We start from the raw sequence: 225168 nt of genomic DNA, 5'->3' as shown, positions 1-225168 counted from the left end.
TCAGCGCACCACCGGTAAATGAGTCGTTCCCGTCACCGCCGGTAATATCTATTTTCTCGATATTCTTCAAAAACACCTCGGCATGGATCACTCTCGCTGAGGAAGAAAGTACAAATTTCAGATCCGGGTCGGGCTCTCCCGAAGCGGATACGTATCCGCCCAGATCGATTACCGCGCGATCGGTGCCGCTGCCGCCATCGAGAACAAGCGAATCCCCGAACTTGAGCGTGCCTTCGAAAACATCTCTGCCCGATCCGAGATCAATCGTGTTTTTGAGAGCTATGGGCGACACAACCCGTGGCCCACTCCCATGCTGATCCGCCAGATATGTGAAACGGCTCGATCTGACAACGTCGTTGCCGGCACCAGCGAAAATAGTGTTGGTGCCGGCGAAGTCTTCGATGAAGTCGTTACCGTTACCTGCATCTATGGTGTCGTCGTCGCGGAACTGCGACCAGTCTTCTTCTGAATACCGCCACCAATCCTTCGAGTGTGAAGGATCGGATATGATTACGTCGCTGCCCGAGCCTGCGGAAATCGTGTCGTTTCCCAAGCCCCCACCGAGGAAGTCGGCGCCTTTGCCGCCTTCTAGAATGTCATCGCCGTCCTCGCCGGAGAGGATATCGTCGGCCTTTCCTCCGACAAGCCTGTCATTGCCTCCGCCGCCCTGGAAGTCGTTGACATTGTCTCCGCCGGTAAAGGTATCATCGCCGGAACCGCTAATTATCGCAATCTGTTCGATATTCTTCATTGTGATGTCGGCGTTGCCGAATTTTGCCGAGGCTGACAGCGTGAGCGTGAGATTGGCTGTAAAATTGGAAAGGTTAAAGTAGGCGAAATCAGTGCCATCCCCGCCGTCGAGGGCGAGCGCATCGCCAGGCCTCATCCAGGCGTCAATACTGTCGTTCCCCGAACCAAGGTCCACAGTGTTGGAAACCGGTAGGGGTGAGGACTCGATGAATCTTGTCCCGACGAAGTCGTCGCCAGCGCCAGCGCGGATGATGTTTGTGCCCAAATAGTCATAGATGCGGTCGTTGCCGCTGTCGCCGTCTATGACATCGTCGTCCCGAAGGCGCGACCAGTCCTTGGCCGAATATTTCTCCCAGTCGCGATAATACACGTCCGAAGGGTAGCCATGGATCACGTCGTCGCCTGTGCCGCCATCGAGGGTATCGTTCCCAAATCCACCAAAGATACTGTCGTCTCCGCCCAGGCCTTTGATGTCATCCCCTTCAGAGCTGCCTCTCAGGGTGTTGCGGTACAAGTTTCCAACAATGATGGCCATATCCGTATTTTCCCTGCCCATGATGCTCTGCAGATGGTGTATTTGAAAAAAAACTAACTTCAAGCTGTAAGATTTTTGCGTGCCCTTATCGAGCCAAGCGGATATTCGCTCGTGGACCTAACTATAGGGACAACTATGTGCCCGAAATCTAAAATATACGGGCGGGTTCCACCGCGCCTGTTCGCATGAGTTTGCCCTGACAAGGAAATATCGCGTCTTTCTGCCTTCGATGGAATTCGCGGAATTCAAGGCTTGCGGAAAGACCGCTCTCCCTTTCTCACGTACATACCCCCACCCTTGACACGCCCCGCATTCTCGCCGATGACTTCCCCCGGCCATTCGCGGGTATGATGTAATGGTAGCCTGTCAGCTTCCCAAGCTGAACGCGCGGGTTCGATTCCCGCTACCCGCTCCAGCCTCCTTTGCAGCCTGTAGAACGTCGTGGAATGGCAAAAGCAGATAGGTGTTTCCTGCATCCGGTTCGCTCGCTACATTCCTCTGCGGTCAACCGCGAACGTTAGACACCAGCCCTACGGGGCGGGAACAGAGGTCCCGGGAGCCGCCTGTGGACCAGACGTGCTGGGCCGGTGTGCGGTCTTGTTCCAGAAGAAGGGATCGCGGCGCAGTTCGGCCACGGCGCGCCAGGCGGCAACGGACATCAGCATCCAGTAGCCGGGGACGAGAACCCAGCGCCAGCCGATCGCCCGGCGCTCCCGCGCGCGCATCGGCGCCCATCCCAGCGCGATGAAGATCGCATAGCTGCCGAAGATGTTCGCAACGTCGACGGCAAAGAGCGACAGGGCCAGCGGGCCGGCGACGAAGGGGCCGTCGGACGCCATCCTGACGATGACATGGACGACATAGGCGAGAAGGAGCGGATGGGCGAGCGCGGAGAGCAGGAGCCCGCCGATCAGGACCTGGAAGGCGGCGAACGGCAGCAGGCCCATTTCGCCCAGGAGCAGGCCGGGCCTGCGCATCAGCACAAGCCAGGTCTGCAGCCAGCCCTTGAACCAGCGGGTCCGCTGGCCGAGCCAGGCACGGACGTCTTCCGGCGCGTCCTCCAGCGTCGGCCGTCGCAACGTGGCGCACCGGTAGCCCATCCGGTGCAGCCGCATGCCGAGGTCGGCATCCTCGGTGACATTATAGGGATCCCAGCCGCCGCAGGTCCTGAGAACGTCGGTGCGGAAATGGTTCGACGTGCCGCCGAGCGGCATCGGCAGCCGCCGGGCGGCGAGAAGCGGCAGCAGGCGACGGAACAGGCCGGCATATTCCAGCGAGAACAGCGCGCTGATCCAGGATGCCCGCCCGTTGGAGATGAGAAGCGGCGCCTGCAGGCAGGCGAGGTCCGGCGGTGCCGCACGGAAGCTGGCCCAGGCTTCGGCAAGCTGTCCGGGATGCGGCCGGTCTTCGGCGTCGTAGACCGCGAGATAGGACCCGCGTGCCGCCGGCAGGGCATAGGCGAGCGCCCGCGGCTTCGTCCGGGGACGGCCGGGCGGCACTTCGACGATTTCATACTGGGCCCCGAGGTCCAGCTGTCGCAGCGCCGCGAGCGTCCCGGCGTCGTCGCACTCGCAGATCAGCTTGATGTCGAGGCGCGAGCGGGGCCAGTCGAGCCGGTCGAGATGGCTGACGAGTTGCGGGACGACCTCCGCCTCGCGGTAGAGCGCGACGAACACCGAATAGACCGGCCTGGGCCCTGCGGGCAAAGGGGCAGGGGGCGCCGTACCCTTGGCCTCCACACCGAAGAGAGCGGTGAGCCGGATGACGAGCGCTGCGACGAAGAGCATGCTGAGGACGAGGTGCAGGGCCAGGACGGCGACTTCCGGCGCCAGCATGGCGGTAAAGAGCGCAGTACAGATGGCAGCCCCGGTGTAGAACCCCTGCCGCCCCCAGAACGTCACGCGGGCGCTGAATTCCGGTGCGGTCTCGAACAGGCTTCCCGTCGTCTCGCGCACCCGTCGCACCGCGCCCGCCCGCCACACGGCCTCCCGCAGGGCCCGCGGCGTGGTCACGGCCAGCATCGCGCGCAGCGCCGGTTGCCGCGAAAGGGTTGCCTGCAATAGCTCCATCCGCCCGGCCGTCGGTACGATCGCCGTGACCGGCGGCCGGCTGCCGGAGGAAAGCCGTACCATCTGCGGCTGCAGCAGCTGGCTATCCAGCCCCGCCATGTCGACGACGCGGCCGGCGTCGATGCCGGGCAGGAACGGCAGGCCGAGCATCTCCGCAAGTGCCTCGTAGTAGATGTCGCTGCGGACCGGGCCGGAGGCAATCAGTTCGGCCTCCAGGCTCGTGCCGTTCACCATCGCCTTGAGCAGGAGCTCCGAAATCAGTGGTTTGCCGAAGCCGAGCCGGCGCAGGAGCCTCGCCTCGTCGAGAAGCTCGGGACGGAGCGTCGGCCTCTCGGAACACGTCGCGCCGGCGTCCACGGCAACAGGGATTGCGGTGGAAATGGTTCTTTGATCGGGATAATCTGCCAGTCGCATGCGGCCAGCGCCGCAACGTCATGTAGCGGCGTCCCCTCTAAACCCCAAGTTGATATTTATGCGGCAACCTAGAAAATCTGCAAGCGAAATTTTCGTTGCACTCGCGTTATGCGTGTCGATGGGGTGTGCGGCCGCCACCGCCGCCGAACCGGACGCGCGTGGCGGCCTGCCGACGAGCTTCGACAGCCGGGAGCGGATTGCCAGGCCGGACCTGTCCGGCGTGCCGCGGCTGCGGTTCCTGACGGCGGTCGATTTCCCGCCGTTCAACTTCATCGACCAGACGGGAAAGCTGGCCGGCTTCAACGTCGATCTCGTCCGTGAAATCTGCCACGAGCTGGAACTGGCGGCGAAGTGCCAGATACAGGCGCTGCCCTTCGCCGAATTGCGCGAAAACCTCGAAAAGGACGCCGGCGAGGCGGTGGTGGCGGGGGTTGCGGTCACGGCCGGCCTGCGCCGCGAGTTCGTTTTCTCCCGCCCCTACCTGCGCCTGCCCGCGCGTTTCATGACCCGCTCCGACGGTCAGGTGGGGACCGTTGCGGCGCTCGACGGCCGGGCCGTCGGCGTCGTACGCGGCAGCGTGCACGAGGCCATGCGCGCGGCCTATTTTCCCGCGCAGCGCCCGGTGCCGTTCGAGACCCAGGCCGCAGCGATGCTCGCCCTGAAGGAGGGCAAGGTCGAGGCTGTGTTCGGCGACGGGCTGCAGTCCGCCTTCTGGACGATCGGCCCGCAGGCGGCAAGCTGCTGCAGGCTGCTGCCGGGCGCCTATGTCTCGGAAGCCTTCCTCGGGGAGGGGCTGACGATCATGACCCGCAAGGACGAACCCGCGATCGGCGGGGCGATCGACCATGCCCTGCTGTCGCTCGCCCGAAGCGGGCGGCTGGGGGAAATCTACCTGCGCTACTTCCCGGTCGACATCTACTGAACGGGGCGGTCAGAGCCGGCGGAACCGTGCGATGGCTGCGCGTTCGATCGCAGCGCAGGTCAGCTTGTCCAGTCCCAACCGATCGCGCAGCAGTTGCAACAGGCGGATCTCCTCGTTGCGGATCCGGTGATCGGCGGCGGCGATCTCGACGGCCAGCGCATAGGCCGTATCGGCAAACTGCGCCGGGAGGCGGTCGCGGATGACCTCGAGCGCGACGTCGAGCCCTTCGGGCGCCGAAAGCATCGCCGCGCATTCCTGAGCGAGCAGGATGATGAGCGAATCGTCGAAGCCGTCGAACACCGGCAGCGACCGCGCCAGCCGGCCGATGCGCGCCAGTTCCGCATCCGTCATCGCATTGTCGACGGCCGACATCATCACCATCACGTGGACAAGGGCTTCCTGCGGCTCGTGGGGACCGGTCATGGCGCTCTTTCTTCAGGGTTGTTGGAGGGCGGGCTGGTCGGCCGGGGCGGGCGCCGGCCTGGCGCGCGGTCGTGTCGCGTTTCCGCGCGGGTTCGGGCTGTTGAGGCCGAGCCCGGCCTGCCTTGCGGCCTTTGCCGCCTCTTCGAACGGAGATCCGGGCGCGGTCTCCGCCCAGCCGTTCTCGGCCAGCCATTGCGAAAGGTCCTTGCCCGCCACCGTGCAGCGGGCCGTCACCGTGCCGCTCCATTGCTTGGCGGGCACGGCGCAGTCGATCGTCCGTCCGCGCACGAGATTGGCGAAGGCGGTGCGCGCCATCCGTCCGCACGGCCAGCCTTCGCCGACGCTGTCCTGGCACTGGCGGTTGACCGGGACGGGAACGATGCCCTCGAGCTCCAGCACCTTTCCGGCGATGCTGAAGCGCCCGGCGGCGAGCACGATCGGGCGGGCGAAGGAAACCGGCGGCTCGGCCACGGTCACGGTTTCGGCGTTGAACCGCGGCGTCGGCTGTGCGGGCTGTGTCTCGGGCGCCGGCGCCGGCCCGGCTTCGCCTCCCGCACCGGTTCCGGTCGCGCCGCCGCCCTGTTCGGGGGGCGCTGCCTGCGCGATGGCCGCATCGCCCGTAGGTGCCTCGTCGCCGGAGGAGGCCGGCATGGGAATATCGTCCTGACTTCCTTCCGCCGGAAACAGGCTGGCGTCGGGAACCTCGAGGGTGAAGTCCTGCCCGCCTGCGGCCTCGCGGCCGCGAATCTGGCCCGCGCCGATCGCAACGAGGAGCGCCGTCAGCGCGACACAGCCGATGCCGCCGAAGAGGGCGCGGTTCGCAGACGCTGTCGCAAAGGTGTTCACGAGGAAATCTCCCGCTTCACTGGCTCGCCCAGATGATCCGGGCGATCCAGTCGATCTCTTGGATGTCGAAGGTGCGGTTGGGATGTTCTGGATTGAGCGACAGGAGCTCGATCGAGCGCGGCGTCAGCCGGTGCAGCACCTTTGCCATCACCTCGCCCCCGTTCGTTCTGACGACGACGCGGTCGCCGCGGCGCACCTGGGCGCCCGGCTCGACGATGAGCATGTCGCCGTCGCGATAGAGCGGCATCATGCTGTCGCCCTGGACCTCGAGCGCGTAGACGCCCTGCTTTCGATCGGGCGAAGTCGGAAATTCGACGACGTCCCAGCCCTGGCCGGCCGGGAAGCCGCCGTCGTCGAAGAAGCCGCCGGCGCCGGCCTGGGCGAAGCCCAGCAGCGGGATCGACCCCGGCTGCGGCGGAAAGGCGCCGTGCGGCAGCCCGCCGGCGTGGCCGTTGGTCTGCAGGCCGATGAACTCGTCGATCGTCGTTCCCGTTGCGTCCAGCACCTTGGCGATCGATTCCGTCGAGGGCCAGCGCAGGCGCCCGTCGGTGCCCAGCCGCTTGGACTTGTTGAACGAGGTCGGATCGAGCCCGGCCCGGCGGGCGAGCCCCGAAGGGGAAAGCCGGTGGCGTTCCGCCAAGGCGTCGATCGCCGCCCAGATCCTGTCGTGGGAAAACATCTCTTTAGTTCCTGGTCCGCGGTCCGGCTGTGTTTGCCCGGATGCCGAGAGCATAGCGAAACGGCCGGCGTCCGTAAAGAAAAAAGGAATATAATCCTTTCTACGATGATGCGTCCGTCGTCCCCGCCTTGCGTCGTGCGACGACGCTTTCGCGCCAGATCGTGAAAATGCCGGCGCCGACGACGATCAGGGAGCCGACCAGCATGTTCAGCGTCAGTTGCTCGTCGAAGAGGGTGGTGCCGATCAGGGCTGCAAGCACGAGCTGGAGGTAGGTCAGGGGCTGGACGGCGGCCGCGTCGAGCAGGTCGTAGGCGCGGATGAGGAAATAGTGGCTGGAGATGCCGGTCGCGCACAGGAGCGCCATCCATATCCAGTCGACGGGTTCGAGCGATGTCCAGTAGAAGGGCGCGGTGAAGGACAGCACCGCCGCACCGGCCACGCCGGTGTAGAAGAAGCTCGTCGATGCGGAATCGTCGTGGCTGACAAGGCGGGTGGCGATCACGTAGAAGGCAAAGAGTACCGAACCTGCGAGCGGCACGATCAATATGGGGTCGATGCCGTCCGCGCCGGGGTCGAGAATGATGATCACGCCGCAAAGCCCGAACAGGATCGCGCTCCACCGGCGCCAGCCCACCTTTTCGCCGAGAAGCGGAACGGACAGAAGCGCCACCAGCAGTGGTGTCGAGGCGAAGATGGCCTGGCTGTGGGCGAGCCCCACCATCGTGAAGGAATTGATGACGACGATGATCTGCACGGCGAGTAGCGCGCCGCGCCCGATCTGCAGGATCGGTCGCTTCGTCGCTGCGGCTGCGCGCAGGCCGCCCCTGGATCGCGACGCCGCCATCAGGACGGCGAAGGCACCGAATGCCCAGAAGCGGACCATCGTGATGAAGGCGGGCGGGTAGAGCCCGCCGAGATGCTTCGATATTCCGTCCTGGACCGCGAAGATGACGATGGCCAGGAGCGTGAAGATGTATCCGGTGCGTTTGGAGTCCATGTCTGCCAATACCAGCCTTGCGCTGATATCGACCGATGGCATGGGATCGTCTGCGGTCATCCGGCGAGGCGCCGCCTGTTCTTATACCGCGGCGGTTCGATATGCATGCACAATTGTGCATTGCAGCCTTGCGACCGGGCGGGGTGAGCGCCTGGGCCCGCTCAGCCGCGACGGTATTCCAGCACGTCGATGCGCATGTTGATGGCGTCGATCACCTGCCGGTGGAGGTGCTTCCGGTTGACGCTCATCTTGCCCATGCGCAGCTCGCCCGTCGACGCCTCCGGCAGGAATTCGCAACGCGCGATATTGGCGCCGTCCCGGCCGAAGCGGATGATGCGCGTGTTCGCATCCGGGCTCTCGGCAAACCTCATGTTCACAGCGCCCGGCGCCAGCCGCTTGACGGCATCGGCGCAATAGGCCTCGCGGCGGATTTCCGTCAGGCTCACCTTGCCGTCGGCGACGCGGTCGCCGAACGCGCCCGGATGGGCCGAAAGTATGGTGAAGCCGCCGCTGACCGTGACGATCGCGGCAAGCAGGAGCCCGCTGACAAGCGCTGCCCTTGCGTCCTTTCTGGTTTCGTACGTCATGTCCGTTCTCCTGCCGCCATTTACGTGCGTGTCGCGCAGGAGCACGGCACTGGCGGACTATCCTTGTTCTTCGATCATGAATTCCCGCATTCGCGTGACGTCCCCTCGGGGAGGTGCGCGTTTCATTCGTCTCGCATCTGGCGCGAAGATCTGCGGCTGCCAGGCAGCGCGCATGTGCCTTCAACGTCGCTGCCCCGATATTTATTCGCGTTTTCTAATTTTAATGAAGAAATATTTTCAGATTCCGTCGACCGCCGCTGTATCCTGCGTAACAACCTCTTCAGGGCGTCGCTCGGGGGGAGCGGCCGCATCCGTGGAGATCATCGCTCGGCCCCCCCTTTCGCGACGACACGGCTGGCGCTATCAGTGGTGCGGGTGCAACTCCTGCGCCCGGAGTCCCCGGCCGTGCAAACCCGTACCCTCATCGGCATTCTGCTGACGACGTTCTCGTTCTTCCTGTTCTCGCTCCAGGATGCCTCCGTCAAATGGCTGGTCGCGGCCCTGCCGGTGTGCCAGGTGCTGTTCATCCGCAGCCTGACCATCGTTGCGATCTGTGTCGCGATCGGCCGCGGGCCCGCCCTGCGCCGGGCCTCAGGCTCGCCCGTTCTCAGGCCGATGCTGCTGCGAACGCTGCTTCTGCTTGCAGCCTGGCTCTCCTACTACACGGCGGCGCGCGATCTCGGCCTGGCGCAGCTCACGACCCTCTATTATGCGGCGCCGATCGTCGTCACGGTGCTGGCCATGCCGGTTCTCGGAGAGGTGGTGACACCAGGCCGGTGGATCGCGGTGCTGACGGGCTTCGTCGGCGTGCTGATCGCCTGCGATGTCTTCGGCCAGGGGCTCAACATCTCGCTGCCGGTCTATCTCGCTTTGCAGGCGGCCTTCTTCTGGGGGATCGCCACCATCCTGCTGCGCAAGACGGCGCTGGAGGAAAGCACGCTGGTGCAGATGCTGATCTCCAGCGCCTTCCTGATGCTCTTCACCGGCATCACCTTGCCTTTCCTCTGGACGCCGCTGGGCCTTGCCGAGCTTGGGCTGATCGTCGGCACGGGCGTGCTTGCGGGCGTCGGGCAGTTTGCGCTGTTCGAGGGCATGCGACGGGCAGAAGTGTCGCTGCTGGCGCCCTTCGAATATTCCTCACTGATCTGGGGATTTCTGCTCGGCTTCCTGATCTGGCACGAGGTGCCGTCGGCCAACGTCTTCGTCGGCGCCGCCCTGATCATCGGCGCAGGCGTCGTGGTCATCGGCGCGGAGCGTTTCGGCCGCCGCGCCGTTCAATCCTGATCGTCGAAGGCCGGGTCGGGGTCAGGAATCCGTTCGCCGGAACGGAACGGTTCCGCCGGTGCGGAGCCGTGTATTCCCGACCTGCTATTGCAGGGCTCCGTCGCCGCTGCGGTCGGCCGCCGCGAAGTCGGCCATCACCCGGTTCATGAACTCGGCCTGGCTGATGCTGCCGTTATTGTCGCCGTCGGTCGCCGAAAACTGGTCCGCGGTCAGGACCGTTCCGACCTCCGACTTGCTCAGGCTGCCGTTCTTGTTCTTGTCGAGGTTCGTAAAGGCCGTCGCCATGAACGCCTGGTATTCACTGCGCTGGACGGTTCCGTCCTTGTTGGTGTCAAGCTGGTCCTTGTGACCCTGATGGATCGCAGCCGTCTGCGCCTGGGCAAACGACAGAGTGCACTGGCAAGCCACGAGAGCCGCCACCAGAAAAGCCTTTTTCATCAACCTGTCCCTTTCCGCCTACCTGCATGCCAGGCGATTGCCGAGGAGGCCGCCGACGCCGATACCACCGCCGATCGCGGCGATCTGGCCGGTTCCGGCACCGATCGTGCTGCCGACCAGGCCGCCGACAATCGCCCCGCCGACCGTTCCCGCCACGCAGCCGAATTCGGCATTGCGGTCGACGACGCTCTGGGAAACCGGTTGCGACTGGCAGGCTGACAAGGCGAGCGCGGCACAAATTACGACAGTTACGGTACGCTTCTTCATTTTAACCTCCAAGTGTACTTCTACGCTTCTCACGTGGAGCCATGGCGGTGCCGCACACGAAAAAGAATGAGATTGTGTCGACCTCGTATTCCCCTTCAGCAACGGCTGGATTTGATCGTATGCTGGCCGCGAGAGCTGGCCGTGAGACCACTGAAATACATAGAGCGAACGCGGTGAGCGCCGCTTCCCAGTCTGGATCCACACCGGAACGGGTGTGGAAGCGGCATCCTACAGTCGGCCACTGACGATGGCAACTCCCACAGGAGGCTGAGCCGGTTACCCCCTATGCGCTGCGATGGGCGACCTCCTCCGGCCATCCGGGAGAGGTCGCCCCTGTCAGAAGATCGTCGCGACCGGCAGTCCCAGTGCCATCGCGCCCGCATACTGCGCCTGCGGCCCGGGCTGCAGCGGGTGGAATCGGGCGCCCTGTATGTCGCGGAAGCGCCGCTCCAGGCCGGCCGCGCGGTAGAAGCCGCTGCCGCCGGAGAGCTCCATCGCCAGCTCGACGGTCTCGATCGCATGCCGCGCAACGAGCGAGCGTCCGATCATCACCTCGTCGACCGTCTCCTCCGACGGGGCGTTGCGCTCGACGGTCTCGATCATCCACCGGTGCGCAAGTTGGGCCGCTCGCAGCGACGTCTCCATCCGCCCGGCGATGTCGAGCAGCCCCGGTCCCGCATGCTTGCGGCGGGCAAGGTCGAGCGCGATGTCGCGGGCGCTTTCGGCAACGCCGAGATAGACCGCATAGATCAGCGGCATGGCCGTGGTGGCGATGACCAGGAACACCGGGTGCCATTCCCCGGCGCGGCGGCTGAAGGAGACGCCGGCGTCGGGTATGAAGAGGTCGTCGATGACAACGTCGTTGGATCCGGTGCCGCGCATGCCGAGCGCGCGCCAGGTCTCGACGATGCTGACTTCCGGCGCCTTCATCGGCACGGCGAAATGGATGACCGCATCCGGACCCTCGCCGGTTGCGAGAACCGCCCCGGTCATCAGCAGGTCGCCGGCCCCGGCCCCGGAGGTGAAGCTCTTGCGCGCGTTGATCCGGTAGCCTCCCTCCACTTTCGAAGCCTTGCCGGAGCCGCCGATCCAGTCCGAGCCGCCGCTGGAGAGCAGGATCAGCCGCTCGGCCGCCACGCGCTTCAGCAGCGGCTCCACGGCGGTCACCTGCTGGTGGCGCCAGCGCCAGGCCGGGATTGCCACCTGGTGGGTGTGCATCGAAAAGGCGAGTGCGGTCGACGAGCAGGCATGCGCCATGACCCGCAGCATCTCGGCCAGCGTGCGCACGTCCGCGTCCCCGCCGCCGAGCGGTCCCGGAACGCCCGCCTCCACCAGGCCCGATTGCTTCAGGAGCTCGTAGTTCTCCGCGACAAAACTGTCCTCCTCGTCGAAGCGTGCGGCGCGCTCGGCCAGGATTGGTGAAATCGACCGGGCGATTTCCACCGGATCGACCGGCGTGGCGGGTCGATCCTTGCCCTCGTTCGACGATGCGTTCAATGCAGTACTCATGAGGCCCTCCTCGAAAGAATGGAGACAGGGTCCTACCAAAGCGCAATTCCGTCCAGTTCAGGATCTGTACTACCACGACCCCGTGGTCGCTCTCCCGCGTTTGCACTATGATGCGGCCTGAACGCCGCTGCCGGATGACGATCATGAATGAGCATGGAAGTTACGGCCAGTTCTGTCCCGTATCGATGGCCGCCGAAATCCTCTGCACCCGCTGGACGGTGCTGGTCCTGCGCGAGCTGCTCTGCGGGACGACCCGCTTCAACGACCTGCGCCGGGGCGTGCCGCGCATGTCGCCGGCGCTTCTGTCCAAGCGGCTGAAGGAACTGGAGCGCGCCGGCGTCGTCCTCGCCGGGCCGGGCGAGCGGGGCGTGATCGAGTATCGCCTCTCGCCGGCCGGCAGGGACCTTGAGCCGATCGTCATGGGGCTCGGCCTATGGGGGCAACGCTGGGTGGAATCGCAGCTCTCGCTGAAGAAGCTCGATCCCATGCTGCTCATGTGGGACATGCGGCGCAATCTGAACCCGCAGCCGCTGCCGAGGCGCCGCTGCACCATCCAGTTCCTCTACCCGGAGCTGCCGGAAAGCCGGCAGAACTGGTGGCTGGTTGTCGACGGCGGGGCGGTCGACCTGTGCGGCTTCGATCCCGGCTTCGAGATCGACCTTCTGGTGACGAGCTCGCTGCGCAGCATGACGGCAATCTGGATGGGTCTGTCGATGATCGGCCGGGAGGTCGATGCCGGCAATCTCGAACTCGACGGCGATCCGGAGATTGCCAACGCCATGCAGCAATGGCTGGGGCTCAGCAAGTTTGCCGGAGCGTCGCGCAACGTGGCCTGAAGCCGGCGGTGCAAGGCCGTGCTGCCGCAAGGGAGCCAAGGCACATTTGCGGCCACAAAAATGTGACCGCACCTTAAACTCGGTTTCCTGTAACGCTATATGCAACGCCATGTGCGCCTTTCTGGCGCGGGAAGAGATGACGGGAAGAGTTGAAATGCAGCGTTTTGGACGAATTTTCGCGATGATGGGCGTCGCCCTGATGGTCATGGTTACCGCGGTCGATGTCGCTGAGGCCCGCCGGGCCGGTGGCGGATTCGGCAGCCGCGGCACCCGCACGTTCGCGCCGCCGCCGGTGACGCGCACGGCGCCCACGCAGTCGGCGCCGATCGACCGGTCCATGACGCAGCGCCCGGCCGGCCAGCAGACGACGCAGCCGCAGGCGGGCCAGCAGGCCAACCGGCCGTTCGGTCAGCGCCCCGGCGGATTGTTCGGCGGCTTCGGCGGCGCGCTTCTCGGCGGCCTGGCTCTGGGCGGCCTGGTCGGCATGCTGATGGGCAACGGCATCGGCGGAGCAATGGGCTTCCTCGGCCTGCTCTTCCAGGCGGCCCTGATCTTCGGTGCGATCACGCTTGCCATGCGCTTCTTCCGCCGCTCCCCCCAGCCCGCCTATGGCGGCGGTGCCGGCAACATGGCCAATCGCCAGTCCGAGACCGGCGCGCCGTCCTTCAAGATCCCCAGCATCGGCGGCGGTGCGCGAGGCGGCCTCGGTGGCCTTGCCGGCGGCCTCGGTGGCGGTCTTGCGGGCGGCCTGGGGCGTGGCCCCGGCGCGGGTGGTTCCGCCGCCCAGTCGGCCGACGAGATCGGTGTCGGGCCGCAGGATCTCGACCAGTTCGAGACGATGCTGAAGGACGTCCAGGCTGCCTATGGCGCGGAAGACTATGCCACCCTTCGCAGCCTCACCACGCCCGAAGCGATGTCCTGGCTTGCCGAGGAACTGAGCGAGAACGCCACGAGCGGCGTCAGGAACGAGGTTCGCGACGTCCATCTGGTTCAGGGCGACGTGGCCGAAGCCTGGCGCGAGGACGACGGTACCGAATACGCGACCGTCGCGATGCGCTACGAGAGCATCGACGTCATGCGCGACCGCGCCACCGGTCAGGTCGTCAGCGGCGATCCGGACCAGGTGAGCGAGGCCGTCGAGGTCTGGACCTTCCAGCGCAAGCCCCGTGGCCCCTGGCAGGTCTCGGCCATCCAGGGCGTCGAGGCGGCCTGACCGCCGATTGCGCGGCCGGCCACGGATCGTGGCCGGTAATCCGGACAAGGAACTCCGGACAAGGAGACTTCGCACGCACCCGGCCCTTGCCTTATACGGCGAACTGGCCTCTTCTGCGTGCCGGCGGGGTTGTCGCCGGTGGCGCGTCTCAAGAGAGGCGCGCTTCCTGATTGTTGATCTTCATTCGGAGAAATTGATGCCGTTCAAATCCATCTTCGCCGCTGCGATCGTGTGCATGACGCTGGCGGGCTGCACGACGAGTGCCGCCAACAACACCACCTACGCTCTTCCCGCCGATACCGGCGGCGGCGTTCGCATCCCGATCAACTGATCCTTTTTTCCGAATGGCTGCCGGGCGTCACGCACGGCGGCCGCCTCTCGACGGAGCAGCCCTTCGCGCCTCCCTTCGTCACCTGACCGCCAGCGCCTCCCGCCTTTCCTCCCGCCGATCCCGCCCGAATGCAGCTTCGCCCGAAAGCGGAGGGATGAACTTTGCCGGCCGTGCCGGCTTGGCAAGCGGCGCGCTCTCTGTCACCTTTCCGGGAATCTCCCGTCGAAACATCCACAGGTGGTGGCATGGCAGATGCAATACGGCTGATCCTGACCAACATGCCGACGATCCTGTTCGTGGCGGCGCTCGCGATTGCCACGCTCCGGCGTGACGGACCGCCTGCCCGGCGCTATCTGTCCTGGCTCCTGTTGCTCTCGGTCGGCGCGGAAATGATCTGGGGCGGCTTCTTCCACGTCTTCCTGCCGCAGGTGGCCGCAGCCCAGATCGGCTGGCAGGTGAGCCCGTTCCAGTTCGAGATCGGTGTCGCCGATCTCTCTATCGGCGTTGTCGCCGTCCTGTCGTTCTGGCGAAACCTTTCGTTCAAGGCCGCAGTCGTCCTCTATCTCGTGCTGTTCAATATCGGCGTGGCCATCGGCCACATTCGCGAGGCCGTCGTCAACGCGAACTTCTCGCCGGACAATTTCGGCCTGCTGCTGCTGTTGACGATCGTCAAGGTTCCGCTGCTCGCCTGGCTGCTCTGGAAGGCTTACCGGGAAGAGACGGAACTGAAGGTGCGCTGAGAGATATGCGTGGAGACGGCTTACGCCGCCTCCCTCTTCGCATACGGGTCGAAGCGGCCGTAGAAGGTCTCGCCCTTCGCCGCCATGTCGAGCAGGAGCGGCGTCGGCTTGAAGTGGTCGCCGTATTTCGAGGCGAGCTTCTCGCAGAGCGCCACGAAGGTCGAAACCCCCATGCCGTCGATGTAGGACAGCGTGCCGCCGGTATAGGGGGCGAAGCCGAAGCCGAGGATCGAGCCGACATCGGCCTCGCGCGGATCGGTGACGATGCCTTCCTCGACCGTGCGCGCGGCCTCCAGCGCGATCGTCACCAGAAGACGCTCCTTCAGCACCTTCACGTCGACATCATCGGGCTTCTGCTGCGGATAGAGATCCCTCAGGCCGGGCCACAGCCGCTTCTTCTGCGGCTTCGGCGGATAGTCGTAGAAGCCCTTGCCCGCCTTCCGGCCGAGGCGGCCGGCTTCGACAAGCTGGGTGACCAGTTCCATGTGGCGCGGGTCGACGGCCTGCGGGCCGATATCCGCGATCGCCGCCTTGAAGATCTTGTAGGAGAGATCGACAGCGACCTCGTCGTTGAGCGACAGCGGCCCTACGGGCATGCCGGCCATTTTCGCTGCATTCTCGATCATCGCCGCCGGCACGCCCTCGATCAGCATGTCGTAGGCCTCGCCGATATAGCGGAAGACGCAGCGGTTGACGTAGAAGCCGCGGGTGTCGTTGACGACGATCGGCGTCTTCCTGATCGCGGCGACGTAGTCCAATGCCACGGCCAGCGCCTTGTCGCCCGTCTCCTTGCCGAGGATCACTTCCGTCAGCATCATCTTCTCGACCGGCGAGAAGAAGTGGATGCCGATGAACTGGTCCGGGCGCGTCGTGTTCTTCGCAAGCCCGGTGATCGGCAGGGTGGAGGTGTTGGAGGCGAAGATTGCCCCTTCCGGCAGCACCGCCTCGATCTTTTCGGCGACGGCCTTCTTCACGTCGCGGTCCTCGAACACGGCCTCGATGACGAGGTCGGCGTCGGAGAGCGCTGCGTAGTCCGCAGTCGGCGTGATCAGCGACAGCAGCTTCTCGCCTTCCTCCTTGCTCATCCGGCCCTTGGCGACGCTGCCGGACGTCAGGCCCTCGCAGACGGACTTGCCTTTGTCGGCCGCCTCCTGGTCGCGGTCGATCAGCACCACCGGGATGCCGGCGGCTGCGGTGACGTAGCCGATCGAGGCGCCCATGAAACCGGCGCCGACGATGCCGACCTTCCTGAACTCGGTCTTCACTACGCCCGCCGGGCGGCGTGCGCCCTTGCCCAGCTCCTGCATGGAGATGAACAGCGAGCGGATCATCGAGAAGGCCTCGGTGGTCTGCAGGATATGGGTGAAGTAGCGCTGCTCGATCTTCAGCGCCGTATCGAACGGCACCTGCAGCCCCTCGTAGACGCATTTGAGGATCGCGAGCGCGCCGGGATAGTTGCCGGCGGTCTCGCGCCGCAGGATCGCAGGCGCTGCCGGCCAGAGTTGGGCGGAGGCCGGCGTCCAGATGCCGCCGCCCGGCACCTTGAAGCCCTTCTCGTCCCAGGGGGCGATCGGCTTCAGCCCGTCCTTGATCATCTGCTTTGCGGCCGGGATCAGGTCCTCGGGGGCGACTACCTGGTGCACGAGGTTCATCGCCTTGGCGCGTGCGCCGGTCAGGGACGAGCCGAGTGTCATCATCTGCAAGGCGTCCTGCGCGTTTGCGAGCCGTGGCACGCGCTGGGTGCCGCCGGCGCCGGGGAAGATGCCGACCTTGACCTCGGGCAGCGCGATCTTCAGCGATTTCGCATTCGAGGCGACACGGCCGTGGCAGGCGAGCGACAGCTCGAAGGCACCGCCCATGCAGGTGCCGTTGATCGCAGACACCCAGGGCTTGCCGCAGGTCTCGAGCTTGCGGTAGAGGCCGCTCATCCGCCCGGTCAGGGCAAACAGCTTCTCGACCGCCTGCGCCGGGTCCTTCGCCTTTTCCTCGGCCTGGAGGGCAAACATCGACTTGATCATCGAAAGGTCTGCACCGCCGGAGAAGGACGACTTGCCGGACGTGAAGACCACGCCCTTGACGGCGGCATCCGCGACGGTTGCGTCGATGATGGCGTCAAGCTCGTCCATCACCTCGGCGGTGATGACGTTCATCGACTTGCCCGGCATGTCCCAGGTGGCGAGCGCAATGCCGTCCGCGTCGGTGTCGATGGTGAAGTTCTTGTAGGTCATTGCGGGATTCCTCTTCCCTTGAATTCGTCCAGTTGGCCTCGCAGCCCCTCACCCCGCCTCCGCTTCGCTCGGCGACCCTCTCCCCGTAAACGGGGCGAGGGGACCGGAGACTTTCGCGGCATGTCCCTTCTCCCCGCTTGCGGGGAGAAGGTGGCGGCAGCCGGATGAGGGGCGATCCGCCTCAAACCCGCTCGATCACCGTCGCCGTGCCCATGCCGGCGCCGATGCAGAGCGTCACCAGCGCGGTGTTGAGGTCGCGGCGCTCCAGTTCGTCCAGCACGGTTCCGAGGATCATGGCGCCGGTGGCGCCGAGCGGATGGCCCATGGCGATGGCGCCGCCGTTGACGTTGATCCTGTCGTGGCCGATCTCGAAAGCTTGGCAGTAGCGCAGGACGACGGCGGCGAAGGCCTCGTTCAATTCGAACAGGTCGATATCGGCAAGCGTCATGCCGGTGCGCTTCAGGAGCTTCTCGGTCACGTCGACCGGTCCCGTCAGCATCAGCGCCGGATCGGAGCCGATATTGGCGAAGGCCCTGATGCGGGCGCGCGGCTTCCGGCCGAGGATCGCGCCGCCTTCCTTCGAACCGAGCAGGACGGCACCGGAGCCGTCGACGATGCCGGAGGAATTGCCGGCATGGTGGACGTAGTTGATCGCCTCGATCTCGGGGTGGGCCTGGATCGCGACCGCCTCGAAGCCGCCCATCTCGCCGGGCATCTGGAAGGAAGGGTTGAGCTGCGCCAGCGCCTGCATGTCGGTTCCGGGGCGCATGTGCTCGTCGCGGTCGAGGATGGTCAGCCCGTTGATGTCCTTCACCGGGATCACGGCGTTCTTGAAATAGCCCTTCTCCCAGGCATGGGCCGCCCGCTTCTGGCTTTCCACCGCATAGGCGTCGACGTCGTCGCGCGTGAAGCCGTATTTGGTGGCGATCAGGTCGGCCGAGACCCCCTGCGGCATGAAATAGGCCGGGAAGTTGACCGAGGGATCCATGAACCAGGCACCACCGGACATGCCGAGGCCGACCCGCGACATGCTCTCCACACCGCCGGCGATCACGATGTCGTCGGCCCCTTGCGCGATCTTGCCGGCGCCGAAGTTCACCGCATCGAGACCGGAGGCGCAGAAGCGCGAGATCTGCATGCCCGGCGCCTTCGTCGAATAACCGGCCTCGAAGGCGGCCGCCTTGGGGATCACGGCGCCAGCGTCCATCACCGGGTCGACGCAGCCCATGATGATGTCGTCGACCTTCTCCGTGTCCAGCCCGTTGCGGTCGCGGATCGCTTCCAGCACCTTTGCGGCGAGGCGGACGGAGGGCACCTCGTGCAGCGCCCCGTCCTTCTTGCCGCGTCCGCGCGGGGTGCGCACGTGATCGTAGATGAAGACGTCGGTCATGCTTTTCTCTCCCTGGGCGACGCAGAAGCGTCGTCAATCATCTGTCTGCCAATCTCTTGGCGCGTCGGCCTGCCCCTCATCCGCCTGCCGGCACCTTCTCCCCGCTTGCGGGGCGAAGGGGCGATGCCGCGGCGACTGTACTCCCTCTGCCCGTTTGCGGGGAGAGGGTAGGGGTGAGGGGGCGTGTGTGCGACGTGCAAGGCGCGGACGGCTCTCAGAACGCATCCGCCGCCATCGCCATCATCGTCTCGGCGCCGCTCTCGATCCGTGCCTTGCGCAGCGCCGTCTCCGGCATGATCCGCTCCATGAAGAAGCGGCCGGTGATCAGCTTGTTGCGCAGGAATTCCTCGCGCTCGCCGGCTCCTGCCGCAAGCCCGGCCTGGGCCGTCTTGGCCATACGCGCCCACATGTAGCCGACCACGACAAGGCCGAACAGGTGCATGTAGTCGGTCGAGCCGGCGCCGGCATTGTCGGGCTTGGCCATCGCATGCTGCATGAACCACATGGTCGATGCCTGCAGGTCGCCCAGCCCCTTCTTGAGGTGCTTGGTGAAGAAGGACAGGCTCTCGTCGCCGCGGTTTTCCTCGCAGAAATCGCCGATCTCCTTGAACAGCGCCATCACCGCGCGACCGCCGTTCATGCCGAGCTTGCGGCCGACGAGGTCGAGCGCCTGGATACCGTTCGCGCCTTCGTAGATCATGGCGATGCGGGCGTCGCGCACGAACTGGCTCATGCCGTGCTCTTCGATATAGCCGTGCCCGCCATAGACCTGCTGCGCCATCACCGCATGGTCGAAGCCCTTGTCGGTGAGCACGCCCTTCAGGATAGGCGTTGCCAGTCCGAGCAGGTCGTCCGCCGCCTGGCGCTCTTTCTCGTCGCTTGCACGGTGGGCGATGTCGGATTGCAGCGCCGTCCACAGCAGGAAGGCGCGCCCGCCCTCGTTCCAGGCCCTGATGGTCAGGAGCGCCCGGCGGATGTCGGGATGGACGATGATCGGGTCGGCACGCTGCTCGGGCGCCTTCGGCCCGGAAAGCGACCGTCCCTGGATGCGCTCGCGCGCATAGTTGGCGGCGTTCTGGTAGGCGGCTTCGGCAACGGCGAGCCCCTGCAGGCCGACGCCGAGGCGCGCCTCGTTCATCATCACGAACATGGCGGCGAGACCCTTGTTCTCCGCACCGATGAGAAAGCCGGTCGCCTCGTCGTAGTTCATCACGCAGGTGGCGTTGCCGTGGATGCCCATCTTGTGCTCGATCGCGCCGCAGGAAACGCCGTTTCGCGCGCCCGCCTCGCCGTCCGCATCCGGCAGGAACTTCGGCACGATGAAGAGCGAGATGCCCTTGGTGCCTTCCGGCGCGCCCTCGATCCGGGCAAGCACCAGGTGGACGATGTTCTCTGCCATGTCGTGTTCGCCGGCGGAGATGAAGATCTTCTGGCCGGAAATCCTGTAGCTGCCGTCCGCCTGCGGCACCGCCTTGGTGCGCAGCAGGCCGAGGTCGGTGCCGCAATGCGGTTCGGTCAGGTTCATCGTGCCGGTCCAGGTGCCGGCCACCATTTTCGGCAGATAGGCCCGCTTCTGCGCGTCCGAGCCGTGCACCAGGATCGCCGCGATCGCGCCCTGGGTGAGCCCCGGATACATCATCAGCGACATGTTGGCCGACGACATGTATTCGCCGACAGCGGTGTGCAGCACGTAGGGAAGCCCCTGGCCGCCGAATTCCTCCGGTACGGCGAGCCCCAGCCAGCCGCCCGCGCGATAGAGGTCGAAGGCCTGCTTGAAGCCCTTCGGCACGCTGACCGAGCCGTCCTCGCCGCGCCTGCAGCCTTCCTGGTCTCCGGAAAGATTGACAGGAAAGAGCGCCTCCTCCGACAGTTTCGCCGCCTCGCCGGCGATTGCCTCGACCATGTCCTGCGTCGCATCGGCAAAGCCCGGCAGGTTGTTGTAGCGCTCCAGTCCGAGCACGTCGTTCAGCACGAACAGGGTTTCGTTCACGGGGGCCTTGTAGATGGGCATAGTCTCGAGTTCCTCGCCTTCTCGATGGACGACCGTCCAAGTCATTGGCATGGATACTATGAAGTTTTGACGTTTGCGTAAACGTCAAAAGTGTCGCGTGCGTTATTTTCACAAGCGCGCCGGCCAGTCTTGCACGGATGGGTGACAGCGGAGCCTTGAGACTCCCCCGCGGGACGGCGAACGCCAGTCTCGCACCCGCTTCGCCGCTATATGAGCAATTCGTTAAAAAATTTCCGGTCGGTTAACGGCTTGTTTACCATGTTCCATGAATTGTGGCGCCTGAGGGCAGTTCACGAAATAGTCTCATCTTTCCACTTTTCGCCTGCCATTCGTTTCGTCAGGGCCGGAGGAGATGCGCCGCGTCGGCGCGCCCCCGGTCTGCACGTGGATATCGAACATGCCGGCGTGCGTCTTGCCGGTTCAAAGCAGTAACAGGGCGTCGCGCCGCATGAACGGCAGGCGTGGTGCGGGTTCTCCCGGCGAGCCGACGGGCTCCCAAGCGAGGCGAAGAACATGAGCGGATCGCGAGCAAATCCTCCCCGTTTTGGCGACAGGTCGTCGTTCGATGCACTCAACCGCACGATCGAGGGTCTCGAGGCCCGGATCGAAGGCCTGATGGGCAGCCGTGAACGCGGCCGCGACGGCGCGCACGGGCGAGCGGAGGCGCCGCACCCCGATATCACCCGCACCGGTGCCCTGCGCGACGATCCTGTCGGCGAGATCATGCAGCGCCAGCGCGCGATCGAGACGGTGCGCGAGCGCTCCGCAGCTCGCAGCGAGCGCCGCCCCCACGCCTTCGACACTGCTGCCCCCGCGCATCCGTCCGCCCCGCGCGGCGCGCCGGAGCATGCCGCGCCGGAATTCGCCGCCCGGGAGATCGCCCAGGCGCTTGTCGGCCTGCGGCAGGATCTCAAGCGCGACATCGCCGAAGGTCTCGGCCGCGAGATGGACGTGCTGCGCGACGAGATGCGGGCCATCCGCCAGGCCGCCGAGGTTCGCGGCCACGACGACGACATCCGCGGCGACCTGCAGCGGCTGGCGCAAGGCATCAGCCAGCTCGGCCACCAGTCGGACCGCTCGGACACCGACGGTCTTCGCGTCGAGTTCGACGAATTGCGCTCGGTCCTCGACGGCCTTGCCCGCGAGGATTCCGTGCGCCGCATGGAAACCCGCTGGAACGGCGTGGAGCAGAAGCTCGCCGCCGCCGACCAGAGCCGCGACGACGAACTGCTGGCCCTTGCCTATCGGCTCGACGAACTGAAGACGCAGATCCAGTCCGTCAGCCCCACGCCTGCGCTGCGCGACCTGGAAGACAAGCTGCACGCGATGGGCCAGGCCGTGGAAGCCCTCGGTCGCAGCGTCATGCCGGACGATCGCCGCTACGCCAGCCAGTTCGAGGGCCTCGACCTGCGCCTGGACGAGATCAGCCGCGCGATTGCGGCAGGCGCACGCGCCCCGGGATCCGTCGCCGACACCGCCATGCTCCAGCGCCTGGAAGGCCGGATCGCCGACCTTGCCGGCCAGCTCGACACGATCTCGCACCGCCCTTCGCCCGAACAGGGGCTCGGCCAGCGGCTGGAAGCACTGGCCTACCGCATCGAGGAGATGGCCAACGAGAAGGCCGCCATCCGCCTGGAAGAGCGCCTCGACCAACTGTCCTTCATGATCGAGCAGAGCCAGCGCGCTCCGGCGGCGGGTGCCGATCTTGCCGGCTATCTCACCGACATTTCCCGCAAGATCGACGCGCTCGACCAGGGGGCGGTCAACGACGTTCTGGCCGAACGCCTCGATCTGCTCGCCCGCCGCATCGAGGATCTCGACGTTCCCTCCGCCGCGCCGCTGTCTGGCGAGCGCTTCTCCTCGATCGAGGGCCGGCTGCAGGCGATCGCCGACCGGCTGGACCGCACCAGTGCCGCACCGGTGGGCGACAGTGCCGCCCTGCAGAGCCTCGAGGCGCAGATCGCGCATCTGTCGACCCTGATCAGCGCGCCGCAGGCGACGTCGGCCGCAGCCCTTCCCGCCGACTTCGACAACCGCATGGCGACGATCGAAGACTACATGGCGACAAACGACGAATACATCATCGAGGCGGCCCGCCAGGCGGCCGAGGCGGTGATGCAGGCCTACCAGCACGCCGAGACGGGCGGTGCGTCCTCCTCCGACATGGCCGCGATCTCGGCACTGGCCGAAGACCTCCGCACGCTGGAAGACATGATGCGCTCCAGCGAGGAGCGTACCGCGCGCACCTTCGATGCCCTGCACGACACGCTGGTCCAGATCGCCGGCCGCCTGGAGCAGCTCGATGCGCCGCGGCCTGACGACCGAGCCGAGGAGCGACAGCCGTCGCCCGCGACGCCTCGTGTGGCTGCGATGGCCTTCCACGACGACGAATATCCCTTCGTCGACGACGGCTTTGACGCCGGGCCAGAGGGCCATGAACAGCGCACGATCACGGCCGACGCCGGGACTTCGGATTTTGCCGACGAGGCTCCGGTCGAAGGCGAGGAGGGCTCCCGGCCTGTCGTGGCGGAAGCCGCGGCGGCCGCGACCACCGGGAAGAAGGCAAGGGGCGGACTGATCTCGGGTCTCGCGCGCCGCTTCGCGCCGGCCCGGAAGGAGGCGCCTGCCGTTCCCGCCGTGCGCCAGCACATCGATCCGGCGCCGTCGCTCGATCCGGGCGACGAGATTGCGCCTGAGGTGGCCAACCAGTTGCTCGAACCGGGCTCGGGCGCGCCGGACGTGCGCAAGATCCTGGAGCGCGTACGGGCAAGCCAGGCCGCGGAAGGCCGCGGCAAGCCGAGCGATGCCGGCAAGGCCGACTTCATCGCCGCCGCCCGCCGAGCGGCGCGCATGGCGGCGGAAGAATCCGATACGATCTCCCGTCTCGCACCGGAAAAGAAGGCGACCGGTTCGGGCGCCGCCGCTTCGGCTTTCAGCCGCCATCGCCGGCCGATCCTGATGGCCGTCGGCGCGATCCTGCTCGCGATCATGTCCTATCCGCTCGTCAACACGCTCGTGCGTGGAGATGAGGTGCCTGCGACCGCGCCCGTCGAGCAGGCCAGCATGGCGCCTCCTGCCGGCGGCAACGAGGCCGTTGCCCCTGCGCCCGTCGAAAGCGCCCCGGCTGCGGCTCCGATCGAAAGCGCCCAGGTGGAGGTGATCGAGGGCGACGAGCCCTTGCCCGACGGCGTCACCGCGCCCGCCGACGATATCCCCACACCGACCGTCGAGGACACCGGCATGGACACGGGCGATCCCGTGCTGGCGATCACCGGTGCGCAGCAGTTGACGCGTCCGGCCGATGCCGCAGCCGAGACTGGTGGCTTCGAGCCGATCGTGACCAACGTGCCCACGGAAGGCATCAAGGACGTTCCGGTCACCGATGAAGGCACGACGGAATCGGTCATCGGCGCCGGCGATCCCCGCCAGGACGTCACCGAAGCGATTACCGTTCCGACCGCGATCGAGCCGGCGTCGCTGGCGAAGTCCGCCGGCGAGGGCGACAGCCTGGCGCTGTTCGAGCTCGGCGCGCGCTTCACCGAAGGCCGCGGCGTCGCGATCGACATGGCGGAAGCGGCGAACTGGTACCGGCTGTCAGCCAACCGTGGCTTCGCGCCGGCGCAGTACCGTCTCGGCAGCCTCTACGAGAAGGGACAGGGCGTCGAGCGCGATCTCGACAAGGCGCGCGCGCTCTACGAGCAGGCCGCCCGGCAGGGCAACGCCAGCGCCAGCCACAATCTCGCGGTCCTGCTCGCCACCGGCGGCGGCAAGGCGCCGGACTATGCGGCCGCTGCCGAATGGTTCAAGAAGGCAGCCGAGCTCGGCGTCCGCGACAGCCAGTTCAATCTCGCCATTCTCTATGCCCGCGGCAACGGCGTGAAGCAGGACCTCGAGGAGTCCTACAAGTGGTTTGCGATCGCCGCCCGCGACGGCGACAGGGATGCCGCCGAGAAGCGCGATGAGGTCGCCAACGCCATGAAGCCGGAGCAGCTTGCCGACGCCAAGGCCAGGCTCGATCTGTGGAAGCAGCAGCCGCTGGACGACAAGGCGAACTCGACCGACCTGCCGGACGAATGGGTCGGCAAGGGCACGAAGACCGCCTCCGTCGACATGAAGAAGGCGATCCGCAACATCCAGGCGATCCTGAACAACAACGGCTTCAATGCCGGCAGCCCGGACGGCACGATGGGCCCGAAGACGGTGGACGCCATCAAGGCCTTCCAGAAGTCCATCGGACAGTCTGAAACCGGCAAGGTCGACGACAAGCTGATCAACGAGTTGCTGAAGCGCAACAAGCAGCAGGGATGATCCCCGGTGCGCCCCGCCGCACCGCATAAAGCCCAGCGCCGATCCGTTCGTCTGTTGACGGGTGCCATGCATAAGGGCATGACACACCTTGAAAAAACCACAAGCCGCTCAGAATGATACGGGAGCGGCGGGTCGCGGCAATCCGGCTCCGACCGGTTCGTCCGGCCCGATACCGCGGCGCTTCCCGGGGTCGTCCTGCGATGGCCCGGGCGGACGCCGGTGACGTGCTGAGGGACTGTCGAACCGGGCATGCGTTCCGCCTGCCTGGCGCTTACCCGTATGCCGAGCCTGTAACTACCGGATCTGGCGGGCCAGCTCCGGTCGCGAAATTGCTGTAAGGCGGCGACAGGGGTGCCGCGCGTTCCGGGCCTGCGGCCCATCGGGGTAATGCTGTGACGGTCTATCTGCCCATCGCCGAGATTTCGGTGAACATCTTCATCATCCTGGGGATGGGCGCGGCCGTCGGCTTTCTGTCGGGCATGTTCGGCGTCGGCGGTGGCTTCCTGATCACGCCGCTCCTGATCTTCTACAACATTCCCCCGATCGTCGCGGTCGCGACCGGTGCCAACCAGGTCGTCGCCTCGTCGATTTCCGGCGCCATCACTCATTTCCGCCGCGGCTCGCTCGACATCAAGCTGGGCACGGTCCTTCTGGTCGGCGGTCTCCTCGGCGCGACGGCGGGCATATGGCTGTTCGCGTTGCTGCGCCGCGTCGGCCAGCTCGATCTCGTCATCTCGCTGCTCTATGTGGTCCTGCTCGGCGTGGTCGGCGTGCTGATGCTGTTCGAAAGCGTCAAGGCGCTCCGGCGCGCGGCCAACAACCAGCCGGTCAGCCTGCGCAAGCCCGGCCACCACAACTGGGTGCACGGGCTGCCGCTGAAGATGCGGTTCAAGAAGTCCAAGATCTATCTCAGCGTCATCCCGGTCGTCGTGCTCGGCTTCTCCATCGGCGTCCTGACCTCGATCATGGGTGTCGGCGGCGGCTTCATCATGGTGCCGGCGATGATCTACCTGCTGCGCATCCCCACCAACGTCGTCGTCGGAACCTCGCTGTTCCAGATCATCTTCGTCACCGCCTACACCACCGTCATGCAGGCGACGACCAACAATTCCGTCGATATCGTGCTGGCCTTCATCCTCATGGTGGCCGGCGTCATCGGCGCGCAATACGGCGTTCGTGTCGGCCAGCGCCTGCGCGGCGAGCAGTTGCGTGCGCTGCTGGCGCTGCTCGTGCTGGCGGTCGGCATGCGTCTTGCCGTGGACCTGGTGCTGACGCCGGACGAGATCTACTCCATCGTCAGCGAGGGCGTGCGGCGATGAGAACCCTCCTGCAGACGATCCTCATCGCCTTCGTCCTGGCGACCGCAGCACCGGCGCTGGCCCAGGAAGACCGGCGGCCCGAAATCGGCGAGCGACTCGAGATCGGCATGTCCACCGACGAGATCGCCATCGCATCCGATTTCCGCGGCGCCGACCTGACTATCTTCGGCGCCATCGAAGGCTACGATCCGCGCCTGTTGGCCCAGGCCAAGTACGACATCGTCGTGGCGCTGGAAGGGCCGAAGGACAACCAGACTGTCCGGCGCAAGGAGCGCGTGCTCGGCATCTGGGTCAACCGCCGCTCCATGACCTTCGAACTCGCTCCGGAATCCTACTCGCTCTCGAGCACGCGCGACGTCGACGACATCGCGCCGGCGGCGGTTCTCAACAGCATCGGCGTCGGCCTGCAGCACATCCGGCTCGATCCCGTCGGCTTCTTCGGCGACGGCAGCAACGTCTCCGAGTTCCGCGATGCTTTCCGCCGGCTGAAGGAAACCGGCGGCTTTTACCAGCGCGATCCGGGCGGTGTGCAGTTCATCAGCGCCAGCCTGTTCAAGGCGACCGTGCGGTTGCCGGCAAACGTTCCGAACGGCACCCATGTCGTGCGCGCCCAGCTCTTCCGCGAGGGCGTCTTCATCAGCGAGAAGGCGATGCCGCTGCGGGTGGTCAAGACCGGCCTCGAGCAGATGATCTCGAACGCCGCCTTCAACAACCCGGTCTCCTACGGCATCCTGTCCGTCATCCTGGCCGTCCTTACCGGCTGGATCGCGAGCGTGGTTTTCCGGAAGGACTGACGCGGGTCTCGCTGCCCGCCTGTCCCGGCGGCGTCGCCTGCTTGCGCGCGACCACGGCCTCGTAGGCGGCGCGAAGCTCGCCGAAGACGGAGCGGGCCGGCATCGGCGTGCCGAGGTGGATGGCGCGCAGTTCCTCCATGAAGGCGTCCCACAGGGGCGGGCCGCCGTCCTCGAGCAGTTCGGCGCGGATGCTCAGCTCCTCCGTCACCGGCAGGTGGCGCCGTCCCCAGGCGCCCATATGGGCGAACAGCGGCACCAGCCCGATCGCCATCTCCGTCAGGCTGTAGAGCCCTTTCTGCTTGTGGCTCGGATCGTCGCTCCGGGTGATGAGGCCCCGCTCCATCAGCTTCTTCAGCCTGTCGGCCAGGATGTTGGAGGCGATGCCTTCCTCGGACTGGGTCAGCAATTCGCGGAAATGGCGGCGGTTGCCGAACATCATGTCGCGGATGACGATCAGGCTCCAGCGATCGCCGAGGATCTCGAGCGTCAGGTTGATCGGGCAGCCCGAGCGGTGGTCTTCCTTCATTGCGGTCTCCGGAGAATCTGCTTGCACTTTGCCATCGGTATGCGTAGCCTTCAACCAATTTCGATTTGCAACTGGTTTGTCGGCTGCCATGGGATGGAGGATGGAATGAGCAAGGTGATCGTCTGGAATCTGGTCAGCCTCGATGGCTTCTTCGAGGGGGCGGAAAAATGGGACCTCGCGTTTCACGGCGACGCGTGGGGCGAGGACCTGGAGAAGATGAGCGAGGATTTCGGCGATCGTGCCCGGATGCTCGTCTTCGGCCGCGTGACCTACGAGGGCATGAAGTCCTACTGGACCACGGCGCAGGGCGAGACCAAGGTCAAGGGCTTCATGAACGCGCTGCCGAAACTGGTCGCCTCGCGCACGCTCGAAGGCTCGGACTGGAACAACACGACGGTGACCGCCGATATCGCCGGCGACCTGCGTCGGCTCAAGCGGGGACCGGACAAGGACATCTTCGTCTTCGGAAGCGCCGAACTGACCGACGCGCTGCTCGCAGAAAGCCTGGTCGACGAGATGATGCTCGGCCTGGTGCCGACCAGGCTCGGCAAGGGCACGCCGTTCTTCAAGCCCGGCGACGCACCGCAGCGTTTCGACCTGATCGAGGCGCGGCCGCTCTCGAACGGCACGATCATCCTGCGCTACGCCCCCAAGGCGGCCTGAGCGCGGCCTGATCCGCATGCTGCGCTTCAGGCCAGCAGATTGGCGAAGCGCACCGAATAGACGCGGTCGCGGCCGAGCAGGTGCGCCACCAGCGTCTCGCGTTCGAACAGTCCCGCCATCGCGCGGTGGCGCAGGTCGAGCCCGCCCGTGGTGACGCCGAAGGCCGGCATCAGCAGCCGTCTTCCGTCCGTGGCGAAGCAGGGCCGGCGCACCGACTTGTCCCGCCGGCGCACCGTTGCGGAAGGGTGCAGGTGCCCGGCGATTTCGCGGGCGCCCTCCTTGTCCGAGGGCTCGTGGCGGAAGGCGAGACCGGCATAGTGGAGTTCGTCGGCCGACTGGCCCGGCAGGCCGGTAGTGCCGTCCGGGTCGTGGTTGCCGTTGATCCAGATCCAGTCGCGCCCCCGCGCCATCTGCCCGATCCGGGCACGGAAAGTCTCCGGCAGGTGCGCCGAGCCAACGCGGTCGTGGAAGTTGTCGCCGAGGCTGACGACGATGGCCGGATCGTGCCGCGCAATGACGGCTTCGAGGATCTTCAGCGTCGCCAGCGTGTCATAGGGCGGTAGCAGCATGCCGCGGCGCGCGAAGGCCGCGCCCTTTTCAAGATGCAGGTCGGAAACGACGAGGAGCCGCGTCGCCGGCAGGTAGAGCGCGCCGAACGGATCGCACACGGCCTCGACACCGGCGACGACCGTGCGGGCCGACAGCGCGCCGAAATCCTCGATCTCCATCGCGGCAAGCGCGAGCCTGTTCATCGGCACTCCATTGTCATTCCTGTCGGCGGCCGATCTCGTGCCGGCTTGTTTCGGCCTCGCGCATCGCCGCCTCGCCCATGGCCTCGGCGATCAGGTCCTCCGCCGCCTCGGCCAGGACCTGGTCGTGCGCCTCGCCGGTGACCGGCTCCTTGCCGATCTCCAGCATGACCGGGACTGCGAGCGGCGAGATCCGGTCGAGCGCCCGGTGGGTGATGTGCCCCCTGATTCGGCTCAGCATAGCGCCGAGCCGGGCGATGTCCAAAAGCCCTGATGCCGCATCTTGTCGCGTCGCCTGCAGGAGGATGTGGTCCGGCTCGTGGCTGCGCAGCACGTCATAGATCAGGTCGGCCGAGACCGTCACCTGTCGGCCGGTCTTTTCCCGGCCCGGGTGACGCTGGTCGATCAACCCTGCGATCACGGCGCAATTGCGGAAGGTGCGCTTCAGCATCCAGCTTTCGTCGAGCCAGGCCTCCAGGTCGTCGCCAAGCATGTCTTCGTCGAAGAGGTCCGAAAGTGACGGCCGGCCGGCCCTGAACGCCGCCCCCAGGTCGTCCAGCGCCCAGACGGCCAGCGAATAGTCCGTGGCGACGAAACCGAGCGGTTTCAGGCCCGCCCGCTCCAGCCGGCGCGTCAGCAGCATGCCGAGCGTCTGGTGCGCCAGCCGCCCTTCGAAGGCGTAGGCGACCATGTAGTGGCGGCTGCCGCGCGGGAAGGTCTCGATCAGCAGTTCGTCGCGCCGCGGCAGCATCGAGACGTCGTCCTGGATCGCCAGCCAGTCGCGAACCTGCGGCGGCAGCGCCCGCCAGCGCTCCGGATCGGCCAGCATCGCCCGCACCTGCTCGGCCAGATAGGTCGACAGCGGAAACTTGCCGCCGGCATAGACCGGCACCTTCGGATCCATCGAGAACGCCTGGCTGACCAGGCATTCGTTTTCGCGGATCGCCTCGAAGCGCAGCACCTTGCCGGCAAAGAGAAAGGTATCGCCGGGTGTCATCGTCTCCAGGAAGTATTCCTCGACCTTGCCGAGGCTCGCGCCGCCCCGGCCGAGCGAGCCGCGCGCATTGCGCCGCACGAGCCGCAGGTTCAGCATCGGCATCTCCACGATCGTGCCGAGGTTCATCCGGTACTGCTGCGCGACCTGCGGGTTGGAGACGCGCCACAGCCCGTCCTTCGTCCTGCGGATCCGCGCATAGCGCTCGTAGGTGCGCAGCGCATAGCCGCCGGTGGCGACGAAATCGACGACGCGGGCGAACGTCTCGCGCGGCAGTGCCGCATACGGTGCTGCCGAGATAACCTCGGCAAACAGCGCATCCTCGTCGAAGGGGGCCGCGCAGGCCATGCCGAGCACGTGCTGGGCGAGCACGTCGAGCGCGCCCTCGGTCATCGGCGGCGTATCCTGCGCGCCAATATAGTTGGCGTCGAGCGCTGCCTGGCACTCCATCACCTCGAAGCGGTTGGCCGGCACCAGGATCGCCCGGCTCGGCTCGTCCATGCGGTGGTTGGCCCGGCCGATGCGCTGGGCGAGCCGCGAGGCCCCCTTCGGCGCGCCGACATGGATGACAAGGTCGACGTCGCCCCAGTCGATGCCGAGATCGAGCGTCGAGGTGGCGACCACCGCCCGCAACCGGTTCTCGGCCATCGCCGCCTCGACCTTGCGGCGCTGGCCGACGTCGAGCGAGCCATGATGCAGCGCGATCGGCAGCGTCTCCTCGTTGATGTTCCAGAGTTCCTGGAACAGTATCTCCGCCTGGCTGCGGGTGTTGACGAAGAGAAGGGCGGTGCGGTGCTCGCGGATCGCCTGGTAGACTTCCGGCATGGCGTAGCGCGCCGAATGGCCGGACCAGGGGATGCGCTCCACGCTCTTCAGGATGGTGATGATCGGCCGCGCCCCTTCGGGCCCGAGCACCAGGCCGGCATGGTGGCCGGCATCGGGCGCCTGCTCGACCAGCCAGCGGCGCAGGTCCATCGGTTCTGCGACGGTCGCCGAAAGCCCGATGGTGCGCAGGCCGGGCGCGAGCCGGCGCAGCCGCGCCAGCCCCAGCGACAGCAAATGGCCGCGCTTGGAAGTCACGAGCGAGTGCAACTCGTCGAAGACGACGAACTTCAGGTCCTTGAAGAAACGCTCCGCCTCGCCGTTGGCGATCAGCAGTGCCAGTTGTTCCGGCGTGGTCAGCAGAATGTCCGGCGGGTTCAGCCGCTGCCGCTGGCGCTTCGATTGCGGCGTATCGCCCGTCCGCGTCTCGATCGTCACCGGCAGGCCCATCTCTTCCACCGGCGTCGTGAGGTTGCGCTCGATGTCGACGGCCAGCGCCTTGAGGGGCGAGATGTAGAGGGTGTGGATGCCGGTGAAGCCCGATCCCGGCGGGATCCGCCCGCGGGCGAAAAGATCGGTCAGCGACGGCAGGAAGCCGGCCAATGTCTTGCCGGCGCCAGTCGGCGCGATCAGAAGCAGGCTCTCGCCCGACCGCGAGCGCGCAAGCAGCTCCAACTGATGCGCGCGCGGCGCCCATCCCCGCGCCGAAAACCACGCGGCAAAGGGGCGGGGCAGGAGGGCGTCATACTCGGGATCGGTGGAATGGGTCGCGCTCACGGGGCGAAGCTAACGCATATCACGAAGCGACGATATCGAATTTCGGTTTGCAACACCGGTGAATTCAACACGTTACGCCGACGTGAGCCGCAGCGCCGTTGCCTCTTCGCGGAAGCTGCTTGACTCGGCGCATTATCATGGATAAAAAACATCCACGATTTAGGAGGCAATCTTGAAGCTCGGCGACGGCGTTGAACAGGCGATCCACAGTGTTGGGATGCTGGCAGGACTTTCCGGCGACGGCGTGCTGTCGGCGGCGGCGCTTGCGGAGTTCCACGGAGCTTCGACGAGCTACCTGCTGAAGCATCTGCAGGCGCTGTCGGGAGCGGGGATCCTGCAGACCGTTCCCGGACCGCGCGGCGGTTACCGGCTGGCGCGCAGGACCGACGAGATCACGCTTCTCGATATCGTTCTTGCTGTCGAAGGCCCCGCGCCGGCGTTCCGCTGCAAGGAGATCCGCCAGCGCGGCCCGAACCCGCTGCCGCAAACGTCCTTCACGCGCCCGTGCGGGATCAATGCGGTGATGCTGCGGGCCGAGCGGGCCTATCGCGCCGAACTGGCCAAGACCACCATCGCCGACATCCTCGGAGATCTCGCAATGACAGACGAGGACGGCGCCATCGCCGCGCGCGGATGCGCCTTCCTCGAACAGCATGAGCGCCGCTCGCACTGACGCCGCCAACCGAGCCCCAACCCGAAAGGAAGACATGATGCAACCGCGTTTCAATTTCTTCAAAGCCTCCCCCGAATCCTACAAGGCCGTCGTGGCGCTGGAGGAATTCGTGCAGAGTTCCGGCCTCGAGCGTCGCTTCATCCATCTGATCAAGCTGCGCGCCTCGATCATCAATGGCTGTGCCTACTGCGTCGACATGCATGTGAAGGAATCCCGTCATGACGGGCTTTCCGAACAATGGATCAACCTGATGTCGGTCTGGCGGGAATCGCCGGTCTATGACGCCCGCGAACGGGCCCTGCTCGGCTGGGTGGATGCGGTCACCAACATCGCCCAGACCGGCATTCCGGACGCGGCCTACGAGGAGTTGAAGGCGCATTTCTCCGAGGCGGAGATGACGAAGATCACGGTGGCGATCGGCGCCATCAACGTCTGGAACCGGCTCGCCGTCGGCTTCCGCTCCCAGCACCCGCTCGACAAGCCCGCCCAGGCGGCCTGACGCGCCATCTGGCAAGGGAAATAGCCAGCAAGGGGCGGCCGCGTGCCGCCTCTTTCCGTGCGGCGACCTCTCATACGGCGACGTAGCGGTCGGAGCGATGGTTGATCGTCAGAAACAGGTTCAGAACCAGCGCGCCGATCACCGAGCAGAGTACGATGTACGGGGCCGCGACTGCGAAAGCCGCGGCCAGCACCACCGCGTCGAAAGCGAGCTGCACCAGGCCCGCCCGCCAGCCGAACCGGTCCTGCAGGTAGACTGCGAGAATGCCGAGCCCGCCGAGGCTTGCCCGGTGGCGATAGAGCGCCAGCAGCCCGAAGCCGAGCAGGACGCCTGCGAGAAGCGACGTCCAGACGGGATCGAGCGTCTCTATCTTCAGGTAGTGCGGCTGGATTTCCGTGATCAGCGATGTCAGGCCGACGGCGATGAAGGTCTTGATCGTGAAGGCCCTGCCGAGCCGGCTGAGCGACAGCAGGTAGAACGGCAGGTTCAGTGCCGTGTAGTAGAGGCCGAAGCCGTAACCGGTCAGGTATTGCAGGATGAAGGCCACGCCGGCGATACCGCTGGTCACCAGCCCCGCACTGCCGATCAGCGACAGCCCGAGGGCGGCGATCATGCTGCCGGTGAAGATGCCCTGCGCGTCCTCCAGCAGCGAATGGCGCGTAGGCGCAGGATTCCAGAATCCAAATCGACGCTTGTAGCCGCTCATCGACGTCTCCGCTGCAGAAGGTTCTTCGTTCATATATTGCGCTGCAGCAAATGCAAGACGGAGGGAGCAACGTCAGTCGGCGGAAGCGCTCGGCCCCGGTTCGCCGCATCTGGCGAGGTAGAGCCTTCCGGAAACCGGGGTGCCGGCATCCATGCGGATGACGGTTTGCCGGCTCTGGAGCACGGTGAATCCGGCTTTCTCCGCGCAGGTGCGCACATAGCCTTCGCCATGGGCATAGCGCATCGACGGGCGCAGGACATAGGTCTCCTCCGCCCCGGCATCCTCGACCGAGAAGGCAAAGTGGCCGCCGGCCGCGACGAGCTTCTCTGCAATGGCGAAGACCGGTGAAAGATCGCCGAGATAAATCAGGACGTCGGCCGCGCTGGCGAGATCGGCGCGGCGGGCGGGCAGATCGGTATCGAAGACGCCGCTTTCGTCCGGGGGCAGCGAAAGGTCCGCCCGGGCGAGCCGGTCGTAGACCGCTTTCTCCCGGGCCTTGGCCAGCATCCTGGCCGAAAGGTCGAAGCCTTCGAGGAATGTCGCGCGATCGCGGACCCGCTCGCCGAAGAGCCCGGTGCCGCAGCCGAGATCGGTCACATGGGCGAAATGCCGGGTCGCGATGCCCTCGTCGACAAGGGCTGCGAGCTTCTGGGGCACGCTGTAGCCGAGCCTGTCGACCAGCGACTTGTCGAAGCGTTGGGCATAGTCGTCGAACAGTTGTTGGACGTAGTGGCTCGGCGGTGCGGCGGGAACATCGGCGGCGCCGAGAACGGCAAGCCGCAGCGTCGCGCCGAAGGGGTCATTCGGCGCGAGTGCGAGCACCCGGCCAAGGGCCGCCGCAGCCGCCTTCCTGTCCGCAGCCTTCTCCGCATATTCGGCCAGGCGGTACCAGCCGGCCGCCCAATCCGGGGAAATCTCCAGCGCCTGTCCCATGAGTTCGGCAGCGCCCGAAAAATCGCCACCTTCGGCGAGCATGCGGGCATAGTCGGCGCGGCGATGGGCGAGGGCGTCGCCGGAGGCATGCTGCGAGGCGAGAGGCATGGTTGCGTCTTTTTGCGTGAGGTGGCATCGCTATTCGGCAAGCGCGGCCAAAACGCAAGCAGATTCGGCGCCCGCGTTGCGGTTTTTGCCGGCGCGCCTTATGAGAGGGCGCCCATGAGGGGACGAGAAGAAGGAGCAGGCAGCATGTCGGACGGCGTCAACAGGTTCCTCGGCGATACACCGCTTCGGATCGTCGTGAAGCTCCTGATCCTGTCGGTGGCGCTCGGCTTCGTGATGTCGGTGCTGGGCCTCTACCCGGACGATATCCTGCGTGCCGTCCGCGATTTCATCGTCAATCTCTGGGAAACCGGCTTCCAGGCGCTCGGCCGCGTCGGAGACTATCTCGTGCTCGGCGCGGTGATCGTGATCCCGGTCTTCATTCTCATCCGCATCCTGAGCTACAGACGCTGACATGACGACGAAGACGACGAACCCGATCCGCCGCAGGGCTCTTCTGGCGACCGCACTCGGCGCGACTGCGACGGCGATCTCGAGCTGCACCACCACTGGCCTGATCGATACCGCGTCCGATTCCAGCGACCAGACAGACGCCACCCTTGTCATGATCAACAAGCTCAGGGGCGAGCGCGGGCTGGAGCCTCTGTCGCGCCAGCCGGCCACCGCCAATGCGGCACGCGACCAGGCGCGCCGGATGGCGGCTGCGGGCAAGATGCAGCACAACATCGGCATCGGTGCGGATTTCGGCAAGCGGATGAAGGGCATGGACGTGCCCCTTCCGGCGGCCGAGAACATCGCCGTGGGGCAGGACGACGCGGCGCGGGCGTTCCAGGCCTGGGTCGATTCGCCCAAGCACCTCGCCAACATGCTGGGTTCCGGCTATCGCGGCCTCGGCGTCGCCGAAGCCAGGAGCCCGAAATCCGGAAACCGGCCCTACTGGGCCATGGTGCTCTCGAGCTGAGCGGGACCGGCCGGCCCATCGGCCGGATCCGGGTGCCGGACCGTCAGATGCTCCGGTCGGCCCAGTGGTCGGTGCGCGTTCCGCGGATGTCGCGGATCGAGGCGAGCCGTTCGCGGTCGCAGACGTGCGAAAGTCCCCTGACGATCGTGGCCGGAAGGCCCGGCCCCGCATAGATCATGCAGGAATAGAGCTGCACCAGGTCGGCGCCCGCGCGGATCTTTTCCGCTGCCGTCTCCGCCGAGTTGACGCCGCCGACGCCGATGATCGGCAGCGCCGCACCCACCCGCCTGCGCATCTTCGCCAGCACCGTCGTCGACTTGGCAAATAGCGGCTTGCCCGAAAGCCCGCCCGCCTCGTTCGCATGTGTCCGCTCGGTGAGGCCGTCGCGTGACAGCGTCGTGTTGGAGACGATCAGGCCGTCGAGATCATGGGCGAGCGCCACCTCGGCGATGTCGTCCAGCCCTTCCTCGGTGAGGTCGGGGGCGATCTTGAGGAAGACGGGCACGCGCCGGCCGGCACGTATCGCTTGCTCGTCCCGTGCCGCGAGCACGGCAGACAGCAGGGCGGACAGGCTCTCGCGCGCCTGCAGGTCGCGCAGGCCCGGCGTATTGGGGGATGAGATGTTGGCGGTGAAATAGCGCGCCACGTCGTAGAAGGTGCCGATCCCTTCGACATAGTCGGCGATCCGGTCCTCGCTGTCCTTGTTGGCGCCGATGTTGACGCCGATCAGCGACTGGCGCGAGCAGGCCTTGAGACGCCGAAGTGCGGCGGCATGGCCCTCGTTGTTGAAGCCCAGCCGGTTGATGACCGCTTCGTCGGCCGTCAGCCGGAAGATGCGGGGCTTCGGGTTGCCGTCCTGCGGCCGGGGGGTCACCGTGCCGATCTCGGCGAAGCCGAAACCGAGCCGGATCAGCGCCTCGGGCACCTCCGCGTTCTTGTCGTAGCCGGCCGCCATGCCGAGCGGATTTGCGAAGTCGAGGCCGGCGATCGTCTGGCGCAGGCGCGGGTCGGCGCGCAGGCCGCAGGCCGGCACGAGCCCGCTCTTCAGTGCGGCGATCGACAGGCCGTGCGCGGTTTCCGGATCGAACAGGAACAGGCCTTTGCGGGCGAGGTCGGTGAACGCCATCTCAGATCATCTCCGGAAAGAGGTGCGTCCCGTCGGCGCCGAGCGGCAGCGTCTTCTCCCACAGCACGGCATCGAGCGGAAGGGCGCCGTAGAGATGGGGAAAGAGCTGGCCGCCGCGGGACGGCTCGTAGACCAGCGCCTCTCCGAGCGCCGCACCGTCGATCGCGACCAGAAGCAGATCCGTCTGTCCGGCAAAGTGCTTCGCCGCCGTCTCCTTCGCCTGGGCGGCGGTGGAGAAGTGGATGAAGCCGTCGGCAAGGTCCACCGGCGCGCCGTCGAAGCTTCCCTTGCTGCGGGCGGATTGCCACAGACTTGCCGGAACGATCTTGTATATTATCTCGGACATGGTGTGCTTTCCTCTGCGCGGCGGCGGATGCCTCGATCCTAGCGCTTGCCGCATCGCCGCGGGAAAGTCCACGGGCAAAATCGATTGCCATTGCCGTTTCAAGGAGGAAGTCGCATGCGCAAAGTGATCGTCGGCCTGGCCTTCGTGTCGCCGCTGCTGCTGTCCGGGCCGGGCCTTGCCGAAGGCGAGGGACGCTATCAGATGGAGCGTACGGACGAAGGTTTCGTTCGGCTCGATACCGTCACCGGCGAGGTTTCGCTGTGCCGGGAGACCTCCGGCCAGATGGCCTGCCGCATGGCCGCCGACGAGCGGGCCGCCTTCGAAGAGGAGCTCGATTCGCTGACCAGACGTGTGGAAGCATTGGAAAAGGCGGAGAAATCGGCGCTTTCCAGTGATAAACCGCGCCTGCCGACCGATGAGGAGATTGACCGGACCATGGGCATCATGGAAAGAATGATGCAGCGCCTGATGGCTATCGTGAAGAATCTGGAGGGTGAGGAGGAGAAGATCGCCCCCCAGCAGCCGGTGCCGGAAAAGACCTGAGCGCCGATGTGCCCACGTCGAACCGCGTGCCATCATGACCGTGCTCTTGGGAGGGAGCCCGCATGACCACAGGATTGACGATCATCATTGCAGATGACCACCCGCTCTTCCGCGGCGCGCTGAGGCAGGCGCTGCTCGGAAGCGGCGACGAGGCCACGATCGTCGAGGCCGGGGACTTCGACGCCGCCCGCGCCTCGGCCAGCCGGTGTCCCGATGCCGACCTCATGCTTCTCGATCTCTCGATGCCCGGCGCCAGCGGCCTGTCCGGCCTGATCACGTTGCGGGCGGAACATCCGGGCCTGCCGGTGATCGTGGTCTCGGCCCGCGACGATGCCGCCACCATCCGCCGCGCATTGGATCTCGGCGCCTCCGGCTTCATTTCCAAGTCCGCCTCGATCGAGGAGATCCGCGAGGGTATCGCGGCCGTCCTCGACGGCAACATCTATACGCCGAGCGACTATCAGCGCGGCCCCGAACAGGATGCGGAGGTCGGCGACCTGATCAACCGGCTGCGCACGCTGACACCACAGCAGTCGCGCGTGCTGTCGATGCTGGCCGAAGGGCTGCTCAACAAGCAGATCGCCTACGAGCTCGGCGTATCCGAGGCGACGATCAAGGCGCATGTGTCGGCGATCCTGCTGAAGCTGAACGTGGACAGCCGCACCCAGGCCGTCATCCAGCTCGGCAAGATCGGGTCCACCTCCGCGGCCGCCGCCTGAACGCGCCCGGCCGGCGTCATCGACGCTTCACCCGGCATTGGCATGGCGCGCCATATGCGCCCTATTCCGCCGCCGCCTTTTCCAGGTTCACCAGACGCGTCAGCCAGGCCCGCATCGAGGCGGGGCGGACGGGCTTGTTCTGCACGACGATGTCCTTGCCGTCGGCCAGCGCCCTGACCTCGGCGGACCGGTCGGCGGTGACAAGCAGGCCAGGCAGTTCCGCGCCGAGCGCGGCCCGCACCCGGTCGATCGCCTCGATGCCGGTACCGTCGCCAAGATGGTAGTCGGCGATGACCGCGTGGAAGGCGGGCGGTGCGGCTGTCAGGAGCGCGTCCACGGCGGCGATCGAATCCGCCGTGGCGACCTCGCAGCCCCAGCCCGTCAAAAGCAGCCGCATGCCCTCGAGGATCTTCGGCTCGTTGTCGATGCAAAGCACCCTCAGTCCGCGCATCGGCTCGGCGGCCGGGGCGGCAGGCGCCGACGTCGCCCCCTTCCGGCCGGCGGCGGTGGTGTCGATCGGCACCCGGACCTTGAAGCCCGTGCCTCCGCCGGGCGTCGATTGTAGCTCGACAGGGTAGCTGAGCACCTTTGCGATACGGTCGACGATGGAAAGCCCGAGCCCCAGTCCCGGCGCCGTCCGCGCACCCTCGTCGAGCCGGGCGAACTCCTTGAAGACGGTGCGGAACTTCGATGACGGGATGCCGATGCCGGTGTCGAAGACCTGTATCGAGGCGTCGCCTGCCTGCCTGCGCACGCCGACCAGCACCTTGCCGCTGTTGGTGTACTTGATCGCGTTGGAGACGAGGTTCTGCACGAGCCGGCGAAGCAGATTGGGATCGCTGCGCACCGCAATCGATGTCGGCATGACCTTGAGCGTCAGGTTCTTGGCCAGCGCCATCGGCGCGAAATCCGTCTCGATCCGCCGCAGGAGATCATCGAGTTGCACCACCTGCAGCCGGGGCTTCATCGCGCCGGTATCCAGCCGCGATATGTCGAGCACCGCCCCCAGGATGGCCTCGACCGACTCCAGCGAGGAGTCGATATTGTGCACCATCGCGCCGTTGTCGGAGGCGCCCAGCCGCTCGACGAGCGAGGAGGAATAGAGCCGCGCTGCGTTCAGCGGCTGCAGGATGTCGTGACCGACAGCGGCGAAGAAGCGCGTCTTGCCGAGATTGGCCTCTTCCGCAGCCGCCCGCGCCTCGCCCAGTTCCTGGTTGACCCGGGTCAATTCCGCGGTACGTTCCGCCACGCGCATTTCCAGCGTCTCGTTGGCGAGCTTCAGAGCCCGGTCGGCCTCGACCCGCTCGGTGATGTCGGTGAAGGTCGCGACGAAGCCGCGCTCGGGCATGGCGTTGGAATGAACCTCGACGATGCGCCTGCCGCCGGAGAGCACCAGCTGGAACGGCTGGTCGAAGTTCAGGGCGCCGTCGAGGATCGCCTGCTTCTCGCTCGTGGCGATGCGGCCCTCGGCAACGAGGATGTCGATCATGTCCTTCAGCGCGAAACCCACCTGGCCGACCTGCTCGGGCAGGTCCAGCAACTCGCGGAAGCGGCGGTTCCAGACGGTGAGGTTGCCCGAGCTGTCGAAGACGGCGATCCCCTGGTCCATCTGCCCGAGCGCGGTCTGGAGCATGCCCTGATTGTATTGCAGTGCCTCACTCGCCTGGTCGAGCAGCCAGCTCGTATCGGCCGTGGTCTCGTCGATTCGCTGCAGCGTGAGCGACAGGACGAGGCGGGCGGAGGAGGAACCGATGGCGCTGCCGAGAACCTGCTCGGAGAAATGCACGAGCGCGACATCCGCCGGCGCATGGTCCTCCAGCCAGCGGCCGGCCTGTCGCTCGTAGCTGTGGAAGGAGCGCTCGGTCCGCTCCTCGCCGAGATAGGTCGCCACCGTGTTCTTCAGGTCGCGCACGGTCACCTTGGTCCTGCTGCCGCGGAAGGCGCGCTCCAGTTGCGGCCGCGAGCGGATGAAGATGTTGGCCTGCAGGCGCTCGATGTTGGTGGTGCTGCGCGACAGCGAGCCGATGACGAAGGCCGCGACGTTGACCAGCAGCGACAGTACGGATGCGGCGACCAGCGGATCGGCCTGCGGCCCGGAGAGCACGCTGGCGCCCGGCAGCAGGAAGCCGAGGACGGCAGACGCGATCCCGGAATTGTCGCTGACGCCGAGGCTGGGAAGAAACAGCAGATAGGCCCAGACGACGAGACCGGAGACCATGCCGGCGATCGCGCCGCGCGCATTGGCATGGCGCCAGAGGAGGCCGCCGATGAGGGCAGGGGCGACCTGCGCGACGGCCGCGAATGCCAGAAGACCGATCGAGGCGAGCCCGGCGTTCGAGGTCGAGAACCGGTAGTACGCGTATCCCAGAAGCAGCACGAAGAAGATCGCCAGCCGCCGGATGCGCAGCAGCGTCTGCGTCAGGTCCTCCTGCGGCTCGCCGCGTCCGATCAGGTTGCGGCGGAGCACGACGGGGATGACGATGTCGTTGGAGATCATGATCGACAGCGCCACGCATTCGACGATGACCATGGCGGTGGCCGCCGAAAAGCCGCCGATGAAGGAGACGAGCGTCAGCGTCGGCTGGCCCTGTGCCAGCGGCAGCGCCAGCACGTAGAGGTCGGCGTCGCCGAGCCCTTGGAAGACGATGACGCCACCGATCGCGACCGGCAGCACGAAGAGGTTGATGGCGATCAGATAGAGCGGAAACAGCACGCCCGCGGTGCGCAACTCGCCCGCGGTCCGGTTCTCGACCACGGTGACGTGGAACTGCCGTGGAAGGATGACGATGGCAAAGGCCGAAAGCACGATCAGGAGCAGCCATCGGGCGATCGGCGTATCGTGTGCCAGCGCTGCGGTCACGCGCTCGCTCTCGGCGGCGCGCAGCCACAGGTCGCCGAGCCCGTCGAACATGAAGTAGACGACATAGATGCCGACGGTGGCGAAGGCGAAGAGCTTGACCACCGATTCCATCGAGATAGCCAGGATCAGGCCGTCCTGGTGCTCCGTCGCGTCCGTGTGCCGCGTGCCGAAGACGACGGCGAAGCAGGCCAGGAACAGGGACACGATCAGCGGCAGGTCGAGGAAGGTCTGGCTCTCGTCGAAGCCGTAGTCGTAGAAATCGACCACCACCTTCACCGAGCTCGAGACCGCCTTGAGCTGCAGGGCGATGTAGGGGATCGCGCCGATGAGGGCGATCAGCGCCACGATCGCGGCAACCCCCGGGCTCTTGCCGTAGCGGGCACCGACGAAATCGGCGATCGAGGTCAGGCGCTCGGACTTTGCAAGGTCCACGATCCGCCGGATCAGCGGCAGCCCGAGCGTGAACATCAGGATCGGGCCGATATAGATGCCGAGGAATTCCAGGCCCTGCACGCTCGCAAGCCCGACGCCTCCGAAATAGGTCCACGACGTGCAGTAGATGGCGAGGCTCAACGCATAGACGAGCGGCCGGCCGCGATGCGGGGCATCCGGATCGCGCGACTTGCGGTCGCCGTAGGTCGCCACCGCAAACAGCAGCAGGAGATAGGCGAAGGCCGCGGCGAAGATGGTCCAGCCAGGCAGCATGCGTCCTCCGGTCGTCGACGGACCCCTCCCGTCCGCCGAGGGCACCATAGGACATTAAAACGGCAAAGAAAATCGGGGCGGGCCTTGACTTAAGTCCCATAGCGGAAAGGTGGTTGCAGTGTGGTGGAGGAATGCGTCCGGACGGTTCCCTCTGCGGAGAATCTAAATTACGCTGCCACTGTCATGCAGCAAGAGGAGAAGGGAATGCTCAACGAGTTCAAGGAGTTTATCGCCCGCGGCAATGTGATGGACCTCGCCGTCGGCGTGATCATCGGCGCGGCCTTCAGCAAGATTGTCGATTCGGTCGTCAACGACCTCGTGATGCCGATCGTCGGCGCCCTGACGGGTGGCGGCTTTGATTTCTCGAACTACTTCCTGCCGCTTTCCTCAAACGTGACGGCAAGCTCGCTTGCTGCTGCGCGCGAGCAGGGTGCGGTCTTCGCCTATGGCAGCTTCATCACGGTGCTGATCAACTTCCTCATTCTGGCCTGGATCATTTTCCTGATGATCAAGGCGGTCAACCGCGTGCGCGCCAGCGTCGAAAAGAAGAAGGCCGCCGAGGCTGCGCCGCCGCCGGCCGACGTGGCGCTGCTGACGGAAATCCGCGACCTCCTGAAGTCGCGGCCGGCGGTCTGAGCTGCTCCGGGCCCCGGCGATCGCCGTCGGGGCCGCTCTCTTTCCATCACCGAAATCGATCGGACCGTCAGAGAAACTGGCGTGATCGGGCAATCGAATCCCGCTAAGGATTGCCCGCCTGGATGCCGCGCGTTGTGGCATGACCAGGTTCTGATGGAGACACGATGGATATTCTCGGCCAACTGAGCCCGCGCGCGCTGAACGCGCCGGAGAGCGGCATCGTCGAACTGGTCAACTATGCGCGCCACAGGGACGGGCTGATCCCGCTCTGGGTCGGCGAGGGCGATCTGCCGACGCCGCAGTTCATCTCCGATGCGGCCATGGCGGCCCTGAAGGCTGGCGAGACCTTCTACACCTGGCAGCGCGGCATACCGGAACTGCGGCAGGCGCTGGCGCGCTACTACGCCCGCCATTTCGGCCATGCGCTGTCGCCAGAGCATTTCTACGTCGTCGGTTCCGGCATGCAGGCGATCCAGCTCGCGCTGCAGGCGCTGACCGGGCCGGGCGATGACATCGTCTACCTGACGCCGGCCTGGCCGAACCTGGCCGCCGCAGCCGAGATTGCCGGCGTGCGCCCGCTCGCCGTACCGCTGCAGTTTGCCGACGGTCGCTGGCGGCTGGAACTCGATCGCCTCGAAGCCACGATCACGCCGCTGACCCGGGTGCTCTTCGTCAACACGCCGTCCAATCCCACCGGCTGGACGGCGACGCGGGAGGACCTGCAGGCCCTGCTGGAGGTCGCCCGCCGGCGCGGCCTGTGGATCATGGCCGACGAGATCTATGCGCGCTACTTCTATGCCGGCGGCCGGGCACCCTCCTTCCTCGACGTGATGGAGGACGGCGACCGCGTCGTCTTCGTCAATTCCTTCTCGAAGAACTGGTCGATGACGGGCTGGCGCGTCGGCTGGATCGTGGCGCCGCCGCAGATGGGCCAGGTGCTCGAGAACCTGGTGCAGTACTCGACTTCGGGCGTCGCCCAGTTCATGCAGAAGGGCGCGGTTGCCGCCCTCGACGAGGGCGACGCCTTCGTCCAGGCCAATATCGATAAGGCGGCGTGCAACCGCGACCTGCTCTGCGATGCACTGATCGCCACGAATCGGGTGGAGACCCTGAAGCCGGACGGCGCCCTCTACACCTTTCTCAAGATCGACGGCGTCACCGACGCGCGGCAGGCAGCACTCGACATCGTCGACAAGACGGGCGTGGGCCTCGCCCCCGGCACGGCCTTCGGCGAGGGCGGGTCGCTCTTCCTCAGGGCCTGCTTCCTGCGCGATACTGCGCAGGTGGAGGATGCGGCCGGAAGGCTGTCGCGCTACATCGCCGCCCTCTGATCGCCATATTTACATCTTCGTTACGATCGCGCTCTATTCGGCGCGTGAAACAGGATCGGAGAAGACGGGATGGCGGTATTGGTGACGGGCGGAGCGGGCTATATCGGCTCGCACATGGTCTGGGCGCTTCATGATGCCGGGGAGGAGGTCGTCGTCGTCGATCGCCTGTCCACCGGCTTTCGCTGGGCGATTGCGCCGGAGGCCCGCTTCTACGAGGGCGATATTGCCGACCGCGAACTGCTGAGACGGATCTTCGCCGAGAACTCCATCGACGCGATCATCCACTTCGCCGGATCGATCGTCGTGCCGGAATCGGTTTCCGATCCCCTTGGTTACTACGAGAACAACACGGTCAAGTCGCGTGCGCTGATCGCGGCCGCCGTCGAGGCCGGTGTACCGCATTTCGTATTCTCCTCGACCGCCGCCGTCTACGGCACGCCGCAGACGGCCGACCCGGTCGAGGAAACTGCTCCGCTGAGCCCGGAATCGCCCTATGGCTCGTCGAAGCTGATGACGGAGATTATGCTGCGGGACACCGCGCTCGCCCATGACCTTGCCTATACCGCCCTTCGCTACTTCAACGTCGCAGGCGCCGATCCGCGCGGCCGCACAGGCCAGTCGACCAAGGGGGCGACGCACCTGATCAAGGTCGCTTCGGAAGCGGCCCTTGGAAAGCGGCAGGGCATGGACGTCTACGGCACCGACTATGCGACGCCGGACGGCACCTGCGTGCGCGACTATATCCACGTCTCCGACCTCGCCAATGCGCATCTGAAGGCGCTCGAGCGCATGCGCGCCGGCGGCGGTTCGATCGTCGCCAATTGCGGCTACGGCCGGGGCTTCTCCGTGCTGGAGGTGCTGAACCGCGTCAAGGAGGTTTCCGGCGTCGATTTCCCGGTGCGCATCGCCGGGCGCCGGCCGGGCGATGCCGTCTCGATCGTCGCCAACCCGTCGGTGGCGATGAAGGAACTGAACTGGAAGCCGCAACACGACGATCTCGCCTTCATCGTGCGCACAGCGCTCGACTGGGAGAACCACCTCGGTCGCCGCAACCAGATCTGACGGGTAGATGGCGGCGGGCGCGTCCCGCCGCCCGCCTTGCGCCCGCCGGCAGCGCTACCTGCCGAGCGTCTTTTCCTCATGCTCGATCGAGTGGCGGATGAGTTGTGCCCAGAGGCCGTCGTAGAAATCGCCGTCGAGGCCGCGTGCCAGCGCGTTTTCGCGGGCATTGTTGCGAACCTCGTCGACGCGTGCGGGAATGTCTGCCTTCAGGCCAAGTTCGGCCTTGATCTCGGCGGCGCGGCCGATGAAGGTCCAGCGTTCCGCAAAGAGATCCATCAGCGCCCGGTCGATCCGGTCGATGTTGTCGCGAATTTCCGCCATGGTCCGGCAATCGGCTGCTTTTTCGGACATTCCCGTCTCCGCTTCTATGCAAACGTCGGTCCGCCGCCGCGGACATTGCGGTTGGCTGTAACAAAGCAGAGGCGGGGAGGAAAGGCGAAAGCGCGCCGGGCGGCGCTGTGCCACATACGGGCCGCGCGAAATTCAGGGAGGGTGCGGTCCTGTTCCTGTCTTCCGGCGGTCCCGTATGCTGGCAAGGACAGTTCTAGACGATGAAGCTTGAGCGAGACTTAAATTAATATTCTCTAATAGGTTGCGGTCGGTTGAAGAGGCTTACCCAGGGTGAGGCACATGGCGCAGCAACCCGCTCGCCGGCCGCCGCAAGGCCGCGGAGATTCGGAACAGGCCGCCGCCGACGTGCGGCTATTTCTGCGCCTCCGGAAGACGGCATCGCCTGTCGGTTGGCGCAACAGTTCGGCACGCACTCGGCCTGGCTTGCATCCGTGCTGCGGGTTCGAACACACCGGCATCTGGCCATTGGTCGACCCGGACGAAATGGGGCAGGCCGAAACTGGCCGGGAATGCGATCGCCGTCGTGGCCGACACGGCCAGGATGGCAGCGGAAAAGACAAGTGCTCTCATGTCGAGATCCTCGGATCAAAGGAAGTCCCACGCGATCCTCAAGCCCAGCGCCATATATGGGGGCGATCTCTTTATTTTAATAGTTGCTAATATAAAAATACGGCGACCGCCATCTCCTGCCCCGAACGTGTGGCGCAAGACGCACCAAGACGCACTGGGAGCACCGCCGATATCGGTCGCCATCCGCGACCTTGGCGCGCTGTTGCTCCGGATGTGCTTTCGGGAGATAGGACGCTCCCCGCCTGACCGCCCGCCGCATGGGCGGTCAATTGGGGGGATCGATGCTTCGGGCTAGTCCTTGCGGATGCCCTCTTCGGTCGGCCTGGCGGATGGGTCGACGCAACGCCGAACCGTCTTGACGCCGAACTTGCAGACTTGTGGCTCGACGGAACCGGTGACGGTCTGGTCGATCATGCTCTCATTGGACGCAACGATCGGGTCGCCGAACCTTGCGCGATCGAAATTTCCGAGGGCTGCGAATGCACTAGAGGCCGCAAAGGCCATGACAGCGATCGATACAACGAATGTCTTCATCTTGAGGTCCTCTGATTGCGGGTAACATCGGACATCCTCGTGCATGCGAAAATATCATATGGGGCGCGGGGCCTGTGTGTTAAGTGGCCCCTGCCGAAAAAACGTCACATTATGTTAATGGCTCGCTGCTACGGCGCGAACGGTGATTCGCTTCAGGCCGGCTTCAGGTAGCTTTCGGCCACTTCCGTCCAGAAGGCGGCGCCCACCGGCAGCAGATCGTCGTTGAAATTGTAACCCGGATGGTGGAGCGGCGGGTCACTTTCGGAGGTCTTCGCGCCGAGGAAGAAGTAGCTGCCGGGGCGCTCCTTCAGCATATAGGCGAAATCCTCGCTGCCCATGAAGGGGCGGGGGAGGTCCATGACCTTGTCGGCACCCGCAAATCGAATGGCGATGTCCCGCAGAAGGTCAGTCTCACGCTTATGGTTGATGGTGGCGTCGTAGCTGCGCAGGTAATCCACGGTGGCGGTCGTCGCGTAGCTTTCCGCCTGGCGTTCGGCAATCAGGCGTATGCGCCGTTCCAGCTCATCGCGCACGCCGGGATCGAACGAGCGGATGCCGACGACGATCTCGGCGCGCCCCGGAATGATGTTGCTGGCCGTGCCGCCATGGAACGAGCCGACGGTGACGACGGTCGGATCGAGCGGATGGATGTTGCGGGAGACGATCGTCTGCAGGGCCATCACGATCGAGGCGCCGGCGACGATCGGGTCCGCCGTCTCCTGCGGCTCGGCGCCGTGGCCGCCGCGGCCGCTGACCGTGATGGTCGCCTCGTCGACGGCGGCCATGATCGCGCCTTCGCGGAAATAGAACTGGCCGAAGGGCAGCGCCGGCTCGTTGTGGAGCGCGAAGACGGCGTCGCAGGGGAAGCGGTCGAACAGTCCCTCCTCGACCATGATCCGGGCGCCGCCGAAATTCTCCTCGGCCGGCTGGAAGATCAGGTGGACGGTGCCGTCGAAGTTACGCCGCTCGGCGATGGCGCGCGCAGCCCCGAGCAGCATCGTCGTGTGCCCGTCATGGCCGCAGGCGTGCATCAGCCCCGGTGTCCTGCTGGCATAGGGCAGGCCGGTCTCCTCCAGGATCGGCAGGGCGTCGATGTCGGCGCGGATGCCGACGGAACGCCGGCCGGTGCCGTTCGTCAGCGTCGCGACCAGGCCCGTCTTCGCAAGTCCGCGCGTCACCTTGTAGCCGTAGCTCTCGAGATGGCGGGCGATCAGCTCCGACGTGCGCACCTCCTCGAGCCCGAGCTCCGGATGGGCGTGCAGGTCCTGGCGGATCGCGGTCAGTTCCGGCATCGCATTGGTGAGGGCAGCGCGTATGTTCATGTCAGGCACCACGGGTTGGAATCTTGTTTTCGAGCGTGCGGAACGCCACGACGAGGATGGCGGTCAGGCAGAGGTAGATGAGCGCCAGGAACAGCAGCGGTTCGTAGGTGAGGTAGGTCGTCTGCCGGATCTTGGAGATGACGGCGTAGGCGTCGACAACGGTGATCGTCGCCACCAGCGGCGTCGACTTCAACTGCAGCACGGTCTCGCCGTTCAGCGTCGGCAATGCGCGATGGACGGCGCGCGGCAGCCAGATGCGCCGGAACACCTTCCACCGGCTCATGCCGTAGGCCCGGGCGGCCTCGAGCTCGCCGGCCGGAACGCCGGCGAAGGCGCCGCGCATCACCTCGCCTTCGTAGGCGGCAAAGGAGATCGTCAGCGCTGCGACGCCATAGGGCCAGGCCTCGCGCAGATAGGGCCAGAGGAAGGAGTCCCGAATGGCGGGAAACTGCGGAAAGAGCGATCCCAGCCCGTAGTACAGCAGCCACAGCTGCAGGAGCAGCGGCGTGCCGCGGATGATGGTGCAGAAGGTCCTGGCCAGCATCTTCAGCGGCCAGGGGCCGGTGACCTGTACGAGCCCGAGAGGGACGGCGAAGAGGAAGCCGAGAATGCAGGTGCTGAAGAGCATCAGCAGGGTGACGCCGCCCCCCTGGGCAAGCCGTCCGGCATAGTCCGGTATCCAGTCCCAGCGCATGAACCAGGCCATGCAGAAGATCGCGATCACGGCTATGGCGAGCAGGATGATCCGGTGCGGCTTCAGGAAGGCCCTCCCGCCCGGAAGCTCGGTCAGGGCAGTGGCCTCGACTGTGCTTGTCTCGACGGTCATGCCGGGGCCACCATGCCGCGCCGGGCGCGGGTTTCGATGATGCGGATGACGATATTCGAGACGAGCGTCAGCGCCAGGTACAGCGCGCCGGCAGCGCAGAAGAACAGGAGATAGGCCTTGGTGCTGCCCGCCGCCTGCCGCGTCACCAGCGTCAGTTCGCTGAAGCCGACGACGGCCAGAAGGGCCGTGTCCTTCGTGGCGATCAGCCAGAGGTTGGAAAGGCCGGGAATGGCGTGCGGCAGCATGGCGGGAAGCGTGATGCGGCGCATGATCTGGGTCGGCGCCATGCCGTAGGCGCGGGCAGCCTCGATCTGTCCGGCCGGCACGGCCTTGATCGCCCCGCGCAGCACCTCGGTCGAATAGGCGCCCTGCACGACGCCGATGACGAAGATGCCGGCGGCGAGCCCGCTGATGTCGACGGGGCCGTAGCCCATCGCCGCCGTCAGCTGGTTGAGAAGATCCGTTCCCGCATAGTAGAGCAGCAGGATGAGCACGAGCTCGGGAATGGCGCGGACGAGGGTGGTATAGACCTCGAGCAGATCCTTCAGCACGGGTCCGCCATAAAGCTTGCCGAAGGCGCCGCCGGTTCCGAGCAGCAGGCCGAGCGCATAGCCGCCGAGCGCGATCTTGATCGAATTCAGGAGGCCGCCCAGGAGCACGCCGCCCCAGCCCGGCGGTTCGAGCGCCAGAAGGCCCCAGTTGATCAGGGTCGCGGGATCAGCAGCCATGTCACTCTCGTCTTCAAGGGAGCCTGGCCGGCGGCGTCGCCGCCGGCCGCCCGAGCATTACCGGCCGAAGCGGGATCGCTTCGGCGTTGGACAATGCGGTGAGCCGGATTCCTCCGGAGTTACTCCGGACGTCGATCAGCCGCCGTAGATGTCGAAGTCGAAGTATTTCTTGGAGAAGGTGTCATAGGTGCCGTTGGCGCGGATCGCCTTGATCGCGGCGTTGACCTTGTCCTTCAGCTCCGTCTCGCCCTTGCGCAGGCCGACGCCCACGCCGGCCCCGAGGATTTCCGGATCGTCCTTGACGTTGCCCTTGTGCTCGCAGCAGTCCTTGCCCTGGTCGGACTTCAGGAAGGCGTCGAGTGCGATCGCATCCGCCTGCACGGCGTCGATGCGCCCGGCCGCCAGGTCGTTGTTGGCCTCGTCCTGGGTCTGGTATTCCTTGATCGTCGCGCCGGCCCCGCCGAAGTACTTGTCGGCATAGGACTGGTGGATGGTGGCGACCTGGACGCCGATGGTCTTGCCGGCGAGGCTCTCCGGCGTCGCGTCGAAGGCAGCGCCCTTGGGGCCGATGACGCCCGTCGGGGTGTTGTAGTACTTGTCGGAGAAGTCGATCGTCTTGAGGCGCTCCCCGGTGATCGACATGGAGCCGACGATCATGTCGATCTTGTTCGTGGTCAGCGCCGGAATGATGCCGTCCCACGCGACCGGGGTGATGACACAGTCGAGCTTGGCCTCGTCGCAGATCGCCTTCATGAATTCGACTTCCCAGCCTTCCCAGTTGCCCGAGGCGTCGGGGGAGGCGAACGGCGGATAGGGCTCGGCGGCGAAGCCGACCTTGATCTGCTGGGCCATGGCGCCGCTGATGCCGGCAAAGCCGATGACGGCGGCAAGTGCGATCGTCTTCAATGCGGTCTTCATGCTTGTTTTCCCTCTGTTGGTTATTGGTATTCTCAATGGATGGAACTGATGAATTTCTTCAGCCGCTCCGATTTCGGGGCACCGAAGATCTCTTCCGGCGGGCCCTGTTCCTCGATGACGCCATTGGCCAGGAACACGATGTGGTTGGCGACGTTGCGGGCGAACTTCATCTCGTGGGTGACCAGGATCATCGTCCGCTTCTCCTTCGCCAGGTCGCCGATCACGGTGAGGACCTCGCCCACCAGCTCCGGGTCGAGCGCGGACGTCGGTTCGTCGAAGAGCATGACATGCGGCTGGACGGCGAGCGCTCTCGCGATTGCAGCGCGCTGCTGCTGGCCGCCGGACAGGAAGGCGGGATAGGCGTCGCGCTTCTCGAACAGGCCGACGCGCCGGAGGATCGTCTCGGCCCGCTCGATGGCTTCTGCCTTTGCGATCCCGAGCACATGGACAGGCGCTTCGATGACGTTCTGCAGGATCGTCATGTGCTGCCACAGATTGAAGTTCTGGAACACCATTCCGAGACGGGAGCGGATCCGCTGCACCTGCTTGCGATCGGCGGGCACGAGGCCGCCATGGCCATCCTTCTTCATGGCGATCTCTTCGCCATGGATCGTGACCGATCCGGCGCTGGGCAGTTCCAGCATGTTGATGCAGCGAAGGAAGGTGGACTTGCCCGATCCGGAGCCGCCGATGATGGCGATGACATCGCCTTCCCGGGCCGTGAGGGAAACGCCCTTGAGGACCTCGAGCGGTCCGAAGCGCTTGTGCAGGTTTTCGACTGCGATTGCCTCGGCGCGATCCGTCATCGGATGAACTGCTCCGATGCGCGGCACGAATGAGCTTGGCTCATGCCAAATCTTCCCCTGTTCGTCTTTTGCAACCCGCTCTTGCGGCAGGCTGTCCTGTTCGGCGCGGTCATCTTCGTGCCCGTCGCTTCCTTCCATTGACACCATCGTTGCACTTGTGGCGTAGTTGTTCAAGCGTATAATAATCGCGCCGCCGGCTTTTTGTCCGGTCTCGCCAAAACACTGTTTGCAATCAAAGGAGTAGCGGATGCCCGCTTTCGGTTCCCAGGAAATGTCGGCTTCCCTGCTGCGCGTTCTGATGCGTCGTCCCGGCCCCAGCCTCGTCTCGGCCGATCCGGCGAAGTGGCACTACGGACCGACGTTCGACGGGCAAAGGGCGGTGCGTCAGTATGCGGAATTCGCCCGGCTTGTGGAAAAGTCCGGAACCGAGATCATCTGGCTCGAGGACGAGGGCGACGGTCTTGCCGACGCCATGTTCACCCACGATCCCTCGCTGATGTCCGATCACGGCGCGATCCTGCTGCGCATGGGAAAGCCGCTGCGCGTGAACGAGACGGAACTGCACGAGAAGGCCTATGCGGATCGCCAGATTCCGATCCTCGGCCGCATCGAAGCACCCGGCACGGTGGAAGGCGGCGATTGCATCTGGCTCGATGCGAAGACGCTCGTCGTCGGCCGCGGCGTCCGGACCAACCAGGAGGGCATCGACCAGCTTTCGACGATGCTCTCCCCGCACGGCGTCTCCGTGCTCGCCTACGACCTGCCGCTGTGGCAGGGCGAAGAGGCCTGCCTGCATCTGATGAGCGTCATGAGCCCGCTTGCCGGCGACCTCGCGCTCGTCTTCGCGCCGCTCCTGCCGGCTGCCTTCTACCAGTTGCTGAAGGCGCGCGGCATCCGCCTGATCGAGGCGCCGGCGGACGAGTTCCACGCCAGCAACGGCCTGAGCCTGAACGTGCTGCCGGTCCACCCGAACGAGGTGATCATGGTGGCGGGCTTCCCGAAGACCAGGGCAGCGATGGAGGCTGCCGGCTGCGTGGTCGAGACCTTCGAGGCCGACGCGCTCTGCATTGCCTGCGAAGGCGGCCCGACCTGCCTCACCCGGCCCGTCCTGCGGCGGGCGGCATGAGCCGCCGGTCCTTCCATCGCGCCCCGGAAGCGGAGCGCCGCCATGATCTCATCGAGGCGACGCTGGACTGCATCGCCGAGGGCGGGCTGCAGGGCGCGACGGTCCGCCAGATCGCGATCAAGGCGGGCGTGACGGCGGGTCTGATCCGGCACTATTTCGTCTCGAAGGAACAGATTCTCCAGGAGGCCTATCGCGTGGTGATCGCGCGGTTGACGGAAAAGGCCGAACGCGTGGCGGGCACGCCGGACGAGCGCCTGCGCGCGTTCATCGTCATCAACCTGACCGAGCCCGTCGCAAACAGCCGCAGCCTGTCGCTCTGGGCGTCGTTCATCAGCCGCGTTAGCGTCGATCCCGCGCTCGCGGCCATTCATCGCGAGGGCTATCTCGGCTTCCGCAACGCGCTGGAAGGGCTGCTTGCCGAGTTCCTGGCGTCCAGTGGGCTCGACGCCGGTCCCGCGCGCTGCCGGACGCTGGCGATCGCGATCAACGGCCTGCTCGACGGGCTGTGGCTGGAGGGATGCCTTGCAGGCGAGCTCTTCGAGGAACGCGAGCTGGTCTCGACCGCGCTGTCCTCCATCGAGGCCCTGATCGGCCAGCCGATCGCTCCGCCGGCATCAACAGAATAAGATAGGGAGAACGCAATGCGCTACGCATCCATCACCGAGAGGCTGGCGAGCCTGGGTTCCGAGAAATGGGCGGTTCACGTCGAGGCACGCCGGCGCAAGGACCGGGGCGAGCCGATCATCGAGCTCACCATCGGTGAGCCCGACCTGCCGCCGCACCGGAGCCTGCTCGAGGAAGCGACGCGTGCGATGAATGCCGGCCGCTATCGCTATTCGAACGGCCGGGGCGAGCCGCCGGTGGTGGACGCGCTGGTGCGCAAATACGCAAGGCGCCGTCCGGACGTGACGAGTGCCAATGTGCTCTGCTTTCCCGGCACGCAGACGGCCCTCTTCGCCGTCATGCTCGGCCTCGTGGAAAAGGGCGATGCCGTTCTGGTCGGCGACCCGCTCTATGCCACCTACGAAGGCGTGATCCGCGCCACCGGCGCCGAGCAGGTGACGGTTCCGCTCCGCCCGGAGCATGGTTTTCACATGCAGGCGGACGATCTCGAACGCGCGATCACGCCGCAGTGCCGCGTGCTGCTGCTGAATACGCCGCACAATCCCACCGGGGCCGTGCTGACCGCGGAAGAAATCTCAGCGATCGGCGCCGTCTGCCGCAGGCACGACCTGTGGATCGTCTGCGACGAGGTCTATGAGGAACTGGTATTCTCCGGCTCCTTCGCGTCCCCCTTCGACGATCCCGAACTCGCCGAGCGCACGATCGTCTGCTCCTCGATCTCCAAGTCGCATGCCGCCCCGGGCTTCCGCAGCGGCTGGGCGATCGGGCCTGCGGAATTCGCCGGCCGGCTGCTCGCGGTCTCCGAGACGATGCTGTTCGGCGTGCAGCCCTTCATCGCCGACATGACGGCCTATGCCCTGGACAATCCGATCGACACTTCGGCCAGGATGCGCCAGTCCTACAGCCACCGCGCCGCCCGGGTCGTCGCCGGTCTCGCGGACGCCCCCGGCCTGATGCCGGTCGCACCCGAGGCCGGCATGTTCATCGTCGTCGACGTCTCCGCAACCGGCATGGACAGCGAAGCCTTCGCCTGGGCGCTTCTGGACGAGGAGCGGGTCGCCGTCATGCCGGGATCGGCCTTCGGCAGCGGCGGCGACGATTTCATCCGTATCAGCCTGACTGTGCCGGACGACATGATCGACGAAGCCTGCAGACGAATTTCCGCCCTGGCCAAGCGCTCGGGCTTCAGGAAGGAATTGCGAGCATGAGCACGACGAAGACGGTCGGGGAGGCGATGGTCGATCTTCTCGAGGCAAACGGCGTGGAGGTGGTGTTCGGCATTCCGGGCGTCCACACCGTCGAACTCTATCGCGGCCTTGCGGCCTCGAAGATCCGCCACATCACCCCGCGCCACGAACAGGGCGCAGGCTTCATGGCCGACGGCTATGCGCGCGTCACCGGCAAGCCCGGCGTGGCGCTGGTGATCACCGGCCCGGGCCTGACCAACACCATCACGGCGATGGCACAGGCGCGGCAGGATTCCGTGCCGATGCTGGTGATCTCCGGCGTCAATCGCCGCAATTCGCTCGGCCACGGCCGCGGTCTGCTGCATGAATTGCCGGACCAGGCGGCGATGATGAAGAGCTTCGCCCTCTATTCGCACACGCTGGTCGATCCGGCCGACCTGCCCTCGGTGATCGCCCAGGCCTTCTCCGTCATGGGCTCGGCCCGACCGGGCCCGGTGCATATCGAGATCCCGACCGACGTGATGCCGCTGCCGGCAGGCGAGATCGCGCTGAAAGCGACGCGCGCATCGCGCCCGAGCCCGGATCCGGCGACGCTGGCCGAGCTTGCCGAACTCTGCGAGCGCTCCGGCCGCATCGTCTTGATGTGCGGTGGCGGCGCTGCCACCGCCGACAGGTCGGTGACGGCTCTTGCCGAAAGGCTGGACGCGCCGGTGGTCCTGACCACCAATGCCCGCGGCATGCTCGCCGGCCATGCGCTCCGGGTGCCGGCGAGCCCGAGCCTGGACGCGACCCGCGCGCTGATCGCCGATGCGGATCTCGTCATCGGTTTCGGCACCGAGATGGGGCAGACCGACTACGACATGTATGCGACGGGCACGCTTCCCGCGATGCGCAGCTTCGTGCGCGTCGACATCGACGCACAGCAGCTCGCCCGCGAGCCGCGCGCCGATCTTCCCGTGCTCTCGACGGTCGAGGCGGCAGCCGCGTCCCTCCTGCCGCTGGTCAAGGCCAGGAGCGGGGACGGCGCGGAGCGGGCGGGACGGGCGCGGGCTGCCGCCTTCGGCGAGCTGACGCCGAAGATCCGCACCGAGATCGGCGTGATCGGCAGGGTCTACGAGGCGCTGCCGGATGCGATCGTCGTCGGCGATTCCACCCAGGCGGTCTATGCCGGCAACCTCTATCTCGATGTCGCCCGCCCGCAGACCTGGTTCAATGCCGCAACCGGCTTCGGCGCGCTGGGCTACGGCCCGCCGGCGGCCATCGGCGCTGCGATCGGCGCCCCCGATCGCCCGGTCGTCTGCCTGACCGGCGACGGCGGCTTCCAGTTCTCGCTGGCCGAGATCGGCTCGGCGGCCGATGCCGGCGCCCGCGTCGTCTTCCTCGTCTGGAACAACGACGGCTATCAGGAGATCGAGAACTATATGGTCGAGTGCGGGATCGAGCCGGAAGGCGTCAAGCCGTCCGCGCCGGATTTCCTCGACATCGCCAAGGCCTACGGCCTGCCTGCCGTCCGCCTTGCCGATGTCGACGAGCTCGCCGAAGCCCTTCGGGTCGCCGCCAGGCGCAACGGCCCGAGCCTGATCGAGATCCACCAGACCCGCACCCGGGGCGCGACGGCCTGACATCGATCCTCTGCCGGCGGCGGCGGTTGCCGCCCGGTCAGCCCGCGCTGTAATCTGCCGCACGGTTCTGAGCGTGCCGCGGGCTGTGCCCGGCACGGCATTTGATGGAGATCGCCGCCGATGGGACGGAACGGATCGGCTGCACGCACCAGGACGGAAACCTGCGCCGTCTGCGGAAAGCCTTTTCCGGCGGCCCGGCTCTATCACGCCTCCTCCATCCGACCGGGCATTTTAGAACTGATCCGCCGGGACGTGGGCGGCTGGAGCCTGGACAGCCGCATCTGCGGCGCCGACCTCTCACGCTATCGCCGCCGCTACGTGGCGGATCTTCTGGAACAGGAGCGGGGGGAACTCTCCGATCTCGACCGGCAGGTGCTGGAAAGTTTCGAGAGAGGCGTCTCCTCGGTCCATGCCAGTGCCCTCGGCCTGCAGAAGGAACTGGAGGGCGAAACCTTCGGCCAGCGTGCTGCAGACCGCGTGGCAGCCTTCGGCGGCTCCTGGGGGTTCATCATCGCCTTTGTCCTCGTCCTCCTCTGCTGGATGACGATCAACATCATCGGCATCCTCGGCGGTGGCTTCGACCCCTATCCCTTCATCCTGCTCAATCTCGTCCTCTCCTGCATCGCAGCGCTCCAGGCGCCGGTGATCATGATGAGCCAGCGGCGGCAGGAGGAGAAGGACCGGATTCGCGCGGAGAACGACTACATGGTCAACCTGCGTGCCGAGCTCGAGATCCGCCAGTTGCACGATATGATCGAGCACCAGATGGCGCACCAGTGGGAGCGTCTGGCCGAATTGCAGCAGATCCAGATCGAGCTTCTCGAGGGCCGCCAGCCGCCGCCCCAGCCGCCGAAGAACGGCTCGTAGGGCGAAGAGGGGAGGGGGCCGGGCAACGGCGCTACGAAGGGGTCGAGCCTCTCCTGGTGGGCTTGGAACCCCGCCCGGCGATGGGCGTTCTCCACCCCATCCGGCCGCCAATAGCGTCGAACGACCGGGCTTTCGGGCCGTATCCCGGTGTGATTTTCGGGCGCTTGGCATAAAAAAGCCGGCGGGCGGACCCGCCGGAATTGGCTCGGTCTCCAATCCGAGCAGGTGCAGTGACAAGCACCTTTCGATAAGACGTTCAAGAACCGCTTTTTGTTCCGCAGGGGACTGCCGCGAAGGCTCACATGTGCGTGACGGTCCAACTGAGCCGTGTCGCGGGCCGCATTGCCGACGGCCCGCAGCGGGGGACCCGGTCCGGCTTCAGAGAATGAAGTCGGACTTGTTCAGCGTCAGCGACAGGTCCAGCTTGATCGCGAAGTCCGCCTTGGCATCGCCGTTGACGTCGCCATAGATGAACGTGTCACCACCGTCCTTTTCAAAGCGCAGTTCGCCTGCCTTCTTGTGGAATTTCTCCTTGCCGATGAACTTGAACGCCTGGTCCCCGCTGGACTTCGTGTTCGCGTCGATCGCTTTGAGGTCGATCGTGTCGTCCTGCTTGCGGGAGAAGTCGTAGATCGTGTCGCGGCCCGAACCCGAGACGGTGCTGTCCTTGATCGACTTGAAGACAAAGGTGTCGGCGCCCGATCCGCCGTAGAGCTTGTCGGCGCCCTTGCCGCCGATCAGGGTGTCGGCGCCCGACTTGCCCTTGAGCGTGTCGTTTCCGCTGCCGCCGCTCAGGGTGTTCTTGCCGGAATTGCCGGTGATCGCGTTGGCGAGGCCGTTGCCGGTGCCGTTGAGGCTTGCCGATCCGGTCAGGATCAGCTTTTCGACATTGTCAGTCAGTTTGTAGCTGATGGAAGCCTTGACGAAATCGGTGCCCTCGCCGGCCTTCTCGATCACCTTGTCGCCCTTGTTGTCGACGATGTAGGTATCGTTGCCCTTGCCGCCATACATGCGGTCCGCGCCCTTGCCGCCGTCGAGCACATCCGCTCCGCCTTCCCCTTCGAGACGGTCCTTGCCGGCGTCGCCGTAAAGAAAATCGTCGCCGCCGCGGCCGTACAGAAGGTCGGCGCCCTTGTTGCCGAACAGCCAGTCCTGGCCCTTGGTGCCGGTCAGCTTATATCCGCCGTCGTCGGGGTCGGAAAACTGGCGGCTGGCAGCCCCCATGAACTCGCCGAGGCTGTCGACCTTACTCATCGTGACGAGCTTTCCGGTCTTTGGATCGACCGAGTAGAAGGTGTTGTTGGCGAAGCCGTAGAGCGTGGAGCCGCTCTGCTCCAGGCCGTACATCCTGTCGACGGAGATCGAGACCGTGCTCAACGCCTTTCCGGTTTCGGGATCGAGGCTGAGGATCTTCTTGTTCGACGTGGTCAGGTACAACTTGCCGTCATAGAAGGCGAGGTCCCCGGACGATGCCATGCTCGAGGAATAGTTGCCGATCAGCGCCGTGCCGCCGCTCTTGAGGTCCACGCTGTAGAGCCCGCCATCGGTGTTCGAGGCGATGTAGGCTTTGCCGTCCGCACCGATTTCGAAGGCGTTCGCGCTGTAGATGCCGAGGCGGTGAGCTTCGAGCGTCGCGCCAGTCTCGCGGTCAAGGCGATAGAGGGTGTCGAACGAAATTGCGTAGAGTTCTCCGTCCGGTGCGAAAGCCACGTCGGTCATCACGACGCCGGTGTCTCCCACCTCGCGCGCCTTGAGTGTCTGGGTGTTGATTGCGATCAGCTTTCTGGCTGACGTTACGACGTAGACTTCGGCTGCCATGGTCATTCCCTTCTCCTGGCCATCGTCGCAGGCCGAAGCAGGGCCCGCACGGTGCGGGACTGTAGGCACGCAACCGACCATCTGCAACCCTTAAGGGTGCGTGATTGCAGGCCGAAAAGTGAGTGCCCGCGTTGACCGATACGCGCTGGAATTTCGGGCGGATGGTCGATGCAGATGATGGGAGAAAGAGCCTGAAAATGGTGCCCGGAGGCGGATTTGAACCACCGACACGCGGATTTTCAATCCCGTGCCATTTGTGGTTGTTCAATAGCTTCTGACGGAAATTCTGTCAAACCCGCACCAGAAAAACAAATACTTACGCCGGTTTTGTCAAATCGCGATGGACCACCTGAAACGCAAACGACCGCCCCGAGTGGCATCGGGAGCGGTCGCAAAACGGGATACCATTGTGGCGATATCGAGTATCTGAATACCACACATACGTCGCGCCTGGCAAGGATCGGCGGTGCGATATGATGCACGAGCGTCAATGGATCAACTGGCACTCGGTTCCGCAGCTTGGTGCAAAGCCTAGGAAGGTCCCGACCGATGCCCGCACGGGCAATCCGATCGATCATTTAAAGCCAGCGAATTGGCTGACGCATGACGAAGCTGCAGCAACTGGACTGCCTGTCGGCTTCGTGCTGACGGCGGATGACCCTTATTTTGTGATTGACGTTGACGGCGTTCGTGATCCGGTCACGGGGGCGTGGGATCAAAGAGCACTCGAACTGCTCGCGATGTTTCCTGGCGCGTTTGCTGAGGTCAGCGTGAGCGGCAATGGTATCCACATATGGGGCCGCTGCGGTGCCATCGGCCCGCGCAGGAAGAAGTTCGAACTCAACAACGGTCTCAAAATCGAGTTCTACACGAGCGGCAGATTCATTGCGCTTGGTACGTCGAACAACGGCGGCGGCATGGACCTCGATTGGACCGATACCCTAGCGGCAATCGTGCCTGTGGGTGACCCGGCCGAGATTGTGGCTCTCTCCGATACGGTCGATCCGGCTTGGAACGGCCCGACTGATGACGACGAGCTTTTGGCCTTGGCGATGAAGTCCAAGGGCGGCGCTGCCGCGCGTTTCGGTGACGCTGCATCGTTTGCTGATCTATTCACCGCTAATGTGGCCGTTCTCTCGCGCTGCTACCCGTCAGTATCCGGGGGCGACTTCGATCACTCCAGCGCCGACCAGGCGCTAGCGAATGCGCTGGCGTTCTGGACCGGCAAAAACGCAGTACGTATGGCCCGGCTTTTCCGTCGTTCCGGGCTTATGCGCGCGAAGTGGGAACGTGCCGACTATCGAGCATCCACCATATCTAAGGCGGTTAGCTCCACTCGCAACGTCTATAATCGTCCAACGCTCCCTGCCGGTGTGACCGCGCCGCGCGCGCGGGCGTTTGACAACATCATGAACGATGCGCGCAACCTTGCGGCTGACGATGTGACGGCAATCAAGCGGCTATGTAGCGAAGCCGCCACCCTTGGCCCGGTCGAAAAAGCCGCAGTATTGCGCCAGATTCGTATGAATACCGACGTACCAATGGCCGACCTCAAGAAACAGGCTGACGGAAAGGACGGCGAGCCGGATCATCTAGAGCTTGCTCGCAAGGCGGTGGCGTCCATTGGTGCCGAGAACATCATCCATGCCGGACAGTTCACGTGGAAGTTTGACGCCAGGGGCGTGTGGAAGCAATGCGACGACCGGGAGTTGAAGCAGCGCGTGCAGTTGACATTGGCGGCAGAGCACTACGCGGTAACGGCTGCACGAGTTAGCGGCGTTACCGACGTGCTGAAGAACGATATCCATAAGCCAGCCCACGAATTTAACCTGGGAAAGCCGGAAAGCGTCAACTGCTTGAATGGAGAATTGGAACTTATAGACGGGCGGTGGGTGCTTCATCCACATCGACGTGACCAGTATCGCACGACGCAGATTCCGGTTTCTTACGATCCGGATGCGACCGCACCACTATTCGAGAGATTCTTACTCGATATTTTCCGCGATGACCCTGACCGCGACGACAAGATTAGGGTCGTCTTGGAAATGATGGGCTATTCTCTCATGGGCCACGCGAACCGCGAAAAGTTTGTGCTGCTGATCGGCGCGGGCGCTAATGGCAAATCCGTGCTCTTGGCGACGTTGGAGGCCCTGCTAGGCAAACAGAACGTGGCAGGCGTTCAGCCAGCGAGCTTCGACAATAAATTCCAGCGCGGCCATCTGGATCAAAAGCTTGCAAATATTATTACCGAGCTAAAGCAGGGCGAAACGATCGCGGACGCCGAATTGAAGGCGATCACGAGTGGTGAGCCGGCCACCGTGGAACACAAGAACAAAGATCCTTTTGTAATTCGACCGTTCGCGACGTGCTGGTTTGGCACCAATCACATGCCCCACACCCGAGACTATTCGGACGCCTTTTTTCGCCGTGCCCTGGTCATAACGTTCAATCGTGTATTCGAGCCGCACGAGCAGGATTCCGGTCTGAAAGATAAGCTGAAAGCAGAGTTGCCCGGCATATTAAACCATGCACTCAATGCTTATGCGGGCGTCGTCAGCCGTAATGCCTTCACCGTTCCGGCATCGTCTGTCTCCGCGCAAAGGAAATGGCAGGTCGAAGCGGATCAGGTGGCGCAATTCGTGGAAGAGCGGTGCGAGACCCGCACAGGTGGCACGGTGTCGATTAGTTTCTTGTACTCAACCTATCAAGGATGGGCGCAGGCTATGGGTATTCGCAACATGCTCGGCCAGCTTCAGTTCGGCAATCGGTTGGAACAACTAGGCTACAGGCGTACTAGGACGCGCGCAGAGCGCATGTTTACCGGCATCGTCATGCAAGGAATGCCATGACAGAACACCGACGAACGTAGTTACCGGGGATGGCTCGACCACGAGGGCTTTACGCCCTCAAAGCTTCTCGACCAAGTCCTTCCAGACGGGGGAGAGGGAAACCCTCGCATACGCTTCCGGAATCCCGGCAAGAAGCGCTACGTCTTCGACACTTATCTTGCCGGCGTGGTGCGCGGGGATGATCACGTCAAGCGCATCACGTGGGAGTAGAACCATTAGTGCCCTCAGACCACCATTGTGGTCCGAAGCCAAGGACGCCGTCATGCCGGAGGACGGCGGAACAACTATTCCTTCAATGAGATGATCCACCGCAGACATGGACTTTGCTGTCTGCTTCTCGCTGTCGTAAGCGTGAAGGAGCTCTTTGCAGCAGACCAATCGCTTGAGCGCAGCGTGACGCTCCTCGTCAAGTATTGAGTTGTAATAAACCTGAAGGGTGACCTTTGTAACACCACCGACGTTCTTGGAAAACATCCTGTGTATGCCTAGCAGGACACTAGCATCCATCTGAACGGGTATGAAGAGGATTTCTGCAAACTCGCAGTCCTCCTTGACTTGCTCTTTGACCCAATCAATTTTGATCGGCAGAACAGTGTAACCGGCAAATTTTTCGTAGAGATTCATGTCCATTTCCCGGAATTATCCAACCCCGGGAAAAAAGTCTAGATGCAAAAACCGTCATTCACGTCTTACGCGAACATTTCTTTCACGTTAAATGAAGTACGATCAGCATCGCCAAATTCAGTCGAGGTCACAGCGATTCCGCTTTCAAACTGAAAGAAGGCGGAATTGGCTTCCCGGCACAAATCTTCCGTGGAAATCTCGTCTGAAAAGCCACGGAAAAATTTGATGTTGAGATGTGACTGATCAGCTGTTTCAAACAGCGTCTTAAGCAGCCTGTCCTTCTCACTCATCTTGTTTCTCCTGTTTTGGTAAGGCACTATTACCCTACAAATGCAATAAGCCCGCAAGTCCTAGGTCTGGAGACAAGAAACTGCCTCTTTCGACCTTAGTTCCATCAGGCTTAAGTGAAATCATATATAGGACGGAGCGTCTGCACCGCAAGCGCGCCTCTACATATGTTCGCCCCAAATGTCAACGCAGTTTGACACCGAGTTGTTGAGATCACCTTAACAACTTTTGAGTCGTTGTGAAGGCCGTGGATTATTAAATTTTCTTTATCTGTTGCCTCTTGCGTCCAGGCTTTGGCTTTTCAGCCACACCATTGCGTCACCGTCGTTGTCAGTGCGGTTTCTCATAGCGTCACCAACTGGTGACGAGTTGGTGACGAGTTGGTGACGAGTTGAGAAGGTAAGTCGTCACGGCTAATACGCTGTCTTCATTAGATTATTCGTTATGCGTGACGAGAGTGACGACTTTTTCCAACGCTTATGCGATGGGAAAAGCAAATCATATTGGTGGTGGTGAACCGGTATGAAAGTATGTGAGCGGAACGCGTCACTCGCGTCACGTCATTGATTTCAAATGGATTTCTCCGTTGCAACTCGTCACCAACTCGTCACCAAGTCGTCACGCACCACTGTGGGCAATAAGCGACCCGATATTGATCGTGCTGTGTAACCCGCCCTCCGGCTCTCTACAGCGCAATGTGGAAGCGCGTTCGCCTACGGGCTAGCCGTCGCGTCGTGGAGCGCTGTCGGTGCGGTTGGATGACGAGCGACACGCCATGGGCCGAGAACGCGCGTCCTGGGGCAACGTCGTGGCGAGGGGCATCAGACATCGATTGATCATGGATCGGGGTGCTAGGAAATCGCTCAGGGCTGAAACGCTGCGGACCGGCCCCCAAAGCACTTTTCCGCAGATGCATCGTCGGGGCAAATTCACCGGTTGCGAAACGCAATTGGTTTCGAGTCCGTAACAATTATTCTCGATAAAAATGCAATGACCCGCAGTTTTATGCGGCGCTCAGGATTTGTCGCGAAGACGTACGCCGGCACCGGCACCGTTCTGGTCAATGAAGATGACCCCTGCGGTTTCCAGGGCGGTCTTAATGGCCGCGACTGCCTCAACGGAAACCTTTCGCCTTTGCTTCTCAAAATCAACAATCGTTGACAGACCAAATCCGGCCATTTCGGCCAGATGAGGTTGCGTGATTTCGAGTAGTGACCGCGCGGCGCGGCATTGAGCGGGCGATATCGACATTCTATGTTGACGCTTTTGCGCTTGGGGCTTACCAATATTTTCTGTTGATACACGAACCGCGAAAGGACCGCCACCGTGAATGACATGAGTTACGAGCCGCTGACGGCCGACTTTATCGAGTTCATGAGAAATTGCGTCGGCGGAACGCTGCGCATTGACGAGATGCGGATTTGCCGGGACGCGTTCATGGCGGGTGCCGCGTCGGCCTTGGGCCGCGTCCGCCGCGTTCCAAGCTCGGAAGATACCATGCTCAACGAGCTTGAAGACTTCATAGATGAGCGCAAGGCTCAAGGCGGCGCTTGACTGGCGGCTTTTGCCGCCGCGAGGCGCGCTGTGCGATCTTCTCTAAATGCAAGTTCGCCTCCAGGCGTTCGAACCACGGCCACGCATTCGCCGTTAGGGTGCGTCTCGATGATGCCTGCAAGATCAGCCATCGCCTTGCGTATCTGCTGAACCGTGGCTGTCATGGTGTGGCGCTCCGCTCCGTTCTAAACAGCACTTAAATTGCGGTTCTGCCGATTATCCACATGTGCGTTCACAGTGACGCTCATTCCATATTGCAAAACGCGATATGGCGCTGTATATTGCAAAATACAATATGGACGAAGTAGGTGCAAAGATGACCGATCCGATAGAAGTGACCACAGACGTGGCATGCCGCATCGTGGGAATGAACCCCCTCCGACTCAATGAGCACGTAGCGGCAGGGCGGTTTCCGTGCATGCCGGGCACGATCCGGGGACGGTATCGTGTGTTTGGCATAGACGATTTACTCGCACTTTGGCTTTTCCGCACCTTTTTGGAGCGAGGTTTCAAAGTCAAAGACGCCGGTTATTTCGCGTGCGACGTCGCGGGGAAAGCTCGCAGCAATCCCGACGAACCTGCAATTTCGGTTGTTGAGTATGTGAACGGAGCCAAATCCGTGCATGTCGCTGCGTCGGTGCCTGAGTTCTCCGAATGGGACAAAGTGATGTTCTCAGGTTCGTTCATTTTCGGCGTCACGACCTACAATGTGAAATTTCTTCGTGAATTCATTTCCTCTCAGGTCGAAAACGAGGCCGGAAAATGACGACGATTGAAAAAGAACTATCGGAAGCCACCAAGTATGTGACGGGTGGAAACCTTGATAATCTGCCGCTGGACAAGCTTTATTACTTCGCGACTGTCACGCGCGGGATGGCTGAACTTGCGGAAAACGAAATGAAGCGGCGAGGCGCATATCCTCTCCCTACATTTCATCGCGCTACCTGAACAAGCGCTAAGTCATCCGAAACATCCGTGCCGGTCACCTTCCCCACCGGCACGGCGAAGCAAAAAGGAGGTAGATTTATTTAACCCCGGAAGGACCAAACCACATGAAAACCAGTGATCTGATCGAACAGCGGGCGGCAATCGTGACCCGCATGAATGAGGCCCACCAGGCCGACAAGAACGATGACTTCGTGGCGGCAGAAACCGAACTTCGTGCCGTCGATAACAAGTTGGAACGTGCGCGCAAAATCGATGCTGCCGACCGGGCCGAAACAGGCAAGCCGATCAACGGCGATGTGAAGCTGGACACGGAAATCCGTTCCCGTTTCCGCGTCACCCGCGCTATCGCGGCCGCTGCCGGCCTGGGTGTGGATGCCGGCTTTGAACGTGAAGTGCAGGCAGAGCTTTCCAAGCGTGCCGGCCGTTCCGCTGAAGGCATCTACATCCCGACCGAAGTTTTCGAGACGCGTGTTCTCACGACTTCGACGGGTGGAGAACTGGTCCCGACCGACCACCGGCCCGACCAGTACATTTCCGCTCTCACGGCATCTTCCGTCGTTCGCGGCCTTGGTGCTCGTGTGCTCAATGGCCTTACGGGCAATCTCAGCATTCCGCGCGAGACGGATAGCCCCACTGTGGGATGGGTTGCCGAGAATGCGGCGCTGTCGTCTGACGATGCCGACTTCGACGCCGTGACCCTCAGCCCCAAGCATGCCGGCGCGCTTTCGGAGTTTTCCCGCAATATGCTTCTCCAGGCATCGCCCGATGTGGAAATGCTGCTTCGTCAGATGCTGGCGCGCAATCTCGCGCTTGCCATCGACCGTGCGGCCATCCAGGGCGGCGGCAGCAACCAGCCGAAGGGCGTTCTTGCGACCACCGGCATCGCCACGCAGGCGTACACGACCGACCTTTTTACCACGACGGCGGAAATGATCGCCAAGGCAGACATTGCCAACGTCGCCACCGCGCGGCGCAGCTTCCTGACGACCAATCTCATCAAGAAGATTTGCTCGTTGGGCCTCGACGCCAACCGGCTGCCGGTGGGTGTTGCTCCGATCTTCCACCAAGAGCCCGTGACGTTCTCTAACCAGGTGCCGACGACCCTTGGCAGCGGCGACGAGCATGGCCTGATCTATGGCGACTGGTCCGAGATGCTTATCGGCATTTGGTCTGAAATCGACATTCTCGTGAACCCGTTCGAAAGCACGGCCTATTCCAAGGGCAACGTGTCCATTCGTGCCATGGCGACCGTTGATTGCGCAGTGCGCCATCCGCTGGCGTTTGTGTCGGCCACGGGCGTCGAAACGACCAGCGTGGCGATTGCCGCGCCTGTGGAGTAAGCGCGATGAAGGCCGGGGGCGACATCGAACGGCGATCGTTCATTGAAATCCGCAGCACTGGACGGCGTATCGAAGGGTATGCCGCCACCTTCAACAGTGAAGCGTGGACGGGCGGTTTCGTTGAAACGATCGCCCCCGGCGCATTTCGCGAGGCATTGGCGGGGGATATCCTCGCCTTGCTCGATCACGACCTTTCACGCGTGCTTGGCCGCACCAAGAGCGGTACGCTGCGGCTCACGGAAGATGGCCGGGGCTTGGCCTTCTCGCTCGACCTTCCCGACACAAGCGCCGGCCGTGACGTGCTCGCCCTTGCCGAGCGCGGCGACCTGGGCGGAATGTCTTTCGGTTTCACGGTGCCGAAGGGCGGCGAATCTTGGCAGGGCGACCGGCGTACGCTGCGAACTGTGGCCCTCAAAGAAATCTCTGTCGTCTCAGCGTGGCCGGCATATCCCGACACTGAAATTGCGCTTCGGGCGCTGCGCAACGGTTCCAATGCCGAGCGCCGCCGTCGCGCCCTCATTCTTGCGGAGGCCAACAAATGGGCCTGATCGAACGAATTGCCGGCTTGGCCGGCTATGAGAAGCGCGCGGCCGGGGAAACCCTCGCACCGTCATCCTGGTCAGCGCTCGCGCCTGGCATTGGCAATTTTGCCGGTATGTCAGCGCGTGCAGCCGAGAATCTTAGTACGGTTCTCGGCTGCACCAATGCAATCGCCACGGCGCTCGCCTATGTGCCCGTCGTGGTTTACCGCCGCGACAATGACGGCAACCGGATCGAGACAACCACGCATCCGCTCTGCCGGATCGCGCGGGCCGGTGTCAGTCCGCAAATGTCTTGGCCGGATTTCCTTGAGCATATCGTCGCGTCAACGCTTCTAACCGGCAACGGCCTGGCTGTGATCGATCGCAGCGGCAACGGGCAGCTTTCGGGCTTCCGTTACGTTCCGTGGGGCATGGTGACGGTATCCGAACTGTCGAGCGGGCGGCTCGCCTATGACGTCTCGGACGGACGCGGCATTACCCGTCGTTATCTTGAGGGCGAGGTGCTGCACCTGCGTGATAGGACGGATGACGGCAAGATTGGCCGTAGCCGCCTGTCGCGTGCCGCTGATACCGTCAATGGCGTCCAAGCGGCGAACGAACATGCGCGGGCGTTCCTGAACAACGGCGCGTCACCTTCCGGTGTGCTCGAAACGGACAACAAACTATCAAGCGAGGCATTCGACCGTCTTCGAACGTCGTGGAAGACGGACCATTCGGGTGCGGGCAAAGCCGGTTCCACACCTATTCTAGAAGATGGCCTCAAGTGGAAGGCGGCGCAGATCAACCCGGAAGATGCCGAATTGCTGGAAACGCGTAAGTTCGGCGTGATCGAGATATGCCGGCTGTTTCAGGTGCCGCCGCCAATCGTACAATCGTACGAAAACAACACCTTCACAAATGCTGCACAGGCCGGCTTGTGGTTCGCGACGTTCTGCTTGGCACCGTGGGCGCGGAAGATCGAAGCGGAATTTATTCGATCCGTTTTCCCGACGTCCGGTCCCTATGAAATGGAACTTGATCTGTCGGGTTTCCTTCGCGGCGACCCCGAGACGCGCTGGAATGCGCACAAAATCGCAATCGAAACGGGTGTGCTTGATCCTGACGAGGTTCGGCAGGTTGAAGGCTGGAACCCGCGCGCAATTATGAGCGACCAGCTATAGCCGCTCTTTCCCACAACTGTGCATCAAATCCATATTGCAAAACACGATATGGCGCTCTATATTGCAAAACACAATATGTTCGAGATTCGAGGCGTTATAGCGATGGCAAGCGCTACCCTTAATTTGAGATTGGCACCGCGCCGCATGCTGACTTTGCGCGAGGCGGGCGAGTACGTGGGTATCCCCGCTAAGCGCTTCCCCGGTGCCTGCTCCGTTCGACCGGTGGCGATGCCCAACGGCTCCCAATTGTACGACATGCACGATCTGGACGCCTGGCTTGACAGTCTGAAAGCCGGCTCACCTGATAGTGATGATGAAATTCTTGGAAGGCTCGGATGAAAACGGACCGGGAAAAGCGCCAGAATAAGTACAAGGGATGGCAGATTTTCCGAGATAAAAAGCCGCCGTTCGAATGGCGCGCCTATCATCGGAAGAGCCGGGAGAAAATCGACTGCACGAAATTCGAACCGTTCACGCTTGCTTTCGATATGGAAGTGCATCGGATCAACGAACTGCACAAGGTGAAGGAAGCGAAACCCGGCACGCTTGGCATGCTGATCAAGAAATATCGTGCCAGCCCAAAATTCCAGAAGCGTGCGGCGCGCACACAGAGCGATTATCAGAAGGTTTTTGACTGGCTCAAGCCAATCGAGGATACGCCGCTAGAGCGGTTCACGCGAAGCTTTGTTGCCAAGATTCGCGACAAGGCTGAAATGCAACGCGGGTTCCGATTCGCGAACTATGTCCGCTCGGTCATATCGTTGGTTTTCAATTGGGGCCTTGAGTACGATTATACGAAGGGAAATCCGGCTGAAGAGGTCAGCCTAGCGGAACGCCCCAAGGATTTGCCGGACGCGAACCGACCGTGGACAGACGCTGAGCGGGAAACCGTACTCGCTGCATTGCCGGCACACATGGCTTTGCCGATCAGTATTATGATGTTCTATGCGCTCGATCCGCAGGACGCGCTTGCTCTGCCGAAAACGGCGATCTCTGCAGCCGGGATTGACACCCGTCGTCACAAGACGGGTCAGCCCGTTTACCTGCCGCTTTTTGAGCCGGTTGCGAATGCTCTTGCTCAGGCACCGAAGCACGACGCTATCACCCTGTGCGCGAACTCTCGCGGCAAACCGTGGACCTATAACGGCTTCAGCACCAATTGGAACAAGCTGAAGAAAAAGCTCGAAGAAAGCGGCGCGGTGCAGCCTGGTCTAACGCTCAAGGGTCTTCGCCACACTGTGGGAACGATTCTAGCCGAAATGGGCAAGGATCACGGAACTATCGCGCTCGTGCTTGGTCATGCGACCGAGGCGATGGCTAAACACTATTCCAGGCGTGCCGATCGTTCACGTCAAGCAAGTGCCGCCGTGGCCGATTTCGAGGCCGAACTGAACAAACGAAAAACGAAAGTTGTCAAACCCGGCGAATAAATCTGTCAAACTCAGATTCATTAGGATTGATGCGGATATGGAAAAAGGCAAACATAATAGGGACTTAGAATGGTGCCCGGAGGCGGATTTGAACCACCGACACGCGGATTTTCAATCCGCTGCTCTACCAACTGAGCTATCCGGGCATCCGGCTGGGTTTCGTTGCAAAACCCGTGGGGCGTTTGGTTTCGCCCCGGAAGCGAGCGGGGTTATAGCATCTTGCTCGATCGTGTCCAGCCCCCATGGCAGATTTTCGACGTGAAAAAGCGCGAGATCTCAAGTATCGGAAAAGGTTCGGCTTTTCGGATCGTCGCACGTGGCTGCGCAATTGTTGGTGACAGGATGCAGCCTGCTTCCGGCCGCCCGCGCCGGGACCGGGCGCCGCTGGATGGCGGTGGCGGCAGGAGGGAGAGGCCGGCTCGGGGATGTGTGCTGACGGGCCGTCAGCGTCAATCGTTCTCGCCTGCCTTCGCCTCGTCGTCGCTGACGGGGATGGCGTAGGAGCCCGAGAGCCACCGGTTCAGGTCGAGGCTGCGGCAGCGCTCCGAGCAGAACGGGTAGTGGTCGCGCACCGACTGGCGGCCGCATTCGGGGCAGGGGTGCGCCTTGCGCAGGGGTTCGACCTTTGCCGTCGGCTTGTCCGTACCGTTGCTCACAGCCTCAGCCCTCCGACCAGCGGCGGTGGACGTCGTATCCTTCGCCGGAGAGCAGGGAGGTCGTCTCCTGCAGCGGCAGGCCGACCACGTTCGTATAGGAACCCACCAGCTTGACGACGAAGCCGCCGGCGATCCCCTGGATCGCATAGCCGCCGGCCTTGCCGCGCCACTGGCCGGAGGCGAGATAGCTCTCGATGTCGAGGCCGGACAGCCGCTTGAAGCGGACCTTGGTATCGACGATGCGCTGGCGCACCTTCCTGTCCGGGGTGATCAGGCAGATGCCGGTGAAGACGCGGTGGCTGCGGCCGGAAAGCAGATGCAGGGCGCTTGCGGCCTCGTCGACCATGTCGCATTTCGGCACGATGCGTCGCCCGACCGCGACTACGGTGTCGGCGGCGAGGATGTAGCTGCCCGCGGCGGCCGGATCGCCCTTGATCGCGGCAAGGGCGGCCTCCGCCTTGCCGGTGCAAAGCCGTCGTGCCAGCGAACGCGGATGCTCCGATTTCTTCGGCGTCTCGTCGATGTCCATCGGCATCAGCCGGTCGGGCTCGATGCCCACCTGCGCCAGAAGCTCGACGCGGCGCGGCGAGCCGGATGCCAGGATGAGCTTGTGGGCGAATTCCATGGAACCTCGAGGGAGCCGAGCGCGCCCGGTGGAGCGCCGGAAGGACAGGCTTATTTGAAGCGGTAGGTGATGCGACCCTTGGTCAGGTCGTAGGGCGTCATCTCGACGAGCACCTTGTCGCCGGCGAGCACGCGGATGCGGTTCTTGCGCATGCGGCCGGCCGTGTGCGCGATGATCTCGTGCTCGTTCTCGAGCTTGACGCGGAAGGTGGCGTTCGGCAGCAGTTCCGTAACGACACCCGGGAATTCAAGGACTTCTTCTTTTGCCATATTGCGGTGGTGATCCTTCGTTGGCGGGAGGCAGGATGCCGCCGGCCGAAATTTTGCCGGAAACTACACAATAGAGGGTGTTTTGTGAACACCAATGATCCGGCTTTCTTCACATGCCCGTATGAGGGCCCGGGTTTATTCAAGAAGAAACGGATATGCCGGGGCCGAGCCGCCGCTCGATCAGCGTCGCCAGGTGGTTGCGGACCTCGCGATAGGCCGAAAGGATCTGCTCGCGCGTGCCCGCGGCGACAGTCGGATCGGGGGTCGGCCAGTAGACCACCTCGACCGCGCTCGACCGGGTCAGTTCGAGGGCTGCGTGGTGCGCTTCCGGGGCGAGCGTCACGATCAGGTCGAAATAGTCGTCCTCCAGTTCCTCCAGCGACCGCGGCAGATGGCGCTCGATCGACAGCCCCACCTCCTCCAGCACCGCCTGGACGAAGGGATCGCGCTCGCCGGGGCGGATGCCGGCGGAGGCTACGTAGGTGCCGGCCGGCAGCACGCTCCGGGCGATCGCCTCGGCCATGGGCGAGCGCACCGCATTCATCCGGCACATGAATAGCACCGAGCCGGGGCTTCGCGTCGTTGTCTGCCCCATGTCGGTCGCCAGCGCGCTCATGCCGCTCACCCGCGCCAGTAGAGCACGCAGACCAGCGTGAAGAGCCGCCGCGCGGTGTCGAAATCGAGCCTGATCTTGCCGGAGAGCCGGTCCATCAGCGTCTGCGAACCGTCATTGTGGATGCCGCGCCGGCCCATGTCGATCGCCTCGATCTGGCTGGGCGTGGCCGAGCGGATCGCCTGATAGTAGCTTTCGCAGATCAGGAAATAGTCCTTCACGATCCGCCGGAAAGGCGTCAGCGACAGGATGTGGGTGGCGACCGCGCCGCCGTCCTCGGTGCTGATGGCGAAGATCAGCTTCGAATCCATCAGCGACAGGTTGAGCCGGTAGGGGCCGCCGGTGTGGCCGACCGGCTCGAAGGAATTCTCCTCGATCAGGTCGAAGATCGCCACCGCCCGCTCATGCTCGACGTCCGGCGTGGCGCGGCCGATCGTCTCGTCCAGCACCACGTCGCATAGGCGGAAGGCGGGCATCCTCGTCATCCCTCCATCATCCTCCGGCGTTGAGGCGGATGGAAACGGAGCGCGCATGCGCGCCGAGCCCCTCGGCCTCGGCAAGCGTGACCGCCGCAGGACCGAGCTTGCGCAGCTGCTCGAGGCCGAGCCGCAGGATCGAGGTGCGCTTCATGTAGTCGAGCACCGATAGGCCGGAGGAGAAGCGGGCCGAGCGGGCGGTCGGCAGCACGTGGTTGGAACCGCCGACATAGTCGCCGATCACCTCCGGGGTATGGCGGCCGACGAAGATCGCCCCGGCATTGCGGATCTTCGGCAGCAAGGCGTCGGGGTCGGAGGTGGCGATTTCCAGATGCTCGGCGGCAATGCGGTTGGCGAGCGGCACGGAATCTTCGAGGTCCGGCACCAGGATGATCGCGCCGAAGTCGCGCCAGCTGGCCGCCGCCGTCTCCGCGCGTTCCAGCGTCTTCAACTGGCGGGCCACTGCCGCTTCGACGGCATCGGCGAGTTCGGCGCTGTCGGTGACCAGGATCGCCTGCGCGCCGCGGTCGTGCTCGGCCTGGGCCAGAAGATCGGCGGCCAGCCAGTCCGGATCGTTCCCTTCGTCGGCGATCACCAGCACCTCGGAAGGTCCCGCGATCATATCGATGCCCACCGTCCCGAACACCTGGCGCTTGGCGGCCGCGACGAAGGCGTTGCCGGGGCCGGTGATCTTGGCGACGGGCGCGATCGTCCCGGTGCCGTAGGCGAGCGCGGCGACGGCCTGCGCGCCGCCGATGCGGTAGATCTCGTCGACGCCGGCGATCCTGGCCGCCGCCAGCACCGCCGGGTTGATCGCGCCGTCCTTGGCCGGCACCACCATGACGATGCGCGGCACGCCGGCGACCTTGGCCGGAACGGCGTTCATCAGTACCGAGCTCGGATAGCTGGCGGTGCCGCCCGGCACATAGAGCCCGACCGCGTCGATCGCCGTCCAGCGCGATCCGAGCCCCACGCCGATGTCGTCCTCGTAGAGGTCGTCCTTCGGCAACTGGCGGGCGTGGTGCTTCTCGATGCGCCGGGCGGCCAGCTCGAGCGCGGCGACGACCTCCGCCGGCGTATCCCGATAGGCCGCCTCGATCTCGTCCGCGCCGACGCGCATCGGCACGGTGCCGAAATCCAGCCCGTCGAAGCGCAGCGTATAGGCGGCAAGCGCCCGGTCGCCGTGCTCGCGCACGTCGTCGATGATGGCGCGGACCGTGGCGTTCACGTCCTCCGACACCTCGCGCTTGGTGGTGAGGAAGGCGGCGAACCGCGTTTCGAAGTCGCCGTCGCGAAAATCAAGCCTGATCGCCACTGTTCAATCGTCCTGTCGTGCGGCGGGAAGGCTCCGCCCTGCCTGGATGGTGCGGGTGCAGGAAACCCGGCGACCCGTCGATGCGTCCCGTCGCGCGGCATTGCGGGCCGGCGGACGATGCCTCACTGCTCTAGCTTGCCGGATGCTGCGGTTTCAAGCTCGTTTCCCATGCACCGCCGACATCGGCGAGCTGGCTTTCGATGCATTCGACGTCGAGCGCGAACTGGGCGTCGCCCGACATGACCAGCTCCACCGTGCCGTCCGGCCCTTCGCCCGCAGGCGAGAACCGGATCGCCAACAGGGAGAGGACCGCCTCGCGGTCGCTCCGATCGATGCCGATCGCGCGCACTGCGCGCACGCGCTTGAAGGCGATCATGGCGCGCCGGCGCTCGAAGGCCTTGCCGCGCGCGCCTGCCGTCTCCCAGACAAAGCGGTTGACGGCGAGCGAGAACACGCCGTGGCGGGCATCCCAGCTGACGTCGCCGGTCTTGAAGACGGCGTCCTGCAGATGCGCGGAAACGACCGAGAGATCGTCTCCGTCGAGGGCCAGCAGCCTCAGATTGTCCATGATGCTCCTTTTCGGCAGCCTTGCGGCCGCCCCTGATTGCCGACATCGCGCGCCGCGCCGGTTGGCTGGCCGCCCATTTGCGTTCAATTCAGGAAATAGGACGGGAAACGGGCGAGCGCAACTGCGCGCGAGGTGCAGCCGGCAGCGATCCTGCCGGGCCACCGGAGAAGGCGAGGGGTCTGTCGCAGATCTGGGCCCATGCGATGGCGCAATCATCGAATGCCCGGCACATTCATCGCCGGGCATGGTCCAGCCGGTCCGTCAGTCGCTGACGCGTTCCACCGAGGCGCCGCAGCGGTTCAGCTTCTCTTCCAGCCGCTCGAAGCCGCGGTCGAGATGGTAGACGCGCGAGACCATCGTTTCGCCTTCGGCGGCAAGGCCGGCGATGACGAGTGAGACGGAGGCGCGCAGGTCGGTCGCCATGACCGGTGCGCCGCGCAACCGCTCGACGCCCTCGATCTTGGCCGTCTGGCCGGAGAGCGAGATCTTCGCGCCGAGCCGGGCGAGCTCCTGCACGTGCATGAAGCGGTTTTCGAAGATCGTCTCGGTGATGTGGGAGACGCCGGAGGAGCGCGTCATCAGCCCCATGAACTGCGCCTGCAGGTCGGTCGGGAACCCGGGATAGGGATCGGTGACGATATCGACCGGCTTGATGCCGGCGCCGTTGCGGACGACGCGGATCCCGCTATCGGTCGTCGTGATCTCGGCGCCGGCGCGGCGGATGGCTTCCAACGCGGTGTCGAGCAGGTGCGTTTCGGTGCCCTCGAGCACCACGTCGCCGCCGGTCATCGCCACCGCCATGGCATAGGTGCCGGTCTCGATCCGGTCGGGCAGCACGCGGTGGCGCGCGCCGGAAAGCGAGGCGACGCCTTCGATCGTGATCGTACCCGTCCCCGCGCCGGTGATCTTCGCGCCCATGGCGTTCAGGCACTTGGCGAGATCCTGCACTTCCGGCTCGCGTGCCGCATTGCCGATGACGGTCGTGCCGCGGGCGAGCGTCGCGGCCATCATCATGACGTGCGTGGCGCCGACCGAAACCTTGGGGAAGGTGTAGCGGACGCCGATCAGGCCGCCCTCGGGCGCCTTCGCGTCGATGTAGCCGCCGTCGATCTCGATCTGCGCGCCGAGCGCCGTCAGCCCCTCGATGAAGAGGTCGACCGGGCGCGTGCCGATCGCGCAGCCGCCCGGCAGCGACACGCGCGCCTTGCCCTCGCGTGCGAGCAGCGGGCCGATCACCCAGAAGCTCGCCCGCATCTTCGAGACCAGCTCGTAGGGCGCGGTCGTGTCGACGATGTTGCGCGAGGTGAAGTGGATCGTGCGGGAATATCCCTCGCTCTGGCGTTCGCGGCGGCCGTTGACGGAGATGTCGGCGCCATGGTTGCCGAGGATGCGGATGAGCTGCTCGACGTCGGCGAGATGCGGCACGTTTTCCAGCGTCAGCGTATCGTCGGTCAGAAGCGAGGCGATCATCAGCGGCAGCGCCGCGTTCTTGGCGCCGGAGATGGGAATGACGCCCTTGAGCGCGTTGCCGCCTACAATCCTGATACGATCCATGTGTGCCTACGGGCCTGCGCCCGCCTTTCTCAATCTACCGGCTCCCGGAGGAAGGCGCCTCCATAGAGCATCGCGGCATAAAAATGAAGCCTCCCGCAGGAGACCGCCCCGGCGCGAATGCCGGAAACTGTGTATTGACCGTCCGGAAGAGGGGGATAGGTCACCGGGATGCCGGATCCCGTCGTCGCCGACGCTTGGCCGGCGCAGGCCAGCGTGCCGATAGCCGACCGTTTCGGCCGCGCCATCTGGTTGTCCCCTCGCGCCGGAAACGGCGTTCTCGACACTCTATGACTGTGATTCGTCCGAATTTGCGGCAGGCAGCCCCTCGGTCTCGTCGGCTGCGCCCGCACGCCGCGCCCGCGCCTGCTGCTTGCGGCGGGAAAGGTTGTCGCGCAACGTCTTCGCCAGGCGCGCCTTGCGCTCTTCGGCGCGGGCGCGCACCGCGTCGCTCTCCGGCATCTGCGTCTTCGCCGGAGGCCTGCCGCGTCCATCCGCGCCGCCGCCCGTCTTTCCGTCCTTCTCCATACCCCACCGATAGCGCGAAACACGCCTTCGCAAAAGTGCCGCGGGCTTTTGCCGAATTTGTTGTCCCCATGATGCGTTTGCGGCTTGCATAGGGGGTAAGACTATGGCAATAGGCGCCTCGCTCGACGCGAACGCAGGCAATCTGCTTCGCCGGATGCTGCTATAGCTCAGGGGTAGAGCACTCCCTTGGTAAGGGAGAGGCCGAGAGTTCAAATCTCTCTAGCAGCACCATTTTTTTCCCTTGGTATATAAATCCACGCGAACCGGCTTGCGCCGAAGCGTGCGGCTGCAGCCGTCGCGCAATCTCTGCGGACGTTGCCGAGGCGACCCTTGCCGGTCGCCTGGTCCGCGGCTGATCTCGGCCATCCCGCTCGGCGTCGGCTCGCGGGCGACCGTGGCGACGGCCTGCCCGGGCCGGCCTGAGACGCCACGACGACAGCTGAACATTGGCGGTTGTGATAAGGTGGGCCGGGTATCCCGCAGTTCCGGCCCTTTCTGCTGCGGCGCAGCGACGATTGTCCCTTGATATGTTGAGTGATTTGCGTATCACTAAACAGATTGCTCAACATGGCAGAGTGAGGGCCGTGCCGGGCATGTTCATGCAGGGAGTTTTCCGAAGGGTGGCGTGGGGCTTCCTTTCGAATCTGGGAGGATTTCATGAAAACGATGTGCAGACCCCTTCTCGGGGCAACGATGGCGCTTGGCCTTTCGACGGCTTTGCCGACGCTCGCGCAGGCCGACGAACTGACGCTCTGCTGGGCCGCCTGGGACCCGGCCAACGCGCTGGTCGAGCTTTCCAAGGACTTCACCGCGCAGAGCGGCACGCAGATGAAGTTCGAGTTCGTGCCCTGGCCGAATTTCGCCGATCGCATCCTCAATGAGCTGAATTCCGGGGGCAAGCTCTGCGATCTCCTGATCGGCGACAGCCAGTGGATCGGCGGCTCGGCGGAGAACGGCTACTACGTCAAGCTGAACGACTTCTTCGACAAGGAAGGTATCAAGATGAGCGACTTCGCCGAAGCCGCCGTCAATGCCTATTCGACCTGGCCGAAGGGCACGCCGAATTACTGGGCGCTGCCGGCCATGGGCGATGCCAATGCCTGGTTCTACCGCAAGGACTGGTTCAGCAAGCCGGAGATCCAGGCCGAATTCAAGGCCGCCACGGGGCGCGACCTCGCACCGCCGACCACCTGGGACGAACTGCTGGAGACGGCCAAGTTCTTCAACGGCAAGGAGATCGACGGCAAGAAGGTCTATGGCGCGGCGATCTTCACCGAGCGGGCCTCGGAAGGCATCACCATGGGCGCGACGCAGGCGCTCTACCCCTATGGCTTCAAATACGAGAACACCACCGGCAAGTATGACATGGACGGTGCCGTGAACTCCGAGGGCGCCGTCAAGGGACTGGAGGCCTACAAGGAACTCTACAAGTGCTGCACGCCGCCGGGCTATACCGACGCCTACATGGGCGAGACGCTGGACGCGTTCAAATCCGGCCAGGCGGCGATGGCGATGAACTGGTTCGCCTTCTTCCCCGGCCTCGCCAAGGATGAGAACGTCGGCGGCGACCGGATCGGCTTCTTCGTCAACCCGAAGGAGGCGACGGCCGCCTCGACGCTCGGCGGCCAGGGCATCTCGGTCGTGGCGAATACCGACAACATGGACGGCGCGCTCGCCTACATCAAATGGTTCGCCCAGCCCGACGTGCAGAAGAAGTGGTGGCAGCTCGGCGGCTATGCCGTGCACAACGACGTGCTGAACGATCCCTCCTTCAAGGATAGCCAGCCTTTCGCGGCCGACTTCCTCGTGGCCATGAACCAGGTGCAGGACTTCTGGCAGGAGCCGTCCTACGCTATCCTGCTGCAGGCCGCGCAGAAGCGGTTCCACGACTATGTGGTGGCCGACCAGGGCACCGCCAAGGAGGCGCTCGACGGGCTGGTCAAGGACTGGACCGAGATCTTCGAGGACGAAGGGAAACTCTGATTTCCTCCCGGCGGGTCGTCCGGCGCCTGTCCGGGCGGCCCGCCGCAAGCACGTTCCTCCAAGCCTCAAGGTAATGTCCGTGATCAATTCTGATACGACCATACTGGAAAAGGAGCCGGAACGGGCCGCGACCTCGAGGCCTGCTTCGCTCGCCCGGCGCATCGGCGGCCTCTCCGACCGCGCGATCGCCTGGCTCTTCATCACGCCGACGATCGCGCTGCTTCTCGCCATCAACATCTTCCCGCTGATCTGGGCGGTGCGGCTCTCCTTCACCAACTATCGCGCGAACCGGCCGAATGCGGTGGTGGAAAGCGTCGGGTTGCAGAACTACCAGCGCGTGCTGACGGACAGCGACATCTGGATCGCCATGCAGACGACCGCGCATTTCGTCTTCTGGACGATTGTGCTCCAGACGCTGATCGGCTTTTCGCTCGCCTACCTGATCGACCGCAAGTTCCGCGGCCATGCCTTCTGGACGACCGTCATCCTGATTCCGATGATGCTGTCGCCGGCGGTGGTCGGCAATTTCTGGCGGTTCCTCTACCAGCCGCAGATCGGCCTGTTCAATTATATCGTCTCCTACGTCACCGGCGTGCCGCCTTCCTCTTTCGAGATGCTGGGTTCGGTTTCGCTGGCGCCGTGGTCGATCATCATCGTCGATACCTGGATGTGGACGCCCTATGTGATGCTGATCTGCCTCGCTGGCCTTCGCTCCATTCCCGACTACATCTATGAGGCGGCGGAGGTGGATCGTGCCTCGGCCTGGCGACAGTTCTGGTCGATCACCATCCCGATGGCGCTGCCCTTCATCATGCTGGCCGTACTCTTCCGCGGCATCGAGAACTTCAAGATGTTCGACATGGTGATGCTGCTCACCGGCGGCGGACCGGGATCGACCACCGAGGTCGCCTCCATCACGCTCAAGCGTGAGGCGTTCGAAAGCTGGCGGACGGGGCGGGCGTCGGCCTTCGCCATCATCCTCTTCGTCGCCGTCTTCGGGCTCGCCAACATCTACGTCAAGGCCTTGAACAGGGTGAAGCAGAGATGAGCAACGCCACCTCCGCCCATTCCGTCGTCGAGCCGAGTGCCACGACAAAGCGCATCGCCGGCATCATCGTCGTGCTCTATGCGATCGTCACCATGGTGCCGCTCGCCTGGATCTTCATGACCAGCTTCAAGTCGCCGCCGGATTCGATCAGCTATCCGCCGAAGCTCGTCTTTACGCCGACGCTGGAAGGCTATTGCAACCTCTTCACCACCCGCACCCGGCAGACGCCGGAATATATCCAGTCGCTCGGGCCGCCGCAGTCGACCTGCGACGAGATCACTCGCAGCCGCAACATGGTGATCGCCGGCCCCTCCAACTACTGGCCGCGCTTCACCAATTCCATGGTGATCGCCTTCGGCTCGACCTTCCTGGCCGTCTTCCTCGGCACGCTCGCGGCCTACGGCTTCTCCCGCTTCCGGGTGCCGCTCGCCGACGATCTCCTGTTCTTCATCCTGTCGACGCGGATGATGCCGCCGATCGCGGTCGCGATCCCGATCTATCTGATGTACCGCGAGCTCGGCCTGTCGGACACCGCGCTCGGCATGATCCTGCTCTATACGGCGGTCAACGTCTCGCTCGCCGTCTGGCTCTTGAAGGGCTTCATCGACGAGATCCCGCGCGAATACGAGGAAGCCGCGATGATCGACGGCTACACCCGCCTGCAGGCCTTCCGCAAGGTCGTTCTGCCGCAGGCGACGACGGGGATCGCGGCGACCGCCATCTTCTGCCTGATCTTCGCCTGGAACGAGTATGCCTTCGCGGTGCTCTTGACCTCGGGCTCGGCCCAGACCGCGCCGCCCTTCATCCCGACGATCATCGGCGAGGGCGGCATGGACTGGCCGGCGGTTGCGGCGGGAACGACGATTTTCCTCGTGCCGATCCTCGTCTTCACCATCCTGCTTCGCAAACAGCTGCTGCGCGGCATCACCTTCGGAGCGGTGCGCAAATGATCGGGCCTGTTTCTCCTTGCGGCGTCCCCCTCACCCGGCCTCCGCTGCGCTCGGCCACCCTCTCCCCGTGGGGGAGAGGACAACCATACGCGCCGCGTTACCCTGGAAAGACGAGCAGGAACGAAAGCGTCCATGCTCTATCGAGACCGGATCGCCGGCACCAATGGACCTCCTCTCCCCAGCGGGGAGAGGGTGGCCGAGCGCAGCGGAGGCCGGGTGAGGGGGCGGCACCCCGAAACATCGAGGAAGGCAACAAGCGATGACCGTCCAGTCCGAACCCATCAAGCGCAAGCGCCGTCCCTTCTTCCTCCGTCGCGGCCCGATGGAAAACATCGCCACCGCCTTGATCGCACTCGGCTTCCTCATGCTGTTCCAGCCGTTTGCGCTGGTCTTCTACACCTGGTCGCTGGTGACGCTGCTCGCCGGCACCGTCATGTTCATCGTCGTCTCGAAGTTTCCGGAGTAGCCATGGCGGAGATCAGGGTTGAAAACCTGCGCAAGCAGTTCGGCGATTTCGCCGCGGTCGAAGACTCCACCTTCACCGTGAACGACGGCGAGTTCCTGGCGCTGCTCGGGCCGTCCGGTTGCGGCAAGACGACGACGCTCAGGATGATCGCAGGACTCGAGCTGCCGACCAGCGGCCGGATCCTGCTCGGTGGCGAGGACGTCACCTTCAACCGGGCGAGCGCCCGCGACATCGCCTTCGTCTTCCAGCTCTTTGCGCTCTATCCGCACATGAACGTCCGCAGGAACATCGGCTTTCCGCTCCTGTCGCAGGGCGTGCCGAAGGCGGAGATCAAGACGCGCGTGGAGGAAACGGCGCGGCTCCTGCAGATCGGCCATATCCTCGACCGCTCCGTCTCGGGCCTTGCCGGCGGCGACCGCCAGCGCGTGGCGCTCGGCCGCGCCATCGTGCGCCGGCCGAAATGCTTCCTGATGGACGAGCCGCTCGGCACGCTGGATGCGGAATTCCGCGAGGTGATGGTCCACGAACTGCGCGAACTGCACAACCGCATCCACGCCACCACCGTCTACGTCACCCATGACCAGCACGAGGCGATGGCGATGGCCGACAAAATCGCCGTGATGAACCACGGCGTGATCGAGCAGTACGGCACGCCGCAGGAGATCTATGCCCGCCCGGCCTCGATGTATGTCGCCGATTTCATCGGTTCGCCGCCGATGAATTTCCTGCGCTTCCACTCGGGCCTCGAAACCGGCGCGACCAGCGTCACCGTCGGCGAGGTCGCAGTCCGCGTGCCGCAGGTGCACGCGGTGCGCGAGCCCGGCGAACTGGCGCTCGGCGTCCGCCCCGAGCATGTCCGCTTCAGCGACGCCGCGCCCTTGCGCGGTTCCGTCTATGGCAGCGAATATCTCGGCACCAACCAGATTGTCTCGGTCGAGACGGCCCAGGGCCTGGTCAAGGCGCGCGTGCCGGCGGAACAGAGCTTTGCGATCGGCGAGAATGTCGGGCTCGAACTCGACCATGACCGGCTGTCGCTGTTCGATTGCGCATCCGGCAAGGCCGTTCCCTCGTCTCTCACTGCGGAGGCCCGTCATGGCTGAAGTCACGCTTGCCGGCATCAGCAAGGCTTTCGGCGAAACGCAGGCCGTCAGCAATGTCAGCCTGACCGTCCGCGACGGGGACTTCGTCGTCCTGCTCGGCCCCACAGGCTCCGGCAAGACCACGACGCTGCGGCTGATTGCGGGCCTGGAGAAACCCGATTCCGGCCGCGTGGCCATCGCCGGCCGTGATGTCGCCGGCGAGGCGCCGGCCAGTCGCGACGTCGCTTTCGTCTTCCAGCAGTATTCGCTCTATCCGCACCTGACCGTCTACGAGAACCTCGCCTTTCCGCTGCGCTCGCCGGCGCGTCGCCTGCCGGCGGGCGAGATCGACGCCCGCGTGCGCGAGGTGGCGAAGATGGTGCGTATCGACCACAAGCTGGAAAACCGGTCTACCCGCCTTTCCGGGGGCGAGATGCAGCGCGTGGCGATCGGCCGGGCGCTGGTGCGCAAGCCCGCGATCTACCTGATGGACGAGCCGCTCTCCTCCCTCGATGCCAAGCTGCGCGCTGAGTTGCGGCTGGAGCTGAAACGCATCCAGAACGAGATCGGCTCGACGCTGCTCTACGTCACCCACGACCAGGTCGAGGCAATGACGATGGCCGACCGGATCGGCATCCTGGCGGAGGGAAGGCTGGCGCAGATCGGCACGCCCCGCGAGATCTACAGCAATCCCGCCAATCTCCACGTCGCCGCCCGGCTCGGCCAGCCGCACATCAACCTGATCCCGGAAGGGCTGCTTCCCGGCGGCAGCGCGCCTAGGGGCACGAAGACGATCGGCGCCCGCACCGAGCATCTGGAGATCGTCCGCTCCGGCCAGGGCAATGCCGAGATCGACTGGATCGAACACCTGGGCGACCAGAACCACCTGCACATCAAGGTCGGCCAGCACAAGCTGGTGACGCTTGCCGATCCCTACCTCGCCGTCGGCCGGGGCGACCGGATCGACTTGAAGCTGCGCAACCCGCTCTATTTCGATGCCGGAGGGCAGAGGTTGACGTGACGGCGTGGGCACGGCGCGGCCCGCGAATGAATTTGAACTTTCGCCGCGCCTCGTTCGGGCTGGGCAGGAAACGACAGGACGGGATGGTCAGGATGAAGCATTTCTTCAACCGCAGGGAAGACATCGTCACCGAGGCGCTCGACGGCCTGCTTCTCTCGACCCCGCAGGGTCAACTGGCGCGGCTCGATACCTATCCGGCGATCAAGGTGATCGTGCGCGCCGACTGGGACAAGTTGAAGGTCGCCGTCATTTCCGGCGGCGGTGCCGGCCACGAACCCTCGCACGCCGGCTTCGTCGGCAAGGGCATGCTGACGGCAGCCGTCTCCGGCGAGATCTTCGCCTCGCCAAGCGTCGACGCGGTGCTGACCGCGATCCGCGCGGTGACGGGCGCGCCGGGCTGCCTGCTGGTGGTGAAGAACTATACCGGCGACCGGCTGAATTTCGGCCTGGCGGCCGAGAAGGCCCGCGCCGAGGGCTACAAGGTGGAGATGGCGATCGTCGCCGACGACATCGCCCTTCCCGACCTTCCCCAGCCGCGCGGCGTCGCCGGCACCCTCTTTGTCCACAAGATCGCCGGCCATCTCGCCGAAGCCGGGCAAGGCCTCGAAGCGGTCGCGGCGGCTGCGCGCGCGGCGGCGGCCGACATCGTCTCGCTCGGCATGTCGCTGTCGACCTGCTCCATTCCCGGTCAGGCGCACGAGGACCGGCTGGGCCCCGGCGAGGGCGAACTCGGCCTCGGCATCCATGGCGAGCCTGGTGCGGAGCGCATTGCTCTGCAGGAGGCGGCCGCGATCGTGGCGACCATGGCCGAGCGGCTTTCGGCGACGCTGAAACCCGGCGGCGACCATGCGCTCCTGATCAACAATCTCGGCTCCGTGCCGCCGCTGGAGATGGGGCTGATCGCCCGGGCCGTCCTGACGTCGCCGCTCGCCGAACGGATCAGGCTCGTCATCGGCCCGGCGCCCTTGATGACGGCGCTGAACATGAACGGCTTCTCGCTGTCGCTGTTGCGGCTTGACGCGGAGAGGGCCGCAGCCCTGGCTTCCGGCGTCGCCCCGCGCGCCTGGATCGCTCCCGTCGAACGTCATCCGCTCTCCGTCGTCCCCGCACCGCAGGCCGCCACAGCTCCGGGCGCCGGATCGGCCGGCGCGGGACGGCCGGCCGATCCGGCCGCGGCCGGCGCCCTGCTCGACGCCATCTGCAATCGTCTCGTGGCGATGGAGGACGAGTTGAACCGGCTCGACGCGCGCACCGGCGACGGCGACACCGGCTCGACGGTCGCCACCGGAGCCAGAAGCGTGCTGGCGCTGAAGCCGAAGCTCCCGCTGGCAGACGCCGCAGCGACGATGGCGGCGATCGGCGAGGCGCTGGGGACCAGCATGGGCGGCTCCAGCGGCGTTCTGTTGTCGATCTTCTTCACCGCCGCGGCACAGAACCACGGCGCCGGCGGCGATCTTCCCGCAGCGCTCGCAGCCGGCCTCGAGCGGATGACCTTCTATGGAGGCGCGGCCCCCGGCGACCGGACCATGGTCGACGCGCTCGCACCGGCACTTTCGGCGCTGGAGAAGGAGGGGATCGCCGCCGCTGCGAAGGCGGCGCGCGCCGGCGCTGTCGCGACCGGCGCCATGACGCGGGCCAAGGCCGGCCGTTCGTCCTATCTCGGCGCGCGCGATCTCGAAGGCGTTCCCGATCCAGGCGCCGAAGCCGTTGCGGCAGTCTTCGAGACCGCTGCCGCGGCGATGGGTTGAACGGGAGAACGGGGAGCGGGAACGTGGAAGCCGGCCAATCCTTCCTTCCGGGCCTGATCGAGGCGTGTAGCGCGGCCATTGCGCACAATGCCGATCATCTCTGCCTGTTGGACCAGGAGATCGGCGACGGCGACCACGGCACCAACATGCGGCGGGGCTGCGAGGCGGTGTTCGAGGAGCGGCACATGCTGGCGGGCCTGCCGCTGCCGCAGGCGCTGGAACGGATCGGCATGACGCTTGTGATGTCGGTCGGCGGCGCATCCGGCCCGCTCTACGGAACCCTGCTGGTGGAACTCGGAAGGGGGCTGGCGGGTGAGGAGCCCGGCGTACAGAAGGGCTTTTCGTCCGCTCTGTCGCGGGCCGTCGACGCCGTCGCCCGGCGCGGCCGGTCGGGCGCAGGCGAAAAAACCTTGCTGGACGTGCTTTACCCGGTGCAGTCGGAAGTGCGAATGCAGTCCACGCTCGACAACATCGCAATCGAGGCGCAGGCCGCGGCCGAACGCACCGTTGCGATGAAGGCCGAGCGCGGGCGGGCGTCCTTTCTCGGCGACCGTTCGATCGGACATATGGATCCGGGCGCCTGCAGTTGCGCCCTGCTGACGGGCGCGATCTGTCGCTATCTTGGGGAGACGGAAGGAGCATGAAGGCCAATGGCGCAAATGTCGGGATCGTCATCGTGTCGCATTCGCCCCTGATCGCCCGCGGCACCGCCGACATGGTCCGCCAGATGGTCGGCGACAGCGTGCCGCTCTCCTGGTGCGGCGGCAACGCCGAGGGCGGCCTCGGCACCAGCGCCAGCGACATCCTGGCCGCGATCGCCGCCGCCTGGTCGGAGGCGGGCGTGGCGGTCTTCGTGGACCTCGGCGGGGCGGAGACCAACAGCGAGATGGCGATCGAAATGCTCGAACCTGCGCGCGCGCGCCGCGTCGCCATCTGCAATGCCCCGGTCGTCGAAGGCGCCGTGATCGCGGCCGCCGAGGCATCCGGTGGCGCGACCCTGTCGAAGGTGGTGGCAACGGCGGAGGAGCTTTCCCCGTGAACGATCAGCGTCCCATGGCCGACCGGCCGCACGATGCGGCCTCAGCCATCGCCTTCGCGACGGTCGAGGTCACGCACGACATCGGGCTGCATGCCCGGCCGTCGGTGGTCTTCACCCGGCTCGCCAAGTCCTTCCCCTGCGCGATCGGCGTGGAGGTGAATGGCGACGGCGTCTGGCTGAACGGCAAGAGCATCGTCAAGATCATGGGCGCACGCATCAGAAAGGGCTTCGTTCTCTCGATCCGCGCCGAAGGTGCGGCGGCGCCGGAGGCCGTCGCCGCGCTTCGCACCCTGGTCGAGCGGAACTTCGACGAAGAGAAGAGCCATGCCCGAAGCGCTTAGGCTGAAAGGGCAGGGGGCTTCTCCGGGAATGGCCCGCGGACCGGCCTATGTGATGGCGCCGGAGGATGGCCGCGCCCGGGGTGTCCGCGCAAACGGCAGCGATGCCGCCCGGCTCGCCGAAGCGGTCGACCGCGCGGTCGAGGCTCTGCGGGAGCTTGCCGGGCGCTCGGATCTGGAAAGCGCTGCGATCCTGGAATTCCAGATCGAGATGCTGCGCGATCCGGCCCTGCTCGAGCCGAGCCTGGAGCGGATACAGCGCGGAGCCGAGGCGGGCGCCGCCTGGGCGGCCACCATGGACGCCTATGTCGCCTCCTTCGAGGACGCCGAAGACGAGCATATCCGCGCCCGCGGCGCAGACATGCGCGATATCCGCCAACAGGTGCTCCGGGCGTTGCATGGCGAGCGTCCGCCGGATTTCCCGCAAGGCTCGATCCTCGTCGGCCGCGACATCGCCCCCAGCCTGTTTCTGTCGCACGACTGGTCGCGGGGCGGCGGCATTGCGCTTTTCGGGGGCAGCGTCGCGAGCCATGTGGCCACACTCGCTCGCAGCCGCGGCGTACCGATGGTGGTGGCCATGTCCGGCGCCGAAATCGAAACGGGGATGGAACTTGTTGTCGATGGCGACGACGGCGTGGTCGCGGGCGGTCGCGCGGCTTGTGCGTCGGAGCTCGTCGACGACCGGGCTTCAAGCCTGCCGGTGCCCGACGGCCGGCAGGCCGACGAAATCCCCCTGCACACAGCCGACGGCATCAGGCTGACCCTGCAGGCCAACATCGATCATCCTTCGGAACTCCGCCATCTTTCGCCTTCCGGTATCGACGGAATCGGGCTGTTCAGGACCGAATATCTGATGGGCGCGCCGGCCGATCTGGCCGACGAAGAGCGGCAGGTCGAAATCTATGCCGAAACGCTCGCCTGGGCCGGCGACCGGCCGGTGACGATCCGCCTTCTCGACTTCGGCGCCGACAAGCCGCCGCCCGGCGAGGCGACCGATCCCTCCTCCTTCCTCGGCTTGCGCGGCATCCGGTTGCTGCTGGCACGCCCCGGCATGCTGCGCACCCAGGTGCGCGCCCTCCTGCGTGCGGCCCCCGTCGGGAGGCTGCGGGTGCTGCTGCCGATGGTGACGGCGCCGTCGGAAGTCGAGCAGACGCGTGCCGTCTTTGCCGAGGAGGCGGCGCGGCTTTCCGCCCGTGGCGTAACGCACGCCATGCCGCCGCTCGGCCTCATGGTCGAGGTGCCGGCCGCAGCCCTGATGCCGGAGACCTTTAAGGCCGAGTTCTTCTCCTTCGGCACCAACGATCTCGCCCAGTATCTGTCCGCCAGCGCCCGCGATAACGCGGCCGTGTCGCCGCTCTACCCGGCCGCGCGCGCTGCCGTCCTGCGGTTTCTGGAGATGACGATGCCGCTGGTCGCGGCAACCGGCAGGCCCGTCGGCATCTGCGGCGACCTCGCAGGCGATCCCGCGGCCCTTCCCGCACTGCTGTCCTGCGGTTTTCGAGACTTTTCCATGGCGCCGAGGCGAATGACGCTTGCGCGCGCGGCCCTTTCGCGCTTGAACGCCGACGGCAGCGAGGCAAGAGGCTGAAATGGCACGCGAGGCAGGCGAAGAGGCGACGGTCGCCTACAAGACGATCCTTGCGGATATCATCGACAACCGGCCGTCGGGGACGCGACAGCGCCTCGCCACGGCACTCGGCAAGCACCGCAGCTTCGTCACCCAGATCACCAGCCCCACCTATGCGACCCCGCTGCCGTCGCGCCACCTCGCGACGATCTTCCGCGTGTGCCACATGAGCGCGATGGAGCAGGAGCGCTTCCTGAGCGCCTACGAGAAGGCCCATCCCGGCAAGCTGCCGGACCTGGCCCCGACCGACGGCCAGCGGGCGCTGACCTTGAACGTTCCCGATTTCGGCGACGAGCTGAAGAACCGCCAGTTCGACGAGGCCGTCTCGGAGTTCGTGGCAAAGCTGTCGGCGCTGCTCTGACACTCCGCACCGGCAAGCCGGGCAAGACGAACGAAGTGGAACGGACTTGAGGGATGTTCCCGGCATGAACTAGGATCGTGCCGGGCGGAGGAGGAGCATGAAGAAATTCATGAACAGGGCGGATCGGATCGTCGCCGAAAGCCTCGAAGGCTTCGTTCGGGCGCACGAGGGATCCGTCGTGTTCGGAACCGGTGGCCGCAATATCCGCCGCCGGGAGTTGCGACCGGGAAAGGTGGCGATCATTTCCGGCGGCGGCGCCGGGCACGAGCCGATGCATATCGGCTTCGTCGGTCCCGGCATGCTCGACGCCGCCTGCGTCGGCCACATCTTCACCTCGGCCACGCCCGACCAGATTCATGCCGCGATCGTCGAATGCGACACCGGCGCCGGCGTTCTGCTGGTCGTCAAGAACTATGACGGCGACGTCATGAACTTCGAGATGGCCGCGGAGATGGCGGTCGCGTCGGGCCACAGGGTCGAGACGGTGATCGTCAACGACGATATCGCCACCCATGCGGCTCCGCGCAGTTCCGGCCGGCGCGGCGTCGCCGGCACGCTGGTGGTGGAGAAGATCGTCGGTGCCGCGGCCGAGGCCGGCATGGTGCTCGCCGGGCTCAAGGCCCTGGGCGAGCGGACGGTCGCGGCCACCCGCAGCATGGGCGTCGCCGTCCACGGCGCCACCGTGCCTGCCTCCGGCCGCGCCGCCTTCACGCTGTCGCCGGAGGAAATGGAGGTCGGCGTCGGCATTCACGGCGAACCCGGGCGCACGCGCGCGGCCTTCGAGCCGGCCGACAGGATCGCGGACCTGCTGTGCACGGAGATCCTCGCCGATCTGGCAGCGCCCGCCGACGCGCCGGTGCTGCTCTTCGTCAACGGCTTCGGCGGTACGCCGGCCTCAGAACTCTATCTGATGTACGGCCTTGCGCGGGCGCGGATGGAACAGGGCGGGCTCCGTGTAGCCCGCTCGCTCGTCGGCACCTATGTGACCTCGCTCGACATGGCCGGGCTCTCGATCACCGTCTCGCTGCTCGACGAGCAGCGCCTGCTCCTCTGGGATGCCCAGGTCGCCACGGTGGCGCTGCGCTGGGGCGCCTGAGCGCAGGGCATTTCCCGATCGTGCAAGGACGGCGGTCGATTTCGGCCGCCGTCCGCTGGAATCTGCAAGGCGGCGCTGCCGCGTTTCAGGCCCGTTTGATCACCTTGATCAGCAATAGCAGGATGATCGCCCCGATCGTGGCGTGGATGATCGCCCAGAGGATGCCACCGCCGACGCCTATCCCGAGCCGGGGCAGAAGGAAGCCGGCGATGAAGGCGCCGACGATGCCGATGACGATGTTGCCGAGCAGGCCGAATCCGTAACCGGATACGATCAGGCCCGCGAGCCATCCTGCAATTGCGCCGACGATAAGAAAGATAATGATGCTCTCAATACCCATGTGCACGCCTCCCGAGCGCGGGTTGGAAACACCTGCGAGCATCGATTGAAGGCGAAGAGATTACAAGACCTTATCTTCGCCCCTGCGCGGATTGCGCGCACTGTTCCCCAGCCGGCGTGTCTTGCGGCCGGGCGGGGGGCGTGCGATGAGTGCGACGGACCCGGGAGCGCAACCGCCGGCACCATCCCGATCCTCGAATTTTCGGCCGGCGGGCAGAGCAGTGCAGCGAGGTGGGAGAGATGACCAAGACGGATATTGCCCGTCGCGTATACGACAATGCCTGGAAGCTCGACCCGATCGTGCGCAGCCTGCTGGATACGGACTTCTACAAGCTCCTGATGCTGCAGATGATCTGGAAGCTCTATCCGGACGTCGATGCCACCTTCTCGCTGATCAACCGCACGAAGACCGTGCGCCTCGCCGACGAGATCGACGAGCAGGAACTGCGCGACCAGCTGGATTTCGCTCGCACGCTGCGCTTCACCAAGAAGGAGATGATCTGGCTGGCCGGCAACAGTTTCTACGGCCGCAAGCAGATCTTCTCGCCCGAGTTCCTCGCCTGGCTGGCCGAGTTCCAGCTGCCGGAATATCATCTGGCGCGCAAGGAAGGTCAGTACGAGCTGACCTTCGAGGGGCGCTGGTCGCAAACCACGATGTGGGAAATTCCGGCACTTGCCATCGTCAACGAACTGCGCTCGCGCACCGCGATGAAGGACATGGGGCCGTTTGCGCTCGATGTGCTCTATGCCCGCGCCAAGGCGAAGATGTGGTCGAAGGTGGAGCAGTTGCGCCAGCACCCGGAACTGCGCATCTCCGATTTCGGCACCCGCCGCAGGCATTCCTTCCTGTGGCAGCGCTGGTGCGTGGAGGCGCTGAAGGAGGGGATCGGCCATTCGTTTTCAGGCACCAGCAACGTGCTGCTCGCCATGGACACGGATCTCGAGGCGCTCGGCACCAATGCCCATGAACTGCCGATGGTGGCGGCGGCGCTGGCGCGAAATGACGCCGAACTGGCCGACGCGCCCTACAAGGTGCTGCAGGACTGGAACCAGCTCTATGGTGGCAACCTGCTGATCGTGCTTCCCGATGCCTTCGGCACCGCGGCGTTCCTGAAAAACGCGCCGGACTGGGTGGCCGACTGGACCGGCTTCCGCCCCGACAGCGCGCCGCCGATCGAGGGCGGCGAGAAGATCCTCGCCTGGTGGAAGAAGATGGGGCGCGATCCGCGCGAGAAGCTCCTGATCTTCTCCGACGGTCTCGACGTCGACACCATCATCAGGACCTACGAGCATTTCAAGGGCCGGGTGCGCATGAGCTTCGGCTGGGGTACCAACCTCACCAACGACTTCGTCGGCTGCGCACCGCAGCCTTTCCGCGGGCTGGACCCGATCTCGGTGGTCTGCAAGGTCACTGACGCCGGCGGCCGCCCGGCCGTGAAACTCTCCGACAACCCCCGCAAGGCGACCGGCGATCCGGCGGAGGTCGAACGCTACCTGAAGTTCTTCGGAACGGAGGATTTCGTCGAACAGGCGGTGAAGGTGTAGGATTTTGGTGATGGAGGGCGGGAGATGCCCCTCATCCGCCTGCCGGCACCTTCTCCCCGCAAGCGGGGAGAAGGACGAGTGCCGCGAAGTTTCCGGTCCCCTCTCCCCGCTTGCGGGGAGAGGGTAGGGTGAGGGGCAATATTCAGTTCTGTAACTTTGTCAGGGCCGCTGACGTCAGCCTCGGGCGTGCTGTCGCCTCGCGTTGTTTCACACGATCCCGCCGCCACCTCCGGCTACCGCCGGCCGCTCGGCCGCGACTTTCGCCCGGTACCCCGCGGCACGATAGCAGCTGACCGGGTCGATCGCGCCGCCGCTCTCGGTGCGCGCCATCGCCAGGATCGGCTCGACGTCGGTGCGGAACGCGGCCTTCAGCGTCTCGGATGCCATCAGCGCGTCGTTCTCCTCCTGGTAGCCCGACAGCGCCGCCCGGTCGACGAGCAGCCCCTGCGCATAGGCGCGGCAGACTTCCGTTGCGCTGCGCATCAGGCTCTCGATCGGATCGGTGACGTTGTGGCTCTGGTCGAGCATGTGCGCCGGCGCGAAGCCTTCCGCCTTGCGCTCCTCGGCATTCACCAGTTCATTGAAGACGAGGAACAGCCGGTAGGGGTCGATCGAGCCGGTATCGAGGTCGTCGTCGCCATATTTGGAATCGTTGAAGTGGAAACCGCCGAGCTTGCCGAACTGGATCAACCGGGCGACGATCATCTCGATGTTGACGTTCGGTGCATGATGGCCGAGGTCGACGAGGCAAAAGGCCTTGTCGCCCAGTTCCTTGGCGATCAGGTAGTTGGTGCCCCAGTCCTGCACGACGGTGGAGTAGAAGGCCGGCTCGTACATCTTGTGCTCGGAGAAGATGCGCCAGTCGTCGGGCAGATGCTTGTAGATCGCCTTCATCGCCTCGAGATAGCGCTCGAAGCTCCGCGTGAAATCGGCCTGGCCGGGGAAGTTCGTGCCGTCGCCGATCCACACCGTCAGCGCTTTTGAGCCGAGCTTGCGGCCGATCTCGATGCACTCGATGTTATGCTCGATAGACTGCCGGCGCGTCGCCGCGTCCGCGTGCGAGAGCGAGCCGTACTTGTAGGAATGCTCCTGCTGCGGCGCGTCGGAGAAGGTGTTGGAGTTCATCGCATCGAAGCCGAGGCCCAGTGCGGCGCCCTTTTCCTTCAGCGCCGAAAGATCGGAGACCTTGTCCCAGGGGATGTGCAGCGAAACGGTCGGGGTGGCGCGCGTCAGTTCGTGGATGACGGCGCAGTCCTCGAGCTTGTCGAAGATGTTACGCGGCTCGCCCCGGCCTGGAAAGCGGGCAAAGCGCGTGCCGCCGGTGCCCACGCCCCAGGAGGGAACGGCGACGGCGTAGTCCGCGACCTTGCGCTTGACGGTGTCGATGTCGACGCCGCGCCGCGCCAGCTGCTCGCCGAGATGGGCGTAGTCGCTTGCAAGTGCTGACGCCTGTTTCGCGTTCTCGGCCGCGATCAGGTCCTTTGAAATGATGCTCATGCTTCGTCCTCCCAGACCGGGCCGTTTGCTTATCGCGTGAACGACTGGGCGTTGCCGGCGTCGACGTTGATGATGTTGCCGGTCGACTTGGCCGACATGTCGGAGGCGAGGAAGTAGATCGCCTCGGCGATGTCCTCCGGAAAGACGCTGCGCTTCAGCATGGAGCGCTCGCGGTAGTGTGCCTCCAGGTCGTCGGTCTTGTAGGTCGCCGCCCGCTGTTCCTTCCATTCGCCGGTCCAGATCTTCGAGCCGCGCAGCACCGCATCCGGATTGACGACGTTGACGCGGATCTGCTCGGAAGCGCCCTCAAGCGCCAGGCAGCGGGCGAGATGGATCTCTGCCGCCTTCGCGGTGCAGTAGGCGGCAGCACCCGGAGACGCGGCCAGGCCGTTCTTGGAGGCGACGAAGACGACATTGCCGCCGGCCTTCTGCCGGCGGAAGATCCGGAACGCCTCGCGCGAGACGAGGAAATAGCCAGTGGCGAGAATGTCGATGTTCTTGTTCCAGAGCGAAAGCGTGGTCTCCTCGATCGGCGCGGAGGAGGCGAGCCCGGCATTGGAAACGAGAATGTCGAGGCCGCCGAAATCGACGAGCGTGTCGGCGAAGCTCTTTTCCACGAGCGCCTCGTCGGTGACGTTCATGGCGACCGAGCGGACGAAGTCTTTGCCGTAGCGGGCGGCGAGCTCCGACTGGGCGATGGCCAGCGCCTCCGCATCGATGTCGGCGAGCACGACGCAGGCGCCCTCGGCCATCAGCCGGTTGGCGGTTGCCTTGCCGATCCCGCCGGCGCCGCCGGTGACGAGCGCGATGCGTCCGGCGAGGCTCTTGGGCTTCGGCATGCGCTGCAGCTTCGCCTCCTCCAGAAGCCAGTATTCGATGTCGAAGGCCTCCTGCTCCGGCAGGCCGACATAGGTGGAAACGCCTGCGGCGCCGCGCATGACGTTGATGGCGTTGACGTAGAACTCGGCCGAGATGCGCGCGGTTGCCTTGTCCTTGGCAAAGGTGATCATGCCGACACCGGGAACGAGGTAGACGACGGCGTTCGGATCGCGCATCGCCGGGCTGTTGTCGTGCTTGCAGCGCTCGTAGTAGGCGGCATAGTCCGCCCGGTAGGCTGCGACGGCATCGGCAAGGCCCGCAAGCGTGGCGTCCACGTCGGGATTTGCCGGATCGAAATCGACCACCAGCGGGCGGATCTTGGTGCGCAGGAAATGGTCCGGGCAACTGGTGCCGAGCGCTGCGAGCGGCGCCAGGTTCTTCGAGGTCACGAAGTCGAGAACGGCCTCGCTGTCGTCGAAATGGCCGACCTTGCTCTCGTCCGCACCGATCAGGCCGCGGATGACTGGCATCAGCGTCTGCGCGACCGCCCGGCGCTCATCGGCGGCCAGCACAGGCTTGACCGCGCCGCCGAAGGCGGGGGCCGTATTGTTCGCCTCGAACCAGGCGATCGCCTTGTTGATGATCTCGATCGTCGTCTCGTAGCATTCCTTCGCCGTGTCCGCCCAGGTGAACAGGCCGTGGCTCTCCAGAACAACGCCGCGCGCGTCAGGGTTTTCCTTGCAGAACTTTTCCAGCCACAGGCCGAGTTCGTAGCCGGGACGCTTCCACGGCAGCCAGCCGATGTCGTCGCCGAAGATTTGCTGCGTCAGCTCGCGGCTGTTCTCGGAAGCGGCGATGGCAATGATCGCGTCGGGATGCATGTGGTCGACATGGATGCGCGGCACGTAGGCATGCAGTGGCGTGTCGATGGAGGCGGCGCGCGGATTGAGGTTGAAGGTGCAGTGGGGGAGGTAGCCCACCATCTCGTCCTCATGCTCGAGCCCCCGGTAGAGGCCCTTCAGCGCCTGCAGCTTCTCCATATAGAGGGTGGCGAAGCCGTCCATCCTGATCGTGCCGACGTCGCCGCCCGATCCCTTCACCCAGAGCACCTCGACCGTGCCGCCGCCGAGCGGATCGTTCTCCTTCACCTTGGCAGAGGTGTTGCCGCCGCCGTAATTGGTGATGCGCTTGTCCGAGCCGAGAAGGTTCGAGCGATAGAGCAGGCGTTCCGGCTCGCTCATCGCGGCCGCCTTCGCCTCGTCCCAGAGATTGGCAAGGCGTGCGCCTTGCTGCCCATTCACCTGTTTGTCCAGCATCGGCATTTCCTCCCGGTCTTCCATGTCGCGACCCTCGGACGATATCGGGGCCGCACCTCCAGTTCGGGGATTCAAATCTCACGGATGCGGCAAGCGTGTCAATCACAAACGATCAAAATCAGTCATACTGCGCTGCACAATGAAAAAACATGACCGATCATGATTGACATTGCGCGATCGTGATGGAAGCATGCAAACCATTGGGAGGAGCCATGCACGAGAAGGAAAGACATCGGATCATTCTGTCGGCCGTCCAGGAAAAGCCCGTCGCCACGGTGCAGGAACTGGTGGATCTGACCGACAGTTCCGAAGCGACGATCCGTCGGGATATCGCCGCCCTGCACGTGCAGAAGCGCCTGCGCCGCGTGCGCGGCGGCGCCGAGGCGATCAATCCGCCACAGTTCGTCGGCCTTGCCGGCCGTCCCTTCAGCGTCAACGAGGCGCTCAATGCCAGGCAAAAGCAGGCGATCGCGAAGGAAGCGGTGGCGCTCTGTCAGGATGGCGAGCCGATCATCATCAACGGCGGCACGACGACCTTCCAGATGGTGCACTTCCTGGCGAACCGTCGCATGCAGGTCTTCACCAATTCCTTTCCGATCGCCGAGCACCTGCTGAAGCATTCGAAGAACACGGTGATGCTCTCCGGCGGCACGATCTACCGCGAGCAGAACATCATCCTCAGCCCGTTCGAGAACGACGTCACGCGCAACTTCTATGCGCGGCGCATGTTCATGGGCGCCCAGGGGCTCGGGCCGCTCGGCCTGATGGAGGCCGATCCGCTTCTGATCCAGGCCGAGCAGAAGCTGATCGACCAGGCCGACGATCTGGTCGTGCTGGTCGACTCCTCGAAATTCAGGAAGCGCTCCAGCCTCATCCTGTGCGGGTTGAAGCGCATCGCAACGGTCATCACCGATACGGGCATCGAGGACAGGGAAGCCTCGATGCTGGAGAATGCCGGCGTCAGCCTGATCGTCGCGGACGTTCGGGCGGCGGCTCCGGTGGAGAATGCTCCCTCGCAGGCATAGGGCCGGTCGGGGAGGGGAACGTACCAGTCAGGGAGGACTAGGACATGAAGATCTGGAAGGCATTGCTCGTCGCAGCCGCTGTCTCGACGGCGCTCGTCGGAAACGTCGCCAATGCGGCGGACAAGAAGATCGCGCTGGTGGTGAAGGCGCTCGGCATCGGCTTCTTCGAGGCCGCCAACAAGGGCGCGCAGGAGGCGGCGAAGGAACTCGGCAACGTCGAGGTGATCTATACCGGCCCGACGACGACCACCGCCGAAGGGCAGATCGAGGTGATCAACTCGCTGATCGCCCAGAAGGTCGATGCGATCGCCGTCTCGGCCAACGACACCGATGCGCTGGTGCCGGCCCTGAAGAAGGCGATGGACCGCGGCATCAAGGTGATCTCCTGGGATTCCGGCGTGGCGCCGGAAGGCCGCTCGATGCACCTGAACCCGTCGTCCAGCGCGCTGATCGGCAATATGTGCGTGAAGATGGCTGCCGACAACCTGCCGGACGGCAAGGGCGACGTGGCGATCCTGTCGGCAACGGCAACCTCGACCAACCAGAACGTCTGGATCGAGGAGATGAAGAAGGTGTTGCCGAACTATCCGGGCGTCAACATCGTCACCACCGTCTATGGCGACGACCTGGCCGACAAGTCCTACCGCGAGACGCAGGGGCTCATCCAGTCCTATCCGGACCTGAAGGCGATCATCGCGCCGACCTCCGTCGGCATCGTCGCCGCCGCCCAGGCCGTCTCGGATGCTGGCAAGGCCGGCCAGATCAACGTCACCGGCCTCGGCCTTCCCTCCGAAATGGCGGGCCACGTGAAGTCCGGTGCGTCCAAGTCGTTCGCGATCTGGAACCCGATCGACCTCGGCTATTCCGCCACCATGATCGCCAATGACCTGATCGAGGGTGCGGAAGCCAAGCCCGGCGCGGAGCTCAACATGGGCCGTATGGGCAAGGTCAAGCTGGACGACAAGAACGAAGGCGCCATGGCCGACCCGTTCGTCTACGACGCCTCGAATGTCGAGGAATTCGCCAAGATCTTCTGATCCTTGGTGGGCGGCGCGGCGGTAGTATGGCCGGGCCGCAGTGAAGCAAGTGCATTGCCCCTCATCCGGCCTGCCGGCCACCTTCTCCCCGTGAACGGGGAGAAGGAAATGCCTGGCAACGTCTCGCCTGCCATCGAAGCGGCGAAACGGCATCGTCCCCTCTCCCCGCTTGCGGGGAGAGGGCTAGGGTGAGGGGCAATTTTCAAGCATGGCCAGGCTGAACACGGCCTGACGACACCGTACCCGAACTGACGGACGAACCCTTGTTGCAGGACACGACCACATCGCGGATGAAGCCGGCGATCGCGCTTCAGGGGATCTCCAAGTCCTTCCCGGGCGTCCACGCGCTTTCCGACGTCTCGCTGTCGCTCTATCCGGGCTCCGTGACCGCTCTGGTCGGCGAGAACGGCGCCGGCAAGTCGACGCTGGTGAAGATCCTCACCGGCATCTACCAGCCCGATGGCGGCACGATCCGCGTCGACGGCGAGGAGATGCACTTTCCTTCCGCAAGCGCTGCCGCGAGGGCCGGCGTCACCGCCATCCACCAGGAGACGGTGCTCTTCGACGAGCTTTCCGTCGCCGAGAACATCTTCCTCGGCCATGCCCCGCGCACCCCCTTCGGCCTGATCGACTGGCAGAGGATGAACACCGATGCGCGCATGCTGCTGGAGCGGGTCGGCGCGAGCCTCGATCCCTCGATCCGCCTGCGCGACCTCGGCATCGCCAGCAAGCATCTGGTAGCGATCGCGCGCGCGCTGTCGATCGACGCCCGCGTCGTCATCATGGACGAGCCGACCGCTGCCCTCTCCTATAAGGAGATCCACGAACTCTATGAACTGATCGACCGGCTCAAGGCAGACGGCAAGGCGATCCTCTTCATCAGCCACAAGTTCGACGAGATCTTCCGCATCGCCGACCGCTATACCGTTTTCCGCGACGGCCGCATGGTCGGCGAGGGGCTGATCGCGGGGACGACGCAGGATGATCTCGTGCGCATGATGGTTGGCCGCGACGTCGGCCAGGTCTTCCCCAAGCAGGAGGTGGCGATCGGCGAACCGGTGCTGACCGTTTCCGGCTACCGCCACCCGACCGAATTCGAGGACATCAATTTCGAGCTGCGCCGCGGCGAGATCCTGGGCTTCTATGGCCTTGTCGGGGCAGGCCGCTCCGAGTTCATGCAGTCGCTGATCGGCATCACCAGACCGTCGGCCGGCGCCGTCCGGCTGGACGACAGGGTTCTCGTCATCCGTTCGCCGGCCGAGGCGATCGAGGCCGGCATCGTCTATGTGCCGGAAGAGCGCGGCCGGCAGGGCGCGATCATCGGCATGCCGATCTTCCAGAACGTCACGCTGCCCTCGCTGACCCGCACCTCGCGTTCCGGCTTCCTGCGCATGGCCGAGGAATTCCGGCTGGCGCGCGAATACACCTCAAGGCTCGACCTGCGCGCTGCCTCCCTCGACCAGGACGTCGGCACGCTGTCGGGCGGCAACCAGCAGAAGGTCGTCATCGCCAAGTGGCTGGCGACGAAGCCGAAGGTGATCATCCTGGACGAGCCGACCAAGGGCATCGACATCGGCTCCAAGGCCGCCGTCCACGCCTTCATGAGCGAACTGGCTGCGCAGGGTCTCAGCGTCATTATGGTCTCCTCGGAAATCCCCGAGATCATGGGCATGTCGGACCGCGTCATCGTCATGCGCGAGGGCAGGATGGTCGGCCGGTTCGAGCGCGCCGAACTCTCGGCGGAGAAACTGGTTCGCGCCGCCGCAGGCATTTCGGAGACCGCGCCATGAACATGCTTCTGAAGAACCGCGAGGCGCTGCTGGTCGTGGCGATCCTGGCGCTGGTGGCGCTGGTCACGCTGCGCTTCCCCGGCTTCGTCCAGCCGGCCAATCTCGGTCGGGTCTACAACGACACCTCGATCCTGATCATCCTGGCGCTCGGGCAGATGGCGGTGATCCTCACCCGCTGCATCGATCTCTCGATGGCGGCGAACCTTGCGCTTTGCGGCATGGTCGCCGGCCTCATCAACGTCGCCTGGCCCGGCCTGCCGATCCCGCTGGTGATCGCAGCCGTCGTGGCGCTGGGTGCGGCCCTCGGCTCGATCAACGGCCTGCTCGTCTGGAAGCTGAACATCCCGCCGATCGTGGTGACGCTCGGGACGTTGACGATCTTCCGCGGCACGATCTTCCTGCTCACCGGCGGCCAGTGGATCAATGCCCACCAGATGAGCGAGGCCTTCAAGGGACTGCCGCGGGCCGATCTCTTCGGCATCCCCGCGCTCTCCTGGTTCTCCGTCCTCATCGTCGCGCTCATGTTCGTCGTGATGACCCGCACGGCGACGGGCCGGGCCTTCTTCGCCGTCGGCGGCAACCCGCACGCGGCGGTCTATACCGGCATCGACGTCGGCCGTACCCGATTCCTGGCCTATTGCCTTTCCGGCGCGCTTGCCGGCTTTGCCGGCTATCTCTGGGTGTCCCGCTACGCCGTCGCCTATGTCGACATCGCGCTCGGCTTCGAACTCGACATCATCGCCGCCTGCGTGATCGGTGGCATCTCGATCGCCGGCGGCATCGGCTCGGTGCCGGGGGCGGTCCTCGGCGCGCTGTTCCTCGGCATCATCAAGAACGCGCTGCCGGTCATCAACATTTCTCCCTTCGCCCAGATGGCCATCTCCGGCATGGTCATCATCATCGCCGTCGCCGTCAATGCGCGCGCCGAGCGGCGCAAGGGCAGGGTCATTCTCAAGAAGGCGGAGGCACACTGATGGCCGAGGCACAGGTCCAGACCCGTCATATTCCCGACCGCCTGCAGAGCCGGGGATCCCGCCTGCTGAAGAGCTGGGAGAGCCTGCTGGTGGTGGTGGCGATCCTGATCTTCGTCGCCAATTCGCTGGCCTCCCCCTACTTCCTCGACCCGTGGAACCTGTCCGACGCGACCTTCAACTTCACCGAGAAGGCGATGATCGCCTTCGCTATGGCGCTCGTGGTTATCTCGGGCGAGATCGACCTGTCGGTCGCCTCTATCGTGGCGCTGACGTCGACGGCCATGGGCTATGCCGCGACGCAGGGTTTCGACACGCCGGCGCTGGTGGTTGTCGGCCTGGCGGTGGGCCTTGCCTGCGGCGCCGTCAACGGTCTGCTCGTGACCCGGCTGGGGCTGCCCTCGATCGTGGTCACGATCGGCACCATGAGCCTGTTCCGCGGCATCGCCTTCATCATTCTCGGCGACCAGGCCTTCACCGAATATCCGGCAGGCTTCTCCTGGTTCGGGCAGGGCTATGTCTGGTGGGTGTTCTCGTTCGAGTTCTGCTTGTTTCTGGGCTTTGCGCTTCTCTATGCGGTGATCCTGCACATGACGAACTTCGGCCGCGCGGTCTATGCGATCGGCAACAACCAGACGGCCGCCCTCTTCTCCGGCGTGCGGGTGGCGCGCGTGAAGTTCACCCTGTTCCTGCTCACCGGCCTGATGTCGGCGATCGCCTCGATCTGCCTGACCTCGCGCCTCGGCTCGACCCGGCCCTCGATCGCGCTCGGCTGGGAGCTGGAAGTGGTGACGATGGTGGTGCTCGGCGGCGTCAGCATCCTCGGCGGCTCCGGCACGATCGGCGGCGTGGTGCTGGCGGCCTTCATCATGGGCATGGTCACCTTCGGCTTCGGCCTGCTCAACGTGCCCGGCATCGTCATGTCGATCTTCATCGGCCTGCTGCTGATTTCGGTGATCGCGCTGCCGATCCTCTACACGCGGCTCAGGCGCCGCATGGGACACTGAGGGGAACGATGGAGAAATTTGCCTTCCGCATGCGCCTCAACCCCGGCATGGCCGAGGAATACAAGGCACGGCACGACGCGATCTGGCCGGAACTTGCGGCACTGCTGAAGGCGGCCGGCGTCTCCGACTATTCCATCCATCTGGACGAGGAGACCGGTCTTCTCTTCGGCGTCCTCTGGCGGCGCGACGACCACACGATGGACAGTCTTCCGGACCACCCGGTGATGAAGCGCTGGTGGGCGCATATGGCCGACATCATGGAGACGAAGCCCGACAACGAGCCGGTCGCCGTTCCGCTCCGCACCGTCTTTCACATGGAATGAGCAGCAGCCCATGGCCCGCACGATCGCCGTCATCGATATCGGCAAGACGAATGCCAAGGTGGCACTCGTCGATGGCGAGAGCTTCGGCGAGATCGCCGTGCGCACCACCCCCAACGGCGTGGTGGACGCGCCGCCCTATCCGCATTTCGACACCGAACGTTTGTGGGCCTTCATTCTCGACAGTCTCAAGGTGCTGAACGTCGAGCGCCGGATCGATCGCATCTCGGTGACGACGCACGGCGCCACGGCCGCACTCGTCGACGGCGACGGCGTTCTGGTCCTGCCGGTGCTGGACTATGAGCATGCGGGTCCGCAGGAGCTGCTCGCGGAGTACGAGGCCGTTCGACCGTCCTTTTCCGAGACGGGTACGCCGAAGCTGCCCGTCGGCCTGAACGCGGGCATGCAGCTCTACTGGCAGTCGCGCCGCTTCCCCGAGGCGTTCGGGCGGGTGTCAGCTATCCTGATGTACGCGCAGTACTGGTCGTACCGGCTGACCGGGGTGCTGGCCGGCGAGGTCACCTCGCTCGGTTGCCACGCCGACCTGTGGGAGCCGGTGAACCGCCGATATTCGACGCTGGTGACCGGGCAGGGCTGGAGCCGGCTGATGCCGCCCCTGCGCAAGGCTTCCGACGTGCTCGGGCCGATCCTGCCGGAGCTTGCCGCTGCCACCGGGCTGGATGCGCAGACGCCCGTCCACTGCGGCATCCACGATTCCAACGCCTCGCTCCTGCCCCATGTGCTGACGACGCCTTCGCCCTACGCGGTCGTCTCGACCGGCACCTGGGTCGTCTGCATGGCGATGGGCGCCCGGCACTGCGAACTGGACGAGCGGCGCGATACGCTGGTCAACGTCAATGCGCTGGGTGACCCGGTCCCCTCCGCCCGCTTCATGGGCGGCCGCGCCTTCTCGCTCCTCGGCGGCAGGAACGCGCCCGTCGGCGATGATGCCGTCGCCTCCGTTCTGGCCCGGCAGGCGATGATCCTGCCGTCCATCCCCGACGATTCCGGGCCCTTTCCGGGCCGCCAGGCCCGCTGGACGATCGATCGCGGGCAACTGACGGAAGAGGAGGCCCAGGTCGCGGTCGCGTTCTATCTCGCCCTCATGAGTGCGACCTGCCTGTCGCTGATCGGCGCGGACGGGCCTGTCATCGTCGAGGGGCCGTTCTCGGGCAACGGTCGATATCTGGCGATGCTGGCGGCGGCAACCGGCAGGCGCGTGCTCGTGGGCGAAAGTGCCACGGGCACCAGTGTCGGTGCGGCCTGCCTGGCTGTGAAAGGGGTACCGAGGCCGCGCCTGCGGCCGGTGGAGCCGTCGCTGCCCGGGGCTGCGACGGCCTATGTCGAAAGATGGCGCAGCCTCGCTTCCGGTTGAGGCGCCGAGGGCACCCCGATCCGTGGCCGGCCGGAAGTTTCGGATCAGAAAATCGCCGGCGCCCGGACGGGCTGGCGGCCATCGATACCGATCAGCGTTGCGACCGCTGCAAGCGTTGCGGCAGTCAAGATCAATGCACTCAACCAAAGAACAATCATTGCTCATTCCCAAGGACATCATCGTCTGGAAAGCACTACTAGCATCCGAAACTTGCTTTTGCCTTGCCAAATATTGGCCAAGACGCCATCCGGCCTAGCGAATTCTAGGGATATGGCGATCGCCAAGCAGCCGAAAGGCACGCAAACGCGCGGGCGGCCGGGCCCCCGGTGCCGTGAAAGTACAGCCATGCCGCAGCGCATTAACCTTCAGGCAAGGAATTAACCATAAACATGGTCTCACGCGTCGGAATGGGGAATTTCACCATTTCCCACTCAGGCATGATGCCGTACCGCCCGTACCGGTTTCGACCCGGTATCAAGCTTTCACCGAAATTGACCATGGACAGGCGAACGGCGAAACCGGCCCGACGCGCTCGACGCCGTGCGGATCGTTGAGACCGCAGGACGTTGCCTCCCCCATGGACGAATTCACCGGCTTGGCCAGCGATGGCCGGGAAACTGCATTGTGCATGGGGTTGAGAAGTGCAGGAGACGCCAGCAGAACAGACTCAGACGGGGCAGGCGGCAAGCCTTCGCGACCGGCTGAGATTTGCTGGCCTGGAGCCTGCCCACGGCGACATCCTCCGCGACCATCGCCAGACCCTCGAGCGCCATGTCGAAGGCGCCCTTCGCGATCTCTTCCAGCGCTTCCAGACCTTTCCCGACGCCGCCCGGCAGTTCCAGAGCGAACGCGCCATCGATCGCCTGCATGATCTCCACGCCTCCCACTGGAGCGTCCTGACCGATGCGCGCTTCGACAGTCTCTATGCGGAGCGGGTGAAGGTTCTGGCCGACGCCGAAAGCCAGATGGGCCTCGATCCCCGCTGGCGCCTGTCCGGCCACACCATCGTCCTCGAACACGTCGTCGACGGACTGCTGGAGGAATACTGGCCGAAATCCATCCTGCCGGGTTCGAGGAACGCCCGCCGCAAGGAACTGTCCGAACTTCTCACCGCCTTCGTCCGCGTCGCCATGGTCGATGCGGAGATCGGCGTCTCGCTGCGGTTCAACGAGCTTCGCCACAGCCATCACCGGGCGTTGGGAGAACAGCGCAAGGCCGATCACGACGCGTTCGAGATCGCCTTCGGCGAGGTGATCGGAAGCCTTGCCAATCTCGACTTCACCCACAGGACCGGGGCGCAGATGCCGGAGGGCTGGCGAGCGCTGGCCGGCACGCTCGATACCGCGCTGGAAGAGGTCGAGCGCCATCTCGGCTCCGCCCTCGAGCGCGGCGAGGCTTCGGGCGCGATGGTGCAAACCCTGTCCGCCCAGGCCGGCCGTCTTGCCGAGCGCTCGAAGGCGCAGTCCTGCGAACTCGCGGACACGGCCGCGACCCTGGCCGGGATCGCCGACAGCCTGAAGCTGAACCTTGCCGAGACGCGCAAGGCCGAGGCGGCCGCGCAGTCGACCCGCCAGTCGGCCGAAAACAGCGGCCGGATCGTCGGCGAGGCAAAGTCGGCGATGGCCGACATCGAGGCATCCGCCGAAAAGATCGGCCAGATCATCGGCGTCATCGACGAGATCGCGTTCCAGACCAACCTGCTGGCGCTGAACGCCGGCATCGAGGCCGCCCGCGCCGGCGACAGCGGCCGCGGCTTTGCGGTGGTCGCGCAGGAAGTGCGCGCGCTGGCGCAGCGTTCGGCCGATGCGGCGCGCGAGATCAAGCAACTCGTCAGCGGCACCAAGGCGCAGGTCGAGGCCGGCGTCGATCACGTCAACCGCACCCAGGATGCGATCGGCAGCATCGTCCTGCAGGTCACCGGCATCAACGATTCGATCGCCGGCATCGCGCGCGCCAGCGACGAAGGCGTCGGTAGGCTCGACGCCTTGGGCGGCGATCTCGGCCGCATCGGCGCCCAGGCCCGCGCCGATGTCGATCTGGCCGAAGGCGTCGATCGCGCAGGCGGTGACCTCCACGCCGTCATCCTCGAGCTCGGACAGACGATCCGCCAGTTTCACGTCCGCCAGCCGCAGCCTTCGGCCGCGCGCCAGGCCGACGTGGCCCGGCAGGTCTCCCATGCGCCCATGCCGGCCCCGTCGCCGGTTCGCGCGGTCGGACACGGGGGCTGACGGTGCGACAGGAGCGGCCCTGCCACGAATTCTCATCGCGACGCAGCCGGCGCGAAGGCGCCGGCTGGTTTGCGCCCGAACCGACCTTTCGGACAATCAACGCTGACACAAGCAGACAAGGAACGCAGTGATGGCGAGCAAGAAGGCCGCTCAGAAAAGCCTGAGCCTGGCACCCGTGCTGGATCTCAACGAGGCGACAGCGCTTCGCGACAAGCTGCTGGCGCTCAAGGGCAGCGACCTGGCGATCGACGCGTCTGCCGTCGAGCGCGTCGGCGCCCTGTGCGCGCAGGTCCTCATGGCGGCCGCCAAGACCTGGGAAGCCGACAAGCGCAGCTACACGTTCGCCAAGGCATCGGAGCCGTTCCTCAAGACGATGCAACTCATCGGCGTCAACATTGAACACCTGCTGGCCAAGGAGATTCAGCGATGAAAAAGAAGGTGCTTACCGTGGATGATTCACGGACGATCCGGAACATGCTTCTGGTGACACTGAACAATGCCGGGTTCGAGACGATCCAGGCGGAGGACGGGGTCGAGGGGCTGGAAGTTCTGGAAGAAGCCAATCCCGACGTCATCGTCACCGACATCAACATGCCCCGCCTCGACGGCTTCGGCTTCATCGAGGGCGTGCGCCGCAACGAGAAGTACCGCGCGATCCCCATCCTCGTCCTGACGACGGAGAGCGATGCCGAGAAAAAGAACCGGGCCCGTCAGGCCGGCGCGACCGGCTGGATCGTCAAGCCGTTCGACCCCACCAAACTCATCGATGCAATCGAGCGCGTGACCGCCTAAATCGAGGTTCCTCCCGATGGATATGAACGAAATCAAGGAGATCTTCTTCCAGGAATGCGAGGAGCAGCTCGCCGAACTGGAATCCGGTCTCTTGAAGCTGAACGATGGCGATCGCGATCCGGAAACCGTCAACGCGGTCTTCCGTGCGGTGCACTCGATCAAGGGCGGGGCCGGCGCCTTCGGCCTCGACGATCTGGTGTCCTTCGCCCACGTCTTCGAGACCACGCTTGATTGCGTTCGATCCAACAAGCTCGAGCCGAACCAGGACGTCCTGAAGGTGATGCTCAAGTCGGCCGACGTCCTGGCCGACCTGACGAATGCCGCCCGCGATGGCGGCAGCGTCGACGAGGCGCGCAGCAAGCAGCTGATCCGCGAACTCGAGGCGCTCGCCAACGGCGAGGTGCCGGCGGCGAGCGAAGCGCCTGCGTCAAAGCCGGCTCTGGCGTCACAGGCGGCGGCACCCGCACCCGCTGCCGCGCCGGCTGTCAACGACGAAGGCTTCCAGCCGATCCCGTTCTCCTTCGACGATTTCGGCGACGAGGAGAAGCCGGTCGCGCCCTTTGCGCCTACCTGCGAGATCCTGTTCCATCCCAAGCGCGAGCTCTATTCCAAGGGCAACGAGGCCGCGCTGTTGCTGCGCGATCTCTCCCGCATCGGCGAGATGAGCATCCGTTGCGATATGGACAGCCTGCCGCTGCTTGAGGACATGAACCCCGAGGAAGCCTATTTCTCGTGGAAGATCTCCCTCGTCACGGAGAAGGGCGAGGATGCCGTCCGCTCCGTCTTCGAGTTCGCCGAATGGGATTGCGACCTCGAGGTCCGCACCGTCGAGGAAGACGTGGAAGCGGATGCGGGCGACGACGAACTGCCGATGCAGCCGGTCCCGTTCGACCTCTCGATCCTTGACGACGGCGACGCCGGCGCAACCGCCGAGGCCGACGAGCCCGCAGAAAAGGAGCCGGTTGCCGCCACTGAAAACAACGTCGTGCCGATGGCCGCAGCCGCCCGCGCTGAAGCGCCCAAGACTGAGACCCGGTCCGCCCCGGCCGCACAGCAGGCCGCCGCCGCACCTGCCGCAGCCGCGGCCTCGGCAGCACAGGCCGCTGCCGCCGCACCGACCATCCGTGTCGATCTCGATCGCGTCGACCGCCTGATCAACCTCGTGGGCGAGCTTGTCATCAACCAGGCGATGCTCTCCCAGAGCGTCATCGAGAACGACAACAACGGCGTCTCCTCGATCAACATGGGCCTCGAGGAGCTGCAGCAGCTGACCCGCGAGATCCAGGACTCGGTCATGGCGATCCGCGCGCAGCCGGTGAAGCCCGTGTTCCAGCGCATGTCGCGCATCGTCCGCGAAATCGCCGACGTCACCGGCAAGTCGGTCCGCCTCGTCACCGAGGGCGAGAACACCGAAGTCGACAAGACGGTCATCGACAAGCTGGCCGAGCCGCTCACCCACATGATCCGCAACGCCGTCGACCACGGCCTGGAATCGCCTGAGAAGCGCGAGGCCGCCGGCAAGAATCCGGAAGGCACGGTCCGGCTGACGGCGAAGCATCGCTCCGGCCGCATCGTCATCGAGCTTGCCGACGACGGCGGCGGCATCAATCGCGAGAAGGTCCGCCAGAAGGCGATCGACAACGACCTGATCGCCGCCGATGCCAACCTGTCGGACGAGGAAATCGACAACCTGATCTTCCACGCCGGCTTCTCCACCGCCGACAAGATCTCCGACATTTCCGGCCGCGGCGTCGGCATGGACGTGGTCAAGCGCTCGATCCAGGCGCTCGGCGGCCGCATCACCATCTCGTCGAAGCCCGGCCAGGGCTCGGTCTTCACCATGAGCCTGCCGCTGACGCTCGCTGTCCTCGACGGCATGGTGGTCACGGTCGCCGGCCAGACGCTCGTCGTGCCGCTCACCGCCATCGTCGAGACGTTGCAGCCGGAAGCATCCGCGATCCATTCCTTCGGCGCCAGCCAGCGGCTGATCTCGATCCGCAACTCCTTCTGCCCCCTCGTGGATGTGGGCCGGATCCTGAATTTCCGCTCCACCCAGGCCAACCCGGTCGACGGCGTCGCCCTCCTGGTCGAATCCGAAGGTGGCGGGCAGCGCGCCCTGATGGTCGATGCGATCCAGGGCCAGCGCCAGGTCGTCATCAAGAGCCTCGAGGCCAACTACACCCACGTGCCGGGCATCGCCGCGGCGACGATCCTCGGTGACGGGCGCGTGGCGCTCATCCTCGACGTCGACGCCGTCGTCGCCGCCTCGCGCGGCCAGTCCCTGAAGCAAGAAATCTCGCTCGCAGCAACCGGTTGATAAAATGACGTACGCAGCCAAATCACTGACGCAGGGCCGGGAGCTCATCGCCTTCCGGATCGGGGATCAGGAATTCTGTGTGAACATCATGTCGGTGCGGGAAATCCGTGGATGGACCCCCGCAACGCCGATGCCGCATGCGCCGCACTACGTGCTCGGCGTCATCAACCTGCGCGGCGCGGTCCTGCCGATCATCGACATGTCCCTGCGCCTCGGCATGAAGCCGGCGGAGCCGACGGTCAGGCACGTCATCATCGTGGCGCAGGTCGGCCAGAAGGCTGTCGGCCTCCTCGTCGATGCGGTCTCCGACATCCTGACCGTGACCGACGACAACGTGCAGCCGACGCCTGACATCGCCAACGAGATGACGAAGAACTACGCCCGCGGCATACTGGCCATCGAGGGCCGGATGATCTGCATGATCGAGCTCGAGGCGCTGTTCCCCCATATCGAAAGCGAAGCCGCATGATGTCGACCGCCTTCGAGCCCAGACTGTCACCGGACGAATGCCTGGCAACGGGAGAATATCCGCTGACCCGCCGCGACCTCTCCGAGATCGCAGCGATGATCTATGCCGATGCCGGCATTCATCTGAACGAGTCCAAGGCCTCGCTGGTCTATTCGCGGCTGTCCAAGCACATCCGCAATCTCGGCCTGAAGGGATTTCGCGAATATTGCGCCCTCGTCTCCTCGCCCGAAGGCGCGCCGGCCCGCCGGGAGATGCTGTCGCATCTGACGACGAACTTCACGCGCTTCTTCCGCGAGAACCATCACTTCGAGCACATGAAGCACGAGGTCCTGCCGGAGCTGATCGCCCGCGCCAAGGCAGGCGGCCGCGTCCGCATCTGGTCCGCCGCCTCCTCCGATGGCCAGGAGCCCTACTCGATCGCGCTCACGCTCCTGTCGATGCTGCCGAATGCGTCGGATTACGATATCCGCATTCTGGCCACCGACATCGATCCGAAGATCCTGGCGCTCGCCCGCGCGGGCGCCTATGACGCGACCGCCCTGGAAACGGTCAGCCCGGCGATGCGCAAGCAGTATTTCCGCGAGGTGGACATCGACGGCCGCCGCAAGTGGCAGATCGACGACCGCGTCAAGAAGCTGATCACCTACAACGAGCTGAACCTGATGGCCCAGTGGCCGTTCAAGGGCCCCTTCGACGTCATCTTCTGCCGCAACGTCGTCATCTATTTCGACGAGCCGACGCAGATGAAGATCTGGACGCGCTTCACCGGCATGCTGGCCGAAGGCGGCCACCTCTATATCGGCCACTCCGAGCGGGTGTCGGGCGAATCCAAGGCGCTGTTCGACAATATCGGCATCACCACCTATCGCTACACCGGGAGGGGAAGACGCGCATGACAGCACCAGCTCGCGTTCTCGTTGTCGACGATTCGCCGACCATGCGCGGCCTGATCACGGCCGTGCTCCGCGCCGATCCCGATGTCGACGTCATCGGCCAGGCCAGCGATGCGATGGAGGCCCGCAACGCCATCAAGCAGCTCAATCCGGACGTCGTCACGCTCGACATCGAGATGCCGAACATGAACGGGCTGGAGTTTCTCGACAAGATCATGCGGCTTCGCCCGATGCCGGTGATCATGGTGTCCACGCTGACCCATCGCGGTGCCGAGGCGACGCTCGCGGCACTCGAGATCGGCGCCTTCGATTGCGTCGGCAAGCCCCAGCCGGGCGACGCCCGTCCCTTTGGCGACCTGGCCGAGAAGGTCAAGGCGGCCGCCCGTTCGCAGCGCCGAGACATCCGCTCCGAGCCGGTCGTGCCGGTGCAGCCTCCGGCCAATGCCAACGCTGCCGAGACCTACCGCAACGGCCGCAAGATCGTCGCGATCGGTGCCTCGACCGGCGGCGTCGAGGCGCTGATCACCGTCCTCCAGAAGTTTCCGGTCAATTGTCCGCCGACCGTGATCACCCAGCACATGCCGTCGAGCTTCACCAAGAGCTTCGCCGAACGCCTCAACCGCATCTGCGCGCCGCGCGTGGAGGAGGCGACGGACGGGGCGAGGCTTGAGATCGGCAAGATCTACCTGGCCCCGGGAGGCGACCGCCACCTGCAGGTCACCAGCACGTCGGCGCCGAGTTGCCGCCTGCTGGACCGTGACCCGGTCAACGGTCATCGGCCCTCGGTCGACGTACTGTTCGATTCGGTGGCCGAGCTTGCCGGCCGCAATGCCGTCGGCGTCATCCTCACCGGGATGGGGCGGGACGGAGCGGCCGGATTACTGAAAATGCGCCACGCCGGTGCCCGCACGATCGGCCAGAACGAAAAGACTTGCATCGTATATGGGATGCCGCGTGTGGCCTACGAACTTGGGGCGGTGGAACATCAGCTTCCGCTCGCATCCATCGGGGAGGAAATCCTGAAGCTTACTGCGGCCCGCAAAGAAGGGAGCGACTAATGTCTATCGCTGAAAAAATCAAAGTACTCATCGTCGACGATCAGGTGACCAGCCGATTGCTGTTGGGAGACGCGCTGCAACAGCTCGGCTTCAAGCAGATCACTGCGGCCGGCGATGGGGAGCAGGGTCTGAAGATCATGACCCAGCAGCCCCATCACCTCGTGATTTCCGACTTCAACATGCCCAAGATGGATGGGCTGGTCTTCCTTCAGCACGTTCGCGCCAATCCGGCGACGAAGAAGGCGGCCTTCATCATCCTGACGGCCCAGGGCGACCGCGCGCTGGTGCAGAAGGCGGCGGCCCTCGGGGCCAACAACGTGCTCGCCAAGCCCTTCACCATCGACAAGATGAAAGCGGCGATCGAGGCCGTATTCGGGGCCTTGAAATGATCACGGAGGCAGGGACGCGCCGCGTCCACCTGATACAGGGCGAGTACAAGGTGATGAGCGATCCGGACGTCGTGCTGACGACGATTCTCGGATCCTGCGTCGCCGCGTGCTTGCGCGATCCGGTCGTGGGCGTCGGTGGAATGAACCACTTCCTGCTGCCCGGCTCGATGGAGGCCATGTCGGCAGGTGGCGACGCCACGCGCTATGGCGTGCATCTGATGGAGCTTCTGATCAACGGTCTGCTGAAGCAGGGCGCACGCCGGGACCGGCTCGAGGCCAAGATCTTCGGCGGGGCGAAGACGATTGCGACCTTCTCCAATGTCGGCGAGCAGAATGCACGCTTCGCCCGGCAGTTCCTGACCGACGAAGGCATCAGGATCGTCGGCGAGAGCACCGGCGGCGAGCACGGGCGCAAGCTCGAATACTGGCCGACATCCGGGCGCGCCCGGCAGCATGCCCTGACCGGCGTGGAGGCGCAGCGCACCGTGGCACTGGAGCAGCGGCCGATACTGCCGCCGAAGCCTGCGGAAAGCTCGATCGAATTCTTCTGAGCCGGATGCGGCCTCGGGGCATGAGGGATATGGCCGCATGCGCAGGTCTGTGGACGGGCGGCGCGACGGTGGAAACGGAGATACCATGAAAGCCGACTACATGAACGACGTGACCGACATGGAGGAATCCGTACCCGCCGTCCTGATGCGTGTCGTCTCGGAACTGCACGACGTCGCCTATCTGATCGAACGCATCGAACCGCAACTCGCCGAGCTTCACCCGGAGGCGGGCGAGAACACAGCGCAGCGCATGATGGTCCTGCAGGGCATCGATCTCGCCGTGCAGAAGGCCCGCGGCCTTGCGGATTTTCTCGGCCAGGTCACCGCCGACATGCCGGAGGCCTGGGCCGTGGACGTGACGACGGCGCTGAACCTCGTGAAGCTGAGCGACATGAAGACGGCGCTCGGCAACGGTACCGTGCGGACCTTCGGCGCCCAGCCGCTGTCCAAGGCGTCCGGCGATTTCGAGGCCTTCTGATTCGCGAAGTCGCCGCGGAGCCTTGCGCCGACGCAAGGCGTCCATGAACGCGGACAATCGGTCCAATCTTGGAATCGACGGCCGCTATCGTATTGAATTTAAATTCTAATTTTTAGATGCAATGCCCGTGGAACCTCTCCTCGTGGCGCCGTGCTGCACCGCATTCCAGCGAAACGCTCGCGCAAGTTTCACCGTCTAGTTTTGCCTCCGGGTCGATTAGGCCTGCGTAGTCCTGGGCATGGGGGCACCGTTGGCAGCGGCGCCTTTCCGGGGGTGGGCAATTTAAACTGAGCGGATCTGCCATTCTTTGGCCTGAGGCGGATCCGGCAAAGTTGGTGCGGGAACAGAATGAATCTGTTGGAACAGCTTAAGAGTATGGGCAAGAACTTGGCGTCGCTCGGGCAACCGAAGCTGGCGCTGCTGGCCGGGGCCGGGGTCGTGACGCTCGGCCTGGTGCTTGCCGCCGCCCTCTTTGTCAACAAGCCCTCTTACGAGACGCTCTATGTCGGTCTGGAAAGCACCGACATGAACCAGATCAGCGTCGCGCTGGCCGAGGCGAACATCGACTTCCAGACGGGAAGCGATGGCGCCAGCCTGCAGGTTCCCGTCGGCCAGACCGGCAAGGCACGCCTCTATCTCGCCGAGCGCGGCCTGCCGAGCAGTTCCAATTCGGGCTACGAACTCTTCGACAATGTCGGTTCCCTCGGCCTGACCTCCTTCATGCAGGAAGTCACCCGCGTTCGCGCCCTGGAAGGCGAGATCGCCCGGACCATCCAGCAGATCAACGGCATCGCCGCCGCACGCGTCCACATCGTCATGCCGGACCGCGGGAACTTCCGCCGGGCGGAGCAGCCGCCGACGGCGTCGGTGATGATCCGCGCCGGCAGCGCCGCAGGCCGCAAGGCCGCCGCCTCCATCCGCCAGCTTGTCGCTGCCTCCGTTCCGGGGCTGGAAGCCGAGCACGTGACGATCCTCGACTCCGCCGGCCAGTTGCTGGCCTCCGGCGACGATTCGGACGGCAACACGCTGAGCCGTTCGCTCAACATCGTCCAGTCGGTCCAGGAAGACGTGGAGCGCAACATCGAGAAGGCGCTGGCGCCGTTCCTCGGCATGGACAACTTCCGCGCCAGCGTCATGGCGGCGCTGAACACCGATTCCCAGCAGACGCAGGAAACCGTCTTCGACCCGGAATCCCGCGTCGAGCGGTCGGTCCGCGTCACCAAGGAAAGCCAGCAGTCCAGCCAGAGCGAACTGCAGCGCCCGGCAACAGTCGAGCAGAACATCCCGCAGGGCGGACCCGAGGCCGGCACCGGCCCGCAGTCGAGCGACCAGGCCGACAAGAAGGAAGAGCAGACCAACTACGAGATCAACAGCAAGACGATCGCGACGGTTCGCAACAGCTACCAGATCGAGCGCCTGTCGGTCGCCGTGGTCGTCAACCAGGGCAGGCTCGCTTCGCTGGTCGGCGAACCCGCCGATCAGGCGAAGATCGATGCCTTCCTCGCCGAGATGCAGAAGATCGTGTCGTCCGCTGCGGGCCTGAACAGCGAACGCGGCGACGTCGTCACCCTGACCGCCATGAACTTCCTCGACAACGTCCTGCTGGACGAGGGCGTACCCGGCCCCGGCGTGATGGAGACGCTGACGCGCAACCTCTCCACCATCATCAACGCACTCGCCTTCGTCGCGGTCGCCTTCCTGGTGGTCTGGTTCGGCTTCCGCCCGGTCGTCCGCTCCGTCTCCGGTGGCGCCGGTGCGACCGCCCTGGAAAGCGAAGCGGCCGGCCTCGAGTTGCCCGACTTCTCTCCGGGCGTGGGTGTCGGCGCAGGTCCCGGCGCGCTGATGGACGGTTTCGGCTCCGACTTCGGCTTCGACAGCACCGACGACCTCCTCAGCGCCGGCGACGACGAGGGTGTGTTCAACCGCCGCGTCAAGGAAGGCCCCGAGCGTCGTCTGTCCCGCATGGTGGAGATCAGCGAGGAGCGCGCCGCGAAGATCCTGCGCAAATGGGCCGAAGACCAGGCGGCCTGACCGGACCGGAAGAAGCAACGCGAAATCCCGCCCTCGAGGCGGGATTTCTGCGTCTGTGGTGTCGGCACGCGAACCTCAATGCGCATGCGGAGGCGATCCGGTCCCGCGGTACCGTGGAGAGGGCGCCATGGACAGCGCCGCTGTCAGTGACCTCTTGGGTGCCACCGCATCCTGCAGGCGTCCCGCAGCGCAGGCCGTAGACCCTGGATCGTCGATCCGGCCTGTGGTCGATCTTCCCGCGACGTTCGATGGCATGACCCAGCTTTGTCCCCGGACGGCCCTATCACCTCCTCCGGCCTCGATGGAACGCCAATCTTCGGCAGCGCCGGGCCCCGGGCGGGCGACGTTTCGCGCAGGAGTGTGACTCAAAAGCGACGATATTGGCGGCCTGCGGGGCGCCCTTCCGCTACGTCAGGCAACAAACCTGACTCTGCCGGGGCGATCACGAAAATTTTGTTTGGTGTTGAAAGCCCGTTCGCACCCCTGAATTCAATCCTGCCGACCGTCGTAAATCTGTCATCGTCTCACGGTTGCATTTGGCGCCAGTGAAAAAATGTGATGATTAACAAAAGTTTAATTCTGTCGGCCCAGGGATGGGGTCGGCGGCCGCTGCGCCGGCGCGAATCGATTCATGAAAACTTGCGAATGTAAATCCCCAGTTGGGCCCCGTGGCATTTGATTCGCGTCGTTGTAGACTTTAGTTACTGATTCGTTTGGTGAATCCCGTCCATGCGGCTTGATCGCAAGCGGTGCCGAGTTCCGGCGCTGGTGCGAGGGGGAACGGGATGACCCGGCCGAGTTTGGCAACGGGGGCTATTATGGAAACGATGAGAGCGGATGTATCGCTCCGGGAATCCTATGGATTCTCTGCGGTGGCATGTGAACGAAAGAGCGCACGCGAGCAGCTGGTCCACCAGTTGGGGCGCTGTGCGGACCGCGCCGGACTCACGGCAGGGTTGAAAGCGCTGACCCGGTATGTCAGCGCGTCCCACTATCTCCTTGTCCGCCACGACATGTCCTTCAGCGCCGACATCGGCTTCGTCGTCGCGTCCGACTGGCCGTTCGACATGGTCCGCAGCCTGGCCGCCGTACTCGGCAGCACGAACGGCCGCATGAGCGATCTCGACCGGTCCAGCTGCCTGATGCAGCCGGTGTTCTCGCGGTTCTGCGACGACGTCGCGGCGCCGTCCGGGGTCAGCCGGGAATATTGCACCATCACCTTCAACGTCGGGCGCGTGCGCATGACGCTGATGCTGCTCTTCCCGGAGCACTACATCCTGTCGCAGAGCAACCTGCGGGACGTGGGCCTGCTGACCGGCTATCTTGCAAGCGTCTGCTGCAAGCCGACAGGCCGCCAGGACCGCGAATCCGAATTGACGGATCGCGAGGTCGAGTGCCTCTACTGGATCGCCGAGGGCAAGACCAGCGAGGATATCGCCGTGATCCTCGGCATATCCCGGAACACGATCAACAACTACATCACCAGCGTCATGCGCAAGACGGCGACCAAGACCCGTTCCGAGGCGATCGCCTGGGCTGTGCGAAACAATCTCGTCTGAGGTGAAAGCGATGGAACATCCGTTCTCCCAGCCGAAGGACGAGGGGCCCGAGATCCGGATCTCGAAGCTGTCCCGGCCCAAGCGCACGACGGATGTGGTGGCGACACTCCAGCAGATGCAGAAGATCGCCGGCGCGAAGAACTTTGCCGTGTTCCGCATCCTCGGCCAGGGATTGCCGTCGACGCGCCGTCTCGCCTGCACGCTCAGCAACTGGACGGCAGAGGCGACGGCGCGCGCACTGGTGGAGACTCATGGCGAGGCGCTCATGGCGCATCTGGAAGCCTCGATGCTGCCGGTCGTCTGGGAAGGCGCCGACGCGAACAGCTTCATCGCCGAAGAGCTCGCCTCCTTCGCCCTGCGCTTTCCGGCAAGCCAGCTGCCCTATGCCGGCATCGCCTTTCCCGTCCGGCTGGGATCGAGCGGCAACGGCTTCGTCGTCCTGACCGGCGATTTCCTCAGGATCGACACCGACCTCGTGCTCGACATGCACATGCGCGCCGGCCAGATCATGGTCGACCTGCAGGCGGCGGACGAAAAGCGGATGCAGCCGGCCGAGGCGCTCAACGACCGCGAGATCGCCTGCCTGCAGATGGCGGGCGACGGCTGCATCAGCGAAGCCATCGCCGAGAAGCTCGGGCTTTCGGTGCATACGGTCAATGCCTATCTGGGCACGGCGACGACCAAACTGGACGCGGTCAACCGCGTCCAGGCGATCGCGAAGGCGATACGCCTGGGCTATATCCGCTAAAGGCGCGACGACGGCACGCGATTCCGAAGGATCGCGATGTCCCGTGACGTCGGCTATGGTCGCTTAGTGAGCCTGCAGCTGCAATGAGGCCGAGCGTCTGAACTGCGCATCCCGCAGGCTCGCCGCGAGCAGGTCGGTATTGTCGTCCGGGTCGACCGCGGGATCCTCGAAGGCGACGTGGGTCACCTCGATGCCGGCGCGTTCGTTGCCGAGCTGGAGCCGCGCATAGACGGTGCACCCGCGCGGACGCAGTTCCAGATCGAGCGTCACCTCGGGCTCACCGCCCCAGTCGAGCTTGTAATCACCGCCGGCGCCGAAAACCACGGTGCCGGGGAGGAAATACAGCTCGGCTGCAGATGAAACCAGGTCGGACAGGTTTCCGTAGCACTCGAACCGCAGCAGGGATACCAGGTCGGCCGCGTCAAGCAGCCGCAATTCCGATGCAACCGGGCCGATCGCTTCGGCCACGATCCTCTCGCGCTGGGCAGAATAGGAGCTTTTTCTCATCGGATCTCTTTTACCGTCTCATCTGGGGCGAAGCTGCGTAGACCCGGTGAATCAGTTCCGCCACTGCTTTGTAGAACACCGGTGGAATGACACTATCCACCGAGACTTGCGCAAACATGGAGCGCGCGAGCGGCGGATCCTCGAAGACGGGGATGCCGTTCTCCTCCGCGAGCTCGCGAATCCTGAGCGCGACCAGGTCCTGGCCCTTGGCGACGACGACCGGGGCGTCCTGTTCCTCGCGGACATAGCGCAGCGCCACGGCAAAGTGCGTCGGGTTGGCGATGACGAGCGTGGCGCGGGGAACGGCGGCGATCATCCGCTTGCGGGCGCGGTCGCGCTGGATGGAGCGGAGGCGGCTCTTGACGATCGGGTCGCCCTGCGCCTGCTTGTGTTCCTCCTTGACCTCCTGCTTGGTCATCCGCAGTTCGGAATACCAGTGATGGCGCGTCCAGGCGAAATCGATCGCGGCGATCACGGCGGTTGCGAACAGGATGATCACCATGATCGTGTTCGCTTCCTTCGCGAGGGTCTGGAAGATCACCGCCGGATCGGAGAACATCGCGTCCAGCGTCGCGAAATAGTCGTCCCACAGGACCAGGACGACGACCACGGATACCGCGCCGACCTTGATCAGCGACTTGCCGAATTCCACGAGCCCGGGCTTGCCGAAGATCCGGGTAAATCCCTTGATCGGCGACAGGCGCGACATCTGCGGGCGTACGCGCTCCAAGACCGGGCTCGGCATGTTCTGCAGGATCGATGCGGCCAGCCCGAACAGCATCATCATCAGAAGCGCCGGCATCAGTAGCGCGCCGGCCTCCCAGCCGAGGTGGCGGAAGAGGGCGACGACGTCGCCGCTGTTCTCCAGATCCCAGGCGTCCGGCTGCCCGAACAGGTCGCGCAGCGTCTCGGCGACGCGCAGGAAACCGCCGGGCAAAAAGAACACGAGAAAGAGATAGATCGCCACGGTGGACGCGAAGACCGGAACCTCGCGCGCGAACGGCGTATTGCCCTTCTCCGCAGCGTCGCGGATCTTCTTCTCTGACGGGGCTTCTGTTTTGCTTTCCTTGTCCTCGTCGTCGGCCATGGAAAGGTCCTTCCGGAATGCGCTCTGCGGCAAGGGGGCGGCAGGCCCGTCGACCCGTGGCCCGCTCTACCGACACATAAAAAGGGACCCGAGCCTTTTCAGATTCGGGTCCCCGGAACGGTCGGTCTTTGAAAGGGGCGAGTCAAGCCGGCTCAGGCGGCGGCCGCGGCCTCGTCCTTCTCTTTCAACTGAATCTGTCCGGCGGCCGCCAGCCTGATCGCCTCCTGGGTGATCGAGCGCCTGGCGATCGCCACCTCGCGCGGATTGCCCACGTCGCCAGCTGCGAGATCCGATTCGATCATGCGACGCTGGCGCGCGCCGATCGACGACAGCACGGCCTCGCGCAGGTCCATCGACGTTCCGCGGAGCGCGGCGGTGATGATGTCGCCGGCAACGTCGTTGAACAGCGATACGCGGCTCTTCTGCGGCATGATGAGCAGGTCTTCGAACAGGAAGATCTTCGGCCGGACCTTCCGGACCGAGGCGGTGCTGATCGTCTCCAGCGAGGCCAGCAGCTCGTCGACCTGGTTCTTCTCCATCTCGTTCATCATCTCGGCGACCTTGTTCGAGCCGGGCGAGTTCCGTTCCGCCTCGAAGGCGTCCATCATCTCCCGCACGCGCCCCTCGATGATCGCGGCCGCCTTCGGGCTGACGTCCTTCAGGTTGACGGTACGGTTGATGATGTCGGCGCGGCGCTCTTCCGGCACCTCGAGCAGCACCTTGGCGCCGAAGGCCGAAGGCATCATCGACAGGATGTAGGAGATGGTCTGCGGATGTTCCTTCAGCAGGAACTGGCTGATGAAGATCGCGTCCGCGTCCTGCAGGCGATCCCAGATGGTGGTCTCGTAGGCTTGGAAGGCGGTGCGGCGGCCGAGCAGGCCGTCCACCTCGTCCGGCGTCAGCCCCTCTTCGAGGATCCCTTCCATCATCTTCGCGTTGTCCATCAGGCCCGCGCCCTCGGTGAAGAGGTCCTCGAACTCGTTGACGAGTTCGAGCAGTTCCTGCGGGGGAATGGGGCGAAGGTTCTGCGCCGCGGCGATGATGCCCTGCAGCTCGCCCTGAGTGAAGAACTTCAGGAGCTTGCCGGCCACCGGCTTGCCCATCGCCAGAAGAACGGCGGCTGCCTTGTCGACGGGCTTGAGCGGCGCACCGACTGCAGTGCTGCCGAAATTGTCGAAATCCATCATGGATGCCTCCTGAAACCTTTCACCGGTATCAGCTCATTTCAGTTGTGGGATGTGCTCTTGACCTCGATGAGCTTGACCCCGAAACGGGTGTCGTCGTTCTCGAGCACGGTAATTTCGCCGCGGCCGATCACCCGGCCGTTGACCATCACGTCGACCGGCTCGCCGATGCGCCGGTCGAGCGCGATCGTGGCGCCCTCCGTCAGGCCCATCAGTCCGGAGACCAGCATCTGCGAGGTTCCAAGGACGATCTGCAGGTCGATCGGGATGTCCATGATGAGGCCGAGATTGGCCTCCATGGCGCTTCCCGGACGCGCAGGCATCTCGCCGAGGCCGGTGCCGCCGAAGTCCTCTCCGCCAAGGTCGGCGCTGCCGAACCCGGCATCGCCGAAGGCTGTCGTGTCGGTGCTGCCGAAGTCTCCGCCGAAGCCTGCTGCGGCCGTATCGGAGCCAAAGTCGCCGCCGAATGCCGCAAGGGCGTCGCCGCTGTCGCCGGTGGGGAAGTCCATGCCGAAGTCCGTGGCGGGAGCGCTTGACGCATCCTGCTGCAGGACGCCGCGGAGGTCGTCGATTGCCTGTTCGAGCTCGGCGTCGTTTGCGGTGACGGGCGAGGCGAGATCGTCTGCAAGAGGTGCTTTTTTCGGTGCCATGTGATCACTATTCCATTTGAAACTTGCCCGAGGCGTGCTGCCGGGCCTGATCCTATCCGACGATGTGCTGCAGCAGCTCGTCTTCCGAGCCGTAGGTGTCCTTCACGCGAACCGTGTAGCGCGCGCCCGAACGCCCGAACTCGCAGACGTAGAGCTTGTTTCCGTTTGCGCTGACGTCGACGCGGACGTCGGCGGCATCGTGGAAGGGAATGATGTCGCCCGCCTGCAGGCGGCTGATCGTGTCGAGCGTCTGGCTCTCGAGCTTGATGCGCGCCTGGAGGGTGACCTTCGAGCGGCGGACCTGCTCGCTCAGCTGCTCGCTCCACTCCTTGCGCGTCCTGGCCGAATTCGCCGCCCTCGGCGGGGCGATCGTCGATTTCAGCAGCGCGCTTTGCGGAACGACCACGAAGAAGCTCGACAGCACCGGGCCGATCCCGACGGACATCTTCACCGTGGCGGCAAAGGTCTCTTCCGAGCCGTCGGCCGGCGCCTTCCGGCCTTCCACGTTGTAGGCGGGGCCGATGATCGGCTCGTAGCCGTTATGGTCGCCTATGGCGGTCTTGAGCACGCCGCTGATCCTGTCGAACACCATGGCGGCGATGTCGAGCTCGATCGGCGACAGTGTGCGGGGTTCCGGCTCCTCGATCGAATCGCGGGACGCGCCCAGCATGTTCTCGATCAGGGTGATGATGAAGGGGCTGTCGCAGATAACGGCGTAGTGGTCGCTCCAGTTGCGAAGCGAGCAGTCCGACAGCGCCATCGCCCCGCCGAGCCCCGAGACCAGCTGGCCGAAGCGACCGATCTCGTATCCGGCATAGGTCACGGCCACGTCGAAGCCGAGTTCGCTTTCGAAGACGTCGGGCAGGAACTCCGAGAAGACCTCCCCGAGTGCTGCGCAGCGCCGGGAGATGGTCTCGCGGTCGCCCAGCTGGCCGGTAAGGCGGGCGAGAACGATCGGGTCCTGTTTCGACTTTGCTGAGGCTGTCATCTTGTTCCCGCTCATTTAGGCCGCCCTTGCGTCGTTGCTGCCGCCGGGGTTCATCATTTCCTGCTCGACTGCGTCGATCGAGGGACGCTCGTAGGCGGAGATCGTCTTGCGGCCGTATTCCAGCGCGACCTGCGGCACGGAGCCGTTCATGTAGGCAAGCAGCGTCTGCTTGACGATGACGTAGAGCCGGTTCTGCTTGGTGCGCACCGACTTGATGTTGGCAATGACCGGCGACACGATCGAATAGGAAAGGAACACGCCGAGAAGGGTGCCGACGAGGGCGGCGGCGATCTTGCCGCCGAGGATCTCGGGCGATTCGTTGATTGCGCCCATCGCCTTGATGACGCCGAGCACGGCCGCCACGATGCCGATGGCCGGGAAGGCGTCGCCCATCGTGCTGAGCGCGTGGTAGGGCTTCATCTTGTCGTGGGTGATGGTCTGGATTTCCTCGTCCATCAGCGCCTCGATCTCGTGGGCGCGGGCGTTGCCGATGATGATGAGGCGCACGTAGTCGCAGATGAAGGCGGTGAGCTCCTTGTTCTGCAGCACCGTGGGCGCGGCCTGGAAGATCGAGGAATCGTCCGGATTGTCGATATGGGCTTCGATCTCGTTGCGCGACTTGGTGCGCAGGTCCCGCATCAGGCTGTAGAGCACGCCGAGCGTATCGAGATAGTGCCGCTCCTTGGGAACCTTGTGCTTGAAGGCCTCGCCGAGCGCCTTGCCGGTATCCTTCACGACCTTCATGGTGTTCGCCACGATGAAGCCCCCGATGCCGGCGCCGCCGATGATGACGAGCTCGAACGGCTGGGCGAGGACTTCGAGATGCCCGCCCATGGCCATGTAGCCGCCAAGGACACAACCGAAAGTTACGATCAGACCGATGATGATGTTCATTGCTAGCCCACACGCCTCGACATATTTCTGACGAGACCTGAATAGGCGTCCAGCCTTGTGTGAGGCTGTACCTTCCACTTCGTTAAGATCGGCGGCAGCAAATACTGAGTACAGGTCGCTCTTACAGGTTCGCGCAAGCAAAGTGGCGCAGGTTGTCTCGCGAGAGGGGCACCGTGCCCCGCAACACCGGAAAGCGCGGCCGCATCGTGACCACGACCTATACCAGCTACAAACTGATCACCGCCGATCTGTCGACGTCGCTGGAGCGCGTCGCCGAGCAGCCGGACGTCAAGCGCGAGAGCGCCTACTATCTGGACAGGATCGGCTCCATCAAGACGATCGACGAGTTCTTTGCCGACAGCCGCCTGTACAACTATGCGATGAAGGCGCACGGCCTCGAGGACATGGCCTATGCCAAGGCCTTCATCCGCAAGGTCCTGGCTGAGGGCACCGACGCCGACGACGCCTTCGCCAACAAGCTTTCCGACAGCCGCTACAAGGACCTGGTGGTCTCGCTGAACTTCGCCCGCCATGGCGAGACGGCCACGAGCTTCGACCGCGCCCAGAAGGGCGTCGTGGAGAAGTACAACCGCCAGACCCTGGAGATGAACGCGGGCAGCGAGAATTCCGGCGTGCGGCTCGCCCTCTATTTCGAACGCATGGCGCCTGCGATCACCAGCGGCTATTCGATCATCGCCGATGCGGCGCTCTCCCAGGTCATCCGCACGGTCCTGCAACTGCCCGACGCATTCATGGCGACCGACGTCGACCGCCAGTCCGCCTATTATGAAGACGTCCTCGACCTTGCCGATTTCCAGGATCCGGCGAAGGTCGGCACCCTTCTCGAACGTTTCACCGCCCTGTGGGAGATCGACCATCCTTCCACGCCGGGTGGCCAGCTGTCCGCTTTCCAGACGGGTGGCCTGATCGGGATTTCCACCGATCTCCTCATCTCCATCGCCAATCTCAAACTCGGAGGCCGCTAATGGAAACCGGGCTTTACGTCTCGCTTTCGTCCCAGATCGCACTCGATCGCCGCATGACCACGCTCGCCGACAACGTCGCCAACGCCAATACCGTCGGCTTCCGCGCGACCGAGATCAAGTTCAACGACGTCGTCGCCGACAACGGCAAGGCCAAGGTCGCCTTCGTGGACCAGGGCAACGAATACCTGTCGACACGCCACGGCGGCATGACGGAAACCAACGGGATGCTCGATTTCGCCATCCGCGGCGATGCCTGGTTTGCCGTCGAGACCCCGGCCGGGCAGACACTGACGCGCGACGGTCGCTTCACCCTGACCGAGAACGGCGATCTCGTCACGCTCAACGGCTATCCGGTGCTCGACGCCGGCGGTGCGCCGATCCAGATCGACGGCAATGCCGGTCCGGTGAAGATCAGTGCCGACGGCCAGTTGAACCAGAACGGCGTGCCGATTGCAGCGCTCGGGCTGTTCGAAGCGGATCTCTCCGCCGGCTTCGTGCGCGCCGGCAACAGCGGCGTCATCCCCGCACTCGCGCCCGAGCCGGTCGTCGACCGGATCGATGCCGGTGTGGCGCAAGGATATGTCGAGGAATCCAACGTCAACGCGATCGCCGAGATGACGCAGCTCATCACCGTGACCCGCGCCTTCGAGAGCATCAACGCGCTGCTGCAGCAGAGCGAATCCTCGATCGACAGCGCCATCAAGACCTTCGGCGGCAGCCAGTAACAAAGCATGATGATGACGGATACGACCACGAGCGATCAGCCGGCCAGCGACGGTGCACGCAAGCTCAGTGCGCTGGCTGGACTTGTGAAACGCTACTCCAACCCGGAGTTCTCGGTCGCTCATGGCGGCCACGTGCAGACGATCGCGGCCGGCAACTACACCGTCACCGGCCTGTCGCGTCACGTCAGGCTCGGCGAGTTCGTCGCCCACCGCAGCCCCACCGGCATCCATCTTGGCGAGGTCGTGCGGGTCGAGCCCGACAGCGTCGTCGTGTGCCCGATCGAGCCGGGGGAACCGATCGGCATCCACGACACGGTGATCCGCAAGGGCGCCTTCCGCGTCGCGCCGGCGGCGGCATGGTGCGGCCGCACCATCAATGCGCTCGGCGAACCGATCGACGGACGGGGCGCCCTGCCGCAAGGCGATGTCCGCCGCTCGATCTCCAACACCGCCCCGCCGTCGATGACGCGCAGCCGCGTCGAGAAAGGCTTTGCCACCGGCGTCCGCGCGATCGATATCTTCGCGCCCCTCTGCCTCGGCCAGCGTCTCGGCATCTTCGCCGGCTCCGGCGTTGGCAAGTCGACGCTCCTGTCGATGCTCGCCCGCGCGGACGCATTCGACAAGGTAGTGATCGCGCTGGTGGGCGAACGTGGCCGCGAAGTGCGCGAATTCATTGAGGACACGCTGGGCGACAACCTGTCGAAATCGGTGGCGGTGGTCGCAACCAGCGACGAAAGCCCGATGCTGCGCAAGATGGCGCCGCTGACGGCGGTCACCATCGCCGAGCATTTCCGCGACCAGGGCGACAATGTCCTCCTCATCATCGACAGCGTCACCCGCTTCGCCCATGCGATCCGCGAAGTCGCCACCGCCTCCGGCGAACCGCCGATCGCGCGCGGCTACCCGGCTTCGGTGTTTACGGAACTGCCGCGGCTGCTCGAGCGGGCAGGGCCGGGAGCCGAGGGGACGGGAACGATCACCGCGATCATCTCCATCCTCGTCGACGGCGACAACCATAACGACCCGATCGCCGATTCGACCCGCGGCATTCTCGACGGTCACATCGTGCTGGAGCGCAGCCTTGCCGACGAGGGGCGCTACCCGCCGATCAATCCGCTCTCGTCGATCTCCCGTCTCGCCCGCAAGGCCTGGACGGCCGATCAGGAGAAGCTGGTGGCGCGGCTCAAGTCGCTTGTCCACCGCTACGAGGAGACGCGCGACCTGCGCCTGATCGGCGGCTATCGCGCCGGCAGCGATCCGGACCTCGACATGGCGATCAAGCAGGTTCCCATCATCTACGACGTGTTGCGCCAGACGCCGGGCGAGAAGCCCGCCGCCGATTCCTTCGCGGACCTGGCGATGGCGCTGCGCAATGCGCCGGCCAACCAGGCGAATGCCGGCAATGCGAGGGCAAGGGGATAGACCATGACCGATTTCGACGCCGACAAGGCAGTGCCGCCGCTGCGGCGACCCGACCAGGACGTCACGAGCATCGCCGACCGGCTGCTCATCACCGCCGGCATCAGCCTTGCGGCCATGGCGGCCTTCTTTCCCTGGTACGTGTTCCTCAATCCGCAGGAATTCTCCGTTCCCCCGCTCTGGCAGGGTGACCGGCGCGACCTGCCGGAAACGTCGGCCCGCGAGGTCGTGAGCGTTTCCCCGGCGGCGATGACGGATGACGACGACGCGGTCCCCCCGCGCGAGCTCGATCCGGTCAGGACCGCGACCGTGCCCAATCTCGGCCGCGAGAGCGGGTCCGGCGCGCCGGCAGAATCGCTCGAACAGCCGCTGCCTGCCCCGACCGGCTTTCGCCTGATGCACGTCGCCAACGGTCGCGCGCTGATCGAGGACGCCTCGGGCATGTACATCGTGCGCGTGGGGTCGATCCTGCCCGACAACAGCCGGCTGGCCACGCTCGAGCAGCGCGACGGCGAATGGGTGATCATCACCTCCAACGGCGACGTCTTCAAGCGCAACTGATTCGCCAGGCGCCCGTCCGGGCCTTCGACAAGCCGCCGCTCGCCCGGCGGCTTTTCTGCGTCGAAAGGGCCATTTTCCCTGATGATCCGGCCTGTCGCGCACCGCAGCAAATCCGGCAAGTCCCACGCAAGTTTAGGTCCCTAGGTTCGGGACAACAAAGTGGAGTTCGCCGTGACGCAACCAATCCAATTCTTCGAACTGGCATCCAAGCAGGCAGAGTGGCTCTCCGTGCGCCAGTCTGTGGTTGCCGGCAACATCGCCAACGCCAATACGCCCGGCTACAAGGCCAAGGACGTGACGCCGTTCCAGTCGGTACTGGAGAACACCGGCATCCGTATGGCCGCGACCAGCCCGATGCACTTCACCGAAGGGTCGCTGGCCAGCGAGATCGCCGACGTCGAAGCGACCGACGACGTCGGCATCCAGATTTCCGGCAACTCCGTCGGGCTCGCCGAAGAACTGATGAAGCAGGGCCAGGTCAAGCGCGAGTACGAGCTCAGCGCCGGCCTGGTGAAGGCGTTTCATCGCATGATGCTGATGACTGTCAGGACTTGAAAATGGATCCGCTTATTGCATCGATGAAGGTTGCAGCCTCCGGCCTGGAGGCGCAGTCCACCCGTATCCGCATCGTCTCGGAGAACCTGGCCAACGCCCGTTCGACCGGCGACGTGCCCGGCGCCGATCCCTACCGGCGCAAGACCATCACCTTCGTCGCCGAACTCGACCGCAGCGTCGGCGCCTCGCTGGTGGAAGTCGACCGGCTGGCCGAGGACGAAAGCGAATTCTCCGCCGAGTTCGATCCCGGCAATCCCGCCGCCGACGAGAAGGGCATGGTCAAGATCCCGAACGTCAACATGCTGGTCGAGATGGCCGACATGCGGGAAGCCAACCGGTCCTACGAGGCCAATCTGCAAAGCATCCGCCAGTCGCGCGACCTCATCAGTGCGACGATCGATCTCCTGAGGGCATCGCAATGATTGAATCGCTGACGAGCGTAAAGACGCTCTCCTCTTCCTCGCCCCTCTCCGGCACCCTGACGGAGAACAGCGTCTCCTCCTCCAGCATCATGCAGCCCTCGGCTGCCGTGAACGCTGCCCAGCCCATGAGCTTCTCCCAGGTCCTGGGCGACATGGCGACCGAAACGGTCGGCAGCCTGCGGGCGAGCGAGACGAAGTCCTTCGAGAGCATCCAGGGCAAGGCCAACACCCGCGAAGTGGTTGATGCGGTCATGTCCGCCGAGCAGACGCTCCAGACCGCGATCGCGATCCGCGACAAGGTGGTCACCGCCTATCTCGAAGTCGCCCGGATGCAGATCTGAAGGAACGTGCCATGAAAGCTCTTGCAATCGCCGCCACCGGCATGAACGCGCAGCAGACCAATCTCGAGGTCATCGCGAACAACATCGCCAACATCAACACGACCGGCTACAAGCGCGCCCGCGCCGAGTTCTCGGACCTGCTCTACCAGACCGAACGCGCCCAGGGCGTGCCGAACCGCGGCAACGAGGCGATCGTGCCGGAAGGCGCCATCATCGGCCTCGGCGTGAAGACGGCCGCCGTCAGAAACCTGCACCTGCAGGGCCAGCTCACCCAGACCGGCAACTCTTTCGACCTGGCTCTGGTCGGCCGCGGCTGGTTTCAGATCGAGGCGCCGGACGGCACGGTCCTCTACACCCGCTCCGGCGCGTTCAACACCAATGCCGACGGCCAGCTCGTGACGCTCGACGGCTACGCCGTGACGCCGGGCATCGTGGTGCCGCAGGATGCCACCGAGATCACCGTCAACCGCTCCGGCCAGGTCTTCGCCACCGTGGACGGCGAGCAGCAGGAGCTCGGCCAGCTGACGCTTGCGACCTTCGTCAACGAGGCCGGCCTCGAGCCGCTCGGCGAGAACCTCTTCCGCGAGACGGAAGCCTCCGGCGACGCGACGATCGGCGTCCCGGACGAGGCGGGCGTCGGCTACATCCAGCAGAACTACCTGGAAGCCTCGAACGTCGATCCGGTCAAGGAAATCACCGACCTGATCTCGGCCCAGCGCGCCTATGAAATGAACTCGAAGATCATCCAGGCGGCGGACGAGATGGCCCGGGTCGTCAGCCAGAACCTCCGCTAGCGGCGTGAGATGAAGGGAGACATGATGTTTCGCCCGAGAAAGAACCCTGCACGAAAGCGCGCCACCGGCCGGGCCGGGGCGTTCCTGGCTCTCGCCGCGATCGCCATCGGGGCAACGCTGGCGGTGCCGGCCGTGCCCGCCCTGGCCGATGGACGCTTCGCCGTCATCCCCAAGCGCACCATCTATCCCGGCGAACAGCTCGATGCGACCGTGCTGGAGGAAGTTGCAGTCACCAACCCGAACATCGCTCCCGGCTATGCCGAGCGGATCGAGGCCGTCGACGGCCTGGTGACGCGGCGGACGCTCGTGGCCGGGCGCATCATCCTCGTCTCGTCGCTGCGCGAGCCCTTCGCCGTCTCGCGCGGCAAGGCGGTCCGGCTGGTCTTCCAGAACGGCCCGCTGATGATCACGGCTTCCGGCTCGCCGCTGGACGATGCCGCGGTCGGCGATCTCATCAAGGTCCGCAACCTCGATTCCGGCGTGATCGTGACCGGCACCGTCATGGAGGACCGGACAGTGCACGTGGTGGCAAAATGACAAGAGCGTTCCTCACCCGTATCCTGGGCGCCCTCGTCGGGCTGGCGCTGTCGATCGCGCCGGCGCATTCGGCCGCGCGCATCAAGGACGTGGCGTCGCTGCAGGCGGGCCGCGACAACCAGTTGATCGGCTACGGCCTCGTCGTCGGCCTGCAGGGCACGGGCGACACCCTGCGCTCGTCTCCGTTCACCGAGCAGTCGCTGCAATCGATGCTGCAGAACCTCGGCATCAATACCCAGGGTGAGCGCTCGCGTGCGAGAAACGTGGCGGCCGTGCTGGTCACGGCGACGCTGCCGCCGTTTGCAAGCCCCGGCAGCCGCGTCGACGTGACCATCGGCTCGCTCGGCGACGCCACCTCGCTGCGTGGCGGCTCGCTCGTCATGACATCCCTTACCGGCGCCGACGGCCAGATCTATGCCGTGGCGCAGGGCTCGGTCGTGGTCACCGGCTTCAACGTGCAAGGCGAGGCCGCCACCCTCCAGCAGGGCGTGACCACCGCCGGCCGCGTGCCGAACGGCGCGATCATCGAGCGCGAACTGCCGGCCCGCTTCAAGGACGCCTCCGATCTGGTGCTGCAGCTGCGCAATCCTGATTTTTCTACCGCCGTCGGAATGGCCGATGCGATCAACCGCTATGCCACGACCCGCTACGGCGGCCGTATTGCCGATGCCCGTGATTCGCAGTCCGTCTACGTCCAGAAGCCGAAGCGCGCCGATCTCGCCCGCCTGATGGCGGAAGTCGAGAACCTGGTGATCGAGACGGACGTGCCTGCGCGCGTCGTCATCAACGAGCGCACCGGCACCATCGTGATCGGGCAGGACGTTCGCATCTCGCAGGTTGCGGTGAGCTACGGCACGCTGACGGTACAGGTCACCGAGATGCCGCAGGTCGTCCAGCCGGCACCCTTCTCCGACGGCGTGACCGCGGTGGAACCGAACACCGACATCGTCGCCCAGCAGGACGGCGGTACGGTCGCCATCCTGAACGGCTCGAATCTCCGGACCCTTGTCTCCGGGCTCAACAGCATCGGCGTGAAGCCTGACGGGATCATCTCGATCCTGCAGGGGATCAAGTCGGCCGGTGCGCTCCAGGCAGAATTGGTGCTGCAATGACGAACAGGATCGAACAGTTCCCCATCCTCCGGAACCTGCGCAGCCTGTTGCTGCCGGCAGCCGGCGCGCTCATGCTCGCCATTCCCGGCGCGCTGGCCGAGGAGCGGCCCGTCATCGTCACCAGCGCGGCCACGGCCGACGAGGTCCGCGAGTTCTGCACCAACATCTCCGACAAGGCGCGTGACCAGCGTTACCTGCTGCAGAAGCAGGAACTGGAAAAGCTGCAGCAGGACGTGGACAGCCGCATCGCCACGCTCGAGGAGCGTCGTGCCGAATACGAGGACTGGCTGAAGCGCCGCAACGATTTCCTCCAGGTGGCGGAAGCCGGCCTGATCGAGATCTACAAGAAGATGCCGGCGGATGCCGCCGCCGCCCAGCTCGAAAAGATCAATCCCGAGATCGCCTCGGCGATCGTCATGAAACTCAATCCGCGCATGTCCGGCCTGATCCTGAGTGAGATGACGGCCGACAAGGCCGCGCGGCTCGCCAGCATCATCGCTGCCGCATCCGACCCGAATACCTCCAAGGACCCGTCATGAAGAAGCTAGCCCTCGCCATGATGGCCACCTCGCTCCTGTCCGGCTGCGCCAACCAGGCGCTGAAGGAAATCGGCCAGGCGCCGGCCATGAGCCCGATCGGCAGCGGCCTGCAGTATTCGCAGACGCCGCAGATGGCCATGTACCCGAAGCAGCCGCACGCCCGGATGTCCGGTTTCTCCATCTGGAGCGATTCCCAGTCGAACCTGTTCAAGGATTCGCGCGCCATCAATGTCGGCGACCTCCTGACGGTGACGATTCGCCTGAACGACGAGGCGACCTTCGACAACAAGACCGATCGCAGCCGCACGAACAAGAGCGGGATGAACTTCTCGGTCGCCGGCGACGGCGACAACTTTTCGCTCAGCACCGACGGCGACCTGACCTACGGCTCATCCACCAGCACCAAGGGTGACGGCAAGACCGAGCGGTCCGAAAAGCTGAGCCTGCTCGTCGCAGCCGTCGTCACCAGCGTCCTGGAGAACGGCAACCTGCTGATCAGCGGCTCGCAGGAAGTGCGCGTGAACCACGAACTGCGCATCCTCAACGTCGCCGGCATCGTCCGGCCGCAGGATGTCGATTCGAACAACCGCATCTCCTACGACAAGATCGCCGAGGCCCGCATCTCCTATGGCGGCCGTGGCCGCCTGACCGAGGTACAGCAGCCGCCATGGGGCCAGCAGCTCGTCGACCTGTTCTCGCCGATCTGATCGGCCCCTTCAAAAGATAGAGACGGAATGCTGACATGGCGAACCAGGACCCGGACGACGAAGGCACGAAGAAGTCGCCGCTCGTCATGACCATCGCGATCGTCGCCGGCCTCAGTGTCGTGGCCGGCGGTGGTGGCTGGCTGGTGGGCAACATGCTCGCCCCGCCGCCGGCGGAGCCCACTGCAGCGGCTGCGGCACCCGGCACGCAGGCCGGTTCGTCGGAGGAGGGCGGAATTGCGCGCCTGGCCACCGAAGCCAACGGCATCGTGGCGCTCGAGCCCTTCACCAGCAATCTCGCCTATCCCGCAGACAACCTCGTGCGCATGGAGATTGCGCTCGCCTTCAATGGCCAGCCGGACCTCGTTATCGCCGAAGAGATCCATCAGGACATCATGGCCTATATGCGCACCGTGTCGCTGCAGCAGATCCAGGGGCCGCGCGGGTTTCAATATCTCCGGGACGACTTGAAAGAGCGGGTTGACCTGCGCTCGGAAGGACGCGTAACCAACCTCATGTTCCGGACTTTTGTGATCGAATGATTCGATTTTTCACGACAACCTTCGTTGCCATGATGGCAATGACCAGCGTGGCGCTTGCCCAGCAGACGCCGGCGCAGTTGCTCAACACCCCGATCGACGGATCGGTCGCGTCCTGGATCATCCGCACCTTCGGGCTCCTGACCGTCCTTTCGGTCGCGCCGGGCATTCTGATCATGGTGACGAGCTTCCCGCGCTTCGTGATCGCCTTTGCGATCCTGCGCTCCGGCATGGGGCTCGCGACGACCCCCTCCAACATGATCCTGGTCAGTCTTGCCCTGTTCATGACCTTCTACGTCATGGCGCCGACCTTCGATCGCGCCTGGGAGATGGGCATCCAGCCGCTGCTCGCCAACCAGATCGACGAGGCCGAGGCGGCGCGGCGGGTCGCCGAGCCTTTCCGCGAGTTCATGACCGCGAACACACGCGACGCGGACATGCAACTGTTCATCACGCTTGCCCAGGAGCGCGGCCAGACGGTGCTGGAGGACGGCAAGGTCGATCTGCGCGCCGTGATCCCGGCCTTCATGATCTCGGAAATCCGCCGCGGATTCGAAATCGGCTTCCTCGTCGTGCTGCCCTTCCTCGTCATCGACCTGATCGTCGCAACGATCACCATGGCGATGGGCATGATGATGCTGCCGCCCACCTCGATCTCGCTTCCCTTCAAGATCCTCTTCTTCGTCCTGATCGACGGCTGGAACCTGCTCGTCGGCAGCCTGGTCCGCTCGTTCCAGTAGCATCATCCCGGATTGTTTGGTTAATGCCCGCTTGCAACCTGCAGGCGGGCTTTTGCTGTTCCGCGGAAAAACGCCATGGAATCAATGGCGCCAAGTAGTCTTGGTTAATGCTGTTGGTTTATATTTGTATAATCGTTCCCGTTTGTTAACCACAACTCTGCGGCGTGCTGCCGGTGGGGCTGAAATTAAGAACCTGGCAAGAAACGGCGCCTAATTTTGTCGCCATGCAACAGGTTTGGTTTGGGATTATTTTTAAAGAAACCAAGTGGCATGATGCCGATCTGTAGTAACCGGTAGGAATTTCCGAGCCCGGTATGTCCCCATCAATGTATTTCGTAATAAGGGACAAAATTCATGTCTAGCATCATGACCAACGCTTCCGCGATGTCTGCTCTCCAGACGCTGCGTTCGATCAACAACAACCTGGCCGACACGCAGGACCGCATCTCGACCGGCTACCGCGTCAGCGCCGCCAAGGACAACGCTGCCTACTGGTCGATCGCCACGACCATGCGTTCGGACAACCAGGCCATTTCCGCCGTGCAGGACGCACTCGGCATGGGCGCCGCCAAGGTTGACGTTGCCAGCGCCGGCATCGAAGCCGCGATCGACGTCGTCACCGAAATCAAGGCCAAGTACGTCGCCGCATCCGAACAGGGCGTCGACAAGACCAAGATCCAGGAAGAAATCACCCAGCTGAAGGAACAGCTCGTCTCGATCGCAAAGGGCGCATCGTTCAACGGCGAAAACTGGCTGATGAACGACCTGACCGAAGCCGACAAGACCGTCGTTTCCGGTTTTGTTCGCAACACGGACGGTACCGTTGTCGTGACCACGAACGACATCACGCTCTCTGCCACGAACGTGCTGTTCGAAGGTGAAGGCACCGGCGGTCTCCTCGGCGATCTCTATGCCCTCGCCGATCTGGACGCGACGACCGATGCCGCTGCTCTCACGACGGCGCTCGACACCACCGAACTTGCACTGAAGGGCATGACGGCTGCTGCCGCCCAGTTCGGCTCGATCTCCTCGCGCATCGACATGCAGGAAGACTTCGCTGCCAAGCTGAGCGACGCTCTCGAGCGGGGCGTTGGCCGTCTCGTCGACGCCGACATGAACGAAGAGTCCACCCGCCTTGCCGCTCTGCAGACGCAGCAGCAGCTCGGTATCCAGGCTCTCTCGATCGCCAACTCCAACTCGCAGAGCATCCTGTCGCTCTTCCGCTAAGACAATGGCGGCTCCCGGAAACGGGAGCAGCTTCTTCTACCCCGGCGTGGCGGTGACTTGCCGCCGTGCCGGCCGTGTAAGGAACGATGGATCGATGCCGGGGAGGCTGACCCCCGCCACAGATCGTCTGGAAGCCGCATCCGGAAACGGGTGCGGCTTTATCGTTTTCTTAAGCAAGTTCTGACACGCGCATGCGCGCGCAAAGGTTGCAAAAAATTTATGCAGCCCTCATCTTTCCTGTTGTTCTTAGCCCTTCTTTAACCATCCTGCGATTATCTAGGGCCATCGAAACGACGGGTTAACCCTAAGGATAATAAAGGGTTAACAAGCATGACGTTGACCGTCGTTCGCCGGTAGAACCGGAATGTCCCTTCCTAGTCAGCCATTAAGGGGCAACAATTATGACGAGCATTCTCACCAACGTCGCAGCCATGTCCGCACTCCAGACGCTGCGTTCGATCAATTCCAGCATGGAGGAAACCCAGGGCCGCGTATCGTCCGGCCTGCGCGTCGGCGAAGCTTCCGACAACGCCGCCTACTGGTCGATCGCGACCACCATGCGTTCGGACAACATGGCGATCTCTGCCGTCCAGGACGCCCTCGGCCTCGGCGCCGCCAAGATCGATACCGCTTATTCCGGTATGGAAAGCTCCATCGACGTCGTCAAGGAGATCAAGGCCAAGGTCGTAGCCGCCACCGAACAGGGCGTCGACAAGGCCAAGGTTCAGGAAGAAATCAAGCAGCTGCAGCAGCAGCTGGTCGCGGTCGCTTCCGGCGCATCCTTCAACGGCCAGAACTGGCTGGTCTTCGACAGCACCGATGCCGATGCCGTTGCCGACAAGACCGTCGTTTCCGGCTTTATCCGTAACGCCGACGGTACGGTACTGACCAATTCGACGACCTATACGCTCAATGAACTGGCGGCAAGCGGCGACTTGAACGTCCTGTTCGGATCGATCGACTCGGCCGACTACTCGGCCAGCGCAGGCGGCATCCTCGGTTCGGTCGCAGCTGACCTTGGCGTAACGCCTGCCTCCGCAGACTGGGATGCAGCGACGACAATCGTCAACATGGACATCACCGACTACACTGATGCTGACATGGCTGATGCCCTGTCCCTCGTGGAAGCCGGCATCCAGGCGATGACCAAGGCTGCCTCGCAGCTTGGTTCGATCTCCATGCGCATCGACCTGCAGGAAGACTTCGCCAGCAAGCTGTCCGACGCCATCGACAGCGGCATCGGCCGCCTGGTGGACGCCGACATGAACGAGGAATCGACCCGCCTCAGTGCCCTGCAGACGCAGCAGCAGCTCGGCATCCAGGCGCTCTCGATCGCCAACTCCTCGTCGGAAAACATCCTGTCGCTCTTCCGTTAATCCGAATACGGATCGACCATCGAACATCGGAAGGCCGCGCCTCGAAAGGGGCGCGGCTCTTCGTATTCTCGAGCCGGAAGTTCGCCGGTGCCTCGCCAGGATCGGTAAGGTCTGTTTAACTTTCGTTAACCATGTTCGCATTATCTGGTGCCATCGAAACGATGGGTTAACCAAGACGAAGAAGCGGTTAACGGGCATCAGGCCATTCCGTCGTTCCCGGCAGTCCCGGGATGTCCCTTTTCAAAATCAGCCACTGAAGGGGCAATTTCCAATGACGAGCATTTTGACGAACAACGCCGCCATGGCGGCCCTGCAAACCCTGCGCTCGCTCAACGCGAGCATGGAAGAAACCCAGTCGCGCGTTTCCTCGGGCCTTCGCGTCGCCGAAGCATCCGACAACGCCGCCTACTGGTCGATCGCCACGACGATGCGCTCAGACAATATGGCGATTTCGGCGGTTCAGGATGCGATCGGTCTCGGCGGAGCCAAGGTCGACACGGCCTATGCGGCCATGGACAGCGCTATCGAGGTGGTCAAGGAGATCAAGGCGAAGGTCGTCGCTGCCACGGAACAGGGCGTCGACAGGGCCAAGATCCAGGAAGAAATCAAGCAGTTGCAGGAGCAGCTCGTCTCGATCGCCGAAGCTGCGTCCTTCAGTGGCGAGAACTGGGTTGCCGGCGGCGACGACACTGAAAACACGCCACTCGCATCCATGGTCGTCTCCGGTTTCGTTCGCAGCGCCGGCGGCACCGTTTCCGTGACGACGACAAACTATACGCTCGATGCAACCACAGTCGGATCCATGACGCTCCTTTTCGGCGGTGTCGCGGCTACCGGCGCACTCAGCCTCACCACGGGCATCCTCGGCACGGTAACGGGAGACCTCGATGGCGTGGTCGACTGGGACAATGACGGCACGCTGAGCGAAGCGGCCACCCAGATTGCCGGCAAGTCGGTCGCAACGCTCGATGTCAGCGACGCCGCCTTCACCGACGTCGCTGTCGCCATGCAGGAGGCGTTGGCCCTGGTGGAATACGGCCTCCAGGCCATGACCAGCGCCGCGGCCGCGCTCGGCTCCATCTCGATGCGAATCGATCTGCAGGAAGACTTTGTCTCGAAGCTGTCTGATTCGATCGACAGCGGCATCGGCCGCCTGGTCGATGCCGACATGAACGAGGAATCGACCCGCCTCAGCGCCCTGCAGACGCAGCAGCAACTCGGCATCCAGTCGCTCTCGATCGCCAATTCCAATTCGGAGAACATCCTGTCGCTCTTCCGTCAGTAAGCGGCGCCCCGGCTGGGGGCGGCTTCGTCCCGCGCTGAAGGACAAACCCGCGGTTCCGAAAGGAGCCGCGGGTTTTGCCGTTGCGGCCGGAAGTGTCGCGGGGCTCCCCTCATGCCGGAACCGGGGCGACCCCGGGCATGCCTTGCGCCAGGCTTGCGCGATTGTCGAATGTTTACGCTTTCTCAACGAAGCTTACCCGCGTGCCGATGCTGTTAACCTTTTGTTAACCATTCGGCCGTTAAGCCTTCGTTAAGAATGATGGACTGTCGCCCAGGGCAAACGGTTGGCGACAGCGCGCATGACGCGGATCCACCGTTGCCGGTGCTTCCACTCCGGCCTGCAATCTCTCTCCGAGACAGGGCATAGACGATGGCCAGCATATTGACCAACGCGGCCGCCATGGCGGCGCTGCAAACCCTCCGTTCGATCGACCGCAACATGGAGACCACCCAGGCGCGTGTCTCCTCCGGCCTCCGGGTGGAAACCGCCGCCGACAATGCCGCCTACTGGTCGATCGCGACCACGATGCGCTCCGACAACCGCGCGCTCTCGACCGTCCAGGACGCGCTCGGCCTCGGCGCCGCCAAGGTCGATACCGCCTATGCGGCCATGGACAAGGCCATCGAGGTCGTCCAGGAAATCAAGGCGAAGCTGGTCGCGGCCTATGGCGTCGGCGCCGACCGCTCCAAGATCCAGGAAGAGATCAACCAGCTCCAGGACCAGCTGAAGAGCATCTCCGAATCGGCCTCGTTCTCCGGCGAGAACTGGCTGCAGGAGGACATCAGCGACGGTGCCGTTCCCCCGACGCCGGTGACGGTCACAAAGCAGGTCGTGGCCTCCTTCATCCGCAATGCTTCGGGCACCGTCGGCGTCACCACCGTCGACTATCCCCTCAACGAGGACACCGTGCTGTTCGACACCAGCGGCGGCAACCTCGGCATTCTCGACAAGCTGGCGACGAGCGGCGCGACGTCGCTCGGCTTCTCTGTCGTCACTCTCGACATCACCGACCTCGACACTGTTGCAGCCCAGCTCGACATTGCCGACCCGCCGGGACCGCATGACGATGTCGACGCGCTCGACGCGATGACCCAGTTCGTCGACGGCCAGCTCGAGGCCATGACCAGCGCCGCCTCGAGCCTCGGCTCGATCCAGAGCCGCATCGACATGCAGGAGGATTTCGTAGCAACGCTGATCGACACCATCGATACCGGCGTCGGACGTCTCGTGGACGCGGACATGAACGAGGAATCGACACGACTGCAGGCGCTGCAGACCCAGCAGCAACTCGCCATCCAGTCGCTCTCGATCGCCAACACCAACTCGCAGAACATTCTCCAGCTGTTCCAGCAGTAGGCAGGCAGCTCGCGTGCGGCTCGTGTCTCGGGGCCTCTTCGGTCCCGGCGATCGCACGCATCCAGACCGGGCGCCGAGGTCAACGGCGCTTCGGGATGCTTGGGCCGCGCGACTTGCCCTGGCGCGGCCCAAGACCTTCCGACAGACCCTTCATCCTCGCACAAGTTTGACCGTCTAGCTTCGCAACCTGCAATCAGGAAGATTGTGCGCCGGCAGTCGTATCCGGCCGGCGCGAAGTCCAAGGAGACATGGCGGCTGTGTGGAAGCGTGGGAATGAAACGGGGCAGGGGGCAGGGCCGGGTTGCGAAAAGCGCGCCGCCTCGCCCGTGCTGCTGACGGGCGCGTCGAAGGAAGTGCGATGAGCCTGCAGCTTGCAAGATACCTGAAGGATTTCAGCGAGCCGCGGCGGCCGCAGTCGCCGTTCCTGCATGACGGGGCATTTGCCGGATCCGCAAGTCTCTCCGAGGAGCCCGCGTTCGATTTGTCCGCGCCCGAACCCCGGATCGACGTCGAGGCCGAGCGAGAGCAGGCATTCGCCGCCGGCCGCGCCGAGGCGGAAGCCGAACTCGGCGCCCGCCATCTGGCGGAGGTCGAAGACCTGCGCAAGGCCCATGCGGCGGAAATCGAAGCGCTGCGCGATCACCTCGAGCGGCACGCGGCAGCGATGATCGCCGAGAGGTTCACGACGATGACCGCCTGGCTCGCCGATCGCGTGGCGAGCCAGGCGGCAAACGTCCTGGCGCCGGTGCTGGACGAGGTGCTCGCCCGACAGGCAGTCGAAAACCTGGCGGCGATGATCCGTGCCGGCCTTCCGGAAGGAGACGGCATAGTCGTGACGGTCAAGGGGCCGTCCAATCTGTTTGAACAACTGAAGCTGCAATTCGAGGAAGGCGCCCCGATGGTGCTCAAGCATCTGGAGGCGGACGATCTCGATCTTGCGGCGGAGTTCGGGGACACGGTCCTGGTGACGCGGATGGCGGCCTGGGCTGATACCGTACGCAGGGTGCTGGCATGAGCGAAGGCGAAAATCACCACAACGGCAAGAACGAGATCATCATCGTCAAGCGGCATAGCGATCACGACGAGGGAGCTCACAACTCCGCCTGGAAGATCGCCTATGCGGACTTCATGACCGCAATGATGGCGTTCTTCCTCGTCATGTGGCTGATCAATGCGGCGAACGAGGAGACCAAGGCCTCGGTCGCCTCCTACTTCAATCCGATCAAGCTGACCGACGACAAGCCGGCGGACAAGTCCCTCAAGAAGCCTGGCAAGCAGGCCGAGGGTGAGGACACGCAAGACAAGTCGAACAGCGAGGGCGAGAAGCTGTCGCAGTCCCAGGGCGCCGAACAGGGCAGGCAGCAGAGCACGACCGCCGGCGAGGAAAGCCAGTATTCACAGGCCGATTTCTTCCAGAACCCCTATTCCGTCCTCTCCGAGATCGCCCAGGAAGTCGGGCAGCAGGCCAATGTCAGCGCCAGGGGTGACGGCGGCGCTTCCGATGCCGGACCGGCGACCGGCGCTGCCGGCGGCGAGGCCTATCGCGATCCCTTCGATCCGGACTTCTGGACCCAGCAGGTGGAAATCAGCCAGGCGACCAGCGCCGGCAGCGAAAACGTGTCGAAGCCAGCGCAGGTCGCCGCTGCCGATGCGGCTGAAAACCCCGACGAAGCGGCCGGCACGGACGCTGCCGACGCCGCAAGGGAGGCCGATGCCAAGGAGTTGCAGCAGGAAATCGCGCAGAACATCGGCGCGCTCGGCAAGCTCGCCGAGGGCCTGACGGTGACGCCTTCGGAAGGCGGCCTTCTCGTCAGCCTGATGGACCAGTCGGATTCGGCGATGTTCACAGTTGGATCGGCCCTGCCGAACAGGGACATGGTGATCGCAATGGAGAAGATCGGCAAGATCCTCTCCGAGCGGAAGGGTGCGATCGCGATCCGCGGCCATACCGACGCCCGTCCGTTCCGCGGCAACGGCGACAACTGGCAGCTTTCCTCGGCGCGTGCCCAGAGCGCCTATTACATGCTGATCCGCGGCGGGCTCGACGAGAACCGCGTCAGCCAGGTCAGCGGCTTTGCCGACCGCCGCCCGAAAGTGCCGGAAGATCCGATGGCGGATGCCAACCGCCGCATCGAGATCCTCATCCAGGCAGACGAGGGCTAGCGCGATGAGGCCGCCAAGGGGGCTTGCGACATTCGCTCTGGTGCTGGCTGCGGGCCTCGGGCTCGCAGCATCGGCACATGCCCAGGACATGGAGGATCTCGCGCCCTACAAGATGATCCGCTCGCTGCAATATGTGCAGGACACCGTGGTGATGGGCGATCACTCCGCCATGGAGATGCAGCGCTTCATGCTGTCGACCATCGACGAGCGCCTGCGCACGGCCGATCCCGCGATCTTTGCCGATCCGCGCAACGTCGATGCCGCGCTGGTCTATGCCATGAGCGGCGGCAATCCCCAGACGCTTGAGCTTCTGGCGAAGAACGACGTGTCCGGCCATTTCGACCAGCGCATCACCGAGGCTGTGCGCAACTATGTGAGCGGACGCGGCGCGGCGAGCACGCGGACGGTCGCCGAGATCTTCCCGGAATACAGGAACCTCGAGATCGCGCCCTATCTGGCGCTCGTCTCGGCCAATTCGGTGCTTCGCAAGGACCCCCGGCAGGCCCTGGCCTATTTCGACTGGGCGCGCCTGATCGCTCCCGGCACGATCGTAGAGGAGGCGGCGCTGCGCCGGTCGATCTACGTTGCCGAACAGAACGGTATGGTCGACAAGGGCGTCGCCTATGCCAGCCGCTACGCCCGCAGGTTCCTGCACTCGCCCTATGCGAGCCAGTTCGCTGATCTCTTCGTCAGGCTCGCCGTGGAGAACTTCGAGAAGATCGGCGAGGAGACGATCCAGGAAATCCTGTCCTTCATGGACGCGCCGCGTCAGCGGGAAGTCTATCTGCGGATGGCGCGCCTGTCGGCGATCTCCGGGAAAAGCCGGCTTGCGGTCGTCGCCGCCGAAAGGGCGCAAGCGCTCACCGGCGACGGTGACGAGGGTCCGAGGACGCTGGCCGATCTTTATTCCGGCCTTGCCTCCATCTCGTCCTCCGATGTCACCCAGGCCATCGAGCAACTGTCGGCGATCCCCGACGAGGACCTGTCGGCGAAGGACCGCGCCCTGAAGGAGGCCGCGCGCCGGATCGCCGAGGAAGTCCTGCGTCCGCCGGAGCTCGCCGTCGGTGTGCAGGCCGCGGAACCGGCAGACTTGACGATCGGCCAGGATGCGCAAGCCCCGGCTGAAAATGTAAGCGAAGACGAACGCATGAGCCCGACCGCCGTTGCGGTCGAACCGGCGATGCAGGAGCCGGAACCGGCCACCTCTGCTCCGCAGTCGCCGGAAGAAGCAGCCAATGGGGCGCCGCAGCAGACGGCCGATCCCGCATTCGACGGCTTCGTCGCGACGGGCCGATCGAAACTCGACGAGATCGACAAACTCCTGGAGGGAGAGGGAAGTTGAACAGCATCGACACGAGCACTTTGAGCCAGGTGGAGGCCAGGACGAGCCGTGGCGCGGGCAAGGCGAAGGCGGACGGCGACACCGGTGGGCAGTTTTCCGAAACCTTCGACCGCGTCTCGTCGAGAGGTTCGGGCGCGGCGTCGCAGGGCCGAAAGAGCCTCGCGGATGACGGATTGGAGCGGGACGGGGAGACCTCGCTCTCCCTGAAGGCGCAGGCGGCGATGGGCGACGCAGAACAGGCGCCCGTCTCGCTGCTGCAGCGCATCCCGGCGGAACTTCTGGACAAGACACGCCCGGCGACGGCGATCCCCGGCGAGGAAGTACCGGGCGCTGTTGCCATTCCTGCCGAAGGTGCGGAACTGCCGGCATCACCGGAGACGACCCCCGTGCCGCCCGTCATCGCCGCCGACGAGGCCGGACAGCCGGTTGGCGCCGGCACCGACGAGGGCGACAATGGCGATGCCGGCGAGGATGGCAACGGCGCTGACGCGATGGACAGCCTGCTCTCGATGCTGACGCGGGAACCGGCGAGCCAGCCGGCAGCAGCGACGCCGCCCACGGTGATCGCTGCGGTAGCCGGTCAGGCGCAGGCCATGCAAATTGACAAGACGGGGCAGATGCAGGCCGAGGGCGATACTGCCGAGGCCGTGCTCGGCCTCCCGGCCGCCCGGCCGGGTTCCGCAGTTGCGCTGCCTGCCGGCACACCGCAGGGTGAAGCCGGAGCAGGAACGCAGGCGGCCGGTCCGGACGGCGGCGAGACCGACCAGATCTTCCGGCTGGTGCGCACGGACGGAAAGGCGGCCTCTCTCGATATCGCGATCGGCGGCAAGGGCGAGGTCTCGGCAGCCTCCGAGCAGACGAGGCTGCCGGGCATCGAGTCTGTTGCGGTGCTGGATTCGCGCCGGTATCTGGGCCTGGCCCAGCAGGGCAACATTTCGGCCGTGACCGCCGCCATCGCGCAGGATCCCTCGTGGGCAGCCGCATTGGCCGAGCAACTCGACAGCGCGCCGGACGTGACTGGCAAGGTTGTCAACACGCTCAAGATCCAGCTTCAGCCGATCGACCTCGGTACGGTCACGGCCTCGCTGAGGCTGCAGGGCGACACGCTGGTCGTCGATCTCAAGGTCGAGACGGGCAAGGCCTTCCGCAACCTCAGCGACGACCACGACGCGATCGTCAAGGCGCTGCGCGGCCACGGCTTCAGCATCGACCAGGTCAGCGTCCAGATGGCGCCGTCACCCGATCGCGGCGGCAGCGCCACGGGGCAGGGGGATTCGCAGGCGCAGTTCGCCGGGCAACAGCAGGCGCGCGAAGGCGGCGGACGGCAGCAGGGCGGCGAGCCCCGTCACAATACGGTATTCGATGAAGGACCGGGGCATGAATACGGCCAGGTGGATAGCCTCACTAGCAATGACCAGCGCCGTGGCTCTGGTGGCGGGGTCTTTCTCTGAGGCGAAGGCAGCCGCGGGCAGTTGCGAGCGCGAAATCCTTTCGGCGGCCTCGAAGTACGGTATCCCGGCGGGCATTCTCTATTCGGTCGGCCTCGCCGAGACCGGCCGGAAGGGATCGCTGCAGCCCTATGCACTGAACATCGAGGGCAAAGCCTATTTCGCCAATAGCGAACGTGAGGCGTTGCAGCGGTTCAACGAGGCGCGGGCTGGCGGCGCGAAGCTGATCGACCTCGGCTGCATGCAGATCAACCATCACTTCCACGGCTCCGAATTCTCCTCGCCGGCGGCGATGCTGAACCCGCGCCGCAATGTCGAGTATGCCGCGCGCTTCCTGTCCGAGCTGCATGCCCGGCACGAGACCTGGACCATGGCGGTTGCCCGCTACCATGCCGGTCCGAACAACGATCCGGCACAGAAGCGCTATGTCTGCCGCGTGATCGCGAACCTGGTCGCGACGGGCTATGGCAGCTGGACGCAGAACGCCCGCACCTTCTGCCATTGATTCAATCGTAAATAGAAAAAGGCGCCTCTGCCTAAATGTGGCGGCAATGGGTGCGCTTTATGGCTGGCAAGAATTGAATCCGGCCTTCGTTAACTTTTCCACGGCAAAATAGTCGTAGTTTTCGCATGACCTACTAGATGTAGATCAAATCGCCGCAAGACGGTTAATCAATTATTAAAAAAGTCAGATGATTTTATCTAATTGCGGCAGAATCCGCCGATTCGTACCACTCTCTTAACGAAGCACCACACTGATTCGGAGGCGGACGAATGATCGTAGTGGTTGATGAGCGCGAGCTCGTTAAGGACGGCTATACCTCACTCTTTGGTCGCGAGGGCGTGCCCTCGACAGGCTTTGATCCGAAGGAATTCGGAGAATGGGTCAACTCGGCCGCGGACAGCGACCTGGAGGCCGTCGAGGCGTTCCTGATCGGCCAGGGCCAGCAGACGATGGAGCTGCCGCGGGCGATCCGTGATCGCTCCCAGGCGCCGGTGATCGCCGTCAGCGACACCCCGTCGCTGGAAACGACGCTCGCCTTCTTCGATAGCGGCGTCGACGACGTCGTGCGCAAGCCGGTACATCCGCGCGAGATCCTGGCACGGGCCGCGGCGATCCGCCGGCGGCTGAAGGCGCTGGCCAACTTCACCGACATCGGGCCGATACGGGTCTTCTCCGACGGCCGCGATCCCGAGATCGAGGGATCGGTCTTCCCCCTGCCGCGGCGCGAACGTCGCATCCTCGAATACCTGGTCGCAAACCGCGGCCGTCGCCTGTCGAAGACGCAGATCTTCAACGCGATCTACGGGATCTTCGATGAGGACGTCGAGGAGAACGTGGTCGAAAGCCACATCAGCAAGCTTCGCAAGAAGCTCCGCAAGAAGCTCGGCTTCGATCCGATCGATTCGAAGCGTTTCCTCGGCTACTGCATCGACTGGAGCTGATTGCCGTGCGGGCCGCCTTTGCGGCCTGCGCACAGAGCGCCGCGGTGGCGCAAGGTCACCCGCATACAGCCTCACGCAAGGCACACCTCATACTCTCGTCCCATATTTGAATAGCGAGGAATCAAAGCATGAGCCTCTACGGAACCATGAGAACCGGCGTTTCGGGCATGAATGCCCAGTCAAACCGTCTGAGCGCGGTCGCCGACAACATCGCGAACGCCAACACCACGGGCTACAAGAAGGCCTCGACCCAGTTTTCCTCGCTGATCCTGCCGACGACAGGCGGGGCCTACAATTCCGGCGGCGTCACCACCGACGTCCGCTACTCGATCTCCGCACAGGGCACGTTCACCTACACGACCTCGGCGACGGACCTTGCCATCAACGGCAACGGCTTCTTCATCGTCCAGGGTACCGATGGCGTCGAATACCTGACCCGCGCCGGCGCCTTCACGCCGATGTCCGACGGCTCGCTGCGCAACACCGCCGGCTACAAGCTGATGGGCTACGAGTACTCCTCGACCGCCGACCCGACGATCGTTATCAACGGCTACGACGGTCTCTCCGAGATCAACCTCTCCGACGGGGCGCTCACGGCAACGCCGTCGACGGCAGGCGAACTCGCCGTGAACCTGCCCTCCAACGAGGCGCACCCCTACAGCAAGACGACCTCGCTGGTCGCCTATGACAGCCTGGGCAACACCCGCAAGCTGGACTTCACCTACGAGACGACCGCGACGGCCGGCGAGTGGGCGCTGACGGTGAGCTACACCGATCCCGACACCGGAGCGGTTACGGCACTCGCGAACGAGACCCTGGAATTCGACTCCTCGGGCAATCTGGTCACGCCCGCCGACGGCATGCTCTCCACCACCGACCTGACTTTCGGGGTCGGCCCCGGTGCGCCGATCCTCAATGCGCTCGATATCAATCTGGCCGGAACGACGCAGCTTGCAAAGGAGTTCGGTGCGGACGGCGACGTCAACGGCAGCGGCCCCAGCGAAGTGTCGGGCTACGAGATCAGCGCCGACGGCGTCCTGTCGGTGAAGTACGACAACGGCGACCTGATTCCCAAGTTCCGCATCGCCATGGCCAACGTCCAGAGCCCGGACAAGCTGTCGCCGCTCGCCGGCAACGTCTACTCGCAGAGCACCGACTCCGGCGTCGTCGTCATGGGCTATGCCGGCAACAGCGGCTACGGAACGATCCTCTCGGGCGCGCTGGAAGATTCCAACGTCGATATCGCCGAGGAACTGACCAGCATGATCGAATCCCAGCGCAACTACACGGCCAACTCGAAGGTCTTCCAGACCGGCTCCGAACTGATGGACGTTCTCGTCAACCTCGTACGCTGACGGCAACGGCAACTGCAATAGAACGGTAGGTTGAATACGATGTCGCTTTCAACGGCAATCAAGATTGCACAGTCAAGCTTTTCGAACACGGCGCTGCAGACGGCGGTCGCGTCGAACAACATTGCCAATGCGAGCAACACCGCATACAACCGCCGTTCCGCCGTTCTGGCATCCGCTGCCAGCGGTGCCACCGTCGTCCACACCGCCCGCGCCCAGAACGACGCCTTGCAGAAGCAGAACCTGCTCAGCATCTCCAAGTCCGTTGCGCAGGACACCACCCTTGCCGGCCTGGCGCGGATCAGAAGCACGCTCGGCGGCGACGACTACGAGCTCTCCGTCTCGAACTACCTGGCGACGCTGCGCGACAACCTCCAGACCTTTGCCGACAGGCCGAGCGAGCAGTCGCTTGCCGAGACGGTGGTCGCGAATGCCGTTGACGTGGCAAACGCGCTGAACTCTTCGTCGGCGGACATCCAGCAGTTGCGCGCCGAGGCCGACGCCGACATCGCGCTTGCGGTCGGCGAACTCAACGGGCTGCTCAAGGATTTCAAGACCTATAACGACCAGGTCAAGGCCGGGACGGCGGCCGGCACCGACGTCAACGATGCCCTCGACCAGCGCGACAAGCTGCTGAGCCAGATCTCGGAGATCATCGGCCTCACCACGGTGACGCGTGCGAACAACGACATGGCGCTCTACACGAGCGACGGCACCGTGCTGTTCGAGACCCTGCCGCGCGAGGTCACCTTCGCGCCGACGACGACCTATACTGCAGGCGCCGTCGGAAACGAGATCTACATAGACGGCGTCGCGGTGGAAGCGGGCATCGGTGGAAACACCAGCGCCCAGGGAAGCATCCCCGCACTCCTCCAGCTTCGCGACGACATCGCGCCCACCTACCAGACCCAGCTCGACGAGATGGCGCGCGCCGTCATCACGATGTTCCAGGACGACAACCTGCCCGGGCTCTTCACCTGGATGGACGGTCCGCTCGAATCGAACGTCGTCCCGGCAACGCTGACCGCTGGCCTCGCCGCCAGCATCATCGTCAATCCGGACCTGATCACGGCTGCGGGCGGCAACCCGATGCTGCTTCGCGACGGTGTCAACCTGAACCAGAACACCGACAACAATGCGAGCTACTCGACCCTGCTCGACAGCTATGCCGCAGCGTTCGCCACGGACATGACCTTCGATGTCGGAACCGGCATCGACACCAATACCAGCATCCTCAATTTTTCGACGAATTCCATCGGCTGGGTCGAGCAGTTGCGCAGTGCCGCAGTGACGGCGAGCGACGACAAGGCGGCCCTTCTCTCCCGCACGCAGTCGTCGCTTCAGAACGTCACCGCAGTCAGCCTCGACGAGGAGCTCTCGCTGCTCCTCGATCTCGAGCAGTCCTACAAGGCATCGGCCAAGCTCGTGGCGACCGTCGACGAGATGATGACCGCTCTCCTCCAGGCAGCAGGGTAAGGCAATGAAAACGTCCTTCGTGTCCAACATCACCATGCAGACCACGCTGCTGCGGACGATCTCCGAAGCGCAGTCTGAGCTTATGGACCGGCAGAAGGAGATCGTCACGCTCCGCCACGCCGATCTGGGGGCGGAACTCGGCGCGAAGACGGCACGCACGCTCAACCTGCACCGCGACCTGCAGCGGCTGCAGTCGTTACAGAGCACCAATTCGCTGACGACCCAGCGCCTGGCAGCTTCGCAGGAAGCGCTGGGCCAGGTCTCCGAGGCGGCGAACACCGTCATGGAAACCCTCGTCGCGCTCACCGGCACGGAATCGAAGGACCAGCTCGACCGCACGAAGGAAGGCTTCGGCGCCGCCATCGCGCTCTTCACCAGCGCTTCGAACACCTCCTTCAGCGGCGAGTATCTCTTTGCCGGCATCGACACCGACGTCATGCCGATGAACAGCTACCTCGACCCGGCCTCTCCGGCCAAGGCGACCTTCGACCTGGCGTTCCAGACCTATTTCACCTTCGCCCAGGACGACGCCCAGGTCGCCGACATCACGCCGGCGGAAATGGAAGGCTTCATCCTCGAGCTCGAGACCATGTTCATGGACACGAGCGCCGCGGGCACGTGGGCGACCGACTGGTCGAACGCCTCCGACCAGAACATGACGAGCCGCATCAGCAATTCCGAAGTGGTACAGAGCTCGACCAACGCGAACACCGACGGCATGCGCAAGTTCGCGCTCGGAGCGGTCATCGGTTACGAACTTCTTAATCTCAATATCGGAACGGAAACGCGCAAGCTGGTCAGCGACAAGTCGCTCGAATACATTGGCTCGGCAATCACCGGCGTGGATTCCGAACGCTCGCTGCTCGGTGTTTCCGAGGCGCGCGTCGAGCAGGCGAACATTTCGCTGGGCGCGCAGTCCAGCATCCTGACGACCAGCATCAACGGTCTCGAGATGATCGACGAAAACGAGATCGCGACCCGCATCACCACACTCCAGACGCAGCTCGAACTTGCATACACGTTGACCGCCCAGCTCCAGAACATGAGCCTGGTCAACTATCTCTGATGATCAGAGACGCATGGCAAACATGAAGGGTGTCTAAATGTACCAGTTCTCATATGTCGAGATCATGGAGGATGGCGTCGAGACCGCCAGAAGCCGCGAGCGGCAGGTTCTCGACCGTTCCATCGAGCTTCTGCGCAAGGCGCAGGCGGCCGCCTCCTACGGTAGGGACACCATCGAAGCCGTCTATTTCACGCGGCGCGTCTGGATCCGTTTCGTCGAGGATCTCGGCAGCCCCGAAAACCAGCTCGACAAGGAGCTGCGCGCCAATCTCATTTCAATCGCCCTCTGGATATTGGGGGAAGTCGACCGCATCCGAAAACGCGAATCGACCAATTTCCAGGGCATCATCGACATAACAACCATCATCAGGGATGGAATAAAATGAAAAGCACCTTGCGGATCTCACTGAAATCGGGTGAGCGCATCTTCGTGAACGGCGCGGTACTGCGGGTCGACCGGAAGGTCGCGCTCGAATTCCTGAACGACGTCACGTTCCTGCTCGAGAACCACGTTCTCCAGCCCGAACAGGCGACGACGCCGTTGCGTCAGCTTTACTTCATCGCCCAGATGATCCTGATCAACCCGGATGGCGCCGAGCAGTCGACGGCGATCTTCCGCAAGTCCGTCATCATGCTGCTCTCCTGCTTCCGCAACGAGGAAGTGCTCGCCGAGCTCAAGCGCATCGACGGGCTGGTGACGCAGGGGCGCGCCTTCGAGGCGTTGAAGGCGATCCGCGCGCTCTACCCGATCGAGGACAAGATCCTCAACAGTCACGAGATCACGCCGGCCACGGTCGAACATATCCGCAAGGAGATCGCCATATGGTAACGCCCGTCGCCGCAGCCGGCTACACGCCCAATACGTCCGCGACCCAGTCGTCGAACGATTCCAAGACCGCGACGCTGAACTACGAGAGCTTCCTGAAGCTCTTCGTCGAGCAATTGAAGAACCAGGACCCGACCGAGCCGATGGATGCGTCGGCGCAGATGGCGCAGCTCGCGACCTTCTCGCAGGTCGAGCAGACGATCAAGACCAACACCAATCTGGAAAGCCTGCTGCAGCGCACCTCGCTACAGGAAGCCAATTCCGTGATCGGCCGCACGGTGACGAGCGAAGACGGCAAGATTTCGGGTGTGGTCAAGGAAGTTACCCTGTATACCGACGGCATCGTTGCAACGCTTGATTCGGGCGACAAACTCGTCATCGGACCCGGCGTAAAGGTGAAGCAAACCTCTGATGAATGAGGCAGACGCCCTCGACATTGCCCAGGCCGCCATCTGGACCGTCATCGTTGCGGCCGGTCCGGCGGTCTTGGCGGCGATGATCGTCGGCGTCGTCATCGCCTTCATCCAGGCGCTGACCCAGGTCCAGGAAGTCACCCTGACTTTCGTTCCGAAGATCCTTGCCGTGCTCGTCACGGTCGCGATCTCCGCGCCCTTCATCGGGGCGCAGATTTCCATTTTCAGCGACGTCATCTTCTCCCGGATCGAATCCGGCTTCTAAAGCAGATGGGCCGCGCAAGGTGCGCGGCGGCGGCATGCCCTGTTCAAAGACCTGAAACGCGCCGTGTTTCAGGTCCTGGCCCGCTCATTCGTCTGGACTGCCACCCTCGCGCAAGTTTCGCCCGCTACACGTTCCGGCAGCATTGCGGTCCTCAAAGGGCCGCGCCTCTCATGACGAGACGGGACGAAAATGGCACAGGTACCTTCACTCTCCATCCCCAAGGTTTCTCCGAGCGGCCGGGACATCGCCTTTGCGATGGGCATCGTCGCCATCCTCTCGATCCTGTTCCTGCCCATTCCACCATTCCTGATCGACATGGGACTGGCGTTTTCGATCGCCTTCTCCGTGCTCATCCTGATGGTGTCGCTCTGGATCCAGAAGCCGCTCGATTTCTCGTCCTTCCCGACTATCCTGCTGATCGCCACGATGATCCGCCTGGCGCTGAACATCGCCACGACCCGCGTCATCCTTTCGCACGGCCATCAGGGGCACGATGCGGCCGGCAGCGTGATCGCCGGGTTCTCGAGCCTCGTCATGTCCGGCGACTTCGTCATCGGCCTGATCGTCTTCCTGATCCTGATCACGGTGAACTTCATCGTCATCACCAAGGGTGCGACGCGTATCGCCGAAGTGGGCGCCCGCTTCACCCTCGACGCCATCCCCGGCAAGCAGATGTCGATCGACGCCGACCTCTCCGCCGGCCTGATCGACGAGAAGGAGGCCCAGCGCCGCCGGCGCGAACTGGAGGACGAAAGCTCGTTCTTCGGCTCGATGGACGGTGCCTCGAAATTCGTCCGCGGCGACGCGATCGCCGGTCTCCTCATCACCGCGATCAACATCTTCGGCGGCATCATCATCGGCTACTTCCGCCACGGCATGGAAATCGGCGAGGCGGCCGACGTCTTCGTCAAGCTCTCCGTCGGCGACGGCGTCGTCTCGCAGATCCCCGCTTTGATCGTGTCGCTGGCAGCCGGCCTGCTCGTCTCGCGCGGCAGTTCGCCGGGCTCGACCGACCAGGCCGTCGTCAACCAGCTGAGCGGCTATCCGCGGGCGCTGATGGTCGCATCCGGCCTGATGGTGCTTCTCGCCATCATGCCGGGCCTGCCCTTCCTGCCCTTCATGGTGCTCGGCGGCATCATGGCCTTCGGCGGCTGGGTGATCCCGCGCCAGCAGGAACAGGAGCTGAAGCAGCGCCGCGAACAGGAGGCGAAGAACGCCCAGCAGACGAAGGAAGCCGACAAGGATTCGGTCAAGTCGGCGCTCAAGACCGCCGAGATCGAACTTTTGCTCGGCAAGCAGGTGTCGACCCGCCTTCTCGGCGCCCACCAGGAACTGGCCTTCCGCGTCGGCAAGATGCGCAAGAAATTCGCCACGCAGTACGGCTTCGTGGTGCCGGAGATCAAGGTCTCCGACGACATCTCGATTGCCGACAAGGCCTACCATATCCGCATCCACGGCACGACCGTCGCCTCGAACGTCGTTCGCGTCGGCGAGGTCCTGGTGGTCACCGGCGGCGGCCGCAAGCCGAGCGTGCCGGGCGACGAGATCCGCGAGCCCGCCTTCGGCATGCCGGCCGTTTCGATCCTGGAGACCTTTGCCGAGGACGTCCGCCGCGAGGGCTTCCACCCGATCGACAACGTCTCGGTGGTGCTGACCCATCTCTCCGAAGTCATCCGCAACAACCTGCCGCAGCTTCTCTCCTACAAGGACGTGAAGATCCTGATCGAGCGGCTGGATCCGGAATACCGCAAACTCGCCGACGAGATCTGCTCGTCGCACATGTCCTATTCCGGCCTGCAGGCGGTGCTGAAGCTTTTGCTCGCCGAGCGCGTCTCCATTCGCAATCTGCACCTCATCCTCGAAGCGGTCGCCGAACTCGCACCGCACGTCCGCAAGACCGAGCAGATCGTCGAGCACGTGCGCATCCGCATGGCCCAGCAGATCTGCGGCGACCTAGCCGAAAACGGCGTTCTGCCGGTGCTGCGCCTTGGCAACCGCTGGGACATGGTCTTCCACCAGGCGCTGAAGCGCGACGCCAAGGGCGAGGTCGTGGAATTCGACATCGATCCGCGGCAACTGGAAGAGTTCAGCGAGCAGGCGACCAAAGTTATCCGTGAATTCCTCGACCGCGGGACGCCTTTCGTGCTGGTCACCTCGCCCGAATCCCGTACTTATGTGCGCATGATCATCGAGCGCCTCTTTGCCACCCTGCCGGTCCTGTCGCATGTCGAGCTTGCGAAGGGCATCGAGATCAAGATTCTCGGCTCGATCTCATGATCACCGATCCGCAGGGCATGGTGCTGGCGCTGTTCGCGGCCTTCTGCCGTGTCGGCGGCTGCTTCATGCTCCTGCCGGGCTTCGCCTCGGCGCGGCTTCCCATGCAGATCAGGCTGTTCGTCGCCGTCGCGATCTCGATCGCCGTCCTGCCGATCCTGTGGGATACGATCTATCCGAAGACGCAAGGCACAGCGCTCACCTATATCCAGCTCATCCTGTTCGAGACGCTGACCGGGGCGGTGATCGGGCTGATCACTCGCTACTATGTGCTCGGCCTGCAGTTCGCCGGTACGGCGCTGACGATGATGATCGGCTTCAACGCGCCCCCCTCGCAGGACGTGCTCGAGGACACGGCGGAAAACCAGCTGACGAACCTGATCAGCTTCGCCGGCCTCATGGCACTGTTCATGCTGGATTTCCATCATGTCGTCGTTCGCGCGCTGGTGGATTCGTATACCGCCATTCCCATGGGCGGGTTCAATCCGCAAAGCGCGCTGATCACGCTCACCGACACGCTGGTGCAGACCTTCAGCATCATGTTGCGGCTCGCCAGCCCCTTCATCATCTACGGGCTCCTGTTCAACGTTGCCGTCGGCCTGATCAACAAGCTGGCGCCGCAGATGCCGATCTATTTCATCTCGCTGCCCTTCATCATCACGGGCGGTTTGTTTCTGCTCTACTTCGGGGTCTCGTCCCTGCTGGAGATCTTTGCCAACGGCTTCGTTCCGGTGTTCGAGGGGCGTTGAGGGTTTTCGATGGTCAAGCGTTCCGACAAGCTGAAGCGTCTCGTGGCCGTCCAGCGGCATCTGGAGCAGATGGCCGAAATGGATCTCGCGCTGGCGACGCAGCAACGGCAGGAAGTGGCCGAGACGATGGATGCGGTCGCCGCCGCCATCGTCTCCCTCAACCCGGTCCACCGCGGTTTCTCCGACATCTATGCCGCCCAGATCGGCAAGCTCAGGCAGAAGGACATCATGCTGGCCGGCGTTCAGCAGATGCACGAGATGCGAATCGTGCGCGAACGCACCAAGGCCGATCGGCTGGCCGAGCAGATGCACGACGCACGGGACCTGGAAGACCGCGAGGACGCGGACAACGCGGTCTATGATCTCATCGACCAGCATGTCGCCTATGGAAAGGATCGCGGCGGCTGAAGAGGCGACCGCAATCGGACTGATACTTTATATATTTGATATTGCTTATTTTTATGGATTTCCGCTGTCATCCTTTCCCGGAAGAACAGCGCTTGTCCTGTTTTGGGGATCACGTCCGAGTGATCAGCCTCCCGTAAGGTTGAGCGCCCATAATCCGAACCAAGACGAGGGATGAACCCCTGCCGGAAAGCCGAGCGCCCGATGGAGCAGACCGCTCCGCAGAGCCGGCGGTGCGGGGTCTTCGCGATGAACAGGCTGGCGTTCCGTCATGAGGGCGGCCGCAGCCGCGTGATACCCGAGAGGCAACTGACCGTGGCAATTTCTCCCCCCAGCGATCTCGTGCTCGATGTCGTCCGCGCCGCCGATCCGTCGGCGGTCCACGAGGCGCAGACCAGGCTCAAGTCGCAGCGCGCGAGCTTCGAGGCGACCAGTCTCGCCGATGCCGGAAACGGGTTCGGCGCCGCCGTCGGCATCCTCAACCGCGATTCGGCCCTGACCACCACGGCTTCTGCGGCAGGCGCCGCCGCATCCGACAAGGTTCCCGCCACCTACCGCAAGTTCGAGGCCATGGTGCTGCAGAACTTCGTCAAGTCGATGCTGCCTTCGGACAGCGAGGAAGTCTACGGCAAGGGCACGACCGGCGAGATCTGGCGCGGGATGATGGCCGAGCAGATCGGCGACGTGATCGCCCAGGGCGGCGGTATCGGTATTGCGGCCAGCCTCATGAAGGATCACGAGAAGAAGAACGTGGCCGGCGACATCGCCAGGATCGATCCCAACGACCAGCGCGTGGCGACGGCCATGGTCCAGCAACTCCAGCGCGACACGTTCGGCGAGGTGAGTGGCGCCGGTGACAACGGCAACAAAGACAACGACAACAAGACAGCCTGATCGGAGGAACTATAAATGGACATGACAACGAACGATCTCCGCATCCGTACCGTACTGAACCGGCTTGAAACCATCGTCGACGCCGAGAATGCCGGCATCGGCGCCGATCCGAACTTCGATCTGCAGACGTCGAACGCGCACAAGAGCCGTTGCCTCTACGAGCTTTCCATGCTGTCGCGCGACGTGCCGGCCGAGGAGATGCCGAGAGCCTTCGCCCCGCAGCTGAAGAAGCTGCGCGAGAAGCTGGCCGTCAATGCCCAGCGCATCTCCGCGCACCTCGAAGCCGTTCGCTCGGTGGTGGAGCTCCTGAAGGACGCCATGCGCGAGCAGGAGGCTGACGGCACTTATTCGCAAGAGCAGTTCCGTCTGGGGTACCAGCCGTGATCAAGCTCATCCTGGTCGGTGCCTGGATCTGCGTTCTCACCCTCGGTTCCGTCTACTTCTCTATGCAGATGGCGGCAGCTCCGAGGGTCGACGAGGAGGCGGCCGCGCGTGCGGCCGCCCTCGATCTCGTCAGGGGCAGCCAGGCGACGATCCCGGTGATCTCGGACGGCGCCGTCAAGGGCTACTTCCTCACCCGGCTGTCCTATACGGCCAACAGGGAACTTGCGGCCAGGCAGCCGGTTCCGCTCAGCGAGGTGATCACCGACGAACTCTATACCCTGCTCGTCGGGCAGCGGCTGATCGATGTCGAGAAGCTCGACAGCTTCGACGTCGAGGCCTTCCGGGGCAGGGTCAAGGACGGGCTCAACAAGCGCTTCGGCGAGGCGGTCATCGAAGACATCCTGATCGAGCAGATCGACTACATCGCCAAGCTCGAAGTGGGCAAGGAGCCGCCGCGGCGCGGGACCGCCATCGTTCGCACCCGGGAAACGCCGGATGCGCCCGCGAACCTGACCGCCAACTGAGACAATCGCCCGCACCGGCCTTGCCCCGGCGAACCGGTGGCATCGTCGTCGACGGGCCGACGAAGGGCGCCGCGATTCAGGGCTTCGCGGTGCCCTTTCTCTTGCCGGCCGTCTTCATCCGCGGCGGCCGAAGACGCTTGCCAGCTTGTAGCGCGCGACATGCAGCAGAAACAGCGGGTTGCCGACGATGTAGCGATGCCAGAGCCGCCGCGGCTCGAGGACGAACCGGAACAGCCATTCCAGACGCATGCGGCGCATGCGCGACGGCGCACGCGGAACCCGCCCGGCGACGAAATCGAAGAGCGCGCCGACGCTGATCACGAGCCGCGCATGGCCGGGCGTGACGTGCTGGTCGATCCATTTCTCCTGGATCGGCGTTCCCATGGCGACCAGCAGGATATCGGGCGCCAGGTCGCGGATCTTGTCCATCACTGCCTGGGACTCGCTTTCCTTGAAATAGCCGTCCGCGATGGCATGGAACTCGTGCCAGGGCGCGTGCTCGCGGAATTTCTCGGCCGCGATCAGGAGCACGTCCTTCCGCGCCCCGATCAGGGCCACCCGCTTCGGCTTCTCCATATAGGTCAGCAGGCCCGGGACGAAGTCGGTCCCGTTGAGGTTGGCCGGGAACGGCTGGCCGTGGAAGATCTGCGATGCGATATCCACGCCATGCCCGTCCGGCAGCACGATCTGCCGCTGCAGCGCCTTGCGGTATTCCGCATCGCGCATCATCAGGTTGGCGTTGTTGGCATTGAGAAAGGCGACCGTCGTCGTGCCGATCGGCATGTCGGCGATCCCGGAGACGAAGTCGAACGCCCCGGCCCAGTCGAGGTCGCAGACCGGCAGGCCCAGTATGTCGCGCTGCGACGCCTGGAGCGTCGTTCCCGATTGCACGTTCATCCCCGGCCTCCGCAGCGCGCGTCGCGCCCGGCCGGACGAGGCGACGTCCGGCCCGTGGAAATGAGATGGCTGCATGCGGTGCGAACGGTCATCGCGGCGAAGCTCCTGGATACTCCGCCAGCGTGTATCATTTCGCGCTCAAGCTTAGCTTAAGTTGTCCGCTAAAGTCCGATCCGTCGGCTTGAGGATTTCTTTACCATGCCTGGTTCCGGCACCATTGCCGGGGGTCGTCCTCCTGCTTTTCCGGCCGCGGGCGAGGGAAGGTGGCGTCCCATGCGGAAGCCCTGCGCCACTCCGTCGCCCGACCGGGGGCTTGCAAAGTACGATTTTGGACAGCATAGGGCGCTGGGAGGCCATTGCGGTCCTATGGCCCGCACTAGATTCCGCGTTACGCGCGAGGAGAAGAACGTGACCACCATTATCGACGGGAAGCAGGTTGCCGCCACCGTGATCGAGGCCGTCAAGGCTGCGGCCGGGAAACTGGAGCAGGACGCAGGCGTTAAGACGGGTCTGGCGGTCGTCATCGTCGGCGACGATCCTGCGAGCCACGCCTATGTCTCGTCCAAGAGCCGCATGGCGAAGGAATGCGGCTTCACCTCGATCCAGCATACGCTGCCCGAGGAGACGACGCAGGAAGCACTCGCCGCGCTCGTCCGCAAGCTGAATGCCGACGACACGATCCACGGCATCCTCGTGCAGCTGCCGCTGCCGAAGCACCTGCAGTCCGAGCCGATCATCCAATCGATCCTGCCCGAGAAGGACGTGGACGGCCTGCACGTCGTCAATGCCGGGAAGGTCGCCACCGGCGACCTCGAGGGCGGCCTGATCTCCTGCACGCCCGCCGGCGCCATGGTGCTGGTGCGCGGCATCCGCGGCGACGATCTTTCCGGGTTGAACGCCGTCGTCATCGGACGGTCCAACCTGTTCGGCAAGCCGATGGCCGCACTGCTCCTCAATGCCAACGCCACGGTGACCTCGGCCCACTCCCGCACCAGGGATCTCGCAGCGGTCTGCCGCAACGCCGATATCCTCGTTGCCGCGGTCGGCCGGCCGCAGATGGTCCGGGCGGACTGGGTCAAGCCCGGCGCGACAGTGATCGATGTCGGCATCAACCGCGTGCCCGCCCCGGAGAAGGGGGAGGGCAAGTCGCACCTCGTCGGCGACGTCGCCTTCGACGAATGCGCCGAGGTGGCGGGCGCGATCACGCCGGTTCCCGGCGGCGTCGGGCCAATGACGATTGCCATGCTCATGGCCAACACCGTGATCGCCGCCTATCGCCGCGCCGGTCTCGAGCCGCCACGCTTCTGAAAGACAGATCCGGCCAAAGAGCCGGAGCTGCCTCTGTCTTACCCCGGCGAACGCCTGTTCGCCCGGCCGGCCGGCTGTGGCGCCGGTCCGGTGGAGGCGCGCACGATCAGCTCCGCCGTCCACAGTTCCTGCTCGGGCAGGGTCTCCAGGTTGAGAATGCGGGCGATCAGCCGCTTGGCGATCCGCGAACCGGCACTGCGCAGCGACGAACGCGTCGTCGTCAGCGGCACGCTGAAATTCTCCGGCTTCAGCATCGGCAGCACGTCGTCGTGGGCGATCAGCGACACGTCTGAGCCGAGCTTCAACCCGGCCTGGTTCAGCGCCCGCACGGCCCCGAGCGCCAGCACCGTGCTGGAGCAAAGGATCGCGGTCGGTCGTTCGGGCAGGTCGAGAAACCGCTTCATGCCGGAAAAACCGTGTTCGTCCGTCATCGGCGAGTGCTGCACGCAGGCCTCGTCGAGCCTCAGCCCGCTTTCCGCGAGCGCCGCCTCCAGGCCCTTCTTCCGGCGGATCGCAAAGGCGAAATGGGCCGGCCCGTTCAAAAGCGCGATCCGCCGGTGCCCGAGCTGCACCAGCAGTTTCGTCGCATCGTGGAACGCGGCGGTGTTGTCGATGTCGAGATAGGGATAGTCGGTCGGGATCCCGATCGAGCGTCCGTGCACGATGAAGGGGATCGACAGCGATTTCAGCAGCGCGACGCGAGGATCCTTCTCGCGCATGTAGGCGATGAAGAGCGCGTCGATATTGCCGCTGGCAACCAGCCGCTTGCAGGTCGCCTCCTCGTCGTCGGGATGGCTCGGATTGATGACGAAGTGAAAGTCGTGGCGCACCGCCTCGTCGCCCAGCCCCGCCAGGAACTCGCCGAAATGCACGTCGGAGGGATATCCATGTGCCGTCGGCATCACCAGCCCGATCGAGCCTGCGCGCCCGGTGGCAAGCCTCTGTGCCGCGCGGTTCGGCCGGTAACCCGTCCTGCGCACCGCGTCGAGAACGCGCTCGCGCGTCTCGGCATTGACCTCCGGATACCCGTTGAGGGCTCTGCTAACCGTCGTCTGCGAAAGACCGAGGAGCTGCGACAGCTGTTTGAGGTTCACGTTGCTTGCCTTCGCGATTCGAAGCGCTTTGAAATCCTCCCGCCCAAGCGCCACCCTCATGTAGCATCAGCGATTTCGCCTTTGAAAGCGAAATCGCTTGTTTGCGTTGCAAAACCCTTGCTGCGACGCAGGAAGCGCAGGCCTCGATGCGGGCGCCAGCGGAAGAGGCTTGACGCGGTGGCGACGATAGGGAATTCTTTCGTCCAAAGCGCTTTGAGAGACTTGGGGGAAGTCAGGGCGAATTCTCGGGGCGAATTTGGAGAAGCCGGCGTTCCGATGCGGGCACATCGTGGGAGGAAATCACGTGAAGAAGCGTTTCTTGATGACGGCAGCTTTGGCGTCGCTGCTCGTGGGTGGTGCGGGTGCGGCCGAACTGAAGTTCGCGCCCGGCGAGGACGGCAAGTTCAACTGGGCGAGCTTCGAGGAATTCAGGAACGGCCATGACCTGAAGGGCCAGACGCTGACGATCTTCGGCCCCTGGCGCGGCGAGGACGAGGTGCTGTTCAGAAGCGTCTTCGCCTATTTCGAGGAAGCGACGGGCGTCGAGATCAAGTATTCGTCGTCGGAGAATTACGAACAGCAGATCGTCATCGACACGCAGGCCGGCAGTCCGCCGGATGTCGCGATCCTGCCGCAGCCCGGCCTCATCGCCGACCTCGCCTCCAAGGGCTACCTGACGCCGCTCGGCGACGAGACGAAAGAGTGGCTGCTCGACAACTATGCCGCCGGCCAGTCCTGGGTCGACCTCTCGACCTACAAGGACAAGGACGGCAACGCGCAGCTCTTCGGCTTTCCCTACAAGATCGACGTGAAGTCGCTGGTCTGGTACGTGCCGGAGAACTTCGAGGATGCCGGCTACGAGGTTCCGAAGACCATGGAGGAGCTGAAGGCGCTGACGGAGCAGATCGTCGCCGACGGCGAGACGCCCTGGTGCATCGGGCTCGGCTCGGGCGGCGCCACCGGCTGGCCGGCCACCGACTGGGTCGAGGACCTGATGCTGCGCACCCAGACGCCGGAGACCTATGACAAGTGGGTCACCAACGCGATTGCCTTCGACGATCCTGCCGTCACCGGCGCCATCGACGAGTTCGGCTGGTTCGCCAAGACCGACAAGTTTGCGGCCGGCGGACCCGCGGCGGTGGCCTCGACCGACTTCCGCGACAGCCCGAAGGGCCTCTTCGCCTCGCCGCCGAAGTGCTACCTGCACCATCAGGCGTCCTTCATCCCCTCATTCTTCCCCGAGGGCACGGTCGTGGGCGAGGATGCGGACTTCTTCTACATGCCGCCCTATGCCTCGAAGCCGGAGCTCGGCAATCCCGTTCTCGGCGCCGGCACGCTGGCAATGATCACCAAGGACACCCCGGCGGCGCGTGCCTTCCTGGATTTCCTCAAGACCCCGATCGCCCATGAGCTGTGGATGGCGCAGTCAAGCTTCCTGACGCCCTTCAAGAGCGCCAACCAGGAAGCCTATGCCAACGCGCCGATGAAGAAGCAGGGCGAGATCCTGCTGAATTCCACCACCTTCCGCTTCGACGGCTCCGACCTGATGCCCGGCAAGATCGGTGCCGGCGCCTTCTGGACCGGCATGGTCAACTATGTCGGCGGCAAGTCCTCGGCCGATGTCGCAGCCGGCATCCAGAAGGCCTGGGACGCGATCAAGTAGCGGCCACCCATCGGGCGCCGGGCAAAGGTCCGGCGCCCGATGGGACGGCATCGGCATGGTGCCGGTGTCGCCGCCGGGCCGAAGGATCGGCCGCGACGCGCCCGGTGTCCGGAAGGAGGGGATCATGCAGCAACTCGTGTTTGCCATAGGAACGATGATCGCGGGCGTGCTCGCCTGCGCCTTCTACTTCTTCGCCACCAACTGGCTTCTGGATCGGGTCTTCCCGTCCAAGGGCCTGTCGGGCGCGAAGGCGTCACGGAACCTGAGGACCACCAACGCCATCCGCCCCTGGCTGTTCATGCTGCCGGCGCTTGTGGCGCTTGCGGTCTACCTCGTCTATCCGGTGTTTGAATCCGTCCGGCTGAGCCTGCACGACCGGACGGGGCAGACCTTCGTCGGACCGGGCAATTTCGTCTGGATGCTCGGCGACGGCGAATTCCGCCAGTCGATCTTCAATAATTTCCTCTGGTTGCTGGTCGTCCCGGCGCTCTCGACCTTCTTCGGCCTGGTCATCGCGGCACTCACCGATCGCATCTGGTGGGGCAACATTGCCAAGACGCTGATCTTCATGCCGATGGCGATCTCCTTCGTCGGCGCCGCGGTGATCTGGAAATTCGTCTACGACTATCGCGCCGAGGGCAGCGAGCAGATCGGCATCCTGAACGCGATCGTCACCTGGTTCGGCGGCTCGCCGGAGGCCTGGATCACGCTGCCGTTCTGGAACAACTTCTTCCTGATGGTGATCCTGATCTGGATCCAGACCGGCTTTGCCATGGTGATCCTGTCGGCGGCGCTCAGGGGCATTCCCGAGGAGACGCTGGAGGCGGCCGTCATCGACGGCGCCAACGGGCTGCAGATCTTCTTCAAGATCATGATCCCGCAGATCTGGGGCACGATCGCCGTCGTCTGGACCACGATCACCATCCTCGTCCTCAAGGTCTTCGACATCGTTCTCGCGATGACCAACGGCCAATGGCAGACGCAGGTGCTGGCCAACCTCATGTTCGACTGGATGTTCCGCGGCGGCGGCGATTTCGGCCGGGGCGCGGCGATCGCCGTCGTCATCATGGTCCTCGTCATCCCGATCATGATCTGGAATATCCGCAACGCCACGCGCGAAACCGGAGGTCACTGAGATGCCCGGCGCCACCCGTTCGCCCCTGACCTTCGTCGTCCACCTCTCCGTGCTCCTGCTCGTGGCCCTCTGGACGCTGCCGACGGCGGGCCTTCTGATCTCCTCCCTGCGCGACAAGGACCAGCTTGCCGTCTCCGGCTGGTGGACGGCGCTGTTGACCTCGACGCAGAACGTCGTCTTCCGCGCCCCGTCGCCGGAAACGCAGACCGAGCGGGACGGCAGGTTCGTGCTCTCCGGCAATCTTCTCGAAGGCCAGAAGGGCGAGGTTTCCGCCTTCGGCTTCAATAGCCGCGATCCGGCCGCCTTCCAGCCGGGGCAGACGGCGGAGCTGAACGATGGCGAGAAGCTGACGGTCCAGGCGGATGGCAGCTTCGAGATCGTCTCCGACACCCGCATGGAAGGCTCGCGCGGCCAGCGCATCTTCTTTACCGCCGCCGTGCCGCCCCGCTTCACGCTGGACAACTACCGCGAGGTCCTCAGTGCCGAGGGCATCGGTCAGTCCTTCATCAATTCGCTGACGGTCGCCATTCCCGCCACCATCATCCCGATCCTGGTTGCCGCCTTCTGCGCCTATGCGCTGGCCTGGATGAAATTTCCCGGCCGGGCGATCCTGATCGCCGTCGTCGTCGGCCTGCTCGTCGTGCCGCTGCAGATGTCGCTGATCCCGCTCCTGAAGCTCTACAACGGCGTCGGCGCCTTCTTCGGCGTTCCCGCCAAGACCTATGTCGGCATCTGGCTGGCGCATATGGGCTTCGGCCTGCCGCTGGCGATCTACCTGCTGCGCAACTACATGGCCGGCCTGCCCAAGGAGATCATGGAATCCGCGCGCGTCGACGGCGCCAGCGACTTCGACATCTTCGTCAAGATCATCCTGCCGCTGTCGTTTCCCGCGCTCGCCTCCTTTGCGATCTTCCAGTTCCTCTGGACCTGGAACGACCTCTTGGTCGCGATCGTGTTCCTCGGCACCGGCAACGACGAACTGGTGCTGACCGGACGCCTGGTGAACCTGCTCGGATCGCGCGGCGGCAACTGGGAGATCCTCACGGCTTCGGCCTTCATCACCATCATCGTTCCCCTGATCGTCTTCTTCGCCCTGCAGCGCTATCTCGTACGCGGTCTGTTGGCGGGATCGGTCAAGGGCGGCTGAAGACAGCGCAAAGAGACAGGACCGGAAATGACGACGACGAATGCACCCCTGCCGGCCGTTGACAAGGACTGGTGGCGCGGCGCGGTGATCTACCAGATCTATCCGCGCTCCTACCAGGACACCAACGGCGACGGCATCGGCGACATGAAGGGCATCGCCCAGCGCCTGCCGCATGTCGCCTCACTGGGCGTGGATGCCATCTGGATCTCCCCCTTCTTTACTTCGCCGATGCGCGACTTCGGCTACGACGTCTCCAACTACGAGGATGTCGACCCGATCTTCGGGACGCTGGAGGATTTCGACGCTGTGGTCGCCGAGGCGCATCGGCTCGGCATCCGGGTGATGATCGACCTGGTATTGTCGCACACTTCCGACAGGCATCCCTGGTTCGTCGAGAGCCGTTCCAGCCGCGCGAACCCCAGGGCGGACTGGTATGTCTGGGCCGATTCCAGGCCGGACGGCACCCCGCCCAACAACTGGCTGTCGATCTTCGGCGGCTCGGCCTGGCAGTGGGACCCGACCCGGCTGCAATACTACATGCACAATTTCCTGACCTCGCAGCCGGACCTGAACCTGCACAATCCGGAAGTTCAGGATGCGCTGCTGTCGGTCGCCCGCTTCTGGCTGACCCGCGGCGTCGACGGCTTCCGGCTGGATACGATCAACTTCTACTTCCACGACAAGGAACTGCGCGACAACCCGCCGCTTGCGCCGGAGCGCCGCAACGCGCAGACCGCACCCGCCGTGAACCCCTACAACTACCAGGAACACCTCTACGACAAGAACCGGCCGGAGAACCTGGCGTTCCTCAAGCGTTTCCGCGCGGTGATGGACGAGTTCCCGGCGATCGCCGCCGTCGGCGAGGTGGGCGACAGCCAGCGCGGGCTGGAGATCGCCGGCCAGTACACGTCCGGCGGCGACAAGATGCAGATGTGCTACGCCTTCGAGTTCCTGGCGCCGGACGTCCCGACGCCGGGGTCGGTCGCTGAGGTCCAGCATGCGCTCGACAAGGCGGCCCCGGACGGCTGGGTCTGCTGGGCGTTTTCCAACCACGACGTCATGCGCCATGTCAGCCGCTGGGACGCCGGCGTTGCCGATCACGCTGCCCATGCCAAGTTGCTGGCATCGCTCCTGATGTCGTTGCGCGGCTCCGTCTGCATCTATCAGGGCGAGGAACTGGCGCTCCCCGAGGCCGAGCTCGCCTATGAGGACCTGCAGGACCCCTACGGGATCCAGTTCTGGCCGGACTTCAAGGGGCGCGACGGCTGCCGCACGCCGATGCCATGGGATTCCTCGGCGATCAACGGCGGCTTCAGCCCGGCGCGGCCCTGGCTTCCCGTGCCGGCCATCCATCTCGGTGCCGCCGTCTCGATCCAGGAGGATGACCCGGGGTCGGTCCTTAATCACTATCGCGGTTTCATCGCCTTCCGCCGCCAGCATCCCGCACTGGTGAAGGGCGAGATCGCGTTCGGCCCGGCGAGCGACGGGGTCCTGTCCTTCGTCCGCAGCCACGGCAACGAGCGCATCCTCTGCCTGTTCAACATGGGCGGCGAGGCTTGCGAGGTCGAGCGTCCGGCTGCGGCGATCGAGGCTCTGGCAGGGCACGGATTTGACGGCAGGCTGAACGAAAAGAAGATCGCGCTACCGGCATGGGGCGCATTCTTCGCCCGCTACGCGTGACGAGCAGGAAAAGGGGAGGCAGCATGACGGGCCTGGTATTGAAGGATATTCGCAAGTCCTATGGCGCGGTCGACGTGATCCACGGCATCGATCTCGACATCAAGCAGGGCGAGTTCATCGTCTTCGTCGGACCGTCCGGCTGCGGAAAGTCGACGCTCCTGCGGATGATCGCCGGGCTTGAGGAGATCACCGCCGGTGACATGATGATCGACGGCGAGCGCGTCAACGACGTGCCGCCGTCCAAGCGCGGCATCGCCATGGTCTTCCAGTCCTATGCGCTCTATCCGCACATGACCGTCTACGAGAACATGGCCTTCGGCATGCGCATCGCCAAGGAAGGCAAGGACGAGATCGACCGGCGCGTCCGGTCGGCCGCCGAAATGCTGCAGCTCACCAACTATCTCGATCGCTTGCCGAAGGCGCTTTCCGGCGGCCAGCGCCAGCGCGTGGCGATCGGCCGGGCCATCTGCCGCAATCCCAAGGTCTTCCTCTTCGACGAGCCGCTCTCCAATCTCGACGCCGCCCTGCGCGTCGCCACCCGCATCGAGATCGCCAGGCTCTCCGAGCGCATGGCCGATACGACGATGATCTACGTCACCCACGACCAGGTCGAGGCGATGACGCTCGCCGACCGCATCGTCGTGCTCTCCGCCGGACATATCGAGCAGGTGGGCGCACCGCTGGAACTCTACGAGCGGCCGGCCAACCTGTTCGTCGCCCGCTTCATCGGTTCGCCCGCGATGAACGTCCTGCCGGCGAAGGTGGTCATGGCGGGCCAGACGACGACGGTCGAGCTGAAGAGCGGCACGGCAGCGACCCTCGACATCGCGACGCCGGAGGCTGAGCACGACAAGGATGTGAGCTTCGGCGTCCGGCCGGAGGACCTGCAGGTCACGACCGGCCCGGACTTCCTGTTCGAGGGCACCGTCGCCATCGTCGAGGCGCTTGGCGAGGTCACGCTTCTCTATATCGAAGGGCTCGTCGAGGGCGAGCCGATCATCGCCAAGATCCCCGGCATCCAGGCCGTCCGGCGCGGCGACAAGGTGCGCCTTTCGGCCGACCGCAGCAAGCTGCACCTCTTCGACAAGGACGGCATCAGCTACCGGGCCCTGTAGCGAACCGGAACAGGGTGGTGCCTTTTGATAAGGGCGTTGAACGCCATCTTAAGGTTTTCCGACCTAGCTTTCCTGCCGGAAATTGAGCAGGAATACCGGGATTGGGCATGCAGTTGTCGCAGCGTTCGAACTACCTGAACAAGGAAGAATCCTTCATGTACGATCGGGAAAAGCACTTCCCGATGGAGGACACCTGCAACGAGGCGCGCATCGAGTTCACCGAGACCGGTGGTATCGTCAATCTCGCCTCCCGCCGCTGCCAGATCGTCAAGCTGTCGCGCAGCGGCGCCGTCCTCAGGATGTCGACCAAGTTCAACCTGCCGAACAATTTCTATCTCGACATCGTCAGCGCCCGCATCCCGATGATCGGTTGCCTGGCGCTGCGCGTCTACGCCAACGACCTCGTCGAGGCCCGGTTCCTGCGCCTGCTCGCCGAAACGGACATGAATCGCGTCTTCGTCTATTCGACCCACCCGAACCATCGCAACCGGACGCTCGACATCTACGGTGGCTGAGGCGGCATCGAGGCCGGGCGGAGAGGGCGCTTGCGTCGCAGGCCCCGGCCCGCCCAGTGGCCCTCAAAGCCGATCGCCCCTCATCAGGCTGCCGCCACCTTCTTCCCGCAGGCGGGGAGAAGGACGGGTGCCGCGGCCGTTCTGCTCAAATCACGACGGCATCATCGCCACTTTGAAACTCACCGGTTGCCGGATAGCGAGGCGTCGCCACGCATCTCCTTTGCCCCGCTTGCGGGGAGAAGGTGGCCGGCAGGCCGGATGAGGGGCTGTCTGCGCCAGTCCCCTCCCGCCGCCTACGCGAACAGCACGCTCGCACCGTGATCCGCCGGGCCGGCGATGGCGCGGAAGGGGGCGAAGAGTTCGCGGCCCATGCCGAATTCGTTCTCGGCGAGGTCGGCGGTCGCCGGCGCGCGGGCGGAAAACGTCACCGCATCCTCCAGCACCTCGATCGTGCCGCTGACGGCGTCGAGCCGGATCATGTCGCCCTCCCGGATGCGGGCGATCGGGCCGCCGTCGACGGCTTCCGGCGTGACGTGGATTGCCGCCGGCACCTTGCCGGAGGCGCCGGACATGCGCCCGTCGGTGAGCAGCGCCACCTTCTGGCCGCGGTCCTGCAGGATGCCGAGCACGGTCGTCAGCTTGTGCAGTTCCGGCATGCCGTTGGCCTTCGGGCCCTGGAAGCGGACCACCGCGACGAAATCGCCCTCCAGTTGGCCGGCCTTGAATGCCGCGTTCAACGCCGCCTGGTCGTGGAACACCTTCGCCGGCGCCTCGATCACATGGCGGTCGGGCTTGACGGCGGAGGTCTTGATGACGGCGCTGCCGATATTGCCGGTCAGCATCTTCAGGCCGCCCGTATGCTGGAAGGGATGCTCGACATTGGCGAGGATCTTCGGATCGTGGCTGACGATCGGCGCCGGCTCGCGTCGGACGTTGCCGTCCTCGCCGAGCTTCGGATCGATCGCATAGGCATGCAGCCCCTGTCCGTAGACGGTGCGCACGTCGTCATGCAGGTAGCCGGCCTTGAGCAGTTCCTTGATCAGGAAGCCCATGCCGCCGGCGGCGTGGAAATGGTTCACGTCGGCAAGCCCGTTCGGATAGACGCGGGCCAGCAGCGGCACGATGTCGGAAAGCTCCGAAATATCCTTCCAGGTGAGCACGATGCCGGCTGCGCGCGCGATGGCGACGAGATGCAGGGTGTGGTTGGTCGAGCCGCCGGTGGCGTGCAGGCCGACCACGCCGTTGACGATCGAGCGTTCGTCGATCATCTCGCCGGCGGGCGTGAACTCGTTGCCCTGGGCGGTGATCGCGAGCGCCCGCCGGGTCGCTTCCTTCGTCAGCGCGTCGCGCAGCGGCGTGCCGGGATTGATGAAGGATGCGCCGGGCATGTGCAGGCCCATGATCTCCATCAGCATCTGGTTGGAGTTCGCGGTGCCGTAGAACGTACAGGTGCCCGGGCCGTGATAGGACCTGGATTCGGCGTCGAGCAGTTCGTCGCGCCCGACCTTGCCTTCCGCGAACAGCTGGCGCACCCGGGCCTTCTCGTCGTTCGGCAGGCCGGAGGTCATCGGACCGGCGGGAACGAAGATCGCCGGCAGGTGGCCGAAGGTCAGGGCGGCGATCGCAAGCCCGGGGACGATCTTGTCGCAGACGCCGAGATAGACGACCGTGTCGAACATGTTGTGCGACAGCCCGACGCCGGCGGCCATGGCGATCAGGTCGCGCGAGAACAACGACAGTTCCATGCCGGGCTGTCCCTGGGTGACGCCGTCGCACATGGCGGGCACGCCGCCGGCCACCTGCGCCACGCCGCCGGCCTCGTGGGCGGCCTGCCGGATCAGCGCCGGATAGGTCTCGAACGGCTGGTGGGCGGAAAGCATGTCGTTGTAGGAGGTGATGATGCCGAGATTGGCCACGCGGTCGCCCGCCAGCGCCACTTTCTCGGCGGGGGAACAGACGGCAAAGCCGTGCGCGAGGTTGCCGCAGCCGAGCACGGAGCGGTGTACCCCCTTCGAGACGGCGGACTTCAGGCGATCGAGGTAGCGCTCGCGCAGGGGCTTCGATCGCTCCACGATCCTGGCGGTGATGGCTTCAATTCGGGAATCGGCGGACATGGCTGCTATCCTGATTTCTCTCGATTGCAATGTTCTGCGGCCCCGGCCGAGCACGCGCGGTCGGGTCGTCACGGCAAAGGTCCGGTTTCGCATCGCGGACGGTTCGCCGCCGCTCATTCTCTCGCGGGCGCAGCGGCTCCGGCCGCCGCGCCGGGGGCGCTATGGCGCCCAGTAGATGTCGACCGGCGTTTTCGCCCGGTTCAGCACCGCCCGCACCGGCATCTCGCTCTCCGTGCCGGCGGCCAGCGCCTTGTCCAGCGTATCCTTCTTGGCCTGCCCCTCGATATGCAGCACGAGCAAGCGGGCATCCTGCAGGCTCGAGAAGGTGAGCGTCAGGCGCGGTTCGCCCGCTCCTTCCGCTTCCATCGTGATCACGCCACGCGGGGTCTGGAGCGACAGGGCTTCCGAAAGCCGGTCACCGCCCGGGAAGAAGGAGGCCGTGTGCCCGTCATTGCCCATGCCGAGGATGACCACGTCGAACGGAACCGCAACGGCGGCAATGTCGGTGCTCGCCAGATGTGCGGCCTCTCCGATCGTCGCCGTCTCGCGATAGAGCGGCAGGAAGCGGGCCGTGGCCGCTTCCCCCTGCAACAGGTTCTCGGCCACCAGCAGGTGGTTCGAGCGCGCATTGTCGGCAGGGACGAACCGCTCGTCGACCAGCGTCACCGTCACCTTCGGCCAGTCCAGTTTCCGGGACGACAGCGCCTTGAAGAACTGCTTGGGCGTCGAGCCGCCGGAGACGGCGATCGATGCCGCCCCGCGCTCGGTGATCGCCACCTTCAAAACCGAGGCGACGGCGTCGGCGAGGTTTTCCGCAAGGGCGGCCGTGTCCTTGAATTCATGCAGTTTGTTGGTCATCGCCAGACCCTCAGCTCTCGTGCCAGGTGCGGCCGTCGCGCTCGATCAGCGCGATCGCCTGGCTCGGCCCCCAGGTGCCGGCGGTATAGCCCTGCGGCTGCTGGCCGGTGGCGTCCCAGGCCTTGAGGATCGGATCGACCCAGTGCCAGGCGGCTTCCACCTCGTCGCGACGCATGAACAGCGTCTGGTTCGAGCGCACCACGTCCAGCAGCAGCCGTTCGTAGGCGTCGGCGTTGCGCGTCTCGAACGCCTGCGCGAAGGTCATGTCGAGCGAGACGTTGCGCAGCCGCATGCCGCCGGGGCCGGGATCCTTGATCATCAGCCACTGCTTGACGCCTTCGTCCGGCTGCAGCCGGATGATCAGCTGGTTGGCCTCGATGCGGCCGGCGGCCGGCTCGAAGATCGAGTGCGGGATCGGCTTGAAGGTGATCACGATTTCCGAGACGCGGCTTGCCATGCGCTTGCCGGTGCGGATGTAGAAGGGCACGCCGGCCCAGCGCCAGTTGCCGATCTCGGCCTTGATGGCGACGAAGGTCTCGGTGTTGGAGACACCGCCTTCCAGTTCTTCCAGATAGCCCTTGACCGGCCCGCCCGCAGAGGCGCCGGCCCGGTACTGGCCGCGCACCGTCAGCCGCTCGACATTGTACTCGTCGATCGGCTTCAGCGCGCGCAGCACCTTGAGCTTCTCGTCGCGGACGGCTTCGGCATCCATCGACGAGGGCACTTCCATCGCCACGAGGCAGAGAAGCTGCAGGATGTGGTTCTGCACCATGTCGCGCAGCGCGCCGGCCTTGTCGTAGTAGCCGGCGCGGCTTTCCAGCCCGACCGACTCGGCGACCGTGATCTGCACGTGGTCGATATGGGCGGAGTTCCACAGCGGCTCGTAGAGCGCATTGGCGAAGCGCAGCGCCATCAGGTTCTGCACCGTCTCCTTGCCGAGATAGTGGTCGATCCGGTAGATCTGGTCTTCGCGGAACACCCGGCCGATCGTGTCGTTCAGCTCGGTGGCGGACGCGAGGTCGCGGCCGATCGGCTTCTCGACGACGATGCGGGTCTGCTTGGTGATCAGCTTGTGGTCGCGGATCTTCTCGGCGATCTCGCCGAAGATCGCCGGCGCCACGGCGAGATAGAAGGCGCGGACGCGTTCCTTGCCCTCGTCGAGGATCTTTTTCAGCTCGTCCCAGCCCTGCTCGGACTTGGCGTCGACCGAGACGTAGAACAGCCGGTCGGTGAAGATCTTCACTTCCTTCTCGTCGAACTCACCGGGCTTCAGGAATTCCTTCAGCGCCTTGGTGGCGAATTCGCGATAGGCTTCATGCGTCATGGCCGCGCGCGAGGCGCCGATGATACGCGTCGGGTCGGTGAACTGGCCGGCGATCTGCCGGTGATAGAGCGCCGGCAGGAGCTTGCGTTCGGCGAGGTCACCGGTGCCGCCGAAGACGACGTAGTCGAACGGCTCGACGGGGATGATTTGACTGCTCATTGCAATTCTCGATCTGGTTCGCGTTGTCGGCGTTTATAATCTAATCGATTTAAAATGGCCAGCGTGCGGCGCAACAAAATCGCCCCTACCTGTATCACAACTTGTCGCGGAAGGCGTACCACGTCATCGCCAGGATCAGCAGCGGCGTGCGCAGCGAAAGCCCGCCGGGAAAGGCGTTTATCTTCAGCGACTTCAGCATGTCGAGCTCCGCACTGCCGCCGGCCACCTCCTCGGCGAAGAGCTTGCCGCAGTAGTTGGACAGCATCACGCCGTGGCCGGAATAGCCGCCGATCGAGGTAATTCCCGGCATGACCTCGCGCACATAGGGCTGCCGCGGCATGGTGATGCCGACCGATCCGCCCCAGGCATGGGCGATCTCGATATCGGCAAGTGCTGGATAGATCTCGGCGATCTGGCGGCGGATGTGCTCGGTCATGTCGCGCGGGTTGTCGGCCGTATAGGCCTCGCGGCCGCCGAACAACAGCCGCCCGTCGCGGCTCTTGCGGAAATAGCGCACGACGAAGCGGGAATCGGCGACGGCCTCGCCGCCGGGCAGCACCTTCGGGAAGGCGTCGAGCACCGGCGTCGCGCCGATGAAGGAGCGGATCGGCATCACGTGTGCCGCCGTCTTCGGTTCGAGGTTGCCGATATAGGCGTTGCAGGCGATCAGCGCCCGGTCGGCGGTGATGGTTCCCTTAGGCGTCGTGATCACGGCCTTGCCGCCGCTGCGCTCGATCTTCGTCGCGGCCGTCTTCTCGTGCAGGACGGCGCCGGCCTCGGACGCCGCCCGTGCGACGCCGACGAGCAGCTTCATCGGGTGGATATGGCCGGTGCCGGTGTCGCGCACGCCGAAGAGATAGAAGCGCGAGCCGAGCCGCTCCTGCGTCTCCTCCCGGTCCATGAAGGTCGCATGCGCATAGCCGTAGCGGCTGGCGGCGATCTCCGGATTGGCGCGATAGTCCTTCTCCAGCCCCTTCTTGTGCGAGACGTTCATCTGTCCCGGCACATACTCGATGTCGAGGCCGCGGCTTGCGGCAAAGTCCAGCAGGTAGCGCTTGGCATGTTCGGCAAGGTCGAACAGCCCCTTCGAGCGCTCGTAGCCGACCTCGTCTTCCAGTTCCTCCGGCCAGGCGCGCTGGCCGGTGCCGAGCTGGCCGCCGTTTCGTCCCGAGGCCCCGTCGCCAAAGCGGTTGGCGTCGATCAGCACGACGCGCACGCCCTTCGACGCCAGCTGATAGGCAGCCTGCAGGCCGGTGAAGCCGCCGCCGACGATCGCGACGTCCGTTTCGCCGGAGCCTGCCATCGGCGGGTATTCGGGACGTTCGCCGACGGTCGCTTCGTACCAGGAGATGCCGGGTGAGATGGGGCTTTGCCAGGACATGGGAATGCTTCCGGAATTGAAACGGTGCGCCCGCCCCGACTTGCCGGGAGCAGGCGCGACGGCCACGCGGGCCTGTCAGACGTTGAGCAGCAGGAATTCGCGCTCCCAGGGGCTGATGACCTGCATGAAGGTTTCGAACTCGCCGCGCTTGACGCCGGCATAGAGGCCGATGAAGTCGGGGTTCAGCGCATCGGTCAGCGCCGGATCGGATTCCAGCAGCGAGACGGCTTCAAGCAGGCCGCGCGGCAGGTCGATAGAGCCCTCGTTGGCCGTATCGTCGGTCGGCGAAGTTGGATCGATGGCGTTCATGATGCCGAGCAGGCCGCAGGCGAGCGAGGCTGCGAGCGCGAGATAGGGGTTCGCATCCGAGCCGGGTAGGCGGTTCTCCACCCGTCTTGCGCCGGCGTCGGAGACGGGGATGCGGAAGGCCGTCGTCCGGTTGTCATAGCCCCAGGCGACGTTGACCGGTGCCGACATGTCGGGCGTCAGCCGGCGATAGGAGTTGACGTAGGGCGCCATCATCACCAGCGTCTTCGGCACGTAGCGCTGCATGCCGCCGATGAAATGGAAGAACTCCCTGGACGGCGAGCCGTCCGGGTTGGAAAAGACGTTCTTGCCGGTCTTGATGTCCACCACCGACTGGTGGATGTGCATGGCCGAACCCGGCTGGCCCTGCATCGGCTTGGCCATGAAGGTCGCGTAGATGCCATGCTTCAACGCCGCCTCGCGGATCGTCCGCTTGAACATGAAGACCTGGTCGGCAAGCTCGATCGGATCGCCGTGGCGCAGGTTGATCTCGAGCTGCGCCGGCCCCTCCTCGTGGATGAGGGTGTCGATCTCCAGGCCCTGCTTTTCCGAGAAATGGTAGATGTCGTCGATCAGCTCGTCGAATTCGTTGATGCCGGCGATCGAATAGCCCTGTCCGCCGAGGATCGAGCGGCCGGAGCGGCCCTTCGGCGGATGCAGCGGATAGTCCGGGTCGTCGTTGAGCGCGACCAGGTAGAACTCGATCTCCGGCGCCACGACCGGCCGCCAGCCGCGGTCCTCGTAGAGCCGCAGCACGTTCTTGAGCACGTTGCGTGGCGTGTAGGCGACGTCCTCGCCGTTGGAGCCGACGATGTCGCAGATGACCTGCGCGGTCGGATCGGTCTCCCAGGGCACGATCGACAGCGTCGAAAGGTCCGGCAGGAGCTTCAGGTCGCTGTCGCGCGGCTCGTAACGGAAATTGCCGGTCTCCTCCGGATACTCGCCCGAAATCGTGTGCCGGTAGAGCGCCGAGGGCAGGGCGAGCGAGGTGTTGGAGGTGAATTTCGACGACGGCATCATCTTGCCGCGCGGCACGCCGGCAAGGTCCGGCGTAATGCACTCAATGTCTTCGATGCCCCGGATCTTCAGCCAGTCGCTTGCTTCCTTCCAGTTGCTGACGCCGCGCAGGGCGGAAAGGGCAGGGGGGATCTGCGAGGACTTGCTGGCTTTCTGGATGGTCGAGGCAACGGTCTTTTTTGAGGGCATGACACACCGTGGGTGGTTTCGGTTGCGCCATCATATCCGGAGTTTGGGCATTGGCTAGGGGGCGAAAGGCGGAATGCGGCAAGCTGTCCGGACGGGACGAGGCGGTTGACATTGACGCGAAGGAACGGGAAGGGAAGGCGAAACGGGGACGAAGCGGCGTGGCGGACAGGAAGGACGTGGTCATCATCGGTGCCGGCGCTGCCGGCATGATGTGTGCAATCGAGGCGGGCAGGCGCGGACGGCGCGTGCTGGTGATCGACCATGCGAAGGCGCCCGGCGAGAAGATCCGCATTTCCGGTGGCGGCCGCTGCAACTTCACCAACATCCATGCCGGCCCGAAGAACTTCCTGTCGCAGAACCCCCATTTCTGCAAGTCGGCGCTGGCGCGCTACACGCCCCGCGACTTCCTCGACCTCGTCGAGCGCCATGGCATCGCCTGGCACGAGAAGACGCTCGGCCAGCTCTTCTGCGATCATTCGGCGAAGGACATCATCGCCATGCTCCTGAAGGAGATGCGCGAGGCCGGGGTGGAGCTGCGGCTTTCGACCGAGGTGGCCGCGATCGAGCGCACAGTGGGCGGCTTTCGTGTCGCCACCGGCAATGGCGGCTGCGAGGCGGCCTCGCTCGTGATCGCGACGGGCGGCAAGTCGATCCCGAAGATGGGCGCCACCGGCTTCGCCTATCGCATTGCGGAGCAGTTCGGCCTGCGCCTGGTCGAGACCCGCCCGGCGCTGGTACCGCTGACGCTTGATCCGCAGGCTCTGGGGCTGCATGAGGGCATGCCGGGCGTTTCGGTGGAGGCCGTCGTCGGCCACGGCAAGGCGGAGTTCCGCGAGGCCATGCTCTTCACCCATCGCGGGCTGAGCGGCCCGGCGATCCTGCAGATCTCGTCCTTCTGGCGGGAGGGCGACGACATCACCGTTCACCTGCAGCCCGACCTCGACGTCGTAGCCGTGCTTGCGGCCGCGCGCGCGACCAACGGCCGGCAGGCGGTGCAGACGGTCCTGGCCGAGCACATGCCGCGCAAGCTGGCGCAACTCGTGGTCCGCCAGACCGGCATCGACGGTCCGGTCGCGGCCATTCCGGGCTACAGGTTCGCCGCACTCGCCGACCATATCCGCCGCTGGCGGGTCCGTCCGGCAGGCTCGGAGGGTTACCGGACGGCCGAGGTCACGCTCGGCGGCATCGACACCGACGAGCTCGATTCCCGTGACATGGGGGCGAAATCCGTCCCCGGCCTGCATTTCATTGGCGAGGCTGTCGACGTCACCGGCTGGCTCGGCGGCTACAATTTCCAATGGGCGTGGGCGTCCGGCCATGCGGCCGGCCAGTCGGTCTGACGAGGGCCGCGGAAAGCCCGTATTAGCTATGCGAAAGTAGGGCTCGCGCAACGGCGCGACAGGCTTTACCCTTCATTAAGAGGTACGGGACGATCCTGCCTGCAAGCCGGCATTTTGCCGTCCGCCGAGCCGATGTTCCGGCTTAGGCGGAGCGGTCGAAACAACATGATGTGGGCCGGCTGGCCGGATCAACCGGGATTCCCGTAGCTCGTAACCGGAGTCTTGCCATGCCCGCAGTTCACCGTCGCCCCGCCGCCCGCGCCATCGCCATCGCCGCCGCCGAGGAAGGCCGCCGCCGCGCGGTCGCCATCGCCGCCCATTGCGCCGTCGCCTCCTTGCTCCTGGCGGGGATCGCTGCTTTTCTGGCAAGCCTCTCCTGAAGCATCGCCAACCCCCGTCGCCTGCGAAAAAAAAGGTGATCGAGTATTAGGAATTGGTGAGAAAGTTCGAAGTTTCTTAAAGCTTCCTGTTGAAGATCACGGGATATTGGCCCGGACCGTGTGCACGACAGATCGTGCCGCGGTCATGCAATGACTGCGCCCGGGGCCACACGGCGAAAATCCGTATCAATCCACTACAGTTTCGGCGGACCGGCCCTTGGGAGACTCACGGCAAGTGGGCAGGGAGGCGGTCGCCCGCACGGAGTGCTGCCCCGATGTTAATCGACCGGGTTCTTGCCCGCTTCAAGATCCAGACGAAAGTCGTTCTGTTCATCCTCCCCTTTGTCGTCAGCATCAGCGCCGTCGGCCTGACCGGGCTCTATGCCTCGGGCCTGCTGCAGGGCAGGATGGAGATCTCCAACAGCGTCCTGCAATCGCTGAGCGGCTTCAAGGACGTCTATGCGGGGATGAACGCCTTTCTCCAGAACACCTCGGAGGAAACGCGCGGCGCCGTCGTCGAGAAGATCGCGACACAGCAGGACGTGCTTGCGGATACGCTGTCCCAGGTTACCGACGAGGAGGGGCGCAGCCAGCTCCAGCAGGCCATCGACGGCAGCGCCAGGATCGGCGAGCGGGTCGGCCAGCTCTGGACGCTCTATGAGAACGAAGTCTCGTTGCGCCAGTCGATGCAGAAGGGCCTGCGCAGCCTGTTCGGCGAGCAGATGCGGATCCTCGACGCGACCAGCACCATGGATCTCGCCGTACGCTCCGACGAGGACGCCGCCAAGATGCTGCTGCGCGAGGCCGAGCGTCTGAAGATTGCAAGCGACGAACTGAACGCTTTCGGTTCGGCCTTCTCCAAGGCGCCCACGCCCGAGGCCAAGGTCAAGCTGGCGGCCGACAAGCACGACGATCTGAAGACGCTGAAGAACAGCATCGCCATGAGCCTGCCGGACAACCAGAAGGCCGTCATCGACACCTTCGAGAAGACGATCACGGAGATCGGCACGCTGGCTGCGAATGGGAACGTCAGCGAGGAAAATGCCACAGCGATCGGCCGCCTCATCTCGCGCTTCCGCCAGACGAGCATCCAGCTTCAGGCCGCGGCCAGCGCGAAGATGCGCGATGCGACGATGACCTTCTCCAGGCTTGACGAGGCGCTTCTGAAGTCGACCGCGGTTCTTGCGAGCACGCGCGAACTGGTCAATGCCATCTATTCGATCCGCATCTCCGCCGCCGGCTTCCTGGAAAATTCCAACAAGCAGGGCCAGGCCCAGATCGCCCAGCAGTTCAAGATGCTGCGGCAGCACATCGAGGGCCTGAGCGTCACCGCCGGCGACATGGACTTCTTCGCCAAGCTCAATGCCACGCTCAGGCCGATCATCGACGGGATGGATGCCGACAGCGCAGCACTCGTCGACATCAGCCATCAGCGCGAGTCCGAGTTCACCGCCGCCGCCGCCGAGATCGACAGCATCTGGAACCAGTTGACCGCCTTCGCCGAAAACCAGAAGGCCCATGCTTCCGTCGAGCGCGACCAGGCCAACCAGATATCGGTGCTGACGACGATCGGCGGTATTGTGATCGCGGTTCTTGCCGGCGGTGCTCTGGTCCTGACGCTGAAGGGTCCCATCGGCCAGATCACCGCAGCAATGCGCCGGCTGGCCGATGGTGTGCTCGACACCGCCATCGACGGCGGTGCCCGCCGCGACGAGATCGGCGACATGGCCCGTGCGCTCGGCGTCTTCAAGGAGAACGCTCTGTCGAAGATCCGCATCGAGACGGAGAGCGAGGAGCAGCGCACCGCCGCCGAGACCGAGCGCGCCCGGAACGATGCCGAAAAGCGCGAGCTGGATCGCCAGATCAACTTTGCCGTCGATGCGCTCGCTGCCGGTCTCGGCCGGCTTGCGCAGGGGGACCTGTCGCGACAGATCGAGACGCCCTTCACCGGCCGCCTCGAGCAGTTGCGCCAGGATTTCAACGCCTCTCTCGCCCGCCTTCAGGACACGCTCGGGCAGATCCGCCACAATGCGCTGTCGATCCAGCAGAACGGGGCGGAACTGCGCTCTTCGGCCGACCAGCTCTCCAAGCGCACCGAGGCCCAGGCCGCGTCGCTCGAAGAGACGGCGGCTGCCGTCGACGAGATCACGGTCACGGTCAGGTCTTCCGCCGAGCGGGCGACCGAGGCGAACGCGGTCGTGGTCGACACCAAGCGCAGCGCCGACAGCTCCGCCGCCGTAGTCGGTAGCGCCATCGACGCCATGGGCCGGATCGAGGCCGCCTCGCGCCAGATCGAGCAGATCATCGAGGTGATCGACGACATCGCCTTCCAGACCAACCTGCTGGCGCTCAACGCCGGCATCGAGGCCGCCCGTGCCGGCGAGGCGGGCAAGGGCTTCGCGGTCGTCGCCCAGGAAGTGCGCGAACTGGCCCAGCGCTCCGCCGAAGCCGCCCGCGAGATCAAGGGGCTCATCAACAAGTCGACGCAGGAAGTCAGCGACGGCGCCCGCCTGGTACAGGAGACCGGGGCCGTACTGGCCTCGATCAGCCAGCAGATCGTCACCGTCAGCCACCATGTCGACATGATGGCGACGGCCAGCCGCGACCAGGCGACCGCGCTGAACGAGGTCAACGGCTCCGTCAACCAGATGGACCAGATGACCCAGCAGAACGCCGCGATGGTGGAGACCACGACCGTCGCCTGCCGTCAGCTCGCCAGCGAGGCCGACACGCTGACCATGCTGGTCCAGCAGTTCCGCCTGGAGGCTTCCGCAGCCGACGAAAGCGATCGCTACGAGGCCGCCTGAGCGCAGGCCTCATACTGCGGGCCCGGCAGAACGGGCTCGCAGCCGTCCGAGTGACGGACAAAAATTGCGATTTATCAGACAAATCGCCCAAGTTTCAGATTTTATTATCAAGTCAATTCTAAACTGGCCTCCTGAACTACAGGAGACGCCAATGTTTCGCATGCTCAAGACCTCCATTGCCGCCCAGTATGTGGCGATGACGATCGCACTGATCTTTCTGAGCGGTGCAGTGATCGTCGGCGTGATGGACTACAATCTTCGCCAGTACGTGCTGCAGGAGGCCGGCAACAATGCCCGCGACGCAAGCCGCAGCATGGCGGTGCTCTACGCCGGGGTGATGGACGGTTCCCGGATCGACGTGAAGGACAACCGGCTCGTCTCGGCGACCGCAGAATCCGTCCCCGATTTCACCGATCATGCGCTGGTCGACCGCACCGCCCAGTCGATCGCCGGTGTCGCGACCATCTTCCGCAAGGAGGGGGCGGACTATGTCCGCGTCTCGACGAACGTGAAGAAGGAGGACGGCAGCCGCGCCGTCGGCACCAAGCTCGCCGCCGACCATCCCGCCCAGGCGGTCCTCGCAAGCGGCGAGGCGTTCTACGGTGCTGCGGAGCTCTTTGGCCGCCAGTTCATGACCGGCTATTTCCCGATCAAGTCCGCAACCGGCGCCAATGTCGGCCTGATGTTCATCGGCATCCCGATGGAGGTCTATTACGCGAAGATCCATGAGCTGCAGATCATGGCCGTGATCGCCGGCCTCGTCGCACTCGCAATCTTCGGCACGCTGTCCTATGTCGCCGTCCGCTTCTCGGTCCGCCCGCTGAAGTCGCTGATTGCCGCTGTCCACGACATCGCCAACGGCCGTCTCGAGGCAGAGGTTCCCTGTCGCGACCGCGCCAACGAATTCGGGCAGATCGGCCGCGCGCTCGAGGTGTTCCGCGACAATGCCCTGCGCAAGATCGCCGTCGAGCGCGCGGCGTCCGAACAGCAGCAGGAAGCTGCCCGCGAGCGCGCGCAGTCCGACAGCGAGAAGCAGGAGACGGACCGGCAGATCGCCTTCGCCGTCGATGCGCTCGCCGAAGGCCTCGGGCGCCTGGCGCAGGGAGACCTGTCGCGGCAGATCGATACCCCGTTCGGCGGCAGGCTGGACGACCTTCGCCGCGACTTCAACACCTCGCTCGTGCGCCTGCAGGACACGCTTCTGCAGATCCGCGCCAATGCGCAGTCGATCCAGCGCAGCGGCGGCGAGATGCTGCAATCGGCCGATTCGCTGTCCAGGCGAACCGAAACCCAGGCCTCTTCCCTGGAAGAGACCGCGGCCGCCGTCGAGGAGATCACCGTGACCGTCCGCTCCTCCGCCGAACGGGCGCAGGAAGCCAGCCAGAAGGCCGGCGAGACCCGCAAGAGCGCCGACAACTCCAGCACCGTCGTCACCAACGCCATTTCCGCCATGGGCCGGATCGAGGACGCCTCGCGTCAGATCGAGCAGATCATCGAGGTCATCGACGACATCGCCTTCCAGACCAACCTGCTCGCCCTGAACGCTGGCATCGAGGCGGCGCGCGCCGGCGAGGCGGGCAAGGGCTTCGCGGTCGTGGCGCAGGAGGTTCGCGAACTGGCGCAACGCTCCGCCGATGCCGCCCGCGAGATCAAGTCGCTGATCGAGAAATCGACGCAGGAAGTCGGCGCCGGCTCGCGGCTCGTGCAGGAGACGGGGGCGGTGCTGGCCACGATCAGCTCCCAGGTCGCCGCCATGAGCCAGCACGTGGAATCGATCGCCACGGCGAGCCGCGACCAGTCGGCCGCACTCCAGGAGGTCAATACGTCGGTCAACCAGATGGACCAGACGACCCAGCAGAATGCCGCCATGGTGGAAGAGACGACAGAGGCGAGCCGCCAGCTCGCAACCGAGGCCGACGCCCTAATGGCGCTGGTCGATCGCTTCCGCCTCGGTGCCGAGACCGAACGGTTCCGCCAGGCCGCCTGAAGCATCGGCCGGAACTGCGAGCCATCATGCAATTGAAGAAGCCCGGCCGTCCCGCCGGGCTTTTTTTCACCGCAGCAGGCGCGCCACCAGCGAGGCCTGCGAACTGACCTCCATCTTGCCGTAGATGTTCTTGACGTGCGAGCGGACGGTCTCGTAGCTGACGCCGTCGTTGTCGGCGATTTCCCGCAGCGAAAGGCCGGACGCGATCGCAGCGGCGATCCGCGCCTCCTTCGGCGTCAGCCTGTAATTCGCCTGGAGGCGCTCGCTGCGCGGCTCGTCGACACCCGCTATCGGCTCGATGATGACCGCCACGGTCGGGCCGTTCAGGAATTCGGTCATGGGGTCGGACGTCAGGCGAACCAGCGTCAGCCGGTGGGCGCTGCCGTCGGCGCCCGTCAGGGTCGCAAGATAAGGCTCCACCTGCACGCCCTGCCGCGACAGCAGGAATTGCAGGGTTTCCGCCGCCCGCGGGTCGGTGATCGCAATCCGGCCGCTCATTGCCAGGCGCACGGGTTCGCCGTGCTCGATCATCCGCCGCGCCCGGTCGTTCATCGAGCGGATGCGCCCCGTCTCCGAGACATGGATCAGGCCGGCTCCGATGGCGTCGAACAGCGCCTGTCCGGTCTGCCTTTCGCCCGTCGCGAACTCGCCCCTGCGAATGAAATCGACGGCCCGCCGGAGATGCGGCGAAAGCTGCGTGTAGAGTTCCGCCGCCTCGTGGTTGAGCACAGGGTCTGTCGACGAGGTGCAGGTGGAGAGAATGAAGGTCCGGCTCGAATCCCGCAGGATGGTGACGCCGATGGCCGTCTCGCAGCCTGTCTGCCGCTTCAGCCAGTCGTTATAGAACTCCGTCTTGGCCAGTTCCTCGCGCGGGAAGATGCTTTCCCCGGTCATGCCGCGGCCCACGGGAACGAGCATCGTGCGCGGTATCCAGGGGTTCACGGCGGCGTAGTGATTGTGGAACTGCTCGACTTCATCGCTGCCGAAGCCGGAGACGAGACCGACCTGCGCCAGGGGAGAGGTCAGGTCCTGGTAGTGGAACGACGACTTGCCGTTCGGCATGGTCGTTGCGAGCCGGTCCATGAAGTGCTGCCAGCTGCATTCGCCGAACAGGCTTCCGTAGACGAGGTCCGTCAGTTCCGATCGACCGGCAGTTCCGTCTTGCACCGCGAGCACCCCACTCCATGGCACAACTGCATTTAAGTGCCATCTAACGCATTGCGCAATCGGAAAGTGCAGGATCGGAACGCTTTGTCAATGAACCGCTGATTGCGTGGTCGCCGCGGGGAGAAGGTGCACCCCCTCCCGCATGTCTTGCAGCGCACGCAGGAGAGGCCGGTGTCGCCACCGGCCCCCACCAGCGGCGCCGGGGCGGACACCCGGCGACCGCCCGCGTCGCTCTACGCTCTGCCCTGGGTGACGATGACCGGGATGAGCAGGTCACCCCAGTTCCCATCGCCGCCGTGGTGGCGTGCGGAGCGGACGAGCTCGACCGAGACGCCGGCCTCGACAGCCTTCATGACGGCATGGTTCAGGCGGTGGAGGTCGTTCGCCACCATGCGGATCATGGCCTGCTGTTCGGGTGTCATCGCCGACGACTGTTCTTCTGCTCTTTCCTTGACGCGGGTCTGGACGGTCATGGCATTTCTCCTCTTCACGGGGTTCTTGACGAAAATTCCCTGGCCTGCCCCTCATCCGGCTGCCGCCACCTTCTCCCCGCAGGCGGGGAGAAGGACGATCGCGGCCCGCGCTCGACCGGCATTGCCGGCCGAGCTTCTGACCGGCCGAATTTCGGGGCATGTCCCCTCTCCCCGTTTGCGGGGAGAGGGCTAGGGTGAGGGGCCTCTGCCCGATGTCTCAGGCTACTCCGCCGCCGGGCGGAACTGGTCGTGCTCGGTCGATTCCTTCATCGCCGTCGTGGACGACTGGCCGCCGGTGATCGCCAGCGACACCGCGTCGAAATAGCCGGTGCCGACCTCGCGCTGGTGCTTGGTGGCCGTGTAGCCATTGGCCTCGGCGGCGAATTCGGCCTCCTGCAGCTCCGAATAGGCGGCCATCTGGCGGTCCTTGTAGCCGCGCGCCAGCTCGAACATGCCGAAATTGAGCTGGTGGAAGCCGGCGAGCGTGATGAACTGGAACTTGTAGCCCATCGCCCCGAGTTCCCGCTGGAACTTCGCGATCGTCGCGTCGTCCAGGTTCTTCTTCCAGTTGAAGGACGGCGAGCAGTTATAGGCGAGCAGCTTGCCCGGATGAGCCTTGTGCACGCCCTCGGCGAACCGGCGCGCCTGCTCCAGGTCCGGTTTCGAGGTCTCGCACCAGATCAGGTCGCAATGCGGCGCATAGGCGACGGCGCGGGCGATGCAGGGGTCGATCCCGTTCCGCACCTGGTAGAAGCCCTCGACCGTGCGACCGGCGTCATAGTCGACGAACGGCTGGTCGCGCTCATCGATGTCCGACGTCAGGAGCTTCGCGGCCTCCGCATCGGTGCGGGCGATCACCAGCGTCGGCGTGCCCATGACGTCGGCGGCAAGACGCGCGGCGTTGAGGTTGCGGATATGCGCGGCCGTCGGGATCAGCACCTTGCCGCCGAGGTGGCCGCACTTCTTTTCGGACGCGAGTTGGTCCTCGTAGTGCACGCCGGCGGCACCCGCTTCGATGAACGCCTTCATGATCTCGAAGGCGTTGAGCGGCCCGCCGAAGCCGGCTTCCGCATCGGCGACGATCGGCGCGAACCAGGTGTCGACCGACAGGCCCTTGCCTTCGGAGGTCTCGATCTGGTCGGCGCGCTGCAAAGTGCGGTTGATCCGCTTGGCGAGTTCCGGCGCCGCATTGGCCGGATAGAGCGACTGGTCCGGATACATGGCGGACGCCGTGTTGGCGTCGGCTGCGACCTGCCAGCCGGAGAGGTAGATCGCCTTCAGCCCGGCGCGGACCATCTGCATGGCCTGGTTGCCCGAGAGCGCGCCCAGCGCATTGACGAAATCCTCCTCGTGGATCAGCTGCCACAACCGGTTCGCCCCCATCTCCGCCAGCGAATGCCGGATCTGGACGGAGCCGCGCAGGCGCTTGACGTCCTCTGCCGTATACGGCCGGCTGACACCGTCGAAGCGGCCCTCGGGCGCGCTGGGAACGAGATTGTAAAAATCAGTCATGCTTTCTGTCCTCCATCCGATCTGTCAAAGGCGGTGCCATGTCTGTGACTGAGTGTCCCGCCGCTGTGATGTCTGAATATTTACATTGCAGCGCAGTAAGGAGCGAGGACTTTTGATAACTCAAGTGTCGGAAACGGGTTATGCTGTGAGGTACTTGACAAGTCGGGCCTGTTAATTTGTAAATTGTGTAAATGACCTGTCGACGGCATCACGGTCGAAGCGTGTCAAAGGATTGACAGTTGGCTGAGAACAAGATCTTCGCCGGTCCCAGGGTCCGGCGCATCCGCAACGGTCTCGGCCTGACCCAGACCGCCATGGCTGAGGCGCTGTCGATCTCCCCCTCCTATCTCAACCTGATCGAGCGCAACCAGCGTCCGCTGACGGTGCAGCTCCTGTTGCGGCTCGCCTCCGTCTACAAGGTCGACATGGAGGACCTGCAGGGTGAGGCCGGCGGCAGCGTCGCCCAGCTGAAGGAAGTGTTCGCCGACCCCCTGCTGTCCGGCGAATTGCCCGGCGATCTGGAACTGGTCGAGGTGGCGGATGCCGCCCCCAATGTCGCCGGCGGCATCGTCAAGCTCTACCGCGCCTATCGCGAGCAGGCCTCGCGTCTTTCCGATCTTGCCGAAGTGCTGTCGCGCGAGGGCAGGGCGACGTCGCTGGCCGGTGCGCGCCTGCCGATCGACGAGGTGCGCGAGAAGCTGGAGCAGCGGCCCAACTATTTCGAGGCGATCGACGTTGCGGCCGAAGCCTTTCATGCGGCGCTCGCCCCGGGCGACGACCTTGCGGGTTCCCTGAAGACCTGGTTGAAGAAGGAGCACGGCGTCGTGGTGCGCCTGCTGCCCGTCCACGCCATGCCGACGCTGCGCCGCCGCTTCGACCGCCACTCCATGCGGCTGTTCCTGTCGGAGCGCCTGTCGGCGCACGACCAGTTGCGCGAGATCGCCATGGAGGCGGTGCAGCTGGCTCTGCGCGACGAGATCTGGACCGAGCTCGACCGGCTGGCGCTCTCGGGCAACGAGGCGCGCCGCATCGCCCGCTTCGAACTGGCGCGCTACGCGGCGCATGCGCTGATGATGCCCTATGATGCCTTCCTGGCCGCCGCCCAGCGCGCGCGCTTCGATGTCGATCTCCTGCGCACGCGCTTTGCCGTTTCCTTCGAGCAGGCGGCGATGCGGCTGACCATGCTGCAGCGCCCCGGACAGGCGGCACCGCCCTTCTTCCTGCTGGAGCTCGACGCGGCCGGCCATCGCTTGCGCCGCGCCGGCGCGCAGGGCTTCCCGCAGGCGCGTTTCGGCGGCGGCTGCCCGAAGCTCAACGTGCATGCGGCGTTCGCCCAGCCCGGACAGGTCCTGGCCGAGCGGGTCGAGATGCCGGACGGTGCCGCCTTTCTCACCGTGTCGCGCACGCTGGACGGGCCGCATTCGGCCTTCGGCGAGCGGGTGCGGCGGACGGCGCTGCTTCTCGGCTGCGATGCCGCAGCGGCAGCCGACACCGCCTATGGCGAGGCGGCGCAGGCACAGCCTCCCGTTACCGTCGGCGCCGCCTGTCGGCTGTGCGAGCGGCAGGGCTGTCTCGCCCGCGCCGAGCCGCCGGTGACGCGCCCGCTGGGACTGGACGAGATGGTGGCCGGACTGTCTCTTTTCGACTTCCAGTGATTTTCCGCTTGCTTTGCCGTGCGAAAGCGATTTCAAATATGATAGGAATGGCGGAAATGTGATACCAATAGGCGTTCATCGGGCAAAAGATGCCGCTTGTCGCGCCTTGAAAAAGAACGATAATCACAAATCGACCGCCTCCGGGAACGGCTAAACTTTGAAACTGGGAGCCAATTGATGAAAAGACGCAACCTTGTGGCGACTGTCGCCATCGCTGCCCTCACAGCCTTCGCCGGCGTGCAGGCCATGGCGCAGGAGAAGGTGGTGAATGTCTATAACTGGTCGGACTATATCGACGAGTCCATCCTGGCCGACTTCACCAAGGAAACGGGCATCAAGGTCGTCTACGACGTCTTCGATTCCAACGAGACGCTCGAAACCAAGCTGCTCGCCGGCGGCACCGGCTATGACGTGGTTGTCCCGACCGGCAACTTCCTGCAGCGGCAGATCCAGGCCGGCGTCTTCCAGAAGCTCGACAAGTCGAAGCTGCCGAACCTCTCCAACATGTGGGACGAGGTCACGCAGCGCGTCGCCGCCTACGATCCGGGCAACGAATACGCGGTCGACTACATGTGGGGCACGACGGGCCTCGGCTACAACGTGGCCAAGGCCAAGGAGATCCTCGGTTCCGACGCGGCCCCAGGCTGGGACGCGCTCTTCAATCCGGAGATCGCGAAGAAATTCAGCGATTGCGGCATCTATGTGCTGGATACGGCCGACGAGGTGATCCCCGCGGCGCTGAACTTCCTCGGCCTCGACCCGAATTCAAAGGATTCCGGTGACCTGGAGAAGGCCGGCGAACTGCTGGCCTCGATCCGGCCGTATATCCGCAAGTTCCATTCCTCCGAATACATCAACGCGCTCGCAAACGGCGACATCTGCCTGGCGCTCGGCTGGTCCGGCGACGTGCTGCAGGCGCGCGACCGTGCGGCCGAAGCCGGTGCGGGCGTGGAGGTCAACTATACCATCCCCGCCGGTGGTGCGCTGATGTGGTTCGACATGATGGCCATCCCCTCCGATGCGCCCCATGTCGAGGAGGCGCATGCCTTCATCAACTACATCATGAAGCCCGAGGTGGCCGCCAAGGCGTCGGACTACGTCTTCTACGCCAACGGCAACAAGGCGGCCCAGGAGCTGATCTCCAAGGAGGTCTTCGACGATCCGGCGATCTACCCGCCGGCGGACGCGATGGCCAAGCTCTATACCAAGCTGCCCTACGACCCGAAGACGCAGCGGGTCGTGACCCGCATCTGGACCAAGGTCGTCACCGGCCAGTAAGAAAAGAAATGCAGATTGCCCGGAACCGCTTCCGGGCAATCTGCTGTTGCGGCCAAGAAACCATCGGGGACAGCCAATGAAGTCACTGGGCAATATCCGCCGCTCCTTTGCGCCGTGGGCGGATCCGGACTCCAAGCCTTTCATATCCTTCAAGAACATCACGAAGAAGTTTGGCGACTTCACGGCCGTCGATAACCTGACCCTCGATATCTACCACCGCGAGTTCTTCGCCCTTCTCGGCGCCTCGGGTTGTGGCAAGTCGACCCTGCTTCGCATGCTGGCCGGCTTCGAGCGGCCGACCTCGGGCGAGATCATCCTCGATGGCCAGGACATCGCCGGCATCCCGCCCTACCGGCGGCCGGTCAACATGATGTTCCAGTCCTATGCGCTGTTCCCGCACATGACGGTGGAGAGCAATATCGGCTTCGGCCTCAGGCAGGACGGCATGCCGAAGGCGGAGATCGCCGAGCGCGTCCGGCAGATGCTCAAGCTCGTCAAGCTCGAGCAGTTCGCCAGGCGCAAGCCGCAGCAGCTCTCTGGCGGCCAGCGCCAGCGCGTGGCGCTTGCCCGTTCGCTGGCCAAGCGGCCGAAGGTGCTCCTGCTCGACGAACCGCTCGGCGCGCTGGACAAGAAGCTGCGCGAGGAAACCCAGTTCGAGCTGATGGATCTGCAGCAGGAACTGGGCCTGACCTTCGTCGTCGTCACCCACGACCAGGAAGAGGCCATGACCATGGCCGACCGCATCGCCGTGATGAGCCACGGCAACGTCATCCAGGTGGCGACCCCGGCCGAGATCTACGAGGCGCCGAACTCCCGCTTCGTCGCGGACTTCATCGGCGACGTGAACATCCTGGAAGGCAAGGTGAAGGCTGCCGGAAACGGCCGCATCGAGATCGCCGGCGACGACTTCACCGTGCGCACCGTCGGCGACGCCGCACCGGCCATCGGGACAGGGGCCGCCTTCGCGATCCGGCCGGAAAAACTCAAGGTCAGCCGGGCCGCACCCGCGGATGCCGCGATCAACGCCTCCGAGGGCGAGATATGGGACATCGCCTATCTCGGCGACATGACCGTCTTTCACGTCAGGCTGCCGAGCGGCAAGGTCGTCAAGACATCGATGCTGAACGCGCAGCGCGAGGTGGAGAACCCGATCGGCTACGACGAGAAGGTTTGGGTCTCCTTCGCCGAGACCGCCGGCGTCGTGTTGAAGGATTGAGGCCATGACCAAGCTCGGCTCCCGCATCTTCAGCCGCCTGGTCATCATCGTTCCCTATGCCTGGCTGGTCTTCTTCTTCCTCGTCCCCTTCGTCATCGTCTTCCGCATCTCGCTGTCCACCACCGCGATCGCGCAGCCGCCCTATGAGCCTGTCTTCCGGCTCGCCGACGGCATTTCCGGCATCATCGACAACATCCGCCAGTTGAGCTTCGACAACTTCGTCTGGCTGACCGAGGATGCGCTCTACATCAACGCCTACCTGTCGAGCATCAAGATCGCCGGGATCTCCACGATCCTGACGCTGCTGATCGCCTATCCGATCGCCTACGGCATGGCGCAGGCGCCGCGCACCTGGCGGCCGACGCTGCTGATGCTGGTGATCCTGCCGTTCTGGACGAGCTTCCTGATCCGCGTCTATGCCTGGATCGCGATCCTGAAGCCTGAGGGGCTGCTCAACCAGCTGCTTCTGTCGACGGGCCTCATCAACGAACCGCTGATCATCCTCAACACCAACTGGGCGATCTATATCGGCATCGTCTATTCCTACCTTCCCTTCATGATCCTGCCGATCTACTCGGCGCTGGAGAAGATGGACCATTCGCTGATCGAGGCCGCGCAGGACCTCGGCTGCCCGCCGATCTCGGCCTTCTGGAAGGTCACCTTCCCGCTGTCGCTGGCTGGCGTGGTCGCCGGCTGCATGCTGGTGTTCATCCCGGCCGTCGGCGAGTTCGTCATCCCCGACCTGCTCGGCGGCTCGCAGACCCTGATGATCGGCAAGACGCTGTGGACGGAATTCAACTCCAACCGCGACTGGCCGGTCTCCGCCGCGGTGGCGACGGTGCTGCTCCTCATCCTCGTGGTGCCGATCGTGTTCTTCCAGAACATGCAGGCGAAAGCCGAAGAGCGGGGGAAATAGCATGACGAAATGGTCCCGCTTCAACGTCGCCTCGGTCGCGCTCGGCTTCGCCTTCCTCTATCTGCCGATCGTGCTCCTGGTCGTCTTCTCCTTCAACGAATCCCGCCTCGTCACCGTCTGGGCCGGCTTTTCGACCAAATGGTACGTCTCGCTGTTCAACAACCAGGGCCTGATGGATGCGGCCTGGGTGACGATCCGCGTCGCACTCCTGTCGGCGACGATCGCAACCGTGCTCGGCACCATGGCGGCGCTGTCGCTGGTGCGCTTCACCCGCTTCCGCGGCCGCATGCTGTTTTCCGGCATGGTCTATGCGCCGCTGGTCATGCCCGAGGTCATCACCGGCCTGTCGCTGCTGCTCCTGTTCGTGGCGATCGGCTTCGACCGCGGCTTCTGGACGGTGACGCTCGCCCATATCACGCTGACCATGTGCTTCGTCGCCGTTGTCGTGCAGTCGCGGCTGTTGTCCTTCGACCGCTCGGTCGAGGAGGCGGCCCTCGATCTCGGCGCCACGCCGCTTCGCACCTTCTTCGAGGTGACGCTGCCGATCATCGCGCCCGCCGTGTTCTCCGGCTGGGTCCTCGCCTTCACGCTGTCGCTGGACGACCTCGTCATTGCGAGCTTCACCTCTGGCCCCGGGGCCACGACCCTGCCGATGAAGATCTACAGTCAGGTCCGGCTCGGCGTCACGCCGGAGATCAACGCCGCCTGTACGCTTCTCATCGCGCTGGTGACGGTCGGCGTGGTCATCGCCTCTATCGTGACCAAGCGGCGGGAAGTGCAGCGCCAGCGCGACGAGCACGCCGCCTTCGCGGGCGGATAGGACTGGGCCGCGTCCGCCTCTCAGCCCCGCCTCAGTTGGCGGGGACGTCCATCAGGATCGCCATCGGCGAGATGACCGGGGCAGGCCAGGCGCCGCCGACGAGGAAGTTGATGGCCGGTTCGGTTGCGCCGGTGCCGTCCGGCTTGCGCGCCGCGAGCGACCCCGCCAGCGCGACGTTGCCGTTCCGGAACGGGATCGTGCCGGCGATCGAGAGCGTCTTCTCGGCTCCCTCGAACGTCGCGCGGCTGATCTCGGCAAGACCCCGGTCGAAGCGCCCATCGACCGCCGCGCTCGCAAAGTCGAACGCGCCGTCTGCGGCCTCCGTCATGCTGAACACGCTTTCGCCGCGCGCCTGCCTTTCGAATTCCGGACGGTCGAACGCGGCGAGGCTGCCCTGGTCGAAGCGCAGCCGGAAGGTTCCGACGAGGCCGGTGCTGTCGAGGCGCGCAAGCGGCTGATCGGTGAAGAGGTCGAGGTCGGCCGAGCCGCGGCCGTTCGGCAGCGGTCCCGACAGATCGGCAAGAGCGATCAGCGCGCCGAGGTCGACGTCCCGCAGGGACAGCTGCAGTTCTCCGCCGGGCCGGCGGTTCTGGTCGCTCGCCGTGACCTGTCCGCTCACGCTGCCGCCAAGTACGGTTCCGTCGCCGATATCGAGCGTCGTCTGGCCGTCGGACGTGCGAATGCCCGCGGCGAATTCGGTCAGCACCAGCGGCTCGAAGAACGCCTCGCGGGCGGAGAACCGCAGGTCCAGGTCGAGCCCGTCCATCGTCAGTGCGCGCGCGGGAGGGGGTGTGTCGCCCTCGTTCGGCACGGGCACGTAGGCGCCGATCATGGCGGCGAGGTCGGCCGTGTCGAAGGCCAGCGTTCCCTCGAGTTTCGGCGTACCCTTCGGCGGCAGGCTGATGTCCAGTATGCCGGTCGCCCGCGAATCCTGGATGTCGAGAGCGAGCTTGTCGATCCGCGCGGTATGATCGCTGGTGGTGACGTTGCCCTCCAGCGTCACCGCGCCCAGCCTGCCGGCCGGCGTGAAGCGCGTTCCGGTCCAGTCCAGCAGGTGCGAGAAGGAGGGCACGGTCAACTCGATCCGGCCGGTTGCAAAGGCCTCGCTCGACAGGTTTGCGGTTCCGTCGAAATCGAGCTTCACCGGATCGGACTGCACGGAAAGGCGAATGTCGGCGTCCTGGCCGTTCAGCAGGCGGACGGGCTCGTCGGCCGCGAACCGGACCTCGGCCACCTCGCCGTCGATCACGCCCCTGAGCGAGACGTCGAGGTCCGACGAAGGCTTCGGCCACGCGATCTTCCCGGCCACGTCGGCGATACGATAGTGCTGGCCCCGCCTGCGGTCGTCGACGACGATCGTGCCTTCGCGAACGAGCAGCGTTCCGAACTGCGGCAACGGGGCCGTCGCCGGGTCTTCGGGAGCACTGGAGAACGCCTGTTCGATCCCTTCGCTGCCGCGCCAGTTGAGCCGGCCGCCTTCGTCGCGACGGATGTGGAAGAGCGGCCGGACGAGTTCGACGTCGCCGAGATCCGGCGCGCCCAGGAGCGAGCCGAGCAGGCTGAAGTCGACCGCGATCCGCTCGGCCGTCAGAAGCTCGCCGCCGTCGCCTGCCGTCGCGCCCGGATAGCGCAGCCGCACGTCCTCGAACGCCATGTGCGGCGCGGGCCAGAAGCTGAAGCGCGGCGTACCGCTGAATTCCAGTTCCGCACCGGTCCAGGCCGACAGATTGGCTTCGATTTCGGTGCGGATCCTGTCGGAGGAAACGAGCGTGGGCCCGGCAAGGCGCAGGGCCAATGCCAGAACGACCATTGCCGCCAGCAGCCGCAACAGCAGCTTCGGACGAAGGTATCGAAGAGGACCCATTGCGTTGCCTGCCCATTGCCCGGCGGCTGTGCGTTCCGCCTCCGTCAGGGGATAGGCCGTCGCGCCGAAGAAATCAAATCCGCCACGCGCAAAAATGGCGCATATGACATCCCGGCGCCGGCCGTGCGGCCTTTATACTGCGGCGCACCATGCTATAGAAAAGGCGTTGGAGTGGAGGAAAACATGATCCAGGAAAAGCCGCTTTGGGAACCGTCCCATGAAGTGCTGGCCAGGAGCCCGATGGCGCTCTTCATGAATGCCTGTGGAAAAGAGGCCGGCCGGACGTTCGATGGCTACGATGCGTTCCATGCGTGGTCGGTGGAGGACCGCCCCGCATTCTGGTCGGCCGTCTGGGAGGATTGCCGGGTCATCGGCGATCGGGGCGAGCGCGTGCTTGTCGAGGGCGACAGCATGCTGGATGCCCGTTTCTTTCCGGATGCGGCGCTGAATTTTGCGGAGAACCTGCTGCGCGGGCGCGGGGATGGCGACGCGCTGATCTTCCGCGGCGAGGACAAGGTCTCCTATCGCTGGACCTGGTCGCACCTGCATGCGATGGTCTCGCGCCTGCAGCAGGCTTTTCAGGCGATGGGCATCGGTCAGGGCGACCGGATCGCCGCGATGATGCCGAACTTGCCGGAGACCGTCGCCTGCATGCTGGCCGCAGCCTCGATCGGCGCCATCTGGTCCTCCTGTTCCCCCGATTTCGGCGAGCAGGGCGTTTTCGACCGCTTTGGCCAGATCGAGCCGAAGCTGTTCATTGCCTGCGACGGCTACTGGTATAACGGCAAGCTGCAGGACGTCGGCGCCAAGGTGAAGGCGGTTGCCGACAGGCTCGGCGTGCCCGTGCTCGTCGTCCCCTATGCCGGCGATGCGCCCGCCGTCGCGGCGGCCGTGCGCGACGGCAGGACACTGGCCGACATGATCGCGCCCTATGAGGCGAAGGACGTGACCTTCCTGCGGCTGCCGTTCAGCCACCCCCTCTATATCCTGTTTTCGTCGGGAACGACGGGCGTGCCCAAATGCATCGTCCATTCCGCCGGCGGTACACTTCTGCAGCACCTCAAGGAGCACCGCTATCATTGCGGTCTGACGGAGGGCGAGCGGCTGTTCTATTTCACCACCTGCGGCTGGATGATGTGGAACTGGCTGGCCTCCGGGCTCGCGGTGGGCGCCACGCTCTGCCTCTACGACGGTTCCCCCTTCCATCCCGATGGCAACATCCTGTTCGACTATGCCGCCGAGGAAGGCTTCGCCGTGTTCGGCACGTCGGCGAAATACATCGACGCCGTGCGCAAGGGCGGGCTGACGCCGCGCACCAGCCACGACCTGTCGAAGCTCCGGCTCATGACCTCCACCGGATCGCCGCTGTCGCCGGAAGGCTTCAGCTTCGTCTACGAGGGCATCAAGCCGGACGTGCAACTGGCCTCGATCTCCGGCGGCACCGATATCGTCTCGTGCTTCGTCCTCGGCGTGCCGCTGAAGCCGGTCTGGCGCGGCGAGATCCAGGGCCCGGGTCTCGGCCTTGCGATCGACGTGTGGAACGAGGAGGGGAGGCCGGTACGCGAGGAAAAGGGCGAACTGGTCTGCACGAAGGCCTTTCCGTCGATGCCGGTGATGTTCTGGAACGACCCGGATGGGGCGAAGTACCGGGCCGCCTATTTCGACCGCTTCGACAACGTCTGGTGCCATGGCGACTTCGCCGAGTGGACGCTCCACGGCGGTATCGTCATTCACGGCCGCTCGGACGCCACCCTCAATCCGGGCGGCGTGCGCATCGGTACGGCGGAGATCTACAATCAGGTCGAGCAGATGGAAGAGGTGGCCGAGGCGCTTTGCATCGGGCAGGACTGGGACGACGACGTCCGCGTGGTCCTGTTCGTTCGCCTGGCGCCCGGCCTCGTGCTCGACGAGGCCCTGGAGAAAGCCATCCGCACGCGTATCCGCACCGGCGCCTCTCCGCGCCACGTGCCGGCGAAGATCATAGCCGTCGCCGACATCCCGCGCACCAAGTCCGGCAAGATCGTCGAGCTTGCCGTGCGCGAGGTGGTCCACGGGCGCCCGGTGAAGAACAAGGAGGCGCTCGCCAATCCCGAGGCGCTAGCGCTCTACGCCGATCTGCCGCAACTGAAGGACTGATCAAGCAGGGCCTAAATAAGCCACTGGCTGCGTTAACGAATTTGGGCCGGTCGAATTAACCAAACTCAAGGAGATGTGAACGGTTGCGGCCGTTCGGGCATCGTCGGGTAAGGATTTGTTAAGGTGGAAACGGCCATGGTCGGTTCGACTTGAGCGCGTCCAATGCGAGGACGGTTCGGCGGCCCGGCCGCCTTGATGGCATGACGTCTTACTCTGACGCTTTAGTTGGACAGCATCGAACTTTCTTGAGGGCGGCCGAAAGGTCGCCCCTTTTTTATCGCCCGCCGTTGGTCGCGTTCAGCGAGCGCGACACGAGGAAGACCGGGACGAGCCCTGCCGCCACGATGATGATCGCGGCGACCGAGGCATCCTCCACCTTGGCCCGCGAGGCATCCTCGTAGACGAGCGTCGCCAGCGTGTTGAAGTTGAAGGGCCGCAGCATGATCGTCGCCGAAAGCTCCTTCATCGCCTCGATGAAGACCATCAGCGCCGCCGTCAGCGTGGCCGGTCGCATCATCGGCAGCAGCACGCTGCGCAGCGTCTGCGCGCTCGTCCGCCCGAGGGTGCGGGCGGCCATGTCGAGATGCGGCGAAAGCTTGTGGAAGCCGGCATCGATCGTGCCTTCGGCCATGGTCAGGAAGCGCACGGTGCACGCGTAGACGATCGCAACGCCGCTGCCGGTCAGAAGCAGTCCCGTCGAGAAGCCGAACCACTCGCGCGTGAAGGATGCGACCGTGTTGTCGAGCCGGGCGAGCGGGATCAGCACGCCTATCGCAAGCACGGTGCCGGGCACGCCGTAGCCGAACGAGGCGAGCCGCCCGGCAAGGGCTGCCACCGGCGAGCGGGTCGTGCGCGCCGCATAGGCGAGCAGGAAGGCGAGAAGCACGGCGACGCAGGCGGTGGAGAACGAGATCAGGACGCTGTTCCAGAGCGCCGAGAGAAGACGCAGTGAGGCGAACTGGTCGAGACGGCGCAGCGCATAGGAGCCCAGCACCAGAACGGGTATGGCAAAGCCGAGCGCCGGCGGAAGCAGGCAGGCGGCAACGGCGGCCCAGCGCTTCCAGCCCTTCAGTTGCAGCCGCACCGAATCGGCCACGGCCGCCGTCGTCTTGTTGCTGGTGAAGCGCTGTCGGCGGCGTGCGGCGCGCTCGATCGTCAGCAGCACGGCGACGAAGACGAGCATGACGCAGGCGATCTGTGCCGCACCCGCAAGGCTGCCCCGGTTCAGCCAGGTGTCGAAGATCGAAAAGGTCAGCGTCTGCACGCCGAGATACTCGACCGCACCGATGTCGTTCAGGGTTTCCATGGCCACGAGAGTCAGCCCGACCATGATCGCCGGGCGCGCCATCGGGATCTGCACCCTGGCGAAGACGGTCAGGGGCCCGGCGCCGAGCGTGCGCGCCACGTCGGCCGCCGCCCGTCCCTGCATCAGGAACATCGCCCGTGCCGCCAGGTAGACGTAGGGATAGAGGACGCTGCCCATGACCAGGACGGCGCCTCCGGTGGTGCGCACCTCGGGGAACCAGTAGTCCCGGCGCGTGGCGAAGCCGAAGGCCGCGCGCAGGGTCGTCTGCACCGGGCCGGTATAGTCCAGGAACTGCCCGAAGGCATAGGCGGAGAGATAGGACGGGATCGCCAGCGGCAGCACCAGCAGCACGGTCAGCAGCCGGCGCAACGGAAAGTCGCAGCTTGCCGTCAGCCAGGCGGTGATCACGCCCGTCACCGCGGTCATAGCCGCCACGCCGAAAAGCAGCCCGAAGGTCCGCGCCGTGGCGCGGGGCAGGACGTTGTCGATCAGGTGCGGCCAGTCGCCGGCCGATCCGCTGGCCGCGATGGTGACGATGGCGATCAGCGGCATCAGTACGATCAGCGCGGTGAAGAGGGCGGTGCCGATGAGCGTGCGGTGTCCGTTCACGCTCGGCCCGCGCGCAGCCTTCGTCTGGGCCTGGCTGGAAAGTGCCTGCAATGCCGTCGTCCTCTTGTCCGCCCGGTCCCGCGACGACCCGTCCTCTTAAGATGCTGCAGCGATCTGGCCGGAGGAGGCTGTCACCATGTCCATGCGATGCGATCGGACCGCGCCGTTTTGCACTAGCGCAATCGCCTCACACTGCCAAGACGCGCGGGGAGGGAAAGGTGACTTCCACCAGCGTGCCCTCGTTGGGGCTGGAACTGATGGCGAAGTGCGCCCGGTTGGCATCGACCATCGCCTTGGTCAGCGGCAGCCCGAGCCCGGTGCCGTCGCCGCGCTTGCGCGCGCCCGTCGTAACCTGCCGGAACGGCTTCATCGCCTGCTCCAGTTCGCTGCGCGTCATGCCGACGCCGGTGTCGCGGATGCGCAGCACGACGCTGCCGTTGTTCTCGTAGGAGGTCGACACGACGATCTGGCCGCCGGACGGCGTGAAGCGGATCGCGTTGGCGAGGATGTTGAGCGCGATCTGCTTGACCGAGCGCAGGTCCGCCACCACCGGCGGCACGGAGGTCGACAGCGACGTGCGGATGATGACCCGTTGGCCGTTCGCCTGCGGCTGGACCAGCGACACGGCCTCCGACACGGTCTCGTTCAGCCCGACGGCGGTGAAGTCGAGCTCCATCTCGCCGGCCTCGATCTTGGAAATGTCGAGGAGGTCGTTGACGATATCGAGCACGTGCCGCCCCGAGCGGCCGATGTCGTTGGCATATTCGACATAGCGTGGATGGCCGATCGGTCCGAAGCGTTCGCCGGCCATCATGTCCGAGAAGCCGATGATCGCGTTGAGCGGCGTGCGGATCTCGTGGCTGACGCGGGCGAGGAACTCGCTCTTGTGGGCGTTCGCCGTTTCCGCGGCACGCTTGGCGTTGCGCAACTCTTCCTCCGTGCGCTTCCACTGCGTGATATCGCGGATGACGGCGCAGTAGCCGCTGGAGGACGAAAGGCGCCCCATCGTCATGAACAGCGGAATGAACCCGCCCGAAGCCTCCCGGCCGATCACCTCGCGGCCGTCGTTCAGGACGCTCGCCACCCCGTGGCCCGCAAGGCCGGCGAGATAATCGATGACCGCCTTCTGGCTCTCGTGGGCGAAGAGGACGGCAAAGGGCTTTCCGCGGATCTCGTCCTCGTCATAGTTGAAAAGCGCACTCGCCGAGCGGTTGATCGAGCGGATCTCGCCTTCCTGGTCGACGACCACGACGCCGTCCGTGGCGGTCTCCAGGATCGAGCGCAACTCGTTCGCCTCGTCGCGCAGCGTCTCGAGCGTCTCGTCCTCGTCGTCCTCCGGCGCCGTGTCGCCAGCCCTTGCCTCCGGGCCGGCCTGGATGGCGGCTGCGTCCACCGGCGAAGGGGCGGGCGACGGCACCGGCGGGCCGACCGGCGAAAGCGCCAGCATCAGCGCGGTGCCGCTCTCCCAACGGATCGACTGGAGCCGCGCGTTGACGGCGAGCGGGTTGGTCTTCTCCGCATGCCGCAGCAGCATCGTCCCCTCGGGGGCTTCGTCTTCCGCCGCGGGCCGGTCGAGCAGGACGGCGAGACCGCCGGCACCTTCCAGCGCGTCCAGCGAGGCAAAGCCGGTCAGCTCCAGGAATTCCGGGTTGGCATGGATCAGAATGTCGCCGGCGTGGATCAGGAGCGCGACGGGCAGGGCATCGACGACCGACGCGGTGAGCCCGTAGTCCATGGCCGTCCGCGGCCCGGTGATCGAAGCGCTCTTGGCGGGAACGTCGTCCGCATGTTCGCCGACCTCGAGGCCCGGAATCTCGTCCCGGTCTTCCGGCAGCGCGTCGACCGGTGCCGATGCCGCGGTCTTCCCGTCGTCGACGCCGTTCCGCGCCTCGGGCGAATGCGCGGCGTCGCCAGTATCCCCTTCGGCCGGGGCCGTGGAAATTTCGCCGGATCTGCGCTTGCCGAACGTCTCGCCGAGCTGGCGGGCGATCTCGCGGAAGGCGGCCTGCTCGCCGGTCGTCAGCGCGCCGGTGCGGCCGCGGCGGTTGTCCAGCTGGACGACCTTCTCGGATTGGCGCCGCGCCGGGGTGTCGACCAGGCGCAATGCCGGCCGCTCGCCGCGGAAGTCGTCGTCCGGATGAATGTCGGTTCCGGTTTCGTCGCGCAGGGGATCGTCCCCCGCGGCGCTGTCCGGTGCATCATCCTCCGGAAGATCGTCGGCCTCAGCCTCGTTGGCGATCTCGGCGGCTGCCGTCGCATCGTCGTCGGCCAGCCGTTCTTCCCCGGCTTCCTCCGCCAGGAGTTCATCGAGGACGGAGGGGGCAGGGGTCGAAAGCGGAGCCTCGGCGTCGTCGTGCTCCGCAGCGAGCCCCGCTTCCGCATCCACCGTGCCTGCGATCGCAAGCCCGAGTGCGTTCTCGTCGTCGATAGCGTCGGCGGTCCGGACGATGCCGAAGCCGCGAAAGCCGTCGAATTCGCGGCTCCGCGAATAGGTGGGCAGGGCGGCGAGATCGACCGGCACGCGCAGGCGCGTGCCCTCGACGGGCCAATGAATCGTCTTGCCGGACCAGGTGTCGCGCCGGCGCAGGAGCTCGGCGATCGTGCCGTCCCTGTCGAAATCGAAGCGCTGCGCGACCTCGGCGAACGGCAGGCCGATGACGTCGGCCGCATGCGGTCCGACCACCTCGGAGAATTCGCTGGAAAGCTCGCTGAAATGCCCCTCCGCATCGATCTTCCAGACGAAGCGGACGGGGCGCGACGCCCGCTCGAAGGAAATGGCCGGATCGGCCGCCGCAACAGGCGCCGCCGACTTGGCCGAGGCGTTCGCATCCGCCGGGGCGCTGTCGTCCTCCGCCGGGGCGGCCGCCTCGACCGGCAGGGCGGCGGACAGATCGCCGGCCCCTTCGTCTTCCGGCGCGGCCGAAGCGGTCACGTCGCCGTTCGCTCGTTCCGCTGCGGCATGCTCTTCCGCCTCGTCGTCGGCTGCGTTGCCGGGCTCGTCCGGCTCGTCCTGTTCGCTCGTCGAAACTGTGGCGGCGGCATCGGGGGAGATCGTCTCGCCCGCAAGCGCGGGCGGCTCGATCCCGGCTGCGGCCGGCGCGTCGTGTTCAGGATCCATGTGGCCGAGGATGGTCTCGACGGCAAAGAGCAGGTTGAGGGCGGGATCGGCCGAAATCCGGCCGAGCGCTGCCGGCAGCAGGCCCTTGCCGGTCGGGATCGGGCGCTTCACCAGCCCGTCGCTCTCCCGCCGCGCTGCCGCAACCATCCGCAGCCGCGCGTCATCGCTGATGCCGAGGGCGGCAAAGCCGGGGGATGCTGCAAGAATGCCGCCCTCGCCGTCGAGCACGGCCATGTGCGTGTCGGGATCGTCGAAGCCGGTGAGCAGCGAAGCCGCGCGCAAGGACATCGGCTCGCTTTTGCCGGCAGCCGGCGTGCTGAACAGGACGGCATCCTGCCCCGGCGCCAGCGAGATGCGCTCCACATGAGCGCTCACCGGCAGGCCGCGGTAGCCGGTGCCGATGCGCAGCAGCAGGTTGCGACCAAGTCCGCTCTGCCCGAGCTGCCGCGCCGCGGTCTGGAGCTGGCGGAAAACCACGTCGCCTTCCGGCACCGGCGCATCGAGGAAATCGTAGATCGAGCCGTGGCCGAACAGCCCCGCCCCGCGGCCGTTGCTCCACAGCACCTGCCGCATGTCGATCGAAAACAGCACCACGGCCTCGCCGCGGGCAAACGGCAGGCGCACGCGCTCGTGAACGGCGACATCGATAAAGGGGTACTGATGAGCGGACATCGGCAGCCTGACATGGGTTGACGGCGGCCACCGCCGCACGCTTAACGCTTTATTAATAGCGGCGCACCCGCGCAGGGTCCAGCTTTGCGCCCGGAGCGCTCCCCGTCTTTCCGGCGGCAGGGTTAACATTGTGCGCCGCACAATTATGTTGCAATGCACAATAGGATCGTATATAAGCAGTTCATCAGTATCGAACGGCGCTCACGACGAGGGCCGAACCAAGGACGATCGAAATGGCAACCAAGAAGACTGACGACGTATTTTCCCTTGCCGCATTCGACCCGGCAAAGGTCTCCGAGAGCTTCCGCGACTTCGCCGAAAAGGGCGCAGCCCAGACGAAGGAAGCCTATGCCAAGCTGAAGACCGCCACCGAGGACGCGACCAAGGTGGTCGAGTCCACCTTCGAAAGCGCCCAGGCCGGTACGGTCGAGCTCGGCCTGACGGCGATCGACGCGCTTCGCACCAATGCCGAAAACTCGCTGTCGCACATGGAAGCGCTGCTCGGCGTGAAGTCCGTGTCCGAACTGTTCGAACTGCAGACCGCCTTCCTGCGCAAGCAGGCCGAAGTCGTGGTCGAGCAGGCCAAGACCATGCAGGAAGCCACCCGCAAGGTCGCCGAGAAGGTTGCCGAACCCGGCAAGTCTGCCGCCGAAAAGGCGCTGAAGACCTTCAAGGCCGCCTGATGGCGCGGACCTGACCCGGCCGCGCGCGACGCAGGCACGGCAGGGGAAATACCGGAAAGGGCTGGACGCATCGTCCGGCCCTTTTTAGTATGCAAAGGGTCAACAAGGGGCTTGCAATATCGGCATCGTCCTCGTATGTGAGCCCCAAGCGCGGTCAGCGCTCGTGTGCGGTTGTAGCTCAGTTGGTTAGAGCGCAGGTTTGTGGCACCTGAGGTCGTAGGTTCGATTCCCACCAACCGTACCATTTTCTTCTGAAATCCGTTTCTTCGTCCCGTGCGTGACTCCGCGCGGGGATCGCATGTTCCCGCCCCACTGCTGCGGCGGGCGGACTGCCTTTCCGGTCGGTTTACCATGCCGGTCCACCGGGCGTTAAGGAGCCGGCGGCATATTAGACGGGCTGCATGAGGCAGCGTCAACGACAACAAGGCAATGATATGCTTGATCTCTCCGTGCTGACCCCGCTCGTCATCGTATCCGTCGCAGTCTACCTGTTCTTCCGCTGGGTGGTCTTCGACATGAACGGGCGATCCTGATCCCGGCAGGCCGCTCCCCGCAGGATCGCAAAACGCTTCCCTCGTTACCAGCTAGACGAAGATCGACTGCTCGCTCTCGACAAGTTCCTGCACGAACGCCGTGACGGTGCGCACCCGCGCGAGGTCTCGGGCGCTTTCGTGGAAGGTCGTCCAGTAGGCGCGGCGGATCGTCGTCCCGGGCAGGATCCGGACCAGATCGTCATCCTGCCGGGCGATATAGTTGTGCAGGATGCCGATGCCGGCGCCCGATCGCACGGCCTCCGTCTGGCCGGTCGCGCTCGAGATTTCGAAGGCGGCGTTCCAGTTGCGCATCACTTCGCCGGTAAAGTCCAGCGAGGCGGTGAACAGCAGGTCCTCCACATAGCCGATCCGGCGATGGTCCTTGAGCGCCTCGATATCCTTCGGCGCGCCACGCTCGGTGAGATAGCCGCGGCTCGCATAGAGGCCGAGCGTATAGTCCGTCAGCTTGGAGGAGACGAGGCGGCCCTGCTCCGGCCGCTCCAGTGTGATCGCGATGTCCGCCTCGCGCTGCGACAGCGAGAAGGAGCGAGGCACGGGCACGAGCTGGATCTTCAGTTCGGGATGGCGTGCCGTCAGCCGGCCGAGCCGGGGTGCCAGAAACGAGACGCCGAAGCCGTCCGGGGCGCCGATGCGCACGGTGCCGGCGACGGCGGCATCGATCCGTCCGATCTTCTCCTGCGCCGACAGCATCTCGGTCTCCATGCGCTCGGCCGCATGCAGGAACACCTCTCCTTCCGCCGTCAGGTCGCAGCCGTTCGTTCGCCGGACCAGGAGCCGCGTCTTCATCTCCTTCTCCAGGGCGGTGACGCGGCGGCTGAGGGTGGCATGGTTGACGCCGAGACGACGGGAAGCGGCGAGCAATTGCCCGGTGCGGGCCACCGCCAGGAACATGCGCACGTCGTCCCAGTTCATCGCTTCGCCTTCTCCGGTCCCGCGGGCTATAATTCTTGCACAACGGTTGCTTACAGCAGGCGATTGAATTGAGCAATTTGTAGTGCGATCATCTCTCCATAAACAGTGGAGGATATCCCATGCGCGAGATCGGACATTTCATCGGCGGCAAGCACGTTGCCGGCAGGAGCGGCCGTACGGCCGACGTCTTCAACCCGGCGACCGGAGAGGTCCAGGCCAAGGTCGCGCTTGCGAGCGACGCCGAGCTTGCCGCCGCCGTCGAGGTGGCCAAGGCCGCCCAGCCCGCCTGGGCCGCGACCAACCCGCAGCGCCGCGCCCGCGTCTTCATGAAGTTCGTCCAACTCCTGAACGACAACATGAACGAACTGGCCGAACTGCTGTCGAAGGAACATGGCAAGACGGTCGAGGACTCCAAGGGCGACATCGTCCGCGGCCTCGAGGTCTGCGAGTTCGTCATCGGTATCCCGCACCTCGCCAAGAGCGAATTCACCGAAGGCGCCGGCCCGAACATCGACATGTACTCGATCCGCCAGGCCGTCGGCGTCGGCGCCGGCATCACCCCGTTCAACTTCCCGGCCATGATCCCGATGTGGATGTTCGCGCCCGCGATCGCCTGCGGCAACGCCTTCATCCTGAAGCCGTCCGAGCGTGATCCGTCGGTGCCGCTGCGGCTTGCCGAACTGATGATCGAGGCCGGCCTGCCGGCGGGCATTCTCAACGTCGTCAACGGCGACAAGGCTGCCGTCGATGCGATCCTCACCCATCCGGACATCGCGGCCGTGTCCTTCGTCGGCTCGACGCCGATCGCCCGCTACGTCTACGGAACGGCTGCGATGAACGGCAAGCGCGCCCAGTGCTTCGGCGGTGCCAAGAACCACATGATCATCATGCCGGATGCCGACCTCGACCAGGCCGCAAATGCCCTGATGGGCGCGGGCTACGGTTCGGCCGGCGAGCGCTGCATGGCGATCTCGGTGGCAGTCCCGGTCGGCGAGGAAACCGCCAACCGCCTGATCGACAAGCTCGTGCCGATGGTCGAGAGCCTGCGCATCGGCCCCTACACCGACGAGAAGGCCGATCTCGGCCCGGTCGTCACCAAGGAGGCGCAGGCGCGTATCCGCGGTCTGATCGACCGCGGCGTCGAGGAAGGCGCCAAGCTCGTCGTCGACGGCCGCGACTTCAAGCTGCAGGGCTATGAGGACGGCTATTTCGTCGGCGGTTGCCTGTTCGACCACGTCACCCCGGAGATGGACATCTACAAGACCGAGATCTTCGGGCCGGTCCTGTCGGTCGTCCGTGCGAAGAACTACGAGGAAGCCCTGTCGTTGCCGATGAAGCACGAATACGGCAACGGTGTCGCCATCTACACCCGCGACGGCGACGCGGCCCGCGACTTCGCCAGCCGCATCAACATCGGCATGGTCGGCGTCAACGTACCGATCCCGGTGCCGCTCGCCTATCATTCCTTCGGCGGCTGGAAGTCCTCTTCCTTCGGCGACCTGAACCAGCACGGCACGGATTCGATCAAGTTCTGGACCCGCACCAAGACGGTCACGAGCCGCTGGCCCTCGGGCATCAAGGACGGTGCCGAATTCGTCATGCCGACGATGAAGTGAGGCAAGCGGCATTTGCCGCTTGCTTCTCTGAGGTGACTGAAACGCAGAACGGCGGCCCAAGGGCCGCCGTTCCTGTTTCTGGACTGTGTCGCCAGACTTACATTTCTGGCCCTTCGTTGTAGCCGACCTTGTCGACCAGTTCGGAGGCCTTCTTGCGGTTGGCGGCGATGTCGGCGAGCGGCAGCGTATCCGCCTTGATGGTGCCGAACGACTTGACGATGTCGGACGGTTCCTTGCCCGGCATGACCGGATATTCGTAGACCTGCTCGGCGTAGATCTCCTGTGCCTCGCCGGACGCGAGGAAGTCGATCAGCTTCTGTGCGTTCTCCTTGTTCGGCGCATTCTTGGCCATTGCCACGCCGGAGACGTTCACATGCGTGCCGCGGTCGTTGACGTTGGGGAACATGACCTTGATCGCGTTGGCCCAGTCCTTCTGTTCCGGCTCCTTCTCGTTGGTCATCATCAGACCGACATAGTAGGAATTGCCGAGCGCGATATCGCATTCGCCGGCGAAGATCGCCTTGGCCTGGTCGCGGTCGCCGCCATCCGGCTTGCGGGCGAGGTTGTTCTTCAGCCCGGTCAGCCACGTCTCGGCCTCGGCTTCGCCGTGCGCGGCGATCATCGAGGCGATCAGGCCGATGTTGTAGGAATGCTGTCCGTCGCGGGTGCAGATCTTGCCCTTCCACTTCGGATCGGCCAGTTCCTCATAGGTGATGGTTTCCTGCGTCACCCGGTCCTTGGAGGCGTAGACCACGCGGCCACGCGTCGTCAGGCCAACCCACGCGCCGTCCGGATCGCGGTACTGGGCCGGAATGTCGCTGTCGACCACGGCGCTCTTGATCGGCTGGGTCACGCCGGCGTCCTTGGCCTCGGTGAGGCGGCTGATGTCTACGGTCAGGATGACGTCGGCCGGCGAGTTCTCGCCCTCGGCCTGGATCCGCTCGACCAGGCCCTTGTCGAGGAAGAGCACGTTCGTCGCAACGCCGGTCTCTTCCGTGAAGCGGTCGAGCAGCGGCTTGATCAGGTCCGGCTGCCGGTAGGAGTAGATATTGACTTCGCCGTCGGCCAACGCAGGCAGGGCCGTGCCTGTGGTGAGCGCAAGAGCCAGCGCGTATCGTCTCAAGTTGGTCACGGGTATCCTCCTGTTTTTTCTGGACTGGAGCAGTCACCTTTAATCCGGTACCTTGTCAAGTCAACATGCATGCCTCCCCGCTAACATGAATTTGATTTTCCGCTTTTTTGAATTGTTCCAAACTACGATCCATCCTATATGTAGATTCAACCGAACGGATTTGGAGCCGGTAATGCGCCTGACGAAGCAGACGAACTACGCTGTGCGGATGTTGATGTACTGTGCGGCGAACGAAGGCAAGCTGAGCCGGATCCCCGAAATCGCCAGGGCCTATGGCGTATCGGAGCTGTTCCTGTTCAAGATCCTGCAGCCGCTGACCCGTGCCGGACTGATCGAGACGGTGCGCGGCCGCAACGGCGGTGTCCGCCTGCCGAAGGCGGCCAGCGAGATCACCCTTTTCGACGTCGTCCGGGTGACCGAGGATTCCTTTGCCATGGCCGAATGTTTCGAGGCCGGCGAGGTCGAGTGCCCGCTGGTCGACAGTTGCGGGCTGAATGCGGCGCTGCGCAAGGCGCTGAATGCCTTCTTCGACGTCCTGCAGCAGTACACGATCGACGATCTCGTCAAGGCCCGCCCCCAGATCGGCTTCCTGTTGGGCCTCGAGGAGACGGCAGCCCAGCGCCAGCCGGCCGCCTGAGCACGCTCCGCAACGAGCAGATAAATGAAGGCCCGCTCCGGATGCTCCGGGGCGGGCCTTTTTCGTTGGGCCGATGGGCCGGCTACTGCGCCGCGCGCGTATCCTTGCCGACGAATTCCTGGATGATGAAGCCGATGGCGGTCGGGTCCAGTTCCGCCTTGTCGATCCGGAAATCGACGCCGTAGTCGTCGATGCTCTGGAAATAGGCGTCGGTGATGGACGACGAGATCACGCCGATCGGCCCGATGTAGCCGTTCTGCCGAAGCTCCGGCACGGTTTCGCGGAAATCGGCCTGCGGCTGGAGGCGGTTGTCCATCAGGATCAGGTCGAGCTGCGGATCGGCGCTGCGGATGAAGGCGAGCGCGGCCTCCACCGTTTCGACGTAGTGCAGCTTGATCGCCACGTTGGCGACCTTGCGCATCAGCGCCCGCATGATCACGTTCTCCGCGGGATCGTCGTCAACGAGCAGAATGTTTACTGGCGCAGTCATGTTGAACTCGGGTTGATCTGGTGCCGGATGCTGCTGCCAGGGCGGAACCGGCGGCGGCACGAAGTAACGGTTGATCGAACTGTCGGCGTTTTCTTCTTCCCGCTCCATGCTACTTTGGTTCAACGAAGGAAACGTCACAACCCTCGGCCTTGTATTTACCGCTCCGGCGCAGCGTTACCCAAGGGATATTAGGCTATCAGAGTATGATCTGCTCACGGATCGCCTTTGCGACCATCTGGGTGCGGTTGACGACGTCGAGCTTCTTCAGGATCGTTGCCGTGTGCGAGTTGACGGTGTGCTCCGAGACGGAGACGATCAGGGCGATCTCGCTGGCGGTCTTTCCATAGGAGATCCAGCGCAGGATCTCGGTCTCGCGCGGTGTGAGGCCCATGCCTCTCCGCACCGACAGGACGACGCGGTGGAAATAGTCGAACACGCAGTTCGCCTCGTAGCAGAGCTCGACATGCTGCTGGCGCGCGATGTCGCCGTCGCCGCCGAGAAAAACGACCGCGTAGCGCGCCCCGGATGTCGCCTGCAACGGTACGACGATCGCGAGGTCGAAACCGAGCTGGGCGAGAAGATGGTGCTCCGCATCGTCGCCCGCGATGTGCTGGTCCCGGGCGCGCCAGACCGTCGGGATGACCGAACGCCGCAGGCTCCTGTAGATGTCTGATTCGCTGAAGCGGTGCTGCTTGTCGTAGGCCTCGGCGAGACCGGCGGGCAGATCGTGCAGGACGAGTTTGCTGGAAAAATTGCTGGCCTCCATCTCGGCTGCAACCTGGAGCACGCAGAAGTGCTCGAATCCGTAACGTAAGGCGATGCCATGGAACAATCGGAAGAAGTCCACGCGATTGAGAGCCTTGTCCAAATCGCCTGCGAAGTCATACCGTCGATGATGCTGCGAGAGTGCGACCACGCGGTTCCCCGGATTTCTGCCGGTGAGTCTAGCGTCGCTGACGGTCGGGGCAAGAGATTTCACGCCGTATTTACCGTCTGCCAACGCATTTTCGCCGATTTTCGGGATAATCGGCGGGCAAGGGGCTTCCCGGGTGTCGAACGGCGCCGCCGCGGATCGTGTGTCGTGGCGCCCCGCGGGTCAATTCCGCTAAATTTGACGCCGAAAAACCTGTGTTAGAGGGTTTTTCGCTACTGTTTTACATATGGATAAATTTATTAGCGGGCTTATTGCAATCCTGCGACAAATATCGTTCCATCCGCGCAAGGCCGGGGCCCCGCGGCTTCCGCGACCGAAAACACGTGAAATAAGAAGCAAAATCTGGGAAGCACGCTATGAAAAAGCTGACAACTCTCCTTGCTGCGACCGCGCTCGCCTCCGTGATGGGCACGGCAGCCTGGTCCAAAACGCTGGTCTACTGCTCGGAAGGCTCGCCGGAAGGCTTCGACCCCGGCATGTACACCGCCGGCACGACCTTCGATGCGTCCTCGCGCACGGTCTACAACCGTCTCGTCGAATTCAAGCACGGCAGCACCGAAATCGAGCCGGGCCTGGCCGAAAGCTGGACCGTTTCCGACGATGGCACGGAATACACCTTCAAGCTGCGTCCGGGCGTCAAGTTCCAGACCACCGAATATTTCACGCCGACGCGCGAGTTCAATGCCGACGACGTGATCTTCTCCTTCGAGCGTCAGTACAAGGAAGACAACAAGTGGAACAAGTACGTCGCAGGCGCGTCCTGGGAGTACTTCGCCGGCATGGGCTTTCCGGAACTGATCAAGTCGATCGAGAAGGTTGACGACCTGACGGTCAAGTTCACCCTGACCCGTCCGGAAGCGCCGTTCATCGCCAACCTCGGCATGGACTTCGCCTCGATCCTGTCCAAGGAATATGCCGACAAGCTGGAGGCCGACGGCAAGATGGAACTGATGAACCAGCAGCCGCTGGGCACCGGTCCCTACACCTTCGTCGCCTACCAGGCCGACGCCGCCATCCGCTACAAGGCAAACCCGGACTACTGGGGTGGCGCGCAGAAGATCGACGACCTCGTCTTCGCCATCACCACCGACGCCGCCGTTCGCGCCCAGAAGCTGAAGGCCGGCGAATGCCACATCATGCCTTATCCGAACGCTGCTGACGTGGCCGGCCTGAAGGAAGATCCGAACCTGACGGTCGTCGAGCAGGAAGGCCTGAACGTCTCCTACCTCGCCTACAACACGCTGGTTGCTCCCTTCGACAAGGTCGAAGTGCGCAAGGCGCTGAACATGGCCGTCAACAAGCAGGCCATCGTCGACGCCGTGTTCCAGGGTGCGGCAACGGTCGCCAAGAACCCGATCCCGCCGACGATGTGGTCCTATAACGACGCCATCGAGGACGACAAGTACGATCCGGAAGCGGCCAAGAAGATGCTCGACGAAGCCGGCGTCTCCGGCCTCAAGATGAAGGTCTGGGCGATGCCGGTCGCTCGTCCCTACATGCTGAACGCCCGCCGCGCCGCCGAACTCATCCAGGCGGACCTCGCCAAGGTCGGCGTCGAGGTCGAGATCGTCTCCTACGAGTGGGCCGAATACCTCAAGCTGTCCTCTGACAAGGACCGCGACGGTGCCGTCATCCTCGGCTGGACCGGCGACAACGGCGACCCGGACAACTTCCTCGACACGCTGCTCGGCTGCGATGCCGTCGGTGGCAACAACCGCGCCCAGTGGTGCAACAAGGAGTTCGACGACCTGATGACGAAGGCGAAGACCACCGCCGACGTCGCAGAGCGCACGAAGTACTACGAAGAAGCCCAGGTGATCTTCAAGAAGGAGGCTCCCTGGAACACCCTCGACCACTCGCTCGTCTCCATCCCGATGAGCAAGAAGGTCTCGGGCTTCGTCATGGATCCGCTCGGCATCCACCGCTTTGACGGTGTGGACATCGCCGAGTAAAATACCAACAAGACAAGCACGCCAATCAAGAGTGTGCATGACCGGCGGCCCGATAGCACTCGGGCCGCCGGTTTTTCCAACAGGGATATGGCTCCCATGCTACGCTTCATTCTCGGACGGCTCGCCGTCCTGATACCCACGTTCATCGGGGTATCGATCATCGCCTTCTCGTTCATCCGCCTTCTTCCCGGCGACCCGGTCATGCTGATGTCCGGCGAGCGGGTGATGTCGCCCGAACGCCACGCCGAACTGATGAACCAGCTCGGCCTCGACCGCCCGATGTACATCCAGTACCTGGATTATCTCGGCGGGCTCGTCACCGGCGATTTCGGCAGTTCGATCGTCACCAAGCGGCCGGTGCTGGACGACTTCCTGCAATTGTTCCCGGCGACGCTGGAACTCTCGCTCTGCGCCATCCTCGTCGCCGTGTGCCTCGGCATTCCGGCGGGCGTACTGGCGGCGGTGAAGCGGGGCTCCTGGCTCGACCAGACCGTCATGGGCGCGGCCCTCGTCGGCTATTCCATGCCGATCTTCTGGTGGGGCCTGCTGCTGATCATCTTCTTCTCGGGCTATCTCGGCTGGACCCCGGTCTCGGGGCGCATCTCGCTGATGTACTTCTTCCCGCAGGTCACCGGCTTCATGCTGATCGACAGCCTCCTGTCGGGACAGGCCGGCGCCTTCAAGTCGGCGGTCACCTACCTGATCCTGCCGACGGTGGTGCTGGCGACGATCCCGCTCGCCGTCATCGCGCGGCAGACGCGGTCGGCCATGCTCGAGGTTCTGGGCGAAGACTATGTCCGCACCGCCCGGTCGAAGGGGCTGGCGCCGCTGCGCGTCGTCGGCGTCCATGCGCTGCGCAATGCCATGATCCCGGTCATCACCACGATCGGCCTGCAGGTCGGCGTGCTGCTCGCCGGCGCGATCCTGACCGAGACGATCTTCTCCTGGCCGGGCATCGGCAAGTGGATGGTGGATTCGGTGTTCAAGCGCGACTACGCGGTCGTCCAGGGTGGGCTGATGTTGATCGCCGGCGTCATCATGCTGGTCAATCTCATCGTCGATCTGCTCTACGGGTTCATCAACCCGCGGATCCGGCACTAGGAGGTGGCTCAAATGACTGCAATCGATACCAAGGCCACCGATCCGAAGGTCGCCGGGGGCACAACGCCGCCGTCCGGCCTGTCCGAGTTCTGGTTCTACTTCTCCCGCAACAAGGGCGCCGTGATCGGCCTGGTGATCTTCCTGATCATCCTGTTCGTGGCGGTCTTCGCGCCGTTCGTCGCCCCGCACAGCCCCAGCATCCAGAACCGCGAGATGCTGCTCATGCCGCCGGTCTGGCAGCAGGGCGGCAGCTGGGGCCATATCCTCGGCACCGACGCCGTCGGTCGCGACATCCTTTCGCGCCTGATCTACGGTGCGCGCTTCTCGCTCTTCATCGGTCTCGTCGTCGTGACGCTGTCGGTGGTCTCGGGCGTGCTGATCGGCCTCGTCGCCGGCTATTTCCGCGGCCGGATCGACACCTTCATCATGCGCATCATGGATATCATCCTGGCGTTCCCGTCGCTGCTGCTGGCGCTCGTCCTGGTCGCCGTGCTCGGCCCGGGCCTGCTCAACGCCATGATCGCGATCTCGCTCGTCAACCAGCCGCATTTCGTGCGCCTGACGCGCGCCGCCGTCATGACGGAGCGCACCAAGGACTATGTCGTCGGCTCCAAGGTCGCCGGCGCCGGCACGCTGCGGCTGATGTTCCTGACGATCCTGCCGAACTGCCTGGCGCCGCTGATCGTCCAGGCGACGCTCGCCTTCTCGGCTGCGATCCTCGATGCGGCCGCGCTCGGCTTCCTCGGCATGGGCGCCCAGCCGCCGACGCCGGAATGGGGAACGATGCTCGCCGAGGCGCGCGAGTTCATCCAGCGCGCCTGGTGGGTCGTCACCTTCCCCGGCCTTGCCATCCTCATCACCGTGCTCGCCATCAACCTGATGGGCGACGGCCTGCGCGATGCCCTTGATCCGAAGTTGAAGAGGTCGTGATGTCGCTCCTCGAAATCGAAAACCTGGTCGTCGAGTTCCAGACGGCCTCTGGCCCCTTCCGGGCCGTGGACGGCGTCTCGCTCAAGGTCGACGAAGGCGAAGTTCTCGCCATCGTCGGCGAGTCCGGCTCGGGCAAGTCCGTCTCCATGCTCGCCGCGATGGGGCTCCTGCCCTGGACGGCGAAAGTCACCGCCGACAAGCTGCTGTTCAACGGCCGCGACATGCAGAAGATGAGCGATGCCGACCGGCGCAAGATTATCGGCCGGGAGATATCGATGATCTTCCAGGAGCCGGTCGCCAGCCTCAATCCCTGCTTCACCGTCGGCTACCAGATCGAGGAGGTGCTGCGCGTGCACACCGACCTGAACCGCAAGGCGCGCCGGGACCGGGCGATCGAGCTGTTCCAGCTGGTCGGCATCCCCAATCCCGAGGAGCGCCTCGGCCACTTCCCCCACCAGATGTCGGGCGGACAGTGCCAGCGGGTGATGATCGCCACGGCACTCGCCTGCAATCCTAAGCTCCTGATCGCCGACGAGCCGACCACGGCGCTGGACGTGACGATCCAGAAGCAGATCCTTGACCTCCTGATGAAGCTGCAGGCCGAGCACGGCATGGGCCTGATCATGATCACCCACGACATGGGCGTGGTCGCCGAGACGGCCGACCGTGTCGTCGTGCAGTACAAGGGCCGGAAGATCGAGGAGGCCGACGTGCTCTCGCTCTTCCAGAATCCGAAGAGCGTCTACACCAAGGCGCTGCTTTCGGCCTTGCCGGAGAACGCCGTCGGCGGCCGGCTGCCGACGATCACGGAAAACCTCACCGACCAGCAGATTTTCGAGGGAGCCGTTCGATGACCCCCGTTCTCGAAGCGCGCAATCTCGTGCGCGACTACCACATCCCCGGCAGCCTGCTGAAGAAGGGCAAGACCGTGCATGCGGTCAAGGGCGTCAGCTTCAAGGTTGAGGAGGGCAAGACGCTCGCAATCGTCGGCGAGAGCGGCTGCGGCAAGTCCACGCTCGCCCGCATGGTCACGATGATCGATCCCGTCACCGAAGGCGAGATGCTGATTGACGGCACGAAGGTCGACATCGCCAGCGAGCCGCTGTCCTCGGACATGCGCAGCAAGGTGCAGATCGTCTTCCAGAACCCCTACGGTTCGCTGAACCCGCGCAAGAAGATCGGCGACATCCTCACCGAACCGCTGGTCATCAACACGAAGATCCCGGCCGGCGAGCGTCGCGACCGGGCGATGGCGATGCTGAAGAAGGTGGGGCTGGAGGAGAAGCACTACGCGCGCTATCCGCACATGTTCTCCGGCGGCCAGCGCCAGCGCGTGGCGATCGCCCGCGCCCTGATGCTCAATCCGCGCTTGTTGGTGCTGGACGAGCCGGTCTCCGCGCTCGACCTGTCCGTGCAGGCGCAGGTGCTGAACCTCCTGGCCGACCTGCAGGACGAATTCCATCTGACCTACGTCTTCATCAGCCACGACCTCTCGGTCGTGCGCCACATCGCCGACGACGTGATGGTGATGTACTTCGGCGAGGCGGTCGAATACGGCAGCCGCGACCAGGTCTTCGACGATCCGCAGCACAGTTACACCAAGACGCTGTTCGCCGCGACGCCGCGCGTCGACGTGGATGCGATCCGCGCCCGCCTCGAGCGGCGCCGGCGCGCCTGAGATGCCGCAAAGTCTCCCGGCGCTCTTTGCCTGAGGCCCGCCGAACGCCGCTGGCAGCGGTGCATGACAATGGCTCCGGCAAGCGGACCACAATGGCTCTGGCAAAGCGGACCGCGCGATCGTATAGACCACTCGCCGCCTGGAAACCCGTCGGCGGGTGGCTGCCGCGATCTTCAAGGTGCGCAGCCACAGGGCTAGACCAAGAAAGACAGGAACGAACCGATGACCATTACTCGCTTTGAAACCGGCGCGCGCATGAGCCAGGCTGTCGTCCACAACGGCGTCGTCTATCTGGCCGGCCAGGTCGGCGAACCCGGAGCAGACGTCGCAACCCAGACGAAGCAGGTGCTGGCCTCGATCGACCGCCTGCTGGCGCTTGCCGGCTCGGACAAGACGAAGATCCTGTCGGCCCAGATCTGGATGGCCGACATGGGCGAATTCCAGAAGATGAATGCCGTCTGGGATGCTTGGGTCGCCCCGGGTCACGCCCCCGCGCGCGCAACCGGTGAATCCAAGCTCGCCGGCCCGGAATATCTCGTCGAGATCATCGTCACCGCCGTTCAGGGCTGAGCCGGCGCGGATAAAGGCGAGGGGCGGACCGGTTTTCGACCGGTCCGCCCCTCTTTACGTCTCAGGAGGCTGTCTCAGGCGCTCTTGGCGAGCCGTGCGTGCTCGTCGAAGAACAGCGCCTGGCTGATCAGCGCCTTGACCATTTCCGGATTGAACGGCTTGGTGACGAGGAAGGCCGGTTCGGGCCGCTCGCCGGTCAGCAGCCGTTCCGGGAACGCGGTGATGAAGATCACCGGGATGGTGCTGGTCTTGAGGATGTCGTTGACGGCGTCGATGCCCGAGCTGCCGTCGGCGAGCTGAATGTCGGCCAGTACCATGCCGGGCTTCTTGCGGTTGTAGAGCTCGATCGCCTCGGAATGCGTGCGGGCGATGCCGGTGACGCGGTGGCCGAGCGCGGTGACCATGTCCTCGATGTCCATCGCGATCAGCGGCTCGTCCTCGATGATCATCACGTCGGTCGCGACCTGCTGGGAAATCTCGCGCGAAGCCTGGTTCAGCGCTTCCCTCACCGCATCCTCGGAAACGTCGAGAATGTCGGCGCACTCCGAAATCTCGAAGCCTTCGACGGCGACCAGCAGGAAGGCCTTGCGGGCTGCAGGCGTGACATGGGCGAGATTGGCTGCGGCCTGCCGCTCCCAGCCGAAGGGAGATACGGCGTTCTGCGGGATACTCACCTGGACCTTGTCGAAAAGCGTGCAGTAGAGACGAAAAACGCTGACGCGGTCATTCGATCGCTCCGGGTAAATCGTTATGTCCTCGACGAGTGCTTCGAGCATCGCTGCCACATATGCATCTCCGGAGGTCTGGGATCCCGTGACGGCACGCGAAAATCGCCGCAATAAGGGCAGATGAGGTGCGATACGGGTGGATAGCGACATTTACTTCTCCCTGAATTTGTTTCGAAACCGGCGCGTTTCCTGTAAATTCATCTCACGGAAACGAATTTGGTGCGAAATGAAACCCGGTTCGATACGGGTGCTTTGGGGCCAAACGAAGATGGTTGAGCGAGGATCAAGGAGCACACGGTGATGCGTAAGCCCGCGACAGGCGGACGAAAGCCGGGCAGTTCGTTGGATTCCCTCGATCCAAACAGCGTCGTCGGCCGCAAGTTGAAGTCCTTCTACGAATCAATAGAGACGGAGCCATTGCCGGACCAGTTGCTCGATCTTCTCGAGAAGCTGGACGAGGCCGAGCGCAAGGCCCGAACCACCTAGCATATAGCGTGTCGCTGTCCGACACACGCAAAGAAACGGGCCATTGGCCCGTTTCCTGTTTCCGTCACTCGTTGATTAGCGGCAGGGTGCCTCATAGCGGCGTCCGTAACGGTCGCGGTAGATGCAGCGACCGGGCTCGTTGGCATTGCCGATCAGGGCGCCGATCGCGCCGCCGGCCACGGCTCCGACAGCGGCGCCGCCGACTTTACCCGTGGCAGCCCCACCGATGATCGCGCCGGAAGCGGCACCGATCGTGGCGCCCTTCTCGGTCTGCGTGCAGGACGTGACCGCCAGTGCGGAAAGGGCGATGGCGCCGGCGACGATAAATTTCCTCATTGCTCTGTCTTCCTTTCTAGAAATGGCGTGCGCGTCAGATGCGTCCCATCAGGACGAGAATAAGCAGAATGACGACGATGAGTCCAAGCCCGCCGGAAGGTCCGTATCCCCAGCCGCGGCTATAGCCCCAGTTCGGCAGCGCGCCGATCAGAAGCAGTATAAGGATGATGAGTAGTACCGTACCAAGCATCAGGCGTCTCCCCACAGGATAGGCGGTTCTGTTTCGATGGCCGGTAAATGCGCGGCAAACGGGTTTGTTCCCAAGCGAAATAGAGATTCGAAAACGATGTCCGGGCGTTAGGCTTTCATGCTTTCATCGGAACGATCGCGGGGGCCATGCGTTTTCTGTCCCGTAACCAATCCGAAAGGAGATGCACATGAACTGGGATATCATCGAAGGCAAGTGGACCGAGTACAAGGGCAAGGCCCAGGCACAGTGGGGCAAGCTGACGGACGACGATCTGGACGTCATCAAGGGTCGCCGCGTCGAACTCGCCGGCAAGATCCAGCAGCGCTACGGCATCGCCAAGGAAGAGGCCGAGCGCCAGATCGACGAATGGCAGCGCCGCCACTGATCCTTCACGGAAGGTCTTCGAGAACCGCCGCGACCGTCGTCGCGGCGGTTTCTGTTTGTGGGATCGAAAGAGTCCCGGGCGCCCGCCGGATTGCAGTCGACAGATCGTGCGAATAGTCGCTGGAACTTTTGACCCGCTTCCCCGTTCTTCTCCCCGACAATGAAAAGAGGAGTTCCCGGTATGCTTTACTATGCTGTTGTCTTCCTGGTCATCGCGATCATCGCCGGCGTTCTCGGCTTCGGTGGTATTGCCGGCGCATCCGCAGGCATCGCGCAGATCCTGTTCTTCGTCTTCCTGGTTCTGCTGGTCGTATCCCTGCTGTTCGGCTGGTCCCGTCGGGTCTGACCGGCGGATGAAATGACTTAAAGACGAAAAGGCGGTGCCTGCGGGCGCCGCCTTTTCTCTTTCCGCTTTTCAGGTTTCCACGAAGAACTTGACCCGGTCCGCGGCAAAGCGCGACCGGGAATATTGTATGGGGCTGCCGCCGGTGTCGGCGTTGATCGCCGTCGTGACGAGCAGGATGGCCCCGGGAGAAAGCTTCAGCAGCCGGACATCGGCTCCTTCGGCATGGACCGCCGAGATCTCCGTCGAGCGGCGCACGTAGTCGTCGACGCCGAGCGCGGCCAGTGCCTTGGTGATGGAGCCCGTGCGCTGGTAGGCCGCGTCGATTCCGGCGAAGCGCTCGGCCGGAAAGTAGCTCGTCGCAGACGAGATCGGCTTTCCGTCGGCGACGCCGAGCGTATCCAGCCGGATGCAGTCGGTTCCCGGCGCAATCCCGAGTGCGGTCGCGATGACCGGCGATGCGCGTTCGACGGACTGTTCGACCAGCTTGCTCTGCAGTTCCCGCGCCTGGTCGCCGAGGCCCTGCGAGAAGCGCGTCCGGCGCGAGATCGGAAAGGTCAGCCGGTCACGCCGCTCGATCAGCGTGCCGACGCCCTGGACCGCCCGCACCATGCCTTCGTCCGCCAGCGCCGCCAGCGCGCTCCTGACCGTGTGCCGGTTGACGCCGAACTTTTCCGCCAGCGTCGCCTCCGACGGCATCATGGCGGTCTCGTCATAGTCGCCATTGTTGATGGCAAGGCGCATCCGGTCGGCGATCTGCCGCCACAGCGCCACGCCCGATCGGCGCTCGATCATTCCTGCCCCCGCATTCATCTGGCCTCTCTTCGTCACAAGCCTGTCATCTTGGCTCGGTATGACAGGACCATATGATGTATGGTTGTCTAGATCAATAGACAACTGATGGGACGCAGTTGGAGAATTGGCGATGGCACCTGGCGTGAACCGGAACCCCTCGGACATGGCGCCGGAAAGGCGAAGAGAGGCCATGGGACTGCTTGCGAAGGCGACGCGGCGCGAGCTGGAGCAGGCCTGGGCGGGGCTGGCCGGCCGGCCGGAAGCCGAGTTGGTCCGCGGCCCGGAGACCGGGCTCGTCATGGTGCGCGGCCGCATCGGCGGTGGCGGCCAGCCGTTCAATCTCGGGGAGGTGACGGCGGCGCGGGCCAGCGTCCGGATCGAAGGCGTCGTCGGCCACGGCCAGGCGCTCGGCACCGACGGCGAGAAGGCCCGGCTGGCGGCCGTGTTCGACGCTCTGCTGCAATTGCCCGGGCACGCCCCGGCGGTCGAGCGCCTGCTCGCCGCGATCGCCGCGCGCATCGAGGCCGAGGACGCACGCAAGGCCCGCGAAACCGCCGCCACCCGCGTCGATTTCTTCACCATGGTCCGGGGAGACGACTGATGGCCGACACGCAGATCTTTTCCGGCGCCTTCGCCGAGCCGGTCCTCGCTGCCCAGTCCGTATTCCGCGCCGTCATGGACTGCATGGCCCGCCCGGGCACGATCGGCACGATCGCGGCCACGGCACGGCCGCCGCAGCCGCTCGGTGCTGCCGCCGGTGCGCTCGCCCTGATGCTGTGCGACCACGACACGCCCGTCTGGCTGACGCCGCGGTTGGCAAGATCGAAGCTGCCCGGCTGGCTGTCGTTCCACACCGGCGCTGCCGTCACCGGGGAGAAGCATGAAGCCCGTTTCGCCTTCGTCGAGAAGGGGGCGGTGGTGCCCGGTTTCGGCCTGTTCTCGCCGGGCACCCAGGAGTACCCGGATCGCTCGGCAACGCTGGTGGTCGAGATCGACGGCTTCGAGGGCGGGCGACCGCTGGTGCTGTCGGGCCCGGGCATCCGCGACGAGGCGATGATCGCCCCGCAAGGGCTGCCGGACACTTTCGTGGCGCTCTCCGAGGCCAACCGGGCGATGTTTCCGCGCGGGGTCGACCTGATCCTGGTCGCAGGCGACAGCATTCTCTGCCTGCCGCGCACCACCGTCATCAACAACCGGGAGGCTTGAGCCATGTATGTTGCCGTCAAGGGTGGTGAGGCCGCCATTGCCAACGCCCATCGCCTGCTCGCCGACCGGCGCCGCGGCGATCGTTCGCTGCCGTCGATCACCATCGAACAGATCGTCGCCCAGCTGGGGCTCGCCGTTGACCGGGTGATGGCCGAGGCCTCGCTCTACGACCGCGCCATTGCCGCACTCGCCATCCGCCAGTCGCGCGGCGACATGATCGAGGCGATCTTCATCTTGCGCGCCTACCGCACCACGCTGCCGCGCTTCGGCTATTCGGTGCCGGTCGAGACCTCGCGGATGCTGGTCGAGCGACGGGTTTCCGCCACCTACAAGGACTTGCCGGGCGGCCAGTTGCTCGGCCCGACCTTCGATTATACCCACCGCCTGCTCGATCCTTCCCTCCTTCGCGACGAACCGGTCGAAGAGGCCTTGCAGCGTGACGGCGAGCAGGAGCCCGTCATGCGCGTGTCCGACATCCTCTCGGGCGAGGGGCTGGTCGAGGGTGACGGCGACCTGCCGGCGGGCCACGTTCCCGGCGACCTGACGCGCGAGCCGCTCGAGTTCCCGATGGCGCGCGACTTGCGCCTGCAGGCGCTGGCGCGCGGCGACGAGGGCTTCCTGCTGTCGCTCGGCTATTCCACCCAGCGCGGCTACGGCAACAACCATCCCTTCGTCGGCGAGGTCCGTATGGGTGAGGTCGAAGTCGAGCTGGATCTGCCGGAGCTCGGCTTCGCCGTCTCGCTCGGCCGCATCCAGGTCACCGAATGCCAGATGATCACCCAGTTCAAGGGCTCGGCCAAGAGCCCGCCGCAGTTCACCCGCGGCTATGGCCTCGTCTTCGGCCAGAACGAGCGCAAGGCGATGTCCATGTCGCTGGTCGATCGCGCCTTGCGCGCCGATGAGTTCGAGGAGGACGTCGTCTCGCCGGCGCAGGACGAGGAATTCGTCATCTCCCATTCCGACAACGTCCAGGCGACCGGTTTTGTCGAGCACCTGAAGCTGCCGCACTACGTCGACTTCCAGGCCGAACTCGATCTCATGCGGCGCATGCGCCGGGACTATGACGAGCGCAGCCGCAAGGAACCCGGCAACGACACCCTGGAGGCCGCCCAATGAACGCCGTTCCGTCCGAACTTGCCACCTACAACTTCGCCTATCTCGACGAGCAGACCAAACGCATGATCCGCCGGGCGATCCTCAAGGCGATCGCGATCCCCGGCTACCAGGTTCCCTTCGCCAGCCGCGAGATGCCGATGCCCTATGGCTGGGGCACCGGCGGCGTGCAGGTGACGGCGGCGATCCTGGGGCCGCAGGACGTGCTCAAGGTCATCGACCAGGGCGCCGACGACACCACCAACGCCGTCTCTATCCGCGCCTTCTTCCAGAAGGTCGCCAATGTGGCGGTAACGACGAAGACCCGGGAGGCGACGATCATCCAGACCCGCCACCGCATCCCCGAGGAGAAACTGGCGGCCGGCCAGACGCTGGTCTACCAGGTGCCGATCCCCGAGCCGTTGCGCTTCCTCGAGCCGCGCGAGACCGAGACCCGCAAGATGCACGCGCTCGAGGAGTACGGGCTGATGCACGTCAAGCTTTACGAGGACATCGCCAGGAACGGCCACATCGCCACGACCTATTCCTATCCGGTGAGGGTCGAGGGCCGCTACGTGATGAGCCCGTCGCCGACGCCGAAGTTCGACAATCCGAAGATGCACATGTCGGAGGCGCTGCAGTTGTTCGGCGCCGGCCGCGAGAAGCGCATCTACGCCGTGCCGCCCTTCACAGACGTCGTCAGCCTCGATTTCGAGGACCATCCCTTCGAAGTGCAGAAATTCGATCGGCCCTGCGCGCTGTGCGGCGCCGAGAACGTCTACCTCGACGAAGTGGTGCTCGACGATCGCGGCGGGCGGATGTTCGTCTGCTCCGACACCGACCATTGCGAGGACCGACGCGACCACGGCCACTGCGGCACGATGCTGGCCTACGGCAAGGCGGCTGCCGAATGAGCGGGCGGACGGACTACCGCCCTCTGTCCTGCCGGACATTTCCCCCTCAAGGGGGGAGAGCGGCTGGGGTAACGTCTCAGCCCGCTCCCTCTTCTCCCCAACGGGGAGAAGGTGGCCCGAAGGGCCGGATGAGGGGGGCTTCTGTCACCGATCAGCAAGACCACCACGCGTCGCCCCCCTCATCGCCTCGCTGCGCTCGGCACTTCTCCCCGGTGGGGAGAAGAGGGCGCAAGACGCAAACGACGGAGTTCCAGCAATGACCGACGCGCCGCTTCTCAAGGTCCGCGACATCTCGAAATTCTACGGCGCCCGCATCGGCTGCCGCGCCGTTTCCTTCGACCTCTGGCCGGGCGAGGTGCTGGCGATCGTCGGCGAATCCGGCTCCGGCAAGACGACGCTGCTGAATTGTCTCGCCACCCGCCTGATGCCGACCTCCGGCACCATCGAGTACCGGATGCGCGACGGCCAGATGCGCGATCTCGCCCGCATGGGCGAGGCCGAGCGGCGCTTCCTGATGCGCACCGACTGGGGCTTCGTCCACCAGAACCCCGCCGACGGCCTGCGCATGACGGTCTCGGCCGGCGCCAATGTCGGCGAGCGGCTGATGGCGGTCGGCGAGCGCCACTACGGCAACATCCGCGAGACCGCCGGCGATTGGCTCCGCCGCGTCGAGATCGGCCTCGACCGCATCGACGACCAGCCCCGAGCCTTTTCCGGCGGCATGCGCCAGCGCCTTCAGATCGCCCGCAACCTCGTGACCGCGCCCCGCCTCGTCTTCATGGACGAGCCGACCGGCGGCCTCGACGTCTCGGTGCAGGCGCGCCTGCTCGATCTCGTCCGCGGCCTCGTCCACGACCTCGGGCTTTCGGCGATCGTCGTCACTCACGATCTCGCCGTCGCCCGCCTGCTGTCGCACCGGATGATGGTGATGAAGGACGGCCACGTGATCGAGCAGGGGCTGACCGACCGCGTCCTCGACGATCCGCGCGAGGCTTATACCCAGCTTCTCGTCTCCTCCATCCTGCAGGTTTGAGCCACAGGCTCGAACCGCCGCCCGGCCCGCGTTTTCAGCACAAAGGACACCGAACATGGCGACCCCACTCGTCGTATCCGAAGTCGCAAAAAGCTTTACCATGCACCTCAGGGACGGCATCCGCCTGCCGGTCGTCGAAAACGTCGGCTTCTCCGTCAAGGCCGGCGAATGCGTGGTCCTCGGCGGCCCCTCCGGCATCGGCAAGAGCTCGCTCCTGAAGATGGTCTACGGCAACTACGGCGTCGATGCCGGCCAGATCCTGGTCGAGCACGAAGGTCAGTTCGTCGATCTCGCTAGCGCCGATCCGCGCACCGTGCTGGCCGTCCGCCGGGTCACGCTCGGCTATGTCAGTCAGTTCCTCCGGGTCGTGCCGCGGGTCGCAGCCGTCGACGTCGTGGCCGAGCCGCTGGTGGAAGGCGGAGAGATTCCGGCCATCGCCCGTGAGAAGGCGGAAGCGATTCTGGCCCGCCTGAACCTGCCGCGCGAACTCTGGCAACTGCCGCCGGCCACCTTTTCCGGCGGCGAGCAGCAGCGCGTCAACATCGCCCGCGGCTTCATCACCGGGCACCGCATCCTGCTGCTCGACGAGCCGACCGCCTCGCTCGACGCAAAAAACCGCGAGGTGGTCGTCGGCATGATCGAGGAGAAGAAGCGGGCAGGGGTGGCGCTGCTCGGCATCTTCCACGATGACGACGTTCGCGCCAAGGTCGCCGACAGCATCGTCGACGTCTCCGCCTTTTCGCCCCGGAAGGCCGCGGCATGACCAGGCTGTCCGAACACACCCCGCTCGTGCACGAAACGGCCTCCGTCACCGATTGCACGCTCGGCCGCTTCGTCGAGATCTCCGAGCGCTGCCGCATCAGCGAGACCGAACTCGGCGACTATTCCTACATCATGGAGGACGGCTCGGTCTGGTGCGCGACGATCGGCAGGTTCGCCAACATCGCCTCGTCGGTCCGCATCAACGCCACCAATCACCCGATGTGGCGGGCGACCCTGCACCACTTCACCTATCGCGCCGCCGACTACTGGCCGGATGCCGACAGGGAGGAGGACTTCTTCACATGGCGGCGGGCGCACCGCGTCACGATCGGCCACGACGTCTGGATCGGCCATGGCTCGACGATCCTGCCGGGCGTCACGGTCGGCAACGGCGCCATCATCGGTTCCGGCGCGGTGGTGACGAAGGACGTCGCCCCCTACACGATCGTCGGCGGCGTGCCGGCGAAGCTGATCCGCGAACGCTTCGGCGGCGATATTGCCGAGCGTTTCGAGAGGCTTGCCTGGTGGGACTGGGATCACGCCCGCCTGCGCGGTGCCCTCGATGACTTTCGCGCGCTCGACGCCGAAGCCTTCCTTGTCAAATACGGTGCCTGAATTCCGCAAAAGCCCTGGAAATCCGGGCTGTGTGGATTGTTATCAAACGGACACGAAACTGACATTCGGCCTTCATTGACCGCCTTTAAAGCCGCTGCAGTGTCAATGAACAAGCCTTGAAGGGTAAGCCATGTTCCGCCTGAAGAACGTCACGCGCCGGTTCGGCGGCAAAGCCGCGGTCAGCGCCGTCAGCGTCGACATTCCCCAGGGCCAGATGGTCGGCGTCATCGGCCGCTCGGGCGCCGGCAAGTCGACCATGCTGCGCATGATCAACCGGCTCGTCGATCCGACCGAGGGCTCCATTCACTTCGGCGACGTCGAGGTTTCCGCGCTCCGCGGGGCCGCGCTTCGCAACTGGCAGCGCGACTGCGCCATGATCTTCCAGCAGTTCAACCTCGTGCCGCGCCTGGATGTGCTCACCAACGTCCTGCTCGGCCGCCTCAACCATCGCTCCACCGCGCTCAGCATGCTCAACATGTTCTCCCGCGAAGAGCGCATCATGGCGATCGCGGCACTGGAGCGCCTCGGCATCGAGCAGACGGCGCTGCAAAAGGCGGGCACGCTGTCGGGCGGCCAACAGCAGCGCGTGGCCATTGCGCGGGCGCTCATGCAGCAGCCGAAGATGATCCTGGCCGACGAGCCGATCGCCTCGCTCGACCCGCTGAACGCCAAGGTGGTGATGGATGCCCTGCGCGACATCAACGAGCGCGAGGGCATCACCGTCATCACCAACCTGCACACGCTCGACACCGCTCGCAACTATTGCGAACGCATCATCGGCATGTCGGCCGGCAAGGTCGTCTTCGACGGCGCGCCACGCGATCTCGACGCCGATGCCGTCCGCGCGATCTACGGCACCGGCGCGGACGGCGCCGAGATCGACGAGAGCATGACGTCCACCAGCATTCGCGGCGCCGGGGCGCCCGTGCAGGACAACATCAAGGAATCCGCCGGCGTCAAGCCGCTGGCACTGGCAGGGATCTGACGCCCGCCAGGATCGAGGGCCCGCGTCAAGGGCAGACCATACACGCTTTGAAGCGATCGCCGGCTGGGGGCCGGCAACAAGGAGAACGACATGTTGAAGAAAGCTCTGCTCGCCGCTGTCGCGATGGCCGTCGTGACCGGGTCCGCCCTGGCCCAGGACGTCAAGGTTCTGCGCATCGGCCTCGACGGTTCGGAGAACGAAGCCGACCAGATCCGCAACACCCAGTGCGTCGCCGACGGCCTGAAGGCCGCGACCGGCGTTGGCGAAGTCCAGATCTTCCCGTCGCCGGACTATAACGGCGTCATCCAGGGCCTGCTCGGCGGCACGATCGACATCGCCTCGATGGGCGCTTCCTCCTATGCCGCGATCTACCTGCAGGCCCCGAACGCGGTCGACCCGATCCTGACCTACACCCAGTCGGACGGCTCCAGCGGCTATTACTCGATCATGGTCGCCCGCAAGGATTCCGGCATCAAGACGCTCGCCGACGCCAAGGGCAAGAAGATCGGCTTCGCCGATCCCGACTCGACCTCGGGTTATCTCGTTCCGAACGTTGCTCTCCCGAAGGAAATCGGCGCACCGGTCAAGGAATACTTCTCTGAAAGCGGCTTCGGCGGCGGCCACGAGAACCTCGTCCTCGCCGTTCTCGACGGCAAGTTCGACGTCGGCACCACCTTCGGTTCGGGCGTCGGCAACTGGGATGAGGGCTACACCGGCGGCAACCTCTACCAGATGGTCAACAAGGGCAACCTCGACATGGACGACCTCGTCGAGGTCTGGAAGTCGCCGCTGATCCCGAACGGCCCGCTGATGGTCTCCAACAAGCTGCCGGAAGACATGCGCGCCAAGGTCGAGCAGTACTTCTTCGAACTGCCGCAGAAGGACCTCGCCTGCTTCCACGCCTACACGCAGGGCTCCAACAAGGACTACATCAAGGTCGACCAGTCGTTCTACCAGACGATCATCGACGCCCGTAAGTCCGTCATCGGCGGCTGATCGGCCACGGAAGACAGCGCGCGGCACCCCTCCGGGTGCCGCCCGTTTTTTTGCAAGGAGAGAATGGCATGGCCAATACGACGGCCGGAAATGCGATCGGCGGCCTCGGTCCTGCAGCCGCCTCGGTCATGCAACACTACCAGCAGCAACTGCGGACACGGCGTATCTATTCGCTGATTGCCATCGCGGTCTTCCTGGTGGCGCTCTGGGCCTCGCTCGACTTTGCCAATGCCGCCAATTCGGGCAAGTTCTTCGAACGGCTTCCCTACGTGTTCGATTTCATCCGGAATTTCGTTCCGGACAGCCCCATGGAGATCGTGCGCGCCATGTTCGACCTGCCGTCGCCCTATGACGACGGCTCGCTGAAATACGACTACACGTCCGAGCGCGTCTATGTGACGGAAAACTTCTACATTCCGCACTTCATCTACCAGCTCATCATCACCGTGAATATCGCGCTGATCGCGACCATTCTGGGCTCGGCCATCGCCTTCGTGCTCTGCTTCTTCGCCTCCACCAATCTTGTCGGTGCCGGTGCCACCCGCTGGGTCGTGCGTCGCATCATGGAGGTGATGCGCGCCTTTCCCGAGATCGTCATCGCCGGGCTTTTGACCGCGATCCTGTCGATCGGCCCGATCGCAGCCATCGTCGCGATCACGGTCCACACCATCGGTGCGCTCGGCAAGCTGTTCTTCGAGGTCGTGGAGAATGCCGACATGCGGCCGGATGAAGGGTTGCGCGCGGCGGGCGCCAGCTGGGTGGAACGCGTCCGTTTCGCCATCGTGCCGCAGGTTCTGCCGAACTTCGTGTCCTACGCGCTGCTGCGTGCGGAGATCAACATCAGGGCGTCCACCATCATCGGCGCCGTCGGCGGCGGCGGCATCGGCGAGGTCTTCCGGCTGGCGATCGGCCGCGACCACGCCGCAAAGACCTATGCCATCGTCATCCTGCTGTTCGTCACCATCATCGCCGTCGACCAGTTTTCCGCCTGGCTGCGCCGCCGTCTGATCGGCAACCAGTCCTTCGAATTCGGACGGGGAGCCGCCTGATGTCGCCGACCACGCTCAACACCGCCGAACGCGAGCGCCTGCTTTCCGCCTATCCCGAGGTCTTCCACCGCAGCTTCTGGCAGCGCTGGGGGCTTGCGATCTGCGCCGGGGTCACGCTCGTCTATCTTGCCGTCTGCTTCGTCGCCTTCAACGTCGGCCCGGCGTTCGTCAACGGCCGCTGGGATCGCGCGTCGATCTATGTCCAGGACTGGTATTCCTGGCGCGCGCAGCCGCGCCTGCGCTTCGTCGACGGCGTCGTCGAGCCGCAATGGTCGAGCCGGCGCCAGTATCCGGAAGGCGCCGACATCGCCTGGCTTCGCCCGCTGCCGGACGGCGGCTACAGCGTCATCTATGACGGGGAGGAAAACCGCCTCGACGTTCGTGCCCAACGCGTCGACGTCTATGTCGACGGCGTCGCCTATGCGGTCGAAATCTCGCCGGAAACGGCCATCCTGCCGCAAGGTGCGCCCGGCGCACTCGTGCAGGACGGCAGCAAGGTCAACGTCGATTTCGGCTTCGAGGGCAGTGCCGAAATCCGCACCTCGCAGGTCTATGTACAGCGCCGGTTCCTCGGCTGGGCCAATTTCTTCTTCGACATCAACTCGCCGTTCTGGGGCAAGTCGTTCTCCGAGCTCGCCTGGCTTGCCGTCGCCGGCGAACGCGTCGATCCGGCCCGCTCGAACATCGCCGCGATGGTCGACGATTTTCTCGCAAACGGCACCTGGCAGCATGCTGACGTCCTGTCGAAGCTGATGCAGACGCTGGTCATGGCGTTCGTCGGAACGCTGCTCGGGACGCTGGTCGCCCTGCCGCTCGCCTTCGTCGCGGCGCGCAACATCACCCAGAGCCGCCTCGCCAACTGGGGCATGAAGCGCCTGTTCGATTTCCTGCGCTCGATCGATATGCTGATCTGGGCGCTGTTCTTCACCCGCGGCTTCGGCCCCGGCCCGATCCCCGGCATCGCCGCGATCTTCTTCACCGACACCGGCGCGCTCGGCAAGGTCTACGCCGAAGCGCTGGAGAACGTAGACGACAAGCAGCGCGAGGGCGTGAAATCGGTCGGCGCATCGCCGGTGATCGTCAACCGTTTCGGCGTTCTGCCGCAGGTGCTGCCCGTCTTCGTGTCGCAGTCGCTCTATTTCTGGGAATCGAACATGCGATCGGCGACGATCATCGGCGCCGTCGGCGCGGGCGGTATCGGCCTCAAGCTGCTGGAAGCCATGGGCACCAATGCAGATTGGGACAAGGTCGCCTATATGGTGGTGCTGATCCTGATCGTCGTCTTCATCTTCGACGGGATCTCGAATGCGCTGCGCTCGCGGCTGATCGGGCGCACCCACCATTGAGTGGAATGGAATTCGCAGCCGGCAATGGCATGATGCTGCCACACGAATCTCCTCTATGGCGCTGACGGCGCGCCCAGGGAGCGCCAGGAACGGAAAACAGGACGTCTGATTGTGCGATATGCCCTCTATTTCACCCCGGCCGCGAGCGACGGCCTGACGCTCGCCGCCGCCCGCTGGCTCGGTCGCAACGCCTTCAACGGCGCAGCGCTCGAGCAGCCAGCCGCGGCCGGCTTCGAACCGCCGGCCTTGAGCGCGCTGACGGCGGATCCGCGCCGCTACGGCTTCCATGCGACCCTGAAGGCGCCGTTCGAACTCGCCGAGGGCCGCAGCGAGGGCGAACTCGTGGCCGAAGTCGCCCGCTTCGCCGCCGCCATGGAAGGCTTCGACATTCCGGAAGTCGTCGTCGGAAGGCTCGGTTCCTTCTTCGCGCTTGTCCCGTCGGAGGAATGCGCACCGCTGCAGGCCTTTGCCGCCGAGGTCGTGCGCCGCTTCGAGGATTTCCGTGAGCCGCTGTCTTCTGCCGACATTGCCCGCCGCAAGCCGGACGAGCTTTCCGCCGACGAGCGCCAGAACCTCGTGCAGTGGGGCTACCCCTATGTCTTCGACACCTTCCGCTTCCACATGACGCTGACGGGCAGGGTGCCCGCCGAACACGCGCCGGCCATGGAAGCGGCGCTGCTGCGGCATTTCGCCGAGTTCCATGGAAGCCCGCTTGCCATCTCCGGCATCGCCCTTTTCCGCGAACCGTCCCGCGGCGCCGATTTCACCGTGCATTCGCTGTTCCCCCTCAACAGCGCTGCCGCCAACAGAAAGATTGCCTGACATGCCGACCGAACTGACCCTCACCAATGCCAGGATCGTGCTGGAGGACGATATCGTCCACGGCGCGGTCGTGATCCGCGACGGTCTGATCGCCGAGATTTCCGACACGCCGACGGTGGCCGGCGAGGATATGGGCGGCGACTATCTCCTGCCGGGGCTCGTCGAACTGCATACCGACCATCTCGAGGCCCACTACTCGCCGCGTCCCGGCGTGCGCTGGAACACCACCGCCGCGATCCAGGCCCATGACGCCCAGGTCGCCTCTTCCGGCATCACCACCGTCTTCGACTGCCTGCGCATGGGCTCGGACGCGGACGGCGGCTTCGAGAAGGGCGAGATGCGGGCGATGGCCGATGCGCTCGAAGAAGCGGGCAGGCAGGACCGGCTGCGGGCCGATCACCTGATCCACCTGCGCTGCGAGGTGTCCACCGACAACGTGCTCGATCATTTCGAGGAATTCGAGAACGACCCGCAGGTGCGGCTCGTCTCGCTGATGGACCACGCGCCGGGCCAGCGCCAGTTCCAGACGATGGAGCAGTACACGCTCTACTACAAGACCAAGCGCGGCCTGTCGGATGCAGCCTTCGCGGAGTTCTGCAACCGTCAGCAGGCGCTTTCCGCCCGCTACGCCAAGCCGCACCGCGACGCGATCGCCGCCCATTGCGCCGCCCGCGGCATCGCGGTGGCAAGCCATGACGACGCGACGCTGGAGCACGTCGAGGAAGCGATCGGCTACGGCATCCGCCTTGCCGAGTTCCCGACCAGCGTCGAGGCGGCAAGGGCCTCGCACGGCGCCGGCATGAGCGTGCTGATGGGCGCGCCCAACATCGTCCGCGGAAAGTCGCACTCTGGCAACATCGCCGCACGCGACCTCGCGACGATGGGCGTGCTCGACGTGCTCTCCTCCGACTACGTGCCGCTCAGCCTGATCCAGGCGCCTTTCATGCTCGCAGACGAGAACGAGGCGATCAGCCTGCCGAAGGCGATCGCCATGGTCTCTTCGACGCCGGCGCGCACCGTCGGTCTCGACGATCGCGGCCGCATCGCCGTCGGCCTGCGCGCCGATCTCGTCCGCGTGCGTCGCCCCGAAGGCGTCCCGGTCGTCCGTTCCGTCTGGCGCCAGGGCACGCGCGTGGCATGACGGGCAGGGCAGGGATGGCGGCCGGGGATGTGACGATGCGCGCAGCCGGCGGGCAGGCGGGCACGGCCGTCGTCGTCGTCGGGCCGAGCGGCGCCGGCAAGGACAGCGTGATGGGCTATGCCGCCCGGCATTTTTCGGGCGACGCCCGCTTCGTCTTCGCAAGGCGGGTGATCACCCGCCCGTCGGATGCCGGCGGCGAAGCGCATGTCGGCGTCGATGCCGCAACCTTCGCCCGGATGCAGGACGAGGGCGGCTTCTGCGTCTCCTGGGAAGCACACGGCCTCAGCTACGGTGTTCCGGTGGAGATGAAGGCGTTGGTCGGAGAGGGGCGGGTGGTCGTGGTCAACGGCAGCCGCCAGGCCCTGTCCGTATTCGCCGCGGTCTTCCCGCGCCTCAAGGTGGTCACGGTGACGGCCAGTGCCGAGGTCCTTGCCCAGCGCCTTCGTGGGCGCGGGCGCGAAAGCGGCGCCGACATTGCCGGCCGTCTCGAACGCAGGCCAGGGGACTGCGCTGCCGGGCTCGACCATGTGATCATCGACAACAGCGGCCCGCTCGACGTGGCGGGGCAAAGCTTCGTCGGTATCCTGGTGCAATCCCTTGAGGGGTGAGCATGAGGGGTGAGCCTTACCGGGCTTGTCGGCTCCACAGCCAGTGATTAACTAGGGCGCATTCTTTTGGCGACATAGACGGAGCACTCCATGAAGTCCCTCGAAATCCTGGTCGAACGGATCATCCTCTCCAGCCGGTGGATTCTGGTCGCCTTCTATCTGGGACTCGTCGCGGCACTCGGCGTCTACGCCATCTCCTTCGCCTACAAGCTCTACAAGGTCGCCAGCAACGTCTTCGTCTTCGACGAGGCCGAGATGATCCTCGCCATGCTGGGCCTGATCGATGCGGCGCTGGTGGCGAGCCTGGTGCTGATGGTCATGATCTCCGGCTACGAGAATTTCGTCAGCCGCTTCGACAACGCCGACGCCGACGTCTCCTTCCTCGGCAAGCTCGATTCCGGCAGCCTGAAGATCAAGGTCGCCTCGTCGATCGTGGCGATCTCCTCCATCCATCTGCTGCAGATCTTCCTCAACGCCCAGAGGTACACCGACAACCAGCTGATGTGGCTGACCTTCATGCATCTCGCCTTCGTCGCCTCCGCCGTGCTGCTCGGCTATCTCGAGAAGATCATGACGCAGCTGAAGATCAAGGCCTGACCGCCGGGCTTGCGGATCGGCCTTGTGAGGTCGACGGGAATTTGAAGGCGCCGCGGGAAACCGTCGGCGCCTTTTCCGTGTCAAGCGGGTCGGTTGCCGTTGTCCCCGCAATTCGACCAATGAACCGTGCGCCGGCAGTGATTCCCTGATCGAACTCTAAAATGAACTTTCTGCGACAATTTTGAAAATCCCTGTTGACTTGTTTTGTATGTGGTCTTAGAAACCGGCTCACCAACGAGGGCGGCGGCGCTGCTGGCGACCGACGAACTCGCTCTGAGGTTTCCGCAGGACGCTGATGGGTTTTGAC

General features: G+C 64.8%; 219 protein-coding genes and 4 tRNA genes (1 of these 223 only partly in view). 150 read left to right on the top strand and 73 right to left on the bottom strand.

What is annotated here, in order from left to right; translation table 11 throughout:
• Positions 1-1285 carry the 5' portion of a calcium-binding protein gene (locus LQK81_RS15960; RefSeq protein ID WP_230807353.1) on the bottom strand. It extends 785 nt beyond the left edge of the window, so 1285 of the gene's 2070 nt are visible here — the first part of the coding sequence; it begins with the start codon at positions 1283-1285; its stop codon lies beyond the left edge, outside the window.
• A gap of 341 nt (positions 1286-1626) precedes the next feature.
• Between LQK81_RS15960 and LQK81_RS15955 the strand changes: the two genes are divergently transcribed.
• Positions 1627-1700, top strand: a tRNA-Gly gene (locus LQK81_RS15955).
• A gap of 115 nt (positions 1701-1815) precedes the next feature.
• Here LQK81_RS15955 and LQK81_RS15950 read toward each other — a convergent pair.
• Positions 1816-3768 (bottom strand): glycosyltransferase, encoded by a 1953-nt coding sequence (locus LQK81_RS15950; protein ID WP_230807352.1) that lies wholly within the window; start codon positions 3766-3768, stop codon positions 1816-1818.
• A gap of 118 nt (positions 3769-3886) precedes the next feature.
• Here LQK81_RS15950 and LQK81_RS15945 point away from each other — a divergent pair, with 118 nt between their 5' ends.
• A complete protein-coding gene (locus LQK81_RS15945) occupies positions 3887-4690 on the top strand; it encodes a transporter substrate-binding domain-containing protein (RefSeq protein WP_230807351.1) in 804 nt (267 codons plus the stop codon).
• A 9-nt stretch (positions 4691-4699) separates the two neighbouring features.
• Here LQK81_RS15945 and LQK81_RS15940 read toward each other — a convergent pair whose 3' ends face one another.
• From LQK81_RS15940 to LQK81_RS15920, 5 genes are all read right to left on the bottom strand, one after another.
• On the bottom strand, positions 4700-5113 hold the full coding sequence (locus tag LQK81_RS15940) for a tellurite resistance TerB family protein (protein WP_230807350.1): 414 nt from the start codon (positions 5111-5113) through the stop codon (positions 4700-4702).
• Positions 5114-5125: 12 nt separating this feature from the next.
• Positions 5126-5959, bottom strand: coding sequence for a thermonuclease family protein (locus tag LQK81_RS15935; RefSeq protein ID WP_230807349.1), 834 nt, complete (start codon positions 5957-5959; stop codon positions 5126-5128).
• 16 nt (positions 5960-5975) lie between these two features.
• Positions 5976-6638: a S24 family peptidase gene (locus LQK81_RS15930; RefSeq protein WP_230807348.1), complete on the bottom strand. Its 663-nt coding sequence runs from the start codon at positions 6636-6638 to the stop codon at positions 5976-5978.
• 100 nt (positions 6639-6738) lie between these two features.
• Complete coding sequence (locus LQK81_RS15925; RefSeq protein WP_230807347.1) at positions 6739-7635, bottom strand: DMT family transporter; 897 nt, start codon at positions 7633-7635, stop codon at positions 6739-6741.
• A gap of 161 nt (positions 7636-7796) precedes the next feature.
• The gene (locus tag LQK81_RS15920) at positions 7797-8222 is read right to left on the bottom strand and encodes a hypothetical protein (protein WP_230807346.1); all 426 of its coding nucleotides are present in this window, start codon (positions 8220-8222) and stop codon (positions 7797-7799) included.
• Positions 8223-8627: 405 nt separating this feature from the next.
• Here LQK81_RS15920 and LQK81_RS15915 point away from each other — a divergent pair, with 405 nt between their 5' ends.
• Entirely contained in the window at positions 8628-9506 is an 879-nt protein-coding gene (locus LQK81_RS15915) for a DMT family transporter (protein WP_230807345.1), read from the top strand.
• A gap of 84 nt (positions 9507-9590) precedes the next feature.
• Here the strand turns inward: LQK81_RS15915 and LQK81_RS15910 are convergent, their stop codons facing one another.
• The 3 genes from LQK81_RS15910 to LQK81_RS15900 form a co-directional block, all read right to left on the bottom strand.
• Positions 9591-9944, bottom strand: coding sequence for an EF-hand domain-containing protein (locus LQK81_RS15910; RefSeq protein WP_230807344.1), 354 nt, complete (start codon positions 9942-9944; stop codon positions 9591-9593).
• 18 nt (positions 9945-9962) lie between these two features.
• Positions 9963-10211, bottom strand: a complete 249-nt coding sequence (locus LQK81_RS15905) for a hypothetical protein (protein ID WP_230807343.1) — start codon at positions 10209-10211, stop codon at positions 9963-9965.
• A gap of 336 nt (positions 10212-10547) precedes the next feature.
• On the bottom strand, positions 10548-11720 hold the full coding sequence (locus tag LQK81_RS15900) for an acyl-CoA dehydrogenase family protein (RefSeq protein WP_230807342.1): 1173 nt from the start codon (positions 11718-11720) through the stop codon (positions 10548-10550).
• 143 nt (positions 11721-11863) lie between these two features.
• On the opposite strand from LQK81_RS15900, the gene LQK81_RS15895 reads away from it, so the two are divergent.
• From LQK81_RS15895 to LQK81_RS15885, 4 genes are all read left to right on the top strand, one after another.
• On the top strand, positions 11864-12556 hold the full coding sequence (locus tag LQK81_RS15895) for a winged helix-turn-helix transcriptional regulator (protein WP_230807341.1): 693 nt from the start codon (positions 11864-11866) through the stop codon (positions 12554-12556).
• A 154-nt stretch (positions 12557-12710) separates the two neighbouring features.
• Entirely contained in the window at positions 12711-13769 is a 1059-nt protein-coding gene (locus LQK81_RS15890; RefSeq protein WP_230807340.1) for a Tim44 domain-containing protein, read from the top strand.
• Positions 13770-13965: 196 nt separating this feature from the next.
• The gene (locus LQK81_RS26260) at positions 13966-14100 is read left to right on the top strand and encodes a hypothetical protein (RefSeq protein ID WP_263815411.1); all 135 of its coding nucleotides are present in this window, start codon (positions 13966-13968) and stop codon (positions 14098-14100) included.
• Positions 14101-14345: 245 nt separating this feature from the next.
• Entirely contained in the window at positions 14346-14840 is a 495-nt protein-coding gene (locus tag LQK81_RS15885; RefSeq protein ID WP_230807339.1) for a DUF6790 family protein, read from the top strand.
• A gap of 20 nt (positions 14841-14860) precedes the next feature.
• On the opposite strand, the gene LQK81_RS15880 is transcribed toward LQK81_RS15885, so the two are convergent.
• From LQK81_RS15880 to LQK81_RS15870, 3 genes are all read right to left on the bottom strand, one after another.
• Positions 14861-17068, bottom strand: a complete 2208-nt coding sequence (locus tag LQK81_RS15880) for a 3-hydroxyacyl-CoA dehydrogenase NAD-binding domain-containing protein (RefSeq protein ID WP_230807338.1) — start codon at positions 17066-17068, stop codon at positions 14861-14863.
• A 181-nt stretch (positions 17069-17249) separates the two neighbouring features.
• Complete coding sequence (locus LQK81_RS15875) at positions 17250-18458, bottom strand: acetyl-CoA C-acetyltransferase (protein WP_230807337.1); 1209 nt, start codon at positions 18456-18458, stop codon at positions 17250-17252.
• Between the two features lie 214 nt (positions 18459-18672).
• Complete coding sequence (locus LQK81_RS15870) at positions 18673-20469, bottom strand: acyl-CoA dehydrogenase C-terminal domain-containing protein (protein WP_230807336.1); 1797 nt, start codon at positions 20467-20469, stop codon at positions 18673-18675.
• A gap of 513 nt (positions 20470-20982) precedes the next feature.
• Between LQK81_RS15870 and LQK81_RS15865 the strand changes: the two genes are divergently transcribed.
• The 3 genes from LQK81_RS15865 to LQK81_RS15855 all read left to right on the top strand — a co-directional run bounded on the left by LQK81_RS15865 (position 20983) and on the right by LQK81_RS15855 (position 26890).
• Positions 20983-24777 (top strand): peptidoglycan-binding protein, encoded by a 3795-nt coding sequence (locus LQK81_RS15865; RefSeq protein WP_230807335.1) that lies wholly within the window; start codon positions 20983-20985, stop codon positions 24775-24777.
• A 392-nt stretch (positions 24778-25169) separates the two neighbouring features.
• A complete protein-coding gene (locus tag LQK81_RS15860) occupies positions 25170-26096 on the top strand; it encodes a sulfite exporter TauE/SafE family protein (protein WP_230807334.1) in 927 nt (308 codons plus the stop codon).
• Positions 26093-26890 carry a TIGR02186 family protein gene (locus tag LQK81_RS15855; RefSeq protein WP_230807333.1) on the top strand — a complete coding sequence of 266 codons (798 nt, stop codon included), beginning with the start codon at positions 26093-26095 and terminating at the stop codon, positions 26888-26890. The genes LQK81_RS15860 and LQK81_RS15855 overlap by 4 nt, the downstream gene beginning before the upstream one ends.
• Here LQK81_RS15855 and LQK81_RS15850 read toward each other — a convergent pair.
• A complete protein-coding gene (locus LQK81_RS15850) occupies positions 26850-27416 on the bottom strand; it encodes a winged helix-turn-helix transcriptional regulator (RefSeq protein WP_230807332.1) in 567 nt (188 codons plus the stop codon). The genes LQK81_RS15855 and LQK81_RS15850 overlap by 41 nt on opposite strands.
• A 105-nt stretch (positions 27417-27521) precedes the next feature.
• On the opposite strand from LQK81_RS15850, the gene LQK81_RS15845 reads away from it, so the two are divergent.
• Positions 27522-28079 carry a dihydrofolate reductase family protein gene (locus LQK81_RS15845; protein WP_230807331.1) on the top strand — a complete coding sequence of 186 codons (558 nt, stop codon included), beginning with the start codon at positions 27522-27524 and terminating at the stop codon, positions 28077-28079.
• Positions 28080-28105: 26 nt separating this feature from the next.
• Here the strand turns inward: LQK81_RS15845 and pdeM are convergent, their stop codons facing one another.
• Both pdeM and LQK81_RS15835 read right to left on the bottom strand, forming a co-directional pair.
• A complete protein-coding gene (gene pdeM, locus LQK81_RS15840; RefSeq protein WP_230807330.1) occupies positions 28106-28831 on the bottom strand; it encodes a ligase-associated DNA damage response endonuclease PdeM in 726 nt (241 codons plus the stop codon).
• Positions 28832-28844: 13 nt separating this feature from the next.
• On the bottom strand, positions 28845-31421 hold the full coding sequence (locus tag LQK81_RS15835; RefSeq protein ID WP_230807329.1) for a ligase-associated DNA damage response DEXH box helicase: 2577 nt from the start codon (positions 31419-31421) through the stop codon (positions 28845-28847).
• Between the two features lie 172 nt (positions 31422-31593).
• Between LQK81_RS15835 and LQK81_RS15830 the strand changes: the two genes are divergently transcribed.
• Together LQK81_RS15830 and LQK81_RS15825 are read left to right on the top strand one after the other, a co-directional pair.
• Positions 31594-32094, top strand: a complete 501-nt coding sequence (locus tag LQK81_RS15830; protein WP_230807328.1) for an RrF2 family transcriptional regulator — start codon at positions 31594-31596, stop codon at positions 32092-32094.
• A gap of 37 nt (positions 32095-32131) precedes the next feature.
• Positions 32132-32593 (top strand): carboxymuconolactone decarboxylase family protein, encoded by a 462-nt coding sequence (locus LQK81_RS15825; protein WP_230807327.1) that lies wholly within the window; start codon positions 32132-32134, stop codon positions 32591-32593.
• A 70-nt stretch (positions 32594-32663) separates the two neighbouring features.
• Here the strand turns inward: LQK81_RS15825 and LQK81_RS15820 are convergent, their stop codons facing one another.
• Entirely contained in the window at positions 32664-33299 is a 636-nt protein-coding gene (locus LQK81_RS15820) for a YitT family protein (RefSeq protein ID WP_230807326.1), read from the bottom strand.
• A 72-nt stretch (positions 33300-33371) separates the two neighbouring features.
• Entirely contained in the window at positions 33372-34340 is a 969-nt protein-coding gene (locus LQK81_RS15815; RefSeq protein WP_230807325.1) for a class I SAM-dependent DNA methyltransferase, read from the bottom strand.
• 144 nt (positions 34341-34484) lie between these two features.
• On the opposite strand from LQK81_RS15815, the gene LQK81_RS15810 reads away from it, so the two are divergent.
• A complete protein-coding gene (locus LQK81_RS15810; protein ID WP_230807324.1) occupies positions 34485-34751 on the top strand; it encodes a DUF6460 domain-containing protein in 267 nt (88 codons plus the stop codon).
• Position 34752: 1 nt separating this feature from the next.
• Entirely contained in the window at positions 34753-35259 is a 507-nt protein-coding gene (locus tag LQK81_RS15805; RefSeq protein WP_230807323.1) for a CAP domain-containing protein, read from the top strand.
• Positions 35260-35302: 43 nt separating this feature from the next.
• Here LQK81_RS15805 and LQK81_RS15800 read toward each other — a convergent pair whose 3' ends face one another.
• Positions 35303-36385 carry a quinone-dependent dihydroorotate dehydrogenase gene (locus LQK81_RS15800; RefSeq protein WP_230807322.1) on the bottom strand — a complete coding sequence of 361 codons (1083 nt, stop codon included), beginning with the start codon at positions 36383-36385 and terminating at the stop codon, positions 35303-35305.
• Between the two features lies 1 nt (position 36386).
• Positions 36387-36731, bottom strand: a complete 345-nt coding sequence (locus tag LQK81_RS15795; RefSeq protein ID WP_230807321.1) for a DUF952 domain-containing protein — start codon at positions 36729-36731, stop codon at positions 36387-36389.
• Between the two features lie 114 nt (positions 36732-36845).
• Between LQK81_RS15795 and LQK81_RS15790 the strand changes: the two genes are divergently transcribed.
• Together LQK81_RS15790 and LQK81_RS15785 are read left to right on the top strand one after the other, a co-directional pair.
• Positions 36846-37274: a hypothetical protein gene (locus LQK81_RS15790; RefSeq protein WP_230807320.1), complete on the top strand. Its 429-nt coding sequence runs from the start codon at positions 36846-36848 to the stop codon at positions 37272-37274.
• Between the two features lie 62 nt (positions 37275-37336).
• Positions 37337-37993, top strand: coding sequence for a response regulator transcription factor (locus tag LQK81_RS15785; RefSeq protein WP_230807319.1), 657 nt, complete (start codon positions 37337-37339; stop codon positions 37991-37993).
• Positions 37994-38054: 61 nt separating this feature from the next.
• Here the strand turns inward: LQK81_RS15785 and LQK81_RS15780 are convergent, their stop codons facing one another.
• The gene (locus LQK81_RS15780; protein WP_230807318.1) at positions 38055-41558 is read right to left on the bottom strand and encodes a hybrid sensor histidine kinase/response regulator; all 3504 of its coding nucleotides are present in this window, start codon (positions 41556-41558) and stop codon (positions 38055-38057) included.
• A 204-nt stretch (positions 41559-41762) separates the two neighbouring features.
• Between LQK81_RS15780 and mscL the strand changes: the two genes are divergently transcribed.
• The 3 genes from mscL to galE all read left to right on the top strand — a co-directional run bounded on the left by mscL (position 41763) and on the right by galE (position 44587).
• Positions 41763-42194 carry a large conductance mechanosensitive channel protein MscL gene (mscL, locus tag LQK81_RS15775; RefSeq protein ID WP_230807317.1) on the top strand — a complete coding sequence of 144 codons (432 nt, stop codon included), beginning with the start codon at positions 41763-41765 and terminating at the stop codon, positions 42192-42194.
• 164 nt (positions 42195-42358) lie between these two features.
• A complete protein-coding gene (locus LQK81_RS15770; RefSeq protein WP_230807316.1) occupies positions 42359-43525 on the top strand; it encodes a pyridoxal phosphate-dependent aminotransferase in 1167 nt (388 codons plus the stop codon).
• Between the two features lie 69 nt (positions 43526-43594).
• Positions 43595-44587 (top strand): UDP-glucose 4-epimerase GalE, encoded by a 993-nt coding sequence (galE, locus tag LQK81_RS15765; RefSeq protein ID WP_230807315.1) that lies wholly within the window; start codon positions 43595-43597, stop codon positions 44585-44587.
• Positions 44588-44641: 54 nt separating this feature from the next.
• Here galE and LQK81_RS15760 read toward each other — a convergent pair whose 3' ends face one another.
• The 7 genes from LQK81_RS15760 to LQK81_RS15730 all read right to left on the bottom strand — a co-directional run bounded on the left by LQK81_RS15760 (position 44642) and on the right by LQK81_RS15730 (position 50642).
• A complete protein-coding gene (locus LQK81_RS15760; RefSeq protein WP_230807314.1) occupies positions 44642-44938 on the bottom strand; it encodes a chorismate mutase family protein in 297 nt (98 codons plus the stop codon).
• An 861-nt stretch (positions 44939-45799) separates the two neighbouring features.
• Positions 45800-46042, bottom strand: coding sequence for a hypothetical protein (locus tag LQK81_RS15755; protein ID WP_230807313.1), 243 nt, complete (start codon positions 46040-46042; stop codon positions 45800-45802).
• Between the two features lie 152 nt (positions 46043-46194).
• A complete protein-coding gene (locus LQK81_RS15750) occupies positions 46195-47364 on the bottom strand; it encodes a M20 aminoacylase family protein (RefSeq protein WP_230807312.1) in 1170 nt (389 codons plus the stop codon).
• A 1-nt stretch (position 47365) separates the two neighbouring features.
• The gene (locus LQK81_RS15745; RefSeq protein ID WP_230807311.1) at positions 47366-48190 is read right to left on the bottom strand and encodes an ABC transporter permease; all 825 of its coding nucleotides are present in this window, start codon (positions 48188-48190) and stop codon (positions 47366-47368) included.
• Positions 48187-48918, bottom strand: coding sequence for an ABC transporter permease (locus tag LQK81_RS15740; RefSeq protein WP_230807310.1), 732 nt, complete (start codon positions 48916-48918; stop codon positions 48187-48189). The genes LQK81_RS15745 and LQK81_RS15740 overlap by 4 nt, the downstream gene beginning before the upstream one ends.
• 135 nt (positions 48919-49053) lie before the next feature.
• Positions 49054-49836, bottom strand: coding sequence for a transporter substrate-binding domain-containing protein (locus LQK81_RS15735; protein WP_230807309.1), 783 nt, complete (start codon positions 49834-49836; stop codon positions 49054-49056).
• A 32-nt stretch (positions 49837-49868) separates the two neighbouring features.
• Positions 49869-50642 carry an ABC transporter ATP-binding protein gene (locus LQK81_RS15730; RefSeq protein ID WP_230807308.1) on the bottom strand — a complete coding sequence of 258 codons (774 nt, stop codon included), beginning with the start codon at positions 50640-50642 and terminating at the stop codon, positions 49869-49871.
• 247 nt (positions 50643-50889) lie between these two features.
• Between LQK81_RS15730 and LQK81_RS15725 the strand changes: the two genes are divergently transcribed.
• The 5 genes from LQK81_RS15725 to LQK81_RS15705 all read left to right on the top strand — a co-directional run bounded on the left by LQK81_RS15725 (position 50890) and on the right by LQK81_RS15705 (position 56068).
• Positions 50890-51768, top strand: a complete 879-nt coding sequence (locus LQK81_RS15725) for a dimethylarginine dimethylaminohydrolase family protein (protein WP_230807307.1) — start codon at positions 50890-50892, stop codon at positions 51766-51768.
• Entirely contained in the window at positions 51765-52394 is a 630-nt protein-coding gene (locus LQK81_RS15720) for a TetR family transcriptional regulator C-terminal domain-containing protein (protein ID WP_230807306.1), read from the top strand. The genes LQK81_RS15725 and LQK81_RS15720 overlap by 4 nt, the downstream gene beginning before the upstream one ends.
• A 15-nt stretch (positions 52395-52409) precedes the next feature.
• On the top strand, positions 52410-53600 hold the full coding sequence (locus tag LQK81_RS15715) for a pyridoxal phosphate-dependent aminotransferase (protein WP_230807305.1): 1191 nt from the start codon (positions 52410-52412) through the stop codon (positions 53598-53600).
• Positions 53597-55201 carry a 5-guanidino-2-oxopentanoate decarboxylase gene (locus tag LQK81_RS15710; protein WP_230807304.1) on the top strand — a complete coding sequence of 535 codons (1605 nt, stop codon included), beginning with the start codon at positions 53597-53599 and terminating at the stop codon, positions 55199-55201. Before LQK81_RS15715 ends, LQK81_RS15710 begins: the two co-directional genes overlap by 4 nt.
• Positions 55202-55321: 120 nt before the next feature.
• On the top strand, positions 55322-56068 hold the full coding sequence (locus LQK81_RS15705; protein WP_230807303.1) for a DUF1003 domain-containing protein: 747 nt from the start codon (positions 55322-55324) through the stop codon (positions 56066-56068).
• Between the two features lie 378 nt (positions 56069-56446).
• On the opposite strand, the gene LQK81_RS15700 is transcribed toward LQK81_RS15705, so the two are convergent.
• Positions 56447-57892, bottom strand: a complete 1446-nt coding sequence (locus tag LQK81_RS15700) for a DUF6923 family protein (protein ID WP_230807302.1) — start codon at positions 57890-57892, stop codon at positions 56447-56449.
• Between the two features lie 467 nt (positions 57893-58359).
• On the opposite strand from LQK81_RS15700, the gene LQK81_RS15695 reads away from it, so the two are divergent.
• On the top strand, positions 58360-60735 hold the full coding sequence (locus LQK81_RS15695; RefSeq protein WP_230807301.1) for a phage/plasmid primase, P4 family: 2376 nt from the start codon (positions 58360-58362) through the stop codon (positions 60733-60735).
• 57 nt (positions 60736-60792) lie between these two features.
• Here LQK81_RS15695 and LQK81_RS15690 read toward each other — a convergent pair whose 3' ends face one another.
• From LQK81_RS15690 to LQK81_RS15675, 4 genes are all read right to left on the bottom strand, one after another.
• Entirely contained in the window at positions 60793-61359 is a 567-nt protein-coding gene (locus tag LQK81_RS15690; protein ID WP_230807300.1) for a hypothetical protein, read from the bottom strand.
• Positions 61360-61424: 65 nt separating this feature from the next.
• Complete coding sequence (locus LQK81_RS15685) at positions 61425-61649, bottom strand: hypothetical protein (protein WP_230807299.1); 225 nt, start codon at positions 61647-61649, stop codon at positions 61425-61427.
• A 1012-nt stretch (positions 61650-62661) separates the two neighbouring features.
• Positions 62662-63189, bottom strand: a complete 528-nt coding sequence (locus tag LQK81_RS15680) for a helix-turn-helix domain-containing protein (protein ID WP_230807298.1) — start codon at positions 63187-63189, stop codon at positions 62662-62664.
• Entirely contained in the window at positions 63186-63365 is a 180-nt protein-coding gene (locus LQK81_RS15675) for a hypothetical protein (protein WP_230807297.1), read from the bottom strand. Before LQK81_RS15675 ends, LQK81_RS15680 begins: the two co-directional genes overlap by 4 nt.
• Positions 63366-63469: 104 nt before the next feature.
• Here LQK81_RS15675 and LQK81_RS15670 point away from each other — a divergent pair, with 104 nt between their 5' ends.
• The 7 genes from LQK81_RS15670 to LQK81_RS15640 all read left to right on the top strand — a co-directional run bounded on the left by LQK81_RS15670 (position 63470) and on the right by LQK81_RS15640 (position 68621).
• Positions 63470-63967 carry a hypothetical protein gene (locus LQK81_RS15670; RefSeq protein WP_230807296.1) on the top strand — a complete coding sequence of 166 codons (498 nt, stop codon included), beginning with the start codon at positions 63470-63472 and terminating at the stop codon, positions 63965-63967.
• Positions 63964-64149, top strand: a complete 186-nt coding sequence (locus tag LQK81_RS15665; protein ID WP_230807295.1) for a hypothetical protein — start codon at positions 63964-63966, stop codon at positions 64147-64149. Before LQK81_RS15670 ends, LQK81_RS15665 begins: the two co-directional genes overlap by 4 nt.
• Positions 64150-64253: 104 nt before the next feature.
• Positions 64254-65489: a phage major capsid protein gene (locus LQK81_RS15660; protein ID WP_230807294.1), complete on the top strand. Its 1236-nt coding sequence runs from the start codon at positions 64254-64256 to the stop codon at positions 65487-65489.
• A gap of 5 nt (positions 65490-65494) precedes the next feature.
• The gene (locus LQK81_RS15655) at positions 65495-66037 is read left to right on the top strand and encodes an HK97 family phage prohead protease (RefSeq protein ID WP_230807293.1); all 543 of its coding nucleotides are present in this window, start codon (positions 65495-65497) and stop codon (positions 66035-66037) included.
• A complete protein-coding gene (locus LQK81_RS15650; RefSeq protein ID WP_230807292.1) occupies positions 66028-67191 on the top strand; it encodes a phage portal protein in 1164 nt (387 codons plus the stop codon). Before LQK81_RS15655 ends, LQK81_RS15650 begins: the two co-directional genes overlap by 10 nt.
• 48 nt (positions 67192-67239) lie before the next feature.
• Positions 67240-67530 (top strand): hypothetical protein, encoded by a 291-nt coding sequence (locus LQK81_RS15645; protein WP_230807291.1) that lies wholly within the window; start codon positions 67240-67242, stop codon positions 67528-67530.
• Complete coding sequence (locus LQK81_RS15640) at positions 67527-68621, top strand: tyrosine-type recombinase/integrase (RefSeq protein WP_230807290.1); 1095 nt, start codon at positions 67527-67529, stop codon at positions 68619-68621. Before LQK81_RS15645 ends, LQK81_RS15640 begins: the two co-directional genes overlap by 4 nt.
• A gap of 70 nt (positions 68622-68691) precedes the next feature.
• Here LQK81_RS15640 and LQK81_RS15635 read toward each other — a convergent pair.
• From LQK81_RS15635 to LQK81_RS15590, 10 genes are all read right to left on the bottom strand, one after another.
• A tRNA-Phe gene (locus tag LQK81_RS15635) sits at positions 68692-68767 on the bottom strand.
• 303 nt (positions 68768-69070) lie between these two features.
• Positions 69071-69277, bottom strand: a complete 207-nt coding sequence (gene yacG, locus LQK81_RS15630; RefSeq protein WP_230807289.1) for a DNA gyrase inhibitor YacG — start codon at positions 69275-69277, stop codon at positions 69071-69073.
• A gap of 4 nt (positions 69278-69281) precedes the next feature.
• The gene (locus LQK81_RS15625; protein WP_230807288.1) at positions 69282-69902 is read right to left on the bottom strand and encodes a Maf-like protein; all 621 of its coding nucleotides are present in this window, start codon (positions 69900-69902) and stop codon (positions 69282-69284) included.
• A 50-nt stretch (positions 69903-69952) separates the two neighbouring features.
• Positions 69953-70171 carry a translation initiation factor IF-1 gene (gene infA / locus LQK81_RS15620; protein WP_004435948.1) on the bottom strand — a complete coding sequence of 73 codons (219 nt, stop codon included), beginning with the start codon at positions 70169-70171 and terminating at the stop codon, positions 69953-69955.
• A gap of 139 nt (positions 70172-70310) precedes the next feature.
• Positions 70311-70787, bottom strand: a complete 477-nt coding sequence (locus LQK81_RS15615) for an arsenate-mycothiol transferase ArsC (protein ID WP_230807287.1) — start codon at positions 70785-70787, stop codon at positions 70311-70313.
• A 5-nt stretch (positions 70788-70792) separates the two neighbouring features.
• Positions 70793-71260: a UPF0262 family protein gene (locus LQK81_RS15610; protein ID WP_230807470.1), complete on the bottom strand. Its 468-nt coding sequence runs from the start codon at positions 71258-71260 to the stop codon at positions 70793-70795.
• Between the two features lie 16 nt (positions 71261-71276).
• The gene (gene hisD / locus LQK81_RS15605) at positions 71277-72575 is read right to left on the bottom strand and encodes a histidinol dehydrogenase (protein WP_230807286.1); all 1299 of its coding nucleotides are present in this window, start codon (positions 72573-72575) and stop codon (positions 71277-71279) included.
• A 130-nt stretch (positions 72576-72705) separates the two neighbouring features.
• Positions 72706-73143: a DUF2948 family protein gene (locus tag LQK81_RS15600; protein ID WP_230807285.1), complete on the bottom strand. Its 438-nt coding sequence runs from the start codon at positions 73141-73143 to the stop codon at positions 72706-72708.
• A gap of 261 nt (positions 73144-73404) precedes the next feature.
• Positions 73405-74697 carry a UDP-N-acetylglucosamine 1-carboxyvinyltransferase gene (murA, locus tag LQK81_RS15595; protein ID WP_230807284.1) on the bottom strand — a complete coding sequence of 431 codons (1293 nt, stop codon included), beginning with the start codon at positions 74695-74697 and terminating at the stop codon, positions 73405-73407.
• A gap of 285 nt (positions 74698-74982) precedes the next feature.
• Entirely contained in the window at positions 74983-75156 is a 174-nt protein-coding gene (locus LQK81_RS15590) for a hypothetical protein (protein WP_230807283.1), read from the bottom strand.
• Between the two features lie 222 nt (positions 75157-75378).
• Here LQK81_RS15590 and LQK81_RS15585 point away from each other — a divergent pair.
• The 14 genes from LQK81_RS15585 (at position 75379) to dhaK (ending at position 87978) form a co-directional block, all read left to right on the top strand.
• Positions 75379-75453: transfer RNA gene (locus LQK81_RS15585), tRNA-Thr, on the top strand.
• A 426-nt stretch (positions 75454-75879) separates the two neighbouring features.
• Positions 75880-77205, top strand: coding sequence for an ABC transporter substrate-binding protein (locus tag LQK81_RS15580; RefSeq protein ID WP_230807282.1), 1326 nt, complete (start codon positions 75880-75882; stop codon positions 77203-77205).
• 73 nt (positions 77206-77278) lie between these two features.
• Entirely contained in the window at positions 77279-78253 is a 975-nt protein-coding gene (locus LQK81_RS15575) for a carbohydrate ABC transporter permease (protein ID WP_269064995.1), read from the top strand.
• Positions 78250-79203, top strand: a complete 954-nt coding sequence (locus LQK81_RS15570) for a carbohydrate ABC transporter permease (RefSeq protein ID WP_176949121.1) — start codon at positions 78250-78252, stop codon at positions 79201-79203. Before LQK81_RS15575 ends, LQK81_RS15570 begins: the two co-directional genes overlap by 4 nt.
• Before the next feature lie 259 nt (positions 79204-79462).
• Positions 79463-79669 carry a hypothetical protein gene (locus tag LQK81_RS15565; protein WP_230807280.1) on the top strand — a complete coding sequence of 69 codons (207 nt, stop codon included), beginning with the start codon at positions 79463-79465 and terminating at the stop codon, positions 79667-79669.
• Positions 79670-79671: 2 nt separating this feature from the next.
• Positions 79672-80769, top strand: coding sequence for an ABC transporter ATP-binding protein (locus LQK81_RS15560; protein WP_230807279.1), 1098 nt, complete (start codon positions 79672-79674; stop codon positions 80767-80769).
• A complete protein-coding gene (locus tag LQK81_RS15555) occupies positions 80762-81769 on the top strand; it encodes an ABC transporter ATP-binding protein (protein WP_230807278.1) in 1008 nt (335 codons plus the stop codon). The genes LQK81_RS15560 and LQK81_RS15555 overlap by 8 nt, the downstream gene beginning before the upstream one ends.
• 92 nt (positions 81770-81861) lie before the next feature.
• Complete coding sequence (locus LQK81_RS15550) at positions 81862-83517, top strand: dihydroxyacetone kinase subunit DhaK (RefSeq protein WP_230807277.1); 1656 nt, start codon at positions 81862-81864, stop codon at positions 83515-83517.
• Between the two features lie 23 nt (positions 83518-83540).
• Positions 83541-84161, top strand: coding sequence for a dihydroxyacetone kinase subunit DhaL (gene dhaL / locus LQK81_RS15545; RefSeq protein WP_230807276.1), 621 nt, complete (start codon positions 83541-83543; stop codon positions 84159-84161).
• Complete coding sequence (gene dhaM, locus LQK81_RS15540; RefSeq protein WP_230807275.1) at positions 84158-84556, top strand: dihydroxyacetone kinase phosphoryl donor subunit DhaM; 399 nt, start codon at positions 84158-84160, stop codon at positions 84554-84556. Before dhaL ends, dhaM begins: the two co-directional genes overlap by 4 nt.
• 14 nt (positions 84557-84570) lie before the next feature.
• Positions 84571-84897, top strand: coding sequence for an HPr family phosphocarrier protein (locus LQK81_RS15535; RefSeq protein WP_230807469.1), 327 nt, complete (start codon positions 84571-84573; stop codon positions 84895-84897).
• On the top strand, positions 84881-86482 hold the full coding sequence (locus tag LQK81_RS15530) for a putative PEP-binding protein (protein ID WP_230807274.1): 1602 nt from the start codon (positions 84881-84883) through the stop codon (positions 86480-86482). The genes LQK81_RS15535 and LQK81_RS15530 overlap by 17 nt, the downstream gene beginning before the upstream one ends.
• A 1-nt stretch (position 86483) precedes the next feature.
• Complete coding sequence (locus tag LQK81_RS15525; RefSeq protein ID WP_230807273.1) at positions 86484-86882, top strand: hypothetical protein; 399 nt, start codon at positions 86484-86486, stop codon at positions 86880-86882.
• 97 nt (positions 86883-86979) lie between these two features.
• A complete protein-coding gene (gene dhaK / locus LQK81_RS15520) occupies positions 86980-87978 on the top strand; it encodes a dihydroxyacetone kinase subunit DhaK (protein WP_230807272.1) in 999 nt (332 codons plus the stop codon).
• An 85-nt stretch (positions 87979-88063) separates the two neighbouring features.
• Here dhaK and LQK81_RS15515 read toward each other — a convergent pair whose 3' ends face one another.
• Entirely contained in the window at positions 88064-88318 is a 255-nt protein-coding gene (locus LQK81_RS15515) for a GlsB/YeaQ/YmgE family stress response membrane protein (RefSeq protein ID WP_230807271.1), read from the bottom strand.
• A gap of 239 nt (positions 88319-88557) precedes the next feature.
• On the opposite strand from LQK81_RS15515, the gene pncB reads away from it, so the two are divergent.
• A complete protein-coding gene (gene pncB, locus LQK81_RS15510) occupies positions 88558-89862 on the top strand; it encodes a nicotinate phosphoribosyltransferase (protein WP_230807270.1) in 1305 nt (434 codons plus the stop codon).
• Positions 89863-90069: 207 nt separating this feature from the next.
• On the opposite strand, the gene rhaI is transcribed toward pncB, so the two are convergent.
• A complete protein-coding gene (gene rhaI / locus LQK81_RS15505; RefSeq protein WP_230807269.1) occupies positions 90070-91359 on the bottom strand; it encodes an L-rhamnose catabolism isomerase in 1290 nt (429 codons plus the stop codon).
• Between the two features lie 29 nt (positions 91360-91388).
• Positions 91389-93494 carry a bifunctional rhamnulose-1-phosphate aldolase/short-chain dehydrogenase gene (locus LQK81_RS15500; RefSeq protein ID WP_230807268.1) on the bottom strand — a complete coding sequence of 702 codons (2106 nt, stop codon included), beginning with the start codon at positions 93492-93494 and terminating at the stop codon, positions 91389-91391.
• Between the two features lie 212 nt (positions 93495-93706).
• Between LQK81_RS15500 and LQK81_RS15495 the strand changes: the two genes are divergently transcribed.
• The 20 genes from LQK81_RS15495 (at position 93707) to visR (ending at position 114532) form a co-directional block, all read left to right on the top strand.
• Entirely contained in the window at positions 93707-94519 is an 813-nt protein-coding gene (locus LQK81_RS15495; protein ID WP_230807267.1) for a DeoR/GlpR family DNA-binding transcription regulator, read from the top strand.
• 44 nt (positions 94520-94563) lie between these two features.
• Positions 94564-95556 (top strand): rhamnose ABC transporter substrate-binding protein, encoded by a 993-nt coding sequence (gene rhaS, locus LQK81_RS15490; RefSeq protein WP_230807266.1) that lies wholly within the window; start codon positions 94564-94566, stop codon positions 95554-95556.
• A 290-nt stretch (positions 95557-95846) separates the two neighbouring features.
• Positions 95847-97346, top strand: a complete 1500-nt coding sequence (locus LQK81_RS15485; RefSeq protein ID WP_230807468.1) for a sugar ABC transporter ATP-binding protein — start codon at positions 95847-95849, stop codon at positions 97344-97346.
• The gene (locus tag LQK81_RS15480; RefSeq protein ID WP_230807265.1) at positions 97343-98320 is read left to right on the top strand and encodes an ABC transporter permease; all 978 of its coding nucleotides are present in this window, start codon (positions 97343-97345) and stop codon (positions 98318-98320) included. Before LQK81_RS15485 ends, LQK81_RS15480 begins: the two co-directional genes overlap by 4 nt.
• On the top strand, positions 98320-99324 hold the full coding sequence (locus LQK81_RS15475; protein ID WP_230807264.1) for an ABC transporter permease: 1005 nt from the start codon (positions 98320-98322) through the stop codon (positions 99322-99324). Before LQK81_RS15480 ends, LQK81_RS15475 begins: the two co-directional genes overlap by 1 nt.
• A gap of 8 nt (positions 99325-99332) precedes the next feature.
• A complete protein-coding gene (gene rhaM, locus LQK81_RS15470; protein ID WP_230807263.1) occupies positions 99333-99647 on the top strand; it encodes an L-rhamnose mutarotase in 315 nt (104 codons plus the stop codon).
• A gap of 10 nt (positions 99648-99657) precedes the next feature.
• Entirely contained in the window at positions 99658-101019 is a 1362-nt protein-coding gene (locus LQK81_RS15465) for an FGGY-family carbohydrate kinase (RefSeq protein ID WP_230807262.1), read from the top strand.
• Positions 101020-101660: 641 nt separating this feature from the next.
• A complete protein-coding gene (locus LQK81_RS26355) occupies positions 101661-103247 on the top strand; it encodes a globin-coupled sensor protein (RefSeq protein ID WP_230807261.1) in 1587 nt (528 codons plus the stop codon).
• A gap of 130 nt (positions 103248-103377) precedes the next feature.
• Positions 103378-103677: an STAS domain-containing protein gene (locus tag LQK81_RS15455; RefSeq protein ID WP_230807260.1), complete on the top strand. Its 300-nt coding sequence runs from the start codon at positions 103378-103380 to the stop codon at positions 103675-103677.
• The gene (cheY1, locus tag LQK81_RS15450; protein WP_056316210.1) at positions 103674-104039 is read left to right on the top strand and encodes a chemotaxis response regulator CheY1; all 366 of its coding nucleotides are present in this window, start codon (positions 103674-103676) and stop codon (positions 104037-104039) included. The genes LQK81_RS15455 and cheY1 overlap by 4 nt, the downstream gene beginning before the upstream one ends.
• 16 nt (positions 104040-104055) lie before the next feature.
• On the top strand, positions 104056-106356 hold the full coding sequence (locus tag LQK81_RS15445; RefSeq protein WP_230807259.1) for a chemotaxis protein CheA: 2301 nt from the start codon (positions 104056-104058) through the stop codon (positions 106354-106356).
• Positions 106357-106360: 4 nt separating this feature from the next.
• Positions 106361-106825: a chemotaxis protein CheW gene (locus LQK81_RS15440; RefSeq protein WP_230807258.1), complete on the top strand. Its 465-nt coding sequence runs from the start codon at positions 106361-106363 to the stop codon at positions 106823-106825.
• Positions 106822-107721, top strand: a complete 900-nt coding sequence (gene cheR, locus LQK81_RS15435) for a protein-glutamate O-methyltransferase (RefSeq protein ID WP_230807257.1) — start codon at positions 106822-106824, stop codon at positions 107719-107721. Before LQK81_RS15440 ends, cheR begins: the two co-directional genes overlap by 4 nt.
• A complete protein-coding gene (cheB, locus tag LQK81_RS15430; protein ID WP_230807256.1) occupies positions 107718-108776 on the top strand; it encodes a protein-glutamate O-methylesterase CheB in 1059 nt (352 codons plus the stop codon). Before cheR ends, cheB begins: the two co-directional genes overlap by 4 nt.
• On the top strand, positions 108776-109165 hold the full coding sequence (locus LQK81_RS15425; RefSeq protein ID WP_112596299.1) for a response regulator: 390 nt from the start codon (positions 108776-108778) through the stop codon (positions 109163-109165). Before cheB ends, LQK81_RS15425 begins: the two co-directional genes overlap by 1 nt.
• Positions 109162-109716: a chemoreceptor glutamine deamidase CheD gene (cheD, locus tag LQK81_RS15420; RefSeq protein WP_230807255.1), complete on the top strand. Its 555-nt coding sequence runs from the start codon at positions 109162-109164 to the stop codon at positions 109714-109716. The genes LQK81_RS15425 and cheD overlap by 4 nt, the downstream gene beginning before the upstream one ends.
• 85 nt (positions 109717-109801) lie before the next feature.
• Positions 109802-110194, top strand: a complete 393-nt coding sequence (gene cheT / locus LQK81_RS15415) for a chemotaxis protein CheT (RefSeq protein ID WP_230807254.1) — start codon at positions 109802-109804, stop codon at positions 110192-110194.
• A 348-nt stretch (positions 110195-110542) separates the two neighbouring features.
• Positions 110543-112225: a flagellar basal-body MS-ring/collar protein FliF gene (gene fliF / locus LQK81_RS15410; protein ID WP_230807253.1), complete on the top strand. Its 1683-nt coding sequence runs from the start codon at positions 110543-110545 to the stop codon at positions 112223-112225.
• Positions 112226-113043: 818 nt separating this feature from the next.
• Positions 113044-113784: a transcriptional regulator VisN gene (gene visN / locus LQK81_RS15405; protein WP_442967145.1), complete on the top strand. Its 741-nt coding sequence runs from the start codon at positions 113044-113046 to the stop codon at positions 113782-113784.
• Between the two features lie 10 nt (positions 113785-113794).
• Positions 113795-114532, top strand: a complete 738-nt coding sequence (gene visR, locus LQK81_RS15400) for a transcriptional regulator VisR (RefSeq protein ID WP_230807251.1) — start codon at positions 113795-113797, stop codon at positions 114530-114532.
• Between the two features lie 63 nt (positions 114533-114595).
• On the opposite strand, the gene LQK81_RS15395 is transcribed toward visR, so the two are convergent.
• The 6 genes from LQK81_RS15395 to motA all read right to left on the bottom strand — a co-directional run bounded on the left by LQK81_RS15395 (position 114596) and on the right by motA (position 119842).
• The gene (locus tag LQK81_RS15395; RefSeq protein WP_230807250.1) at positions 114596-115039 is read right to left on the bottom strand and encodes a hypothetical protein; all 444 of its coding nucleotides are present in this window, start codon (positions 115037-115039) and stop codon (positions 114596-114598) included.
• 10 nt (positions 115040-115049) lie between these two features.
• Positions 115050-116126, bottom strand: coding sequence for a flagellar biosynthesis protein FlhB (gene flhB, locus LQK81_RS15390; RefSeq protein WP_230807249.1), 1077 nt, complete (start codon positions 116124-116126; stop codon positions 115050-115052).
• A 152-nt stretch (positions 116127-116278) separates the two neighbouring features.
• Positions 116279-117313, bottom strand: a complete 1035-nt coding sequence (gene fliG / locus LQK81_RS15385) for a flagellar motor switch protein FliG (protein ID WP_230807248.1) — start codon at positions 117311-117313, stop codon at positions 116279-116281.
• Positions 117314-117351: 38 nt separating this feature from the next.
• The gene (gene fliN, locus LQK81_RS15380; RefSeq protein ID WP_230807247.1) at positions 117352-117960 is read right to left on the bottom strand and encodes a flagellar motor switch protein FliN; all 609 of its coding nucleotides are present in this window, start codon (positions 117958-117960) and stop codon (positions 117352-117354) included.
• A 52-nt stretch (positions 117961-118012) separates the two neighbouring features.
• Positions 118013-118948 (bottom strand): FliM/FliN family flagellar motor switch protein, encoded by a 936-nt coding sequence (locus tag LQK81_RS15375; protein WP_230807246.1) that lies wholly within the window; start codon positions 118946-118948, stop codon positions 118013-118015.
• A gap of 15 nt (positions 118949-118963) precedes the next feature.
• Positions 118964-119842, bottom strand: a complete 879-nt coding sequence (gene motA, locus LQK81_RS15370) for a flagellar motor stator protein MotA (protein WP_230807245.1) — start codon at positions 119840-119842, stop codon at positions 118964-118966.
• Positions 119843-120048: 206 nt separating this feature from the next.
• Between motA and LQK81_RS15365 the strand changes: the two genes are divergently transcribed.
• From LQK81_RS15365 to LQK81_RS15185, 37 genes are all read left to right on the top strand, one after another.
• Positions 120049-120828: a DUF1217 domain-containing protein gene (locus LQK81_RS15365; protein ID WP_230807467.1), complete on the top strand. Its 780-nt coding sequence runs from the start codon at positions 120049-120051 to the stop codon at positions 120826-120828.
• Positions 120828-121553, top strand: coding sequence for a flagellar basal-body rod protein FlgF (gene flgF / locus LQK81_RS15360; protein WP_230807244.1), 726 nt, complete (start codon positions 120828-120830; stop codon positions 121551-121553). Before LQK81_RS15365 ends, flgF begins: the two co-directional genes overlap by 1 nt.
• A 12-nt stretch (positions 121554-121565) precedes the next feature.
• The gene (gene fliI, locus LQK81_RS15355) at positions 121566-122975 is read left to right on the top strand and encodes a flagellar protein export ATPase FliI (protein WP_230807466.1); all 1410 of its coding nucleotides are present in this window, start codon (positions 121566-121568) and stop codon (positions 122973-122975) included.
• Between the two features lie 3 nt (positions 122976-122978).
• On the top strand, positions 122979-123533 hold the full coding sequence (locus LQK81_RS15350) for a flagellar protein (RefSeq protein ID WP_230807243.1): 555 nt from the start codon (positions 122979-122981) through the stop codon (positions 123531-123533).
• A gap of 171 nt (positions 123534-123704) precedes the next feature.
• Entirely contained in the window at positions 123705-124088 is a 384-nt protein-coding gene (gene flgB / locus LQK81_RS15345; RefSeq protein WP_230807242.1) for a flagellar basal body rod protein FlgB, read from the top strand.
• Between the two features lie 2 nt (positions 124089-124090).
• Positions 124091-124510, top strand: coding sequence for a flagellar basal body rod protein FlgC (flgC, locus tag LQK81_RS15340; protein ID WP_230807241.1), 420 nt, complete (start codon positions 124091-124093; stop codon positions 124508-124510).
• Complete coding sequence (locus tag LQK81_RS15335) at positions 124507-124851, top strand: flagellar hook-basal body complex protein FliE (protein ID WP_230807240.1); 345 nt, start codon at positions 124507-124509, stop codon at positions 124849-124851. Before flgC ends, LQK81_RS15335 begins: the two co-directional genes overlap by 4 nt.
• A gap of 11 nt (positions 124852-124862) precedes the next feature.
• A complete protein-coding gene (gene flgG, locus LQK81_RS15330) occupies positions 124863-125645 on the top strand; it encodes a flagellar basal-body rod protein FlgG (RefSeq protein WP_230807239.1) in 783 nt (260 codons plus the stop codon).
• A 21-nt stretch (positions 125646-125666) separates the two neighbouring features.
• A complete protein-coding gene (gene flgA / locus LQK81_RS15325; protein WP_230807238.1) occupies positions 125667-126182 on the top strand; it encodes a flagellar basal body P-ring formation chaperone FlgA in 516 nt (171 codons plus the stop codon).
• Positions 126179-127294, top strand: coding sequence for a flagellar basal body P-ring protein FlgI (locus LQK81_RS15320; protein ID WP_230807237.1), 1116 nt, complete (start codon positions 126179-126181; stop codon positions 127292-127294). Before flgA ends, LQK81_RS15320 begins: the two co-directional genes overlap by 4 nt.
• Entirely contained in the window at positions 127291-127833 is a 543-nt protein-coding gene (locus LQK81_RS15315; RefSeq protein ID WP_230807236.1) for a MotE family protein, read from the top strand. The genes LQK81_RS15320 and LQK81_RS15315 overlap by 4 nt, the downstream gene beginning before the upstream one ends.
• Positions 127830-128540, top strand: a complete 711-nt coding sequence (gene flgH / locus LQK81_RS15310; RefSeq protein WP_230807235.1) for a flagellar basal body L-ring protein FlgH — start codon at positions 127830-127832, stop codon at positions 128538-128540. Before LQK81_RS15315 ends, flgH begins: the two co-directional genes overlap by 4 nt.
• A gap of 35 nt (positions 128541-128575) precedes the next feature.
• Complete coding sequence (locus LQK81_RS15305; RefSeq protein WP_230807234.1) at positions 128576-129079, top strand: flagellar basal body-associated FliL family protein; 504 nt, start codon at positions 128576-128578, stop codon at positions 129077-129079.
• Positions 129076-129816, top strand: coding sequence for a flagellar type III secretion system pore protein FliP (gene fliP / locus LQK81_RS15300; RefSeq protein WP_230807233.1), 741 nt, complete (start codon positions 129076-129078; stop codon positions 129814-129816). The genes LQK81_RS15305 and fliP overlap by 4 nt, the downstream gene beginning before the upstream one ends.
• A 354-nt stretch (positions 129817-130170) precedes the next feature.
• Positions 130171-131043 carry a flagellin N-terminal helical domain-containing protein gene (locus LQK81_RS15295; RefSeq protein ID WP_230807232.1) on the top strand — a complete coding sequence of 291 codons (873 nt, stop codon included), beginning with the start codon at positions 130171-130173 and terminating at the stop codon, positions 131041-131043.
• A gap of 401 nt (positions 131044-131444) precedes the next feature.
• Entirely contained in the window at positions 131445-132419 is a 975-nt protein-coding gene (locus LQK81_RS15290; protein WP_230807231.1) for a flagellin N-terminal helical domain-containing protein, read from the top strand.
• 271 nt (positions 132420-132690) lie between these two features.
• Positions 132691-133704, top strand: a complete 1014-nt coding sequence (locus LQK81_RS15285) for a flagellin N-terminal helical domain-containing protein (RefSeq protein ID WP_230807230.1) — start codon at positions 132691-132693, stop codon at positions 133702-133704.
• 369 nt (positions 133705-134073) lie between these two features.
• The gene (locus tag LQK81_RS15280; protein ID WP_230807229.1) at positions 134074-135060 is read left to right on the top strand and encodes a flagellin N-terminal helical domain-containing protein; all 987 of its coding nucleotides are present in this window, start codon (positions 134074-134076) and stop codon (positions 135058-135060) included.
• 358 nt (positions 135061-135418) lie between these two features.
• Entirely contained in the window at positions 135419-136075 is a 657-nt protein-coding gene (locus LQK81_RS15275) for a hypothetical protein (protein ID WP_230807228.1), read from the top strand.
• Complete coding sequence (locus LQK81_RS15270; protein WP_230807227.1) at positions 136072-137223, top strand: flagellar motor protein MotB; 1152 nt, start codon at positions 136072-136074, stop codon at positions 137221-137223. The genes LQK81_RS15275 and LQK81_RS15270 overlap by 4 nt, the downstream gene beginning before the upstream one ends.
• A gap of 4 nt (positions 137224-137227) precedes the next feature.
• Positions 137228-138565, top strand: a complete 1338-nt coding sequence (gene motC / locus LQK81_RS15265) for a chemotaxis protein MotC (protein ID WP_230807226.1) — start codon at positions 137228-137230, stop codon at positions 138563-138565.
• Positions 138562-140016 (top strand): flagellar hook-length control protein FliK, encoded by a 1455-nt coding sequence (locus LQK81_RS15260; RefSeq protein WP_230807225.1) that lies wholly within the window; start codon positions 138562-138564, stop codon positions 140014-140016. Before motC ends, LQK81_RS15260 begins: the two co-directional genes overlap by 4 nt.
• On the top strand, positions 139976-140518 hold the full coding sequence (locus LQK81_RS15255) for a transglycosylase SLT domain-containing protein (protein ID WP_230807224.1): 543 nt from the start codon (positions 139976-139978) through the stop codon (positions 140516-140518). The genes LQK81_RS15260 and LQK81_RS15255 overlap by 41 nt, the downstream gene beginning before the upstream one ends.
• Before the next feature lie 269 nt (positions 140519-140787).
• On the top strand, positions 140788-141459 hold the full coding sequence (rem, locus tag LQK81_RS15250) for a transcriptional activator Rem (RefSeq protein WP_230807223.1): 672 nt from the start codon (positions 140788-140790) through the stop codon (positions 141457-141459).
• Between the two features lie 128 nt (positions 141460-141587).
• Complete coding sequence (locus LQK81_RS15245; RefSeq protein ID WP_230807222.1) at positions 141588-142814, top strand: flagellar hook protein FlgE; 1227 nt, start codon at positions 141588-141590, stop codon at positions 142812-142814.
• Positions 142815-142853: 39 nt separating this feature from the next.
• Positions 142854-144287, top strand: coding sequence for a flagellar hook-associated protein FlgK (gene flgK / locus LQK81_RS15240; RefSeq protein ID WP_230807221.1), 1434 nt, complete (start codon positions 142854-142856; stop codon positions 144285-144287).
• A gap of 4 nt (positions 144288-144291) precedes the next feature.
• The gene (locus LQK81_RS15235; protein ID WP_230807220.1) at positions 144292-145353 is read left to right on the top strand and encodes a flagellar hook-associated family protein; all 1062 of its coding nucleotides are present in this window, start codon (positions 144292-144294) and stop codon (positions 145351-145353) included.
• Positions 145354-145390: 37 nt separating this feature from the next.
• Positions 145391-145738, top strand: coding sequence for a flagellar biosynthesis regulator FlaF (gene flaF / locus LQK81_RS15230; RefSeq protein WP_230807219.1), 348 nt, complete (start codon positions 145391-145393; stop codon positions 145736-145738).
• Positions 145735-146181, top strand: a complete 447-nt coding sequence (flbT, locus tag LQK81_RS15225; protein WP_230807218.1) for a flagellar biosynthesis repressor FlbT — start codon at positions 145735-145737, stop codon at positions 146179-146181. The genes flaF and flbT overlap by 4 nt, the downstream gene beginning before the upstream one ends.
• The gene (gene flgD, locus LQK81_RS15220; RefSeq protein ID WP_230807217.1) at positions 146175-146597 is read left to right on the top strand and encodes a flagellar hook assembly protein FlgD; all 423 of its coding nucleotides are present in this window, start codon (positions 146175-146177) and stop codon (positions 146595-146597) included. Before flbT ends, flgD begins: the two co-directional genes overlap by 7 nt.
• Positions 146590-146856, top strand: coding sequence for a flagellar biosynthesis protein FliQ (fliQ, locus tag LQK81_RS15215; RefSeq protein WP_183807498.1), 267 nt, complete (start codon positions 146590-146592; stop codon positions 146854-146856). Before flgD ends, fliQ begins: the two co-directional genes overlap by 8 nt.
• 189 nt (positions 146857-147045) lie before the next feature.
• Positions 147046-149133: a flagellar biosynthesis protein FlhA gene (flhA, locus tag LQK81_RS15210; protein ID WP_230807216.1), complete on the top strand. Its 2088-nt coding sequence runs from the start codon at positions 147046-147048 to the stop codon at positions 149131-149133.
• A complete protein-coding gene (gene fliR, locus LQK81_RS15205) occupies positions 149130-149879 on the top strand; it encodes a flagellar biosynthetic protein FliR (protein ID WP_230807215.1) in 750 nt (249 codons plus the stop codon). The genes flhA and fliR overlap by 4 nt, the downstream gene beginning before the upstream one ends.
• Before the next feature lie 9 nt (positions 149880-149888).
• Complete coding sequence (locus LQK81_RS15200) at positions 149889-150287, top strand: hypothetical protein (RefSeq protein ID WP_230807214.1); 399 nt, start codon at positions 149889-149891, stop codon at positions 150285-150287.
• A 312-nt stretch (positions 150288-150599) separates the two neighbouring features.
• Positions 150600-151178, top strand: coding sequence for a rod-binding protein (locus LQK81_RS15195; RefSeq protein WP_230807213.1), 579 nt, complete (start codon positions 150600-150602; stop codon positions 151176-151178).
• Between the two features lie 15 nt (positions 151179-151193).
• Positions 151194-151562 carry a hypothetical protein gene (locus LQK81_RS15190; RefSeq protein ID WP_230807212.1) on the top strand — a complete coding sequence of 123 codons (369 nt, stop codon included), beginning with the start codon at positions 151194-151196 and terminating at the stop codon, positions 151560-151562.
• The gene (locus LQK81_RS15185) at positions 151559-152086 is read left to right on the top strand and encodes a hypothetical protein (protein WP_230807211.1); all 528 of its coding nucleotides are present in this window, start codon (positions 151559-151561) and stop codon (positions 152084-152086) included. Before LQK81_RS15190 ends, LQK81_RS15185 begins: the two co-directional genes overlap by 4 nt.
• Positions 152087-152200: 114 nt before the next feature.
• Here LQK81_RS15185 and LQK81_RS15180 read toward each other — a convergent pair whose 3' ends face one another.
• Positions 152201-152983: a WecB/TagA/CpsF family glycosyltransferase gene (locus LQK81_RS15180; protein ID WP_230807210.1), complete on the bottom strand. Its 783-nt coding sequence runs from the start codon at positions 152981-152983 to the stop codon at positions 152201-152203.
• 408 nt (positions 152984-153391) lie between these two features.
• Here LQK81_RS15180 and folD point away from each other — a divergent pair, with 408 nt between their 5' ends.
• Positions 153392-154291, top strand: a complete 900-nt coding sequence (gene folD / locus LQK81_RS15175; protein ID WP_230807209.1) for a bifunctional methylenetetrahydrofolate dehydrogenase/methenyltetrahydrofolate cyclohydrolase FolD — start codon at positions 153392-153394, stop codon at positions 154289-154291.
• Positions 154292-154329: 38 nt separating this feature from the next.
• Here the strand turns inward: folD and LQK81_RS15170 are convergent, their stop codons facing one another.
• Positions 154330-155445 (bottom strand): LacI family DNA-binding transcriptional regulator, encoded by a 1116-nt coding sequence (locus LQK81_RS15170; protein WP_230807208.1) that lies wholly within the window; start codon positions 155443-155445, stop codon positions 154330-154332.
• A 262-nt stretch (positions 155446-155707) separates the two neighbouring features.
• On the opposite strand from LQK81_RS15170, the gene LQK81_RS15165 reads away from it, so the two are divergent.
• From LQK81_RS15165 to LQK81_RS15140, 6 genes are all read left to right on the top strand, one after another.
• A complete protein-coding gene (locus tag LQK81_RS15165; protein ID WP_269065009.1) occupies positions 155708-157048 on the top strand; it encodes an ABC transporter substrate-binding protein in 1341 nt (446 codons plus the stop codon).
• Positions 157049-157172: 124 nt separating this feature from the next.
• Complete coding sequence (locus LQK81_RS15160) at positions 157173-158183, top strand: carbohydrate ABC transporter permease (RefSeq protein ID WP_230807206.1); 1011 nt, start codon at positions 157173-157175, stop codon at positions 158181-158183.
• A gap of 1 nt (position 158184) precedes the next feature.
• A complete protein-coding gene (locus tag LQK81_RS15155; RefSeq protein WP_230807205.1) occupies positions 158185-159330 on the top strand; it encodes a carbohydrate ABC transporter permease in 1146 nt (381 codons plus the stop codon).
• Between the two features lie 27 nt (positions 159331-159357).
• Positions 159358-161010, top strand: a complete 1653-nt coding sequence (gene bglA / locus LQK81_RS15150) for a beta-galactosidase BglA (protein WP_230807204.1) — start codon at positions 159358-159360, stop codon at positions 161008-161010.
• A gap of 23 nt (positions 161011-161033) precedes the next feature.
• A complete protein-coding gene (locus LQK81_RS15145) occupies positions 161034-162125 on the top strand; it encodes an ABC transporter ATP-binding protein (RefSeq protein ID WP_230807203.1) in 1092 nt (363 codons plus the stop codon).
• A 107-nt stretch (positions 162126-162232) separates the two neighbouring features.
• Positions 162233-162640: a hypothetical protein gene (locus LQK81_RS15140; RefSeq protein ID WP_230807202.1), complete on the top strand. Its 408-nt coding sequence runs from the start codon at positions 162233-162235 to the stop codon at positions 162638-162640.
• Between the two features lie 293 nt (positions 162641-162933).
• On the opposite strand, the gene edd is transcribed toward LQK81_RS15140, so the two are convergent.
• The 5 genes from edd to LQK81_RS15115 all read right to left on the bottom strand — a co-directional run bounded on the left by edd (position 162934) and on the right by LQK81_RS15115 (position 169988).
• A complete protein-coding gene (edd, locus tag LQK81_RS15135; protein ID WP_230807201.1) occupies positions 162934-164754 on the bottom strand; it encodes a phosphogluconate dehydratase in 1821 nt (606 codons plus the stop codon).
• 159 nt (positions 164755-164913) lie between these two features.
• A complete protein-coding gene (gene pgl, locus LQK81_RS15130) occupies positions 164914-165612 on the bottom strand; it encodes a 6-phosphogluconolactonase (protein ID WP_230807200.1) in 699 nt (232 codons plus the stop codon).
• A gap of 10 nt (positions 165613-165622) precedes the next feature.
• A complete protein-coding gene (zwf, locus tag LQK81_RS15125; protein ID WP_230807199.1) occupies positions 165623-167095 on the bottom strand; it encodes a glucose-6-phosphate dehydrogenase in 1473 nt (490 codons plus the stop codon).
• A 94-nt stretch (positions 167096-167189) separates the two neighbouring features.
• Positions 167190-168476, bottom strand: coding sequence for an NAD(P)/FAD-dependent oxidoreductase (locus LQK81_RS15120; RefSeq protein ID WP_230807198.1), 1287 nt, complete (start codon positions 168474-168476; stop codon positions 167190-167192).
• A gap of 75 nt (positions 168477-168551) precedes the next feature.
• Positions 168552-169988 (bottom strand): glutamine synthetase family protein, encoded by a 1437-nt coding sequence (locus tag LQK81_RS15115; RefSeq protein ID WP_230807197.1) that lies wholly within the window; start codon positions 169986-169988, stop codon positions 168552-168554.
• A gap of 158 nt (positions 169989-170146) precedes the next feature.
• On the opposite strand from LQK81_RS15115, the gene LQK81_RS15110 reads away from it, so the two are divergent.
• The 4 genes from LQK81_RS15110 (at position 170147) to LQK81_RS15095 (ending at position 176502) form a co-directional block, all read left to right on the top strand.
• Positions 170147-171328 (top strand): NAD(P)/FAD-dependent oxidoreductase, encoded by a 1182-nt coding sequence (locus tag LQK81_RS15110; protein WP_230807196.1) that lies wholly within the window; start codon positions 170147-170149, stop codon positions 171326-171328.
• A 227-nt stretch (positions 171329-171555) separates the two neighbouring features.
• Positions 171556-171708: a hypothetical protein gene (locus tag LQK81_RS15105; RefSeq protein ID WP_230807195.1), complete on the top strand. Its 153-nt coding sequence runs from the start codon at positions 171556-171558 to the stop codon at positions 171706-171708.
• A gap of 275 nt (positions 171709-171983) precedes the next feature.
• On the top strand, positions 171984-174515 hold the full coding sequence (locus LQK81_RS15100; RefSeq protein ID WP_230807194.1) for a methyl-accepting chemotaxis protein: 2532 nt from the start codon (positions 171984-171986) through the stop codon (positions 174513-174515).
• A 151-nt stretch (positions 174516-174666) separates the two neighbouring features.
• A complete protein-coding gene (locus LQK81_RS15095; RefSeq protein WP_230807193.1) occupies positions 174667-176502 on the top strand; it encodes a methyl-accepting chemotaxis protein in 1836 nt (611 codons plus the stop codon).
• Positions 176503-176568: 66 nt separating this feature from the next.
• On the opposite strand, the gene LQK81_RS15090 is transcribed toward LQK81_RS15095, so the two are convergent.
• From LQK81_RS15090 to aceA, 3 genes are all read right to left on the bottom strand, one after another.
• A complete protein-coding gene (locus LQK81_RS15090; protein ID WP_269065008.1) occupies positions 176569-177585 on the bottom strand; it encodes a helix-turn-helix transcriptional regulator in 1017 nt (338 codons plus the stop codon).
• A 317-nt stretch (positions 177586-177902) separates the two neighbouring features.
• Positions 177903-178142 (bottom strand): SMc00767 family acetate metabolism repressor, encoded by a 240-nt coding sequence (locus LQK81_RS15085; protein ID WP_230807191.1) that lies wholly within the window; start codon positions 178140-178142, stop codon positions 177903-177905.
• Positions 178143-178364: 222 nt separating this feature from the next.
• The gene (aceA, locus tag LQK81_RS15080; protein WP_230807190.1) at positions 178365-179654 is read right to left on the bottom strand and encodes an isocitrate lyase; all 1290 of its coding nucleotides are present in this window, start codon (positions 179652-179654) and stop codon (positions 178365-178367) included.
• Positions 179655-179893: 239 nt separating this feature from the next.
• On the opposite strand from aceA, the gene LQK81_RS15075 reads away from it, so the two are divergent.
• The 5 genes from LQK81_RS15075 to LQK81_RS15055 all read left to right on the top strand — a co-directional run bounded on the left by LQK81_RS15075 (position 179894) and on the right by LQK81_RS15055 (position 185539).
• Positions 179894-181309 (top strand): helix-turn-helix domain-containing protein, encoded by a 1416-nt coding sequence (locus LQK81_RS15075; protein WP_230807189.1) that lies wholly within the window; start codon positions 179894-179896, stop codon positions 181307-181309.
• Positions 181310-181486: 177 nt separating this feature from the next.
• Entirely contained in the window at positions 181487-182587 is a 1101-nt protein-coding gene (locus LQK81_RS15070; RefSeq protein WP_442967144.1) for a polyamine ABC transporter substrate-binding protein, read from the top strand.
• 76 nt (positions 182588-182663) lie between these two features.
• Positions 182664-183803 (top strand): ABC transporter ATP-binding protein, encoded by a 1140-nt coding sequence (locus LQK81_RS15065; RefSeq protein ID WP_230807188.1) that lies wholly within the window; start codon positions 182664-182666, stop codon positions 183801-183803.
• 4 nt (positions 183804-183807) lie between these two features.
• Positions 183808-184719 (top strand): ABC transporter permease subunit, encoded by a 912-nt coding sequence (locus LQK81_RS15060; RefSeq protein ID WP_230807187.1) that lies wholly within the window; start codon positions 183808-183810, stop codon positions 184717-184719.
• 1 nt (position 184720) lies between these two features.
• Entirely contained in the window at positions 184721-185539 is an 819-nt protein-coding gene (locus LQK81_RS15055; RefSeq protein WP_230807186.1) for an ABC transporter permease, read from the top strand.
• 31 nt (positions 185540-185570) lie between these two features.
• Here the strand turns inward: LQK81_RS15055 and LQK81_RS15050 are convergent, their stop codons facing one another.
• Positions 185571-187403 carry an AsmA family protein gene (locus LQK81_RS15050; protein ID WP_230807185.1) on the bottom strand — a complete coding sequence of 611 codons (1833 nt, stop codon included), beginning with the start codon at positions 187401-187403 and terminating at the stop codon, positions 185571-185573.
• Between the two features lie 183 nt (positions 187404-187586).
• Between LQK81_RS15050 and LQK81_RS15045 the strand changes: the two genes are divergently transcribed.
• Positions 187587-189539, top strand: coding sequence for an acetoacetate--CoA ligase (locus tag LQK81_RS15045; protein WP_230807184.1), 1953 nt, complete (start codon positions 187587-187589; stop codon positions 189537-189539).
• 274 nt (positions 189540-189813) lie between these two features.
• Here the strand turns inward: LQK81_RS15045 and LQK81_RS15040 are convergent, their stop codons facing one another.
• Both LQK81_RS15040 and LQK81_RS15035 read right to left on the bottom strand, forming a co-directional pair.
• On the bottom strand, positions 189814-191397 hold the full coding sequence (locus LQK81_RS15040) for an ABC transporter permease (protein ID WP_230807464.1): 1584 nt from the start codon (positions 191395-191397) through the stop codon (positions 189814-189816).
• A gap of 244 nt (positions 191398-191641) precedes the next feature.
• Positions 191642-195244 (bottom strand): PAS domain S-box protein, encoded by a 3603-nt coding sequence (locus LQK81_RS15035; RefSeq protein WP_230807183.1) that lies wholly within the window; start codon positions 195242-195244, stop codon positions 191642-191644.
• A gap of 233 nt (positions 195245-195477) precedes the next feature.
• Between LQK81_RS15035 and LQK81_RS15030 the strand changes: the two genes are divergently transcribed.
• Positions 195478-195927, top strand: a complete 450-nt coding sequence (locus LQK81_RS15030) for a phasin (RefSeq protein WP_230807182.1) — start codon at positions 195478-195480, stop codon at positions 195925-195927.
• Positions 195928-196094: 167 nt separating this feature from the next.
• Positions 196095-196171, top strand: a tRNA-His gene (locus tag LQK81_RS15025).
• Positions 196172-196511: 340 nt separating this feature from the next.
• Here the strand turns inward: LQK81_RS15025 and LQK81_RS15020 are convergent.
• Entirely contained in the window at positions 196512-197393 is an 882-nt protein-coding gene (locus LQK81_RS15020; protein WP_230807181.1) for a LysR family transcriptional regulator, read from the bottom strand.
• A 119-nt stretch (positions 197394-197512) separates the two neighbouring features.
• On the opposite strand from LQK81_RS15020, the gene LQK81_RS15015 reads away from it, so the two are divergent.
• Positions 197513-199009, top strand: coding sequence for a CoA-acylating methylmalonate-semialdehyde dehydrogenase (locus tag LQK81_RS15015; RefSeq protein ID WP_230807180.1), 1497 nt, complete (start codon positions 197513-197515; stop codon positions 199007-199009).
• 97 nt (positions 199010-199106) lie between these two features.
• On the opposite strand, the gene LQK81_RS15010 is transcribed toward LQK81_RS15015, so the two are convergent.
• On the bottom strand, positions 199107-200141 hold the full coding sequence (locus LQK81_RS15010; protein ID WP_442967143.1) for a Fe(3+) ABC transporter substrate-binding protein: 1035 nt from the start codon (positions 200139-200141) through the stop codon (positions 199107-199109).
• Between the two features lie 172 nt (positions 200142-200313).
• Between LQK81_RS15010 and rirA the strand changes: the two genes are divergently transcribed.
• The gene (rirA, locus tag LQK81_RS15005) at positions 200314-200778 is read left to right on the top strand and encodes an iron-responsive transcriptional regulator RirA (protein WP_230807179.1); all 465 of its coding nucleotides are present in this window, start codon (positions 200314-200316) and stop codon (positions 200776-200778) included.
• Positions 200779-200860: 82 nt separating this feature from the next.
• On the opposite strand, the gene LQK81_RS15000 is transcribed toward rirA, so the two are convergent.
• Entirely contained in the window at positions 200861-201268 is a 408-nt protein-coding gene (locus LQK81_RS15000; protein ID WP_230807178.1) for a response regulator, read from the bottom strand.
• 196 nt (positions 201269-201464) lie between these two features.
• Entirely contained in the window at positions 201465-202115 is a 651-nt protein-coding gene (locus LQK81_RS14995) for a helix-turn-helix transcriptional regulator (RefSeq protein ID WP_330166553.1), read from the bottom strand.
• Between the two features lie 443 nt (positions 202116-202558).
• Here LQK81_RS14995 and LQK81_RS14990 point away from each other — a divergent pair, with 443 nt between their 5' ends.
• The 6 genes from LQK81_RS14990 (at position 202559) to LQK81_RS14965 (ending at position 208433) form a co-directional block, all read left to right on the top strand.
• On the top strand, positions 202559-204154 hold the full coding sequence (locus tag LQK81_RS14990) for an ABC transporter substrate-binding protein (protein WP_230807176.1): 1596 nt from the start codon (positions 202559-202561) through the stop codon (positions 204152-204154).
• 96 nt (positions 204155-204250) lie between these two features.
• A complete protein-coding gene (locus LQK81_RS14985; RefSeq protein ID WP_230807175.1) occupies positions 204251-205255 on the top strand; it encodes an ABC transporter permease subunit in 1005 nt (334 codons plus the stop codon).
• A gap of 12 nt (positions 205256-205267) precedes the next feature.
• Positions 205268-206185, top strand: coding sequence for an ABC transporter permease subunit (locus LQK81_RS14980; RefSeq protein WP_230807174.1), 918 nt, complete (start codon positions 205268-205270; stop codon positions 206183-206185).
• Complete coding sequence (locus tag LQK81_RS14975) at positions 206185-207039, top strand: ABC transporter ATP-binding protein (RefSeq protein ID WP_230807173.1); 855 nt, start codon at positions 206185-206187, stop codon at positions 207037-207039. The genes LQK81_RS14980 and LQK81_RS14975 overlap by 1 nt, the downstream gene beginning before the upstream one ends.
• Complete coding sequence (locus LQK81_RS14970) at positions 207036-207863, top strand: dipeptide ABC transporter ATP-binding protein (RefSeq protein ID WP_230807172.1); 828 nt, start codon at positions 207036-207038, stop codon at positions 207861-207863. Before LQK81_RS14975 ends, LQK81_RS14970 begins: the two co-directional genes overlap by 4 nt.
• Before the next feature lie 222 nt (positions 207864-208085).
• Positions 208086-208433: a RidA family protein gene (locus LQK81_RS14965; protein WP_230807171.1), complete on the top strand. Its 348-nt coding sequence runs from the start codon at positions 208086-208088 to the stop codon at positions 208431-208433.
• Between the two features lie 74 nt (positions 208434-208507).
• On the opposite strand, the gene LQK81_RS14960 is transcribed toward LQK81_RS14965, so the two are convergent.
• The gene (locus tag LQK81_RS14960) at positions 208508-209311 is read right to left on the bottom strand and encodes a response regulator (RefSeq protein WP_230807170.1); all 804 of its coding nucleotides are present in this window, start codon (positions 209309-209311) and stop codon (positions 208508-208510) included.
• Positions 209312-209461: 150 nt separating this feature from the next.
• Here LQK81_RS14960 and LQK81_RS14955 point away from each other — a divergent pair, with 150 nt between their 5' ends.
• Positions 209462-209647: a NepR family anti-sigma factor gene (locus LQK81_RS14955; RefSeq protein ID WP_230807169.1), complete on the top strand. Its 186-nt coding sequence runs from the start codon at positions 209462-209464 to the stop codon at positions 209645-209647.
• A gap of 75 nt (positions 209648-209722) precedes the next feature.
• On the opposite strand, the gene LQK81_RS14950 is transcribed toward LQK81_RS14955, so the two are convergent.
• Entirely contained in the window at positions 209723-209983 is a 261-nt protein-coding gene (locus tag LQK81_RS14950) for a YMGG-like glycine zipper-containing protein (protein WP_230807168.1), read from the bottom strand.
• 34 nt (positions 209984-210017) lie between these two features.
• Positions 210018-210173, bottom strand: a complete 156-nt coding sequence (locus LQK81_RS14945) for a DUF3309 family protein (RefSeq protein ID WP_112599171.1) — start codon at positions 210171-210173, stop codon at positions 210018-210020.
• A gap of 187 nt (positions 210174-210360) precedes the next feature.
• Here LQK81_RS14945 and LQK81_RS14940 point away from each other — a divergent pair, with 187 nt between their 5' ends.
• Complete coding sequence (locus LQK81_RS14940) at positions 210361-210558, top strand: CsbD family protein (protein ID WP_230807167.1); 198 nt, start codon at positions 210361-210363, stop codon at positions 210556-210558.
• A gap of 180 nt (positions 210559-210738) precedes the next feature.
• Entirely contained in the window at positions 210739-210903 is a 165-nt protein-coding gene (locus LQK81_RS14935; protein ID WP_230807166.1) for a DUF1328 domain-containing protein, read from the top strand.
• Between the two features lie 69 nt (positions 210904-210972).
• Here the strand turns inward: LQK81_RS14935 and phnF are convergent, their stop codons facing one another.
• Complete coding sequence (phnF, locus tag LQK81_RS14930; RefSeq protein ID WP_442967142.1) at positions 210973-211713, bottom strand: phosphonate metabolism transcriptional regulator PhnF; 741 nt, start codon at positions 211711-211713, stop codon at positions 210973-210975.
• Positions 211714-211858: 145 nt separating this feature from the next.
• Here phnF and phnG point away from each other — a divergent pair, with 145 nt between their 5' ends.
• From phnG to LQK81_RS14855, 15 genes are all read left to right on the top strand, one after another.
• A complete protein-coding gene (gene phnG / locus LQK81_RS14925; protein ID WP_230807462.1) occupies positions 211859-212296 on the top strand; it encodes a phosphonate C-P lyase system protein PhnG in 438 nt (145 codons plus the stop codon).
• Positions 212293-212901: a phosphonate C-P lyase system protein PhnH gene (gene phnH / locus LQK81_RS14920; RefSeq protein WP_230807461.1), complete on the top strand. Its 609-nt coding sequence runs from the start codon at positions 212293-212295 to the stop codon at positions 212899-212901. The genes phnG and phnH overlap by 4 nt, the downstream gene beginning before the upstream one ends.
• Positions 212902-212904: 3 nt before the next feature.
• The gene (locus LQK81_RS14915) at positions 212905-214017 is read left to right on the top strand and encodes a carbon-phosphorus lyase complex subunit PhnI (protein WP_230807164.1); all 1113 of its coding nucleotides are present in this window, start codon (positions 212905-212907) and stop codon (positions 214015-214017) included.
• Positions 214014-214907, top strand: a complete 894-nt coding sequence (locus tag LQK81_RS14910; protein ID WP_230807163.1) for an alpha-D-ribose 1-methylphosphonate 5-phosphate C-P-lyase PhnJ — start codon at positions 214014-214016, stop codon at positions 214905-214907. Before LQK81_RS14915 ends, LQK81_RS14910 begins: the two co-directional genes overlap by 4 nt.
• Before the next feature lie 256 nt (positions 214908-215163).
• Complete coding sequence (gene phnK / locus LQK81_RS14905) at positions 215164-215940, top strand: phosphonate C-P lyase system protein PhnK (protein ID WP_230807162.1); 777 nt, start codon at positions 215164-215166, stop codon at positions 215938-215940.
• Positions 215941-215995: 55 nt separating this feature from the next.
• A complete protein-coding gene (gene phnL, locus LQK81_RS14900; protein WP_230807161.1) occupies positions 215996-216703 on the top strand; it encodes a phosphonate C-P lyase system protein PhnL in 708 nt (235 codons plus the stop codon).
• Complete coding sequence (locus LQK81_RS14895; protein ID WP_230807160.1) at positions 216700-217317, top strand: DapH/DapD/GlmU-related protein; 618 nt, start codon at positions 216700-216702, stop codon at positions 217315-217317. The genes phnL and LQK81_RS14895 overlap by 4 nt, the downstream gene beginning before the upstream one ends.
• A 130-nt stretch (positions 217318-217447) precedes the next feature.
• Complete coding sequence (gene phnC, locus LQK81_RS14890; protein ID WP_230807159.1) at positions 217448-218302, top strand: phosphonate ABC transporter ATP-binding protein; 855 nt, start codon at positions 217448-217450, stop codon at positions 218300-218302.
• A 90-nt stretch (positions 218303-218392) separates the two neighbouring features.
• Positions 218393-219298 (top strand): phosphonate ABC transporter substrate-binding protein, encoded by a 906-nt coding sequence (gene phnD / locus LQK81_RS14885; protein WP_230807158.1) that lies wholly within the window; start codon positions 218393-218395, stop codon positions 219296-219298.
• Between the two features lie 128 nt (positions 219299-219426).
• Positions 219427-220347 carry a phosphonate ABC transporter, permease protein PhnE gene (gene phnE / locus LQK81_RS14880; protein ID WP_442967148.1) on the top strand — a complete coding sequence of 307 codons (921 nt, stop codon included), beginning with the start codon at positions 219427-219429 and terminating at the stop codon, positions 220345-220347.
• A complete protein-coding gene (gene phnE, locus LQK81_RS14875; RefSeq protein ID WP_230807156.1) occupies positions 220347-221693 on the top strand; it encodes a phosphonate ABC transporter, permease protein PhnE in 1347 nt (448 codons plus the stop codon). Before phnE (LQK81_RS14880) ends, phnE (LQK81_RS14875) begins: the two co-directional genes overlap by 1 nt.
• Positions 221694-221804: 111 nt before the next feature.
• Positions 221805-222515 carry a DUF1045 domain-containing protein gene (locus LQK81_RS14870; protein ID WP_230807155.1) on the top strand — a complete coding sequence of 237 codons (711 nt, stop codon included), beginning with the start codon at positions 221805-221807 and terminating at the stop codon, positions 222513-222515.
• A 1-nt stretch (position 222516) separates the two neighbouring features.
• The gene (locus LQK81_RS14865) at positions 222517-223656 is read left to right on the top strand and encodes an alpha-D-ribose 1-methylphosphonate 5-triphosphate diphosphatase (RefSeq protein ID WP_230807154.1); all 1140 of its coding nucleotides are present in this window, start codon (positions 222517-222519) and stop codon (positions 223654-223656) included.
• Positions 223657-223691: 35 nt separating this feature from the next.
• Positions 223692-224264 (top strand): phosphonate metabolism protein/1,5-bisphosphokinase (PRPP-forming) PhnN, encoded by a 573-nt coding sequence (phnN, locus tag LQK81_RS14860; RefSeq protein WP_230807153.1) that lies wholly within the window; start codon positions 223692-223694, stop codon positions 224262-224264.
• Positions 224265-224354: 90 nt separating this feature from the next.
• Positions 224355-224861 carry a TIGR00645 family protein gene (locus tag LQK81_RS14855; protein WP_230807152.1) on the top strand — a complete coding sequence of 169 codons (507 nt, stop codon included), beginning with the start codon at positions 224355-224357 and terminating at the stop codon, positions 224859-224861.
• The last annotated feature ends 307 nt before the right edge of the window (positions 224862-225168 follow it).

This window comes from Rhizobium sp. GN54 (assembly GCF_021026345.1).
GTDB lineage: Bacteria > Pseudomonadota > Alphaproteobacteria > Rhizobiales > Rhizobiaceae > Mycoplana.
The sequence above is the reverse complement of the archived record's forward strand: the minus strand, read 5'-3'. Positions and strand labels throughout refer to the sequence as shown.

What these genes read in the sequence shown, in the direction of transcription:
- LQK81_RS15950 (WP_230807352.1), bottom strand. Translation starts at nt 3,768, where the DNA reads ATGCGACTGGCAGATTATCCCGATCAAAGAACCATTTCCACCGCAATC.
- LQK81_RS15945 (WP_230807351.1), top strand. Translation starts at nt 3,887, where the DNA reads ATGGGGTGTGCGGCCGCCACCGCCGCCGAACCGGACGCGCGTGGCGGC.
- LQK81_RS15940 (WP_230807350.1), bottom strand. Translation starts at nt 5,113, where the DNA reads ATGACCGGTCCCCACGAGCCGCAGGAAGCCCTTGTCCACGTGATGGTG.
- LQK81_RS15930 (WP_230807348.1), bottom strand. Translation starts at nt 6,638, where the DNA reads ATGTTTTCCCACGACAGGATCTGGGCGGCGATCGACGCCTTGGCGGAA.
- LQK81_RS15925 (WP_230807347.1), bottom strand. Translation starts at nt 7,635, where the DNA reads ATGGACTCCAAACGCACCGGATACATCTTCACGCTCCTGGCCATCGTC.
- LQK81_RS15920 (WP_230807346.1), bottom strand. Translation starts at nt 8,222, where the DNA reads ATGACGTACGAAACCAGAAAGGACGCAAGGGCAGCGCTTGTCAGCGGG.
- LQK81_RS15910 (WP_230807344.1), bottom strand. Translation starts at nt 9,944, where the DNA reads ATGAAAAAGGCTTTTCTGGTGGCGGCTCTCGTGGCTTGCCAGTGCACT.
- LQK81_RS15905 (WP_230807343.1), bottom strand. Translation starts at nt 10,211, where the DNA reads ATGAAGAAGCGTACCGTAACTGTCGTAATTTGTGCCGCGCTCGCCTTG.
- LQK81_RS15900 (WP_230807342.1), bottom strand. Translation starts at nt 11,720, where the DNA reads ATGAGTACTGCATTGAACGCATCGTCGAACGAGGGCAAGGATCGACCC.
- LQK81_RS15895 (WP_230807341.1), top strand. Translation starts at nt 11,864, where the DNA reads ATGAATGAGCATGGAAGTTACGGCCAGTTCTGTCCCGTATCGATGGCC.
- LQK81_RS15890 (WP_230807340.1), top strand. Translation starts at nt 12,711, where the DNA reads ATGCAGCGTTTTGGACGAATTTTCGCGATGATGGGCGTCGCCCTGATG.
- LQK81_RS26260 (WP_263815411.1), top strand. Translation starts at nt 13,966, where the DNA reads ATGCCGTTCAAATCCATCTTCGCCGCTGCGATCGTGTGCATGACGCTG.
- LQK81_RS15885 (WP_230807339.1), top strand. Translation starts at nt 14,346, where the DNA reads ATGGCAGATGCAATACGGCTGATCCTGACCAACATGCCGACGATCCTG.
- LQK81_RS15880 (WP_230807338.1), bottom strand. Translation starts at nt 17,068, where the DNA reads ATGACCTACAAGAACTTCACCATCGACACCGACGCGGACGGCATTGCG.
- LQK81_RS15875 (WP_230807337.1), bottom strand. Translation starts at nt 18,458, where the DNA reads ATGACCGACGTCTTCATCTACGATCACGTGCGCACCCCGCGCGGACGC.
- LQK81_RS15870 (WP_230807336.1), bottom strand. Translation starts at nt 20,469, where the DNA reads ATGCCCATCTACAAGGCCCCCGTGAACGAAACCCTGTTCGTGCTGAAC.
- LQK81_RS15865 (WP_230807335.1), top strand. Translation starts at nt 20,983, where the DNA reads ATGAGCGGATCGCGAGCAAATCCTCCCCGTTTTGGCGACAGGTCGTCG.
- LQK81_RS15855 (WP_230807333.1), top strand. Translation starts at nt 26,093, where the DNA reads ATGAGAACCCTCCTGCAGACGATCCTCATCGCCTTCGTCCTGGCGACC.
- LQK81_RS15850 (WP_230807332.1), bottom strand. Translation starts at nt 27,416, where the DNA reads ATGAAGGAAGACCACCGCTCGGGCTGCCCGATCAACCTGACGCTCGAG.
- LQK81_RS15845 (WP_230807331.1), top strand. Translation starts at nt 27,522, where the DNA reads ATGAGCAAGGTGATCGTCTGGAATCTGGTCAGCCTCGATGGCTTCTTC.
- pdeM (WP_230807330.1), bottom strand. Translation starts at nt 28,831, where the DNA reads ATGAACAGGCTCGCGCTTGCCGCGATGGAGATCGAGGATTTCGGCGCG.
- LQK81_RS15825 (WP_230807327.1), top strand. Translation starts at nt 32,132, where the DNA reads ATGCAACCGCGTTTCAATTTCTTCAAAGCCTCCCCCGAATCCTACAAG.
- LQK81_RS15820 (WP_230807326.1), bottom strand. Translation starts at nt 33,299, where the DNA reads ATGAGCGGCTACAAGCGTCGATTTGGATTCTGGAATCCTGCGCCTACG.
- LQK81_RS15815 (WP_230807325.1), bottom strand. Translation starts at nt 34,340, where the DNA reads ATGCCTCTCGCCTCGCAGCATGCCTCCGGCGACGCCCTCGCCCATCGC.
- LQK81_RS15810 (WP_230807324.1), top strand. Translation starts at nt 34,485, where the DNA reads ATGTCGGACGGCGTCAACAGGTTCCTCGGCGATACACCGCTTCGGATC.
- LQK81_RS15805 (WP_230807323.1), top strand. Translation starts at nt 34,753, where the DNA reads ATGACGACGAAGACGACGAACCCGATCCGCCGCAGGGCTCTTCTGGCG.
- LQK81_RS15800 (WP_230807322.1), bottom strand. Translation starts at nt 36,385, where the DNA reads ATGGCGTTCACCGACCTCGCCCGCAAAGGCCTGTTCCTGTTCGATCCG.
- LQK81_RS15795 (WP_230807321.1), bottom strand. Translation starts at nt 36,731, where the DNA reads ATGTCCGAGATAATATACAAGATCGTTCCGGCAAGTCTGTGGCAATCC.
- LQK81_RS15790 (WP_230807320.1), top strand. Translation starts at nt 36,846, where the DNA reads ATGCGCAAAGTGATCGTCGGCCTGGCCTTCGTGTCGCCGCTGCTGCTG.
- LQK81_RS15785 (WP_230807319.1), top strand. Translation starts at nt 37,337, where the DNA reads ATGACCACAGGATTGACGATCATCATTGCAGATGACCACCCGCTCTTC.
- LQK81_RS15780 (WP_230807318.1), bottom strand. Translation starts at nt 41,558, where the DNA reads ATGCTGCCTGGCTGGACCATCTTCGCCGCGGCCTTCGCCTATCTCCTG.
- mscL (WP_230807317.1), top strand. Translation starts at nt 41,763, where the DNA reads ATGCTCAACGAGTTCAAGGAGTTTATCGCCCGCGGCAATGTGATGGAC.
- LQK81_RS15770 (WP_230807316.1), top strand. Translation starts at nt 42,359, where the DNA reads ATGGATATTCTCGGCCAACTGAGCCCGCGCGCGCTGAACGCGCCGGAG.
- galE (WP_230807315.1), top strand. Translation starts at nt 43,595, where the DNA reads ATGGCGGTATTGGTGACGGGCGGAGCGGGCTATATCGGCTCGCACATG.
- LQK81_RS15760 (WP_230807314.1), bottom strand. Translation starts at nt 44,938, where the DNA reads ATGTCCGAAAAAGCAGCCGATTGCCGGACCATGGCGGAAATTCGCGAC.
- LQK81_RS15755 (WP_230807313.1), bottom strand. Translation starts at nt 46,042, where the DNA reads ATGAAGACATTCGTTGTATCGATCGCTGTCATGGCCTTTGCGGCCTCT.
- LQK81_RS15750 (WP_230807312.1), bottom strand. Translation starts at nt 47,364, where the DNA reads ATGAACATACGCGCTGCCCTCACCAATGCGATGCCGGAACTGACCGCG.
- LQK81_RS15745 (WP_230807311.1), bottom strand. Translation starts at nt 48,190, where the DNA reads ATGACCGTCGAGACAAGCACAGTCGAGGCCACTGCCCTGACCGAGCTT.
- LQK81_RS15740 (WP_230807310.1), bottom strand. Translation starts at nt 48,918, where the DNA reads ATGGCTGCTGATCCCGCGACCCTGATCAACTGGGGCCTTCTGGCGCTC.
- LQK81_RS15735 (WP_230807309.1), bottom strand. Translation starts at nt 49,836, where the DNA reads ATGAAGACCGCATTGAAGACGATCGCACTTGCCGCCGTCATCGGCTTT.
- LQK81_RS15730 (WP_230807308.1), bottom strand. Translation starts at nt 50,642, where the DNA reads ATGACGGATCGCGCCGAGGCAATCGCAGTCGAAAACCTGCACAAGCGC.
- LQK81_RS15725 (WP_230807307.1), top strand. Translation starts at nt 50,890, where the DNA reads ATGCCCGCTTTCGGTTCCCAGGAAATGTCGGCTTCCCTGCTGCGCGTT.
- LQK81_RS15720 (WP_230807306.1), top strand. Translation starts at nt 51,765, where the DNA reads ATGAGCCGCCGGTCCTTCCATCGCGCCCCGGAAGCGGAGCGCCGCCAT.
- LQK81_RS15715 (WP_230807305.1), top strand. Translation starts at nt 52,410, where the DNA reads ATGCGCTACGCATCCATCACCGAGAGGCTGGCGAGCCTGGGTTCCGAG.
- LQK81_RS15710 (WP_230807304.1), top strand. Translation starts at nt 53,597, where the DNA reads ATGAGCACGACGAAGACGGTCGGGGAGGCGATGGTCGATCTTCTCGAG.
- LQK81_RS15705 (WP_230807303.1), top strand. Translation starts at nt 55,322, where the DNA reads ATGGGACGGAACGGATCGGCTGCACGCACCAGGACGGAAACCTGCGCC.
- LQK81_RS15700 (WP_230807302.1), bottom strand. Translation starts at nt 57,892, where the DNA reads ATGACCATGGCAGCCGAAGTCTACGTCGTAACGTCAGCCAGAAAGCTG.
- LQK81_RS15695 (WP_230807301.1), top strand. Translation starts at nt 58,360, where the DNA reads ATGATGCACGAGCGTCAATGGATCAACTGGCACTCGGTTCCGCAGCTT.
- LQK81_RS15690 (WP_230807300.1), bottom strand. Translation starts at nt 61,359, where the DNA reads ATGAATCTCTACGAAAAATTTGCCGGTTACACTGTTCTGCCGATCAAA.
- LQK81_RS15685 (WP_230807299.1), bottom strand. Translation starts at nt 61,649, where the DNA reads ATGAGTGAGAAGGACAGGCTGCTTAAGACGCTGTTTGAAACAGCTGAT.
- LQK81_RS15675 (WP_230807297.1), bottom strand. Translation starts at nt 63,365, where the DNA reads ATGACAGCCACGGTTCAGCAGATACGCAAGGCGATGGCTGATCTTGCA.
- LQK81_RS15670 (WP_230807296.1), top strand. Translation starts at nt 63,470, where the DNA reads ATGGCGCTGTATATTGCAAAATACAATATGGACGAAGTAGGTGCAAAG.
- LQK81_RS15665 (WP_230807295.1), top strand. Translation starts at nt 63,964, where the DNA reads ATGACGACGATTGAAAAAGAACTATCGGAAGCCACCAAGTATGTGACG.
- LQK81_RS15660 (WP_230807294.1), top strand. Translation starts at nt 64,254, where the DNA reads ATGAAAACCAGTGATCTGATCGAACAGCGGGCGGCAATCGTGACCCGC.
- LQK81_RS15655 (WP_230807293.1), top strand. Translation starts at nt 65,495, where the DNA reads ATGAAGGCCGGGGGCGACATCGAACGGCGATCGTTCATTGAAATCCGC.
- LQK81_RS15650 (WP_230807292.1), top strand. Translation starts at nt 66,028, where the DNA reads ATGGGCCTGATCGAACGAATTGCCGGCTTGGCCGGCTATGAGAAGCGC.
- LQK81_RS15645 (WP_230807291.1), top strand. Translation starts at nt 67,240, where the DNA reads ATGGCGCTCTATATTGCAAAACACAATATGTTCGAGATTCGAGGCGTT.
- LQK81_RS15640 (WP_230807290.1), top strand. Translation starts at nt 67,527, where the DNA reads ATGAAAACGGACCGGGAAAAGCGCCAGAATAAGTACAAGGGATGGCAG.
- LQK81_RS15625 (WP_230807288.1), bottom strand. Translation starts at nt 69,902, where the DNA reads ATGGAATTCGCCCACAAGCTCATCCTGGCATCCGGCTCGCCGCGCCGC.
- infA (WP_004435948.1), bottom strand. Translation starts at nt 70,171, where the DNA reads ATGGCAAAAGAAGAAGTCCTTGAATTCCCGGGTGTCGTTACGGAACTG.
- LQK81_RS15615 (WP_230807287.1), bottom strand. Translation starts at nt 70,787, where the DNA reads ATGAGCGCGCTGGCGACCGACATGGGGCAGACAACGACGCGAAGCCCC.
- LQK81_RS15610 (WP_230807470.1), bottom strand. Translation starts at nt 71,260, where the DNA reads ATGCCCGCCTTCCGCCTATGCGACGTGGTGCTGGACGAGACGATCGGC.
- LQK81_RS15600 (WP_230807285.1), bottom strand. Translation starts at nt 73,143, where the DNA reads ATGGACAATCTGAGGCTGCTGGCCCTCGACGGAGACGATCTCTCGGTC.
- murA (WP_230807284.1), bottom strand. Translation starts at nt 74,697, where the DNA reads ATGGATCGTATCAGGATTGTAGGCGGCAACGCGCTCAAGGGCGTCATT.
- LQK81_RS15590 (WP_230807283.1), bottom strand. Translation starts at nt 75,156, where the DNA reads ATGCCGGAGAGCGACGCGGTGCGCGCCCGCGCCGAAGAGCGCAAGGCG.
- LQK81_RS15580 (WP_230807282.1), top strand. Translation starts at nt 75,880, where the DNA reads ATGAAAACGATGTGCAGACCCCTTCTCGGGGCAACGATGGCGCTTGGC.
- LQK81_RS15575 (WP_269064995.1), top strand. Translation starts at nt 77,279, where the DNA reads ATGTCCGTGATCAATTCTGATACGACCATACTGGAAAAGGAGCCGGAA.
- LQK81_RS15570 (WP_176949121.1), top strand. Translation starts at nt 78,250, where the DNA reads ATGAGCAACGCCACCTCCGCCCATTCCGTCGTCGAGCCGAGTGCCACG.
- LQK81_RS15565 (WP_230807280.1), top strand. Translation starts at nt 79,463, where the DNA reads ATGACCGTCCAGTCCGAACCCATCAAGCGCAAGCGCCGTCCCTTCTTC.
- LQK81_RS15560 (WP_230807279.1), top strand. Translation starts at nt 79,672, where the DNA reads ATGGCGGAGATCAGGGTTGAAAACCTGCGCAAGCAGTTCGGCGATTTC.
- LQK81_RS15555 (WP_230807278.1), top strand. Translation starts at nt 80,762, where the DNA reads ATGGCTGAAGTCACGCTTGCCGGCATCAGCAAGGCTTTCGGCGAAACG.
- LQK81_RS15550 (WP_230807277.1), top strand. Translation starts at nt 81,862, where the DNA reads ATGAAGCATTTCTTCAACCGCAGGGAAGACATCGTCACCGAGGCGCTC.
- dhaM (WP_230807275.1), top strand. Translation starts at nt 84,158, where the DNA reads ATGAAGGCCAATGGCGCAAATGTCGGGATCGTCATCGTGTCGCATTCG.
- LQK81_RS15535 (WP_230807469.1), top strand. Translation starts at nt 84,571, where the DNA reads ATGGCCGACCGGCCGCACGATGCGGCCTCAGCCATCGCCTTCGCGACG.
- LQK81_RS15530 (WP_230807274.1), top strand. Translation starts at nt 84,881, where the DNA reads ATGCCCGAAGCGCTTAGGCTGAAAGGGCAGGGGGCTTCTCCGGGAATG.
- LQK81_RS15525 (WP_230807273.1), top strand. Translation starts at nt 86,484, where the DNA reads ATGGCACGCGAGGCAGGCGAAGAGGCGACGGTCGCCTACAAGACGATC.
- dhaK (WP_230807272.1), top strand. Translation starts at nt 86,980, where the DNA reads ATGAAGAAATTCATGAACAGGGCGGATCGGATCGTCGCCGAAAGCCTC.
- LQK81_RS15515 (WP_230807271.1), bottom strand. Translation starts at nt 88,318, where the DNA reads ATGGGTATTGAGAGCATCATTATCTTTCTTATCGTCGGCGCAATTGCA.
- pncB (WP_230807270.1), top strand. Translation starts at nt 88,558, where the DNA reads ATGACCAAGACGGATATTGCCCGTCGCGTATACGACAATGCCTGGAAG.
- rhaI (WP_230807269.1), bottom strand. Translation starts at nt 91,359, where the DNA reads ATGAGCATCATTTCAAAGGACCTGATCGCGGCCGAGAACGCGAAACAG.
- LQK81_RS15500 (WP_230807268.1), bottom strand. Translation starts at nt 93,494, where the DNA reads ATGCTGGACAAACAGGTGAATGGGCAGCAAGGCGCACGCCTTGCCAAT.
- LQK81_RS15495 (WP_230807267.1), top strand. Translation starts at nt 93,707, where the DNA reads ATGCACGAGAAGGAAAGACATCGGATCATTCTGTCGGCCGTCCAGGAA.
- rhaS (WP_230807266.1), top strand. Translation starts at nt 94,564, where the DNA reads ATGAAGATCTGGAAGGCATTGCTCGTCGCAGCCGCTGTCTCGACGGCG.
- LQK81_RS15485 (WP_230807468.1), top strand. Translation starts at nt 95,847, where the DNA reads ATGAAGCCGGCGATCGCGCTTCAGGGGATCTCCAAGTCCTTCCCGGGC.
- LQK81_RS15480 (WP_230807265.1), top strand. Translation starts at nt 97,343, where the DNA reads ATGAACATGCTTCTGAAGAACCGCGAGGCGCTGCTGGTCGTGGCGATC.
- LQK81_RS15475 (WP_230807264.1), top strand. Translation starts at nt 98,320, where the DNA reads ATGGCCGAGGCACAGGTCCAGACCCGTCATATTCCCGACCGCCTGCAG.
- rhaM (WP_230807263.1), top strand. Translation starts at nt 99,333, where the DNA reads ATGGAGAAATTTGCCTTCCGCATGCGCCTCAACCCCGGCATGGCCGAG.
- LQK81_RS15465 (WP_230807262.1), top strand. Translation starts at nt 99,658, where the DNA reads ATGGCCCGCACGATCGCCGTCATCGATATCGGCAAGACGAATGCCAAG.
- LQK81_RS15455 (WP_230807260.1), top strand. Translation starts at nt 103,378, where the DNA reads ATGGCGAGCAAGAAGGCCGCTCAGAAAAGCCTGAGCCTGGCACCCGTG.
- cheY1 (WP_056316210.1), top strand. Translation starts at nt 103,674, where the DNA reads ATGAAAAAGAAGGTGCTTACCGTGGATGATTCACGGACGATCCGGAAC.
- LQK81_RS15445 (WP_230807259.1), top strand. Translation starts at nt 104,056, where the DNA reads ATGGATATGAACGAAATCAAGGAGATCTTCTTCCAGGAATGCGAGGAG.
- LQK81_RS15440 (WP_230807258.1), top strand. Translation starts at nt 106,361, where the DNA reads ATGACGTACGCAGCCAAATCACTGACGCAGGGCCGGGAGCTCATCGCC.
- cheR (WP_230807257.1), top strand. Translation starts at nt 106,822, where the DNA reads ATGATGTCGACCGCCTTCGAGCCCAGACTGTCACCGGACGAATGCCTG.
- cheB (WP_230807256.1), top strand. Translation starts at nt 107,718, where the DNA reads ATGACAGCACCAGCTCGCGTTCTCGTTGTCGACGATTCGCCGACCATG.
- LQK81_RS15425 (WP_112596299.1), top strand. Translation starts at nt 108,776, where the DNA reads ATGTCTATCGCTGAAAAAATCAAAGTACTCATCGTCGACGATCAGGTG.
- cheD (WP_230807255.1), top strand. Translation starts at nt 109,162, where the DNA reads ATGATCACGGAGGCAGGGACGCGCCGCGTCCACCTGATACAGGGCGAG.
- cheT (WP_230807254.1), top strand. Translation starts at nt 109,802, where the DNA reads ATGAAAGCCGACTACATGAACGACGTGACCGACATGGAGGAATCCGTA.
- fliF (WP_230807253.1), top strand. Translation starts at nt 110,543, where the DNA reads ATGAATCTGTTGGAACAGCTTAAGAGTATGGGCAAGAACTTGGCGTCG.
- visN (WP_442967145.1), top strand. Translation starts at nt 113,044, where the DNA reads ATGGAAACGATGAGAGCGGATGTATCGCTCCGGGAATCCTATGGATTC.
- visR (WP_230807251.1), top strand. Translation starts at nt 113,795, where the DNA reads ATGGAACATCCGTTCTCCCAGCCGAAGGACGAGGGGCCCGAGATCCGG.
- LQK81_RS15395 (WP_230807250.1), bottom strand. Translation starts at nt 115,039, where the DNA reads ATGAGAAAAAGCTCCTATTCTGCCCAGCGCGAGAGGATCGTGGCCGAA.
- flhB (WP_230807249.1), bottom strand. Translation starts at nt 116,126, where the DNA reads ATGGCCGACGACGAGGACAAGGAAAGCAAAACAGAAGCCCCGTCAGAG.
- fliG (WP_230807248.1), bottom strand. Translation starts at nt 117,313, where the DNA reads ATGATGGATTTCGACAATTTCGGCAGCACTGCAGTCGGTGCGCCGCTC.
- fliN (WP_230807247.1), bottom strand. Translation starts at nt 117,960, where the DNA reads ATGGCACCGAAAAAAGCACCTCTTGCAGACGATCTCGCCTCGCCCGTC.
- LQK81_RS15375 (WP_230807246.1), bottom strand. Translation starts at nt 118,948, where the DNA reads ATGACAGCCTCAGCAAAGTCGAAACAGGACCCGATCGTTCTCGCCCGC.
- motA (WP_230807245.1), bottom strand. Translation starts at nt 119,842, where the DNA reads ATGAACATCATCATCGGTCTGATCGTAACTTTCGGTTGTGTCCTTGGC.
- flgF (WP_230807244.1), top strand. Translation starts at nt 120,828, where the DNA reads ATGGAAACCGGGCTTTACGTCTCGCTTTCGTCCCAGATCGCACTCGAT.
- fliI (WP_230807466.1), top strand. Translation starts at nt 121,566, where the DNA reads ATGACGGATACGACCACGAGCGATCAGCCGGCCAGCGACGGTGCACGC.
- LQK81_RS15350 (WP_230807243.1), top strand. Translation starts at nt 122,979, where the DNA reads ATGACCGATTTCGACGCCGACAAGGCAGTGCCGCCGCTGCGGCGACCC.
- flgC (WP_230807241.1), top strand. Translation starts at nt 124,091, where the DNA reads ATGGATCCGCTTATTGCATCGATGAAGGTTGCAGCCTCCGGCCTGGAG.
- LQK81_RS15335 (WP_230807240.1), top strand. Translation starts at nt 124,507, where the DNA reads ATGATTGAATCGCTGACGAGCGTAAAGACGCTCTCCTCTTCCTCGCCC.
- flgG (WP_230807239.1), top strand. Translation starts at nt 124,863, where the DNA reads ATGAAAGCTCTTGCAATCGCCGCCACCGGCATGAACGCGCAGCAGACC.
- flgA (WP_230807238.1), top strand. Translation starts at nt 125,667, where the DNA reads ATGATGTTTCGCCCGAGAAAGAACCCTGCACGAAAGCGCGCCACCGGC.
- LQK81_RS15320 (WP_230807237.1), top strand. Translation starts at nt 126,179, where the DNA reads ATGACAAGAGCGTTCCTCACCCGTATCCTGGGCGCCCTCGTCGGGCTG.
- LQK81_RS15315 (WP_230807236.1), top strand. Translation starts at nt 127,291, where the DNA reads ATGACGAACAGGATCGAACAGTTCCCCATCCTCCGGAACCTGCGCAGC.
- flgH (WP_230807235.1), top strand. Translation starts at nt 127,830, where the DNA reads ATGAAGAAGCTAGCCCTCGCCATGATGGCCACCTCGCTCCTGTCCGGC.
- LQK81_RS15305 (WP_230807234.1), top strand. Translation starts at nt 128,576, where the DNA reads ATGGCGAACCAGGACCCGGACGACGAAGGCACGAAGAAGTCGCCGCTC.
- fliP (WP_230807233.1), top strand. Translation starts at nt 129,076, where the DNA reads ATGATTCGATTTTTCACGACAACCTTCGTTGCCATGATGGCAATGACC.
- LQK81_RS15295 (WP_230807232.1), top strand. Translation starts at nt 130,171, where the DNA reads ATGTCTAGCATCATGACCAACGCTTCCGCGATGTCTGCTCTCCAGACG.
- LQK81_RS15290 (WP_230807231.1), top strand. Translation starts at nt 131,445, where the DNA reads ATGACGAGCATTCTCACCAACGTCGCAGCCATGTCCGCACTCCAGACG.
- LQK81_RS15285 (WP_230807230.1), top strand. Translation starts at nt 132,691, where the DNA reads ATGACGAGCATTTTGACGAACAACGCCGCCATGGCGGCCCTGCAAACC.
- LQK81_RS15280 (WP_230807229.1), top strand. Translation starts at nt 134,074, where the DNA reads ATGGCCAGCATATTGACCAACGCGGCCGCCATGGCGGCGCTGCAAACC.
- LQK81_RS15275 (WP_230807228.1), top strand. Translation starts at nt 135,419, where the DNA reads ATGAGCCTGCAGCTTGCAAGATACCTGAAGGATTTCAGCGAGCCGCGG.
- LQK81_RS15270 (WP_230807227.1), top strand. Translation starts at nt 136,072, where the DNA reads ATGAGCGAAGGCGAAAATCACCACAACGGCAAGAACGAGATCATCATC.
- motC (WP_230807226.1), top strand. Translation starts at nt 137,228, where the DNA reads ATGAGGCCGCCAAGGGGGCTTGCGACATTCGCTCTGGTGCTGGCTGCG.
- LQK81_RS15255 (WP_230807224.1), top strand. Translation starts at nt 139,976, where the DNA reads ATGACCAGCGCCGTGGCTCTGGTGGCGGGGTCTTTCTCTGAGGCGAAG.
- rem (WP_230807223.1), top strand. Translation starts at nt 140,788, where the DNA reads ATGATCGTAGTGGTTGATGAGCGCGAGCTCGTTAAGGACGGCTATACC.
- LQK81_RS15245 (WP_230807222.1), top strand. Translation starts at nt 141,588, where the DNA reads ATGAGCCTCTACGGAACCATGAGAACCGGCGTTTCGGGCATGAATGCC.
- flgK (WP_230807221.1), top strand. Translation starts at nt 142,854, where the DNA reads ATGTCGCTTTCAACGGCAATCAAGATTGCACAGTCAAGCTTTTCGAAC.
- LQK81_RS15235 (WP_230807220.1), top strand. Translation starts at nt 144,292, where the DNA reads ATGAAAACGTCCTTCGTGTCCAACATCACCATGCAGACCACGCTGCTG.
- flaF (WP_230807219.1), top strand. Translation starts at nt 145,391, where the DNA reads ATGTACCAGTTCTCATATGTCGAGATCATGGAGGATGGCGTCGAGACC.
- flbT (WP_230807218.1), top strand. Translation starts at nt 145,735, where the DNA reads ATGAAAAGCACCTTGCGGATCTCACTGAAATCGGGTGAGCGCATCTTC.
- flgD (WP_230807217.1), top strand. Translation starts at nt 146,175, where the DNA reads ATGGTAACGCCCGTCGCCGCAGCCGGCTACACGCCCAATACGTCCGCG.
- fliQ (WP_183807498.1), top strand. Translation starts at nt 146,590, where the DNA reads ATGAATGAGGCAGACGCCCTCGACATTGCCCAGGCCGCCATCTGGACC.
- flhA (WP_230807216.1), top strand. Translation starts at nt 147,046, where the DNA reads ATGGCACAGGTACCTTCACTCTCCATCCCCAAGGTTTCTCCGAGCGGC.
- fliR (WP_230807215.1), top strand. Translation starts at nt 149,130, where the DNA reads ATGATCACCGATCCGCAGGGCATGGTGCTGGCGCTGTTCGCGGCCTTC.
- LQK81_RS15200 (WP_230807214.1), top strand. Translation starts at nt 149,889, where the DNA reads ATGGTCAAGCGTTCCGACAAGCTGAAGCGTCTCGTGGCCGTCCAGCGG.
- LQK81_RS15190 (WP_230807212.1), top strand. Translation starts at nt 151,194, where the DNA reads ATGGACATGACAACGAACGATCTCCGCATCCGTACCGTACTGAACCGG.
- LQK81_RS15180 (WP_230807210.1), bottom strand. Translation starts at nt 152,983, where the DNA reads ATGAACGTGCAATCGGGAACGACGCTCCAGGCGTCGCAGCGCGACATA.
- LQK81_RS15170 (WP_230807208.1), bottom strand. Translation starts at nt 155,445, where the DNA reads ATGAGGGTGGCGCTTGGGCGGGAGGATTTCAAAGCGCTTCGAATCGCG.
- LQK81_RS15165 (WP_269065009.1), top strand. Translation starts at nt 155,708, where the DNA reads ATGACGGCAGCTTTGGCGTCGCTGCTCGTGGGTGGTGCGGGTGCGGCC.
- LQK81_RS15160 (WP_230807206.1), top strand. Translation starts at nt 157,173, where the DNA reads ATGCAGCAACTCGTGTTTGCCATAGGAACGATGATCGCGGGCGTGCTC.
- LQK81_RS15155 (WP_230807205.1), top strand. Translation starts at nt 158,185, where the DNA reads ATGCCCGGCGCCACCCGTTCGCCCCTGACCTTCGTCGTCCACCTCTCC.
- bglA (WP_230807204.1), top strand. Translation starts at nt 159,358, where the DNA reads ATGACGACGACGAATGCACCCCTGCCGGCCGTTGACAAGGACTGGTGG.
- LQK81_RS15145 (WP_230807203.1), top strand. Translation starts at nt 161,034, where the DNA reads ATGACGGGCCTGGTATTGAAGGATATTCGCAAGTCCTATGGCGCGGTC.
- LQK81_RS15140 (WP_230807202.1), top strand. Translation starts at nt 162,233, where the DNA reads ATGCAGTTGTCGCAGCGTTCGAACTACCTGAACAAGGAAGAATCCTTC.
- edd (WP_230807201.1), bottom strand. Translation starts at nt 164,754, where the DNA reads ATGTCCGCCGATTCCCGAATTGAAGCCATCACCGCCAGGATCGTGGAG.
- pgl (WP_230807200.1), bottom strand. Translation starts at nt 165,612, where the DNA reads ATGACCAACAAACTGCATGAATTCAAGGACACGGCCGCCCTTGCGGAA.
- zwf (WP_230807199.1), bottom strand. Translation starts at nt 167,095, where the DNA reads ATGAGCAGTCAAATCATCCCCGTCGAGCCGTTCGACTACGTCGTCTTC.
- LQK81_RS15120 (WP_230807198.1), bottom strand. Translation starts at nt 168,476, where the DNA reads ATGTCCTGGCAAAGCCCCATCTCACCCGGCATCTCCTGGTACGAAGCG.
- LQK81_RS15115 (WP_230807197.1), bottom strand. Translation starts at nt 169,988, where the DNA reads ATGCCCTCAAAAAAGACCGTTGCCTCGACCATCCAGAAAGCCAGCAAG.
- LQK81_RS15105 (WP_230807195.1), top strand. Translation starts at nt 171,556, where the DNA reads ATGCCCGCAGTTCACCGTCGCCCCGCCGCCCGCGCCATCGCCATCGCC.
- LQK81_RS15100 (WP_230807194.1), top strand. Translation starts at nt 171,984, where the DNA reads ATGTTAATCGACCGGGTTCTTGCCCGCTTCAAGATCCAGACGAAAGTC.
- LQK81_RS15095 (WP_230807193.1), top strand. Translation starts at nt 174,667, where the DNA reads ATGTTTCGCATGCTCAAGACCTCCATTGCCGCCCAGTATGTGGCGATG.
- LQK81_RS15090 (WP_269065008.1), bottom strand. Translation starts at nt 177,585, where the DNA reads ATGGACCGGCTCGCAACGACCATGCCGAACGGCAAGTCGTCGTTCCAC.
- LQK81_RS15085 (WP_230807191.1), bottom strand. Translation starts at nt 178,142, where the DNA reads ATGACCGTCCAGACCCGCGTCAAGGAAAGAGCAGAAGAACAGTCGTCG.
- aceA (WP_230807190.1), bottom strand. Translation starts at nt 179,654, where the DNA reads ATGACTGATTTTTACAATCTCGTTCCCAGCGCGCCCGAGGGCCGCTTC.
- LQK81_RS15070 (WP_442967144.1), top strand. Translation starts at nt 181,487, where the DNA reads ATGAAAAGACGCAACCTTGTGGCGACTGTCGCCATCGCTGCCCTCACA.
- LQK81_RS15065 (WP_230807188.1), top strand. Translation starts at nt 182,664, where the DNA reads ATGAAGTCACTGGGCAATATCCGCCGCTCCTTTGCGCCGTGGGCGGAT.
- LQK81_RS15060 (WP_230807187.1), top strand. Translation starts at nt 183,808, where the DNA reads ATGACCAAGCTCGGCTCCCGCATCTTCAGCCGCCTGGTCATCATCGTT.
- LQK81_RS15055 (WP_230807186.1), top strand. Translation starts at nt 184,721, where the DNA reads ATGACGAAATGGTCCCGCTTCAACGTCGCCTCGGTCGCGCTCGGCTTC.
- LQK81_RS15050 (WP_230807185.1), bottom strand. Translation starts at nt 187,403, where the DNA reads ATGGGTCCTCTTCGATACCTTCGTCCGAAGCTGCTGTTGCGGCTGCTG.
- LQK81_RS15045 (WP_230807184.1), top strand. Translation starts at nt 187,587, where the DNA reads ATGATCCAGGAAAAGCCGCTTTGGGAACCGTCCCATGAAGTGCTGGCC.
- LQK81_RS15040 (WP_230807464.1), bottom strand. Translation starts at nt 191,397, where the DNA reads ATGCCGCTGATCGCCATCGTCACCATCGCGGCCAGCGGATCGGCCGGC.
- LQK81_RS15035 (WP_230807183.1), bottom strand. Translation starts at nt 195,244, where the DNA reads ATGTCCGCTCATCAGTACCCCTTTATCGATGTCGCCGTTCACGAGCGC.
- LQK81_RS15030 (WP_230807182.1), top strand. Translation starts at nt 195,478, where the DNA reads ATGGCAACCAAGAAGACTGACGACGTATTTTCCCTTGCCGCATTCGAC.
- LQK81_RS15020 (WP_230807181.1), bottom strand. Translation starts at nt 197,393, where the DNA reads ATGAACTGGGACGACGTGCGCATGTTCCTGGCGGTGGCCCGCACCGGG.
- LQK81_RS15015 (WP_230807180.1), top strand. Translation starts at nt 197,513, where the DNA reads ATGCGCGAGATCGGACATTTCATCGGCGGCAAGCACGTTGCCGGCAGG.
- rirA (WP_230807179.1), top strand. Translation starts at nt 200,314, where the DNA reads ATGCGCCTGACGAAGCAGACGAACTACGCTGTGCGGATGTTGATGTAC.
- LQK81_RS15000 (WP_230807178.1), bottom strand. Translation starts at nt 201,268, where the DNA reads ATGACTGCGCCAGTAAACATTCTGCTCGTTGACGACGATCCCGCGGAG.
- LQK81_RS14990 (WP_230807176.1), top strand. Translation starts at nt 202,559, where the DNA reads ATGAAAAAGCTGACAACTCTCCTTGCTGCGACCGCGCTCGCCTCCGTG.
- LQK81_RS14985 (WP_230807175.1), top strand. Translation starts at nt 204,251, where the DNA reads ATGCTACGCTTCATTCTCGGACGGCTCGCCGTCCTGATACCCACGTTC.
- LQK81_RS14980 (WP_230807174.1), top strand. Translation starts at nt 205,268, where the DNA reads ATGACTGCAATCGATACCAAGGCCACCGATCCGAAGGTCGCCGGGGGC.
- LQK81_RS14975 (WP_230807173.1), top strand. Translation starts at nt 206,185, where the DNA reads ATGTCGCTCCTCGAAATCGAAAACCTGGTCGTCGAGTTCCAGACGGCC.
- LQK81_RS14970 (WP_230807172.1), top strand. Translation starts at nt 207,036, where the DNA reads ATGACCCCCGTTCTCGAAGCGCGCAATCTCGTGCGCGACTACCACATC.
- LQK81_RS14965 (WP_230807171.1), top strand. Translation starts at nt 208,086, where the DNA reads ATGACCATTACTCGCTTTGAAACCGGCGCGCGCATGAGCCAGGCTGTC.
- LQK81_RS14960 (WP_230807170.1), bottom strand. Translation starts at nt 209,311, where the DNA reads ATGTCGCTATCCACCCGTATCGCACCTCATCTGCCCTTATTGCGGCGA.
- LQK81_RS14955 (WP_230807169.1), top strand. Translation starts at nt 209,462, where the DNA reads ATGCGTAAGCCCGCGACAGGCGGACGAAAGCCGGGCAGTTCGTTGGAT.
- LQK81_RS14950 (WP_230807168.1), bottom strand. Translation starts at nt 209,983, where the DNA reads ATGAGGAAATTTATCGTCGCCGGCGCCATCGCCCTTTCCGCACTGGCG.
- LQK81_RS14945 (WP_112599171.1), bottom strand. Translation starts at nt 210,173, where the DNA reads ATGCTTGGTACGGTACTACTCATCATCCTTATACTGCTTCTGATCGGC.
- LQK81_RS14940 (WP_230807167.1), top strand. Translation starts at nt 210,361, where the DNA reads ATGAACTGGGATATCATCGAAGGCAAGTGGACCGAGTACAAGGGCAAG.
- LQK81_RS14935 (WP_230807166.1), top strand. Translation starts at nt 210,739, where the DNA reads ATGCTTTACTATGCTGTTGTCTTCCTGGTCATCGCGATCATCGCCGGC.
- phnF (WP_442967142.1), bottom strand. Translation starts at nt 211,713, where the DNA reads ATGAATGCGGGGGCAGGAATGATCGAGCGCCGATCGGGCGTGGCGCTG.
- phnG (WP_230807462.1), top strand. Translation starts at nt 211,859, where the DNA reads ATGGCGCCGGAAAGGCGAAGAGAGGCCATGGGACTGCTTGCGAAGGCG.
- LQK81_RS14915 (WP_230807164.1), top strand. Translation starts at nt 212,905, where the DNA reads ATGTATGTTGCCGTCAAGGGTGGTGAGGCCGCCATTGCCAACGCCCAT.
- LQK81_RS14910 (WP_230807163.1), top strand. Translation starts at nt 214,014, where the DNA reads ATGAACGCCGTTCCGTCCGAACTTGCCACCTACAACTTCGCCTATCTC.
- phnK (WP_230807162.1), top strand. Translation starts at nt 215,164, where the DNA reads ATGACCGACGCGCCGCTTCTCAAGGTCCGCGACATCTCGAAATTCTAC.
- phnL (WP_230807161.1), top strand. Translation starts at nt 215,996, where the DNA reads ATGGCGACCCCACTCGTCGTATCCGAAGTCGCAAAAAGCTTTACCATG.
- LQK81_RS14895 (WP_230807160.1), top strand. Translation starts at nt 216,700, where the DNA reads ATGACCAGGCTGTCCGAACACACCCCGCTCGTGCACGAAACGGCCTCC.
- phnC (WP_230807159.1), top strand. Translation starts at nt 217,448, where the DNA reads ATGTTCCGCCTGAAGAACGTCACGCGCCGGTTCGGCGGCAAAGCCGCG.
- phnD (WP_230807158.1), top strand. Translation starts at nt 218,393, where the DNA reads ATGTTGAAGAAAGCTCTGCTCGCCGCTGTCGCGATGGCCGTCGTGACC.
- phnE (WP_442967148.1), top strand. Translation starts at nt 219,427, where the DNA reads ATGCAACACTACCAGCAGCAACTGCGGACACGGCGTATCTATTCGCTG.
- phnE (WP_230807156.1), top strand. Translation starts at nt 220,347, where the DNA reads ATGTCGCCGACCACGCTCAACACCGCCGAACGCGAGCGCCTGCTTTCC.
- LQK81_RS14865 (WP_230807154.1), top strand. Translation starts at nt 222,517, where the DNA reads ATGCCGACCGAACTGACCCTCACCAATGCCAGGATCGTGCTGGAGGAC.
- phnN (WP_230807153.1), top strand. Translation starts at nt 223,692, where the DNA reads ATGCGCGCAGCCGGCGGGCAGGCGGGCACGGCCGTCGTCGTCGTCGGG.
- LQK81_RS14855 (WP_230807152.1), top strand. Translation starts at nt 224,355, where the DNA reads ATGAAGTCCCTCGAAATCCTGGTCGAACGGATCATCCTCTCCAGCCGG.